The organism is Dongia sp. (genome assembly GCF_041909655.1).
Taxonomy (GTDB): domain Bacteria; phylum Pseudomonadota; class Alphaproteobacteria; order Dongiales; family Dongiaceae; genus Dongia.
Map to the genome: position 1 here is coordinate 342,683 of NZ_JAYRDA010000002.1, position 198,348 is coordinate 541,030.

The 198,348-nt window shown below is 63.4% G+C and carries 173 protein-coding genes, 1 tRNA gene and 1 pseudogene (1 of these 175 running past the window's edge); 87 read left to right on the top strand and 88 right to left on the bottom strand.

The window, feature by feature from the left end; all coding sequences use genetic code 11:
• From ACE3PR_RS04755 to ACE3PR_RS04770, 4 genes are all read left to right on the top strand, one after another.
• Positions 1-114, top strand: the final stretch of a protein-coding gene (locus tag ACE3PR_RS04755) for a PLP-dependent aminotransferase family protein (RefSeq protein WP_374368746.1). 1,320 nt of this gene lie to the left of the window's left edge; 114 of the gene's 1,434 nt are visible here — the last part of the coding sequence; the start codon falls outside the window, past its left edge; the stop codon is at positions 112-114.
• Between the two features lie 231 nt (positions 115-345).
• On the top strand, positions 346-1,815 hold the full coding sequence (locus ACE3PR_RS04760) for a methyl-accepting chemotaxis protein (protein ID WP_374368749.1): 1,470 nt from the start codon (positions 346-348) through the stop codon (positions 1,813-1,815).
• A gap of 106 nt (positions 1,816-1,921) precedes the next feature.
• Positions 1,922-2,989 (top strand): patatin-like phospholipase family protein, encoded by a 1,068-nt coding sequence (locus ACE3PR_RS04765; RefSeq protein WP_374368751.1) that lies wholly within the window; start codon positions 1,922-1,924, stop codon positions 2,987-2,989.
• 23 nt (positions 2,990-3,012) lie between these two features.
• Positions 3,013-4,119 (top strand): ABC transporter substrate-binding protein, encoded by a 1,107-nt coding sequence (locus ACE3PR_RS04770; protein ID WP_374368753.1) that lies wholly within the window; start codon positions 3,013-3,015, stop codon positions 4,117-4,119.
• Between the two features lie 3 nt (positions 4,120-4,122).
• Here ACE3PR_RS04770 and ACE3PR_RS04775 read toward each other — a convergent pair whose 3' ends face one another.
• Positions 4,123-4,866, bottom strand: a complete 744-nt coding sequence (locus ACE3PR_RS04775; protein ID WP_374368755.1) for a TerC family protein — start codon at positions 4,864-4,866, stop codon at positions 4,123-4,125.
• 268 nt (positions 4,867-5,134) lie between these two features.
• Here ACE3PR_RS04775 and ACE3PR_RS04780 point away from each other — a divergent pair, with 268 nt between their 5' ends.
• Complete coding sequence (locus ACE3PR_RS04780; protein ID WP_374368757.1) at positions 5,135-6,007, top strand: DUF2189 domain-containing protein; 873 nt, start codon at positions 5,135-5,137, stop codon at positions 6,005-6,007.
• Here ACE3PR_RS04780 and ACE3PR_RS04785 read toward each other — a convergent pair.
• Positions 6,004-6,699 (bottom strand): helix-turn-helix transcriptional regulator, encoded by a 696-nt coding sequence (locus ACE3PR_RS04785; RefSeq protein ID WP_374368759.1) that lies wholly within the window; start codon positions 6,697-6,699, stop codon positions 6,004-6,006. The two genes, ACE3PR_RS04780 and ACE3PR_RS04785, sit on opposite strands and share 4 nt — an antisense overlap.
• A gap of 95 nt (positions 6,700-6,794) precedes the next feature.
• On the opposite strand from ACE3PR_RS04785, the gene ACE3PR_RS04790 reads away from it, so the two are divergent.
• The 3 genes from ACE3PR_RS04790 to uvrB all read left to right on the top strand — a co-directional run bounded on the left by ACE3PR_RS04790 (position 6,795) and on the right by uvrB (position 10,365).
• Positions 6,795-7,571: a glutathione S-transferase family protein gene (locus ACE3PR_RS04790; RefSeq protein ID WP_374368761.1), complete on the top strand. Its 777-nt coding sequence runs from the start codon at positions 6,795-6,797 to the stop codon at positions 7,569-7,571.
• 96 nt (positions 7,572-7,667) lie between these two features.
• Positions 7,668-8,066, top strand: a complete 399-nt coding sequence (locus ACE3PR_RS04795) for an MAPEG family protein (protein ID WP_374368763.1) — start codon at positions 7,668-7,670, stop codon at positions 8,064-8,066.
• A 109-nt stretch (positions 8,067-8,175) separates the two neighbouring features.
• Complete coding sequence (uvrB, locus tag ACE3PR_RS04800) at positions 8,176-10,365, top strand: excinuclease ABC subunit UvrB (RefSeq protein ID WP_374368765.1); 2,190 nt, start codon at positions 8,176-8,178, stop codon at positions 10,363-10,365.
• 3 nt (positions 10,366-10,368) lie between these two features.
• Here uvrB and ACE3PR_RS04805 read toward each other — a convergent pair whose 3' ends face one another.
• From ACE3PR_RS04805 to ettA, 4 genes are all read right to left on the bottom strand, one after another.
• The gene (locus tag ACE3PR_RS04805) at positions 10,369-11,505 is read right to left on the bottom strand and encodes an ABC transporter permease (RefSeq protein ID WP_374368767.1); all 1,137 of its coding nucleotides are present in this window, start codon (positions 11,503-11,505) and stop codon (positions 10,369-10,371) included.
• A gap of 1 nt (position 11,506) precedes the next feature.
• Positions 11,507-14,239 carry a ribosome-associated ATPase/putative transporter RbbA gene (gene rbbA, locus ACE3PR_RS04810; protein ID WP_374368770.1) on the bottom strand — a complete coding sequence of 911 codons (2,733 nt, stop codon included), beginning with the start codon at positions 14,237-14,239 and terminating at the stop codon, positions 11,507-11,509.
• A 20-nt stretch (positions 14,240-14,259) separates the two neighbouring features.
• Entirely contained in the window at positions 14,260-15,264 is a 1,005-nt protein-coding gene (locus ACE3PR_RS04815) for an HlyD family secretion protein (RefSeq protein WP_374368772.1), read from the bottom strand.
• A 109-nt stretch (positions 15,265-15,373) separates the two neighbouring features.
• On the bottom strand, positions 15,374-17,050 hold the full coding sequence (gene ettA, locus ACE3PR_RS04820) for an energy-dependent translational throttle protein EttA (protein WP_374368774.1): 1,677 nt from the start codon (positions 17,048-17,050) through the stop codon (positions 15,374-15,376).
• Positions 17,051-17,240: 190 nt separating this feature from the next.
• Here ettA and ACE3PR_RS04825 point away from each other — a divergent pair, with 190 nt between their 5' ends.
• From ACE3PR_RS04825 to ogt, 4 genes are all read left to right on the top strand, one after another.
• On the top strand, positions 17,241-18,146 hold the full coding sequence (locus ACE3PR_RS04825; RefSeq protein ID WP_374368776.1) for a DMT family transporter: 906 nt from the start codon (positions 17,241-17,243) through the stop codon (positions 18,144-18,146).
• A gap of 92 nt (positions 18,147-18,238) precedes the next feature.
• Positions 18,239-18,610, top strand: a complete 372-nt coding sequence (locus ACE3PR_RS04830; RefSeq protein ID WP_374368778.1) for a hypothetical protein — start codon at positions 18,239-18,241, stop codon at positions 18,608-18,610.
• A 74-nt stretch (positions 18,611-18,684) separates the two neighbouring features.
• Positions 18,685-20,175, top strand: a complete 1,491-nt coding sequence (locus ACE3PR_RS04835; protein WP_374368780.1) for an AlkA N-terminal domain-containing protein — start codon at positions 18,685-18,687, stop codon at positions 20,173-20,175.
• Between the two features lie 12 nt (positions 20,176-20,187).
• Positions 20,188-20,712 (top strand): methylated-DNA--[protein]-cysteine S-methyltransferase, encoded by a 525-nt coding sequence (gene ogt / locus ACE3PR_RS04840; protein WP_374368782.1) that lies wholly within the window; start codon positions 20,188-20,190, stop codon positions 20,710-20,712.
• A gap of 56 nt (positions 20,713-20,768) precedes the next feature.
• Here the strand turns inward: ogt and ACE3PR_RS04845 are convergent, their stop codons facing one another.
• Positions 20,769-22,448 (bottom strand): MFS transporter, encoded by a 1,680-nt coding sequence (locus ACE3PR_RS04845; protein WP_374368784.1) that lies wholly within the window; start codon positions 22,446-22,448, stop codon positions 20,769-20,771.
• A gap of 203 nt (positions 22,449-22,651) precedes the next feature.
• Entirely contained in the window at positions 22,652-24,775 is a 2,124-nt protein-coding gene (locus tag ACE3PR_RS04850; RefSeq protein ID WP_374368786.1) for a DUF294 nucleotidyltransferase-like domain-containing protein, read from the bottom strand.
• A gap of 199 nt (positions 24,776-24,974) precedes the next feature.
• Here ACE3PR_RS04850 and ACE3PR_RS04855 point away from each other — a divergent pair, with 199 nt between their 5' ends.
• The gene (locus ACE3PR_RS04855; protein WP_374368788.1) at positions 24,975-25,673 is read left to right on the top strand and encodes a hypothetical protein; all 699 of its coding nucleotides are present in this window, start codon (positions 24,975-24,977) and stop codon (positions 25,671-25,673) included.
• Between the two features lie 26 nt (positions 25,674-25,699).
• Here the strand turns inward: ACE3PR_RS04855 and ACE3PR_RS04860 are convergent, their stop codons facing one another.
• The 3 genes from ACE3PR_RS04860 to ACE3PR_RS04870 all read right to left on the bottom strand — a co-directional run bounded on the left by ACE3PR_RS04860 (position 25,700) and on the right by ACE3PR_RS04870 (position 28,262).
• Entirely contained in the window at positions 25,700-26,053 is a 354-nt protein-coding gene (locus ACE3PR_RS04860) for a hypothetical protein (protein WP_374368790.1), read from the bottom strand.
• A gap of 97 nt (positions 26,054-26,150) precedes the next feature.
• Positions 26,151-27,980 carry a sodium:solute symporter family protein gene (locus tag ACE3PR_RS04865; RefSeq protein ID WP_374368792.1) on the bottom strand — a complete coding sequence of 610 codons (1,830 nt, stop codon included), beginning with the start codon at positions 27,978-27,980 and terminating at the stop codon, positions 26,151-26,153.
• Between the two features lie 15 nt (positions 27,981-27,995).
• Positions 27,996-28,262: a DUF4212 domain-containing protein gene (locus ACE3PR_RS04870; protein WP_374368794.1), complete on the bottom strand. Its 267-nt coding sequence runs from the start codon at positions 28,260-28,262 to the stop codon at positions 27,996-27,998.
• 409 nt (positions 28,263-28,671) lie between these two features.
• On the opposite strand from ACE3PR_RS04870, the gene ACE3PR_RS04875 reads away from it, so the two are divergent.
• Positions 28,672-32,433, top strand: coding sequence for an ATP-binding protein (locus ACE3PR_RS04875; RefSeq protein WP_374368796.1), 3,762 nt, complete (start codon positions 28,672-28,674; stop codon positions 32,431-32,433).
• A gap of 18 nt (positions 32,434-32,451) precedes the next feature.
• Here the strand turns inward: ACE3PR_RS04875 and ACE3PR_RS04880 are convergent, their stop codons facing one another.
• The gene (locus tag ACE3PR_RS04880) at positions 32,452-32,703 is read right to left on the bottom strand and encodes an RSP_7527 family protein (RefSeq protein ID WP_374368798.1); all 252 of its coding nucleotides are present in this window, start codon (positions 32,701-32,703) and stop codon (positions 32,452-32,454) included.
• A gap of 290 nt (positions 32,704-32,993) precedes the next feature.
• Here ACE3PR_RS04880 and ACE3PR_RS04885 point away from each other — a divergent pair, with 290 nt between their 5' ends.
• On the top strand, positions 32,994-33,872 hold the full coding sequence (locus ACE3PR_RS04885; protein WP_374368800.1) for a sugar phosphate isomerase/epimerase family protein: 879 nt from the start codon (positions 32,994-32,996) through the stop codon (positions 33,870-33,872).
• Positions 33,873-33,917: 45 nt separating this feature from the next.
• Here ACE3PR_RS04885 and ACE3PR_RS04890 read toward each other — a convergent pair whose 3' ends face one another.
• Positions 33,918-34,343, bottom strand: coding sequence for an organic hydroperoxide resistance protein (locus ACE3PR_RS04890; protein WP_374368802.1), 426 nt, complete (start codon positions 34,341-34,343; stop codon positions 33,918-33,920).
• Between the two features lie 254 nt (positions 34,344-34,597).
• On the opposite strand from ACE3PR_RS04890, the gene ACE3PR_RS04895 reads away from it, so the two are divergent.
• Complete coding sequence (locus ACE3PR_RS04895) at positions 34,598-35,071, top strand: MarR family winged helix-turn-helix transcriptional regulator (protein WP_374368804.1); 474 nt, start codon at positions 34,598-34,600, stop codon at positions 35,069-35,071.
• Positions 35,072-35,091: 20 nt separating this feature from the next.
• Here the strand turns inward: ACE3PR_RS04895 and ACE3PR_RS04900 are convergent, their stop codons facing one another.
• The gene (locus ACE3PR_RS04900; protein ID WP_374368806.1) at positions 35,092-35,742 is read right to left on the bottom strand and encodes a response regulator; all 651 of its coding nucleotides are present in this window, start codon (positions 35,740-35,742) and stop codon (positions 35,092-35,094) included.
• A gap of 410 nt (positions 35,743-36,152) precedes the next feature.
• On the opposite strand from ACE3PR_RS04900, the gene ACE3PR_RS04905 reads away from it, so the two are divergent.
• From ACE3PR_RS04905 to ACE3PR_RS04940, 8 genes are all read left to right on the top strand, one after another.
• Positions 36,153-37,967 (top strand): SpoIIE family protein phosphatase, encoded by a 1,815-nt coding sequence (locus ACE3PR_RS04905; protein ID WP_374368808.1) that lies wholly within the window; start codon positions 36,153-36,155, stop codon positions 37,965-37,967.
• A gap of 3 nt (positions 37,968-37,970) precedes the next feature.
• Positions 37,971-38,306 (top strand): STAS domain-containing protein, encoded by a 336-nt coding sequence (locus ACE3PR_RS04910; RefSeq protein ID WP_374368810.1) that lies wholly within the window; start codon positions 37,971-37,973, stop codon positions 38,304-38,306.
• Between the two features lie 30 nt (positions 38,307-38,336).
• Positions 38,337-39,134 (top strand): MlaE family ABC transporter permease, encoded by a 798-nt coding sequence (locus ACE3PR_RS04915; protein ID WP_374368812.1) that lies wholly within the window; start codon positions 38,337-38,339, stop codon positions 39,132-39,134.
• Positions 39,135-39,138: 4 nt separating this feature from the next.
• On the top strand, positions 39,139-39,981 hold the full coding sequence (locus ACE3PR_RS04920; protein ID WP_374368814.1) for an ABC transporter ATP-binding protein: 843 nt from the start codon (positions 39,139-39,141) through the stop codon (positions 39,979-39,981).
• Positions 39,982-40,017: 36 nt separating this feature from the next.
• On the top strand, positions 40,018-41,040 hold the full coding sequence (locus tag ACE3PR_RS04925) for an MlaD family protein (protein WP_374368816.1): 1,023 nt from the start codon (positions 40,018-40,020) through the stop codon (positions 41,038-41,040).
• Complete coding sequence (locus ACE3PR_RS04930) at positions 41,037-41,669, top strand: ABC-type transport auxiliary lipoprotein family protein (protein ID WP_374368818.1); 633 nt, start codon at positions 41,037-41,039, stop codon at positions 41,667-41,669. Before ACE3PR_RS04925 ends, ACE3PR_RS04930 begins: the two co-directional genes overlap by 4 nt.
• 82 nt (positions 41,670-41,751) lie before the next feature.
• Positions 41,752-42,231: a peptidylprolyl isomerase gene (locus tag ACE3PR_RS04935; protein WP_374368820.1), complete on the top strand. Its 480-nt coding sequence runs from the start codon at positions 41,752-41,754 to the stop codon at positions 42,229-42,231.
• Between the two features lie 151 nt (positions 42,232-42,382).
• Positions 42,383-42,673, top strand: coding sequence for a hypothetical protein (locus tag ACE3PR_RS04940; RefSeq protein WP_374368822.1), 291 nt, complete (start codon positions 42,383-42,385; stop codon positions 42,671-42,673).
• 3 nt (positions 42,674-42,676) lie between these two features.
• On the opposite strand, the gene ACE3PR_RS04945 is transcribed toward ACE3PR_RS04940, so the two are convergent.
• Positions 42,677-43,543: an EamA family transporter gene (locus ACE3PR_RS04945; RefSeq protein WP_374368824.1), complete on the bottom strand. Its 867-nt coding sequence runs from the start codon at positions 43,541-43,543 to the stop codon at positions 42,677-42,679.
• 181 nt (positions 43,544-43,724) lie between these two features.
• Between ACE3PR_RS04945 and ACE3PR_RS04950 the strand changes: the two genes are divergently transcribed.
• The 4 genes from ACE3PR_RS04950 (at position 43,725) to ACE3PR_RS04965 (ending at position 50,410) form a co-directional block, all read left to right on the top strand.
• Positions 43,725-44,753, top strand: a complete 1,029-nt coding sequence (locus ACE3PR_RS04950; RefSeq protein WP_374368826.1) for a putative zinc-binding metallopeptidase — start codon at positions 43,725-43,727, stop codon at positions 44,751-44,753.
• The gene (locus ACE3PR_RS04955; RefSeq protein ID WP_374368828.1) at positions 44,750-45,769 is read left to right on the top strand and encodes an ATP-grasp domain-containing protein; all 1,020 of its coding nucleotides are present in this window, start codon (positions 44,750-44,752) and stop codon (positions 45,767-45,769) included. The genes ACE3PR_RS04950 and ACE3PR_RS04955 overlap by 4 nt, the downstream gene beginning before the upstream one ends.
• Before the next feature lie 207 nt (positions 45,770-45,976).
• Positions 45,977-47,236 carry an efflux RND transporter periplasmic adaptor subunit gene (locus ACE3PR_RS04960; RefSeq protein ID WP_374368830.1) on the top strand — a complete coding sequence of 420 codons (1,260 nt, stop codon included), beginning with the start codon at positions 45,977-45,979 and terminating at the stop codon, positions 47,234-47,236.
• A gap of 15 nt (positions 47,237-47,251) precedes the next feature.
• On the top strand, positions 47,252-50,410 hold the full coding sequence (locus ACE3PR_RS04965; RefSeq protein WP_374368832.1) for an efflux RND transporter permease subunit: 3,159 nt from the start codon (positions 47,252-47,254) through the stop codon (positions 50,408-50,410).
• Between the two features lie 4 nt (positions 50,411-50,414).
• On the opposite strand, the gene ACE3PR_RS04970 is transcribed toward ACE3PR_RS04965, so the two are convergent.
• From ACE3PR_RS04970 to dapF, 4 genes are all read right to left on the bottom strand, one after another.
• Entirely contained in the window at positions 50,415-51,335 is a 921-nt protein-coding gene (locus tag ACE3PR_RS04970; RefSeq protein WP_374368834.1) for a hypothetical protein, read from the bottom strand.
• Positions 51,336-51,714: 379 nt separating this feature from the next.
• Entirely contained in the window at positions 51,715-52,650 is a 936-nt protein-coding gene (gene ftsY, locus ACE3PR_RS04975; protein ID WP_374368835.1) for a signal recognition particle-docking protein FtsY, read from the bottom strand.
• 22 nt (positions 52,651-52,672) lie between these two features.
• On the bottom strand, positions 52,673-53,944 hold the full coding sequence (mtaB, locus tag ACE3PR_RS04980) for a tRNA (N(6)-L-threonylcarbamoyladenosine(37)-C(2))-methylthiotransferase MtaB (RefSeq protein ID WP_374368837.1): 1,272 nt from the start codon (positions 53,942-53,944) through the stop codon (positions 52,673-52,675).
• On the bottom strand, positions 53,941-54,789 hold the full coding sequence (gene dapF, locus ACE3PR_RS04985; protein WP_374368839.1) for a diaminopimelate epimerase: 849 nt from the start codon (positions 54,787-54,789) through the stop codon (positions 53,941-53,943). The genes mtaB and dapF overlap by 4 nt, the downstream gene beginning before the upstream one ends.
• 215 nt (positions 54,790-55,004) lie before the next feature.
• On the opposite strand from dapF, the gene rpsT reads away from it, so the two are divergent.
• From rpsT to ACE3PR_RS05020, 7 genes are all read left to right on the top strand, one after another.
• Complete coding sequence (rpsT, locus tag ACE3PR_RS04990) at positions 55,005-55,268, top strand: 30S ribosomal protein S20 (protein WP_374368841.1); 264 nt, start codon at positions 55,005-55,007, stop codon at positions 55,266-55,268.
• A 681-nt stretch (positions 55,269-55,949) separates the two neighbouring features.
• A complete protein-coding gene (locus tag ACE3PR_RS04995) occupies positions 55,950-56,378 on the top strand; it encodes a rhodanese-like domain-containing protein (RefSeq protein ID WP_374368843.1) in 429 nt (142 codons plus the stop codon).
• On the top strand, positions 56,378-57,862 hold the full coding sequence (dnaA, locus tag ACE3PR_RS05000; RefSeq protein WP_374368845.1) for a chromosomal replication initiator protein DnaA: 1,485 nt from the start codon (positions 56,378-56,380) through the stop codon (positions 57,860-57,862). The genes ACE3PR_RS04995 and dnaA overlap by 1 nt, the downstream gene beginning before the upstream one ends.
• A gap of 262 nt (positions 57,863-58,124) precedes the next feature.
• Positions 58,125-59,243, top strand: coding sequence for a DNA polymerase III subunit beta (gene dnaN / locus ACE3PR_RS05005; protein WP_374368847.1), 1,119 nt, complete (start codon positions 58,125-58,127; stop codon positions 59,241-59,243).
• Between the two features lie 18 nt (positions 59,244-59,261).
• Positions 59,262-60,548 carry a DNA replication/repair protein RecF gene (gene recF / locus ACE3PR_RS05010; RefSeq protein ID WP_374368849.1) on the top strand — a complete coding sequence of 429 codons (1,287 nt, stop codon included), beginning with the start codon at positions 59,262-59,264 and terminating at the stop codon, positions 60,546-60,548.
• Positions 60,549-60,607: 59 nt separating this feature from the next.
• Positions 60,608-63,049 (top strand): DNA topoisomerase (ATP-hydrolyzing) subunit B, encoded by a 2,442-nt coding sequence (gene gyrB, locus ACE3PR_RS05015; protein ID WP_374368851.1) that lies wholly within the window; start codon positions 60,608-60,610, stop codon positions 63,047-63,049.
• 22 nt (positions 63,050-63,071) lie between these two features.
• Positions 63,072-63,683 (top strand): hypothetical protein, encoded by a 612-nt coding sequence (locus tag ACE3PR_RS05020; protein ID WP_374368853.1) that lies wholly within the window; start codon positions 63,072-63,074, stop codon positions 63,681-63,683.
• A 76-nt stretch (positions 63,684-63,759) separates the two neighbouring features.
• Here the strand turns inward: ACE3PR_RS05020 and ACE3PR_RS05025 are convergent, their stop codons facing one another.
• Complete coding sequence (locus ACE3PR_RS05025) at positions 63,760-64,293, bottom strand: GNAT family N-acetyltransferase (protein WP_374368855.1); 534 nt, start codon at positions 64,291-64,293, stop codon at positions 63,760-63,762.
• A gap of 147 nt (positions 64,294-64,440) precedes the next feature.
• Here ACE3PR_RS05025 and ACE3PR_RS05030 point away from each other — a divergent pair, with 147 nt between their 5' ends.
• A complete protein-coding gene (locus ACE3PR_RS05030; RefSeq protein ID WP_374368857.1) occupies positions 64,441-67,344 on the top strand; it encodes a winged helix-turn-helix domain-containing protein in 2,904 nt (967 codons plus the stop codon).
• On the opposite strand, the gene ACE3PR_RS05035 is transcribed toward ACE3PR_RS05030, so the two are convergent.
• The 4 genes from ACE3PR_RS05035 to ACE3PR_RS05050 all read right to left on the bottom strand — a co-directional run bounded on the left by ACE3PR_RS05035 (position 67,339) and on the right by ACE3PR_RS05050 (position 71,525).
• Positions 67,339-67,983, bottom strand: coding sequence for a hypothetical protein (locus ACE3PR_RS05035; protein WP_374368859.1), 645 nt, complete (start codon positions 67,981-67,983; stop codon positions 67,339-67,341). The two genes, ACE3PR_RS05030 and ACE3PR_RS05035, sit on opposite strands and share 6 nt — an antisense overlap.
• Before the next feature lie 2 nt (positions 67,984-67,985).
• Positions 67,986-70,133: a molybdopterin cofactor-binding domain-containing protein gene (locus tag ACE3PR_RS05040; protein ID WP_374368861.1), complete on the bottom strand. Its 2,148-nt coding sequence runs from the start codon at positions 70,131-70,133 to the stop codon at positions 67,986-67,988.
• Position 70,134: 1 nt separating this feature from the next.
• Positions 70,135-70,599 (bottom strand): (2Fe-2S)-binding protein, encoded by a 465-nt coding sequence (locus ACE3PR_RS05045; RefSeq protein WP_374368863.1) that lies wholly within the window; start codon positions 70,597-70,599, stop codon positions 70,135-70,137.
• Positions 70,600-70,706: 107 nt separating this feature from the next.
• Positions 70,707-71,525, bottom strand: a complete 819-nt coding sequence (locus ACE3PR_RS05050) for a GGDEF domain-containing protein (RefSeq protein WP_374368865.1) — start codon at positions 71,523-71,525, stop codon at positions 70,707-70,709.
• 237 nt (positions 71,526-71,762) lie between these two features.
• On the opposite strand from ACE3PR_RS05050, the gene purE reads away from it, so the two are divergent.
• The 3 genes from purE (at position 71,763) to ACE3PR_RS05065 (ending at position 74,549) form a co-directional block, all read left to right on the top strand.
• Positions 71,763-72,299: a 5-(carboxyamino)imidazole ribonucleotide mutase gene (gene purE / locus ACE3PR_RS05055; RefSeq protein WP_374368867.1), complete on the top strand. Its 537-nt coding sequence runs from the start codon at positions 71,763-71,765 to the stop codon at positions 72,297-72,299.
• 6 nt (positions 72,300-72,305) lie between these two features.
• On the top strand, positions 72,306-73,397 hold the full coding sequence (locus tag ACE3PR_RS05060; RefSeq protein WP_374368869.1) for a 5-(carboxyamino)imidazole ribonucleotide synthase: 1,092 nt from the start codon (positions 72,306-72,308) through the stop codon (positions 73,395-73,397).
• Between the two features lie 711 nt (positions 73,398-74,108).
• Positions 74,109-74,549, top strand: coding sequence for an ester cyclase (locus ACE3PR_RS05065; RefSeq protein WP_374368871.1), 441 nt, complete (start codon positions 74,109-74,111; stop codon positions 74,547-74,549).
• A gap of 100 nt (positions 74,550-74,649) precedes the next feature.
• On the opposite strand, the gene ACE3PR_RS05070 is transcribed toward ACE3PR_RS05065, so the two are convergent.
• The 22 genes from ACE3PR_RS05070 to ACE3PR_RS05175 form a co-directional block, all read right to left on the bottom strand.
• Positions 74,650-75,660 carry an ABC transporter substrate-binding protein gene (locus ACE3PR_RS05070; protein WP_374368873.1) on the bottom strand — a complete coding sequence of 337 codons (1,011 nt, stop codon included), beginning with the start codon at positions 75,658-75,660 and terminating at the stop codon, positions 74,650-74,652.
• Positions 75,661-75,686: 26 nt separating this feature from the next.
• The gene (locus ACE3PR_RS05075) at positions 75,687-76,460 is read right to left on the bottom strand and encodes an ABC transporter permease (RefSeq protein WP_374368875.1); all 774 of its coding nucleotides are present in this window, start codon (positions 76,458-76,460) and stop codon (positions 75,687-75,689) included.
• A gap of 179 nt (positions 76,461-76,639) precedes the next feature.
• Complete coding sequence (locus ACE3PR_RS05080) at positions 76,640-77,539, bottom strand: ABC transporter permease (RefSeq protein ID WP_374368877.1); 900 nt, start codon at positions 77,537-77,539, stop codon at positions 76,640-76,642.
• Positions 77,536-78,330, bottom strand: a complete 795-nt coding sequence (locus tag ACE3PR_RS05085) for an ABC transporter ATP-binding protein (protein ID WP_374368879.1) — start codon at positions 78,328-78,330, stop codon at positions 77,536-77,538. The genes ACE3PR_RS05080 and ACE3PR_RS05085 overlap by 4 nt, the downstream gene beginning before the upstream one ends.
• 133 nt (positions 78,331-78,463) lie before the next feature.
• Positions 78,464-79,702: a Zn-dependent hydrolase gene (locus ACE3PR_RS05090; protein WP_374368881.1), complete on the bottom strand. Its 1,239-nt coding sequence runs from the start codon at positions 79,700-79,702 to the stop codon at positions 78,464-78,466.
• A 220-nt stretch (positions 79,703-79,922) separates the two neighbouring features.
• Entirely contained in the window at positions 79,923-81,209 is a 1,287-nt protein-coding gene (locus ACE3PR_RS05095) for an amidohydrolase family protein (protein ID WP_374368882.1), read from the bottom strand.
• 6 nt (positions 81,210-81,215) lie between these two features.
• The gene (locus tag ACE3PR_RS05100; protein WP_374368884.1) at positions 81,216-82,154 is read right to left on the bottom strand and encodes an ABC transporter permease; all 939 of its coding nucleotides are present in this window, start codon (positions 82,152-82,154) and stop codon (positions 81,216-81,218) included.
• A gap of 5 nt (positions 82,155-82,159) precedes the next feature.
• Positions 82,160-83,209: an ABC transporter permease gene (locus ACE3PR_RS05105; RefSeq protein ID WP_374368886.1), complete on the bottom strand. Its 1,050-nt coding sequence runs from the start codon at positions 83,207-83,209 to the stop codon at positions 82,160-82,162.
• The gene (locus tag ACE3PR_RS05110; RefSeq protein ID WP_374368888.1) at positions 83,199-84,749 is read right to left on the bottom strand and encodes an ABC transporter ATP-binding protein; all 1,551 of its coding nucleotides are present in this window, start codon (positions 84,747-84,749) and stop codon (positions 83,199-83,201) included. The genes ACE3PR_RS05105 and ACE3PR_RS05110 overlap by 11 nt, the downstream gene beginning before the upstream one ends.
• Complete coding sequence (locus tag ACE3PR_RS05115) at positions 84,749-85,759, bottom strand: BMP family protein (protein ID WP_374368889.1); 1,011 nt, start codon at positions 85,757-85,759, stop codon at positions 84,749-84,751. The genes ACE3PR_RS05110 and ACE3PR_RS05115 overlap by 1 nt, the downstream gene beginning before the upstream one ends.
• Before the next feature lie 253 nt (positions 85,760-86,012).
• Positions 86,013-87,716: an ATP-binding protein gene (locus tag ACE3PR_RS05120; RefSeq protein ID WP_374368890.1), complete on the bottom strand. Its 1,704-nt coding sequence runs from the start codon at positions 87,714-87,716 to the stop codon at positions 86,013-86,015.
• Between the two features lie 277 nt (positions 87,717-87,993).
• A complete protein-coding gene (gene preA, locus ACE3PR_RS05125) occupies positions 87,994-89,271 on the bottom strand; it encodes an NAD-dependent dihydropyrimidine dehydrogenase subunit PreA (RefSeq protein WP_374368892.1) in 1,278 nt (425 codons plus the stop codon).
• Between the two features lie 137 nt (positions 89,272-89,408).
• Positions 89,409-90,770 (bottom strand): NAD(P)-dependent oxidoreductase, encoded by a 1,362-nt coding sequence (locus ACE3PR_RS05130; RefSeq protein ID WP_374368894.1) that lies wholly within the window; start codon positions 90,768-90,770, stop codon positions 89,409-89,411.
• A 189-nt stretch (positions 90,771-90,959) separates the two neighbouring features.
• Positions 90,960-92,054 (bottom strand): ABC transporter ATP-binding protein, encoded by a 1,095-nt coding sequence (locus ACE3PR_RS05135; RefSeq protein ID WP_374368896.1) that lies wholly within the window; start codon positions 92,052-92,054, stop codon positions 90,960-90,962.
• Positions 92,055-92,168: 114 nt separating this feature from the next.
• Entirely contained in the window at positions 92,169-93,749 is a 1,581-nt protein-coding gene (locus ACE3PR_RS05140) for an extracellular solute-binding protein (protein ID WP_374368898.1), read from the bottom strand.
• Positions 93,750-93,826: 77 nt separating this feature from the next.
• On the bottom strand, positions 93,827-94,855 hold the full coding sequence (locus ACE3PR_RS05145; protein WP_374368900.1) for a carbohydrate ABC transporter permease: 1,029 nt from the start codon (positions 94,853-94,855) through the stop codon (positions 93,827-93,829).
• Complete coding sequence (locus tag ACE3PR_RS05150; RefSeq protein ID WP_374368902.1) at positions 94,852-95,724, bottom strand: carbohydrate ABC transporter permease; 873 nt, start codon at positions 95,722-95,724, stop codon at positions 94,852-94,854. Before ACE3PR_RS05150 ends, ACE3PR_RS05145 begins: the two co-directional genes overlap by 4 nt.
• Before the next feature lie 6 nt (positions 95,725-95,730).
• Positions 95,731-96,666 carry a ribokinase gene (gene rbsK, locus ACE3PR_RS05155; protein ID WP_374368904.1) on the bottom strand — a complete coding sequence of 312 codons (936 nt, stop codon included), beginning with the start codon at positions 96,664-96,666 and terminating at the stop codon, positions 95,731-95,733.
• Between the two features lie 18 nt (positions 96,667-96,684).
• On the bottom strand, positions 96,685-97,140 hold the full coding sequence (locus ACE3PR_RS05160; protein ID WP_374368906.1) for an RbsD/FucU family protein: 456 nt from the start codon (positions 97,138-97,140) through the stop codon (positions 96,685-96,687).
• Between the two features lie 86 nt (positions 97,141-97,226).
• Complete coding sequence (locus tag ACE3PR_RS05165; RefSeq protein ID WP_374368908.1) at positions 97,227-99,611, bottom strand: aldehyde dehydrogenase family protein; 2,385 nt, start codon at positions 99,609-99,611, stop codon at positions 97,227-97,229.
• 4 nt (positions 99,612-99,615) lie between these two features.
• Positions 99,616-100,623: a deoxyribose-phosphate aldolase gene (deoC, locus tag ACE3PR_RS05170; RefSeq protein WP_374368910.1), complete on the bottom strand. Its 1,008-nt coding sequence runs from the start codon at positions 100,621-100,623 to the stop codon at positions 99,616-99,618.
• A 182-nt stretch (positions 100,624-100,805) separates the two neighbouring features.
• Positions 100,806-101,534: a DeoR family transcriptional regulator gene (locus tag ACE3PR_RS05175; RefSeq protein WP_374368912.1), complete on the bottom strand. Its 729-nt coding sequence runs from the start codon at positions 101,532-101,534 to the stop codon at positions 100,806-100,808.
• 236 nt (positions 101,535-101,770) lie between these two features.
• Here ACE3PR_RS05175 and ACE3PR_RS05180 point away from each other — a divergent pair, with 236 nt between their 5' ends.
• Positions 101,771-101,980 (top strand): hypothetical protein, encoded by a 210-nt coding sequence (locus ACE3PR_RS05180; RefSeq protein WP_374368914.1) that lies wholly within the window; start codon positions 101,771-101,773, stop codon positions 101,978-101,980.
• 152 nt (positions 101,981-102,132) lie between these two features.
• On the top strand, positions 102,133-102,810 hold the full coding sequence (locus ACE3PR_RS05185) for a TetR/AcrR family transcriptional regulator (protein ID WP_374368916.1): 678 nt from the start codon (positions 102,133-102,135) through the stop codon (positions 102,808-102,810).
• A 73-nt stretch (positions 102,811-102,883) separates the two neighbouring features.
• Here ACE3PR_RS05185 and ACE3PR_RS05190 read toward each other — a convergent pair whose 3' ends face one another.
• Positions 102,884-105,082 (bottom strand): molybdopterin cofactor-binding domain-containing protein, encoded by a 2,199-nt coding sequence (locus ACE3PR_RS05190; protein ID WP_374368918.1) that lies wholly within the window; start codon positions 105,080-105,082, stop codon positions 102,884-102,886.
• Positions 105,083-105,096: 14 nt separating this feature from the next.
• Positions 105,097-105,549, bottom strand: a complete 453-nt coding sequence (locus ACE3PR_RS05195; protein ID WP_374368920.1) for a (2Fe-2S)-binding protein — start codon at positions 105,547-105,549, stop codon at positions 105,097-105,099.
• Positions 105,550-105,925: 376 nt separating this feature from the next.
• Between ACE3PR_RS05195 and ACE3PR_RS05200 the strand changes: the two genes are divergently transcribed.
• The 5 genes from ACE3PR_RS05200 to ACE3PR_RS05220 all read left to right on the top strand — a co-directional run bounded on the left by ACE3PR_RS05200 (position 105,926) and on the right by ACE3PR_RS05220 (position 109,538).
• Positions 105,926-106,552 carry a LysE family translocator gene (locus tag ACE3PR_RS05200; protein ID WP_374368922.1) on the top strand — a complete coding sequence of 209 codons (627 nt, stop codon included), beginning with the start codon at positions 105,926-105,928 and terminating at the stop codon, positions 106,550-106,552.
• A complete protein-coding gene (locus ACE3PR_RS05205) occupies positions 106,522-107,523 on the top strand; it encodes a DMT family transporter (protein WP_374368924.1) in 1,002 nt (333 codons plus the stop codon). Before ACE3PR_RS05200 ends, ACE3PR_RS05205 begins: the two co-directional genes overlap by 31 nt.
• Before the next feature lie 26 nt (positions 107,524-107,549).
• Positions 107,550-107,987, top strand: a complete 438-nt coding sequence (locus ACE3PR_RS05210) for a hypothetical protein (RefSeq protein ID WP_374368926.1) — start codon at positions 107,550-107,552, stop codon at positions 107,985-107,987.
• Between the two features lie 225 nt (positions 107,988-108,212).
• Positions 108,213-109,085: a GyrI-like domain-containing protein gene (locus tag ACE3PR_RS05215; RefSeq protein ID WP_374368928.1), complete on the top strand. Its 873-nt coding sequence runs from the start codon at positions 108,213-108,215 to the stop codon at positions 109,083-109,085.
• Between the two features lie 156 nt (positions 109,086-109,241).
• Positions 109,242-109,538 carry a hypothetical protein gene (locus tag ACE3PR_RS05220; RefSeq protein ID WP_374368930.1) on the top strand — a complete coding sequence of 99 codons (297 nt, stop codon included), beginning with the start codon at positions 109,242-109,244 and terminating at the stop codon, positions 109,536-109,538.
• A gap of 75 nt (positions 109,539-109,613) precedes the next feature.
• On the opposite strand, the gene hydA is transcribed toward ACE3PR_RS05220, so the two are convergent.
• Positions 109,614-111,074, bottom strand: coding sequence for a dihydropyrimidinase (hydA, locus tag ACE3PR_RS05225; protein WP_374368932.1), 1,461 nt, complete (start codon positions 111,072-111,074; stop codon positions 109,614-109,616).
• A 279-nt stretch (positions 111,075-111,353) separates the two neighbouring features.
• Here hydA and ACE3PR_RS05230 point away from each other — a divergent pair, with 279 nt between their 5' ends.
• From ACE3PR_RS05230 to ACE3PR_RS05315, 18 genes and pseudogenes are all read left to right on the top strand, one after another.
• Positions 111,354-112,052: a hypothetical protein gene (locus tag ACE3PR_RS05230; protein WP_374368934.1), complete on the top strand. Its 699-nt coding sequence runs from the start codon at positions 111,354-111,356 to the stop codon at positions 112,050-112,052.
• Between the two features lie 128 nt (positions 112,053-112,180).
• Complete coding sequence (locus ACE3PR_RS05235; protein WP_374368936.1) at positions 112,181-112,669, top strand: M15 family metallopeptidase; 489 nt, start codon at positions 112,181-112,183, stop codon at positions 112,667-112,669.
• Positions 112,670-112,695: 26 nt separating this feature from the next.
• Positions 112,696-113,406: a hypothetical protein gene (locus tag ACE3PR_RS05240; protein WP_374368938.1), complete on the top strand. Its 711-nt coding sequence runs from the start codon at positions 112,696-112,698 to the stop codon at positions 113,404-113,406.
• A 106-nt stretch (positions 113,407-113,512) separates the two neighbouring features.
• Positions 113,513-114,472: a DMT family transporter gene (locus tag ACE3PR_RS05245; RefSeq protein WP_374368940.1), complete on the top strand. Its 960-nt coding sequence runs from the start codon at positions 113,513-113,515 to the stop codon at positions 114,470-114,472.
• Positions 114,473-114,543: 71 nt separating this feature from the next.
• The gene (locus ACE3PR_RS05250) at positions 114,544-115,371 is read left to right on the top strand and encodes an ABC transporter permease (protein WP_374368942.1); all 828 of its coding nucleotides are present in this window, start codon (positions 114,544-114,546) and stop codon (positions 115,369-115,371) included.
• On the top strand, positions 115,371-116,291 hold the full coding sequence (locus ACE3PR_RS05255) for an ABC transporter permease (RefSeq protein WP_374368944.1): 921 nt from the start codon (positions 115,371-115,373) through the stop codon (positions 116,289-116,291). The genes ACE3PR_RS05250 and ACE3PR_RS05255 overlap by 1 nt, the downstream gene beginning before the upstream one ends.
• 45 nt (positions 116,292-116,336) lie before the next feature.
• Positions 116,337-118,055 carry an ABC transporter substrate-binding protein gene (locus ACE3PR_RS05260; RefSeq protein ID WP_374368946.1) on the top strand — a complete coding sequence of 573 codons (1,719 nt, stop codon included), beginning with the start codon at positions 116,337-116,339 and terminating at the stop codon, positions 118,053-118,055.
• 68 nt (positions 118,056-118,123) lie between these two features.
• Positions 118,124-119,077: an acetamidase/formamidase family protein gene (locus tag ACE3PR_RS05265; protein ID WP_374368948.1), complete on the top strand. Its 954-nt coding sequence runs from the start codon at positions 118,124-118,126 to the stop codon at positions 119,075-119,077.
• Between the two features lie 125 nt (positions 119,078-119,202).
• The gene (locus tag ACE3PR_RS05270; protein WP_374368950.1) at positions 119,203-120,963 is read left to right on the top strand and encodes an ABC transporter ATP-binding protein; all 1,761 of its coding nucleotides are present in this window, start codon (positions 119,203-119,205) and stop codon (positions 120,961-120,963) included.
• 13 nt (positions 120,964-120,976) lie between these two features.
• Complete coding sequence (locus tag ACE3PR_RS05275) at positions 120,977-122,386, top strand: amidase (protein ID WP_374368952.1); 1,410 nt, start codon at positions 120,977-120,979, stop codon at positions 122,384-122,386.
• Between the two features lie 141 nt (positions 122,387-122,527).
• Positions 122,528-122,978, top strand: a pseudogene (locus ACE3PR_RS05280) (MaoC family dehydratase).
• A gap of 10 nt (positions 122,979-122,988) precedes the next feature.
• Positions 122,989-123,963 (top strand): bifunctional riboflavin kinase/FAD synthetase, encoded by a 975-nt coding sequence (locus tag ACE3PR_RS05285; protein ID WP_374368954.1) that lies wholly within the window; start codon positions 122,989-122,991, stop codon positions 123,961-123,963.
• A 28-nt stretch (positions 123,964-123,991) separates the two neighbouring features.
• Positions 123,992-126,847: an isoleucine--tRNA ligase gene (gene ileS, locus ACE3PR_RS05290; RefSeq protein WP_374368955.1), complete on the top strand. Its 2,856-nt coding sequence runs from the start codon at positions 123,992-123,994 to the stop codon at positions 126,845-126,847.
• A complete protein-coding gene (gene lspA, locus ACE3PR_RS05295) occupies positions 126,844-127,353 on the top strand; it encodes a signal peptidase II (RefSeq protein WP_374368957.1) in 510 nt (169 codons plus the stop codon). The genes ileS and lspA overlap by 4 nt, the downstream gene beginning before the upstream one ends.
• A 2-nt stretch (positions 127,354-127,355) precedes the next feature.
• Positions 127,356-127,952, top strand: a complete 597-nt coding sequence (locus tag ACE3PR_RS05300) for a DUF3035 domain-containing protein (protein ID WP_374368959.1) — start codon at positions 127,356-127,358, stop codon at positions 127,950-127,952.
• Between the two features lie 4 nt (positions 127,953-127,956).
• Positions 127,957-129,375: a M16 family metallopeptidase gene (locus ACE3PR_RS05305; RefSeq protein ID WP_374368961.1), complete on the top strand. Its 1,419-nt coding sequence runs from the start codon at positions 127,957-127,959 to the stop codon at positions 129,373-129,375.
• On the top strand, positions 129,372-130,703 hold the full coding sequence (locus tag ACE3PR_RS05310) for a M16 family metallopeptidase (protein ID WP_374368963.1): 1,332 nt from the start codon (positions 129,372-129,374) through the stop codon (positions 130,701-130,703). Before ACE3PR_RS05305 ends, ACE3PR_RS05310 begins: the two co-directional genes overlap by 4 nt.
• Positions 130,700-131,914 (top strand): multidrug effflux MFS transporter, encoded by a 1,215-nt coding sequence (locus ACE3PR_RS05315; protein ID WP_374368965.1) that lies wholly within the window; start codon positions 130,700-130,702, stop codon positions 131,912-131,914. The genes ACE3PR_RS05310 and ACE3PR_RS05315 overlap by 4 nt, the downstream gene beginning before the upstream one ends.
• Here ACE3PR_RS05315 and ACE3PR_RS05320 read toward each other — a convergent pair.
• Together ACE3PR_RS05320 and ACE3PR_RS05325 are read right to left on the bottom strand one after the other, a co-directional pair.
• Positions 131,911-133,956 carry a transglycosylase domain-containing protein gene (locus tag ACE3PR_RS05320; protein ID WP_374368967.1) on the bottom strand — a complete coding sequence of 682 codons (2,046 nt, stop codon included), beginning with the start codon at positions 133,954-133,956 and terminating at the stop codon, positions 131,911-131,913. The genes ACE3PR_RS05315 and ACE3PR_RS05320 overlap by 4 nt on opposite strands.
• A gap of 152 nt (positions 133,957-134,108) precedes the next feature.
• Positions 134,109-135,194: a DUF2336 domain-containing protein gene (locus tag ACE3PR_RS05325; protein ID WP_374368969.1), complete on the bottom strand. Its 1,086-nt coding sequence runs from the start codon at positions 135,192-135,194 to the stop codon at positions 134,109-134,111.
• A gap of 636 nt (positions 135,195-135,830) precedes the next feature.
• On the opposite strand from ACE3PR_RS05325, the gene ACE3PR_RS05330 reads away from it, so the two are divergent.
• Positions 135,831-135,916: transfer RNA gene (locus ACE3PR_RS05330), tRNA-Leu, on the top strand.
• A 173-nt stretch (positions 135,917-136,089) separates the two neighbouring features.
• On the top strand, positions 136,090-136,431 hold the full coding sequence (locus ACE3PR_RS05335) for a hypothetical protein (RefSeq protein ID WP_374368971.1): 342 nt from the start codon (positions 136,090-136,092) through the stop codon (positions 136,429-136,431).
• A 172-nt stretch (positions 136,432-136,603) separates the two neighbouring features.
• Here the strand turns inward: ACE3PR_RS05335 and ACE3PR_RS05340 are convergent, their stop codons facing one another.
• The 6 genes from ACE3PR_RS05340 to ACE3PR_RS05365 all read right to left on the bottom strand — a co-directional run bounded on the left by ACE3PR_RS05340 (position 136,604) and on the right by ACE3PR_RS05365 (position 146,201).
• On the bottom strand, positions 136,604-137,308 hold the full coding sequence (locus ACE3PR_RS05340; RefSeq protein WP_374368973.1) for a response regulator: 705 nt from the start codon (positions 137,306-137,308) through the stop codon (positions 136,604-136,606).
• Positions 137,305-139,992 carry a DUF4118 domain-containing protein gene (locus ACE3PR_RS05345; protein WP_374368975.1) on the bottom strand — a complete coding sequence of 896 codons (2,688 nt, stop codon included), beginning with the start codon at positions 139,990-139,992 and terminating at the stop codon, positions 137,305-137,307. The genes ACE3PR_RS05340 and ACE3PR_RS05345 overlap by 4 nt, the downstream gene beginning before the upstream one ends.
• Positions 139,993-140,008: 16 nt before the next feature.
• Positions 140,009-140,578: a potassium-transporting ATPase subunit KdpC gene (kdpC, locus tag ACE3PR_RS05350; RefSeq protein ID WP_374368977.1), complete on the bottom strand. Its 570-nt coding sequence runs from the start codon at positions 140,576-140,578 to the stop codon at positions 140,009-140,011.
• 11 nt (positions 140,579-140,589) lie between these two features.
• Positions 140,590-142,638, bottom strand: a complete 2,049-nt coding sequence (gene kdpB / locus ACE3PR_RS05355) for a potassium-transporting ATPase subunit KdpB (RefSeq protein WP_374368980.1) — start codon at positions 142,636-142,638, stop codon at positions 140,590-140,592.
• 12 nt (positions 142,639-142,650) lie between these two features.
• Positions 142,651-144,378, bottom strand: coding sequence for a potassium-transporting ATPase subunit KdpA (gene kdpA / locus ACE3PR_RS05360; RefSeq protein ID WP_374368982.1), 1,728 nt, complete (start codon positions 144,376-144,378; stop codon positions 142,651-142,653).
• Positions 144,379-144,770: 392 nt separating this feature from the next.
• Positions 144,771-146,201, bottom strand: a complete 1,431-nt coding sequence (locus ACE3PR_RS05365; RefSeq protein ID WP_374368984.1) for an aldehyde dehydrogenase family protein — start codon at positions 146,199-146,201, stop codon at positions 144,771-144,773.
• Positions 146,202-146,383: 182 nt separating this feature from the next.
• Between ACE3PR_RS05365 and ACE3PR_RS05370 the strand changes: the two genes are divergently transcribed.
• Both ACE3PR_RS05370 and ACE3PR_RS05375 read left to right on the top strand, forming a co-directional pair.
• Positions 146,384-147,172, top strand: coding sequence for a helix-turn-helix domain-containing protein (locus ACE3PR_RS05370; RefSeq protein WP_374368986.1), 789 nt, complete (start codon positions 146,384-146,386; stop codon positions 147,170-147,172).
• A gap of 54 nt (positions 147,173-147,226) precedes the next feature.
• Positions 147,227-148,384: a PLP-dependent aspartate aminotransferase family protein gene (locus ACE3PR_RS05375; protein ID WP_374368988.1), complete on the top strand. Its 1,158-nt coding sequence runs from the start codon at positions 147,227-147,229 to the stop codon at positions 148,382-148,384.
• A gap of 6 nt (positions 148,385-148,390) precedes the next feature.
• Here the strand turns inward: ACE3PR_RS05375 and ACE3PR_RS05380 are convergent, their stop codons facing one another.
• The 3 genes from ACE3PR_RS05380 to ACE3PR_RS05390 are packed head-to-tail and all read right to left on the bottom strand — an operon-like array spanning position 148,391 to position 151,047.
• On the bottom strand, positions 148,391-149,743 hold the full coding sequence (locus tag ACE3PR_RS05380) for an ATP-binding protein (RefSeq protein WP_374368990.1): 1,353 nt from the start codon (positions 149,741-149,743) through the stop codon (positions 148,391-148,393).
• The gene (locus ACE3PR_RS05385; RefSeq protein ID WP_374368992.1) at positions 149,740-150,396 is read right to left on the bottom strand and encodes a response regulator; all 657 of its coding nucleotides are present in this window, start codon (positions 150,394-150,396) and stop codon (positions 149,740-149,742) included. The genes ACE3PR_RS05380 and ACE3PR_RS05385 overlap by 4 nt, the downstream gene beginning before the upstream one ends.
• A gap of 12 nt (positions 150,397-150,408) precedes the next feature.
• The gene (locus ACE3PR_RS05390; RefSeq protein WP_374368994.1) at positions 150,409-151,047 is read right to left on the bottom strand and encodes a hypothetical protein; all 639 of its coding nucleotides are present in this window, start codon (positions 151,045-151,047) and stop codon (positions 150,409-150,411) included.
• A gap of 234 nt (positions 151,048-151,281) precedes the next feature.
• On the opposite strand from ACE3PR_RS05390, the gene ACE3PR_RS05395 reads away from it, so the two are divergent.
• Positions 151,282-151,764, top strand: coding sequence for a hypothetical protein (locus ACE3PR_RS05395; protein WP_374368996.1), 483 nt, complete (start codon positions 151,282-151,284; stop codon positions 151,762-151,764).
• Between the two features lie 307 nt (positions 151,765-152,071).
• Positions 152,072-152,521: a host attachment protein gene (locus ACE3PR_RS05400; RefSeq protein ID WP_374368998.1), complete on the top strand. Its 450-nt coding sequence runs from the start codon at positions 152,072-152,074 to the stop codon at positions 152,519-152,521.
• 6 nt (positions 152,522-152,527) lie between these two features.
• Here ACE3PR_RS05400 and ACE3PR_RS05405 read toward each other — a convergent pair whose 3' ends face one another.
• Genes ACE3PR_RS05405 through ACE3PR_RS05415 form a run of 3 tightly spaced genes read right to left on the bottom strand, consistent with a single transcriptional unit; the run spans position 152,528 to position 155,806 of the window.
• Complete coding sequence (locus tag ACE3PR_RS05405; RefSeq protein ID WP_374369000.1) at positions 152,528-154,141, bottom strand: MBL fold metallo-hydrolase RNA specificity domain-containing protein; 1,614 nt, start codon at positions 154,139-154,141, stop codon at positions 152,528-152,530.
• A 4-nt stretch (positions 154,142-154,145) separates the two neighbouring features.
• Positions 154,146-155,138, bottom strand: coding sequence for a zinc-dependent alcohol dehydrogenase family protein (locus tag ACE3PR_RS05410; RefSeq protein WP_374369002.1), 993 nt, complete (start codon positions 155,136-155,138; stop codon positions 154,146-154,148).
• A 38-nt stretch (positions 155,139-155,176) separates the two neighbouring features.
• The gene (locus ACE3PR_RS05415; protein ID WP_374369004.1) at positions 155,177-155,806 is read right to left on the bottom strand and encodes a TetR/AcrR family transcriptional regulator; all 630 of its coding nucleotides are present in this window, start codon (positions 155,804-155,806) and stop codon (positions 155,177-155,179) included.
• Between the two features lie 261 nt (positions 155,807-156,067).
• On the opposite strand from ACE3PR_RS05415, the gene ACE3PR_RS05420 reads away from it, so the two are divergent.
• From ACE3PR_RS05420 to ACE3PR_RS05445, 6 genes are all read left to right on the top strand, one after another.
• A complete protein-coding gene (locus tag ACE3PR_RS05420; protein WP_374369006.1) occupies positions 156,068-157,006 on the top strand; it encodes a homocysteine S-methyltransferase family protein in 939 nt (312 codons plus the stop codon).
• Between the two features lie 12 nt (positions 157,007-157,018).
• A complete protein-coding gene (locus ACE3PR_RS05425; RefSeq protein ID WP_374369008.1) occupies positions 157,019-157,639 on the top strand; it encodes a GNAT family N-acetyltransferase in 621 nt (206 codons plus the stop codon).
• A gap of 142 nt (positions 157,640-157,781) precedes the next feature.
• A complete protein-coding gene (locus ACE3PR_RS05430) occupies positions 157,782-158,468 on the top strand; it encodes a DUF2062 domain-containing protein (RefSeq protein ID WP_374369010.1) in 687 nt (228 codons plus the stop codon).
• Between the two features lie 76 nt (positions 158,469-158,544).
• The gene (locus ACE3PR_RS05435) at positions 158,545-159,963 is read left to right on the top strand and encodes a glutamine synthetase family protein (protein ID WP_374369012.1); all 1,419 of its coding nucleotides are present in this window, start codon (positions 158,545-158,547) and stop codon (positions 159,961-159,963) included.
• A complete protein-coding gene (locus ACE3PR_RS05440) occupies positions 159,951-160,181 on the top strand; it encodes a hypothetical protein (protein WP_374369014.1) in 231 nt (76 codons plus the stop codon). Before ACE3PR_RS05435 ends, ACE3PR_RS05440 begins: the two co-directional genes overlap by 13 nt.
• A 66-nt stretch (positions 160,182-160,247) precedes the next feature.
• On the top strand, positions 160,248-160,514 hold the full coding sequence (locus ACE3PR_RS05445; protein ID WP_374369016.1) for a hypothetical protein: 267 nt from the start codon (positions 160,248-160,250) through the stop codon (positions 160,512-160,514).
• A 71-nt stretch (positions 160,515-160,585) separates the two neighbouring features.
• On the opposite strand, the gene ACE3PR_RS05450 is transcribed toward ACE3PR_RS05445, so the two are convergent.
• From ACE3PR_RS05450 to ACE3PR_RS05475, 6 genes are all read right to left on the bottom strand, one after another.
• Positions 160,586-161,641, bottom strand: a complete 1,056-nt coding sequence (locus ACE3PR_RS05450; protein ID WP_374369018.1) for a hypothetical protein — start codon at positions 161,639-161,641, stop codon at positions 160,586-160,588.
• 2 nt (positions 161,642-161,643) lie between these two features.
• Positions 161,644-163,545 (bottom strand): hypothetical protein, encoded by a 1,902-nt coding sequence (locus ACE3PR_RS05455; protein ID WP_374369020.1) that lies wholly within the window; start codon positions 163,543-163,545, stop codon positions 161,644-161,646.
• A gap of 148 nt (positions 163,546-163,693) precedes the next feature.
• On the bottom strand, positions 163,694-165,475 hold the full coding sequence (gene recJ, locus ACE3PR_RS05460; protein ID WP_374369022.1) for a single-stranded-DNA-specific exonuclease RecJ: 1,782 nt from the start codon (positions 165,473-165,475) through the stop codon (positions 163,694-163,696).
• Positions 165,476-165,500: 25 nt separating this feature from the next.
• A complete protein-coding gene (gene glpX / locus ACE3PR_RS05465) occupies positions 165,501-166,460 on the bottom strand; it encodes a class II fructose-bisphosphatase (RefSeq protein ID WP_374369024.1) in 960 nt (319 codons plus the stop codon).
• Between the two features lie 22 nt (positions 166,461-166,482).
• The gene (locus ACE3PR_RS05470) at positions 166,483-167,802 is read right to left on the bottom strand and encodes a homoserine dehydrogenase (RefSeq protein WP_374369026.1); all 1,320 of its coding nucleotides are present in this window, start codon (positions 167,800-167,802) and stop codon (positions 166,483-166,485) included.
• A gap of 87 nt (positions 167,803-167,889) precedes the next feature.
• Positions 167,890-169,266 (bottom strand): OmpA family protein, encoded by a 1,377-nt coding sequence (locus tag ACE3PR_RS05475; protein ID WP_374369028.1) that lies wholly within the window; start codon positions 169,264-169,266, stop codon positions 167,890-167,892.
• A 295-nt stretch (positions 169,267-169,561) separates the two neighbouring features.
• Here ACE3PR_RS05475 and ACE3PR_RS05480 point away from each other — a divergent pair, with 295 nt between their 5' ends.
• The 4 genes from ACE3PR_RS05480 to ACE3PR_RS05495 all read left to right on the top strand — a co-directional run bounded on the left by ACE3PR_RS05480 (position 169,562) and on the right by ACE3PR_RS05495 (position 173,082).
• Positions 169,562-171,382, top strand: coding sequence for a PHA/PHB synthase family protein (locus tag ACE3PR_RS05480; RefSeq protein WP_374369030.1), 1,821 nt, complete (start codon positions 169,562-169,564; stop codon positions 171,380-171,382).
• 97 nt (positions 171,383-171,479) lie between these two features.
• Complete coding sequence (locus tag ACE3PR_RS05485) at positions 171,480-172,139, top strand: aquaporin (protein WP_374369031.1); 660 nt, start codon at positions 171,480-171,482, stop codon at positions 172,137-172,139.
• Positions 172,140-172,333: 194 nt separating this feature from the next.
• Complete coding sequence (locus tag ACE3PR_RS05490) at positions 172,334-172,726, top strand: hypothetical protein (RefSeq protein WP_374369033.1); 393 nt, start codon at positions 172,334-172,336, stop codon at positions 172,724-172,726.
• A gap of 56 nt (positions 172,727-172,782) precedes the next feature.
• Complete coding sequence (locus tag ACE3PR_RS05495) at positions 172,783-173,082, top strand: hypothetical protein (protein WP_374369035.1); 300 nt, start codon at positions 172,783-172,785, stop codon at positions 173,080-173,082.
• Between the two features lie 7 nt (positions 173,083-173,089).
• Here the strand turns inward: ACE3PR_RS05495 and ACE3PR_RS05500 are convergent, their stop codons facing one another.
• Positions 173,090-174,556, bottom strand: a complete 1,467-nt coding sequence (locus ACE3PR_RS05500) for a sensor histidine kinase (protein WP_374369037.1) — start codon at positions 174,554-174,556, stop codon at positions 173,090-173,092.
• A 320-nt stretch (positions 174,557-174,876) separates the two neighbouring features.
• Here ACE3PR_RS05500 and fabI point away from each other — a divergent pair, with 320 nt between their 5' ends.
• The 4 genes from fabI to ACE3PR_RS05520 are packed head-to-tail and all read left to right on the top strand — an operon-like array spanning position 174,877 to position 178,224.
• Positions 174,877-175,719 carry an enoyl-ACP reductase FabI gene (gene fabI, locus ACE3PR_RS05505; protein WP_374369039.1) on the top strand — a complete coding sequence of 281 codons (843 nt, stop codon included), beginning with the start codon at positions 174,877-174,879 and terminating at the stop codon, positions 175,717-175,719.
• 12 nt (positions 175,720-175,731) lie between these two features.
• On the top strand, positions 175,732-176,820 hold the full coding sequence (aroC, locus tag ACE3PR_RS05510; RefSeq protein ID WP_374369041.1) for a chorismate synthase: 1,089 nt from the start codon (positions 175,732-175,734) through the stop codon (positions 176,818-176,820).
• Entirely contained in the window at positions 176,817-177,680 is an 864-nt protein-coding gene (locus ACE3PR_RS05515; RefSeq protein ID WP_374369043.1) for an arginase family protein, read from the top strand. Before aroC ends, ACE3PR_RS05515 begins: the two co-directional genes overlap by 4 nt.
• A 55-nt stretch (positions 177,681-177,735) precedes the next feature.
• Complete coding sequence (locus ACE3PR_RS05520; protein ID WP_374369045.1) at positions 177,736-178,224, top strand: PAS domain-containing protein; 489 nt, start codon at positions 177,736-177,738, stop codon at positions 178,222-178,224.
• Here the strand turns inward: ACE3PR_RS05520 and ACE3PR_RS05525 are convergent.
• Genes ACE3PR_RS05525 through ACE3PR_RS05545 form a run of 5 tightly spaced genes read right to left on the bottom strand, consistent with a single transcriptional unit; the run spans position 178,221 to position 182,870 of the window.
• On the bottom strand, positions 178,221-179,498 hold the full coding sequence (locus ACE3PR_RS05525; RefSeq protein WP_374369047.1) for a class I SAM-dependent RNA methyltransferase: 1,278 nt from the start codon (positions 179,496-179,498) through the stop codon (positions 178,221-178,223). The two genes, ACE3PR_RS05520 and ACE3PR_RS05525, sit on opposite strands and share 4 nt — an antisense overlap.
• A gap of 1 nt (position 179,499) precedes the next feature.
• Entirely contained in the window at positions 179,500-180,240 is a 741-nt protein-coding gene (locus ACE3PR_RS05530; protein WP_374369048.1) for a TlyA family RNA methyltransferase, read from the bottom strand.
• 2 nt (positions 180,241-180,242) lie between these two features.
• A complete protein-coding gene (locus ACE3PR_RS05535; RefSeq protein ID WP_374369050.1) occupies positions 180,243-181,664 on the bottom strand; it encodes an MATE family efflux transporter in 1,422 nt (473 codons plus the stop codon).
• A 12-nt stretch (positions 181,665-181,676) separates the two neighbouring features.
• Positions 181,677-182,561 carry a polyprenyl synthetase family protein gene (locus ACE3PR_RS05540; protein WP_374369052.1) on the bottom strand — a complete coding sequence of 295 codons (885 nt, stop codon included), beginning with the start codon at positions 182,559-182,561 and terminating at the stop codon, positions 181,677-181,679.
• A gap of 39 nt (positions 182,562-182,600) precedes the next feature.
• Positions 182,601-182,870, bottom strand: a complete 270-nt coding sequence (locus ACE3PR_RS05545) for an exodeoxyribonuclease VII small subunit (protein ID WP_374369054.1) — start codon at positions 182,868-182,870, stop codon at positions 182,601-182,603.
• 291 nt (positions 182,871-183,161) lie between these two features.
• Here ACE3PR_RS05545 and ACE3PR_RS05550 point away from each other — a divergent pair, with 291 nt between their 5' ends.
• Positions 183,162-183,803, top strand: coding sequence for a DUF2062 domain-containing protein (locus ACE3PR_RS05550; protein ID WP_374369056.1), 642 nt, complete (start codon positions 183,162-183,164; stop codon positions 183,801-183,803).
• Between the two features lie 28 nt (positions 183,804-183,831).
• On the opposite strand, the gene ACE3PR_RS05555 is transcribed toward ACE3PR_RS05550, so the two are convergent.
• Genes ACE3PR_RS05555 through ACE3PR_RS05565 form a run of 3 tightly spaced genes read right to left on the bottom strand, consistent with a single transcriptional unit; the run spans position 183,832 to position 185,650 of the window.
• On the bottom strand, positions 183,832-184,758 hold the full coding sequence (locus ACE3PR_RS05555; RefSeq protein WP_374369328.1) for a histone deacetylase family protein: 927 nt from the start codon (positions 184,756-184,758) through the stop codon (positions 183,832-183,834).
• Positions 184,759-184,769: 11 nt separating this feature from the next.
• Positions 184,770-185,261 carry a hypothetical protein gene (locus ACE3PR_RS05560; protein WP_374369058.1) on the bottom strand — a complete coding sequence of 164 codons (492 nt, stop codon included), beginning with the start codon at positions 185,259-185,261 and terminating at the stop codon, positions 184,770-184,772.
• Between the two features lie 11 nt (positions 185,262-185,272).
• Positions 185,273-185,650 (bottom strand): DUF423 domain-containing protein, encoded by a 378-nt coding sequence (locus ACE3PR_RS05565; protein ID WP_374369060.1) that lies wholly within the window; start codon positions 185,648-185,650, stop codon positions 185,273-185,275.
• 169 nt (positions 185,651-185,819) lie between these two features.
• Here ACE3PR_RS05565 and ACE3PR_RS05570 point away from each other — a divergent pair, with 169 nt between their 5' ends.
• Both ACE3PR_RS05570 and ACE3PR_RS05575 read left to right on the top strand, forming a co-directional pair.
• Positions 185,820-186,635 (top strand): enoyl-CoA hydratase-related protein, encoded by an 816-nt coding sequence (locus ACE3PR_RS05570; RefSeq protein ID WP_374369062.1) that lies wholly within the window; start codon positions 185,820-185,822, stop codon positions 186,633-186,635.
• Positions 186,636-186,640: 5 nt separating this feature from the next.
• Positions 186,641-187,408 (top strand): MBL fold metallo-hydrolase, encoded by a 768-nt coding sequence (locus ACE3PR_RS05575; protein ID WP_374369064.1) that lies wholly within the window; start codon positions 186,641-186,643, stop codon positions 187,406-187,408.
• 123 nt (positions 187,409-187,531) lie between these two features.
• On the opposite strand, the gene ACE3PR_RS05580 is transcribed toward ACE3PR_RS05575, so the two are convergent.
• From ACE3PR_RS05580 to ACE3PR_RS05625, 10 genes are all read right to left on the bottom strand, one after another.
• Positions 187,532-188,494, bottom strand: a complete 963-nt coding sequence (locus ACE3PR_RS05580) for an L-threonylcarbamoyladenylate synthase (RefSeq protein ID WP_374369066.1) — start codon at positions 188,492-188,494, stop codon at positions 187,532-187,534.
• 14 nt (positions 188,495-188,508) lie between these two features.
• Entirely contained in the window at positions 188,509-189,312 is an 804-nt protein-coding gene (gene cysQ / locus ACE3PR_RS05585; protein ID WP_374369069.1) for a 3'(2'),5'-bisphosphate nucleotidase CysQ, read from the bottom strand.
• Between the two features lie 98 nt (positions 189,313-189,410).
• Complete coding sequence (locus ACE3PR_RS05590) at positions 189,411-192,239, bottom strand: response regulator (RefSeq protein WP_374369071.1); 2,829 nt, start codon at positions 192,237-192,239, stop codon at positions 189,411-189,413.
• Positions 192,240-192,438: 199 nt separating this feature from the next.
• Positions 192,439-193,785 (bottom strand): c-type cytochrome biogenesis protein CcmI, encoded by a 1,347-nt coding sequence (gene ccmI / locus ACE3PR_RS05595; protein ID WP_374369072.1) that lies wholly within the window; start codon positions 193,783-193,785, stop codon positions 192,439-192,441.
• Positions 193,782-194,273, bottom strand: coding sequence for a cytochrome c-type biogenesis protein CcmH (locus ACE3PR_RS05600; RefSeq protein ID WP_374369074.1), 492 nt, complete (start codon positions 194,271-194,273; stop codon positions 193,782-193,784). The genes ccmI and ACE3PR_RS05600 overlap by 4 nt, the downstream gene beginning before the upstream one ends.
• Positions 194,270-194,806 carry a DsbE family thiol:disulfide interchange protein gene (locus ACE3PR_RS05605; RefSeq protein WP_374369076.1) on the bottom strand — a complete coding sequence of 179 codons (537 nt, stop codon included), beginning with the start codon at positions 194,804-194,806 and terminating at the stop codon, positions 194,270-194,272. Before ACE3PR_RS05605 ends, ACE3PR_RS05600 begins: the two co-directional genes overlap by 4 nt.
• Positions 194,807-194,842: 36 nt before the next feature.
• On the bottom strand, positions 194,843-196,819 hold the full coding sequence (locus ACE3PR_RS05610; protein WP_374369078.1) for a heme lyase CcmF/NrfE family subunit: 1,977 nt from the start codon (positions 196,817-196,819) through the stop codon (positions 194,843-194,845).
• Positions 196,816-197,292 carry a cytochrome c maturation protein CcmE gene (gene ccmE / locus ACE3PR_RS05615; protein ID WP_374369080.1) on the bottom strand — a complete coding sequence of 159 codons (477 nt, stop codon included), beginning with the start codon at positions 197,290-197,292 and terminating at the stop codon, positions 196,816-196,818. Before ccmE ends, ACE3PR_RS05610 begins: the two co-directional genes overlap by 4 nt.
• The gene (gene ccmD / locus ACE3PR_RS05620; RefSeq protein ID WP_374369082.1) at positions 197,289-197,474 is read right to left on the bottom strand and encodes a heme exporter protein CcmD; all 186 of its coding nucleotides are present in this window, start codon (positions 197,472-197,474) and stop codon (positions 197,289-197,291) included. Before ccmD ends, ccmE begins: the two co-directional genes overlap by 4 nt.
• Entirely contained in the window at positions 197,471-198,244 is a 774-nt protein-coding gene (locus ACE3PR_RS05625; protein ID WP_374369084.1) for a heme ABC transporter permease, read from the bottom strand. Before ACE3PR_RS05625 ends, ccmD begins: the two co-directional genes overlap by 4 nt.
• Between the last annotated feature and the right edge of the window lie 104 nt (positions 198,245-198,348).

Here is a 198,348-nt window from a genome sequence, read left to right on the forward strand (position 1 = left end):
GGCAAAGTCTTCAGTGCCGGCAATGACGCGCGCTGGCGCAGTCATCTTCGCTTCAACGTGGCCCAGAGCCTCGATCCGCGTCTGATATCGGTGCTCAAGACGGTGCTTGCCTGAGTCCGGTGCAAGGCCATACGACTTATCGATGAATATAGGATGAATGACCCATCTAGGCTGAAAGTCGGATGAACTGGAAAGGATCGATTTTTATTCCCATAAATTACATTCATTTTCGCTCTTATATCAAAAACAACAGCGCATTATGATGCGCCTCCAGGTTGTTTATTTCAGATCGTGAAACACTGCCAAATACCTAGACCTGCGTTGCCGCGAGAGAAAGGTACGCTGATGTTGAGGCTTCAGAAGGCATCGAGTTTCCGGGAAATGGTCGAGGACATGCCGGTCAACGTGATGACCTGCCGCCTCTCCGATTTCGTCATCGATTACGCCAACAAATCGACCATCAAGACCCTGCAGAAAATCGAACATGTGCTGCCCGTGAAAGCCGCCGCCCTGGTCGGCAGCTCGATCGATGTCTTCCACAAGAACCCCGCGCATCAACGCAAGCTGCTGGCCGATCACCGGAACCTGCCGTGGAAGGCACGCATCACCATCGGCGGTGAAATCCTCGACCTTCTCGTGACGCCAATCATGAATGGCGGCCGCTACATGGCACCGATGCTGACCTGGGATCTGGTGACCCAGCAGGTCGAGATGGAGGCCGAGCAGACGCGCCTGCGGCAGATGATCGACGACATGCCGATTGCGATCATGACCTGCGACCTCGATTGCAACATCAACTACATCAACCGTACCAGCATCGAAACCTTGCGGACGCTGCAGAGCCATTTGCCGGTGCCGGTCGACAAGCTGATCGGCCAAAGCATCGACGTCTTTCACAAGAACCCGGCGCATCAGCGGCGCCTGCTGGCCGACCCGAAGAACCTGCCCCACAATGCCAAGATCCGTGTGGGTCCTGAGACCCTCGACCTGCGTGTCTCGGCGATCCTGGACACTCAAGGCAAATATCTCGGCCCCATGCTTTCCTGGTCGGTGGCGACGCGCTCGGTCCGGATGGCGGATGATTTTGAAAGTCGCGTGAAAGCCGTGGTCGAGACCGTGGCGAACGCCGCCATCTCCCTGCAAGCCACCGCCAGCAGCCTGACCGAGGCCACCGGCCGTGTGCGGTCGCAATCGGCGACCGTTGCGGCCGCGGCCGAGCAACTGTCGAATTCCGTGCAGGAAATTTCCCGCCAGACCGGCCATGCCTCGAATGTGACTCAAGCGGCGGTCGGCTCAACCCGGGCAGCCGATTCATCGGTCAATCTGCTCAGCACCTCCGCCGACAAGATCGGGGATGTGGTCAAGCTGATCTCCGACATTGCCAGCCAGACCAATCTGCTGGCGCTCAACGCCACCATCGAGGCGGCGCGCGCGGGCGAAGCCGGCAAGGGCTTTGCCGTGGTGGCTTCGGAGGTGAAGAGCTTGGCCGTGCAGACCTCCAGGGCAACCGATGAAATCTCGAGCCAGGTCAGCAGCATCCAGGGGGCCAGCGGCACGGTCATCGGCACCATCCGCCAGATCGGCTCGACCATCAGCACCATCGACGAGGTAACGACGGCGATCTCGGCGGCGGTGGAGGAACAGAATGCCGCCACCCAGGAGGTCGCGCGCAATATCGAGGAGGTGACGGCGGCCTCGGATGCAAGCGGCGCGGATGCGGCCAAGGTCCAGAGTGCCGCGAACGAACTGGCGGAAAATGCCCGCGTCCTGGCAGTGGAAGTCGACCGTTTCCTGGCCGAAATCCGCTCCTGGTAGGAATTTTGCGCTTCGCCGCGCTTATTTCACGGAATTTAAACCATATTCCGCGAGTATCCGGCTGCGCCGCCCACATTTTCGGGCGTCAGGCGCCGGAAGACTTCGCATGGATGGTAACGATCAATCGATGCCGCGGACGCCGCAACCGTCTCAGACGCCGCGGCCGGGCGTCAAGCATATCAGCCTCGCTTTGCAGGGGGGTGGCTCCCATGGCGCGTTCACCTGGGGCGTCATGCACCGCCTCATCAGCGAACCCAGGATCTATATCGACGGCCTCTCGGGCACCAGTGCCGGGGGCATGAACGCCGCCGTCTTCGCCGATGGCTTCCTCAAGGGCAAGCGCCAGGGGGCGATCGACGCCCTGCAGGCCTTCTGGATGGGCGTCTCGCAGCTCAACCCGCTCCCGCGCGCCTTGCCGCGCGGCGTTCCAGGCCTGACCGACTGGAATGTCGACGGCGATCCCAGCTTCATGTGGCTGGATTATGCGACACGCATGTTCTCGCCGCTGCAGCTCAATCCGATGCGCGTCAATCCCCTGGGCGATCTGCTGCGCGATCTGGTCGATTTCGAGAATCTGCGCAGCCATCCGCAGGTGAAGCTCTTCGTCACCGCATCCAATGTGCGCACCTGCCGCTCGCGCATCTTCCGCACGCCGGAGATATCGGCCGACGCGCTGCTCGCCTCGGCCTGCCTGCCCCTGCTGTTCGAAGCCGTCGAGATCGAGGGCGAGCATTACTGGGATGGCGGCTATCTCGGCAACCCGGCCATCCATCCGCTCATTCATGAATGCGACAGCAGTGATGTGGTCATCGTCCAGGTCAATCCGATGAATCGCCAGGACGTCCCCCTGTCATCGCGGGACATCCTCAACCGCATCAACGAAATGACCTTCAATTCCAGCCTGGTGCGCGAGATGGAAGGCTTTGCCACCATCACCCGGTTGATCGAAAGCGGCGAATTGCACAACGACCGCTACACCGCCGTGCGCTTTCACGAGATCAGCGCGGAATGCGAATTGGCCGAGATGGGTGCGCTCAGCAAGATGAACACCGAACGCGCCTTCCTTGAGCATCTCCACCAACTCGGCTATGAGACGGCGGATAAGTGGATCGCACAGCATTTCGAGCGTATCGGCTGGGAAAGCACCATCAACCTTGCTGAACGGTTCGGCTGAAACGAAAGTTCATATTGCTCATCATGCTCACCCGCGTCCTCTGCGCTGCCGGCGCAGCACTCTTCGCTCTCAACATCGCCGCTTCAACTGCCGCCGCTGAAACCCGGATTGCCTTCGTCAATCCCGGCCTCAAGGATGAGTTCTTCTGGCCGGAAGTCTCCCGCACGATGCAGGCCGCGGCCGATCAATTCGGCTTCTCGCTGGAGATCGTCTACGCCGAGCGCGATGCGCAGCGCATGATCAACCTCGGTCTCGCCCAGGTCGCGCAGGCGACACCCCCCGACATCCTCATTCTGGTGAACGAGTTCCAGGCAGCACCGGAGGTCCTGGAGGCGGCTGACGCCAGGGGCATCAAGGTCCTCATGCTGCTCAACGCCTTCATCGGCGAGCAATTGCGGGAGATGGACGTTCCGGGACGGAAGCATCCCCATTGGATCGGCAGCCTGGTGCCCAGCAATCTTGGTGCCGGGCAACGCATGGCGGAAACGCTGACGGAATGCATGGCCGATCACGCGCTCGCGGATTCCGCGGACAAATTCCACGTCCTCGCTTTGGCCGGCGATGCGCGCACACCGGCCTCGCTGGAACGCACCGCCGGCATGCATGCCGGCTTCGCCAATGCCAAAAGCGTTGTCATCGACCGCCATTTCCGCACCAACTGGCAGGCGCCCGACGCCAGGCGCCAGACGCTCAACTACCTCGATTGGACCAAGACCCATGACGTGCGCCCATCCGGCATCTGGGCTGCCAATGACGCGTTGGCTTTGGGCGCCATCGAGGCGGTCCGCGAACGTGGGCTCAAGCCCGGCAGCGATATCTGCATCGTCGGCCTCAACTGGTCGCCCGATGCGCTGACGCTGGTCCGGGACGGCGTCATGGCCGGCACCGACGGTGGTCATTTCCTGGCCGGCGGCTGGGCCATGGTCATGATCAACGATTATCTCCAGCAAAAGAAGCCGCTCGGCAATGTCTCCTTCGAGATGGCCGGCATCGACCGCCATAACGTGCAGCAATTCATGGCGGAACTGGGGAACCGCGACTGGCGGCGCATCCCCTTCCCCCGCTTTGCCCGCACCGATTCCGGCTACGACTTCTCGCTAACGCGTATCCTCACCTATCTCAGCGAATGACTCTCACTGGGCCTTGCTTCGGGATTGCTTGGTACGCGCCCAGAGGTTGAGCCCTTCCACCAGCGCCGAAAAGGCGATGGCGAAATAGAGATAGGCTTTCGGGATGTGGAAGTGCAGCCCTTCGCCCACCAGCGCCATGCCGATCAACAGCAGGAAGGAAAGGCACAGCACTTTCACTGTCGGATGCTTGTCGACGAAATTGCCGACCGGCTGCGCCGCCGCGATCATGACGATCATGGCGACAACCACCGCCGCGACCATGACCGAGAGGTGCTCGGCCATGCCGACCGCGGTGATCACGCTATCCAGCGAGAAGACGATATCGAGAAGCGCGATCTGCACGATCGCAGCGCCGAAGGTCAGATATTTGCCGCCCTTCGGACCACCCTCGGCACCCTCGATGTGATGATGGATTTCGGTCGTGGCCTTGGCCAGCAGGAACAGGCCGCCGCCCAGCAGGATGACGTCGCGCCAGGAAAGCTCGAAAGCCAGTTCCGGCCCGAACCAGCCGATCGTCAGGATCGGCGCCGTCAATCCGGCGACCCAGGCGATCGAGGCCAGCAGGATGAGACGCGTGCCCAGCGCCAGCAGCAGGCCGACACGTCGCGCCATTTTCTGCTTTTCCGGGGCGCAGCGGCTGGCCACGATCTGGACGAACAGCAGATTGTCGATGCCAAGAACGATTTCCAGTGCCGCCAAGGTCAGGAAACTCAGCACGACCTGCGGGTCGGTCATTAATTCCAGCATGATGTGACGTCCGCTCCCCCGGAAAGATCTTAAGATGCAAGATCGCAAAAAATGTCCGGAGGAGATGGTGGGCGCTCGCAAAAAGTCAACCATCCCAAGGCAATTTTGCGGATTGTACTCACCCCGCAGACAAACGACCCGAACCGGCGTATGCTGGTTTTGTCGGGTCGCGGCTCTTTGCAGTCGCCGGCGGTCGAATGGATCGCTGACAGAATACTGACTGGCATCGGGAGCCGTCCCCTCGAAACCGAGATTCGGGAGGATGCATATGGCGACGACCATCAGAAACCCCATCGAATGGGGTTGGGACCAATTCAAGCACGCGGCTGACGCCCTGGATACGATCGGCCGCTCCTGGGACCATGCCGAGGCGCGGGAGCAGGTCCAGCCTGGAACCCTGCCGATCCGCAGGATCGATGTGGCGGCTTTTCGCGACATCTTCCGGCGCGCGGCGGCCGATTTCGGCGCCTACCGCACCGACGTCGTTTTCCTCTGCGTCATCTATCCGGTGATCGGCCTGGTGCTCGCCCGCTTCCTGTTCGGCTATCAGCTCCTGCCGATGCTGTTTCCCATGGCTTCCGGCTTTGCCCTCATCGGTCCCTTCGCCGCCATCGGCCTTTATGAAATGAGCCGCCAGCGCGAGATGGGGCGCGAGACCACCTGGGTCAATGCGCTGGCCGTCTTCCGCGCCCCAAATTTTGGCGCCATCCTGGGCTTGGGCCTGATCCTGGTCGCCGTGTTCCTCACCTGGATCGCCACCGCCTATGCCATCCAGACGGCAACGCTGGGAGCCGAGCCGCCACGCTCCATTCCCGGCTTTCTCAACGCCGTGTTCACGACACCGGCCGGCTGGGCGATGATCGGGATCGGCATCGGCGCGGGCCTTCTCTTCGCCGTCTTCGCGATGTCGATCAGCGTGATCTCGTTCCCGCTGCTGCTCGACCGCGATATCGGCCTTGGCACCGCGATCCGCACTTCGGTCCGCGCGGTCGCCGCCAACCCGATCCCGATGGCGGTGTGGGGCCTCATCGTCGCTGGTGGATTGGTGCTGGGCTCGCTGCCGTTCTTTGTCGGCCTGATCGTGGTGATCCCGATCCTGGGCCACGCCACCTGGCATCTTTACCGGCAGATCGTGCCCTAGGATTTGTGTGGCATCTCGGGCAGCGTCTTGCGCCATTTCGCGCGCAAGGCTGCCGGCCGTTCCGGAAAACGCGCTTCCAGCAAATCGATCGCGGCGATGCGATCGGTGCGGAAATGCCGGAAGTCCTGGCGCAATTCGCACCAGGCGATCAGCATGCGCACGGAATCGAGATAGCCAAGGCCGATCGGCCAGACGACACGCTGCGTCGCGCGCCCCTGCTCGTCGCGATAGCCCATCGCCAGTTTCCGCGCGTTGTGAATGGCGTGCCGGATGATGCCGACATCGATCTGATCGACCGGCAAGGTGCGGTGGGACGGCGCCAGACTCGCCGGTTCCAGCACGATCGGGCGCAGGCGCTCGGGCACCGCGGCCGCGATCTTCGCCACCAGATCCTGCGCCGCGCGGACAAGGCCCGCATCGCCGCGCGTCGCAACCAATTGCGCCCCCAGGACCGCGGCCTCGATCTCGTCCGCCGTCAGCATCAAGGGCGGCATGTCATGGCCGCCCTCCAGGACATAACCCACTCCCGCTTCGCCCCGGATCGGCACGCGCTGGGCCATCAGCGTCGCGATATCGCGGTAGACCGAGCGCTTGGAGGTCTCCAGCTCGCGCGCGATGGCGTCCGCCGTTACCGGCTGCCGGTGGCGGCGCAGGATCTGGATGATCTGGAACAGGCGGTCGGCGCGCCGCATCCACTTTCCCTTTTCGTTCGCTGCTGACACTAGGCTGGCAGCAGGGTGGCAGTAAAGAACAAGCCATCACCGAGAGCGCATGAAGGGGCCTGGCCATGACGATTGCAAAACCTGATCAACCCATTGTTCTATTTGGATTCGGTCCGAAATTCGATCTGCCGGAGGCGAGCCCCTTTGTAGCGAAGACCGAGACCCAGCTACGCATGGCAGGCCTCCCCTACCACAAGAACCTCACCGGCCGAGCGGAGGCGCCCAAGGGCAAGCTCCCCTATATCCGGGACGGCGCGGCGATCGTCGCCGATTCCACTTTCATCCGGCAGCATCTGGAATGGTCCTACGGGGTGGATTTCGATGCCGGCTACGACCTTGCGCAGCGGGCACTCGCCTGGTCGATCGAGCGCCTGCTGGAGGACCACCTCTATTGGATCGCCATGAAGTTTCGCTGGCTCGACCCCGACAATTTCGCCAAGGGACCGGCGCATTTTTTTGACGGCGCACCGGCCGAGATCCGCGACCGGCTGCGCAACGAGGCGCGCGAGGCGGTCCGCCAGCGCATGCTGGGCTACGGCATCGGCCGGCATGCCGACGAGGATATCCTCTTTCTGGCCACCCATTCGCTCTACAGCCTCGCCACCCTGCTGGGCGACAAACCCTATCTGTTGGGCGAGCGGCCCTGTGGCACCGATGCCACGGCTCTGGCCATGCTGGCGGCGATCATGACGCCCTTCTTCCCCGGCGAATTGCGCGATACGGCCATGAGCTTCGACAATCTCTATCCCTATGTGCTGCGCATGCTGGAAAAGTACTACCCGGATTTCGACCTCGCCGGCTGGCCGGAGGTAAAGCGGCCGAGCCTCTCTTGCGTCGCATGAAACGCCGGCCTGTTTCGGACGACTCGGTGACGGGGCGTAGCGTCGCAGAAGCCCGCTCGTGGGAGCGGGCCTTCCCTTGCTGCAAGGAGACTTGCGATGGTGACACCTCTTTCGACCGATCTCATGCTGCTGGTCTGGTCGGTGGCGCTCTGCGTCGTGCAGATGCTGATCGCCGTTTGCGCCAATCTGCCCCAGGTCGGCCTGCCCACTTTGGCCGGGAACCGCGACAACATGCCGGCGGCGGCGGGCCTCGCCGGCCGGGCGCTGCGGGCGCATTACAACATGCTGGAGAATCTCGGCCTCTTCGCCGCCCTCATCCTGGTCGCCCATGTCAGCGGCCGCGCCAACGAGATGACGGCACTGGGGGCGCAATTGTTCTTCTGGGCCCGGCTTGCCTATGCCCTCGTCTATCTCATCGGCATTCCCTGGGTGAGGACGGGAACCTGGGTGGTCTCGATGGCCGGCATCGTCCTTATCTTCCTGCAATTGCTCTAGGAACGCTGGCCGGCTGGCATCCGCCGGTCTTGCTTCCCATATAAGTGGGCGGGTCCGGAGACGGGCCCGCCCCTTTTTTGCGTTCGGCCTTTATTCTATAACCGGTGACATGAAACCACTTCAGGCAGATCCAATTGTCGAGGAACGCGCCATCGGCGCCGGTGAACCCCTCCCCGGCAAGCCATTCAAGCTCGTTTCCGATTACGTTCCAGCGGGCGACCAGCCCCAGGCGATCGCGCAATTGATTGCGGGGGTCGAAGCGCAGGAACGCGACCAGGTTCTCCTTGGCGTTACCGGCTCGGGCAAGACCTTCACCATGGCCCATGTGATCCAGGCGGTGCAGCGCCCGGCTCTGGTCCTGGCGCCCAACAAGACCCTGGCGGCCCAGCTTTATGGCGAGATGAAAAGCTTCTTCCCGGAAAACGCGGTCGAATACTTCGTCAGCTATTACGACTATTACCAGCCCGAGGCCTATGTGCCGCGGACCGATACCTATATCGAGAAGGAAAGCTCGCTCAACGAACAGATCGACCGCATGCGCCATTCGGCGACGCGCGCCCTGTTCGAGCGCCGCGACGTGATCATCGTCGCCTCGGTTTCCTGCATCTATGGTATCGGCGCGCCCGAGACCTATTCGACCATGACCATCACGCTGAAGCCCGGCGACAGCATCGATCTCAATCTCCTGCTGCGCCGCCTCATCGAGCTCCAGTACAAGCGCAACGAGACGGCCTTCTACCGCGGCACCTTCCGTTTGAAAGGCGACGTGCTGGAACTTTTCCCGGCCCATATGGAAGACCGCGCCTGGCGCCTCTCCATGTTCGGTGACGAGATCGAGACGATCGCCGAATTCGACCCGCTCACCGGGCAGAAGATCGTCGATCTGGACGAAATCAAGATCTACGCCAACAGCCATTACGTGACGCCGAAGCCGACCTTGCATCAGGCGGTGAAGCAGATCCGCGAGGAACTCAAGATCCGGCTGAAGGATCTCGAGGCGCAGAACAAATTGCTGGAAGCCCAGCGCCTGGAACAGCGTGTCAATTTCGACATGGAGATGATCGAGGCCACGGGCGTTTGTGCCGGCATCGAGAATTACTCGCGCTATCTGACCGGCCGCAATCCGGGCGAGCCGCCCCCGACCCTGTTCGAATATCTGCCGGGCGACGCGCTGCTCTTCGCCGATGAAAGCCATGTCTCGATCCCGCAGATCGGCGGCATGTTCAAGGGCGACTGGCACAGGAAGTCGACACTTGCCGAATACGGTTTCCGTCTGCCTTCCTGCACTGACAACCGGCCGCTTAAATTCGAGGAATGGGAACGCATGCGTCCCCAGACCGTGGCGGTCTCGGCGACCCCCGGTCCCTGGGAACTCAACCAGACCGGCGGCGCCTTCATCGAACAGGTGATCCGCCCCACGGGCCTCATCGATCCGGTCTGCATCGTGCGGCCGACCGAGACCCAGGTCGACGACGTGGTCGCCGAATGCAAGGAAGCGGCAAGGCTCGGCCAGCGCGTGCTCATCACGACGCTCACCAAGCGCATGGCCGAGGACCTCACCGAATATCTCCATGAATCCGGCGTGCGGGTGCGCTACATCCATTCCGACGTGGAAACCCTGGAGCGAATCGAGATCATCCGCGATCTGCGCCTCGGCGCCTTCGACGTGCTGGTCGGCATCAATCTGCTGCGTGAGGGCCTCGACATTCCGGAATGTGCGCTGGTCTGCATTCTGGATGCCGACAAGGAAGGTTTCCTGCGCTCACGCACCAGCCTGGTGCAGACCATCGGCCGCGCGGCGCGCAATCTCGACGGCCGCGTGCTGCTCTACGCCGACAGGATGACCGACAGCTTGAAATACGCGCTGGACGAGACCAGCCGCCGGCGCGAGAAGCAGCAGGCCTATAACGCCGCCAACGGCATCACGCCGGAATCGGTCCGGAAGAACATCTCCGACATCATGGAATCGGTCTATGAATCCGATCACGTGACGGTCGATACCGGCATCCTCGGCGAGCGGCATCTGCTTGGCCACAATCTCAAGGCGACCCTGGCCGAGCTCGAGAAGAAGATGCGCGAGGCCGCCGGCAATCTGGAATTTGAGGAGGCCGCCCGCTATCGCGACGAGATCAAGCGGCTGGAAGCCCTCGATCTGGAGATCCCCACGACCTCGGGCGGGTTGAAGGGCGGCCTGGACGCCGCCGGCAAACCCCTGCCCGACCGGCCCCGCGCCCGCTCCAGTGCCGGCCGCCCCGGCGAAGCGCCGCGCTTCAAGGACAAGAAGAACCGGCGGAGATAGAATTCACGCCTGCCGCGCCAGCATGACCTTGAAACGGCTGAGTGCCACGGCCAGGAACACGGCGCCCTGCACCGCGATGATCGCAAGCTGCGGCCAGATGATGTCGAACCCGGCACCGCGATAGAGCACACCCTGCGACAGCGACACGAAATGGGTGGAAGGCAGGATCTTCATCGCCACCTGAAAGAAGGTCGGCATGGATTCGACCGGCGTCGTGGACCCCGAGAGCAAATTCATCACCACGAAGCAGGGGATCGCCATCAGGCCGAATTGCGGCATGGAATTGGCAAAGGTCGCGAGCAGAATGCCCAGCGCCGTCGTCGCGAAAAGATAGATCGCGGCACTGCCAAGAAACAGCAGCTTCGAGCCAGCGACGGGCACACCCAGCAACAGATTGACAACGAAGTGCAGAGAGAGCGCCACGCCGAACAGGATGACGAGGCCATTCGCCCAGATCTTGGCGGCGGCGATCTCGCTTGCTGTCACCGGCATGACCAGCAGATGCTCGATCGTGCCCCGCTCGCGTTCGCGAATGACGGCGGCGCCCACCAGGATGATGGACAGAATGGTGACGTTCTGCACCACCTGCATCACCGCCATGAACGAGGCGGAATCCAAATTCGGATTGAAATAGGCGCGGATCACCACCTCGACCGGTGCCGTTTCAAAGGGACTCTGCGTCCCCAGGAACCGGTAGCTCTCGCGCGTGATGATCTCGTTGACGTAGCGCGTGCCGATCCCGGCCTGGGTCATCGCGGTGGCGTCGACCGAAAGTCCGATCACCGGCCGGCGCCCGGCCAGAAGATCGGATTCCATGCCCGGCGGCAGATCGAGAACGAAGGTGAAAAGGGCGCGGTCGAGACCGGCGTCGATTTCGGAGCGGTCGATCTCCTGCGGCGGCAGGAAATAAGGCGGCTGCAGCGCCTCGATGATGCGCCGCGACAATTGCGAGCCGTCGCCATCCACGACCGCGATCGCCGCATTGCGCACTTCGGTCCTGACACCATGGGCGACGGTATAGACCGAGATGGTGAAGGCAAAGACCATGAGGCCGAGCAGGACCGGGTCGCGGCCAAGCGCTGCAATCTCTTTCAACCCCAACCGATAGACATTGCCGAGCCACAAGCGGAATCCGCGCATCTCACCCCTCCTGCTTGGAGACGCAGAGACGCGCCAGCACCAGATAGCCGATCGCGAATGCGGCCAGCACCAGATACTCCTTGCCGAAGGAGGCGAAGCCCAGCCCCTTGGTGAAGACGCCGAGGCTGATGGTCTGGTACCAGGAAGCGGGAAAACCGAGGCCGATCCATTTGGCCCCACCTTCCAGCGTCGCCGTCGGGTAAAGCAGGCCGGAGAAATTCACCGCCGGCAGCACCGAGAGAATGGCCGCAGCGAAAATGGCCGCCACCTGGCTGGAGCAAAAGGCCGAGATCAACAGACCGAATCCGGTCGCGGCGGCAAGGTAGAGGACAACCCCCGCCATCATGGCAAGCAGGCTGCCCTTGGGGAAAATACCGAAGATCGGCACCGCCATCAGCGTCATCAGCAGGAAGGCGAAACAGCCGATGCCGATATAGGGCAGTTGCTTGCCGATGAGAAACTCGCCGATCCCCGCCGGCGAGGCATAGAGATTGGCGATGGTGCCCAGCTCCTTCTCGCGCACCACACCCAAAGCCGTCAGCATGGCAGGGATCAGCATCAGCAACAGCATGATGATGCCGGGTACGATGGCGACGACGCTCTTGAAATCCTGGTTGTAGCGAAAGCGCGGCACGAAATCGAAGGCGGTCGGCTCCTCATAGCGGCCGACAGTCTGCCGTGCGAGTTCGGCCGCGTAATTGAGCGCGATCCCTTCGACATAGCCACGCGCCGTCTCGCCGCGGAAGGGAAAGCTGCCGTCGATGAAGACGCCGATCTGCGGCTTGAGGTCCTGCATCCGGTAGCGCCCGAAATCCGGCGGGATCTCGATTGCCACCTGAACGTCGCCCGATTGCAGCCGGCGGTCGAGATCGTTGAAATCCACGATCGGCGGCTGTTCGGAGAAATAGACCGACCCGCCGAAACCTTCGACGGCACCCCGGCTGTCGATCGAGCGGTCGCGGTCCAGCACGGCATAGCGCAGATTCTCGACATCGAAGGACATGCCGAAACCGAAGCAGATGAGGAGAAAGAGCGGCGCCAGAAGAGCGAAGGTGAGGCGCACCGGATCGCGGCGTAGCTCCAGGGTTTCGCGCCGCGCGAAGACACCGATCCGGCGCAGCGAAGCCGGCATCCATGATCTGCCCGCTGGCGCCCAATCCTGCCGGGAATCGGTATCTTCCGCGTCGACCGACGCCGCAAGGACGCCTTCTTCCTGTTCGATCAGATGGACAAAGGCCTCGTCGAGATCGCCGCCGCCATGTTCGTCAGCCAAATCCTGCGGCGTGCCCACGGCCAGAACCCGGCCGCGATGCATGAAGGAAATGCGGTCGCAGCGCGCGGCCTCGCTCATGAAATGGGTGGAGACGAAAACGGTGACGCCTTCTTCGCGCGCAAGGTGCCCGATCTGCTGCCAGAAGGCATCGCGCGCCTCCGGATCGACGCCGGAAGTGGGTTCGTCGAGAATGAGAACCTTGGGATTGTGCAGGCAGGCCGCCGCCAATTGCAGGCGCTGCCGCTGCCCCAGGGAAAGATCACCGGGATTCCGCTCGGCCAGATTCGTGAGCTCGAAACGCTCCATGGCGAGGCGCAAACGCGCGGCCATCTCGCCCGCCAGCACCTGATAGAGCCGCGCATGCAGCTCCAGATTGGCGCGCACGGTCAGTTCCTCATAGAGCGAGAAACCCTGCGACATGTAGCCGATATTGAGGCGGGTATTGCGATCCTGCGCGGCGATCGGCCGCCCCAGCAATTGACCTTCCCCGCTGCTGACTGGCAGCAGACCGGTCAGCATCTTCATCGTGGTGGTCTTGCCGCAGCCATTGGAGCCGAGAAAACCGAAGATCTCGCCCGCTTCGATGCGGAAGCTGACCCGGTCGACCGCCACGAAATCACCGAAACGCCGCGTCAATTCCTTTGCTTCGATGACGGGTGGCCCATCGTGAGGCACGCGTGGCGGCATATGCCACTCCGACATTTCCCCGACAGGGTGGCCGCCCCGACGCAAGGCGACGAAGGCATCTTCAAGCTTCGCCGTGCCGGTCTGGCGCAGGATCTCGGCCAGCTTGCCCACGGCCAGCAGGCGACCCCCGTCGACGATGGCGATCTGATCGAACTGGACGGCTTCCTCCATATAGGCCGTCGCCACCACCATGGTCAGATGGGGTCGATCCGTTCGGATGTCTTCGATCAATTGCCAGAACTGGCGACGCGACAGCGGATCGACGCCGGTGGTCGGTTCGTCGAGGATCAAGAGATCAGGATCGTGCACCAGCGCGCAGCAGAGGCCGAGCTTCTGCTTCATGCCGCCCGAGAGCTTGCCCGACGGCCGATCCGGAAAGGGCGCAAGGCCAGTTGCTTTCAGCAAGCGCCGGCGCCGCTCGGCCCGTTCCCGCCCCTCGACGCCGAAGAGACCGGCGAAGAAATCGATATTCTCGGCAACGGACAAAGTGGGATAGAGATTTTTGCCGAGGCCCTGCGGCATGTAGGCGATCCGCGGCGCCACGTCATCGCGATGGCCGCGCGATCGCATGTCGCCGCCCAGTACCTCGACACTGCCGCCTTGGATGCGCCGCGTCCCGGCGATCAGCGACAACAGGGTCGATTTGCCGACGCCGTCCGGCCCGATCACCGCGAGCGAGGTCCCGGCCGGGATCGCAAGCTCGATATCCTCGAGCGCAAAGTGGCGGTTGTGGCGGTAATGCAATCCGGTCAGGCGAACCGCGACATCTGCCATGGGGATCATCCCTGGCGCATTCATTGCGCGGCGTCATCCCCGGGTGCCGGCGGCAGTTTCACGGCGAGATAGTCCGGCCAGGCCGCCTGCGGGTCGACCTGCAGATAGGCATTGCCGGTGAGGCCCGCTTTCACATAATCGCGATAGGTCATGAGGATTTCCTGATCGATCTCGACCTTGATCCGGTAGGTCAGCTTGTCGCGCTCGGTCTTCGTTTCGACGAATTTCGGCGTGAACTGAGCCTCCGCCGCCACGAAGCTGATCTTCGCCGGTATGACGTATTCGGCGGCGGCGTCCAGGACGATGCGCGCCTCTGCGCCGACACCGACCCGGCCAGCGACGGCCGTCGGGAAGAAAACCACCATGTGCACATCGGCCAGATCCAGCAGGGTCGCCACCTGACCACCAGCCGCCAGCACTTCGCCCGCCTTGACCAACCGGTATTCCACGCGGCCGTCGGTCGGCGCCTTCAGGGTCATGTCGGCGATCACGGCTTCCAGCCGCAGCACGCGGGCGGCGGCTGCATTGGCCGCGGCTTTGGTATCCTCGACCGTCACCAGCGCTCCCTTGAGGGATGCCGCCGCCACATCGCGTTGCGCGCGCCGTCGATCCACTTCCGCGACCGAGCTCGCATTCTTCTTTTGCAAGGTGGTCGCGCGCTCGAGTTCTATCTCGGCAAGATTGAGATCGGCCTGACGAATGCCGATATCCGCCTCGGCCTTGTTGATGCCTTGTTGCGCCTGGCGCTCATTGGCTTTCGCTTCAGCCAGTTCCGCTAGCAATTCGGCGACATCCATTTCCGCGACCACCGATCCTTCGGTCACGAAATCGCCTTCATCGACCCTTATCTCGGCGACCCGGCCGGCATATTTGGTCGCCACCGCCACCCGTTCCACTTCGATCCGGCCATTGGCGACAGCAAAGCCGGTCAAGGCCGCTTCGGCCTGGCGCTGCTGCCAGAACACATAGCCGGCACTGCCGGCCCCAATCAGAAGCAGGGCAAGAATGATGTAGAACAGCCGCATGATCGCAACCACCTTCCGCACAAACAAGAATGGGGCCGGAAACCCGACCCCATTCTGTCATGCCAGTGCGTCGCGGCAAGCGCCTTGATTTAAATCAAGCCCACCGAACTTAAGCCCGTACCAGCGGCTTGTACTTGATGCGGTGCGGCTGGTCGGCATCCGACCCCAGGCGGCGATGGCGGTCCACCTCGTAATCCTGGTAATTGCCCTCGAACCATTCCACATGGCTGTCGCCTTCGAAGGCCAGGATATGGGTGGCGATGCGGTCGAGGAACCAGCGATCGTGGCTGGTGACGACCACGCAGCCGGCAAAATCCAGCAGCGCTTCTTCCAGGGCCCGCAAGGTATCGACATCGAGATCGTTGGTCGGCTCGTCGAGCAGCAGGACGTTGGCACCCGATTTCAGCATCTTGGCGAGGTGCACGCGGTTGCGCTCGCCGCCCGAGAGCTGGCCCACCTTCTTCTGCTGGTCGGTGCCCTTGAAATTGAAACCGGCGACATAGGCGCGGCTCGGCACCTTGCGCTTGCCGAGTTCGATTTCGTCGTGACCGTCCGAAACTTCCTCCCACACGGTCTTGTTCCCGTTGAGGCTGTCGCGCGACTGATCGATATAGCCCAGCTTCACCGTCTCGCCGACCTTGAAGCTGCCGCCATCGGGTTTTTCCTGGCCGGTGATCATGCGGAAGAGCGTCGTCTTGCCGGCGCCGTTGGGGCCGATCACGCCAACGATGCCGCCGGGCGGCAGGCGGAACGAGAGATCCTCGATCAACAGACGGTCGCCGAAGCCTTTGTTGAGATGCTCGGCCTCAATGACGAGATCGCCGAGGCGGGGACCCGCCGGAATATAGATCTGCGCTGCGTCCTGGGCCTTGTCGTTCTGCTGAGCGAGCAAGGTCTCGTAGGCGGTGACGCGGGCCTTCGATTTCGCCTGGCGCGCCTTGGGGCTCTGGCGGATCCATTCCAGCTCGCGATCCAGCGCGCGCTGACGCGAGGATTCCGATTTCTGTTCCTGCTCCTGGCGCTTGGCCTTCTGCTCCAGCCAGCCGGAGTAATTCCCCTCGAAGGGAATGCCCTGGCCGCGATCGAGCTCCAGAATCCAGCCGGCCACATTGTCGAGGAAATAGCGGTCATGGGTCACGGCAACAACCGTGCCCTTGTATTCTTCCAGGAAATGCTCCAGCCAGGCGACCGATTCCGCGTCGAGATGGTTGGTAGGCTCGTCGAGCAGCAGCATGTCGGGATTGGAGAGCAGCAGGCGGCAAAGCGCCACGCGGCGCCGCTCGCCGCCCGAGAGCTTGGTGACGTCCGCATCCGAGGGCGGGCAGCGAAGCGCATCCATCGCGATCTCGACCTTGCGCTGGATGTCCCAGGCATCGGCGGCGTCGATCTTCTCCTGCAACTCCGCCTGCTTGGCAAGCAGCGTGTCGAAATCGGCATCCGGATCGGCCATGGCGTTGGAGACCGCCTCGAAATCCTCGAGCAGCTTCGCGGTGGCGCCGACGCCTTCCATGACGTTGCCGAGCACGTCCTTCTTCGGGTCGAGTTCCGGCTCCTGCGCCAGATAGCCCACCGAGACGCCGTCGGCGGCCCAGGCCTCGCCGTTAAACTCCTTGTCGATCCCCGCCATCATCTTGAGGAGCGTCGATTTACCCGAGCCGTTATGGCCGAGCACGCCGATCTTGGCGCCGGGCAGGAACGAGAGCCAGATATTCTCCAGCACCTTCTTGCCGCCCGGATAGGTCTTTGAAAGACCCTTCATCACGTAAATGTATTGATACGCCGCCATTTTTTGCTCCGACCCACGAAAACCTTCGGCCTGATCGCCGTTTCGGCGCCTTACTTAGACGATTGGGGCGGTAGGTGGAAGGGGTGGCCGGAAAGCATCCGCTTTGCGGGCTACAAATCGAGCGCGATCCCGGCTATCTTCGCGACCGCCTGGCCGGATTGGCCATTCCAGCCAAGAGCCCGGTTTTATCATGCCCGCCCCAGAAGCCGCCCAGCGCCCCCTTTTCGGCATCGTCCTGATGCTGGCCGCCATGGCGATCCTCCCTTTCCTGGACGTGGTCGCGAAACATCTCGGCCAGACGGGTGTTCCGGTCATCCAGATCGTCTGGGCGCGGCTTTTCTTCGGCATGCTGCTGACCTTGCCCTTCGCCCTCAAGATCGGCGGCCTCAAGGGCGTGGTGCCGGATCCCTTCTGGATGCACACCCTGCGCGGGCTTTTCTTGTGCGGGGCGACTTTCTTCTTTTTCTGGGGCCTCAAATTCCTGCCCATCGCCGACACGCTGGCGATCTTCTTCGTGCAGCCCTTGATCGTCACCATGCTCTCGCCGGTCATGCTGGGCGAAAAGGTCGGCATCCGCCGCTGGGTCGCAGTCGTGGTGGGTTTCATCGGCACGCTCATCATCATCCGGCCGGGTTTCCAGGAATTCAACCCGGGCATGCTGATGGCATTGGCCGCCGGTACCTCGCTCGCCATCTACATGCTGCTCACCCGCAAGATCTCGGGCCGCGCCAATCCGATGGTCACGACTTTCCATACCAATATCGTCGGCGCCGTCCTTACCGGCATCGCCGTGCTGTTCTTCTGGCAGCCCCTGACGCTCGAACAATGGCTGATGTTTCCGCTCCTCGGCCTCATCGCCACGATCGGCCATTCGCTGATCGTCAAAGCCTATGACCATGCCGAGGCCTCGTTGCTGGCTCCCTTCGCCTATGCCGAGATGATCATGGCCGTGGTCGCCGGCTGGTATTTCTTCGGCGATTTCCCGGACCGCTGGACCTTTGTCGGGGTCGGCATCCTGATCGCCTGCGCGCTCTACATTTCCTACCGCGAACGAATCCGCAAACTCCCCGCCAGCGTTTCGGGCGAGCATTCCTGAAAGCCTGCGGCGTTCAGCCCGCCGAGATTGCTTCCACCCTATTGATTGATTATGTTTCCATCGTATCAATCATAAGAGTTGGGGCACTCGACATGAATTTCTTCAAGCGTAGCCTAGCCATTATTTTGGTCACGGCGATGACATCATTTGTTGCGGCTTGCGGCACGCCGGAATCTCTCAGCTATCCGCCCGGCAAAACCCTGAAAATTACCAGCGACGTTTGGGGCGCTTTTCAAGAATACCGCGAATTGCAGGGCGGCGTGCGCAAGAACGGCTTTTTTCTGGTCGCCATGCATAACGATGTCGGTGTGGGCTCGCGCTGGAGCTATTGCCCACCCTCGGCGGATTATTGCCGCGAGGGTGGCTTGAATCTCGCCAGCCAGATGTGCCGGGACGAGCGGTTGACCTGTGTGCTGTTTGCGCGCGGGCCACAGATTGTCCTCCCCTATGAGATCGTCAATTAAGGCGCCGTTTCGCGCCGGACGACCATGTCCGAAAACCGCGAGTACCGAGGTGTGTTCCATGGCATTCTCTGGCCATGGAACACCGCCTTCACCTCACGGGCGATCCCGTCTCTCTTGATCCCCTGGCCTGCTACCGGGCGCTGGAGACGCGCGATGCGCGCTTCGACGGCCGGCTTTTCGTCGGCGTCACCTCGACCCGGATCTATTGCCGGCCGATCTGCCCGGCGCGGACAGCGAAATTCGTCCATTGCCGCTTTTATCCCAGCGCCGCCGCCGCGCAGGAGGCAGGATTCCGCCCCTGCCTCCGCTGCCGGCCGGAAACGGCACCGGAACTTGGCGCCTGGCACGGCACCTCGAATACCGTCTCGCGCGGCCTCGCGCTCATTGCCGAGGGCGCGCTCGATGGCGAGGATGCCAGCGTCGATGATCTCGCTTCCCGCCTCGGCATCGGCGAGCGGCAATTGCGGCGCCTCTTCAAGGAGCATCTCGGCGCCTCGCCGATCGCGGTCGCCCAGGCCCGGCGCGTGCATTTCGCCAAGCAGCTCATTCACGATACCGATCTGCCGATGACCGAGGTGGCCGCGGCCGCCGGCTTCGGCAGTCTGCGCCGCTTCAACGAATGCTTTCAGATGCTTTACCGGCGCCCGCCCGGCGCATTGCGGCGCCGGGCGCCCACGCATCAACTAGCCGATGGCGTGACTCTCCGCCTGCCCTATCGCCCCCCTTACGACTGGCCGACGATGCTGGGCTTTCTGGCGGCGCGTGCCATTCCGGGCATGGAAGGCGTCGCCGGTGATCGCTATATCCGGGCCATCGCCCTCGATGGCAAGGCCGGCACCATCGAGATCGGCCATCTGCCGGCGCGGCACTCTCTCGCCGTGACGATCCGCTTTCCCAACCTACGCGCTTTGCCGGCCATCGTGCGGCGCATCCGGCGCGTCTTCGATCTCGGCGCCGATGTGACGATGATCGGCGCGCAGCTCGCAGATGATCCGCTGCTCGGCCCGATGATCGCCGCACGGCCGGGTTTGCGCGTACCCGGTGGCTGGGACGGTTTTGAACTCGCCATCCGCGCCATTCTCGGGCAACAGATCACCATCGCCGCCGCGCGCAAACTGGGCCAGCAATTGGTGGCGCTTTGTGGTGGCGCCGTTCCGGCCAACGCCCACGGGCTGACGCATTGTTTCCCGACGCCCCTACAATTGCTGGCGAGCGATCTCGACATACTCGGCATGCCGGGTGCCCGGCGCCAGGCGCTCATCGCCATGGCGGAAGCCGCGGCGGCTGATCCGGATCTTTTTCAGGCACGCGGCAGCATCGAGGAAACCGTGGCGCGGCTCCGCGACATCCGCGGCATCGGCGACTGGAGCGCCCATTACATTGCCCTCAGGGTCGTGCGGGAAAGCGACGCCTTCCCGGCGAGCGATATTGGCCTCCTCCGCGGGGCGACGCCACCCGGCGGAACCCGACCGACACCCAAGGAACTAGCGGCGATGGCCGAAGCCTGGCGCCCCTGGCGCGCCTATGCCGCCCAGCATCTCTGGGCCGCCGATCCCGCTATCTAGGAGAGATTGATCATGCCGGCACCGGAACAGCTTCTTGTCGATCGCTTTGAGACGCCGATCGGCACGCTTGTCGTTATCGCCGATGCCGCTGGACATCTGCGCGCGATCGACTGGCAGGATCACGAAGAACGCATGCTGCGTCTGCTGGCGCGCCACTGCCGCAAATCCGGCTATGTGTTGAAGCCAAGCCGCGACCCGCATGGCCTGCGCCAGGCCTTGCAGGCCTATTTCAAGGGCGAGCATGATGTCATCGACCGCCTCAAGGTCGCGACCGACGGCACGGATTTCCAGCGTTCGGTCTGGCGCGAATTGCGGCGCATTCCCTGCGGCAAGACCATTTCCTATGCCGAACTCGCGCGCCGTATCGGCAAGCCCAAGGCGATGCGCGCCGTGGGCCTTGCCAACGGCTCCAACCCGATCAGCATTGTGGTGCCCTGTCATCGCGTCATCGGTGCCGATGGCAGCCTGACCGGCTATGGCGGCGGCATCGAGCGCAAGAGCTGGCTGCTGCGGCACGAAGGCGCTCTCGCCCGATAAAAAAAGGGCCCCGCCTTGCGGCGGAGCCCTGCGAGGGGAACGGTATTGATCTGGATTTACCAGACCTCGGCACGGTGATCCTTCGTTTCGTGAATAAAGAACATCCCGACCAGGAAGGTCATCGCCGCGATGATGATCGGGTACCACAGGCCGTAATAGATATCGCCCTGTGCCGCCACCATGGCGAAGCTGATCGTCGGCAGCAGGCCTCCAAACCAGCCGTTGCCGATGTGATACGGCAGCGACATCGAGGTATAGCGGATGCGGGTCGGGAACATCTCGACCAACATGGCCGCGATTGGGCCATAGACCATGGTTACCAGGACCACCAGATAGACCAGCAGCAATGTTGTGCCGATGGTCCGCAGACTGAAGCCAAATTCCAAATCAGATTTGGCTGGATAACCGGCCGCCGTCACTGCGGCACTCATTTCCGCCGTGAATGCATCCGTTTTGGCTTTCAGTTCCTCTGCCGGCAACCCCAGGCCTTCGAAGCTGGCGATCGTCGTATCACCGACGCGCACTTGCGCCGCCGTGCCCGCGGGCGCTTCTTCGTTCTTGTAGGTCACCGAGTTCTTGGCCAAGAAGCTCTTCGCAATGTCGCAGGAGCTGAGGAACTTAGCCTTGCCCACCGGATCGAATTGGAACGAACAGGCTTGAGGATCGGCGACGACCGTCACCGGGGCGCTGGCCTGCGCGGCCTCCAACGCTGGATTGGCGAAATGCGTGATTGCCTTGAACACCGGGAAATAGGTGAACACGGCCAAAAGGCATCCGGCCAGGATGATGCGCTTGCGGCCAATCTTGTCGGACAACCAGCCGAACAGGATAAAGCCAGGCGTACCGATGGCCAGCGAGATGGCGATCAGCAGATTGGCCGTTGTGGCATCGACCTTTAGCGATTGGGTGAGGAAGAACAGGGCATAGAACTGGCCTGTGTACCAGACGACGGCCTGACCGGCCGTGAGGCCGAACAGAGCCAGGAGCACGATCTTGAGGTTGCGCCATTGCCCGAAGCTCTCGGTCAGCGGAGCCTTTGATCCTTTGCCTTCGTCCTTCATCTTCTGGAACGTTGGCGATTCGCTGAGCTTCATGCGAATCCAGACGGAAACCAAAAGCAACAGCAACGAGATCAGGAACGGAATGCGCCAGCCCCAATCGGCAAATGCCTCCTCTCCGACCGAGGTGCGGGTTACCAGGATGACCAGCAGCGACAGGAACAGACCCAGCGTCGCCGTGGTCTGAATCCAGCTGGTGTGCAGACCACGCTTGCCGGCAGGTGCATGCTCGGCCACATAAGTCGCAGCGCCACCATACTCGCCGCCAAGGGCCAGACCCTGCAGAATGCGGAGCGCTACGAGAATGATCGGCGCTGCGATTCCGATAGTGGCATAGCTCGGCAACAATCCAACGACGAAAGTCGAGATACCCATGATCGAGATGGTGACCAGGAAGGTATACTTGCGGCCAACCAGATCGCCGATACGGCCGAAGAAGATGGCGCCGAACGGCCGTACGATAAAGCCGGCGGCAAAGGCCATCAGTGCGAAAATGAAACCGGCGGTCGGATTGACGCCGGAAAAGAACTGCTTGGAAATGATGACGGCGAGCGCGCCATAAAGATAAAAATCGTACCACTCGAAGACGGTGCCTAAAGAAGAGGCAAAGACCACCATTTTCGAGTCTGCGGGCTCGCGGGTCTTTGCCAGACCTGCCGGTTCGGCCAGGGTTGACATGCTGATTCCTCCCAAGAAATGCGAATGCGACGGGAAGGCAGCCATCGCCGGAATCGGCTGTGTCCTACTGCGCCCAGTCACGGCATCTCTCATAAGGCGGCAAACAGCAACTTGTAGCCCAGACCTTGGTCTTACCGACTTTTGGCTATACCCATATCGAGATCGGGAAATTGACTAAAATCAAGGCAAGTGCGCGAGGGCGGTCAGAACATCATGTCGCGCACCAGATTGGGAACCATCTGGATGCGCTTCAAGGCATCGCGCAGTTTCGCCAATTCCTGGCGCGAAAGCTCATGGAGGTCGATCTCATTGCTGAGCGGTTCGCCGCAAAGCAATGCCTGCGCCTGCCGCCGCAGCATCAGCGACAGACAGAATCCGTGATCCCCCGCCAGCGCCGACAGAAGCGCCGTATCGCCACGATTAAGTCCGGACAATTTCTGCAGCCGCTCTCTGGTGGTATGGGCGGGCAGATTGTGACGGATTGCCAGCGTACGCGCAGCGCTGACGATCGGGAAAAGGCCGTGGAGCTTCAAATCCATCTTGCCGCCCTCGCCGGTGAGACGTCCGAGAAACCCGAACGGATTGCCGATCTGCTCCAGCTTGCCGCCCAGCAATTTGGCGAAAATCGGGTTGCGGCTGCCGATCTCGTAGGCATATCCGAACAGATCATGGGCCAGGCGCCGCGCGCCGCGTACCGCGATCTGGTCGAAGAAGATATCGACATTGAGAAGGCTCTGCGGGTCTGGATTGGCGACCCAGGCCGCGATGCGCGCCTGCCAGGTTTCGACCGAGCCGCGCCAGAGCGGATTCTTCGCCATGACGCCGCCATTGCAATAGGGAATGCCGGCTTCGTCCAGATAGGCCGCCATGTATTCGGCGAAATCGGCGAACCAGCGATCCTCCGGCCCATTCGGCGCGCCTGCGGCAAAGACGATGGCATTGTCCTGGTCCGGCTTCAGCAGGCTTTCGCCGCGGCCGCCCGACCCCAGCACCATGACCGCGAAGGGGCAAGGTGCTTCGCCCTTGCCGTCGCGCTGCATGGCGCCAGCCGCGAGGTCCGCCGCCCGTTCGGTCATCGCGCGCAGTTCCTCCGAAACGATGCGCGTGATGGTGTGTGCGTCCAGCCCTTCCTGCGAGAGCGACTTCGCCACCGTGGCCAGACCCGACCAGGCCACAGCCATGTCGTTGGCCGATTGCGCCTCCTTGATGGCGTCGCTGAGCGTGATCGCGGGTTCGCTGCGCAATTTCAGCAGATCGCGGGCCGAAATCATGCCGGTCACGTCGCCCATTTCGTTGGTGACGACGAGGTGGCGCACCTTGAGGCGCCGCATCCGCGCAATGGCGCGATAGACATAGGCCTTCTCGCGGATACCGCGGACGGGCGCCGAGGCCATCTCGGCGATACCGAGCGTCAGGGCGGCGCCACCCGATCGCGCGATCTGCCGCAACGCATCGCGTTCGGTCAGAATGGCATATTGTTCGATCGGCAGGTTCACCTCCGGCGGATTGGCCACCAGGACCGAGCTGATGCCGCGCTCGGCCATCACCCGCATCGCCTCCAGCAAACGCATCCCGCCGCCGACCACGATCGCCGGACGCGCCATGACGTCACCGACCATGTGGCGGTAGGCATAGGTATCGTAAGCCTTCGTATCCGCCAGCACGGCATCGGCACCGGGGCTGGTCACCGGCGGGATCCAGCCGGCATCGCGTTCTTGCAAGGCCTGGGGAGTGCGGGCGAGAACGGCGCGCTCGGCTTGCGCCAGACTGCGGATGCCCTTCTCCGCCAGGAGCGGAATCATGCGCAGGAAAATCCGGCCGGCTGCCGCGGCATCACCCAGCGCGCTATGCCGCCCGTCGATCTCGATTCCCAGCCAGGCTGCCAGCTTGTCGAGCGAAGGGTCATGCAGCGACGGGATCGCGATCGGCGCTAGGCGTCGCACGCAGAGCGAGCGCGGCCGCTGCCAGGGCAATTGATGGCGCGCCGCCTCGCGCTCCAGAACCGTGAGGTCATAGGCAAGCGTGTGCCCGATAAGGACATGGCCCTCCATGAACGCCAGCAGAGCCGGCCATAATGCCGGCAGGGATTCCGCCGCGGCCACCATCGCATCGGTGATGCCATGGATGGCGACCGAATTGGCCGGGATCGGCAAGCCGGGATTGACCATGTGATTGAAGGTCTCGCCCGCATCCGGGGCCGGCGCGCTCATCCGCTGCGCGCCGACCTGAACGATCCGGGCATCCTCGACATTGAGGCCGGTCGTCTCCAGATCCAGCGCCACGATCGGCAGGGCAAAGAGCGGTGTTGCACCTGTCACGGGCTGCATGCGCCGATTTCCTTTTCCAGGGCCTGGTCGGAAGTCAGCCATTCTACCGCGCGCAGGAAGATGCACCACGCATTTTGTCGGCCACATCGTCCTGTCGCAGCGCCCCTTCACATCACCCTGTCGCCGCGCCTTGACCCGCATCAAACAAGCAGGCCTTATAGCGATGTCATCGGCAAAAAGTCGGCAGCGGGAATCGGGCATGACGTCATCGGCGGTGCAGCCACTGGAAAAAGTCTGGCAGTTGCTGCGCAATCCGACCGAGATCTGGCCCTTGTTCCGCGCCTATCTGGGTTTCGGCAAGCGCCTGCGCCAGCAGCCGATCACCGATGCCGCCGGCCTGATGCGTTTCCTGGAATCGCGCGCCAGCTTCGTCGCCCAGACCTCGCTCTACGGCTATCTGCGCACACGCGCCGGACAGCGTTATCCGGAACTCTTCGAGAGCCGTGATTTCGTCAAATCGGTCAATATCGCAAAATGGCAGATCTGGCTCGCCTGCCTGTCCGATCTCTCGGTCTATGCAGGCGGCCTGATGGCGCTCTCGGCGCCCGGCAAGGCCGCCTTGATCGGCCAGTTGATGGAGGATGTCGTCGACCGAGTTCTGGCAGAGACAGGCATCCCCGGGGAGTCCGGGCCGGACTTCGCACCCTCGGTCGGTGATTTGCGCCGGCGCCTCGCATCATGCGACTGGCTGGCGGTCACCGATGACGAAAGCGCCTTTTCGCTGAGCCCCGCCGCCTTGATCAAATGGGCGCCGGTCGTCGACCAGTTGAAGGCGCTCGACGAGCCCATCGTGATCAATTCCGTGCGTTTCCGCTGGCAGGGCATCCGCCGCGACCTGCGGCAATCCCTGCGGATCGATTCCATCCTGGGCACCTTGCCGCCTGCCGGAAGCAACTGAACCTCGCAATCAATTGAACCCCACAATCAATTGAGCCAGCGGCCGAAGACGGCATAGATCCCTTGTGCAATCTCGCCTTCCAGCGGGAAGGCGAGCATCCCCATGACCGAATAGCCGAGCAACCAGGGCATCAGGTAGAAGCGGATCATGAAGAAGAACCAGGCGATGTAAAGCGGCACCATCGGCTTTACCAGGAAACCCGGGGTGATCGGCTTGAACAGACGCAACAGCGGATCGGTTGCGGTGATGAAAAAGCGCGAAAAGAAGAACTTGCTCTCTTCGGGCAGGAACAGGCGCATGCCGAACCGGCCGATCAGGGTCCACATGATGACGCCGAGAATGTAATCCAGAACGACGGCCCAAATCGGTAACTCGGTCATCACACCACTGGCTCCCCAGATATCTCAGATATGCGCAGCATACAAAAAAAAGCCGGGGAGAGAAGCTCTCTCCCCGGCTCGATGGACGTTCGCTGATTTAGTGCTGCGAACCCAGGATCGACGCACCGCTGGGCACGCGAACCTCGTCGACCATGGCCTGGATCTCGCGATCCGGTTCCTTGGTCATCAGGGTCACGATCACCATGGCAACGCCGCTGGCAGCCACGCCGACGATCCCGAACCTGAGATCGTCAAGCCCGATCCACGGCGCCATGCCGCCCCACTTCACCAGATAGAGGTAAAGCGAGCCGCAGCCCAGGCCGACGATCATGCCGGCGATGGCACCGGCCCGGTTGGCGCGTTTCCACCAGACACCCAGGACCAGCGGGAAGAACAGACCGGACATCGCGAAGCAGAAGGCCCAGGCCACTGCGCCGAGAATACCGGTCAGCTTCAAGCTGGCCACGAGGGCCGCCGCCACACCCAGAATCACGAGCAGGACGCGGGCCACGATCAGACGCCGTTTCGTTTCCGCATGCGGATCGATCATCTTGTAATAGAGATCGTGCGACAGCGCGTTGGCGATGGCGAGCAGAAGCCCGTCCGCCGTCGACATGGCTGCCGCCATGCCGCCCGCTGCCACAAGACCCGAGATCACATACGGCAGACCGGCGATTTCCGGCGTTGCCAGCACGATGATGTCCGGCCGCAGGAAGAACTCGTTGATCTGCAGAATGCCATCCGCGTTGGAATCGGACACGGCCACCATGCCCACCGCGCCCCATTTCTGGATCCATTCCAGGGCATTCACATCCGCGATCGCCTTGCCGATGATGCTGGTCGCGAGATTCGGATCCAGGATCTGCAGCTTGGACAATGTGGCGAGTGCTGGCGCCGTGAAATAGAGCAGCGTGATGAAGAACAGCGACCACGCCACCGAGGCCCGGGCGGCACGAACCGTGGGCGTCGTGAAGTAACGCATCAGGATGTGCGGCAGCGAAGCGGTGCCGAGCATCATACAAGCGACCAAAGTCACGAACTTCCAGGCGGCCAAGACTGAATCGCCAGGGGCTGCATGGAGATTGGTGAGCGCTGCAACACCGGCGATCGTCTCGGTCGGTTTCAGCGTGCCCACCTGCAGCATCGGCTCCAGTTCCTGGATGCGCGCCACAGCGTCGCCATAGGAGAGCTGCGGGAACCAGCCGAAATCCTGGGCGATCGACATCCAGAACACCGGCACCAGATAGGCGATGATGAGCACGATATACTGCGCCACCTGGGTCCAGGTAACCGCCCGCATGCCGCCCAGCATCGAGCAGAGCAGGATGCCGACCAGGCCGAACCAAACGCCGAACTCGTACGGAATCTGCAAGGCACGAGCAGCAATGGTCCCGGTAGCGTCGATCTGAGCCGTCACATAAGTGAACGACGCAACCACCAGAACGACGACGGCACAGAAGCGGGCAAGATTGCCGCCATATCGCGTGCCGATGAAATCCGGCACCGTGTAGCAGCCAAACTTGCGCAGATACGGCGCCATCAGGATGGCCACCAGCACATAGCCGCCGGTCCAGCCAACAACGAAGGCGAGGTAGGGATGGCCGCCCATATAAATGCCGCCCGCCATCGCGACGAAGGAGGCGCCGGACATCCAGTCCGCCGCCGTCGCCATGCCATTGAAGACCGGCGGCACTTCGCGGCCGGCCACATAATAGGCATCGACCTGCATCGTGCGCGACAGCCAGCCGATCAAGGCGTAGATGGCAATGGTAAAGCCGACGAAGCACAGACCGATCGTATCGGCGGTCATGCCCATCTGCTCGAAGATCGCCATCAACACGACGAACAGCAGGAACCCGCCCGTATAGAGGGCGTAGATTTTTGGCAAGTTATCGGTGAACTTGCCCTGCAATCTGAAGAGACTCATGGCGCTTCCCCCTGCTTATTCTTCTGCGACGCCGAATTCACGATCGATCGCATCCTGCTGCTTCACGAAGATGAAGAGCTGGATCACGAAAGCGTAAAGCGACCCTTGGGCGGCCATGTAATAGCCGACCGGGAAGTCGAGAAACCGCAATTGGTTGAGATCGTTCGCAAACCATTGAACGACGTAAGCGAAGATGAACCAGATGGCGAGATGGATGAACATCAGCTTTCTGGTCTTGCGCCAATGGGCTTGACGATTTTCGGAATTCATACTGGTTGTCACGATCATTCCCTCCCGGAAGTTTGCTCGCTCAAATTCGCCGGCATCTGAACCGGCGGCTTCTGACAGCGATCCGAAATATGGAATGGGCCTTGGGGGAACTGAAATTCAACCAACCAGGCTCGCAACACTCCCCCTTGATATGCCGCCAATGGCATCCCGGCCATTACCGACACATGAGCGGCAAAGCCGCTCTCTCCCCTCCCGCCGGTTCGCGCCGTCCGATTCTTTGTTCTGTACCCTCAAACTGGAGGGGACAGAGTCGGATCTCTTGGTACTGCGACTCGGTATTACTACCATTATGGTAGCATCTAATTCTTATGCTGAGGAACGTTTGATGAGACCCCCGACTTTCGTCGTAGCTACTTTGGCCCGATAGACAGGCGATTGAGGCCGTGCCGTAATGTTCTTTATGTCGCAAAGCAGCATCATTCTGGCCCTATCGCTGGTCTATCTGGGCCTGCTCTTCGTCATCGCCCATGCCGGCGAGCGGCATGCGGTGCGGTGGTCGCGGGGCCGGCTGGGGCCGGTCATCTATGCGCTGTCGCTGGCAATCTATTGCACCTCCTGGACCTTTTACGGCTCGGTCGGACGCGCCGTCACCAATGGCCTCGATTTCATCCTGATCTATGTCGGCCCGGCACTGGTCATCGTTCTCGCCTGGCCCCTGATGGCGCGCATTGTTGCGGTTGCGAAGCAGCAGAACGTCACCTCGATCGCCGACTTCCTCGGCGCCCGCTTCGGCCGCAGCCGCGCCGTGGCGGTGCTCGCCACGCTCATCGCCGTGGTGGGCGCGATGCCCTATATCGCGCTGCAGCTTCAGGCCGTCTCGTTCAGTTTCGAGGCCCTTTCCGGCCAGATGATCGGCAACCAGACCGATCCCGGCTATCTGCCGATCTGGCAGGATACCTCGCTGATCGTCACCTTGCTGATGGTGGCCTTCACCATCGTCTTCGGCGTGCGCCATGTCGAAGCCAGCGAACAGCATCGCGGCATGATGCTGGCGATCGCCATCGAATCCCTGGTCAAGCTCTTCGCCCTGATGATCGGCGGCATCTTCGTGGTCTGGTGGATGTTCGACGGCCCGGCGGATCTGCTGCAAGCAGCCCAGCACCTGCCGCAGACGGCGGCGATGCTGGAACCCAGCGTCAATGCCAACTGGCTCGCACTCACCGTCCTTTCCGGCTTCGCCTTCCTCTGTCTGCCGCGGCAGTTTCATGTGGCGGTGGTCGAGCACGATCATCCGGCCAGCCTCCGCCTCGCCCGCTGGACCTTCCCGCTCTATCTGGTCCTCATCAACATCTTCGTCGTCCCCGTGGCGATGGCGGGACTGGTCAAGCTCTCGCCCGCTCACGTGCCGGATTTCTTCGTCCTCACTTTGCCGCTCTCCATGGGGGCCGATTGGCTGACCGCCCTCATCTTCATCGGCGGGCTCTCCGCCGCCACCAGCATGGTGGCGGTTGCCTGCATGGCGCTCTCCGGCATGGTCAGCAATGAATTGGTGATGCCCTGGCTGCTGCGCCGTGGCCAGCGCGAGGGCGCCAATCTCGGGCAATTGGGCCTGCTCGTCCGGCGTCTCGCCGTCGTCGCCATCCTGCTCGCGGCCTATGCCTATTACCGCACCATCGCCGGGCTTCTGCCGCTGGTGACGATCGGCCTCATCTCGTTCTGCGCGGTCGCGAATTTCGCACCACCCCTTCTCATCGGGCTCTATTGGCGCAAGGCGCATCGCTACGGCGTCATCGCCGGATTGATCGGCGGGTTCCTGGTCTGGTTCTGGGCCATCCTGCTGCCCACCATCCAGACCGGCGATTCTCCCACCGTGCCGCCCTGGGGACCGCTCGCCTGGTTCGATCCGCTGGTGCGCGGCTTTGTTCTCGGCATGATTGTCAATGTCGTGCTCCTGGTGGTTGGCTCGCTCCTCGCGCGGCCGATGGTACGCGACCGGCAACAGGCCACCGCCTTCGTCGGCGGCGAGGAACCGCCACCGCGCCGCCCCACGTCCGGCCCGCCGCCCAGCGAGCTCGATCAATTGCGGGAACTGGCGGCACGCTTCATCGGTCCGGAGCGGGCGGAGGAAGCCTTCCGCGGGCTGGCGCTCACCGGCGCCGCGGCGGTCGAATATACCGAGCGTCTGCTCTCCGGCACGATCGGCGCCGCCTCGGCCCGCGTCGTCGTCACCACCGCGCGGCGCAAGGGGCTCTGGATGCCCGGCAGCCTGTGGATGCCGGGCAGCATCCGCGAGATGCTGGACGAAGCCACCGCCGCCATCCGCTACAACGCCGATCTCCTGCGCCGCACGCTCGATCACATGGGCCTCGGCCTTGCCGTCTTCGACTCTACCGGCAAGCTCGAGGTCTGGAACGAGCGCTTCGCCATCCTCACCGGCCTTGCGCCATCGAGCCTTGCCGTGGGTGTCAATCTCGCCACTCTGCCGGCGCATATCCCCTCGCTGGCGGCGGCCCTGGGCCAGAACCGGCCGACCATGCGGGAATTCAAGCTGGCCGACGGATCCGTGACGGAATTGCGGGTCGATCCCCTGTCCGGCGGCGGCATCGTGGTTACCGCCAATGACGTCACCGAACGCGTGCGCGCGGCCGAAGCGCTGCGCGACAGCGAGCGGCGCATCCGCATCGTCACCGACAACGTGCCGGTGCTGATCGCCTATATCGACCGCGAGCGGCGTTATCGCTTCACCAACCGCCCCTATCAGGCTGCCCTCAAATACGCCGCCGGCGAGACCGAGGGCCGGCTGGTTTCCGAAGTGCTGGGCGAGGAGCGCTATCAGCAATTGCGGCCCTATGTCGATGCCGTGCTCGAGGGCCGCATGCAGGTCTTCGAGATCGAGTTTCCCACCAACGACACCAAGATCGAGATCGCCCGCGGCACCTATATCCCGCATGTCGACGAAGGCGGCCAGGTGCTGGGCTTCTTCCTGCTTTACGTGGACATCACCGAACGGCGCCGGGCCGAGCTCGCTCTGCTCAACGCCAACGAAAGCCTTGAGCGGCGCGTCGCCCAGCGCACGGCCGAACTGGAAGCCGCCCGCGCCAAGGCCGAGGAAGCCAATATCGACAAGACCCGCTTCATCGCCGCCGCCAGCCATGATCTGCTGCAGCCGCTGCATGCGGCACGGCTCTTCGTCGCCGCCCTCGCCGAACGGCATATCGATGAGGAGTTGGTGGCAAAGGTCGATCTCGGCCTCTCCTCGGTGGAAGCGCTGCTGGATGCCCTGCTCGACATAGCCAAGCTGGATTCCGGCGCCATCAAGGCCGAGCCGCATGCGATTCCGCTGGGGCCGCTGCTGCGCTCGCTGGCCGACGCCTTCGCTCCGTTGGCCGAGCGCGGCGGCATGGAGCTGCGTCTGGTGAACAGCAAGGCCTGGGTCGAAACCGATCCCGCCCTCCTGCGGCGTGTGCTGCAGAACTATCTCTCCAACGCCATTCGCTACGGCAAGGGTGCGACGGCGCGGCCCCGGGTCCTCATCGGCTGCCGCCGCCGGGGCGGCATGCTGCGGATCGAAGTACGCGACAACGGACCCGGCATCGCCGCCGAACAGCATGGTGCCATCTATCAGGAATTCATCCGCTTGAAATCGGCGCGGACCGGCAGCGATCGCGGGCTGGGTCTCGGCCTTGCCATCGTCGACCGCATCGCGCGCATGCTGGGGCATCGCCGCGATCTCATCTCGACGCCCGGCAAAGGAGCAGCCTTCACGATCGATCTGCCGGTGACCAAGCCCAATCCCCTGGCTATCGAGGACGGCCAGCGCCAGGTGGCGCGGGCGGGTGTTCTGGCAAAATCACCTTACGTCGTCTGCGTCGATGATGAAGAACAGGTGCGCGAGGGGATGCAGGTCTTGTTGGAGAGCTGGGGCTGCGAGGTGGTGACGGCGGCCAATGCCGATCAGGCGCTCAGCCTGACACTGGCCAGGCCCGAGGGACCGGATCTGCTGTTGATCGATCTCCATCTCGGCGACGAAAGGCCTGACGGCCTCAGCGAGATCGGCAAGCTGCGCACCGCCTGGGGACCGCATGTCCCCAGCGTGCTGATCACCGCCGATCGCGACCCGGCCTTGCTGGCCCGCGCCCGCGCTTTGGGGCTCGACGTGCTGCACAAGCCGGTGAAACCCGCCAAGCTCCGCGCGCTGATCGCTCAGCGCGCGGCGGCGTGATCATCCAACCGATCGGCTTCAGCGGGTCGTCTGAACCCGCGTCCAATGTGCAAAACGCGCGGGTTCACCGTCGCTCTTGGCCTTGAAGGGATGTCGCAAGGCATCGAACAGGCTGCCCGCCGCCTCAGCCAGGGCTTGGCTGCGCAATTGCCGGGCGCGCTGTGTGTGATAGGCGATCAATTCCGGGGAAATCTGGTCTTGCGGTACCAGGCGCCGCTCCGGCGCGGCAGGTGAGAGCCAAAGGTTCTCGTCATCAGTGTATGACCACATGGAAGACCTCCGTTGTGAACGAACATCTTCCTCCCATGCTCCATCGGTTCTGAGCCGTGGTTGCTGCACTGCGAAAGGATTATATGGCCGGAATCGGCTGAGTTTCAACGAACATTTTGCAGCGCAGCATTTCCTTTCCGACGCTTCCGGCGCATCATTTGAACGCCAAGGCGACCGCGGACGGACGAAAATTGCGTCCTGCCCCTAAAAGACTGGCCGTGAAGACTGGCCAGCGCCCTTTTGGCACCTTACCTTGCCGCTCCTTTCATCATTCTTGAGGAGTCGGCGGGATGAACAAGCTCGGCGTACACGCTTTGGTCTGGGTCGGCGGTTGGAGCCATGCGGAGGCCATCCGCGCCATCGAGCAGACCGCGGCGCTGGGCTATGACCTCATCGAAATTCCCGCCCTCGATCCCACCACCATCGACACCGCCTTCACCCGCAAGCTGGTCGAGGCCAACAAGCTCGGCATCACCGTCTCGCTCGGTCTCGATGGCGGCGCCGATATTTCCAGCGAAGATCCCGAGAAGGTGAAGAAGGGCGAGGCCTTGCTGAACGACGCGCTCAAAGTCACGCGCGATGTCGGCGGCACGCATATGTGCGGCATCCTTTATTCCGGCTTCCAGAAATATGCCGTGCCGGCGACGCCGCGCGGGCTTGAGAATTCAGTGGATGTCCTGCGGCGCATTTGCGAGCGCGCTGCGGAGAGCGGCATCACCATCGGCCTCGAAGTCGTCAACCGCTATGAGAGCAATGTGCTCAACACGGCGGCGCAGGCGGTGGATTTCTGCCAGCGCATCGGTGCCCCGAATGTGAAGGTGCATCTCGACACCTATCACATGAACATCGAAGAGAACGACATCGAGGAAGCGATCATCACGGCCGGGAAATATCTCGGCTATTTTCATATCGGCGAATCGAATCGCGGCTATCTGGGTGCCGGCAATATCGATTTCGACAAGATCTTCCGCGGCCTCGCGCGCCTCGATTATCAGGGGCCGATCACCTTCGAGAGCTTTTCCTCGACCGTGGTCAACCCACAGCTTTCCGGCATTCTCGCCATCTGGCGCAATCTCTGGGAAGACAGCCGGGATCTTGCAGGCCACGCCCGCGACTTCATCCGTGCCAATCTCAAGGCGGCGCGGGAAGCGCAGAAGCGGCACGGCTAAAAGAAAACGGCGCGCGGCGATCGCTGACCGCCGCGCGCCCGTCCGTTACTTCACGCTCAGTTTCACATCGATATTGTTACGCGTGGCGTTGGAATAGGGGCACACCTGATGCGCCTTCTGGACCAGCGCCTCGGCTTCCGCCTTCGGCACGCCGGGGAGCGAAATGTCGAGCGAGACTTCGAGGCCGAAACCGCCTTCCGAGCGCGGGCCGATGCCGACTTCGGCGGTGACGGTCGTGTCGGCCGGCACCTTCGGGCCGCCCTGCGAGGCGACGAATTTCATGGCACCCAGGAAGCAGGCCGAATAGCCGGCGGCGAAAAGCTGCTCGGGGTTATTGCCGGGACCGCCGGCGCCGCCCAATTCCTTCGGTGTCGCCAGCGTGACGCTGAGCGCGCCGTCTGCCGTCGCGGCCTTGCCATCGCGGCCGCCATTGGCCGTCGCCTTGGTGCGGTAAAGAACGTTGACGCTCATGATCGTTTCCTTTCGGGCTTGGGGTGTCTTGTCTGCTTCGAACGTTGGGCGGGTGACCCGGTTTCCATCTTGGCGCCGCCGAACTGAGAGAGATATTGGCACAAAATAGATTGTGCACAATTTAATTTTGCATGCACGATCCGCATGGCTGATCTGCACAATTAGATTTTACACAATTGATGTGTCAGGCCCGAGATCGGCCTATATTAAAAATTAAGCACCATCGGACGGCGCGACCGCTCGGAGATTGAGATATGGACCAAAAGCCCCGCACGGAACGACCCGGCGATCCGCAGGACGCCCTGCAGCTTTCCAAGCAATTATGCTTCGCCGTCTATTCGACCGCGCATGCCTTCAACCGCGCCTACAAGCCGCTTTTGGCGCCTTTGGACCTGACCTATCCGCAATATCTGGTGATGCTGGTCCTGTGGCAGCAGGATGACCTCACGGTGAAGGAAATCGGCGCCCAATTGCAGCTGGATTCCGGAACCCTCACCCCGCTTCTCAAGCGTATGGCCGGCGCCAGGCTGATCGAGCGCATCCGCGACAGCGGCGACGAGCGCCAAGTGCGCATCAAACTGACCGCCAAGGGCGCGGCCTTGCGCGAACGCGCCAGGGACATCCCGCTCCAGGTCGCCGACGCGCTCGGCCGGTCTTTGCCCGAGATCTCGGCTCTGCGCCAACAACTCAGTGCCTTGCGCGATACGCTTGAGGCCAACGTTGCCTGAGGATCTAGTCGCCTGAGGATCTAGTCCTCGGCGGGGCTTTCCGCCGGTTTCAACGCGGGGCCGAGGGCCAGACGCTGCGCCAGGATGACTGCCTGGGTGCGCGAGCTGACCCCCAGCTTGCGCAGGATTTCGGTGACATGCGCTTTCACGGTCGGCTCGCTGATCTGCATTTCATAGGCGATCAGCTTGTTCGCCATGCCTTCAGCCATCAGCGACAGAACGCGGTGCTGCTGCGGCGTCAATTGCGCCGCCCGCAAAGCCAGATCCACATCGCGCGCGGCGAGCGCCTCGTCCTGCGCTTCGCCCGGCACCCAGACCGATCCCTTGAGAATGGCGCGCACCGCTTCGACAAACCGGTCCGCGGCGGCCAGCTTGGGAATGAACCCGGCCGCCCCCATTTCCACCGCCTGGCGCATCGCCGCCGGATTGGTCGTCGCCGAGACGATGGCGATCGGCATGCTGGGATGCTGGCTGCGCAAGGCGGAGAGGCCGGAGAGGCCCAGCATGCCCGGCATGTCCAGATCCAGGATGACCAGATCGATTTCGGGCAGATTCTCCAGCACCGCCTGGGTTTCGGCCAGGGTTCCGGCAAAGGCGATCTTTGCTCCCGGAAACGCGCCGGCCAGCGCCGCCGCCAAGGCGTCGCGCACCATCGGATGATCGTCCGCCACCACAAAAGACAAATTTGCCTGCGCGGCGTTCAGAATTGAGTCGGGGCCCATTGGCCCGATCGCCGTCATATTCCCCAACTTCCGCCGCCCTCCCGGCCCTGACCGCCCATGCTGGCCTTCCCCATACTGGCGCTTTTCACGCCTATTGTTCGGATATGGCCCAGCATACACGCTTGGCGCCAGATCGGAAACGAGTCCGCGCAGCCTTATGCTGCGACGCAACATCATTCATGCCTTCTGTGAGCGCCATCGCTTGACCGGCACCTTTTGGTGGCAGCCGGCCTTGCGGCGGTTGCTGCATCGCGGAAGCGCGGGCTAGAGTGCCGCCGCGGCGTTGGGGGACGCGGCAAAGCCATCCCCCGGGCTGCCCTTATCGAGATTCCAATACGATTTTCCTGGGCGGCGATTTAATGGCGACAGCAAAACCAGACGGCAATTCCGCTTCCGCGCATCTCAGCGCGGCGACGGATGCGGGCGCGCTCGATTTCGCGGCGTCGCTGGCCCGTTCCTTTGCCGCCTCGCTGAATGTCGATGCGACCGTGGGCCAGGCACTGGCCAGCATCATCGAATTGCTGGAGACCGAGGCGGGCTCGCTCTTCCTCCTCGACGATGCCGGAGAGATGCTGATTTGCCGCGCCAGCGCCGGGCCGGTGAAAATCGACGGTCTCGCCGTGCCGATGGGAAAAGGCATTGTCGGCCGGACCGTCGCCGAAGACAAATTGATCGCGGTCGAGAACGCCTATGAAGACAAGAATTTCTTCAAGGCCGCCGATCAGAAGACTGGTTTCATCACGCGCTCGGTCCTCTGCGCGCCGATGCGCGTCGGCGAAAAGCTGATCGGCGCGGTCCAGGTCCTCAACAAGGTTTCCGGACATCCCTTCGACGGCCGTGACGGCAGCATGTTGCAGGTCATGGCCAATGCCGCAGCACTTGCCATCTCCAATGCGCGCCTCGCCGATCAATTGCTGGAGCAGGAACGCATCAAGCGCGAACTGGAACTCGCTTCCGAAATCCAGCGCAGCCTGCTGCCGGCGCAGGATGACGACCTGCCGATCTGCGGCATCAATCGCCCGATCCGCGAGGTTTCCGGCGATTTCTATGACTATTTCGAATTGCCCGACGGGACCATCGCCTTCGCTCTGGGCGACGTTTCCGGCAAGGGCATGAACGCGGCCTTGCTGATGGCCAAGACGGCCAGCCTCTTCCGTTGCCTCGGCAAGACGATCCGCGATCCCGCGCGCCTGCTCTCGATCCTCAACCGGGAAATCTGCGAAACCACCAGCCGCGGCATGTTCGTCACCATGGTGGCCGGTCTCTACGAGCCCGGCACCGGCATGCTGCGCTTTGCCAATGCCGGCCATCTGCCGCCGCTCATCAAATTTCCCGACCGGCTCTACGAAACGCTGGCCCCCGATGCGCCACCCTTGGGCATCCTCCGGGAAACGCAATTCGTCGATCACGAAATCAATCTCAATGGTGGCCTGTTCGTCGCCTTCTCCGACGGCCTCACCGAATACCGTTACGGCAACGAAGAGCTGGGCACGGATGGCCTCAACCTGCTGCTCGATTTCGCCCAGGACAAACCAATCTCGGAGCGTCTCGGCGCGGTGCTCAACGAGCTTGACCAGGGTGGCTGGCACGCCAAGGACGACCTCACTTTGCTCGCCATCGACGACCGCGCCGCCGGACGCGCCTGGCAGCGCGAGCACAGCGCCCATCCGCCCGCACCCAGCGAAGCCGAATTCCTCTTCGGCCTCACCTTTCCGGCCGATGCCAGCCGCTTGAAGCTGATGCGCCCGGCGATCCGGGCCGCGGCGCGTGCCTGCCAGTTCGGCGAGGACGAAATTCAGGATCTGCAACTGGCCGCCAGCGAGGCGGTCGAGAACATCATGATTCATGCCTATGGCAGCGAGAAGAAGGGTGAAATCACCCTGGCGGTGCACCGCCTGCCGGATGGAATCATGCTGCGTTTGCGGGATTTTGCACCGCGCGTCGATGCGGCTAAGATAGAACCAAGGCCGCTGGACGAGGTGCGGCCCGGGGGATTGGGGACGCATTTCATCCGGGCCATCATGGACGATGCCAGTTTCATTCCCTTGCCGGATGGCGAGGGAAATCTTCTGGAACTGGTCAAGCGTCGGCGCACCGCGCCGGAAGCCGGAGAGCCATCGGGGCCCGCTGGGCCGCAGGCGGGGAAACATTCTGACAACAAGGATCGGAATTAGGGGATGTCGGTTGCCAGCATTAAAGAAGAGCAAGGGCGCATCGTCATCGCCCTTTCCGGTGAGATCGATCTCGAGAATGCCGGCGAGGTCAGGAAGGCGCTGCTCGCCGCGCTGAAGCAGAAGAAGGACCTGCTGGTCGATCTCGCCGCGGTCACCTACATCGATTCATCCGGCATCGCCAGTCTGGTCGAGGGCCTGCAGGTTGCCAGGAAGCAGAAGAACGAGCTCTACCTGGTTTCCGTGAGCTCGCGCGCCTTGCGCGTGCTGGAACTGGCCCGGCTCGACAAGGTCTTCACCATTCACGCCGACATCGCCGCCGCCTTGGCGGCGCGGTCCTAGCGGTCGAGATCCGGAGCGAGATCGCCGATCATGGCCAATCCAGCAAAAGTCTTCGAACAGATCGGGCGCCGCACAATCGCGGGCCTCGACGAGATGGGCTATGCCGCCGCTCTTTTCCTGGAAGCCATCTACTGGACGCTGACGGGCTGGCGGCAGCGGCAGCCGGTGCGCGTCAATTCGGTCTTTGCTGCGATGACCGAGATCGGCGTCGCCGCTTTGCCCATCGCCACCCTGCTCGCCGCCACGATCGGCCTGATGCTGGCGATCCAGAGCCTCTACAGTCTCGGCCTGTTCGGTGCCGAGCAATACGCTTTCATCGGCATCGCCCTGTCCGTGGTGCGCGAATTCAGCCCGATGATCATGGGCATTCTCGTGGCCGGCCGCTCCGGCTCGGCGATCGCCGCGCGCCTTGCCACCATGAACATCAATCAGGAAGTCGATGCCCTGGTCGTGATGGGCATCAACCCGACGCGCTTCCTGGTCTCGCCGGTTCTCCTGGCCCTGGTCGTGATGATGCCCTGCCTTGCCATGTGGGCGAACATGGTCTCGATCCTCTCGGCCGGGCTTTATGTTTCGGCCGCCCTCAGCCAATCCTTCGGCGCCTATCTCAACGACACGCTGGATGTCCTCAAGATCGACGATGTCTGGCATGGCCTCGGCAAGGCGGCCTTGTTCGGGATCATCATCGCCCTGGTGGGCGTGGTGAACGGATCGCTGGTCAAGGGCGGCGCCGAGGGTGTCGGCCGCGTCACCACCCGTTCGGTCGTCCTCTCGGTGACCTTGATCGTGGTCGCCGACATGATCTTTGCCTATCTGGCGACGAGGTGAGGCAATGACAGCCAGCTCCATGCCACTCGCCCACCGCCCCAGCGCCGACGACATCGCCGCCCGCGCCCGGGTGATCGAGGTCGACCGTCTCGACTTTTCCTTCGGCGCGCGCCAGGTCCTCTACGACATCAATCTCGATGTGCGCGAAGGCGAGATCATGGTGATCATGGGTGGTTCCGGCTCGGGCAAGACCACCCTGCTCCGGCATCTGGTGGGCCTCATGCCGCCGCAGCCGGGCAAGGTCAAGCTGCTGGGCAAGGATATGGGTGCGCTCACCCGGCGCCAGTTGCTGGACCTGAAGCGGCGCATCGGCGTCGCCTTCCAGTTCGGTGCGCTCTTTTCCTCGCTCTCGGTGGCCGAGAACGTGAAGCTGCCATTGCGCGAGCTCACCGATCTCGAAGAGCGCACCATGGACATCATGGCCAATATGAAGCTCGAGGTGTGCAACCTCTCGGGCTTCGGGCATCTCATGCCGGCGGATCTCTCGGGCGGCATGATGAAGCGCGCCTCCATCGCCCGCGCCATCGTGATGGATCCCAAGCTGGTCTTCCTCGACGAGCCTTCCTCCGGCCTCGATCCGGTGGTCTCCTCGGCGCTCGATGATCTTATCCTGAAGCTGCGCGACGCCATGGACATTTCCGTGGTCGTGGTCAGCCACGATGTCGAAAGCGCCTTCAAGATCGCCGACCGCATCACGATCCTGGACAAGGGCCACATCCTGATCAGCGACCGTGTCGACGCGGTCCGCAATTCCACCAACGAGCGGGTGCAGAATCTTCTGCATCGCCGCTCCGAGCAGATCGACGTCGATCCAACCGAATATCTGCGCCGCCTGGCCGGCGATTAACTGTTAGGCGATTTGGCGCGGGGAGAGAACAGCCACATGCGAAGCCACTATCTCAACTACACACTGGTCGGCGTCTTTGTCGCCGCGATGATCGTTGCCCTGGTCGTCATCCTGTCCTTGATCGCGGGGCGTACCGGGCCGACCGACAAATATTACGTGGTGCTGGACGACGTCACCGACCTCAAATACGGCACCCTCGTCCGCTTCGCCGGTTTTCCGATTGGCCAGGTCGAGGCCATCCAGCCGGAACTGGTCGACGGCCGCTATCGCTTCCGCCTGCGGATCGCCGTCGAGCAGGGCTGGGCCTTCCCCTCGGATTCCGTGGCGCGCGTCGCTGCCTCCAGCTTCCTTGCCGCCAAGACCCTGGAAGTGAACGGTGGCGCCGGCGGTACCAGCAGCACCATTCCGCCGGAAGGCGAGATCGCTGGCGGCCAGGCCGCCGACATGTTCTCGCTGATGGCCCAGGTCGCCGGCGAGATCGGCGATCTGTCGCAATCCTCCCTGAAACCCATGGTGGCCAAGATCGGCGACATCATCGACCGCATCGGCAATACCACCGACACCAATCTCAAGACCTTGTTCGGCTCGCTCAACAGCATCGCCGCCGAGGTCGAAACCAAGACGCCGGCCATCGTCGGCAATGTCGAAACCTTCACCACCCAGCTCAATAGCGAGATGGCCAAGATCGACCAGCTGCTTTCCGAGAAGAACATGGCGGCAGTCGACAATTCGCTGGCCAATATCGAGCGCACCACCGCCAATGCCGAAATCGCCAGCCAGGATCTGCGCGCTTTGGGCGGCAAGATCACGGATGTGGCGAACCAGATTCAGGGTCTGGTGGCGGATAACCGGAAGGGCGTCGACAAATCGGTGGCGGACCTCGAATATGTGCTCCGAGCCGTGGCGCAGAATATCGATTCCATTACCCGTAACCTTGACGGAACCACCCGCAACATGAACGAGTTCAGCCGCCTGATCCGCCAGAATCCCGGCTTGCTGCTGTCCGGCGGATCGCCGGAAGCCGATCCCGGCCTGACGCCGACGGGGAACGACCAATGAGCGCGCAGATGAAAAATCCGATCCGCCGCCTGGTCGTCTTCTGCTGCGCCGGTGCGCTGGCACTCTCTCTGGCCGGCTGTTTCGGCGCGGCACCTCCGGTGCCCAAGGAGCAATATTTCCGCCTGGTCACGATCGAGACGCCGCAGGCCATCGGCAATCCGCTGCCCGGCATCGTCGAAGTGGCCCCCTTGCTCTCGGAAGGTGTGCTGGGCGAACGGCCGCTGCTCTTCACCAGCAATGGCGGGCAGAAACTCGAACAGCGCAATTATGCCTATTGGACCGACCCGCCCCCGGCGATGCTGCGCGATCAATTGGTGACCTATCTCACCGCTGCCGGCATCGCCCAGCGCGTCGTCCCCAGCGAATTGCGCATCGCCTCGCAATACCGGCTGCAGGGCCGCATCCTGCGTCTGGAACAGGTATCTCCGACGGGGGGCGGCAATGGCGGCGTCATCGCGCTTGAGCTGTCGCTGATCGACAAGGCCAATGACGGCATCCTCACGAGCGGCCGCTACGAGGTGGCGAAGGAAGCCACTGGCGCAAACATCGATGATGCGGTACAGGCCCTCAATAACGGCCTGAACGAGATTCTGGCGGCCTTCGTCGCCGACCTCGCCCAGGCCCGGTAATCGACCTGATCTATCCCCCAGCCCGGCCCCCGCACCAGCGCAGGCCGGCGGGGGAAATTGCTGACTGAAAGGAATCCCAAGAATGTCCCGTGGCGCGCTCAAGGTTCATGACCTCCCGGCCGAGAAGATCAAATCGCTCACCCATTGCACCATCTCGACCAGCAAGGGCGACATGAAACTGGAGATGTTCCCGGACGCCGCCCCGAACTCGGTCGCCAATTTCTATGTGCTGGCCCAGGACAAGTTCTATGACGGGCTGAATTTCCACCGCGTCATCCCCGGTTTCGTGGCCCAGGGCGGCTGCCCGGAAGGCACCGGCACGGGTGGCCCGGGCTGGCGCATCGCCTGCGAGACCAAGGGCAATCCCCACAAGCATATCGAGGGTGCCCTCTCCATGGCCCATGCCGGGCGCGATACCGGCGGCTCACAATTTTTCCTGGTTTTGGAAAAACAACCGCATCTCGACGGCGCCCATACCGTCTTCGGCCAAATCGTCGAAGGGCTGGACGTCCTACAATCCCTAGAGGTTGGGGACGAGATCAACCACATCCGGTTCGAATAGGCGAAGATTGATAAAATGCAATTCTTCTCTTTTTGCTCAATAGGTTAGCCAGGAACTCGAAACCACTTGTTAAGAAATCGCCCTTAAAGTGTCCCTTAATGAGCGAGCCGGCATAGGGCCGCGATCCGCTCAAAATTACGGGGAAGAAACTATGGGGCGCGCATTGTTGAATTGGCTGCCGTGGCACCGTGATTCCAACATCCTGGCCGAAGAGGAAGTTGACCGGGTCGATGTGGGATCGGTGCTGATCGAAATTTCCGACAAGCTGCCGGAGCATATGTTTGCGCATTGGCGCGTCGAGAAGCGCTTCAACGGCCCGGGCGACCGGACCCACGTGGCGCTGCGCAATGTCAGCGATCCCTACACGCACAAGCTGATCGCGGTTTCCGCTTTGGTTTCGGCGCGCCGCTTTCAGTTGGTCGGCGGTGCCGTCGCCCACTAAGCACTAATGCAGCAGCACCGCCCCCAATGCCACCAGGCTGACGGAGGCGTAGCGGCGGGCGCGGAAGCGTTCCTTCAGCAAATAGGCGCTCATCAGCGCTGCGAATATGACGCTGGTCTCGCGCAGGGCGCTGACATGCGCGAAGGCACCCGATTTCATCGCGAAGATGGCGATGCCGTAGGCGCCCGAGGACAGCGCGCCACCCGCCAGGCCCAGCTTCCAGCTCCGCGACCAATATTGAGTGGCTGGCCCCCAGCCGCGTTTCCACAGGCAATAGAGCACCAGCAGCGGCGAATCGAGGGCGAAGAGCCAGGCGATATAGCCGAATTGCTGCGCTTGGGCAGGCCCCGCATGGCGGATGCCGAGACCGTCGAACAGCGTGTAGCCCATGATGCAGATCCCGGTCAGAAGGCCGAACACCACCGGCTCCCATTTATGCGCGCCGACCAGGGGCTTTTCCGCGGCGAGGCTGAGAATGCCCAGCGAAATGGCGCCCACACCCACCATCTGCCAGCCCGCCAGGATCTCGTGGGGCGGCAGCAGCCAGGCCGAAACCGCGACCAGGAGCGGCGCCGAACCGCGCGCGATCGGATAGACCAGCGACAATTCACCATGACGGTAGGCGAGGACCAGGAACAGGTAATACCCCAGATGCGTCATCAGCGAGCCGAAGAGATAGGGCCAGCTCGCAGGATCCGGCACCTCGGTCACGAACAGAAGCGGCATCGCGATGACACCCGCGAGCCCCATGGTGAGGCCCATGTTTAGCAGCGTGTCATTGCCGATTTTGACCATCACGTTCCAGCCGGCATGCATCAGGGCAGCCAGCAGAACGAGCAGCGTCATGGTGAGGGAAAGCGATGAAGTCATGATGGCCGGCACCTTGCCACAGCGCCGGCCGGGCACCCAATCGCTTGTTTCGATGGCGCCATCGGCAAAATCGCATAGGTCGGTGCACCGACGATCCTCATGCCGGCGGGCCGCGGCTTGCAACCGCCGCCGTCCGCATGACACACTGCGGCCTCAATCGGGTCGCAGGTTTCGGAGCCACATGCCGCGTCAATTCGCTTGGGCCGCCTGGCCGGACGAGCAGCTTCTCCAGCTTCGCCTCAAGGATCTCAAGGTCACCGTCGCCGGGACCTGGCTGGAAGGCTGTCTTGAGCATCTCTACGAGGAACTCGCCCAGCGCGGCCTCCGGGTGCGGCCCCATGCCTGGATCTCGGACGAATGGTTCAGCCCGGACACCACCCCCGGCATCGCCATTCCCTTCTATCTCGCCCATCCCCGCCTCATGCGGCTGGAGCGCAAGAAGATCATCGATGTCGAGGGCGGCACGGTGCCGGAATGCATGCGCATCCTGCGCCACGAGGCGGGCCATGTGGTCCAGCATGCCTTTCAGCTTCACCGCCGCCGCCGCTGGCAGGAATTGTTTGGCCGCTCCTCGATCCGCTATCCCGATTTCTACCGGCCCAACCCGGCCAGCAAGAATTACGTCCAGCATCTCCGGCTCTGGTACGCCCAGAGCCATCCCGACGAGGATTTCGCCGAGACCTTCGCGGTCTGGCTGCGTCCGCGCTCGGATTGGCGCAAGCGCTATGCCGATTGGCCGGCCTTGAAGAAGCTGGTCTATGTCGACGAATTGATGGCCGAGATCGCCGGCGAGAAGCCGATCCTCACCCAGCGCCTGCGGGTCGATCCGATCAGCCAGATCGATCGCACCTTGAGCGAGCATTACGAAAAGAAGCAGGCCTATTACGTCTCCGATTCACCCACCATCTATGACCGCGATCTGAAACGCATCTTCAGCGAGAGCAGCGCCCGGCACCGCCGCGCCCCCACCGCCGCCGCCTTTCTGCGCAAGCATCAATCGCATATCCGCCGCTCGGTCGCGCAATGGACCGGCGAATACCAGCTCACCCTCGATTCCATTCTCGACGCCATGATCGCGCGCTGCCGTGAACTCAAATTGCGCGCCGCCGGGCCGGAACGGCAATTGGTGATGGATTTCACCGTCCTGCTCACCGCGAAGACCGTGCACTCGCTCTATTCGCCCTCGCGCCGGGAATGGTTCGCCCTATGAAGAAGCTCCGCATCCTGGTGCTGATGCATCCCGACTTCCTGCCGCCGGATTCGCTCAAGGGTTACAGCGACAAGGAGATCCATGTCTGGAAGACGGAATACGACGTGGTCTCGACCCTGCGCGCCAGCGGCCACGAGGTCCAGGCGCTGGGCGTGCAGCACGAGCTGAAGCCGATCCGCGATTCCATTGAAGAATGGAAACCGGATGTGGTCTTCAATCTCCTCGAGCAATTCCACGGCGAGACCGCCTACGACCAGAACGTGGCGAGCTATCTCGAATTGCTGCGTATCCCCTATACCGGCTGCAATCCCCGCGGCCTGATGCTGGCCCGCGGCAAGGCGCTTTCCAAGAAACTGCTTTCCTATCACCGCATTCCGACGCCGGCCTTCGCGGTCTTCCCGATCGGCCGCAAGATCCGGCGCCCGGCCCGCCTCAACTTCCCGCTCATCGTCAAAAGCCTCACCGAGGATTCCTCGGTCGGCATCGCCCAGGCATCTCTGGTCGACAATGACGAGAAGCTCGCCGAACGCGTCGCCTTCATCCATGACCGCGTCGGCACCGATGCCATCGTCGAGCAGTTCATCGATGGGCGTGAAATTTATGTGGGCGTCTTCGGCAATGACCGCCTGCATGTGCTTCCCATCTGGGAATTGCGCTTCGGCGAAGGCGCACAGGGGCGCGCCAGCATCGCCACCGAGCGCGTGAAGCACGACCTCGATTATCAGGAGAAACGCGGCATTGCCCAGGGTCCGGCCAAGGACATCGCGCCGGAACTCGTCAACCGCATCCGCCAGACGGTGAAGCGCATCTGCCGCACGCTGGAACTCGACGGCTATGCCCGCATCGATTTCCGCCTCACCGCCGACGGCATTCCCTATTTCCTGGAAGCCAATCCGAATCCGGAAATCGCCCATGTCGAGGAATTCGCCTCGGCCGCCGCCCATGACGGCATCGACTACGCGCTTCTCCTCAACAAAATTGTGGGTTTGGGCATCCGCCGCGCCCATGTTGAGTGACCGGTCGTTGGGTCATCACCCCATCGGGTTGCCCATTCCTCGAAATCGCTAACCGAAATCCCCGCATCACTTGAAGGGGCGTTCACCATTGCTATCTGGTACGCCACTCCGGCGCCGCGCGATTGATCCCACATGATTGACCTCACGTGATTGACTCTGTCATCCGGCGCAAGGAGGATAATGGGACACTCCATCAAGGGGGACGTCATGTCGGATTCGCTGCCACCCAGATCCGAAACCGATCTTGGAGAAGACGTCAGTCTCAGCACGCCCATCCGGCGGCGCAATCCCTGGTGGCTGGTGATCACCTTCATGCTGGCCGCGATCGTTCTTGCCGGCGGCTATTGGTATTTCGAAATCCGCGGTGTCACACCCAGCCAGGCCGCCACAATGGCACCGCCACCGCCGGCGCCGGTCACCACCGCCAAGCCCTTGATCAAGGAAATCGTGGAATGGGACGAATTCACCGGCCAGTTTGCGGCGGTGGATTCGGTCGAGATCCGCTCGCGCGTCAGCGGCTATCTGGAATCGATTCATTTCACCGACGGCCAGATGGTCCAGGCCGGCGATCTGCTGTTCGTGATCGATCCGCGCCCGTTCGAGATTTCGCTTGCTTCCGCCGAAGCCGCACTCGCCTCGGCCGACGCCCGGGTCAAACTGGCCCAGCAGCAATTGGACCGCGCCGAGAAGCTCAAGAAGAGCGATTTCGTCTCGCAGAGCACCTTCGACGAACGGCTGGAGGAATTGCAATCCGCCTCGGCCGATGCGGAGGTGGCGCGGGCGGCGATCAATGCCGCCAAGCTCAACCTCACCTATACCCGCATCATGGCGCCGATCTCGGGCCGTATCGGCGTGCATGAGGTCAGCATCGGCAATCTGGTGACCGGCGGCGACAGCGGCAACACCACGCGCCTCACCACTCTGGTCTCGCTTGACCCCATCCACCTCACCTTCGACGTCAGCGAATCCGATTTCCTCGCCTATCAGCGCGCCGCCGCGGAAGGCCGCCTGCAATCCACCCGCGAGTCACGGCTGAAAGTGGCTGCCCATCTGATGGATGAAGAGGATTGGACGCTGCAGGGCGAGATGGATTTCGTCAACAACGAGGTCGACCGCACCGCCGGCACGATCCGCGCCCGCGCCATTTTCGCCAATCCGAAGCTGCTCATCACGCCGGGCCAGTTCGGCCGCATCCGCATCCCCGGTTCCGATCCCTATCCCGCGACACTCATTCCCGACAGCGCCATCCTCTCCGATCAATCGCAGAAGATCGTCATGTCCGTGGCCGCCGACGGTACCGTGGTTCCGAAAGTGGTCCGGCCGGGGCCGGGCTATGAGGGCCTGCGCATCATCCGCGAGGGCCTGAGCGGCGAGGATGTCATCATCATCGACGGCCTGCTGCGCGCGAGGCCCGGCGCCAAGGTCGATCCCAAACCGGGGGAAATCCAACCCGTCGTTTCCAATTAAGGCGCCGGGGCATCCATGCGGTTTTCCCACTTCTTCATCGACCGCCCGATCTTCGCGACGGTGCTCTCGATCTTCATCACGCTCATCGGCGGGGCCGCCTATTTCACCCTGCCGGTCGCGCAATATCCCGACATCGCGCCGCCGACCATCGAGATCCGCGCCTCCTATCCCGGCGCCTCGGCCGAAGTGGTCAGCAATACCGTCTCGACCCCGCTGGAGCAGGAAATCAACGGCGTCGAGAACATGCTCTACATGTCCTCGCAGGCGACCGGCGACGGCAATCTCACCCTCCAGGTGACCTTCGCCCTCGGCACCAATCTCGATACCGCGCAGGTGCTGGTGCAGAACCGCGTCTCGGCGGCCGAGCCGCGCCTCCCCGAAGAAGTGCGGCGCATCGGCGTTACCGTGCGCAAAAACTCGCCCGACATGCTGATGGTGATTCACATCAACTCGCCGGACGGTTCTCGTGACCAGCTTTACATGTCGAATTACGCGACCCTCCAGGTCCGCGACGTACTGGCCAGGCTCGACGGCGTGGGCGATGTGCGCATCTTCGGCGCGCGCGATTATTCGATGCGCGTCTGGCTGGACCCCGAGAAGGTCGCGGCGCGCAATCTCACCGCCAGCGAAGTCGTGACTGCTCTCCAGAGCCAGAACGTCCAGGTGGCCTCGGGCGTCCTCAACCAGCCGCCCGTCCCCAATCCCGGCGATTTCCAATTGTCGCTGGAAACTTTGGGCCGCCTCAGCGATCCCCGCCAATTCGCCAATATCGTCATCAAGGCCAATGAAGACGGCAGCGTCACCCGCGTGCGCGATGTCGGCCGGGTCGAAATCGGCGCCCAGGATTACGGCTCCAACGGCTATCTCGACGAACGCGCCGCCGTGCCGCTGCTGGTCTTCCAGCGCCCCGGCTCGAACGCGCTCGATACCGCGGACAGCATCCTTGCCACCATGAAGGAACTCGCCAAGAGCTTCCCGCCGGGCCTGCAATACGACGTCGTCTACAACCCCACCGAATTCATCGCCGAATCCGTCCGCGAGGTCATCAAGACCATCTTCGAGGCGGTGGTGCTGGTGGTCATCGTCGTCATCCTGTTCCTGCAGACCTGGCGCGCCTCGCTCATTCCCATTGTGGCGATCCCCGTCTCTCTCATCGGCACCTTCATGGTGCTGTCGGCGATGGGCTTCTCGCTCAACAACCTGTCGCTCTTCGGCCTGGTCCTGGCCGTCGGCATCGTCGTCGACGACGCCATCGTCGTCGTCGAGAATGTCGAACGCAATCTGCGCCTGGGCCTCAGCCCCCGCGACGCCACCAAGCGCACCATGGACGAGGTGGGCGGCGCCCTCATCGCCATCGCCCTGGTGCTGATCGCCGTCTTCATCCCGGCGGCCTTCATCAGCGGCATTTCCGGCCAGTTCTTCCGCCAGTTCGCCGTGACGATCGCCGCCGCCACGGCGATTTCCTGCTTCGTCTCGCTCACCCTCAGCCCGGCGCTCTGCGCGCTGCTTTTCAAGCCGCATGGCGCCCATGTCGAGAAACCCAATTTCGTCATGCGCGCCGTCCATGGTTTCTTCAACGGCTTCAATTTCGGCTTCGACTGGATGGCCGACCGCTATGCCGCCCTCACCCGGCGGCTGGTGCGCCTCGCCTTCCTCATGCTCATCCTTTATGCCGGACTCATCGCCCTCACCGGCTGGCAGTTCCAGCGCGCCCCCACCGGCTTCATCCCGGAACAGGATCAGGGCTATCTCATCACCGTGCTGCAATTGCCGCCGGGATCCTCGCTCGCCCGCACCGACGAGGTCGTCCGCAAGGCGGCCAAGATCATCCTGGAAACCGAAGGCGTCATCCATGCCGTGCCCTTCGCGGGGCTCGACGCCGCCACCTTCACCAACGCCCCCAATGCCGGTGCCATCTTCGTGCCCATGGCGCCCTTCAAGGAGCGCGCTGCCAAGGGCCTCTCGGCGAATGCCGTCCGCGCCGCCCTGCAGCAGAATCTCTCCGCCCTCCAGGAAGCCTTCATCATCGTCATTTCGCCGCCACCCGTGCGCGGCATCGGCAATGCCGGCGGCTTCAAGATGATGATCCAGGACCAGCGCGGCCGCGGCCTCCCCACGCTGGAAGCCTCGATCCAGGAAATGATCGCCGCTGCCAACCAGACCCCGGGCCTTGCCGGCGTGTTTTCGCTCTTCAACACCAAGACGCCCAAGATCTTCGCCGATATCGACCGGGTCCGGGCCGAAATGCTGGGCGTCTCGGCGACCGACGTCTTCAGGACGCTCGAAGTCTATGTCGGCTCGGCCTTCGTCAACGAGTTCAATTATCTCGGCCGCACCTACCGCGTGACGGCGCAGGCGGACGGCAGTTTCCGCCAGGAGCTCGCCGATATCGGCAATCTGAAGACCCGCAACGCCTATGACGAGATGGTGCCGCTGAGCTCGGTGACCGCCTTCGACGACATCACCGGCCCCTACCGCGTGCCGCGCTACAACCTCTATCCCGCTGCCGAGATTCAGGGCGGCACCACGCCCGGCTATTCCGCGAGTTATGGCCTCCAGAAGATGGAGGAACTGGCGGCAATCCACCTCCCCGACGGTTTCGGCTTCCAATGGACCGAGCTTGCCTATCAACAGAAATTGGCCGGCGATACCGGATTGCTGGTCTTCGTCGCCGCCGTGATCTTCGTGTTCCTGGTCCTGGCGGCACAATATGAAAGCTGGGCCCTGCCGCTCTCGGTCGTCCTCATCGTGCCCATGTGCCTGCTGGCGGCGGTGAGCGGACTCCTCATCCGCACCCTGCCGGTCGACATTCTGGCGCAGATCGGCTTCGTGGTGCTGGTGGGGCTGGCCGCCAAGAACGCCATCCTCATCGTCGAATTCGCCAAACAGGCCGAGGATGAGGGCAAGGATCGTTTCCAGGCGGCGGTCGAGGCCGCGCAGTCACGCCTGCGGCCGATCCTGATGACCTCCTTCGCCTTCATCCTGGGCGTGGTGCCGCTGGTCATCGCGACCGGCGCCGGGGCCGAAATGCGCCAATCGCTGGGCACCGCCGTCTTCTACGGCATGATCGGCGTCACCGTCTTCGGCCTCGTCTTCACACCGGTTTTTTACGTGGTGATGCGCAAATTCGGCCGCCGCAAGGCGGTCTCGGTCCCCGTGCCGCAAACGCATTGATGTCCTAGAACTGCAGGCCCAGGGTGATCATGCCGTCATGGGCCTGCCCGTCGCGGCTGGCGATGGCCGAGACCGTCTGGTCGAAACGGTAATCCGCCTTGATGCTGAGATAATCGGCCGCCGGATCGCGCCACGCCGCGTTCATGCCGACGCTGTGCACGTCGTCGACCAGCGCCCTGAGATCGGCCCCGCTCTCCTCATAGCTGGTGCTTTCGCAATATTGATAGCTCGTACCGATCTCCAGAAACTCGAACACCGATAGCGAGAGGCCGAGCGACGGGCCGCTGCGCGTTTCGGAAGCTTGCGGCTGGTCCGCCCATTTCTGCTTCATGTCATAGCCCAGGTTGAGCTTGGCGTCCCTGTCCAATTGATAGCTCAAGCCCAGCCGCGCTCGCCCGAAACTGGCATTGTCCTCCAATGTCAGTGGCGCATCCTGGCGCGTGAATCCGGTGGAGGTGCTGAGCGCCAACCCTGAGAAGATCTGCTTGGCGACACGCCCGTCGATCCTGTAGCGGCGCTCGGTCACCTCGCCGGCGCGCAATTCGACCTCCACGCCGGGCTCGAGCGTGGTTTTCAATCCGTCATGATCGTGCTGAATCGAGGCCTGGCCATTGGCGCGGTCGCGGCCCCAGAACTCGTCCTCGAGATAGCGCGTCTTCTCGACCGAGCCGGTGGTCACGACGGAAAAGGCACCGTCGATGGGCAGTTTGTAGGTACCGTCGACACCGATCGTCAGGCCCGGCACCGCGCTGTCGGGTTCACGGCTGCCGATAGAAAGCGGCATGCCGATAATGTCGAACTGAAAGGGCTCCGGCTTGCCGGTAGCACTTCCCTTGTCGGTGGCGCTTCCCATGCTGCCGAGCACGTCGACGAAGAGGCCGAGCTTGAAATCACCCGCAGGTTCATCGGCGCGCACGGTAGACATGAACGCAATATCCGCCGACAAAAAGCTAGCCGACAGGAAGATTGCAATCCGACCGATGCGCAAGGCGCAGCGGTGTCTCCCCCACCTATATTCCTTCGTCATAAACTGTGCGTCCTGTCCAAAGCGATTGACAGACCCCTGACGCGAGACGCGCGGCACCGCCCGCACATCCTCAATCGGCACATCATGCGTCACTGCAATGACGCGTGGCCGTTGGATGATTTCTATATCATCGAAGAAGAGAGAGCTGCTGTGACCAGCAAATCCGGCGCGCGGAATTTCAGCGCGCGCGATATATCCGCAACAGTTTCATGGCGAGACTGTGACATTGCCACGCCGTCGCCACAATCGATGCCGCGCTTAAGATTCTGTTTAGAGTTTAGTCGAGCCCCATCAGTGAGCGCGCGAATTCCTGCGGCGTAAAAGGCTTCAGATCGTCCTGGCCTTCGCCGATGCCAATCGCCACGACGGGAAGATTGAAGCGCTCGGCCAAAGCCACCAGCACGCCGCCCTTCGCCGAACCATCCAGCTTGGTGACGACCAGGCCGGTCACCTGACAGATCTGCTTGAAGATATCGACCTGGGAATGCGCGTTCTGCCCGACCGTCGCATCCAGCACCAGCAGGCAGTCATGCGGTGCCGTCTCATCCACCTTCTTGATGACACGGACGATCTTGGCCAGCTCTTCCATCAGCCCGGCCTTGTTCTGCAGCCGCCCGGCGGTATCGATCAGCAACAAATCGATGTCCTGCGCCTTGGCTTCCTGGATGGCATCGAAGGCGAGCCCCGCGGGATCGGCGCCCTCGCCCCGGGCGATCACCGGCACGTTGGCACGCTCGCCCCAGATCTTCAATTGCTCGACGGCGGCGGCGCGGAAGGTATCGCCGGCCGCCAGCATGACCTTCTTGCCCTGGCCCTGATGGAGCCGGGCGAGCTTGCCGATCGTGGTCGTCTTGCCCGAGCCGTTGACGCCGACCACCAGAACCACATGCGGCTTGTGCACGATCTCGAGCGGCTTGGCGACCGGTGTGAGGAGTGCCGCGATCTCGTCGGCGAAGATGCCGCGCACTTCCTCGATCGTGACTTCCTTGTCGAAGCGATCCTTGGCCAAGGCGGCGGTGAGCTTCGCGGCCGTGGCCGGGCCGAGATCGGCGGCGATCAGCGCCTCCTCCAGCTCGTCGAGCAAAGCGCGGTCGAGTTTGCGCTTGGTGAAGATACCGGTGAGGCTCTGGCCGAGCTTGCTCGATGAACGCCCAAGACCTTCCTTCAGGCGCTGAAACCAGCCCCGCTTTTCCGTGTTCGTGGCTTCGGTCATGAATGCTGCAATCGATGGATGGTCATGCGGCGATGGCGACGAGATGCTCGTCGGTCGCGGCCTGGATATGTGCCGAAACGATGCTGCCCGGATCGGCCTGGAAATTGAGGGCCACGGGCGCGAAATGCTCGCTATGGCCGAAGCTGCCGGTTTCTTCCGAACGCTCGATCAGGATGCGCGCGGGCGCACCCACGTGGCGCGCGAAATAGGCGCGCTGCGCCGCGAGCCCCGCCGCGCGCAGGCGCTGGGCGCGATCCTTGCGCACGGGCCCCGGCACTTGCGGCATCTTCGCCGCCGGCGTGCCGGAGCGGGCCGAATAGGGAAAGACGTGAAGGAAGGTGAGGCCGCATTCCTCGATGAGGCGCAGCGAATTTTCGAACATCGCCTCCGTCTCGGTCGGAAATCCGGCGATGAGATCGGCGCCGAAGACGATGTCCGGGCGCAAGGCCCGCATCTCGGCACAAAAGCGGATCGCGTCATCGCGCAGATGGCGGCGCTTCATCCGCTTCAGGATCATGTCGTCGCCCGCCTGGAGCGAGAGATGGAGATGCGGCATCAGCCGCTCTTCCGTCGCAATGAGCTGCTTGAGGTCGTCATCCACCTCGACCACGTCGAGCGAGGAGAGGCGCAGGCGCGGCAGTTCCGGCACAAGTGTCAGGATGCGCCGCACCAAGCCACCTAATCCGCTCTTCCCCGGCAGGTCGCCGCCATAGGAGGTGATGTCGACCCCGGTCAGCACCACTTCGCGCAGGCCGTTGGCGACCAATTGCCGGATCTGCTCGACGATCGCCCCGGCCGGGACCGAGCGGCTGTTGCCGCGGCCGAACGGAATGATGCAGAAGGTGCAGCGATGATCGCAGCCCTGCTGGATCTCGACGAAGGCCCGCGCCCGCTCGGCAAAGCCGGCGATGAGATGGGGGGCCGTTTCCGTCACCGTCATGATGTCGGCGACCGCCACATGCCGGTCATTGGCCTGGCGCAGGGCGTGATAGCTCTCGGCCTTCAGCTTCTCTTCATTGCCGAGCACTGCGTCGACCTCGTCCATCGCCGCGAATTTCTCCGGTGCGATCTGGGCGGCGCAGCCGGTCACGATGATGCGGGCATCCGGATTCTCGCGCCGCGCCTTGCGGATCGCCTGGCGCGCCTGGCGCTCGGCTTCCGAGGTGACGGCGCAGGTATTGATGATGATGGCCGCCCCCAGCCCCGCCGCGGCGGCATGGCCGCGGATGACTTCGCTCTCATAGGCGTTGAGGCGGCAACCGAAGGTCACCAATTGCGGCGCGGTCTCGCTCACGGGATCGCTTCGATCTGCGACAGATCGACCTCGCCGGCATAAGAGAGGGTCCAGGGACCGGTCATTTGGACGTTGTCGTTGGGCAGCCATTCGATGGTGAGCTTGCCGCCATCGACCTCGACCACCGCCTTGCGGCCGGTGAGGCCCCGCCGCGCCGCCGCCACCAGCGTGGCACAGGCGCCCGAGCCGCAGGCCAAAGTGATGCCGGCACCGCGTTCCCAGACCCGCATGCGGATATGACCGGGCGAGAGGATCTGGGCGAATTCGATATTGGCGCGGTCGGGAAAGAAGGCGTGCTGCTCCAGCTTGGGACCGATCCCGGCCACATCGATCTTCGCCACGTCATCGACAAAGAAGACCGCATGGCTCGACCCCACATTGACGCCGACCGGATCGGCGACCGGGCCGAAGGCCACCGGCATGTGCAGGGTGTCGCATTCGGCGGCGACCGGGATATCGCGCCAGCCGAGCAAAGCCGGTCCCATATCGGCCGCGATCTCGCCATTCCCCAGGGCTTCAGTGGGCAGCAGCCCGGCCACGGTCTGGATGATGGCATGGCCGTTGGCCTTTTCGCCCATCACCCGCGCCGCGATGCAGCGCGTGGCGTTTCCGCAGGCCCGCGCCTCGCTCCCGTCGGCATTATGGATCCGCATGAAGACGTCGGCCCTGGCATCGACCGGCTTTTCCAGGGTGATGAGCTGGTCGCAGCCGATCCCCCGGTGCCGGTCGGCAAGCCAGCGGCGCTGGTCGCGGCTCAAGCCCAGATCGGACCCACGCGCATCCAGCACGACAAAATCATTGCCGAGGCCGTGCATTTTCAGGAATGGCAGCTTCGCGCGCGTCATGGCATTGTTCTTTTACGCAATCGGTTCGGCTTGGTTATGCCGTCCCGGCCGGGATGAGTCCAATGTTTTCAGGTGGATGGCACCCTGCTTCCCGTGCAGGGCCGGCTTGGGGAGCACCATCATATCAAGGCGTTAGCTGACTGGTTGACGGCCCCGGTCCCCCTCTGTATAACCCGCCGCCAGCAATTCCTTGGCTTCTGAAGCAGGTACAACCTATGGCCCATCATAAATCCGCGGAAAAGCGCATCCGCCAGACCGAGACGCGCACCGCCCGCAACCGCGCCAATACCAGCCGCCTCAAATCGGCTGTGAAGAAGGCGGAAACGGCGATCGCCGGCGGCAACAAGACCGAAGCTGAAGCCGCTCTGAAGCAGGCGCAGCCGGAATTGGCGCGCGGCGTCAATCAGGGCATCATTCACAAGAATGCTGCGGCGCGTAAGATGTCGCGCCTGACCAAGCGTCTGCGCAGCCTCGCCTGAGCCTTCAGCCTCAGGCTGAAGGGTGACCGGCAACGGCTTGTTCGAGAACAATGGAGCCGCGGCCCTCATGAGGGGGCCGCGGTTTCCTTTTGTGGCTCCTCGCGGGTAACGCCACCATCCGTTGTGGCTCGCCCATTTCCTGCCGGTGTGGAATCTGTGTCGAATCCGTCACAGTCAGGTTGGCAAGACTCGATTCCCGGCAGTTCCCGATTCGGACTTGTTGCATGGTCGGAAGGGCGCGCGTAGAGTCCCCCTCCGGTCACGAGACAGGGCGTTGACCGGGGCTCCGCCAGGAGTTGGAATACGGGAAAAACACTATAAAAAACAAAGATCTGTGATGCGTGAAACCAGGTCTCATCGGTTCTGTCGACAGGGTCCCGGAATTGGTTCCGGAAGGCTTGCCACAGAACAGCTCAGCCAACGCCGAACCGATCGGCGACAAGCCCTCGCGATTGTTGATTTCCCCTTCCCCAACCTGTGGCACCCAAGCCACGATTGCTTCGCTTATACAGGCGGGTTGATCGCGTATTGGTTGCAACTGTGTCACCCCGATCCCAATGGGTTCGGCGGCCGGGCTTAACCAATCTGGTAAGACCGCCGCCGAATTGAAGACCGCGCCAGGATCACGGCGCGCCGGGATTTTGTTGGGTGAACGAACGTCGAAGAAGGGAGACCGAGGGCATGAGCAAGGGTGGCAATTATGCCGGCGACGTGACGCCGCAGGCCGCTTGGCAGGACCTGGTCGCGACCCCCGGGGCGCGGCTCATCGATGTCCGCACCCAGCCGGAATGGAGCTTCGTCGGTGTTCCGGATTTGTCCCCGATCGGCAAGAAGGTCATCCTGAATTCCTGGCAGGTCTATCCGGGGATGACGGTCGACAGCGATTTCGTGGCCAGGCTGCGCGCCCAGATCGGCAGCGCGGAGGGCCCGTTCTATTTCATCTGCCGCTCCGGCGCCCGGTCGCGCGCCGCGGCCATCGCCCTCACCGAAGCGGGGCTCGGCCCCAGCTTCAACGTCGCGGGCGGTTTCGAAGGCGACAAGGATTCGGCCGGTCACCGGGGCAAGAGCGGTGGCTGGAAGTTTGCCGGCCTGCCCTGGATTCAGGATTGATGAGCAGCTTTATGAGCCGGAGTGACGACGTGAATATTGCGGGTATGGGGGGAAAAGCCATGATCGAGGCGGGTAGCGATTCGCTGTTGAACGCGCAATGGGCCCGGGTTCGTGGCCGTCTGCGCGCCGAGTTCGGCGAGGCTACTTTCCGTTCATGGCTGAAGCCGCTCACCTTGGCCGGCCGTCGTGGCCAGGATCTGCGCGTGGCCGTGCCGTCGCGATTCATGCGCGACTGGGTGGCCACCCATTACGCCGACCGCATCATGGCGCTGTGGACCAGCGAATGCCCGGAAATCCGGTCGGTGGAAGTGATCGTCGACGTCAATGGCACCGCCGATCGCGATGCGGATACGGCCGATCAGGACGAGGCGATGACGGATGCCGGCATCAGCCATGCGGGTGGCGACAGCACCAGGGGCGATCATGACGTGATGGTCACCGAGGCCGATGGTCTGGCCGGCGTCAGTGCGACACTCGATCCGCGCCTCACCTTCGACAATTTCGTCGTCGGCAAGTCGAACGAACTCGCGCACGCAGCCGCCTTGCGCGTCGCCGAATCCGATGTTGTGCCCTTCAATCCGCTGTTTCTTTATGGCGGCGTCGGCCTCGGCAAGACGCATCTGATGCATGCCATCGCTCATCACATCAAGAAGAAGCAGCCGCAAAAGCGCGTGATCTATCTCTCGGCCGAGAAATTCATGTACCAGTTCATCCGCGCTTTGCGGAACAAGAACACCATGGCCTTCAAGGAATTGTTCCGCTCGGTCGACGTGCTGATGGTCGATGACGTGCAATTCATCATCGGCAAGGAATCGACCCAGGAAGAATTCTTCCACACCTTCAATGCGCTCTTCGATCAGAACAAGCAGGTGGTGCTCTCGGCCGACAAATCGCCCTCGGATCTGCAGGGCCTGGAAGAACGCATGCGCACCCGCTTCGGCTGGGGGCTGGTGGCCGACATCCATCCCACCACCTATGAACTCCGCCTCGGCATTCTCCAGGCCAAGGCCGAACAGGCGCCGATCGAAATTCCTTCAAAGGTGCTGGAATTCCTCGCCCACCGCATCTCGTCGAATGTGCGCGAGCTGGAAGGGGCGCTCACCCGCATCATCGCCCATGCGACTTTGGTGGGTCGCCCGATCTCGGTCGAATCCGCGCAGGAACTCTTGAAGGATCTGCTGCGCGCCAATGATCGCTCGGTCACGATCGAGGAGATCCAGCGGCGCGTCGCCGAGCATTACAACATCAAGCTCGCCGATATGAGCTCGCCCCGGCGCGCGCGGCAGGTTTCGCGCCCGCGCCAGATCGCCATGTATCTCGCCAAGCAGCTCACCACCAAATCGCTCCCGGATATCGGCCGCGGCTTTGGCGGGCGCGACCACACGACGGTCATGCATGCGGTGAAAAAGGTCGAGGAACTGGCCGCCGGCGACATTTCCTTCGCCGAGGACATCGACCTTCTGAAGCGGATGCTGGAAGGCTGATTTCTACTGACTTTTCGGGCGGTTAATAACCCCCAGCCAAGGCCGGACTCGGGCACAAATCCCTGTTGCACGGGCGTCAACCTGCTATAATCCCCCACTTGCTGGGACCAGGGGCCGATTCGGCCATTTTCCGCCTTTCCGCGGGGGATCTTCAGGCAAGGTTGGAAAGACAGGACCGACTGCGTCGGAACGCGATTTTGTGGGCATTCAGCCCCGGGATGGCGGGTACCGCCAGCGGCCAGAAACAGGGTTGAGTTAGGCCATGAAACTGACCATCGAACGGACCCTCCTGCTGAAGGCATTGGGGCATGTGCAGAGTGTTGTGGAACGCCGCAATACCATTCCCATTCTTTCCAATGTGCTGGCCGAGGCCAAGGATGGTCAGTTGAGCCTGACCGCGACCGATATGGACCTCGCCGTGGTCGAGAAGATCGCGGCGGACATCGCCACACCCGGCGCCGCCACGGTTCCCGCCCATACGCTTTACGACATTGTCCGCAAGCTGCAGGAAGGGGCGCAGGTTCAGATCGAGCTCGCCGCCGACGGCCAGCAGGTCACGGTGAAGGCCGGGCGCTCGCGCTTTGCCCTTGCCACCCTGCCCAAGGAAGATTTCCCGGCGATCCATGCCGGCGATCTGCCGCACAAGTTTCCGCTCTCTGCCGCCGATCTCAAGGGGCTCATCGACCGCACCAAATTCGCGATCTCGACCGAAGAGACCCGCTATTACCTCAACGGCATCTATGTCCATGCCTATGCTGCGGGTAAGCAGGCCAGCCTCCGCGCGGTCGCGACCGACGGCCATCGCCTGGCGCGGGTCGAGATGCCGCTGCCCGAAGGTGCCGAGGGCATTCCCGGCGTGATCGTGCCGCGGAAGATGGTGAACGAGGTCAGGAAGCTGGTCGAGGATTTCGACGGCGCTGTCGAGGTCTCGCTCTCCGACAGCCGCATCCGCTTCGCCTTTGCCGATATCGTGCTGACCTCGAAGCTGATCGACGGTTCCTTCCCGGATTACCAGCGCGTCATCCCGACCGCCAATGACAAGATCCTGGAAGTCGACCGCAAGGAATTCCGCGACGCCGTCGACCGCGTCTCGACCATTTCCAGCGAGAAGTCGCGCGCGGTGAAGCTCAGTTTGAAGCCCGGCACCCTCACCCTCTCCGCGACCAGCGCCGAGAATGGCAGCGCCACCGAGGAACTGGAAGTGAAGTATGACGGCCAAGCCCTGGAGATCGGCTTCAACTCGAAATATCTGCTGGACGTCGCCGACGAGATCGAAGGCGAAGGCCTGGAACTGAAACTGGCCGATTCCGTGGCACCCACATTGCTGCGCGACATGGCCGATGCGCAGGCACTTTATGTGCTGATGCCGATGCGCGTTTGATGAAGCGCGAGTGAGGATATGGCGGTCGCCGAGCGCGGAACCGATTTCTCCCACATCACGCCACGCCGATCGATTGAGGTGGTGAACGGGTTTTCGCACCTCGCTTTGACCAGCTTCCGGAATTACCGCGAGGTGAGCTTCGATACCGGGCTCGATCGGGGCCTCGGCGCCGTCGTGCTTACGGGTCTCAACGGCGCCGGCAAGACCAATCTTCTCGAAGCACTCTCCTATCTTTCGCCCGGTTCCGGTCTGCGGCAGGCGACCATCGCCGAGATCGAGTTCCGGCATCCCGGCAGCAATATCGGCGCGCATCCTCCAAGCGGCTACCCGCAGCCCGGGAGCATGGCCTGGGCTGTCCATGCGCGCTATCAGGGGTTGGGCGGCGAACATGTTCTGGGCACCGGCCGAGATCCGTTGGCCCAGGCGCAAACCGGGCGCGAGCGCCGCGTCAGCCGTGCCAATGGTGCCAATCTGCGCTCGCAAGCGGGTTTTGCCGAGATCCTCAGCGTTCTCTGGCTGACACCCCAGATGGACCGCCTGTTCTCCGAAGCCGCCGCCTCGCGCCGCCGCTTCCTCGACCGGCTGGTCTATGGCCTCGATCCCACCCATGCCGCCCGCGTCAACGCCTATGAACAGGCGATGCGCGAACGGGCCCGCATCCTCCGCGGCGAAGCACCGGCGGCGGCCAGCGGCGATCTCAATGCCTGGCTGGCTGGATTGGAAAGCGAGATGGCGGGCCAGGCTGTCGCCATCGCCGCAGCGAGGCTCGATGCCGCGCAGCAATTGAATGCCGCCATGGTCGAAGCGGTGGGTCCTTTCCCGCAGGCCGTGCTGGAAGTGGCTGGTTCGGTCGAAGCCTCGCTGGGTTCCATGCCGGCGCTGGAGGCCGAGGATCTGCTGAAGCGCCGCCTCATGGAAGCGCGCGGCAGCGATGGCGAAAGCGGCATCACCCAATGGGGCACCCATCGCTCCGACCTCGTCGTGACCTTGGCCGGCCGGCATCTCGGCGGCGACGCGTTGCGGGCCGGCGATTGTTCGACGGGCGAGCAGAAGGCGCTCCTCATCGCCATCATCCTCGCCGAAGCGCGCCTCGCCACCAGGCGCCGCGGCGAAGCGCCGATCCTGCTGCTCGACGAAGTGGCGGCACATCTCGACCGGCAAAGGCGCGAAGCGCTCTTTGCCGAGCTTCAATCCCTCGCGGCGCAATGCTGGCTGACCGGCACCGACCCCGAGATCTTCGCCCCCCTCGATGGTTGGGCGCATTTCATGAGCGTGGGTGACGGACGACTCATCTCGGGCGCCTGACAAATTGCCCGACGCCAACCCACGTTGAAACTTCATTCGATCAGATACGAGTCCAGAACATGAGCGACGAGAACAAAAACACCGGACAAAATGGCGGACAAGAGGGCCAGGCCGAATACGGCGCCGATTCCATCCGCGTGCTGAAAGGCCTCGATGCCGTCCGCAAGCGCCCCGGCATGTATATCGGCGATACCGATGACGGGTCGGGCCTGCATCACATGGTCTATGAAGTCGTCGACAACGCGATCGACGAGAGTCTCGCCGGCTGGTGCGACCGTGTCCTGGTGACGCTCAACGGCGACGGCTCGGTCACGGTCAACGACAACGGCCGCGGCATTCCCGTCGACATCCACAAGGAAGAAGGCGTCTCGGCGGCCGAGGTCATCATGACCCAGCTCCATGCCGGCGGCAAATTCGACCAGAACAGCTACAAGGTCTCGGGCGGTCTCCATGGCGTCGGCGTCTCGGTCGTCAACGCGCTCTCCGAACGCCTGGACCTGCGCATCTGGCGCGACGGCAAGGAGCATTTCCTGCGCTTCCGCCATGGCGATCCGGAAGCACCCCTGGCGGTGGTCGGCGACGCGGAAGGCAAGCGCGGCACCGAGGTCACCTTCCTCGCCTCCAAGGAAACCTTCACCAAGACCGAATATGATTACGCGACGCTGGAGCATCGCCTGCGCGAATTGGCTTTCCTCAATTCCGGCGTGCGCCTCATTCTCACCGACAACCGCACGGTCGAGCCGAAATCGGTCGAGCTGCATTACGAAGGCGGCATCGAGGCCTTCGTGCGCTATCTCGACCGCAGCAAGAACGCGCTGCACAGCCAGGCCATCTCCATCACCGGCGAGAAGGACAACATCACCGTCGAGATGGCGATGGAATGGACCGATTCCTATCACGAGACCATGCTGTGCTTCACCAACAACATCCCGCAGCGGGATGGCGGCACCCATCTGCAGGGCTTCCGCGCGGCACTCACGCGGCAGGTCAACAAATATGCCGAGGAAAGCGGCATCGCCAAGCGCGAGAAGGTGACGCTCTCCGGCGATGATGCGCGCGAGGGCCTCACCTGCGTGCTTTCCGTGAAGGTGCCCGACCCGAAATTCTCCTCGCAGACCAAGGACAAGCTGGTCTCCTCCGAGGTCCGGCCGGTGGTCGAGAACATCGTCAACGAGCGCCTCGCCCAGTGGTTCGAGGAACATCCGGCCGATGCCAAACGCATCGTCGGCAAGGCGGTCGAAGCCGCGGCGGCCCGCGAAGCCGCCAGGAAAGCCCGCGACCTCACGCGGCGCAAGGGTGCGCTCGACATCTCGTCCCTGCCCGGGAAGCTCGCCGATTGCCAGGAGCGCGATCCGGCCCTCTCCGAACTCTTCATCGTCGAGGGTGATTCGGCTGGCGGCTCCGCGAAGCAAGGCCGCCACCGCAAGAACCAGGCGATCCTCCCCTTGCGCGGCAAGATCCTCAATGTGGAGCGCGCGCGTTTCGACAAGATGCTTTCTTCGGCCGAGATCGGCACGTTGATCGCGGCCCTCGGTACCAGCATCGGGCCGGAGGAATTCGACGTCACCAAGGCGCGCTATCACAAGATCATCATCATGACCGACGCCGATGTCGACGGCTCGCATATCCGCACGCTGCTGCTCACCTTCTTCTACCGGCAGATGCCGCAGCTCATCGAGAAGGGCTATCTCTATATTGCCCAGCCGCCGCTCTATCGCGCCGCCAAGGGGAAGTCCGAGCGTTATCTGAAGGATGACCGCGCGCGCGAGGATTACCTCACCAGCCTCGGTGTCGAGGGTGCCGTGCTGACCCTGGGTTCAGGCGCGCAATTGATCGGCGCCGATCTCCGCCGCGTGGTCGACCTCGCCGCCAATGCCAAGCACCTGATGGAGCCGCTCATCCGCAAGGTGGGTTCCGCGAATGTGGTCGAACAGGCAGCGATCATCGGTGCGCTCAACCCCACCGATGCCGCCAAGCCGGACATCGCCGCCACCGTCGCGGCGCGCCTCGATGCCCTCTCGCCGGTCACCGCGCGCGGCTGGTCCGGCCTTGCCGATGCGCAAGGCGGGCTTGCCTTCAAGCGCCGCCTGCGCGGCGTCACCTCCTCTCATGTCATCGATGCGACACTCATCCGCTCGACCGAATGCCACCGCCTCGACCAGATCAAGACCGAGCTCGCCGAGAATTTCACCACCCCCGCGACCCTCGTCATCAAGGACCGGACCGAGACCATCAACGGCCCGATCGGCCTCATCGACCTCATCATCGAGATGGGCAGCAAGGGGATCGACATCCAGCGTTACAAGGGCCTCGGCGAAATGAACCCCGAGCAGCTCTGGGCAACGACCCTCGACCCCGCCGTCCGCACCCTCCTCCAGGTCCGCGTCAACCATGTCGACGAAGCGGAAGAAATCTTCTCCACCCTGATGGGCGACGTGGTCGAACCCCGCCGCGACTTCATCCAGCAGAACGCGCTCAACGTGGCGAATTTGGATGTGTGATGTGACAATCTGAGGATGCACGGTGCCGGTCGTCGAAACAGAACCTGGGCAACGCTTCGAGATTTTGCCGGGCTTTCCGACAACCGGGCCGCTGCCGCAAGCCATCGGTAATGGCGAGAGCTGGGGCGGGCACAGTGAAGGTTTTGTCGTCCGCTTCTATCCGAGTTCCGGCGCGCCATGGGTTGGCAATTTTAAACCTTGGGCCAGCGGGGCATATCTCTGGCATGGCGTCGCCGAGCATCCAGACGGGCAACACCTGATCGTGGTTGCTCGCGGCATGGCCTATCTGGTTGATCCGGAGAATCCAGAATCAGCGAAATATGTCGACGCGAACATTCAGCATGTGATCTCTCTACCGGAACTCGGTGCAGTTCTCATCAGCGATGGATTGTCCTTCACGGCGATCCGAAAAGACGGCGTATGGTGGGAGAGCGATCGTATCTCGTGGGACGAATTTCGAAACATCCGTATCGAGAATGAAACCCTTCATGGCGATGCCTCGAGTCCTGACGAGACATGGTGGCCATTTTCTCTCGATCTACTGACCGGCCGGTCGGAAGGCGGTAGCTTCGCAGGTCCGACCTATCGGCGCGGAAGAACATCGGCTAGCGGTGACCAGGGGGCTAACAGCTAGCTAGCCAGCCGGCTGATACGCCCCCGCCGTATCCCCGGTCTTGCGGTCCATCCCAAAAGAATCAGCCATTACGCCCTTAACCGCCGTTCCATCCCGAGCGCAACAACTCGTACCAGACTTCGCCGTGTTCGCTGCCCGGAATGGGATCCGGCTGGTCGGCGGTGATTGTGCGTGCGTGGTTCATGCCGATCTTTTCCATGACACGGCGCGAGGCGAGGTTCACTGCCATCGTGGTCGCCACGATCTTGTCATATCCGCCGCTACTGAAGCCCCAATTGACGAGCGCCGCTGCCCCTTCCGAGGCAAAGCCCTGACCCCATTCCGTGCGGCGCAGGCGGTAGCCGAGTTCGGCCAGTTTGTCATTCTCCGGCCACAAACAGAACCACCCGACGAAGGCGCCGTTGCCGGTACGGCGCGCCGTCCAGACGTAAGGCTCTGTTCCCCTGGGCATGAGGAACGTCGCATTGGGATCGACCCGGTCATGGTCGACGGCATGTCCGCCGTTCAAAAAGCGCATCACCTCCGGATCACGTTCAAGCTCCATGAAGTCGGCGCAGTCACCCGGGCAGCAAGGGCTGAGCGTCAGATGCGTCGTCTCTAAAACTGTCATTTTCCCAATACCACTCCGTGCCTTAGAACGGTCTGATGGTGGTACATGATGGCCAAGGCGCTCTCAAGTGTCGCGGCAGCCAGACCAGCAAGCTTGCGTCATCCGCCCGCTTGATTAAAGTCAAGTGAGGCAGCAAGCGGGAGCGGGATGAGCGGGAAAGAGGCGAGTCAGCCTGATGCGCGCGAGGCGGGCTCGGCCCAACGGTCGAGCGACAGAGCCGCGCTTGCGCTGCAAGCACCCGCGCCACCCCCTCCCGACGCGATTGCCTTCGGCCCCTATCGCCTGCTGATCGGCGAGAAGGCCTTGTTGCTGGACGGCAAGCCGCTGCATCTCGGCAGCCGCGCCCTCGATATTCTGATCGCCCTGGCCGAGCGGCGCGGTACCGTGGTGAGCCATGCCGAGTTGATGCAACGCGTCTGGCCCAGCACCCATGTGACGGAGAATACGCTCCGGGTCCATATCACGGCGCTCAGGAAGGCGCTGGGCGAACGCGCGGCCGGGCGGCGCTACATCCTCTCCTCCAGCGGTCGCGGCTATATGCTGGTGGCGTCGGCCAGTCCGTCCGGCCGGCAGCCCCATATCAGCGGGCCCAATGCGTCGCTGCCGCAACCGCCCAGCCGGCTGTTCGGCCGCGAGGAACTCGTTGCCGGCGTGATGTCGCGGATCTCCCAGCATCGGCTGGTGACGCTGGTCGGTCCCGGTGGCATCGGCAAGACTTCGATCGCTGTCACCGCAGCGCATCGCATCGCGCCGCAATTCGCGGATGGCTGCATCTTCCTCGATTTGTCGCCGATCCTGCATGGCCATCGCGTCGCCGTGAGCCTGGCGACGGCTTTGGGCGTCGACACATATGCCGGCGATCCGGTGCAGACGATTGCCCAGCATATCGGCAGCAGGCATCAGCTCATCGTCCTCGATACCTGCGAGCACATTCTCGATTCCGTGGCGAGGCTGGCGGCGAAATTGCTGGCCGCGACACCCCATCTCCGCATCCTCGCCACCAGCCGCGAGAAATTGTGGATTCACGAGGAATGGGTCTGCGCGGTGCCGGGCCTCGCCTTGCCCCATCCCGGCGAGATGCTCACCGCGAAGCATGCGGCCTCTTATCCTGCGATCGAACTCTTCGCCTATAGAAGCCAGGCGGCGGGTGCCGATTTCGCGCTGACCGAAGGCACCGCCCCGGCCGTCACCGAGATCTGCCGCAAGCTCGATGGCCTGCCGCTGGCGATCGAGCTCGCCGCCGCGCGCATCGACGATCTCGGGCCGCAGGAACTTCTCAATCAGCTCGGCGACCGGTTCCATGTCCTTGTCGACGGCTATCGCGATGCCCTGCCGCGGCACCAGACCCTGCGCGCCACGATCGCCTGGAGCCATGACCTGCTCAGCAGCGCCGAACAGGCCCTGTTCCGGCGCCTCGGCGTGTTCCGGCAGGCGATGAATGCCGACGCAGCCGCTTCCGTCACCGCCGGCGACATCGTCTCCGCTGCGCTGGTTTCCAGCATGCTGCAAAATCTCGCCGCCAAGTCGCTGCTGGTGCGCTCCGAAAATGCCGACGAGCCGCGCTTCCGGCTGCTGGATTCCAGTGCTGCCTTCGCGCTGGAGGCTCTGCGCGAGCGCGGCGAGCAGGACGAGACCGCCAGACGCCATGCCCATTATTTCCGGGACCTGCTGGAGGAAATGTGGCCCAACGAAATCCCGCCCGATCTCGACCGGGAGATGATGCGCAGCATGGCGGAAGAAGTGCAGGCCGCGGCGAGCTGGGCGGAATCGGCCGGGGACAGCCGGCTGTTCGCGGAACTGGTCGCGGCCGCCGTGCCCCTGTGGCTGCATTTGAGTCTCACTGAATATTGCCGCGCCCAGGCGGAACTGGCGCTGCAATGGCTGCCCGACGCGCCGGAATTCCGGCATCTCCAGATGAAACTCAACGCGGCGATCGGTGGTGCCCATCTCAGCGTCGACGGCGCCGGCGCGCGGGTCCGCGCGGCCTGGAGTCAAACACTCGATATCGCCCGTGCGCTGGACGACGCGGAATATCAACTCCGTGCCCTCTGGGGCCTGTGGGCGGATCTGCGCAATCGCGGCCTCTATCTCGAGGCGTTCAAGATGGCGCAGCAATTTCACGAAATCTCCCGGAACACCCGGGACACAGGGCTCGACGCCTATCGCGGCACAGGCGAGCGCCTGCTCGGCGTCTCCCGCTTCATCATGGGTGAGTTCGAGGCAGGCAAACGGAATCTCGATTGCGCCCTCGACATGCTGTCATCGGGTACGCCGCCCAGCATCGTCGCCATGCAATTCGATCAGGTGATGCTCACGCGCTGCAACATCGCGTTCATGCACTGGATCCAGGGGCGGCAGACCCTCGCCCTCGCCCATACCGAGGACATCGTCCGGCAGGCGATCGATCGCGGTCATGTCATTTCGCTTTGTTATGCCCTCTCCGATTGCGCCTGCCCGCTCAGCTATCTCGGTGGCGAATACGACCTTGCCGAGCGTTATACGGCGATGCTGATGCTGCATTCGGAAGGACCGCATGCCAAGATCTGGAACATGGTCGGGCGCTGTTTCGAAGGCATGATCGCCATGCGCCGCGGCCGGGTCGCAACCGGCATCGCGCGGCTGGAGGAGACCCTCGACGGGCTGGGCCATATCGGCGCCGGCCCGATCTACGCGCAATACGCCCGTGCGCTGATGGCGGCCGGCCGTGAGGGCGAGGCGATGGCCGTCATCGAGCGCGAGATCGCGAATTGCGTCAGCGGCGAAAGGTGGTTCCTCGCGGAATATCACCGCATCAAGGGCGAGATCGCGGTGCAAGCCGGCGCCGAGAGCGAGGCCCGGGAGAGCTTTGTCGCCGCGCTGGACCTCGCCCGCGCGCAGCAGGCCTTCGGCTGGGAATTGCGCGCGGCGACCAGCCTCGCCGAATTGCTCAACCGGCAAGGCAGGCAGGCGGAGGCCCGGCGCATCCTGGTACCGGCCCTGGACCGCTATCCGGACGACGAGCAGACACGGGACATCCTCGCGGCGCGCGCCGCCCTTCAATTCACCTCATAGCGGGCAGGCCGCCCCCGTCTCGATCCAGGCGGCGACAAGCTCGCCGAAGACTTCCTGTGAGCCCGGCGCCGGACGTCGGCCGGCCCCCGGATCCCAGGCCCAGGCGACCAGATGATCTTCCATCATATGCTTGTGGATCGCGGCGAGATCGCGGTTGCCGTTGCGCTCCAGGTCCTTCAATTGCGCGCAGATGCCCTTCAAATCGAGGCCCTGCCAGGCCATGCTGGCCGGGGCCAGCATCCAATGCGCATTGCCGGGGATGGAGCCGAGCCTGCTCCCCACGATCGTCGTGTTCTCCGCCCGGTGGCAGGTGCTGCAGGCAAGGCCCGGTGCACCGATCCCGCTCTCGGTCGCGTCCAGGAAGGGCACATGCGGGTGCATGTCGTCACCTTGCGTCGGCAGGCGCGTCGCCGGATGGCAATTGCTGCAGCGGGGATCGGTGATGACCTTGGCGGCTTCCGTGAACAAGGCGCGCGAGCGTTCGGTTTCATCGGCGATCGACTGGAAGGCGGCGACGGGTTTGAGGTCCCGCGTCGCCGTCTCCGCCGTCCCCCGGCTGAGGCCGATACCGATCGTGACGACGCCAATTGTGAGCGCAATGCCGGCGATCTGGACGCTTCCGCGAAAATATCCCCGCATGATCAGGCCCCCTTCAATTGGGTGAGATCGAGCGGCAATTCCCGCAACCTCTTGCCGGTCGCGGCGAAGATCGCGTTCATCAGCGCCGGGGCAACGCCGGGCGTCCCCACCTCGCCGATGCCGCCGGGATCCTCCGTACTGGGTACGATGTGAACCTCGATGGGCGGGCTCTCGTGAATGCGCACGACCGGCTGGTCGTCGAAATTCCCTTCGACCACCGCACCGTTGGCGATGGTGAGGCGGCCATGAAGGGCGGCGCTCAAGCCGTAGATGATGCCGCTTTCGATCTGCTGGCGCAGGATGCCGGGATTGATGACATGGCCGCAATCGATCGCGCAGACGAAACGCTCGACGCGGAAGCTGCCTGCGGGATCGGCGTGAATTTCGGCCACCAGTGCCGCGTAACTGCCGAAATCGGTGAGCACCGCAATGCCGCGGCCCCGGCCTGATCCCAAAGGTGTTTTCCAATCGGCCTTCTCGGCGGCAAGATCGAGCACGCCCCTGAGCCGCGGGTTGCCGGCGAGAAGCTGGCGACGGTACTCGACCGGATCGCGCCCGGCGAGATGGGCCGCTTCGTCGATCCCGCCCTCGACGGCGGGCGCGTTGCGGGTCGGACCGACGCCGCGCCAATTGCCGGTGAGCATGCCGTCCGGTGCCTCGTGGCGGGCATATTCGACACGCTTGTTCGGGATGTCATAGGGGCTCTGGGCACCGTTGGTGATGTCGAGATCGATGCCGTCCTTGAAGAGAAGCTGCAGGAATCGCGCCATCACGGCGGGGCCGGCGACACGGTGATTCCACGCGACCGGCATGCCGTCGGCACCCAGCTTGATGCTGACCCGGCTGCGGTTGAGATAGCGGAAGGAATCGTGGCGGATGTCTTCCTCGCGGCTCCACACCACCTGCACAGGCCCCTCGACCTGCTGAGCGACACGGGTCGCCATGACCACGCCGTCATGATCGAGGCGCCGCCCGAAGCCGCCACCCAGCAGATGATTGTGAACCTGCACCTTCTCGACGGGCAGCCCGGTCAGATCCGCCACCGCCTGGCGCGCGCGGCCCGCCACCTGGGTTCCCACCCAGACATCGCACCCATCGGCGCGCACATGGATTGTGCAATTCATCGGCTCCATCGCGCTGTGGGCGAGGATCGGCAGGCGATAGGTGGCGTCGATGCTTTTCGCGCCTTCGACCGCATCGACATCGCCGGTATTGTGGGCGAGCAGTGTTTCGCCTTCCATCGCCGCGTCGATGCGGCGCTCCAGTTCCGCGCTGGTGAGATCGCCATTGGCGCCGGGATTCCAGGTGATCTTGAGTGCGGCAAGCCCCTTGCGCGCAGCACCGGTGTGATCGGCGATGACGGCAACGGCGTCGCTGAGGCGCACGACCTGCCGGACACCCTTGACGGCAAGGGCATCCTTGTCGTCCACCTCGGCCAGCGTGCCGCCGAAAGTCGGCGAGAGGGCGATGGCGGCGAATTTGACACCTGAGGGACGCGCGTCGATACCGAAGAGCGCTGTACCGTTGACCTTGCCCGAGGCATCTAGGCGCGGCCCCGTCTTGCCGATGAGGCGGAATTCGGCGGCCGGCTTCAACGGAATCTCTTGCGGAACCGTTTCCGCCGCCGCCTTGGCGGCGAGCGCGCCATAGGTGAGGCGCTTGCCGCCCGCATGGATCACCTCGCCCTTCTCGGCGCGGCATTCCGATGCCGGGACATTCCATTCCTTGGCGGCCGCCGCGATCAGCATGATGCGCGCGGCGGCGCCGGCCTTGCGCATCGGCTCCCAGAAGCCGCGAATGGTCACGGACCCACCGGTGATCTGATCGCCCAGAAACGGATGGGCATAGCGCGACGGGTCCGCCGGGGCGGGCACCGCCACCACCTGATCCAGCGAGACTTCCAGCTCCTCGGCGATCAGTGTTGCAATTCCCATATAGACGCCCTGGCCCATTTCAGCCGAGGCGATGACAAGCTCGATCGGGCCTTGGGGCGGGATGCGGATGAAGGCATTGGGCGAGAAGGTTTCGGCGGCTTCGGCCGGCGATACCAGATGCGGGCCGATCACGAACATGCCCCCGGCAAGGCTGGCCGAGATCAGGAAATGGCGGCGCGACAATCCATCGCGATCGATGCGGTCGAGAAGGCCCATCTCACTGCCCTCCCTGGCCGGCGGCGCGCTTGATCGCGGCGCGGATGCGGGGATAGGTGCCGCAGCGGCAGATATTGCCAGCCATCACGGCATCGATATCCGAATCGGTCGGTTCCGGATTGAGGACGAGCAGAGCCGTCGCCGACATGACCTGGCCCGATTGGCAATAGCCGCATTGCACGACTTCTTCCGCGAGCCAGGCCTGCTGGATACGGGCACCCTCTTCGGTCTCGCCGATGGCCTCGATCGTGGTGATCTCGTAGGCCGCGGCATCGGCCACCGTGGTGACGCAGGATCGCACCGCCTGGCCATCGAGATGCACCGTGCAGGCGCCGCACATGGCGATGCCGCAACCGAATTTGGTGCCGGTCAGGCCGATCACATCCCGCAGCACCCAAAGGAGCGGTATGTCCTCATCCACGTCGACGGAATGGTCTTTGCCGTTGACCTTCAATGCGATCGACATCCTGGCTTCCTCGAACTGGGTTGACGAGGTCACAGGTTAATCAGCCCAAAGCCGGACCAGCGACTTAAGTTTTGTGAAATTGCGGGGCGGACAGAAACCTTCCGGCGTTACGCCTTGTCTTCGGCGCCGGCATCCTCGGTGGAGCCTTCTTCGGGCTCGTCCTTCTCCGCGTAATGCTGGCGCTTGGCCTGGTACATCGAGGCATCGGCCTGGGAGAGGGCTTCGTCGGCCGATTGCTGGCCGTGGAATTCGTGCATGCCGACGGCGCAGGACAGCGTGATCTCGGTGCCGTCCCAGAAGAAGGGTGAGCGCGCGATGACGCCGATGAGCTGGGCCGCCTTCTCCTGCGCCTGTGCCACATCGGCCTGGGCCAGGATGACGCCGAATTCGTCGCCGCCCAAACGCCCGACCACATCGGAATCGCGCACATTGTTGACCAGCAACTGGGCGAAATGCCGGAGCGCGGCATCGCCGGCGGCATGGCCGAAGCGATCGTTGATCTGCTTCATGCCGTTCAAATCGAAATAGAGCACCGAACCCGGCGAGCCGTAGCGTTCGGAGAAGGAGATGATGCGCGTCAGCTCGCGGACAAAGGCGCGGCGGTTGGCGATCGGCAGCATGGCGTCTTCATCGGCGACGCGCTCGAGATGCTGGATGCGCTTCCGGGTGCGGTCGAGCTCGTCGCGCAGGGAGCGGACTTCGTCGAGCAGCGCCGTCAACGCGGCGCGGACATTGGGCGAGAGCTCGGTTTCGGTCAGGCCGAGGAAGGTCGCCTGATCGACCGCCGCCGTCTGACCGACATCGCCGGTCGCGGCGACACCCGAGGCAGCAGCAGCCTTCCCCACCTTGGCGACCTTGGCAACCTGCCGGGCGCCCCCCAAGGGAGTCGCCCCGGTCACGCCACCTGCCCGATCGCGAATCTTCATGCCAGCGCGTCTCCTGCCCGTCGCCGCGATGTTGGCCATCCACGGCAACGCCCGCAACCTCTTTCTGGCCATCCGGGCAACACGCCGTAGGGACCAGATGCGTACTCAAAAAATAGCGCCGAATCATGACGCTAAGCCGGTTAAGGTGGCGTTAAGACGGTCTCCGGCAGCGCTTGCCAAGCAAGGGGCAACACCTATAATCGCCGCCTTCTTGGGCGCTGGGAAAGGCATAAGGCCATGGCAACAAAAGAGAAACGGACCATCGGCCGGAAGAATGCCAAAACGGCGGCACCCCTCATTGGCATCATCATGGGAAGCCAGTCCGATTGGGCGACGATGCGCTTTGGCGCCGAGGTGCTCGAATCGCTGGATATCCCGCACGAGGTCCGGATCGTCTCAGCCCATCGCACGCCCAAGCGCCTTTATGAATATGCGCAAGGTGCCAAGGGGCGCGGCCTCAAGGTGATCGTGGCCGGGGCCGGTGGGGCAGCGCATCTCCCCGGCATGACCGCGAGCCTCACCGAATTGCCGGTCTTCGGCGTGCCGGTGGAAAGCCAGGCCTTGAAGGGCCAGGACAGCCTGCTCTCGATCGTGCAGATGCCGGCGGGGATTCCAGTGGGGACCCTGGCCATCGGCAAGGCAGGCGCGATCAATGCCGCCTTGCTGGCGGCTGCGGTGTTGGCCCTCACCGACGCGAAACTCGCCAAGCGCCTTGCCGCCTATCGCCAGCGCCAGACCGATGCGGTGGCACATGCGCCGAGCCGGGAAGGCTGAGCCATCATGAAATCAGACAAGGTCGATATGCTGGCCCCCGGTTCCGTCATCGGCATTCTGGGCGGCGGCCAATTGGGCCGCATGTCCGCGCTGGCCGCCGCCCGCCTCGGCTACAAGGTGCATATCTTTTCGCCCGAGGCGGACGGGCCGGCGGCACAGGTCGCGTGGAAGAACACAGTCGCGGCCTATGACGATCTCGCGGCCCTCGAGGCCTTCGCGAAATCAGTGGATGTGGTGACCTTCGAGTTCGAGAACATTCCGGCCGCCGCCGCCGAGATTTTGGCAAAGCAGAAGCCGACCCGGCCTAGCCCACGCGTCCTTCACATCACCCAGGAGCGCCTCCGCGAGAAGCGGTTCCTGGAAAAGATCGGCGTGCCCGTGACGGCGTTTCGCGAAGTGACCACCGCCGCCGACCTCCCTGCGGCGGTTGCCGACATCGGCACGCCCTCGATCCTGAAATCGGCCAGCTTCGGTTATGACGGCAAGGGCCAGGTCAGGATCGAAGCCGGGATGGACCTCGCCGATGCCTGGAAGAAGATGGGCGGCAGCATCGCCATCCTGGAAGGCTTCGTCGATTTCGATTGCGAGATCTCGGTCATCGTCGCGCGCAACACCAATGGCGACGTCGCCCTCTTTGAACCGGCACGCAACAGCCACAAGCACCACATCCTCGATACCAGCACGGTCCCGGCCGGAATCACCAACAAGGTGGCCCATGCCGCGGAAGCGATCGCCCGAAATATCGCCACCGAGATCGATCTCGTGGGCCTGCTGGCGGTCGAGATGTTCGTCACCAAAGCGGGCGGCGTGCTGGTCAACGAGCTTGCCCCGCGCCCGCATAATTCCGGCCATTGGTCGATGGACGGGGCGATCACCAGCCAGTTCGAGCAGCATATCCGCGCCATCTGCGGATTGGAGCTCGGCAATCCGGCACGGCATTCCGATACGGTGATGACCAACCTCATCGGCGATGAGGTCGAGACCTGGCCGCAGCTTCTGGCGGACCCGGATGTGAAACTGCATCTCTACGGCAAGGCGGAAGCCCGCCCCGGCCGCAAGATGGGACATTGGAACCGCATCAAGCCGAAGAGTGCGTGACGTTCACCGTCGTGTACGAGTGGGGTGGATGCGTCGTCTATCTTTCTCCCGCCGCTTAATGCGGCCGCTCATGTGGAATCGCTCGGACAGGGTGGCCGCGTACCTCGCGGCCGGAGGGATCCCTTGACCGATGGGATCGCGGAGTCCCATTCACCTTTAGGGACCTAAGGAACCCCGATCACCGCCGGGGTCAGCGGATGCCGGTTCTCCCACGGCACAAGGGGCTACCGGTTATCCCACGGCGCAAGGGGCCGCCGGCTATCCCACGGGGCAAGGGGAGCCGTTTTACCGCCCGGCCCGAGCGGGGATCGATCTCACTCGATCCGGCGGTCCGGACTGGCCCCGGACGGAAGCGGTATCGCGTGACGCCCACAACAAGACGTCACGCCCCAACCGCCGGGGGGTTGCGGCCCTGCGCCACTTAAGAACCCGGTCCGATTGGAGCGAGCTCCCAGTTTGGCCTGCGCCGCGCGGCAACCAAGCGATTCCAGATGAACGGCCAAGCCCACGAACAATCCGCGGCGGCACGTTCAGTCCGTCAAATCAGTCAGTGCTTTGGGTGTTCAGGTAATTTCGATCTGCAGATCGGCGCGCAATTTCCATAGTACGATATTCCCACGGCCCTTGTCAAGAACAAAATAGGAACATATACTATCCAGCTCCGCCTTTCAGACCGACGAAGGCGAGCCATATGCGGCAAGGAGTCTTTGAATGTGCGACGAGACCACGATGCGCGATCTGTTCAATCGCTGGGAGCGGGTTTGGCATCACGGCCAATACGAGCTTCTCCCTTTATGCGTCGGGTCGACCTATATCCGGCATGACGAAAAAGGCGATCGATCGGTAACACGGGAGGCTTATGCCGCCGAGATCGCCGCATTGCGAACCGAGCGGCCGGATATACGTGTCGTTGTCTACGATCACGCATTCCACAGCGATCGCGCCTGGTATCGCTTTACCTTCAAATGGACCGATACAAAGACCGGTGAACCACGCAGCCGCGCGGGCATGCAATCTTACCGCGTCGAGGCAGGAAAGCTCGCCGAGACCTGGGTCATGCTGCAACCCCTCGGCTCAGCCTGGATGGATGCCGTGGCACAGGAAAGCTGGACCAGTCCGCCGCCACCCCTCCTGCGTCATCCCCGGGCTTGACCCGGGGATGACGGTGTTTCCGGGTTGAGTGGGGCTGGGCCAAACAAAAACCCCCGCCAGTTGCCCGGCGGGGGTTCAGGTCGAATAGAGAGACCGACGCTTACATGCCGGCGGCTTTTTCCATCACAACATGGCTCCAGGCGCCTTCCGGCTTCTTGGTGATGACCGGGTCGGAACCGCCCGACATCAGGGTTTCGACCGTGCGTTCGGCGGCGGCATCGTCGAGCCAGCCGGTGCCCTTCGGGTTGGCGCCGACGAGCTTGGCGATTTCTTCCATCATGGTCTTCTGATGGCCTTCGGTCTGGGCGCCGGTCTCGTCATTCTCGAGCACGATCTTCACCGCCTCGTCCGGATTGGCGACGGCATATTCCCAGCCCTTCATCGAGGCCTTCACGAACTTCGCCAGCTTTTCGACCATGGCGGGATCGGCGAGGCTCTTGTCGAGGGTGTAGAGACCGTCTTCCAGGGTCGCCACACCTTCGTCCTCGTATTTGAAGGTGATGAGTTCGTCCGGCGAGACGCCAGCCTCGATCACCTGCCAATATTCGTTATAGGTCATGGTCGAGATGCAGGCGGCCTGCTTCTGCAGCAGAGGATCGACGTTGAAGCCCTGCTTCAAGACATTGACGCCACCCTCGGTGCCGTCGGTCTTGTAGCCGAGCTTGTTCATCCAGTTGAGGAAGGGATATTCGTTGCCGCCGAACCAGACACCCAGGGTCTGGCCGGGGAAATCGGCCGGTGTCGCCACACCGGAATCCTTGCGGCAGGTCAGCATCATGCCGGATTTCTGGAACACCTGGGCGATGTTGACGAGCGGCACGCCCTTCTCGCGCGTCGCAAGTGCCGAGGGCATCCAGTCCACGACCACATCGGCGCCGCCGCCGGCGATCACCTGGCTGGGATTGATGTCGGGACCGCCCGCCTTGATGGTGACGTCGAGGCCGGCTTCCTCGTAGAAGCCCTTGTCCTTGGCGACGTAATAACCGGCGAATTGCGCCTGCGTCACCCATTTCAATTGCAGCGTCAGCGCGTCCTCGGCCGAGGCGGTCGCTGCGCCACCGGCGATGAGCCCCGCCAGGATGGCGGAACCGAACAATGTCTTGAGCACCATTTTAGCCTCCATTTTATTATGTTGTTTCAAGTGCGGATTCGGAACGACGCATGCCATGAGGTCAGGCGCCGTTCGAGAAGCGCGATGAGCCCATAGGAAAGAGAACCGGCGATGGCGGCGATTGCGATCGTCGCCCAGACCACATCGACATTCATGCGCGCCACCTCGACGGAGATGCGGAACCCCATGCCGGAGATCGGCGAGCCGAAGAATTCTGCGACGATGGCACCGATCAAGGCGAGTGTCGAATTGATCTTGAGAGCGTTGAAGATGAAGGGCAAGGCGGCGGGGAGACGCAGCTTGAAGAGCGTCGCCCAATAGCCGGCGGCATAGGAACGCATGAGGTCGCGCTGCATGGCATCGGCGGCGGCAAGACCAGCGAGGGCATTCACCAGCATCGGGAAAAAGATCATGAAGACAATGACCGCCGTCTTCGATTCCCAACCGAAGCCGAACCACATCACCATGATGGGCGCGATGCCGATGATCGGCACGGCGCTGACCATGTTGCCCAAGGGCAGGAGGCCCTTTTGCAGGAAAGGGATGCGGTCGACGATGAGGGCGGTCGCAAAACCCAGCGCATTGCCGATGACGAAACCGGCGATGACCGCTTTCAGGAAAGTTTGCCGGAAATCGCCGAGGAGTGTGGGGAGTTCGCGGAAGAAGGCATCCCAGATCTGGGAGGGCGCGGGGAGCAGCACTTTCGGGATGCCGTAGCCGCGACAGATGATTTCCCAACCCAGGAGCAATCCAGCGCCGAATACAATCGGCACGGCCGCAGCTTCGACGCCGCGTACCATGCGCACCATCAGCCACCAAGTACAAACCGTCAGCGCGACAATGGATAATGTAACGACAAGCGCTGAAGGAGGAGTCCCTGTCGGGCCACTGGTATCAAAACCAACCGCAAGGGTTTGAGCGAATATCATCAACACAAGCGCTGCAACAACGATTCTCCACCGGACTGGGCTCTCCTGCTTCATCGCGCACCCACCGCTTGCCCGCGCGCACCCAGGGTCAGGCGCTCGATGCCACCGATGGAATAGACCAGGGCCATGCCGAGGAAGGCGGCCATGAAGAGGGCCGACCAGATCTGGACGGTCTGGCCGTAATAGCTGCCAGAGAGCAGCCGCGCGCCTAGGCCCGCGGAGGCGCCGGTCGGCAATTCGCCGACGATGGCGCCGGTCAAGCTGATCGCCACCGCGACCTTCAAGCTCGCAAAGAGGAACGGCACCGAGGCCGGCAGGCGCAGCTTCCAGAGGATCTGCGCGGCGCTGGCGTTATAGGAGCGCATGAGGTCGAGCTGCATCGGGTCCGGCGAGCGCAATCCCTTCACCATGCCGATGGTGACGGGGAAGAAACAGAGATACATCGAGATGATCGATTTCGGCACAAGGCCGGTCAAACCGATATTGCCGAGGACGACGATGATCATGGGGGCGATGGCGAGGATCGGCACGGTCTGCGAGGCGATGATCCAGGGCATCAGGCTGCGGTCGAGAGTCCGGAGATGCACGATGCCGATCGCGAGCCCGATGCCGAGCAGGGTGCCGAGTGCAAAGCCCAGCAACGTCGCCGAGGCGGTGATTCCGGCATGATAGACCAGGGATTTCTTGGCGGTGACCTTGACCTCGAACGTCGTCTTCACAAATTCGGCCACGATCTGATTGGGGGCGGGCAGGACCGGACGTTCCATCGACCAGGTGCCGGCGATGATCTGGGATATGGTCGGATTGCCGCCATCCTTATGCAGGCGCTCGGAGACCTGCGGCCAGTTGAGCGCCACGGCGAGCGCGTACCAGGCGAGGATGATGAGCGCAACCACCACCGCCACCGGCAGCAGCCGATCCGCGATCGCGCCGGCAAGACCCGCTTTCATCGGACCTCGTCATAGGAATGGCCGGCCTTGAGGCCGAGGCGGATGCGATGCGCCAAGGCCTGGGCTGCCGGCGATTCCCGCGTTTCCAGATTACGCTCGGGTGGCAGGTCGCTGTCGATCACGTCGATGATGCGGCCGGGCCGGGCACTCATGATGACGATCTTGGTCGAGAGCAGGACGGCCTCGTCGATGGAATGCGTCACGAAGATCACGGTCTTCCGGGTCTTCGCCCAGATCGACAGCAATTCCTCGTTCATGCGGTCGCGGGTGATTTCATCGAGGGCGCCAAAGGGCTCGTCCATCAGGAGGAGATCCGGATCGAAGCTCAGCGCCCGCGCGATCGACGCGCGCTGCTGCATGCCGCCCGAAAGCTGGAAGGGAAATTTCTTCTCGAAGCCTTTCAAACCCACGAGATCGAGATAGCGCAAAGCCTTCTCGGCGCGTTCGGCTTTCGGGACCCCCATGATCTCATGCGGCAGTTCGACATTCTTCTGGATGTTGCGCCAGGGATAGAGGGCCGCCGCCTGGAAGATGTAGCCATAGGCGCGGGCGAGGCGTGCCTCGCGCGGAGAGACGCCGTTCACGGTAACCGAGCCGGAGGTTGGCTGTTCGAGATCGGCCACGATCCGCATGAGCGTAGTCTTGCCGCAGCCAGACGGGCCGATGAAGGTCACGAATTCGCCGCGGCGAATCTCGAGATTGATGTCCTTGAGCGCCTCGACCGGCGCATCCGGCGTCTCGAAGATGAGGCCGAGATTGCGGATGTCGATGACGGTATCGGCGGCGCTCAAGCTCTCCCCCTCACCCCGACCCTCTCCCCGCAAGCGGGGCGAGGGAGTTTCGAGCGAGCTTGCTTCAAAGCCCCTCGCCCTTCCGGGGAGAGGGGTTGGGGTGAGGGGTGCTTCGGCAAGACCGGAAACCAATTCATGCCGCATTGGCGCGTTCGACCATGGCGCGGAGCAGCACGTCGCAGCCGGCGCCGCAATCATCCTTCGTCGCGTTCTCGATTTCGTTATGGCTGATGCCGCCCTCGCAGGGAATGAACACCATCGCGGTGGGAGCGACACGGTTCATGTAGCAGGAATCATGGCCGGCGCCGGAGATGATCTCGAGATTGCTGAAACCCAGTTCCTCGGTGCCCTTCTTGACGGCGGCCACACAGGAGGCGTCGAACTTTACCGGCGGCGAATACCAGATCTCCTTGAAATCCATCTCCAGCCGGTTCTTCGCCACCGCCTCGTCGCAGGCAGCCTTGGCCTCGGCCGCCATCTTGGAGAGGATCTTGTCGTCCGGATGGCGGAGATCGATGGTGAAGAAGACCTTGCCCGGGATGACGTTCCGGGAATTCGGGCTGGAATTGATCATGCCCACGGTGGCGCAGGCGAAGGGCTGGTTGTCATGGCCGATCTTATTGATGGCGCTGATGACATGGGCGGCACCCACGAGCGCATCCTTCCTGACCTTCATCGGTGTGGGGCCAGCATGGGCTTCCTGGCCGGTCAGGGTCACCTCGAACCAGCGCTGGCCCTGGGCACCTTGCACGATGCCGATGGTCTTCTTCTCGGCTTCCAGGATCGGGCCCTGTTCGATATGGGCCTCGAAGAAGGCATGGACCGGACGGCCGCCGACCTCATCATCACCGTAATAGCCGATGCGCTTCAACTCCTCGCCCATGGTCTTGCCGTCCTGATCGGCGCGGGAGAGACCATAATCGAGATCGAAGACGCCGGCGAAAACGCCGCTGGCCACCATGGCGGGAGCAAAGCGCGAGCCTTCCTCATTGGTCCAGATCGCAGCCTCGATCGGGCGCAGGGTTTCGTATTTGAGATCGTTCAAGGTACGGATGACTTCGAGGCCGCAGAGCACGCCATAGGCGCCGTCGAACTTGCCGCCGGTCGGCTGGCTGTCGATATGGCTGCCGGTCATGACCGGGGCGAGGCTGTCATCCTTGCCGGGGCGGCGCGCAAAGACATTGCCCATCTTGTCGATGCGGATCGAGCAGCCGGCCTCGCGGCACCATTTGACGAAGAGATCGCGTGCCTGGCGGTCGAGATCGGTCAAGGCCAGGCGGCAGACGCCGCCCTTTTCCGTGGCGCCGATCCGGGCCATTTCCATGAGGCTGTCCCACAGCCGATCCGCGTTGATCTTGAGATTGGTCGCCATCGTCTCCCTCCGGGTCCCGCGCCGTCATCGGCAGCGGCCTTGTGAAACAAACCGGACAGGGAGCCACACATGCGAGCAACCGCCCGGTTCTGCCATGGCGTGATGTACCATGGCACACGGGGGAAACGCAGCCGAAAGCAGCCCTGTCGTCCTTGCGGATTCGTTCTTTAGATGGCCTTTGCGGCCTTGCGGGAAATCCTGCCCAATCCTGACTGACCGGTCAAGCTTGCTGTGGTCCGTGCCGGAACGTGACCTCCGGCATCCGGCCGGGGAGATCGAGCCGCATGGCCCCGCCCGGCCCTTCCGCCACCACCTTCCCCCGCCGCAAGACCTTGAGGCGCGCGGCTTTCAAGCGGATGGCCTCGATCGGGTCGCCGGCATCGAGGATGACGAGATCGGCATAGCAGCCGGGCTTCAACCCGTAGCCGTCGAGATGGAGGATTTTGGCCGGGGTTTCGGTCACGGATTGGAAGCAGGCGCGGATGCCTTCGAGGCTGGTCATCTGGCCGACATGGAGCGCCATATTGGCCACGTCCAGCATGTCGCCGGAGCCCATCGAATACCAGGGATCCATCACGCAATCATGGCCGAAGGCGACGGGGACGCCCGCCGCCATCAATTCGGGAACCCGCGTCATACCGCGGCGCTTCGGGTAGGTATCGTGGCGGCCCTGGATGGTGATGTTGATGAGTGGGTTGGCGATGGCGGCGACACCCGATTCCGCCATCAGCGGAATGAGCTTGCTGACATAATAATTGTCCATCGAATGCATCGAGGTGAGATGCGAGCCGGTGACGCGGCCCTGCAGCCCCAGCCGGTGCGTCTCGGCAGCAAGTGTCTCGATATGGCGTGACAAGGGATCGTCGGTCTCGTCGCAATGCATGTCGACCAGCAGGCCACGATCAGCCGCGAGTTCACACAAGGCGCGGACCGAGGCGGCGCCATCGGCCATGGTTCGTTCGAAATGCGGGATGCCGCCCACCACCTCGATGCCGCGATCGAGCGCCGTCTTCAGGAGCTTCACCGCGCCCTCGCCGCGGAAATAGCCGTCCTGCGGGAAAGCTACCAATTGCAGATCGAGATAGGGTTTGACGCGCTTCTTCACCTCAAGAAGGGCATCGACGGCAAGCAGCCGCGGGTCGCAGATATCGACATGGGAGCGGATCGCCAAGAGACCGCGCGCCACGGCCCAATCGCAGTAACGAAGCGCCCGCTCCATGATCGCTTCCTGCGTCAGATGTGGCTTCAATTCACCCCAGAGCTGGATGCCTTCGAGGAGTGTGCCAGATCGGTTGAGGCGCGGCATGCCGAGGCTGAGGGTGGAATCCATGTGGAAATGCGCGTCGACGAAAGGGGGCGAGACCAGATTGCCCAGGGCATTGATGGTGGCCTCGCCGGCATCGGGAAGGCCGGGCTCCACAGCGAGGATGCGCTCGCCTTGGATGCCGATATCGATATTGGTCCGGCCGTCGGGCAGGGTCGCGTGACGGATGATGAGATCAAACATCTTTTGTTACCTCTCGCCCTTGCGATAGGGGATCATGAGGGCGCGTGGATAGCCAGCGCGGCGCGCCATGGTGATGAGTGCCAGGATGGAGAGCACATAAGGCAGCATCAGGAAGAATTGATAGGGAATGCCGGCCACGATCTGCTGCAGGCGCAATTGATAGGCGTCGAAGGCGGCAAAGAGAATGGCGCCCAAAAGTGCCTTGCCCGGCCGCCAGGAACCGAAGACGACCAAGGCGATAGCGATCCAGCCGCGGCCATTGACCATGTCGAAATAGAAGGAGTTGAAGGCCGACATGGTGAGGAAGGCGCCGCCAATGGCCATGAAGGCGCTGCCCACCATCACGGCGCCGATGCGCAAGGCGGTGACATCGATGCCCTGGGCCTCGACCGCAGCGGGGCTTTCGCCCACCATGCGGACGGCCAAGCCCAGCGGCGTGCGGTAGAGCACATAGGCGACCAACGCCACGGAAATGAAGGCGAGATAGGTGAGCGGCGTCTGGTTGAAGAGGGCCGGGCCGAAGAAGGGAAGATCGGCAAGGCCCGGAATCGCGAAGGGCTGGAAGGGTTCGATCTTGGGCGGGCTGGTCACTTCCGGCAGCGAGACGCGGTAGACGTAGGAGGTGAGCGCCGTCGCCAGCAAGGTGATGCCGATGCCGGTCACATGCTGGGAGAGTCCCAAGGGTACCACAAGAAGACCGTGCAGCAGGCCGAAGGCGGCGCCAGAGAGGGCGGCCACCATGATTCCGGTCCAGAGATCGCCGCCCATATAGACCGTGAACCAGCCGGTAAAGGCGCCCACGGTCATGATGCCCTCGATGCCGAGATTGAGGACGCCCGCGCGTTCGCAGATGAGCTCGCCCAAAGTCGCGAAGATGAGCGGCGAGGCGATGCGGATGGCGGCGGCCCAGAGGCTGGCGGTGAAGACAATTTCGATCGCGTCCATTGGCCTTATCTCCAATAGACGCGGAAGCGGGTGAAGAGCATGCCGACCACCATGGTGAGCAAGGCGGTCGCCACCATGACATGGGCGATGTAATTGGGGACACCCGCCTGGCGGCTCATGGCATCGGCGCCGACGAACATGGCGGCGACGAAGATCGAGGCGGCGACGACGCCCAAGGGATGCAGCATCGCCAGCATGGCGACGACGATGCCGGAATAGCCGAAACCGGGCGAGAGATCGAGGGTGAGATTGCCCTTGAGGCCGGTCACTTCCGAGACGCCGGCCATGGCGGCAAGCCCGCCTGAGAGCAAGGCCACCTTCATCATCACCCAATCGACCTTCATGCCGGCGAAGCGCGCGGCGCGCGGGTTGAAGCCGACGGCGCGCATCTCATAGCCATGGATGGTGCGCGTGTTCACGAACCAGACCAGGGCCGCCATGACGAGGGCAATGACGAAGCCCAGATGCAGGCGCTTCCCCTCGATGATGCGCGGCAATTGCGCGGCCTCGATGACACGGCGGGATTGCGGCCAGCCGAGGCCCATCGGATCCTTCAAGGGCCCTTCGAGGAGAAAGCTGACGAAGAGCAGGATGATGAAATTGAGCAACAAGGTGGTGACCACCTCGTCGACGCCGAAGCGGGTCTTCATGAGCGTGGGGCCGAGGAGAAGGAGCGCGCCGGCAAAAGCCCCGGCGATGAAGAGGAGCGGCACCAGGATAGGTGCGGGCAGCGGCAGGAAGCCGGTGCCGAGCAGCACGGCAAGGACCGCACCGCCATAAAGCTGCGCCTCGGCCCCGATATTCCAGAGCCGCGCACGGAAAGCCACCGCCGCCGCGAGGCCGGTGAAGATGAGCGGCGTGGCACGCGTGAGCGTTTCGAGGAAGGCGAATTGCGAGCCCAGGGCACCCTTCACCACGAGATAGAAGACGCCGAAGGGTTCGGCACCACTCCACATCACAAGGAGCGAGGCGATCACCAGGCTGGCGAGGATCGCCGCCAGGGGTGCCGCGATCCAGAGGAAGAGCGGCGTTTCAAGCCGGGGTTCAAGCCGCATGAACCGCTCCCTCATAGCCGTGACCAGCCATCATCAGGCCGATCCGCTGCACCGAAAAATCGGCACGCTCCATGGGTGCCGACAGACGACCACGATAGATCACCGAGATGCGGTCGCTGAGGCTCAGCAATTCGTCGAGATCCTCGGAAATCAGCAGCACGCCGGCACCGCGCGCGCGGGCTGCCAGCAATTGTTCATGGACGTAACCCACGGCGCCGATATCGAGGCCGCGCGTCGGCTGGGCCGCCAGGATGAGCTTCGGATTGCCGGCCATCTCGCGCCCCAGGATCAGCTTCTGCATGTTGCCGCCGGAAAGCAGCCGCGCGGTGGCCTGGGGGCCTGGGCAGCGCACGTCATAGCCAGCAATGATCTCTTCCGCGAATTTGCGCGCCGCGCGCCAATCGATGAGGTGATGGCGCGAGAAGGGGGCCGCGCGGTAGCGTTCCGCGATCATGTTCTCGGTGATCGACATGTCGCCGATAAGGCCCATGGCGTGGCGGTCCTCGGGAATGCGGCCCATCTCGGCGGCGATCTCGGTGGGGTCGCTCGCATGACGGTCGCGGCCGAAGAGTTGGAACGAACCACCATCCGGTGCCCGCAAGCCGGAGAGGAGATCGGCCAAGGGCGTCTGGCCGTTGCCGGAGACACCGGCGATGCCATGGATCTCGCCCGCGCAGACGCCGAGATCGACATGGTCGAGTTCGGCGCGGCCGTCATCGGTCGCGAGATGGATTTGCGTCAAGCGCAGGATCTCGGCGCCGCGCGCTTGAGGCTCGACCTTGGGTACGGGAACCGGACGGCCCACCATCAATTCGGCCAGTTCCGCGCGCGTGGCGCCTGCGGTCTCGCGGGCGGCCACCAGTTTCCCCTGCCGGAGGACGAGGATGCGATCGCTGACCGCGAGGACTTCGTGGAGCTTGTGCGAGATGAAGATGATGGCAAGGCCCTGTGCCACCAGCTTCTTCAAGGTCGCAAAGAGCGCCTCGCTTTCCTGCGGCGTCAGCACGGCGGTGGGTTCGTCGAGAATGAGGATGCGCGCCTCGCGATAGAGCGCCTTCAGGATCTCGACGCGCTGGCGCTCGCCAACCGAGAGATCGCCCACCTTGGCGGCGGGATCCACGGCGAGACCGAAATCATGGGCGAGCTGCGCGATGCACGCACGGGCACGTGCTGCGTGACCGCGCCAGGACCAGAGCTTCTCGGTCCCCAGAACGATGTTGTCCTGGACGGTGAGATTCTCGGCCAAAGTGAAATGCTGATGCACCATGCCGATGCCGGCATCCAAAGCCGCGCGCGGCCGACCCGGCGGCAAGGCCTCACCGAAGGCCTCGATGCTGCCCGCATCGGCCACGTAATGGCCGAAGAGAATGTTCATGAGCGTGGTCTTGCCGGCGCCGTTCTCGCCAAGCAGGGCCAGCACCTCGCCGCGCCGCAAGTCCAGGTCAATCGAATCGTTCGCCTGGAGATCGCCGAAGCGCTTGGAGATGCCGGCCAGCCGGAGGACGATGTCCCCCGGCCGACCGTCATTCACCTGTTGCATCAGGAGGATTTGGGCTCGTTGTCGTCGATGGCGACCATGAAGGCGCCGCTTTTGATCTCGGCCTCGCGGGCCTGAACCTTGGCGACGATGTCCGCCGGCACCTTGCCCTCGAACGTGCCCAGGGGTGCGAGAGAGCAGCCGCCGGCCTTCATGAAGGAGAAGGCCCCGTAATCCTCGGCCGAGAACTTGCCGGCCTGGACCTGGGCGATGGCGTGATCGAGCGTCGGCTCGAAATGCCACAAGGCGGAGGCGACGACCGTGTCCGGATAATCTCCCTGCGTGTCGATCACATTGCCGACCGCGAGAATGCCCTTTTCCTTGGCAGCATCGGAAACGCCGAAGCGCTCGGCATAAAGGAGATCGGCGCCGGCATCGATCTGTGCGAGCGCCGTTTCCTTGGCCTTGGGCGGATCGAACCAGGAGCCGATGAAGGCCACCTGGAACTTCGCATCCGCCTTCACTTCCTTGACGCCCGCCATGAAGGCGTTCATCAGGCGGTTGACCTCCGGGATCGGATAGCCGCCGACCATGCCGATATTGCCGGATTTGGTCATGGCACCAGCGATCATGCCGGAGAGATAGGAAGCGTCCTGGATGTAATTGTCGAAGGTCGCGAAATTGGGCAGCGCCGCGTCCGGCTTGAAGCTGGAGCCGATCAGGAAGGCGACGTCCGGATAATCCTTGGCCACCGCGCGGGCCGCTTCCTCGACCGCGAAGGCTTCACCGACGATAAGCTTGTAGCCGGCTTCGCAATATTCGCGCATGACGCGTTCGTAATCGGTGTTGGAGACCTTCTCCGAGAACACATATTCGATGTCGCCGCGCTCGACCGCCTTGGTCGCGGCCACGTGAATGCGGCTGACCCATTGCTGTTCGACCGGCACCGTGTAGATCGCGGCGGTCTTGATGGGATCGGCGGCGCGCGCCAGACGCGGCGCCGCGAATGTCGTGGTCATGGCGGCCAAAGCGGCGGAGCCATGCAGGAATGCACGTCGAGTTACCCGGACCATAGCCTTCTCCTGATATAGATAGCGTTTTTTGCTTGTTCCCCAGATCGCGAGCCCACCGACGACCCCAGGAATTAACAACCGTGGGATTGGCGGCCGGGGGGATTGGTGGCCGCATAAGGTCGGGTGCAAGTACGGCACGGCGCAATATGGGCCCGTGCCGCCTATCAAACTCGCGTGACAATAGTTTCATAAGGACCCGGATCGAGCAACGGCTTTTGCCGATGGCCCCGGGTCCGAGCGACACGATTTTTGGTCAGGAATGCGCGGAATGGCCGGCGGGAAAGCCGATGCGGACGGTGGTGCCGCGATTTGGGGCAGAGCTGATCGAAAAACTGGCACCGTGCATTTCCGCCAGACGGTAAACGATCGCCAGCCCCAGCCCGGTACCCGATTCGGCGGCGCGGTGGCGGTCGGTTCCCGCCTGCACGAAGGGCTGCAGGGCGCGGCTGAGCTCGTCCTCATCCATGCCGATGCCGTTATCGGACACTTCCAGGATCATGCCGCGCTCGGCGCCCGGGAAAAGGCGAACATCGACCTTGCCGTCGTGATTGGTGAACTTGATCGCGTTGGAGAGAAGATTGAGCAGAACCTGCCGCAAGGCGAGTTCGTCGGCATATAGCAAGGCGCTGGGGGCGGCGCTGAGGGCGACCCGGAGTCGCTTTTCCGCAGCCCGGCCAGCGACGATCTGGACACAGGCATCGGCGATGGCGCGGGCATCGAGCCAGGCCGGGTTGATCTCGCGCTTGCCGGCCTCGATCTTGGCATGGTCCAGGATCTCGTTGACCATGCCGAGAAGCAGCGAGCCGCTGGAATGGATGTGCCCCGCGTAATCGCGGTAGCGGGCGGGATCGATCTGCCCGGCGTGGTCGCCCCGCATCAGATCTGCAAAGCCGATAATGGCGTTCAAGGGAGTCCGCAAATCGTGGCTGGCGGTGGCAAGCAGCATGCTCTTGCCGCGATTGGCCTCCTCGGCCGCACGGCGCTCACGGAACAACGCCACGATGGTGAGCGTGGTCATGGTGAGGAGGACGATGAGTTCGCCCGCCATCTGCAGGGGATTGATGCTGGCCGGCGCATGGAAGGGGCCGACGCCGGCGGCGGTCCCCGCCATGGCGATGACGGAGGCCAGCGAGACCAGGGTATAGGCCGCGCGCAGCGAGGTCTTGAGCGCGATCCAGGAAAGCGGCACCACCAGCAGGAAGGGCAAGGTGGCAAAGAGCGAAATCGGCGCCGGCGGAATGGCGAAAAGGCCGACGACCACAATGGCGACCGTCAGCCAGACGATGCTGTCGATCCGCGTCAGCGGCCGGACGGGGCTTTCGGATACGTTTTCGCGGCGGAGCCAGAGCAGCAGGCAGGGGGCGAAGCTGAGCGTGCCGCCGCTGTCGCAGAGCCACCAGCCGGTCCAGGTTTTGAAGAGGGCGGTCATGTCATCGAAGCCGCCCAGATTGAGGGCCAGCGTGCCGCCCGTTGCCGTGATGGCGGGGTGCAGCACAACGGCACCGGCGATGAAGATCACCACGCCGGAGAAGCGGCTGAAGATACCCCCCGCCGGCTGCAGCCGGCGAATGAGGGCCGCGGACAGGACGGGACCCAGCGCATTGGTCGCGGAAATGATCGCCGCCACCGTGAAGCTCGACTCGAAGAAACCGTAATTGATCAGGAAAGAACCGAGGAAGAGGCCCGGCAGCATGCGCCAGCCGCCGAGCATCGCCGCCACGATGGCGACGCTGGCCGGGAGCCAGATCGGGGCCGGGAACAGGCCGTAGGCGGAAAAATACTTGCCGACCGCGAGACCCAGCAGGAAATAGAACAGGGCTGCCAGCAGATTGCCGCCGATCCAGCGCAGGCGCCAATCACGGGCGAAATATCCGGTGAGCCATCCGCCCCGGAACGGCTCGGCCAATTGGCTGGTACTGAATTCGGATTCTGGGTCTGAAATCGCGGCGAAAGTCATTTCCCTTGGGGGCTCCGGCAACAATTCATCCACCTGCCTGCCAATTTTACCAGGTTTGCAAGCAGCGGATTCCACTCATCATCTATGCCGAGATCGTTAACGCCGAGTGAAAAAGCCTCAGTGACGCGATGGAAAACATAGAATTTTAATAAAATCTACGAAACTTATACAATTGTGAAGCAAATTCGACCGCCGGGCCGCCCATAGAAAAACCCGGCCCTGGAGGGCCGGGTTTCGAAGTGATGGAAGATGGTTTCTGGGAGGATGACGTCGCGCGCTATTCGGCCGCTTTCTTGCGCATCGGATTGCGCGGATCCTGGGTCCAGTTGAGATAGGGCTTGCCGGTATTCTGCGGCACCATGGTGATGACGTTGGGCACCGGGCAGGCGTGGTAGCAGAGATTGCAGCCCACGCATTCCGCGTCGATCACCTCGTAGCGGCGCTTGCCGTCTACGCGTTTGGCCGCAATCGCCTGATGCGAGGTGTCCTCGCAGGCGACGTGGCAGAGACCGCATTGGATGCATTTCTCCTGGTCGATCTCGGCGATGGTCTTGAAATTGATGTTGAGATATTGCCAATCGGTGACGTTGGGCACCGCACGCCCCCGGAAATCCTCAAGCGTCCGATAGCCCTTTTCGTCCATCCAATTCGAAAGGCCGCTCGCCATTTCCTCGACGATGCGGAAGCCGTAATGCATGGCGGCGGTGCAGACCTGCACGTTGCCGGCCGACATCGCCATGAATTCGGCGGCGTCGCGCCAGGTGCCGATGCCGCCGATGGCCGAGATGGGAATGCCGTGGGTCGCAGGATCGCGCGCAATCTCGGCCACCATGTTGAGGGCGATGGGTTTCACCGCCGGGCCGCAATAGCCGCCATGGGTGCCCTTGCCATCGACGGTCGGCGTGGGCGCCATCAGATCGAGATCGAGCGAGCAGATCGAGTTGATCGTGTTGATGAGCGAGACGGCATCTGCCCCGCCCTTCTTCGCCGCCTGGGCGGGCTTCCGGATATCGGTGACGTTGGGTGTCAGCTTGACGATGACCGGCATGCGGCTGTGCTGCTTGCACCAGCGCGCGACCATCTCGACATATTCGGGCACCTGTCCGACCGCGGCCCCCATGCCGCGCTCAGACATGCCGTGCGGGCAGCCGAAATTCAATTCGATGCCGTCGGCCTCGGTTTCCTCGACGCGCTTCAGGATATTCTTCCAGCTTTCCTCCTCGCAGGGCACCATCAGCGAGACGATCATGGCGCGATCCGGCCAGTCACGCTTCACGCGCTTGATCTCCTGGAGGTTGATGTCGAGCGGGCGGTCGGAGATGAGCTCGATATTGTTGAAGCCGATCATGCGGTCCGGGCCGAGATGCATGGCGCCGTAGCGGGAAGAGACATTCACCACGGGCGGGTCTTCGCCGAGCGTCTTCCAGACGACACCACCCCAGCCGGCTTTGAAGGCGCGGACGACATTGTATTCCTTGTCCGTGGGCGGGGCGGAGGCCAGCCAGAACGGGTTGGGCGATTTGATCCCGACGAAATTGGCGCGAAGGTCAGCCATGTGTCCCTCCTCAGGGAAAAGCCGCTGTCATTTTTACTGTCATGCCCCGGCTTGGCCGGGGCATCCACGAGTTGCTTTCTTCATTCGCCCGCAAACTCGTGGATGGTCCGCCTTCGCGAACCATGACAATGAGAAACTTATGCATCGCCGCGTAAGAACGCGTCGATCGAGATTGCTGCGTCGCGACCGTCGGCGACGCTCTGGACGGTGAGGTCCGTGCCGGAGGCCACACAATCGCCGCCGGCGAAGACGCCTTTGAGCGAGGTCGCAAAATCCTCGTTGATGGCGATCTTGCCGCCGGACATGTCGAGCACGTCCTTGGCCTTGCCGTTCAAGGGATCTTTGACCAGTGTTTGCCCGATCGCCTTGAAGACCGTGTCGCAAAGGATGCTGAAGGTCTCGCCCGTTCCCATCAAACGGCCCTTTTCGTCGAGCTGGGTGTATTCGAATTCGATCTCGCGCACGGCGCCCTTGTGGCCATGGAGCTTCACCGGCCGCGCCCAATGCTTGATCCGCACACCATTCACTTGCGCAAATTCCTGCTCGTGATGGGTGGCGCTCATATGCTCCGGCCCGCGGCGATAGACCAGGGTCACATCCTCGGCGCCGAGGCGCTTCGACTGGATGGCGATGTCGATCGCGGTATTGCCGCCGCCGATCACCACCACCTTGCGTCCCACGGGGAGCGAGGATTTGTCCTTGGCCTGGCGCAGGCGCGCGATATAGGCGACGGCATCTTCGATACCCGCCATTTCCTCGCCTTCCGCGCCGAGGGCATTGACCCCGCCGAGGCCCATGGCGAGGAAGACCGCGTCGTAATCCTTGCGCAATTGATCGAGCGTCACGTCGCGGCCGAGCGCCATGCCGGTCTTCACCGTGATGCCGCCAAGCGCCAGGATGAAGGAAACCTCGGTCTGGGCGAAATCGTGCACGGTTTTGTAAGCGGCGATGCCGTATTCGTTAAGGCCGCCCAGTTTCTCGCGCGCCTCAAAGACCGTGACGTCATGGCCGAGGCGCGAGAGGCGGTGTGCTGCCGAAAGACCGGCGGGACCGCCCCCGACGACCGCCACCTTCTTCCCGCTCAAGGGCGCGCGGGTGAAGGGCTGCTTGCCGGCCGCGATCAGCGCATCGGTGGCATAACGCTGCAAGGCGCCGATCTCGATCGGCTTGTCCTCGGAATGATGCCGCACACAGGCATCCTCGCAGAGGATCTCGACCGGGCAGACGCGGGAGCACATGCCGCCCATGATATTGGCTTCGAGGATGGTTTCGGCGGCGCCGATGGGATCGCCGGTCGCAATCGAGCGGATGAAGCTGGGGATGTCGATGCTGGTCGGACAGGCATCGATGCAGGGCGCGTCGAAACAGTAATAGCAGCGGCTGCTCTCGACGAGCGCGCGCTTGGGATCCAGAGGTGGTTTGACGTCTTCGAAATTCGCCGCCACTTGGGCGGTGGTGAGGCGACCCGCACGGATGTCCGGCTGGGTGTACTCGCTCATCGGCGTGTCCTCCCGGTTGCAAACGCTTCCCTGGCCGGATCGCCGGTGTTGCCCTGTCACGCAGATGCGCGCGGACATTTCTATAGGATGGCGATCGGCTACCTATAAGTGATCGTCTAACACAATCTAACCGGTCGGTCAACAAAAGCTGACCGATTGGAAAGTTTTAACGGAGAAATCGGCGGAAGGTCAGGCGACGGGAATGACGTCGCCGGTATCCTTACGGAAGATGTGCATCTTCTCGATGTCGATCGGCACCGTCACCCGGTCGTCGGGTGCGGCGCGCATCGAGGCCGCCACCTGAGCGGTGAAGGCGGCATCGCCCAAGGTGCCGATGAGGAGCGTGTGCGGCCCCAGAGGTTCGACATCGCGCACGGTCAGCGTCACCTCGGCCGCGGCCCCCTGCCCCGTCACGGTGTGTTCGGGACGGATGCCGGCCACCACCGGAATGCCGATCGCCGATTGATAAGCGGCGACGCGGCTCGGCGGCAAAGAGATATCGACATTGCCGGGTGCCCGGAAGCGCAAGCCGCCATCGCCCGGCGCGATCTCGCCCTCGATGAAATTCATGGAAGGGGCGCCGATGAAGGCTGCCACGAAAAGATTGCGCGGGCGCTCATAGAGCGTGATCGGATCGGCAGCCTGTTCGATGCGGCCCCCGTTCATGACGACGACGCGGTCGGCCATGGTCATCGCCTCGACCTGATCGTGGGTCACATAGACCACCGTGGTCTGCAGGCGGCGGTGCAGGGATTTGATTTCGGTGCGCATCTCGATGCGCAATTTGGCGTCGAGATTGGAGAGCGGTTCGTCGAACAAGAACACATCCGGGTTGCGCACGATGGCGCGACCGATGGCGACGCGCTGACGCTGGCCGCCGGACAATTGCCCGGGCCGGCGCGCGAGATAGGGATCGAGATTGAGGATGCGCGCGGCATTCTTGACGGCGGCGTCGATCTCGTTCTTCGGCGTGCCGCGCACGCGCATGCCATAGCCGATATTCTCGGCCACCGTCATATGGGGATAGAGCGCGTAGTTCTGGAACACCATCGAGCAATTCCGGAGGCCCGGACGCAAGGTGGTCACATCCCGGTCACCGATGCGTACCGTGCCGGAGGTCGCCATTTCGAGCCCGGCGATCATGCGGAGCGTCGTGGTCTTGCCGCAGCCGGACGGCCCCACCAGCACGACGAATTCGCGCGAGGCAATTTCGAGATCCAGCGGCGGGATGACGGTGACGTCGCCGAAGGATTTGGTGACTCGTTCGAGGCTGACTCGGGACATGGCGAAATTCTTCCGGGCTTGCGTCTTAATATCTGAAAACGGATCCCGTTCCGGACCTGGCCCCAAAGATCGGGCAGTCCGGAACGGGATTTGGTCTAGCTTAAACCCACCGCCTTATTTCGGCGGCAGACCCATCGAGGCGCGGTAGGCCTTGAGCTGGCCTTCGCGACCGAATTCGTCGGTCAGACGATTCCATTCCGCAGCCACGGTGTCGAGCGCCTCCTGCGCGGTGACTTCGCCCGCCAGAGCCTTGGAGAGTTCGATCTCCACGACTTCGGTGTAGTCGAAGTAATGCGGCAGACGCATGTCGAGCACGACGTTCTCCGCCGCCAGCGAATCCGCCTGGCCGGCGAGGTATTCCTTGGCTTCACGCTCGCTGAAGAGCGACTTCCAAAGATCCATGTTGGTGGTGTGCGAGACACGGTAGGGATTGACGCCGGTACCGCCGGTGACCGCCGCCTTGCCCGAGATGTCCGGGCTGGAGAGGAACTCGACGAAGTTCCAGGCCGCTTCCTGCTTCTGCGAGGATTGGGGAACGGCCGCCTGCCAGCCGCCAAACGCCATGAAGGGCGATTGGACGATGTTGTCGAACTTCTTCCATTCCTTGGTCTTGTAATCGTAGATCTCGTTGGAGCCCGGCAGCACGGCGGAGCCGACCTTGCCGGAGATCTTCGATTGCTTCGGGTCGGCGGCGATGACGCCGGTATCGCCCCAGCCGATCGACTGGGCGACCTGGCCGCCGGCCACGGCCGCGTTCACTTCGCCGAAGGAGAAGTTGAGCGCGTTGGGCGGCGCCAGCTTCGAGGATTTCACATATTCCTCGAGACCACGCACCCAGCCCGGATTGTTGATATTGGCGTCCATGGTGTCGGGATCGAAGAACATGGCGCCCGGCTGGCCCGGGATGTTGGTATAGGCCGCGGCATGGCTGAAGAAGAACCAGAATTGCTGGCCGCCGCGACGATAGGCTTCCGCCGTGCCCCACAAGCCCTGATCCGGACGCGTGAAGAATTCGGCGATGTCGAGATATTCCTTCCAGGTCTTCGGCACGGCAAGGTCATAGCCGTATTTCGCCTTGAAGGCCTCCTGTTCCTTGGGATCCTCGAAGAGGTCGATGCGATAGGTATAGGTGTGGACGTCGCCATCGATGGTCTGCGACAGGGTCTTGCCGTTCCAGACCATGAGCTGTTCGCGGTAGATCGGCGCGATGTCTTCCCAGGCAGCACCCTGGCGCATGGCTTCCGGCACTTCCGAGAGGAAGTCGGTGAAGTCCGGCGACCAGGCCGGGGCGAAGGTGATGACGTCGAAGGTCTCTTCGCCGGAGACCAGCGAGGTGACGATCTTCGGATAGAGTTCCGACCAGGGGAACTCGACCACGTTCACCTTGCCGCAGGTCTTCTTGGCCCATTCCTCGCCGGCCGATTGCAGCGCCGAGGCAATATAGGGACCGGTCTGCGAGGCGGCGGTGAGCGTCACGCCGGTGTAATCGGGTTGGCATGCGCCCGTCGCCGGCGCTGTTGCTGTCTGGGTGGCGGCCTCCTCCGTGCTGGCCCCTGTTGTCGCCGGCGCGGTTTCCGTCGTGGTTGTGGTTCCGGAAGTAGCCTGCGCCTCTTCCTTCTTCTCCTCTTCGCCACAAGCACTCAAAGTGAGCGTCAGCGCAATTATCGCTGTCGCTCCAAGCAGCATCTTTCTCATGTTGTCACTCCCATTTTCTCTTCGTTGCTTGGTTGGTTTCGCAGATTCTAGCAATTCTCAACTTTCGCTTAGGCGGGTCATTTAATAGCCCCGAGCAGCAGGCCGGACCGCATCAACCTGCTCAGGATCGCCGCCATGACCATCATCGGGATGATGGCAATCAAGGCGGCGGCCGAAATCGACCACCATTCGTCGCCGCGCTGGCTGTTCTGGCCGGCGACGAGGATGGGGAGGGTCTGCCAATTGGCATTGGTGAGAAAGAGCGCGAACAGGAACTCGTTCCAGACGAAGGCCAAGGTGATCATGAAAGTGGCGACCAGGCCCGGCATCGACATGGGGAGCACGATACCGGTGAAGATGCGCCAGGAGGGGACGTTGTCGACCATCGCCGCCTCCTCGACCTCGATTGGAAGTGCCGCGAAGAAGTCGCGCATCAGCCAGATGACGATGGGGAGCGAGAAGGCGACATAGGCGATGGTGAGGCCGAAATAGGTGTCGGTGAGCTTGAAACCCATGCGGCCGATTTCCGAATACATCAGAAAGAGCGCGAAGGCCGCCACCACGGGCGGGAACATGCGCTGGCTGACGAACCAGAAGATGATGTCGTCATTGCCGAGCACGGGGCCGGGCACCTTGAACCGGTTGGTGACGAGCGAGAGCACCAGCGCCAGGACGAAAGCCACGATCATGGCCAGCGCGCGGCTCCAGCCGAAGACATTGCTGCCGAGGAGATAGCCGCCCATCGCCACGACGAAGAAGACCAGGCCGGCGGCCAGCTTGACGCGGAACACGAAGCGCACCAGGGCATAGGCCGCCATGGCGCCGATCGCGGTCGCGATCACCGCCGCCGAGAGGCTGACGATGGTGGAGGCGATAAAGGTGTTGAAGAACTCGCCGCGCACGCCGCCGAACAGCTCGCGCCAGGCCTGGAGCGAAGGCTCGAAATCGATGAAGGGCAGGAAGGTGGCACCACCCACGACCGAAAGCGAGGTCTTGAACGAGGTGATGACGACCCAATAGATCGGAAAGAGCGTGAAGGCGAGCCAGAAGAGGCAGCCCAGAAGCGCCCAGATGCGGGATCGGCCCTTGAGATTGCGGATGCTCATCGATGCTTCGCCAGATGGGGTTTCAGGATCGCGAGATAGACCACACCGATCACGGTGATGGTGATCAGGAAGAGGAACGAGAGGGCCGAGGTGTAGCCGAGATTGAACTTCTTGAAGCCCTCCTGATAGGCAAAGAGGGTCAAGGTCTCGGTCGATATACCCGGACCGCCGCCCGTCATCACGAAGACGGTATCGATGATCTTGTAGCTTTCGATGAGGCGGATGAAGACCACCGCGGCCGAAATGGGGAGCATCATCGGGAAGGTGATGCCCCAGAATTGCTGCCACTTGCTGGCATTCTCGAGTGCCGCCGCCTCATAGACGTCGTCGGGCAGAGTCTGCAGCCCGGCGAGCAGCATCAGGATGATGAAGGGCGTCCATTGCCAGACCTCGACCGTGATGATGGCCCCCAAGGCCCAGTTCGTCTGGGTGAGGAAGGGGAGATTGGGAAAGCCGATCAAGGCCATGAATTCGTTGAGCGGGCCATTGGTGGGGTTGAAGACCTGGCGCGCGATCAGGGCGACCGCCACCGGCGCGATCAGCATCGGCAGCAGGAAGCCGACGCGGAACAGCTTCTCGCCCGGCACCTTGGCATGGAGGGCGATCGCTACCGCAAAACCGATCACATATTGAAGAGCCACCGAGATGAAGGCGATGATCGAGGTCGTGAACGTCACCTGCCAGAAACGTTCCGCCGTGATGAGCTGGATATAATTGTTGAGCCCGACGAAGCGCGGCGCGCCGCTGCCCAGCAGTCGGTAGCTCATGAAGCTGGTGGTCAGCGAGTAGATCAGCGGAAAAATCGAGATCGCCAGCACCACGATGAGTGCCGGCCAGATGAAATAATACTTGATCGGATCGTTCCGCATGTCTTTCTACCTTGCCAGCAATGCGTCGATTTCGGCGCGTTTGGGCATCGAAGGCGCCGTGCCACGGCGGGTCACGGAAATGCCGGCGACCGCGCAGCCGAAGCGTACCGCGTCGGCCGGGCTGGCACCATTGGCGATCGCGGCGGCGAACCCGCCGACAAAGGCATCTCCGGCGCCGGCGGTATCGATCACCGTTCCGGCCGCCATCGCGGGGACATGGGTCGAGCCTTCCTTCGAATGCAGCAGGGCGCCGCGTTCGCCCAAGGTGATGAGCGCGTTCTTCGCCCCCTTGGCGAGCAGGACATCGCCAGCCTTCTTCGCCGCCGCGAGATCGGTGAGTTCGAAACCGACCAGAGCCGCCGCCTCGCTCTCATTGGGGACCACGTAATCGCAGAGCGGATAGATGGCATCCGGGAATTTCTCGGCCGGGGCCGGGTTGAAAATGGTGATGACGCCGGCCGCGCGCGCGATTTCGAGCGCACGCTGCGCCGCCGCCACGGGCTGCTCCAATTGCGTCACGAAGACTTTGGCGCCGCGAATGACATCGGCCGCCGCATCGGCATCGGCCGGCGAGATCGTGCCAGCAGCACCCGGATAGACGATGATCGCGTTCTCGCCGGTCCTGTCGTTGACATGAATGAAGGCGACGCCGGAGGGATCCTGGTCGGAGATGCCCACCTTGGCGTCGATGCCCTCTTCCTTCCAGGTCTTCTGCGCGATCTCGCCGAAGGCGTCCTTGCCGATCTTGGAGAGGAAGGTCACCTTGGCACCGGCGCGGGCCGCCGCCACGGATTGGTTGGAACCCTTGCCGCCCGGCCCCATCTTGAAGCCGGAACCGGCTATGGTCTCGCCCATCTTCGGCATCCGGTCGCCCATGAAGGCAAGATCGGCGACGAAGATGCCGAGGATGACCACGCCCTGTTGCGATGTACTAGCGCTCATGATGTCCGACTACTTCGCTTACTTTGCTTCGGGCGGAATGACGCCCTTGGTGAACATGAAACAGCCATAGAAGCGCCGCTCGCCGGTGGCGATGACGCAATAGGATTGCTTGGCAAGTTCGTAGAAGGCCATGCGCTCGACCGGGACCAGCGGCCAGGACTTGCCCTCGGCGCGGTCGATCTCGGCCTGCACTTCCTGCTGCACGGGCGGCACTTCCTTGGGAGCACCCACGATTTCCATGCGCATGGCGGCATCTGGAATGAAGGTATCGAGCGGCATCACCGAGAGGAGCGCCCGGGTCGCTTCCGCCGTCGTGGTATTGTCGATGCGCAGCAAGCCGCCCAGCACGGTCTTCTTGGCGATCGAGGCCGCCGGAAAATTGGTGTCGCAGAGGACCAGGCGATCGCCATGACCCATGGCGCGCAGGGCGTAAAGCACATCCGCATTCAACAGCGGATCGATGTTCTTCAGCAATTTCCGTCCCTCCCCTCGTCTTCTTTTCGCGTTTAACCGGATCGAGCCGGCCGAACTCCCAGCACTCTATTCACTGGGCACTCTATTCACTCGCCATAGGGAATCCAAATGTTCTTCACCTGCACGGCATGCCGGAGCAGGATCGGCCCTTCCGCCGCAGCGGCGTCGAACCAATCGGTCACGAGGCCGTGATCGGTGAGCAGGCGTTTGAGGTTCCCAACCGAGAGGCGCTCGGCCGTGGCGGACAGTTCCGCCGCGCCGAAGACCCAGAGGGCATCGACGTCGTCATGCTCGGCCAGGGTCTTGTTGAGGTCCCTGGCGGCGCCGGTGACGATGTTGATGACACCCGCCGGCACATCCGAGGTTTCCAGAATCTGGTAGAAATCGGTGGCGCTCAGCGGATGTTGCTCCGAGGGTACCACGACGACACGGTTGCCCATGGCGATGAGGGGCGCTACGAGGCTGATGAAACCCAGAAGCGGCGCCTCGTCCGGGCAGATCACGCCGACGACGCCGATCGGTTCGTTCATGGCGAGCGCCACGCCGCGCAAGGGTGGCTGATGCACGGCACCTTCATATTTGTCGGCCCAGGCGCCATAGGCGAAGAGGCGCTCGATGCTGACCTCGACTTCCGCTGCGGCCTTCGCTTTCGAGAACCCGGTCATCGCCGCGATGCGGGCGGCGAATTCTTCGGCGCGGGCCGAGAGGTTTTCGGCGAGGTAATAGAGAATCTGGGCGCGGTTATGCGTCGTCGCCTTCGACCAGCCTTCGGCGGCGCGGGCGGCGGCGACGGCGTTGCGGATGTCCTTGCGATTGCCCTCGCCCACTTCGCCGATCTTCCGACCCTTGGGATCGAGGATCGCGCGGGAATAATTGCCATCTGGGCGCGCCTGCTTGCCGCCGACGAAGAGCTTCGCCGTGCGATCGAGATGCGGCAGGCCGAAACCATCCTCGGCGGGCTGCGCCGCCGGCAAGGTGCTGGCGATACGCGGCTTCCGCTTCGCCCAGGCCTTGGGCTTCATGTATTCATAGGCACCTTCGCGGCCGCCCTCGCGGCCATAACCGGATTCACGGTAGCCGCCGAACCCGACCGCGGCGTCGAAAAGATTGGTGGCGTTGATCCAGATGACGCCGGCCTGCAATTTCGGCGCGATGTCGAGAGCAAGACCGATCGTCTCGCTCCAGATGCTCGCCGACAATCCATAGCGCGTGTTGTTGGCGAGCATCACGGCCTCATCCGGCGTGCGGAAAGTCATGCTGACCAGGACCGGGCCGAAGATCTCCTCGCGCATCACGCTCGCGGCCGATTGCACATTGCTGAGCAGGGTCGGCGGATAGAAGCAGCCGCCGCTGGGGAGTGGAATGTCGGGCTGGAAGAGATCGGCACCTTCGGCGACACCCGCCGCCACCAGGGATTTGATGCGCTCCAATTGCACCGGCGCCACCACGGCGCCCATATCGATCGCCTTGTCGAGCGGGTGACCGACACGGAGATTCTGCATGCGGTGCTTGAGGCGCGAAAGGAAGGTCTCGGCGATGCCTTCCTGGACGAGGAGGCGGGAGCCGGCGCAGCAGACCTGGCCCTGGTTGAACCAGATGGCGTCGACGACACCTTCGATGGCGCCGTCGATATCGGCGTCGTCGAAGACGATGAAGGGCGATTTACCACCGAGTTCCAGCGTCAGCGACTTGCCGGAACCCGCCGTTTTTTCGCGGATGAGCTTGCCGACTTCCGACGATCCCGTGAAGGCAATCTTGTCAATGCCGTCATGGGCGACGAGCGCCGCACCCGTGGCACCATCGCCGGTCACGATGTTGAGGACACCCGCCGGGAGGCCGGCATCCGCCGCGATCTCGGCAAAAAGCAAGGCGGTCAGGGAGGTGAATTCGGCGGGCTTCAGCACCACGGTGTTGCCGAGGGCCAGAGCGGGTGCCACTTTCCAGGCCAGCATCAGGAGCGGGAAATTCCAGGGAATGATCTGGCCGACGACGCCCACCGGCACCTGATCGGCGAATTCGCTCGCCTGCAATTGCGCCCAGCCGGCATGGTGATAGAAGTGGCGCGCCACCAAGGGAATGTCGATGTCGCGGGTCTCGCGGATTGGCTTGCCGTTATCGATCGCCTCGACCACCGAGAGCAGGCGGCCATGGCGCTGGACCGCGCGCGCGAGGGCATAGAGATGCCGCGCCCGGGCATGGCCGCTGAGCTTCGCCCATTTCACTTGCGCCGCGCGCGCCGCAGAGACCGCCGCATCGATATCGGCGGCGCTGCCTTGTGCCACGCGGGCGAGCTTCGCGCCGGTCGCAGGTTCGGCGGTTTCGAAATACTGGCCCTCGGCCGGCTTCACGAAAGCGCCGGCGATGAAATGGCTGAAGCCGGTCTCGTGCTTCTTCAGCCAGGCACGGGCCTCGCCGTCGGCTTCCGGCGCCGGACCATAGGACATTTCGTCGAAGTAGCGGGCGACTGACATATGCTTATCCCACGGCGTGACGGTTATAGGCCGAATAGCGGCCGGTCACATGATGTTCCAACTGGCGTTCGATATCGGCAAGGAGGCTTGAGGCACCAACACGGAAGAGATGCGGCTCCAGCCACTCGCGGCCCAGTTCCTCCTTCATCAGGATCTGGTAATTGAGCACGTCCTTGGCAGCGGAAATGCCGCCCGCGGGCTTGTAGCCGATCTTGAAACCGGTCCGTTCCTGGAAGGCGCGGATCATGCGGATCATGATGAGGGTGACGAGGAGGGTCGCGTTGACGCCTTCCTTGCCGGTCGAGGTCTTGATGAAATCGGCGCCGGCCATCATGCAGACCAATGAGGCGCGCGCCACATTGCGCAGGGTCTTCAAATCGCCGGTCGCCAGTATGGCCTTCACATGCGCGTCGCCACAGGCGGCGCGGAAATCGCGCATCTCGTCATAGAGCGCCTGCCAATTGCCGGTCAGCACATGCTCGCGCGTGATGACGATGTCGATTTCGCGGGCACCGTCTTTGACCGAGGCTTCGATTTCCTTGAGCTTGATGTCGTGGGGGACGAGCCCCGCCGGGAAGCCGGTCGAGACCGCCGCCACCGGAATGCCACTGCCTTCCAGGGCCGCGACCGCGGTCTTGACGAAGCGGTGATAGACGCAGACGGCCCCAGTGGTGAGGCCGCGATCCGCCATGCCGAGGGCGGCGAGGATGTCCGGGCGCACCGGCGATTTCGCCTTGGCGCAGAGGCGTTCGACCCGCGACGCGGTATCGTCGCCATTGAGGGTGGTGAGGTCGATGCAGGTGATGGCCTTCAACAGCCAGGCGGCCTGGGCGTCCTTCTTGACCGTGCGGCGGCCCGGCAAAGTGGTGACCCGGCGTTCGGCGGCCGAAAGATTGACGCGGACATCGCGCACCCAGCCGAGATCGAGCGGCATCGCTTCGTTGCGCGGCACCAGATTGTGGCCCGCCGCCTTGCTGCTTCCCGTTATTGGCGCGATCTTGAGATCAGCCATCTTGCTATCACCCGAAGGGCGCGGCGGCGCGGCGATGATAGGGCGCAGAGATCATTACGCAGCCCAGGCGTGCCATGCACGCCGGGATATGCCCCTGATCCTCCCACTATCACGCCGTTTTCCGACGCTTGTTACTATTCTATCAAAATCTGATCGAGTTATGACATCGCCCGATCCGAGCGTCAAGCCGCATCATCCGGCGCTTTCGCCCCGTTTTCTGTGACAATCGAGCGAAAATCGCCGAGCTTGGCGAAGAAAGCGGGCTTCACGATGCCGAACTTGCTGGAATCCACGACCAGATGGCTTTCGATGGCGCCCGAGATCGCCTTCTGCTTGATCGGCACTTCGTGGAAATGCGAGCAACTGGCGCCCCGGTGGAGATCGATTCCGCCCGCCGAAATGAAGGCCTTGTTGATGCCGAGCCGCCCCAGGGGTTCCAGCCATTCGCCGCTGGCAAAGGTGGCGGAGGCCGGGTGATAGATGCCCCCCAGCAGGATCATCCGCACATTGGGCTTTTCGGCCAGGCATTGGGCGACGTTGAGCGAATAGCAGATCGCCGTGACCGGCAGATCCGCCGGTATTTGCTGGGCCAGATGCACCAAAGTCGAGCCGCAATCGATGAAGATCGTGTCGTCGGGCTTGATCAGGCGAAGCGCATGTCGGCAGGCGGCGAGCTTGGCGCCGGCATGGCTGTCAGCCTCGCGGTCGAGTTCGTAGGCACCGCCGATATCATCGGCGCTGACGATATGGCCGCCAAGATAGGTGAAGCGCTCGGGATGCGCGCTGACATCGCGCCGCACGGTCATTTCCGAGACACCGAGGAGCGTCGCCGCATCACGCAGATGCAGCACGCCCCGCCGCGCGACGGCGTCGGCCAGAGCGTCAACGCGCCCCATCCTGCGGCTCGACATCGGTGGTTTCTCCCTGACAGCAGCCCGCCCGCGATACGCGGCGGGCCCATCCATCCACGTGTTACGGCCCGCGGTTCATCCACGGTGCCGGGACCGATGAGACCCGTAGCATCGCGACCGTCTGGGGTCTCGTCAACCCTGAAATGTGATTATTCTAACATTCTTCACAACAAGGCTACAGGAACCCACTTCACTGGCGCCGGTTGGGCATGGATAGCCACCGAAAGGATTCCGCCATGCCGGAGAGCAAGAAAATCGACGAATATCGCCGCGCCCTGCACGATCTTGCCAAATCGCCAGGGAGCCGCAAGCCGCAGGACCGCCAATCGGCGCCCGAGCGGGATCTGGAGGGCAAGGCCGCCAAGCTGGGGCTGGAAATCCAGGGCGAGGAGAGCAAGGGCGCGCCGAAACCGGTCCGGAACAAACCGGTTGCGCCCAAACATTAGCGCGTGTGGCGTGGGTTTTACCCTTGCCCTGCCTCGGGCGTTGTCATTATGACAACGTATAGCCCACGCATAGGAACGCCGGGATGGGGTTCGAGCCGGAATTCCGCTGTGGGGCACGCAGGACGTCACGGCTTCGGGGGAGGAAGCTTGGGATGAGCGGGACATTTGCCGAGGAAGACGGCGGAGCCGGCGCTGGGGGCAGCGGCGTCCGGGCCCGTTCGCGCGCGCGAATCGAGGCCAATATCCGTCGCGCCGCGGAAGAAGTCTTCGCCGAAATGGGATTCGAAGGGGCGAGCACCAGCCTCATCGCCAAGCGCGCGGGCCTGCCCAAGGCCAATCTGCATTATTATTTCAAGACCAAGAACGACCTCTATCAATTCGTGCTGCGGGACATCATCGAGCTGTGGCTCAATACCGCGCAGGAGATCCAGCCCGATGCCGATCCGGCGACGGCGCTCGCTCATTACATCGCGCAGAAGATCGACCTTGCCCGCGACCGACCGATCGCGTCGCGCGTCTTTGCCAATGAGGTGCTGCACGGGGCGCCGCGCTTCGACGAATTCATGCGCCGGGACCTCAAGGAATGGGTCGAGCGCAAGGCGGCGATCATCGATGGCTGGGTGGCGCAGGGCCGCATCGATGCGGTTGACCCGAAGCATCTCTTCTTCATGATCTGGGCCACGACGCAGACCTATTCGGATTTCACCGTGCAGATCGCCGCCGTGCTCGGCCGCCGCGAACTCACCGATAGCGATTACCGCCTCGCCGCCGACCAGATCACCAAGATCATCCTCAAGGGCTGCGGCCTCAGCGAACCCAGCGAGGGTTGAGCACCAGACCAAAGAAGAAGGGGCCGCGTTCGAGATGAACGCGGCCCCTTTCTACTTTCAGCCATCGGGAAGGTTAGACGCTGGCACCCTTCGAGAAGGGCAGAACACGAACCGTCTTCCCCGTCGCCATTGCCAAAGCATTGGCGACGGCCGGGCCGATCACCGGCACGCCGGGTTCGCCGACACCGGAGGGCAGGTTCTCGCTGGGGACGATATGTGTCTCGACCACCGGCATCTCGTCGATGCGGAGCGGCAGATAGGAATCGTAATTGCTCTGATCGACCGCGCCAGCCGTCAGGGTCAATTCCTCATGCAGGACCGACCCCAGGCCGAAACCGATCCCACCTTCCATCTGGGCGCGGATCTGGTCGGGGTTGATGGCGGTGCCGCAATCGACCGCGACCACCACCTTGGTGACCTTGAAGCCGCCGGTGGGCTTCGCGGGATCGTCGAGCTTGATGTCGGCGATCTCGGCCACTACGGTGCCGAAGGATTCATGGAGCGCCACGCCGCGATAGGTGCCTTCGGGCATGGCCTCGCCCCATTTCGCCTTCTCGGCGGCGAGGTTGAGCACGGCAAGATGCTTCGGGTGGTCCTTCAGCAAATTGCGCCGCAACTCGACCGGATCCTTGCCGCCCGCCCGCGCCACCTCGTCGATCATCGTTTCCATGGCATAGGCCGTGTGGGTATGGCCGACCGAGCGCCACCACAGGACAGGCACGCCGACCTGCGCATTGGTAACCTGGACGTTGAGCGCGGGGATCGCATATTTGGTGTCGTTCACACCTTCGACCGAGGTGCCGTCGATACCGTCCTTCACCGCGAAGGATTCGAACGGTGTGCCGATCAGCAGCGCCTGGCCGACCAGGCGGTGATCCCAGCCAAGGATGTTGCCGGCATCGTCGAGGCCGACCTTGACCTTGTGGACATAGAGCGGGCGGTAGCGGCCGCCGGTCATATCGTCCTCGCGGGTCCAGAGCACCTTGACCGGCGCCTTCCAGCCGATGGCCTTCGCGGTTTCGACCGCCTCGACCATGATGTCGGCATCGGTGACCGCGCGCCGGCCGAAGCCGCCGCCGGTCTTCATGACATGAAGCTTCACCTTGTCCGGCGTCACGCCGGCGATCCCAGCGGTGACGGCCTGATAGAGATCGGGCATCTGATGGCCACCCCAGATTTCCAGCGCGCCGTCCTTCATCTGCGCCACGGCATCCAAAGGCTCGAGGCCGGCATGGGCGAGATAGGGGAACTCGTAGGTGGCTTCGATGACCTTCGCCGCCCCCGCGATGGCGGCAGCCGCATCGCCGGTATTGGCGGCAACGAGGCCGGGCTTGTCGGCCGCCGCCTTGTATTCCGTCATCAGATCCGCCGAGCCGCGCTTTTCGGCGGCCGAATCATCCCATTCGACGGTGAGAGCATTGCGGCCCTGCATCGCCGCCCAGGTATTCTCGGCCACCACCGCGACACCGCGCGAAATCTGCACGACATCGACGACACCCTTCACCGCCTTGGCGGGTGCTGCGTCGAAGCTCTTCACCTTGGCGCCGAAGAGCGGCGGATGCGCCACCACGGCGGTGAGCATGCCGGGCAGCTTCACGTCGATGGTGAAATCCTGGCGCCCGGTTGACTTCAGATTGGAATCCAGCCGGCGGAACGTCTCCGACCCGATCACCTTCCATTCATTGCGCGGCTTCAGCGCGACTTCCGCCGGGAGCGGCTGCTTGGCGGCGGCTTCCGCCATCTCGCCGAAGGTTGCCTTCTTGCCGGAAGAATGGCTGAGCTCGCCCTTGGCGACCGTGATCTCGGCAGCAGGCACGCCCCAGCTATCGGCGGCGGCATTCACCAGCATGGTGCGGGTGATGGCACCGGCGCGGCGATAGCGCTCGAAGGAGGAGAACATCGCCGAGGACCCGCCGGTCCCCTGTGCGACACCGCCCCAGGCGACATTGCCGTAATATTTCGTGTTGCCGGAACCGCCCTCGACGACGAGCTGGCTCCAATCGGCTTCCAATTCCTCGGCCACCAAAGTGGCGATGCCGTGATAGCAGCCCTGGCCCATATCCATATGCGCCGAGAGGATCGTCACCTTGTTGTCGGGCGAGATCGAGATATAGGCATCGAAGGGATTGGGATCGGTCCCTTCCGCCGCCAACGCGTTGCGCGCGGGGAAAGCGAGCTTGAAACCAACACCGGTCGCGGCGGCGCCCACCAGGAACTGGCGGCGGCTCGGCTGGAAGCGGGAAAGCTGCTGGGTGAGATTGCTGATTTTCATGGCTGTGTCCTCCCTCAACCAATCGCCTTGGCGGCATCATGGATGCCGGCGCGGATGCGCTGATAGGTGGCGCAGCGGCAGAGATTGCCGTTCATCGCCGCGTCGATATCGGCGTCAGAGGGTTTCGGGTTGTCCTTGAGGAGGGCCACGGCGGACATCACCTGGCCGGATTGGCAATAGCCGCATTGCGGCACGTCGAGCGCGGTCCACGCGGCCTGCACGGCCTCGGCTTCCTTGCCGCCCACGCCTTCGATGGTGGTGATTGAGGTCCCTTCCGCGGCCGAGACCGGGGTGACGCAGGAGCGGATGGCGACGCCATCCTGATGCACGGTGCAGGCGCCGCATTGCGCCATGCCGCAGCCGAATTTGGTGCCGGTGAGCCCCACGATGTCGCGGATCGCCCAAAGCAAGGGCATCTCGGGATCGACATCGAGATCGTGAACCTGGCCGTTGATGGTGAGTTTCATGAAAGCCTCCTGGCTGGAATGCGCGACCTGCCTCGCGGCGGATCTGCTTTTGCTCGGATCGTCTGGTATCTCGGCAAAGGGCTGCAATATGTGTCGGAATGTTGACAGCGCCGGCCCGAAATATCTCTCCCGCTTGGTCGAGCAGCGATGTGGGGATGGATATAGATCCCACGCGCGCCGTCACAAGCGCTGAATGGGATTAGGCAAGAAAAAAGGAGGTCGACATGTGCCCGGCGCATGACATCCGGCGATGCATGCCGGACACGCATGTGACGATTGCCTATTCCTCTCACCCCTTTGCTCATTTCTGGCTTTGCCGGTGGCGCATTCCCATGCAGTAATTGTCCCGGCCATCACATCCAGCAGGGACCATCCTATGTCCGTCGAGCTCTATATCGCCTTCGTTCTCGCGAGCCTTGTCCTGGTGATCGTGCCGGGCCCGACGGTGAGCCTGATCGTCGCCAATGCGCTGCGCCATGGCAGCGGCGCCGGTTTCAAGAATGTGCTGGGGACGCAAGCGGGACTGGCCGTCATGCTGGCGGTGGCCGGGATCGGCCTCACCTCGCTCATCGCGGCCATGGGGGCGTGGTTCGAATGGCTGCGCCTCGCCGGTGCGCTCTATCTCATCTATCTGGGCTGGAAGATGTGGCGCGGGGCGGACAGTCTCGCCGATGGCCTCGGCAATGCCGCGGCGCGGACGCCCCGTGGCGGATTTTTCCTGCAAGGCTTCCTGGTCGCGATCAGCAATCCGAAGATGCTGTTCTTCTTCGGTGCCTTCTTCCCGCAATTCCTCGATCCCGCGCGCCCCGAGGGACCGCAGATCGCACTGATGGGTGCGACCGCCATGGTGCTGGCGGCGATCAGCGACGGCGCCTATGCCTATCTCGCCGGCGGATTGGGCCGCGTGCTCTCAAAGAACCGCCTCAAGCTCATCGGCCGCATGAGCGGCGCCTGCCTCATCGGCGGCGGGTTGTGGCTGGCGGCGCAGCGCGGGCGCGCATGATTGCCGGTGGGGCGTTCTATCGCGCGCTGCTGCTGATGATCGCCACCACCGCGCTCTGGGCGCTCGCGTTTATCGTGCCGGTGATGATGCCCGAGGCCACGGCGCTCGACATCACCTTCGGGCGCTACTTCGCCTATGGCATCTGTTCGCTGGCGCTGCTGTGGCGCTTCGGCAAGATCCGCTTCACCTGGCGCGATTGGTGCCTCGCCACCGCCTTCGCGCTGTTCGGCAATCTGCTCTATTACGCGCTGCTGGTGCTGGGCATCCAATTGGCCGGGCCGGCTTTGGCGGTGATCATCATCGGCCTGCTGCCGGTCAGCGTGGCGCTGTGGGGAAATCACGGCGGGGGAAATGCCGGGGCGCGCGAAGCACCCTTCCGCAAGCTCGCGCTGCCGTTGGCGCTGGTGCTGGCCGGATTGCTGCTGGTGAATATCTCGCGCAGCGACGGCCGGGTCGAAGCCGGCCCGCTTCTCGTCATCGGCATTCTCTGTCTCGTGGCACCCGTGCTGATGTGGACCTGGTACGCGGTCGCCAATGCACGCTTCCTGAAGCGGCGCACGGAGATCGGGGCCGGCGAATGGGCGAGCGCCATCGGTGTCGCGACCCTCGCGCTGACGCTTCTCGCTTTTCCGCTCCATCTGGTCCTCGGCGGCGGATGGCAATCCATCGGGCATCTGTTCGCGACCGGCGATTGGCTGTGGCTTGCCTTCTGGAGCACGGTTCTTGGCCTCGGGGCCTCCTGGGGTGCCGCCATGCTGTTCAACGCCGCGTCGAAAAATCTTCCAGTGACCCTGACCGGACAGTTGATCGTCTTTGAGACTATTTTCGGCGCGTTCTACGTTTTTCTGGCCGAAGGCAGCCCGCCGCACCTGATGGAGCTTGCCGGATTTGCGCTCTCGGTATTGGGTATCTGGATATCGATTCGGGCCTTGCAGCGTCACCAGCGGGCGAGGCTGCCGGTCGCCGGATGAGATCACATAACAAGCAACAGGCCATCATGACCTTGCCTACCGAGATCCGTGCCTTCTTCGACGGCTATGCCCGCGCCTTCACCGCCCAGGACGCGGCGGCCATTTGCGATCACTACCAATTCCCGGTGCAGATTCTCTCGGAAGATACCGGCTATGTGTTCCGCGACCGGGCGGAGATGCTGGCCGACATGAAAGGCTTCGTCGCCTTCTACGACAAGGTCGATTTCGCCGCGGCGCGGATCGCGAGCTTCACCTATCAGAAGCTTTCCAAGGCCTTCGGTCAGGCGCATGTCGATTGGGAACTGATCGATAAATCGGGCGGCCATATCGTCGGCTTCCACACCACCTATACCCTGCGCGTCGACGGCAAGGGCAGCGCCGACGGCAAGCCTGCCATCATCGGCATCCTCGCCCATTCCGAAGACAGCGCCTGGCGCGAACGCGGCGTGCCGGTGGATTGGTGAGGGTAATTTTGAGCGCACCCCCATGTTGTCATGGCCCGATTTAGTCGGGCCATCCACGAGTTTGTTGGCCGCTGATGAAAGCAACTCGTGGATCCCCCGCCTTCGCGGGGGATGACAGCAAGGAATGAGGGGGACAAGTGACGCGCGCCAAACTTCGCAAGATCGATCAAAGCGCTATCGGGCATGGTTCGCGGTGTCGGAGGATGTCCGGATGAAAGCAACCCCATGAAGCCGATCACCAGCCTCGATTACAGCCGCCGCGTGGAAAGGGTCCTGCGCCATATCGGCGAGAACCTGGAGCGGGATATCGATCTCAACGCCCTCGCGGAGATCGCGTGTCTCTCGCCCTATCACTTCCACCGCGTTTATGCGGGGATGCTGGGCGAGACGGTGAGCGAGACCGTGCGGCGGCTGCGCCTGCACCACGCGGCGGGTGCCCTGGTCGAGAGCGAGGCGGCGATTGCCGGCATTGCGACCCGCGCGGGTTACGGCAGCGTCGCGGCCGTCGGCCGGGCCTTTCAATCGGCCTATGGCATGGCGCCCGCGGCCTATCGGAAGCGCGGCTTCCTGGTGGCGGAATATCCAGCATCCGATCCGACGGACAACCCAACCGGATCGGAGGACAACATGTTTCCCGTCACCTTGCGCGATACCAAGCCCGTGCGCCTTGCCGCCTTGCGCCATCATGGTCATTACCTAGAAATCGGCCCGGTCTTCGGTCGGCTTTACGCCTGGGCGGCACCACGCGGATTGATGACACCCACGACGCGCGGCATCGGCATCTATTACAGCGACACCAACGCGCTGCCACCGGCCGAGTGGAAATCCGATGCCTGTATCAGCGTGGGATCGGACGTCAAAGGCGAGGATGACGTGCGTGTGATCGACCTCGCCGGCGGGCGCCATGCGGTGCTCCTCCACAAGGGGCCCTATGCGGAACTGCACAAGGCCTATAACTGGCTGTTCGGCACCTGGCTGCCGGCGAGCGGCGAGGAGCCGGCGGACCGGCCCTGTTTCGAGGAATATCTCAACAACCCGCAGGATTTGCCGCCGGAGGAATGGCTGACCGAGATCAGCCTGCCGCTGGTGGCGAAATAGACACGAAAGCGTGAGGGGCCGTGACGGCGTGACGGATTGTGCGCGCCGTCACTGGCGACCGTGCAACGGGCGCCCATACTTCAATCCCAGAACGCGATCCCGGCGACGGCCGATTGGGTTGTTCGCTGGCGGGGTCGGTATCCTGGGAGAAGTGCCATGACCACCTTGTTGCGTAAATCCAGTGCCGTCTGTGCCATCCTCGCCCTCACCTGCTTCGTGCCGCAGATCAGCTTCGCGGAACAGCCGCTGGTGCTGGAAACCAAGCCCAAGCTCAATGCCGGCCAGTTTGTTGCCAATTGCCAGACCATCGGCGGCACGGTCAGCGATGCCGGCCAGACCGGCCATGGCGGGCGCGCCGTCAATTGCCAGAAAGATAACGGCCTCGACGTGACCTGCGATTTCAACCCGAACCAGCCGGCGACCTGCCAGGGCAACGGTCCGCGCCCGCAGTAACGAATCTGTAGCCAAGAAAAACGGCCGGCCCCGCATGGGACCGGCCGTTTTCTTTGGTGCGATGGAAGGCTTCTGTTATTCCGCCGCCTTCTCTTGCGCCCGCGAAACGGCCTTAGGCGCGCGGATGGCATTGACCTTGGCGACCGCGTCGAAGATCGCGGGGAAGGTCGGGCGGTTGATGTAGCGGCCGGCGCCGCGTTCCACTTTCAGCTCACCCTTTTCATAGACGACCTTGCCGCGCGAAATCGTGACGCTGGCATTCCCGGTGACGCTCATGCCTTCGAAGATGTTGTAATCGACCTTCTGGTGATGGGTCTTCGCGGAGATGGTGCGCGTCGCCTTGGGGTCCCAGACCACGATATCGGCATCGGCACCGATGCTGACCGAGCCCTTCCGGGGATAGATGTTGAAGATCTGCGCGGCGGCCGTGGAGGTCACGCGCACGAATTCGGAGCGCGTCAACCTGCCAGTGCCGACACCGTGATGCCACAGCACCGACATGCGGTCCTCGATGCCGCCGGTGCCGTTGGGGATCTTGGTGAAATCGTTGCGGCCCGCCGCCTTCTGATCGGCGCAGAAGCAGCAATGATCGGTCGCCGTGGTGTGGAGGTTGCCGGCCTGGAGTGCGCGCCAGAGAATTTCCTGATTTTCCTTCGGGCGGAAGGGCGGGCTCATCACATGGGCCGCCGCCACATGCCAATCGGGATGGCGATAGACGCTGTCATCGATGAGGAGATGGCCGGCGAGAACCTCGCCATATACGCGCTGCCCCTCGTTGCGGGCGCGGGTGATCGCCTCGACCGCTTCCTTGCAGGAATTGTGGACGATATAGAGCGGATTGCCGATCACCTGCGCCACACGGATGGCGCGGTTGGCCGCCTCGCCCTCGACCTCGGGCGGACGCGACATGGGATGGCCTTCGGGGCCGGTGATGCCTTTCTTCAAGACCTCGGCCTGGAGGTGATAGACCAGCTCGCCATTCTCGGCATGGACCGTCGGCATGGCGCCCAGTTCCAGGCAGCGCGCGAAGCTCTGCACCAGGTTTTCGTCCGGCACCATGATCGCGTTCTTGTAGGCCATGAAATGCTTGAACGAATTGACACCGCGCTCGCGCGCCAGCACGCCCATATCCTCGCGCACCTGATCCGACCACCAGGTGACGGCGACGTGGAAGGAATAATCGGCGCAGGATTTCTCGGCCCATTCGCGCCATTGATCATAGGCGGAGAGCAGCGAGGTCTGCGGTGCCGGAATGACGAAATCGATGATCATGGTGGTGCCGCCGGCAATGCCCGCCGCGGTGCCGGAGAAGAAATCCTCGGAGGCGACCGTTCCCATGAAGGGAAGCTGCATATGCGTATGCGGGTCGATCCCGCCCGGCATCACATATTGCCCGCCGGCATCCACCACCTTGGCACCCATCGGCGCCTGGAGATCCGGCCCGATCGCCTTGATGAGGCCGTCCTCGCAATAAACGTCCGCCCGGGCCTCGCCCTCGGCATTGACGATGGTGCCGCCGCGAATAAGTAGAGACATGGCAACGCTCCCTTGGCTGGCCGCCCTCCGCACGCGTAACCCACGCGGAGAACCCTGGCTCACTATGTCAGCTTCCCGCCGGCTGGTTGAGTCCCGCCGGTAATCTTGATCGGTTGGTCAGAGATGTTACGGGAAAGATCGGAGAGGGGGAAGTGGGGTTTAATTTCAACCAAGGGAAGAAAGGACAAATGAACAACGACAACTAAATATGCATTTGCCCCTAGGTGAGCCAGTCAAATCCATTATATTTAAAGAATGACGAAGTTCGTTGGAGATGCCTTGGCAACGATCCATGCAGCGCTTGGCCCGCTTCCGCTGCGCATTGTCGAGATAGCCTTGACGGTCAGCCTGTCATGGTATTGGGGGAACAGATCGTGGCTGGAGAGCCAAAACTTGACTGCCTCTATTTTTGACGGGTTTCTGATTTTCTGCACCGTGGCCTTTGGATTGCTGACGACGCATTTGCTGGTGTATGCGACCAGAATTCGACGCTCCTTCGAGCCACAATTGCAACTATCGCTAGTTTCAAACGCCAAAGAAATTTCAACGCTTGCGATATTTGGCGATAAGCGCGTGGATTCTGTCGTCGAATATGTGCGTCTTCGCGCTATTGGAATCGGGAGCAGCGGAGAAGTGTCCTCTGCATTTCTGACTCAAATCATTGACCCGAGTGGGAAGGAACTTTTGTCAGCATCTTCGTTACCGCATCCTTCATTACGCTGGACTGCAACCGAAAATCACTTCGATCACATTCCCTCAAAGGTCGAGCGCCATTTAGATGTCTTACGAAAAGGAGACAAGTTACACATTGCTGAAGATAGTCAGCCCAAATCTCAGTATCGGTCGCTCTTCAATGACATAGGGACCTATCGGCTGACAATTGTTGTGGTCACTGGGGTTTCAAGATCCGAACTTAAGATTAAAGTTAATTGGAGTGGTCCGGACAAACCGCTAACGGCCGAAGAAGATGTTTCGTGACTATAAGAACCAGCTGAGAGCGATCTTCGCCCTTCACACAACACCGCTTCGACCTATAATTGCCGCCTGCGGTGAGACTCCCGAGATGGTGGCAAGGCGCTTTTGCGCTGGCTTGGTGGAGGCGGAAGATGCCGAGAAACGACCCGATGGCTGCCCCGGCGAAAACCTGGGACAAGTTCGGCGACAAGCGGATCAAGTTGCTGCATCCGAAGATTCGCGCGGATGCGGCCATTCTCATCAACGCCATCGAGGAGAAGCTGGGTATGCGCATGCGCGTGACGCAAGGCCTGCGCACCATCGCCGAGCAGAACGCGCTGTTTGAAAAGGGCCGCTCGAAGCCGGGCAAGATCGTCACCAATGACCGAGGCGGCGAGAGCTATCACAATTTCGGCCTGGCCATAGATCTGTGCGAGATCCGCAATGGCGAGGCGATCTGGGAATGCGATTGGGCGAAGATCGCGCCCGTCGCCAAGAAGCTCGGCTGGGAATGGGGCGGCAACTGGACCAGTTTCAAGGACCGGCCGCATTTCCAGAAGGTCTTCGGCAAATCAACGGCGCAGCTGCGAAGGCTGCATGCGGCGCTGGCCGATCCCAAGGGCTATGTCGAACTCGGCTAGGCCCCTGGCGGTCACGGGAGGTTTCCATGGCAGAGCCATCCGACCGACGCGAGAAAGATACCCCGGGGAAGGACAATTGGGACAAGCTTTCGGTCCTCTCGGGCTTTCTCGCGGCCGTCTTCGTGCCGATCGCCATCGCCGTGGTCGGCCATTGGTACACGGCGGCGATCAAGGACCGCGAGACCGCGATCAGCGAGCGGGACCAGAAGATCCGCGAGGACATTTTCAAGCGCGAATGGGTGCAGCTTGGCCTCGAGATTCTGCGCGACGGCGACACCACGCCCAACATCCGGAAATGGGGCGTGCAGATCGTCAGCCATTACGCGGCGGTCGAGATGACCGACGAGGTGAAGGACGCCTTCGCGGCGGGCGATGTGCTGCCCGAAAGTGCCAGCCTGCCCCTCACTGTGCAGCAGGCCGTGGCGCAACAGCAGATGGTCGCCCTGCCCTCACAAACCTCGCGCAGCAGCGAGATGGACAGGCTGCAATCGCGCGGCATCGAGGCCTTGCTCAACCAGGACCTGGACGGCGCCATTGTGGCCTATAACGATGCCTATCAGTTGTGGCCGACTTTTCGAAACGTCGATGAAATCCGCCGCCTGTTGATGGAACATGCCGAGGCCGAGGGGCCGCTGGCGGATTTCCCGGCGATCTACAAGAGCATCCTGCGGATGGATCTGCGGGGAGTCGATCGGTCGCTGCTGGCGCAGTTGGAGGCGAAGGCCGCGGGGAACTGACCATCCTAAAAACTTGATCTATTACGACATTGCCGAACGCCCCTGCCTCTGCGCAGATTACGCGCTCAACGCGGCCCGATCCCGCCAGATTCATGAGTGCGCCACCTTGTCGACTTCCGACACGACTCCGATGACCCAGCCGGTCGCCTCCCCCTCTTTGCGCGGTATCCTCTGCCTGGTCGGCGGGGCGACCGTATTTTCCCTGCAGGATGTGGTCATCAAGATGATGAGCGGGGGTTATCCGCTCTCTCAGGTATTAACCCTGCGCTGTGTCATCGCCTTCGTGCCGCTCTATTTCCTGCTGCGTTTCGGCGGCGGCGGTTTGCGGGCGCTGAATTCGCAGCGCTTGCCGCTGCTGCTGGTGCGCGCCGCTTTGCTGCTGGTGGCCTATACGACCTATTATCTCGCCATGGCGACGCTGCCCTTGGCCGTCGTCGTGGCCCTCTTTTTCGCCGCCCCCTTGTTCATCGTGGTGCTGGCGCAGCCCTATCTCGGCGAGAGGGTGAACGGGACGCAGGTCCTGGCGGTCTCGGTGGGCTTTGTCGGCGTCATCGTGATCTGCAGGCCGGGCGGCGATCTCCTCGATCCTGCCGCCTTCCTCGCCATTCTCTCGGCGCTGGTCTATGGCATGGCGGCGCTGCTGGCCCGCAAGATGGGCGATACCGAGAGTGGCGCCGTCATGGCGATCTATCAGAATGTGATCTTCCTGGCCGGTGCCATGGTCATCGCCATGATCACCAATGCGGGCACCGATCTCAGCATCGCCGTCGAGCATCGCAGCCTTACCTTCCTGCTGCGCCCCTGGGTGATGCCGGGCCTGACCGATTTCCTGCTCATTGCCTCGACCGGGCTGGTGGGGGCCTGCGGCTCGTTCCTGCTCACACAGGCCTATCGCCTGGCCGAGGCCAATGTGGTGGCGCCCTTCGAATATGCCTCGATCCCGATCGCCACCATGTTCGGCTGGGCGATCTGGAACGAGGTGCCGGATCGCTATACCCTGATCGGCATCGCCCTCATCATCGGCGCCGGGCTTTATGTCCTGCGCTCGAAGCGCAAGACCGCCTGAGGCCGCTTGCCTCGCCGGGTGGCCGGTTCTATGTTCCACCCGAAACCTGAACCGACTTCAAGATTATCCCCATGATCCTCGGCGCCCTGCTGAAGCGCAAACTGGCCGTGCTGGGCCTGATCGTCATCGCCCTCTTCGCGCTGGCGGCGATCCTGGCGCCCTGGGTGGCACCCTATGACCCCACCCTGTCGCCGGTCATTGCCGAGAGCCCGCCCAGCGCCCAGTTCTGGCTGGGCACGGATCTCCTCGGCCGCGATCTGCTCTCGCGCATGATCCACGGGGCGCGGGCGACCTTGCTGGTGGGGATTCTGGCGAACGGCATCGCCCTTGCCATCGGGGCCACGATCGGCATCACGGCGGGTTATCTGCGCGGCTGGGTGGGTGGTGCTCTCATGCGCTTCACCGATCTGATGTCAGCCTTTCCGGCCTTGCTGCTCGCCATCCTCCTCGCCGCCATGTTCGATCCCAGCCTCTGGATCGTGGTCATCGTCATCGCGCTGGTGAGTTGGGTCCAGGTCGCCCGCGTGGTCTATGCCGAGACTGTGTCGCTGGCCGAGCGGGATTACGTGGTGGCCGTGCGCGCGATCGGGGCCGGGACGCCGCGCATCCTCCTCCGCCATGTGCTGCCGCATCTCCTTCCCATCCTCATCGTCTGGGGGACACTCGGCATCGCCACCACCTCGCTCTTCGAGGCGATGCTCTCCTATCTCGGCATGGGCGTGCAGCCGCCGACCCCCTCCTGGGGCAATATGGTCAACGAGAACCAGACCTATTTCGAAAGCGCCCCCTGGCTGGTTTTCTTCCCGGGCCTCGCCATCGGCCTCCTCGCCCTCTCCTTCAATCTGGTGGGCGATGCCTTGCGCGACATCCTCGATCCCACCTTGCGGGGACGGCATTGATGGCGGGCTATCTGATCCGGCGCCTCATTCAGTCCCTGCTGATCCTGATCGGGATCAGCTTCATCACCTATATTCTCCTCTTCCTCCTCCCTTCGGACCCAGCGCGGCAGGTGGCGGGGCGGACCGCCAGCGTCGAGCAGGTGGAACAGGTGCGCGCGCAGCTCGGTCTCGACAAGCCGGTCTGGCAGCAATACGCGGTCTATCTCGGCAAGCTGGCGACCGGCGATCTCGGCCGCTCCTATGTGCAACGGAGCGAGGTCTCGGCGCTGATCGCCTCGCGCCTGCCGGCAACACTCCTCCTCATGGTGGCGGCCATCCTCTGCGAACTGGCGATCGGCCTCACCTTGGGAGCGCTCGCGGCCTTCAAGCGCAATTCGGCGCTGGATCAAGGCGTCATGATCGGCGCCTTCGTCTTCGTCTCCACGCCGCAATTCCTGGTGGGCTATACGCTGCTCTATGTCTTTGCGGTCTGGCTGGGCTGGTTCCCGATCGGCGGCTATGGCACGTTCAGCCACCTCGTCCTCCCCGCCCTCACCTTGGGCCTGCTGGGCGGCGGCTGGTATGCGCGCATGATGCGCTCCAGTGTCATTGAAGTGCTGCGCCAGGATTTCGTGCGCACGGCACGCGCCAAGGGATTGGGGCGCTGGCGCATCATCTTCGTCCATATCGTGCCCAATGCGATCCTCCCCATCATCGCCATGATCGGCATCGATATCGGACTTTTCATGAGCGGGATCGTGGTGGTGGAATCGGTGTTCGGCTGGCCCGGTATCGGGCAGCTGACCTGGCAGGCGATCCAGCAACAGGACATTCCGATCATCATGGGCGTGACGCTGGTCTCGGCCTGTGCCATCGTGCTCGGCAATCTGCTGGCCGATCTTGCCGCTCCTTTCGTCGACCCGCGCATCCGGCTGAAATGACCAAATGACCCACCAAATCAAAACAAAGAAAGACAGGAGGTTCTGATGAATCGCTTACTGGCATCGGTTTCGATCGTGACGCTGCTGGCGCTGGGCGCCTGCGGCGAGGAGAAGAAGGAAGAAGCCGCGCAGACCGAAACGGCACCTGCTGCGACCGAACAGGCGGCAGCCCCCGCCGCGGAACCAGCGGCCGCCCCGGCAGCGGCAACGGCCGAGCCTAAACAGGGCGGTTCGATGATCGTCACCTTCAAGGACGATCTCCCCACCCTCGATCCCGCGATCGGCTATGACTGGAAGAACTGGTCGGTGATCAAGAGCGTGTTCGACGGCCTCCTCGATTACAAGCCCGGCACCACCGAGATCGTGCCCGACCTTGCCGAGAGCTTCGAGACCTCGGCCGACGGTCTCACCTACACCTTCAAGCTGCGCCAGGGGGTGAAGTTCCATAACGGCCGCGAGATGAAGGCCGCCGATGTGAAGTATTCCTTCGAGCGCATGATCAATCCGGCAACCCAGAGCCCGGGTGCCGCCTATTATGCCGGCATCAAGGGCTTTGCCGAATATCAGGGCGGCAGCGCCACGGAAGTCGCCGGCATCACCACGCCGGACGATTACACGGTGAAATTCGAACTGACCGCGCCAGATGCCACCACGCTGCATCTGATGGCGCTCAATTTCGGCTTCATCGTGCCGAAGGAAGAGGTCGAGAAGGCCGGCGCCGATTTCGGCAAGATGCCGGTCGGCACCGGCGCTTTCAAGGTCACGGAATGGACGTCCGGCCAGAAGATCGTGCTGGACCGCAACGCCGATTACTTCAAGGCGGGCCTGCCGCGCCTCGACAAGATCACCTTCGAGATCGGCCAGGAACCGGTGGTGGCCCTCCTCCGCCTGCAGAAGGGCGAGATCGACATCGCCGGCGACGGCATTCCGCCGGCGAAATTCGAGGAGATCATGAACGACCCCGCCGCCAAGGAACTGGTCATCACCGCCGATCAGCTCCATACCGGCTATGTCACCATGAACGTCACCATGAAGCCCTTCGACAACGTGGCCGTGCGCCAGGCGGTCAACATGGCGATCAACAAGGACCGCATCGTCCAGTTGATCAACAACCGCGCGGTGCCGGCCAATCAGCCGCTGCCGCCCGCCATGCCGGGCTACGACGCCTCCTACAAGGGCTATGCCTATGACGTCGAAGGCGCGAAGGCCAAGCTGAAGGAAGCGGGCCTCGAGGCCGGGTTCGAGACCGATCTCTATGTCATGAACACCGACCCGCAGCCGCGCATCGCCCAGGCGATCCAGCAGGATCTCCAGGCGATCGGCATCAAGGCCAATCTCAAATCCCTCGACATGGGCACCGTCATCGCCGCCGGCGGCAAGAAGGATGGCGCGCCGATGATCTGGTCGGGCGGCATGGCCTGGATCGCCGACTTCCCCGATCCCAGCAATTTCTACACCGCGATCCTGGGCTGCGGCGGCGCGGTCGAGGGCGGCTGGAACTGGGCCTGGTATTGCAACGAGGCTCTCGACAAGCGCATGGGCGAAGCCAATGCCATCACCGATCCGGCGAAGGCAGGCGAACGCGCCACGGCCTGGGGCAAGATCTTCACCGATCTGATGGCGGACGCCCCCTGGGCGCCGGTCTTCAACGAGAAGGCCTATGTCGTGCACAGCAAGCGGGTGCAGGGACCGGACGGCGTCTTCGCCGACCCGATCCACATCCCGGTCAATTACGACGAAGTCTTCGCCACCGACGCGAAGTAAGACCCGAGCCAAATGGGGCGGTCCAAAAACGGGCCGCCCCATCTTCTATTTCCGAAACGAGGCCCCTCATGAGCGGTTCCCATTCCCACCCGCACCACACGATTCATCGCCATCATCGCCATCATGGCTGGGATAACAGCCTGCAGCCCGTCCTCACCGTGGCACCGGGCGACGTGATCGATCTGGAGACGATCGATTCCTCCGGCGGGCAGATCACGCCCGCCTGGACGGTCGCCGATATGGGCAAGCTCGATTTCGCCAAGGTCAACCCGACCACGGGGCCGATCTATATCGACGGCGCCGAGCCCGGCGATGCGGTGAAGGTGACGCTGGTCTCCTATCGTCCCAGCGGCTGGGGCTGGACCGCCAATATTCCGGGTTTCGGCTTGCTCGCCGACCAGTTCAAGGACCCTGCTCTTCATATCTGGAAATACGACGCCCAGAGCCTGGCGCCCGCCATGTTCGGTAGCCTCGCTGCCGTGCCCTTGAAGCCTTTTGCCGGCACGATCGGCCTCGCGCCGGCCGAAAAGGGTCTCCATTCCGTGGTGCCGCCGCGGCGCATGGGCGGCAATATGGATATCCGCGACATGGCTGCCGGGACCGAGCTTTATCTGCCGGTCGAGGTGAAGGGCGCCCTCTTCTCGCTGGGCGACACCCATGCCGCGCAAGGTGATGGCGAGGTCTGCGGCACCGCCATTGAAAGCCCGATGGACGTCACCGTGAAACTGGAACTGGTGAAGGGCGCCAATCTCGCCTTCCCGCGTTTCCGCACGCCGGGTCCGGTTACGCGTCATCTCGACGCCCAGGGCTATGACGTCACCACGGGGATCGGCGCCGATCTCATGGAAGGTGCCAAGGCCGCCGTCTCCGGCATGATCGATCTCATCACCAAGCGGCACAAGATCAGCGCCGTCGATGCCTATATGCTCTGTTCGGTCTGCGGCGATTTGCGGATCAGCGAGATCGTCGACATGCCCAATTGGGTGGTCTCGTTCTATTTCCCCCGCGTGGTGCTCGATTGAATTGCGGCTACGCATATTTGTATCGTCATGGTCCGCGCAGGCGGACCATCCACGAGTTTGCCCAAGACTGAAGAAAGAAACTCGTGGATCCTCCGCCTTCGCGGAGGATGACGAGAAGAGAACCGATGACTTCATCAACGCCCCCTACCGACCTCCTCCTCGACGTGCGCGATCTCAGTGTCGAATTCGCCTCGGATCGCGGTGGCGTGCGGGTCATCGACCGGCTGAGCTTCGACTTGAGGGCCGGCGAGACCCTGTGCATTGCCGGGGAATCCGGCTCGGGGAAATCGGTGACGGCGCTTTCGCTCATGGGATTGTTGCCGAAACCGGGCGGGCGGATCGTGGGGGGATCGGCGCAATTCCTGGGACGCGATCTGTTCCAGCTCGACGACCGGGCGATGGCGGATCTCCGCGGCAACGAGATCGCGATGATCTTCCAGGAACCGATGACCTCGCTCAATCCCGTGCTCAGCATCGGCACGCAATTGACCGAAGGGCTGGTGCGGCATCTGGGCTTGAGCGCCAGGGCGGCGAATGCGCGGGCGCTGGAAGCCCTGGAGGCGGTTCGCATCTCGGAACCGCAGCGGCGCCTGGCGCAATACCCGCACGAGCTTTCCGGCGGCATGCGCCAGCGCGTGATGATCGCGATGGCGATGGCTGCCCGGCCCAAGATTCTGATCGCCGACGAGCCCACCACGGCGCTCGACGTCACCATCCAGGCGCAGATCCTGGAATTGATGGCGAGTTTGCAGCGCGAGACGGGTACCGCCATCATCATGATCACCCATGACATGGGCGTCGTCGCCGAGATCGCCGACCGCGTCGTCGTCATGAAGAAGGGCGAGGCGGTGGAACGCGGCGAGACCGCGGCTCTCTTCCGTCACCAAACGCATCCCTATACCAAGGCACTGCTGGCCGCCGTGCCGACCTTCAGCCAGGGTGAGGCGGCACCCGCCAGCCCGCCGGTCGCCGGCAAGAAGCCGCTGATCGAGGTCAAGGACCTCATCGTCCGCTTCGACGTCAAAGGCGGGTTGCTGCAGCGGGTGACGCAACGCGTGCACGCGGTCGAGAAGATCAGCTTCGATCTCAAGCCCGGCGAGACCCTGGCGCTGGTTGGGGAATCCGGCTGCGGCAAATCCACCACCGGCAAGGCAATCATGCAATTGGTGCCCTCGACCGGTGCCATCAGCATCGACGGCGAAAAGACCGCGGGACATTCCCGCGCCGAATTGAAGGCGATCCGCCGCCGCGTGCAGATGATCTTCCAGGATCCCCTGGCCTCGCTTGACCCACGCATGAATGTGGGCGATCTGGTGATGGAGCCCCTGGTCATCCACAAGATCGGCACGCCCCAATCGCGACGCGAGAAGGCGGCCGAGTTGTTCCGCCGTGTCGGCTTGACCGCGGATCACATGGCCCGCTTCCCGCATGAATTTTCCGGCGGGCAGCGCCAGCGCATCTGTATCGCGCGGGCACTCGCCCTCAATCCCAAGGCGATCGTCGCCGATGAATGCGTCTCGGCCCTCGACGTTTCGATCCAGGCGCAGATCCTGGAATTGATGCAGGAATTGCAGAACGAGCTTGGCATCTCCTATCTCTTCATCTCCCATGACATGGCGGTGGTCGAGCGCATCAGCCACCGTGTCGCGGTGATGTCGCTGGGCCAGATCGTCGAGACCGGCCCCACCCGGGCCGTGCTCGGCAACCCGCAGCACGCCTATACGAAGAAGCTGCTGGGTGCCGTGCCGATCCCGGACCCGGCGCGTCGCCATCTGGACCGCAAGCGGATCGAGGGCGAGGTGCCGAGCCCGTTCCGGCCCGCCCATTACGAGCCCGAATATGTAACCTTCCGAGAAGTCGATACCGGCCATTTCGTGGCCGCCTGAGGGGAGACCGAGCATGAGCGAATTCTGGCGCCTGTCTGCAATCGAAGCGGTCGCACTTCTCAAGAAAGGCGAGGTGACGCCGCTCGATCTCATCGATGACGCGCTGGCACGGATAGAGCGGGTCGGCCCCAAGGTCAATGCGGTGGTGACGCTCTGCCCCGAGCGCGCCCGCGATCACGCCAGGCGGCTGATGAAACTGCCGGTCGAGAAACGCGGTCTGCTGGCGGGCCTTCCCATCGGCGTCAAGGAACTCAACGACGTCGCGGGTGTCCGCACCACCTATGGCTCGCCGATCTTCGCCGACAATGTGCCCAAAAAATCCGACATCATGGTGGAGCGCCTGGAAGAAAACGGCGCCATCGTTCTCGGCATGACCAATTCGCCGGAATTCGGTGCCGGCGCCAACACCTTCAACGAGGTGCATGGCGAGACCTATAATCCCTGGAACACGAAACTGAATGCCGGCGGTTCGTCAGGCGGCTCGGCCGTGGCGCTGGCCACCGGCCAGGTCTGGATGGCGACGGGTTCGGATCTCGGCGGTTCCCTGCGCACGCCGGCGGCCTTCTGTTCGGTCGTGGGATTGCGGCCCTCGCCGGGACGGGTCGCCGCGGGACCGGGCGAGCTCCGCTTCGATACGCTTGCGGTCAACGGGCCGATGGGGCGCGATGTCGCCGATACCGCGTTGATGCTGGATGCGATGGCGGGCTGGCATATCGCCGACCCGATCTCCTATCCGCCGCCCACGGAATCCTTCCTCGCCACCGCCCAGCGCCGCACACGGCCGTCGCGCATCGCCCTTTGCGTCGATCCCGCCGGGCTGCCGATCGAGCCGGAAGTGCAGGAGCTTTGCCGCGCCGCTGCCAAGATGCTCGCGAAATCGGGCATGAATGTCGAAGAGGCGAGCCCCGATTTCAGCGGTGTCGGCAATGCCTTCCAGACGCTGCGCGCGGTGGATTACGCCGCTTCCATGAAGCCGCTGCTGGCCCAGCACCGCGACAAGTTGAAGGCCGAGGTGATCTGGAATGCCGAAAAAGGCTTGGTCCTGACCGGTGAGGAGATCGGCAAGGCGCTCATCCGCCGCTCGAAGCTCTATGCCGACATGATCGCCTTCTTCGAAACCTATGACCTGCTGCTGCTGCCGGCGGCACCCATCCTGCCCCGCGACATCAAGGAACGCTGGCCGCGCGAGATCAATGGCGAGCAGCTCGACAATTATGTGGAATGGCTGAAACTGGCGGCCCTCATCACCATGACCGCCTGCCCGGTCCTGTCGCTGCCCTGCGGCTTCAGCGCGGATGGGCGGCCGATGGGCCTGCAATTGGTGGGAAAACCCAGGGGCGAAGGACTGCTCCTCGCCCAGGCCATGGCCTGCGAGGAAGTGCTGGGCATCCGGGATATGGTTCCCATCGACCCCCGGCCCTGAGGCCGAACCAGCCAACCCCTTTGGTTTCCGAGCAATTTTCCGTCGCCGGGCGTCCTTGAGGCGCTGGGGCGCGGTCGCTATAGTGCCGGCCGATTTGTGCGGTGCAATGGCATAATGCTGGCCCCAGGGGAGCGGATCAAAATGAGCGTCGCCTACGCGAATGAGTTGCGCGGCAAATATGCCGATGAAATCGAGACGGGCATGTCGGCGGTCTATTCCAAGACCGTGACGGAAACCGACATCGTGCTCTTCGCCGGCCTGTCGGGCGACACCAACCCGGTTCATCTCGACGAGGATTTCGCCAAGCCGACCCTGTTCAAGGGCCGCATCGCCCATGGCATGCTGACCGCGGGCTTCATCTCGGCGGTCCTCGGCACCAAGCTGCCCGGACCGGGCTGCATCTATCTGTCCCAGAGCCTCAAATTCAAGGCGCCCGTGCGCATCGGCGACACGGTGGTCGCGCGGTGCACCGCGACCGCCATCGACAAGGAAAAGGGCCGTGCCACCTTTGCCGCGGGGGCCCGGGGTCGGCGAGCCGGTGGTGCTGGAAGGCGAAGCGATGCTGCTGATCCCCAAACGACCGGCTGCGTGAGATCGACAGCATGCGCCTGATCCGACATCTGGCCGATGTGCCGCCCGAGGGCCGCGGCGCCGTTCTGGCGCTGGGGAATTTCGACGGCGTGCATCTGGGTCACCAGGCGGTGATCCGGCAGGCGGCCGAGATCGCCGAGGCGCATAAGGCACCTTTGGGTGTTCTCACCTTCGAGCCGCATCCGCGGAGCTTCTTTCGCCCGCAGGATCCCGTCTTCCGCCTGACTCCCTTCCGCATCAAGACGCGGCATCTGCAGGCGCTCGGCGTCCAGTTCCTCTACGACCTCGCCTTCGACGCCGAGATGGCGGCGCGGACAGCGGATAATTTCGTCGAGGAGGTCCTGGTGGCGGGGCTCGGCATCGCCCATGTGGTGGTGGGCTACGATTTCTGCTTCGGCAAGGGTCGCGCCGGGAATGCCAGCCTGCTCACGCAATTCGGCGGGCGCCACGGTTTCGGCGTGACCTCGGTCGCCGCCGCCAAAGCCGGTGACGGCCCGGCCTATTCCTCGACCCTGGTGCGCGAGCAATTGAAGGACGGCAAGCCCGCCGCCGCCGCCGCGACCCTGGGCCGCCCCTGGGAGATCGAAGGCCGGGTCGAGCATGGCGATGCGCGCGGTCGTCAATTGGGCTTTCCCACCGCGAACATTGCCCTGGGCGAATTCATGGAACCCAAGCTCGGCGTCTATGCGGTCATGGCGGCCGACGATTCCAGCGAGACGCCCGATTGGATCGCGGGTGTTGCCAATCTCGGCATGCGGCCGACCGTGGGCGGCACGCGCGTGCAATTGGAAGTGCATCTCTTCGATTTTTCGGGCGATCTCTACGGCAAGCATCTGCGCGTCGCCCTCATCGACTTCATCCGGCCCGAGATGAAATTCAACGGGCTCGATGCCTTGAAGGCCCAGATTGCCGCCGACAGCGCCGATGCGCGCCGGCGGCTCAAAGACTATCAGGGACCGCCGCCCGGCCAGAAGCCGCGGCACTGAAACACATTTAGATATCCGGAACGAGATCATGAGCGGCGACAGCCAGAAAGATTACAAGAACACCGTCTTCCTGCCGAAGACCGATTTTCCCATGCGCGGCGATCTGCCGAAGAAGGAACCGGCGATCCTCGATTCCTGGGCGCAGATGGATCTCTACGGCAAGATGCGCAAGGCGGCGGTGGGCAAAGAGAAATTCGTGCTGCATGACGGCCCGCCTTACGCCAATGGCAACATCCATATCGGCCACGCGCTCAACAAGATCCTCAAAGACGTGATCAACCGCTCGCAGCAGATGCTGGGCAAGGACGCGCATTACGTTCCCGGCTGGGACTGCCATGGCCTGCCGATCGAATGGATGATCGAGGAACAATACCGCAAGGCCGGCAAGAACAAGGACGAAGTCGAGATCAACGAATTCCGCCGGCAGTGCCGCGAATTCGCCGAGAAATGGATCGACGTCCAGCGCGAGGAATTCAAGCGCCTGGGCGTCGCTGGCGATTGGGCGCATCCCTATCTCACCATGAGCTACCCCGCGGAGGCGCAGATCGCGCGCGAGATCGGCAAGTTCCTGATGAATGGCGGCCTGTTCCGCGGCTCGAAGCCGGTCATGTGGTCGGTGGTCGAGAAGACGGCGCTCGCGGAAGCCGAGGTCGAGTATCACGATCATGAAAGCAACACGATCTGGGTGAAGTTCCCGATCGAGAAGGGCCCCGGTGATCTCAAAGGCGCCGCCATCGTCATCTGGACGACGACGCCCTGGACCATCCCGGGCAACCGCGCCATCGCCTTCGGCAAGGACATCGAATATGTCGGCCTGGAAGTAAGTGCCACCGGCGAGAATGCGCATGTGAAGACGGGCGACCGCCTGGTCGTTGCCGCGGAATTGCGTGCGGCTTTCGAGGAGAAGGCTGCGATCACCGCGGCCAAGGTGATCTGGTCCGGCAAGGGCAGTGATCTCGCCGGCTCGGTGACACGTCACCCGTTGCACGGCTCGGGCTATGATTTCGAGGTGCGGCCCTATGCCGGCGATTTCGTCTCGACCGAAGCTGGTACCGGCTTCGTCCATATCGCTCCCGGCCATGGCGCGGACGATTACGAGCTAGGCCTCGCCAACGGCATCGAGGTGCCGCAGACGGTAGGCCCGGACGGCGCCTATTACGACCATGTGCCGCTGTTTGCCGGCAAGAAGGTGTTGACGCAATACGGCAAGAAGGGCGATGCCGACGATGCGGTGATCGCGGCGCTCACCGAACGCGGCATGCTGGTGGCCAGCGGCAAGATCAAGCATTCCTATCCGCATTCCTGGCGTTCGAAGGCGCCGGTCATCTTCCGGAACACGCCGCAATGGTTCATCTCCATGGAGAAGAACGATCTCCGGAAGACGGCGCTTTCCGAAATCGAGAAGACCAAATTCGTGCCGGCAGGCGGCAAGACGCGCCTCTTCTCGATGATCGAGAACCGGCCGGATTGGTGCATCAGCCGCCAGCGCGCCTGGGGCGTGCCCATCGCCATCTTCGTCAACAAGAAGACTCAGGAACCCTTGCGGGACCAGAAGGTGATCGACCGCATCGCGGATGCCTTCATGAAGGAAGGTGCGGATGCCTGGTATGCGAGCCATCCCTCGCGCTTCCTCGGCAATGATTACAGCCCGGACGATTTCGAACAGGTGAAGGACGTGGTTGACGTCTGGTTCGATTCCGGTTCGACCCATGCCTTCGTGCTGGAAGCAGCAACCCGCGCCGATCCGAGCTGGGACATGACCAGCCCGGCCGATCTCTATCTCGAAGGCTCGGACCAGCATCGGGGCTGGTTCCATTCCTCGCTGCTGGAAAGTGTGGGGACGCGCGGCCGGGCGCCCTATAAGGGCGTCCTCACCCATGGCTTCGTGCTCGACGAGCAGGGCCGCAAGATGTCGAAATCGCTCGGCAACGTGGTGGCGCCGCAAAAGGTGATGGAACAATACGGCGCCGACATCCTGCGACTCTGGGTGATGGCGTCGGATTATTCCGACGATCTTCGCATCGGCAACGAAATCATCAAATTCATGGCGGATCATTACCGCCGCCTGCGGAACACCTTCCGCTACGTGCTGGGCGCCCTCGACGGCTGGTCCGAGAGCGAACGCCTGCCCGCCAAGGAAATGCCGGAGCTTGACCGCTGGGTGCTGCATCGCCTCGCCGAGCTCGACGCCAAGGTGCGGGCGACGGCCGAGGATTACGATTTCCACAGCCTCTTCACCGAGCTCCATAATTTCTGCGCGGTCGATCTCTCGGCCTTCTATTTCGACATCCGCAAGGACGCGCTCTATTGTGACCGGCCGACGAGCATCCGCCGCCGCGCCACACGCACGGTGCTCTACGAAATCTTCTCCTGCCTCACCGCCTGGCTGGCGCCCATCCTCTGCTTTACCGCGGAAGAGGCCTGGCGCGCACGGCCCTGGAAGGACGGCGAAGAAAGCGTGCATCTGCGCGTGATCCCGGTCATCCCCATGGATTGGAAAGACGAGGTTCTCGCCGCCAAATGGGTCAACATCCGCGACATCCGCCGCGTCGTCACCGGCGCCCTGGAACTCGCCCGCGCCGAGAAAAAGATCGGCGCCAGTTTGCAGGCGCATCCCACGGTCCATCTTTCCGCCGAGCGCCGGCAGCAACTGGCCGGGCTCGATTTGCGCGAGATCGCCATCACGTCCGGCGTCACACTCGCCGATGAGGCGGCGCCAGGTGAGGCCATCACCCTGCCCGACGTCGCCGGTGTGGCGGCCATCGTCAATCTGGCCGACGGCGAGAAATGCGAGCGCTGCTGGCAGGTCCTGCCGGAAGTCGGCGAAGACAAGGCCCATCCCACGCTTTGCCATCGCTGCGCCGGCGCGGTGGAGGCGGCATGATGCGCCCCGCCGCCCCCGCCCTCTTCCGCAAGGCTGTGATCCTGGCCGGCCTCATCATCGTCGCCGACCAGTTCACCAAATGGCTCATCATGGTGGAGGTGATGCAGCCGCCCCGCGTCATTCCGGTCATGCCGTCGCTCAACATCGTGATGGCCTGGAACACCGGGGTGAGCTTCAGCATGCTGAGCGAGTCGGGGCCGATGCTGCTGGCCGGCCTCGCCATTCTGGTGAGCCTCGGCCTCTTCATCTGGCTGATGCGCCTCCCCGATCCGCTCCCTGCCTACGGGATCGGGTTGGTGATCGGCGGGGCCATCGGCAATGTGATCGACCGGTTCCGGTTCGGCGCGGTCTTTGATTTTATTGACTTTTATGTCGGTAATTGGCATTGGCCGGCCTTTAACCTGGCCGATTCAGCGATCACGATCGGCGTATTGCTGTTGCTGTTCGACGGGTTGTTTCAGGGCCGCGATCGGGGTAAAAATAGCCCCCGACCGGAGGCCGAGTAACCATGCGTAGCAAGCTTTTGATCAGCACATTGTGCCTGTTGGCGCTGCCCGCCCTCGCGGGTGGCTGCAGCAACACGACACGCGAGGCGCTGGGTTTGACGAAGCGCTCGCCCGACGAATTCCAGGTCGTCTCGAACGCGCCCCTGTCCATGCCGCCCGATTACAATCTGCGGCCACCGACACCCGGGGCACCGCGCCCGCAGGAAGGCACCGTCCGCGAGCAGGCCGAGCGCGTCGTTTTCGGCTATCCCGATGCCGGCGGCACACCCAGCCGTCTGCCCGAGATCGGCGTCGGCGAAGCATCCAGCGCCCAATCCGCCGGTGAAGCCTCCTTGCTGCAATCGGCCGGTATCGCCGGCGTCGATCCCAATATCCGCCAGGTGGTGGATACGGAGACCGCCTCGGACGAAGCGGATTCGCAGCAGATGCTTGATGCGATCGTGTTCTGGCGGAAGCCCGAACCCTACGGCACCGTGGTCAATCCGACCGAGGAACAAAAGCGCCTGCAGGAAAACGCCGCGCTCGGCGCGCCGCCGACCCAGGGCACCGTGCCCACGATCGAGCGGCGCCAAAAAGGGGTGCTGGAAGGGTTGTTCTAGCCCCTTGTCCCATTTTCCGATGCGCTCGCTTGCCAGAAGCGAAAAATCAGGGCCGGCGGCAGTTTGCGCCGGCCTTGGCGTCTTGGCCCTGCTGTTCTGCGGTCCCGCCCCCGCCAAAGCGGATCTCTTCGACGCAGAGAGCTTCACCCTCGAGAACGGGCTCGAGGTCGTCGTCCTCCCGAAACATCTGGCACCGGTGGTCTATCAGATGGTGGTCTACAAGGTGGGTGCCGCCGATGGCGAGCCGGGCAAGAACGGCATCGCCCATTTCCTTGAACATCTGATGTTCAAGGCGACCGACAAGCTCAAGGCCGGGGAATTCTCTCAGATCGTCGACAGGTTCGGCGGCAGCGACAACGCCTTCACCAGCCAGGACATCACCGCCTATCACCAGGAGATCGCCACAACACATCTGGGCGAGGTCATGGCGATGGAGGCGGACCGCATGACCCATCTGCGCCTGACCGAGGATGTGGTACTGCCGGAGCGCGACGTGATCCTGAACGAGCGCAGCCAGAATATCGATAACAATCCCGGTAGCCGCCTCGCCGAGGCGGTGAATGCCGCCCTCTTCCGCAACCATCCCTACGGCAAGCCGGTGATCGGCTGGCGCCACGAGATGGAGACCTATTCCACCGCGGACGCGCAGAACTTCTATGCCCGCTGGTATGCGCCCAACAACGCGATCCTCGTGGTGGCGGGCGACGTGACGGCGGCGAACGTGCGGGAACTCGCGGAGAAGAATTTCGGTCCGATCCCGCGCAAAGCCGTGCCACCGCAGCAGCGCCTCAGCGAACCGCCGCCCGTGGCCGCGCGCAGGTTGTCTCTGTCCAGCCCGGAGACGCGCTATCCTTCCATCTCGCGCAGCTACATAGCCCCCAGCTATCGCAGCGCCGCTCTTGCGCCGGCGGCCAAGGACGCCGCCTATGCCCTGACGGTGCTGGGCGAGATCCTGGATGGCGGCATGGTCGGGCGGCTGCATCGCCGGCTGGTGGTCGAGCAAGGGATCGCCATCTCGGCCGGTGCCGGTTATAGCGGCGATGCCCGCGATTACGGCCGCTTCTTCTTCTATGTCGCGCCGCGCGATGCCAATGCGCTGGTCGCAGTCGAGAAAGCGCTCGATACCGAAATCGGGACACTGTTGAAGGACGGCATCACCGCGGCGGAACTCGACGCGGCGAAGCAGCGGCTGCAGATCGCCTCCGTGAAGGCGCGCGACAGTTTGAGCGGTCCGGCGCAATTGGTCGCCAATGCGCTGGGCACGGGCGTGACGCTCGACGAATTGCAGGCCTGGCCGGAGCGGATCGAGGCTGTAACGGTGGCACAGGTGATGGCGGCGGCGCGCGAGGTTCTCACCCCCGCCAATAGTGTCACTGCGATCCTGACGCCGGAAGATGCCGCTCCGGAAGGTTCGGCGCCATGATGCGCCTTGCCACTTTCCTGCTTGCTGCGCTGGTCTTTGCGGCGGCGCCGGCACGGGCCGCCGAGATCCAGCGCGTGGTGAGCCCCGGCGGAATCGAAGCCTGGCTGATCGAGGATGACGCGGTGCCGATCTTCTCGCTCGCCTTCGGGTTCCGCGGCGGGTCGGCCCTTGATCCCAAGGGCAAAGAGGGGCTGGCACAATTGGCGTCGGGCCTATTCGACGAGGGAGCAGGCGAACTCGATTCCGCCGCGTTCCAGCAGCGCCTGGCAGAACTGGGCATGGATTTCAGCTTCAATGCTGCTAGCGACGATTTCAGTGGGCGATTGCGCGTTCTGACCGAACATGCCGAACCGGCCATCGATTTGCTCGCCCTCGCTTTGACCCAGCCGCGCTTCGACGCGGAACCTGTGGAGCGCATCCGCCGGCAATTGCTGATCGCGATCGAAAGCGAGAACCGTTCACCCGATGCTGTCGCCAGCCGCGTTCTCAACAAGCAGGTGTTGGGCGACGATCCCTATGCGCGCCCCGATTACGGCACACAAGCCTCGATGTCGGCGCTGGGTGCCGAGGATCTCAAGGGTTTCGTGCGCGACCGCCTCACCCGCGATCGGCTCTTCGTTGCCGCGGCCGGCGACATCGATCCCAAGACGCTGGGCCTGCTGCTGGATCGCGCTTTCGGCGCCCTGCCGAAGACCGGGCCGAGCATCGCCTTGGCCGAGGTCACGCCCAACGAAACCGGCAGCGTGCTGGTGGTCGAGCGCGACATCCCCCAGGCCAGCATCATTTTCGCGCAGCCGGGATTGAAGCGTGACGATCCCGATTTCTTCGCCGCCTATCTGATGAACTACACACTCGGCGGCGGCGGTTTCTCCTCGCGGCTGATGACCGAACTCCGCGAGAAGCGCGGCCTCACCTACGGCGTCAGCACGGACCTCGTCACGCTTGACCGCGTCGGCCTCATCACCGGTCATTTCGAGACCGGCAACGACAAGGTGGCCGAGACGCTGAAGATCTTGCGCGCAGAATGGCAGCGCATGGCCAGGGAAGGCCCGACCGAAGCCGAATTGGCATCGGCCAAGGATTATCTGCTGGGCTATTACCCCCGCAACCTGACCACCACCTCGCGCACCGCCGATACACTGCTCGGCATCCAGATGGCCGATCTCGGCATCGATTACATGGAACGGCGCCAGGCGGAAATCGCCGCGGTGACGCTCGAGGATGTGCGCCGCGTCGCCGGCCGGTTGCTCGATGACAGCGCGCTCAGCATCGTCATCGCCGGTCAGCCGGTGGGCGTCGAAGGCTCCGTTCCCGCCACCTTGCCATGAGATCTGCTGAAACTGCTGCCGCGCCGGGCATCAATCGCCTGACGGTCGCGATCCTTACCGCCCTCGTGGCTCTCGGCCCACTCTCGACCGATTTCTATCTGCCGGCCTTGCCGGAACTCGCCCGTTCCTTCGGCGTCGACGAAGCGCATGCGCAAGCGACCCTGTCAGCCTTCCTGATCGGTTTTGCCGCCGCCATCCTGGTCTATGGACCACTTTCCGACCGCTTCGGCCGTCGCCCGGTTCTAGGCTGCGGCATCGTCATCTTCACGCTGGCGAGTTTCGGCTGCATGCTGGCGGACAGCATCGGCATGCTGGTCGGCTTCCGCTTTCTCCAGGCGCTGGGCGCCTGCGCTGGGCCGGTCCTGTCGCGCGCCATGGTGCGCGATCTGGTGGGTCCGCAAGGGGCGACGCGGGTACTTTCCTATTTGAGTGCGGCGGTGGCGCTGGCGCCCGCCATAGCCCCGATCCTGGGCGGTTTCCTGGCCGAGGCCTGGGGCTGGCGCGCCTGCTTCGCCTTTCTCACCCTCTATGGCCTGCTGGGATTGGGCGCCGTTCTCTTCCTGCTGCCCGAGACCAATACCGAGCGCGATTGCCGCGCCGCCAATCCCCTGGCCTGGTTCCGCATCTATCGCGAACTGGTCGGCCACCGCGTCTATTTCGGTTATGTGCTGGCGGCGACCTTCGGCTATAGCGGCATCTTCTGCTTCATCTCCGGATCGAGCTTCGTCTTCATCAACGTGCTCCAGGTGCCGCCGCGCTATTACGGCTTCTGCTTCTCGGTCTTCGTCATCGGCTACATCATCGGCGCGGTGAGCGGCGGTCGCCTCGCGCGCCGTCTGGGGCCGGAACGCCTGGTGGGCTGGGGCTCCGGGATCGCGCTGGTGAGTGCGGCGCTGCTCGTGGCGGTCAATCTCCTGGGCGAAGTTTCGGTGGTCTCGGTGCTGGGTCCGCTGCTCCCTTACATGATCGGCATCGGCATGACCATGCCGGCGGCACAGGCGGGTGCCATCGGCCCGTTCCCGCGATCGGCCGGCGCCGCTTCGGCCCTGCTCGGCTTCGTGCAGATGGCGGTAGCGGCCGCCGTCGGCGGCGTGCTGGGATTGATCGGTTCGCCCTCAGCCGTGCCGATGACGCTGATGATCGCCTTGATGAGTGTGGCGCAGATGGCGGTCTATTGGCGGGTGATCCGCAGCCGCACAGCCACGGCTTAATCCCGGCCGGGTCGCTCTTCGTTGAGACGCGGCTTCGCCGCCGGCTGCTGCGTGCCGCCGCTGCCTCCGGAACTTTCCGAACCGCCGCCCAGAATGCTGTCCAGCAGCGCGCCGATCCCCGAGGGCGCTTCCTCCGGCACCGCCGCCGGCGCCGGGCTGAGTTCGGTCGGGGCCTGGGTGACGGGTGCCGCGAGATAGCCGCCGGCCGGGCGCACCACATCGCGTGCCGGCGTGCCGGCCAGCGCATCGGCCATGAAATCGTGCCAGATCTCGACCGGGAGCGAACCGCCGGTGACCTGGTCCATGGCGCTGTTATCGTCATTGCCGACCCAGATGCCGGTGACGAGATCGGCGGTGAAGCCGATGAACCAGGCATCGCGGAAATTCTGGCTGGTGCCGGTCTTCCCGTAGGTGGGGCGGTCGAGAGCGGCCTTCTTGCCGGTGCCCCAACCGGTGACGGCAGCCATCACATCCAGCATTTGATTGACGGCCATCCCGCCGGCGACACGGCCGGGGCCGGAGCCGCTGCGCTCATAGAGCACATTGCCCGAGCGCGTGGTGATGCGGTTGATGGTATAGGGCCAGACACCGCGCCCCTGATGGGCAAAGACGGCATAGGCGGTGGTCATGTCGAGGAGCGACGCCTCGCTGGTGCCCAATGCGATCGAGGCATCGCCGCTGATCGGCGAGGTGATGCCGAGGCGCTGCGCGGTCGCGATGACGTTCTTGCGCCCGGTCTGTTCGGAGAGCCGGACCGCCACCGAATTCAGCGAGCGGGCAAAGGCCTCCCTGAGATCGACGTCGCCGTAATATTTGTCGTTGTAATTGCCGGGCTGCCATTTGCCGATCTTGATCGGCGCATCCATCATGCGCGAGCTGGGCCCGAAGCGGCCGCTCTCGAAGGCCGCCGCGAAGATGAAGGCCTTGAAGGCGGAACCGGGTTGCCGTTGCGCCTGTGTCGCCCGGTTGAATTGGCTGTCGCGATAGGAGACGCCGCCCACCATGGCTTCGACGGCGCCTTCCGGCGTCATGGCAACCAGTGCCGCCTGGCTCGCCTTCTGCGCCGGGCCCTTCTCGGCGATGATGGCCGTGAGATGCTGCTCGGCCATGCGCTGGCGCGCGGGGTTGAGCGTGGTTTCGACGATCAGATCCTCCTCGGCAAAGCCGACAAAGGACGAGACCTGATCGAGCACCCAATCGGCATAGAACTGGCCGATCTGGCCATGGGCTTCCTTGCTGACCGAGGGCGCCGTCATGGTGGCGGCCGCCTCGGCGAGATCGGCATCGATCATTTCCGCGGACACCATGCTTTGCAGCACCAGACGCGCGCGGTCACGGGAGAGCGCCTTGTCGTTCAAGGGATTGTAGCGCGAGGGCGCCTTCAGCATGCCGGCCAGCATGGCGGCCTCGAAGAGCGAAACCTCGCTCGCCGGCCGGCCGAAATATTTCCGCGCGGCGGCATCGACACCATAGGTGCCGGCACCGAAATAGACCCGGTTCAAATAGAGCTCGAGGATCTGGTCCTTGGTGAAGTTCTGTTCGAGCCACAGGGCCAGCAGCACCTCCTGGCCCTTGCGGTGGAGCGAGCGTTCCGGCGTCAGGAAGATGTTCTTGGCAAGCTGCTGGGTAATGCCGCTGCCGCCCTGTACCCAGCGGCCTTCGCGCAAATTGACATAGACCGCGCGGGCGAGGCCTTTGAGATCGATGCCGAAATGATCGTAGAAGCGGCGGTCCTCGGTGGCGATGACCGCCGCGGGGAGATAGGGCGGCAGATCGCGCAAGGCCACTGCGCTGCCATAGAGATCGCCATAGGAAGCGATGAGGCTGCCATCGCTGGCCAGGAGGCTCACCGAGGCGCGGCGCTTGATCTCGTTGAGTTTCGAGACGTCGGGCAGGTCGTAGGCGCACCAGGCGACGAAGACGAGGCCGACAAAGCCGCCCCAGATCGACGCCACCAGGCCCCATTTCAGGGTGAAGATCGCCAGGCGGCGGCGCCAGGAACGGGCCGGCTTGGTCGGTCGGTGCGATTCGGTCGAAGTCATGGCCGCCTTTTAGCAGATCGCGCCGCCGCTTCCACCCCGTGCGGTGTGGGCAGCGGCGCGCTCAGCCGTCATATGGCCATGAATTGCGGCAGGTTTAGGACAATCGGGCGATCAAATTCCGGCGAGCAAGGTGGCTCGACGGCAGGCCGCGATCAACGCCCCGCGGCCCGGCGGCTGGCAAGACCCTGCAGCCCGTCGCCGTGGCGGCTGGCCATCGACATCAGCGCTTCGGTGATGCGCTGCTCGAAGGCCTGTTCGGGATTGGTATCGCCGATCACGTCGTCGAGGACCGGGCGCACATTGGTGCGCCAGCCTTCCGGGGCGAAGCCGAAGCGGCGCACCCGCTCGTGACGACCGAGGACCGTCAATTGCAGGAACAATTCGCGGAAGGCGGGATCAAGCTGGCAGCGCTCGTAGAGTTGCTGCGGGCCGCGCGCACCCTCGTCGCCGAGAAGGGCGCGGACATTGCTGATCTGAATGCCCGCCTGCAGGCTCAAGGCCGGGAGGACAAAGGCGAAATTACCGAGGCAGAAGGCCCGCAGCACCAGAGTCGAACTCAGGAGACCGTTCTGATGCAAAGCCTCGATGAGCGCGCGCATTTCCTCGGCGCGCTGGCCCGGGGCGAAGGAGGTGAGCAGGATATTCTCGCGGCCATGCTCGATGATGGCCGAGACCCGCGCCGGTTCCAGATTGTACTTGTCGATCATCCGCTCGAGGAGGCGCCCGGTGACGATGGTCGTCATCCGTTCGGCGACCGCCATGGGGAGCGCGCGGCGCTGCGCCACGGCATCGGTGATGGTGGCCTGTTCGCCGAACCGGTCGAGGATCCGGTGATAGGCCGCCGTCGGAATGGCGGCATTCTCGTTGGCGGCGACGCGCAACACGACGGTTTCGTCATCGGTGCGGATGAGGGCCGTCGACACCTCGGCCGACAATTCCCGGCGCGTGGCGATCACACGGGCATGTTCGATCGAGCGCGATTCGATAACCCCGACCAGATCCGCGTCGGCCAAAGCGAGGCTTTCGGCCAGAATCGGACGGGCCACTTCCAGCACATCCTCGGCCAGACGCCGGGCGATGCCGCGGTCGAGATGCGGGGTGTCCTTGAGCGTGTCGGCCAGGCGCCGGCGGAAATCCAGCTCGGCATCCGGCAGCACGGCATTGATGATGGCATGAGCGATCTCGCGCTCATCGGACGTCAGGGTCTCGTCGCGATAGACACCGGCAATGGATAGCATGGTCGCGCCCCTTTTGGCGGGGCTGGGATCCGCTGCCAAACGGGTCACATCGGCTTGGGTCAACCTTGCCACGTATTTCGTCCCTCTCAATTACCAGTGACGCTCTTGCAAACCACCGGATCGATTCACACCCGATCAATTCACCGGGGATCGATTCACCGGGGATCGATTCACCGGAGGCCTTCTTTCGCCGCCGCCCTTAAGCAATCCGTCCATTGGATGCCTTTTCGGCGAGCAGCGCAGCATCCTAAATCATCCTAAAATCGTCTTCGGACGACGCGCGAATCAATCTGTGGAAACAATAGTTTTTGCATAGCGGAAAGGTCCAGCATTGATCCTTACCCAAACCGCGATATCACCGAAAAATCACGATAATTCAGCAATATTGTGTGAGGTTCACAGCTCTGAAACGGCGCGCCGGTTTAGTTAATTTTGCGTAAAAATTGCTGCGAATAAGCCGGTTTCCAAAAAGGCAAAAATTGCCTAACTGCGTCATCCTTGCGTATGTGTCCGCGGGAAAATTTAACCGAGCGGCAGGCAAATTCTGCCGCGCCGACCAGCTTGGTCTCCCGGCTTGCCAAGGCAGCCTGTTTGGCTAATATGCGCCGCGCCGCTTCAAGCGGCCCTACGCCCGGTGCCTCTGTGGCGAAATTGGTAGACGCGCCTGACTCAAAATCAGGTTCCCAAAAGGAGTGCTGGTTCGAGTCCGGCCAGGGGCACCAACTGACTTTTCTGATATGCGAACCGGCCAATAGGGTCGCGCTCGCCATTTGGAAAGGCACCCAACTTTCCCAGTTCATGGCATGATTTCCCTCGAAGGGGAGCTTCATATGGCGGCTGCAAATATAAGCTATTGTCTTCCTCTCGCCCTGTGACCTCCCCTGCGGGATATTCGATGCCTGATATGCGCCTGATTGTCGTCGCGGCGACTCTTCTTGCAGCGTGTGCTCAAACACCGCAACCGCCGAAATCCTGTGGCCTCACCTCGGCCGACCAGTGGTTCGCAATGACGAACGCCGATCTGACGGGTAACCACGACTTCCAGGTATTCATGGCAGAGGTAGAAGATGGGCAGCTAAAGCCAGCCGCATCGACCATGGGTTTCGTTGCCGCCGTAGCCAATCTCGCAATGGCCGAAACGGCCTTGGCAGACGGCGAACCGGGACGCGCATGCCTGCTTCTGAAACAGGTACGAGCCGATCCTCGCCTCCCGATTCAGTTTCGCCCTATCCAGTAACTCGGACAGGCTAAGCTCAAGCCGACGAATGCTAAAGATATGCGGACCGGCATGTCCAACTTTCGACAGAAATCGAGCAAAACTGGACAGAGATCGTTCCAGCCCGGCCAGGGGCAACATATTTCCCGATCGATGAACTTGTCGCGGCCGGCGGACAACCGCCCCGCCGTTCCTATGGCTGAGCGCCCGGTTCGGCGGTCAGGCGATAGCCGACACCTGGGACGGTCTGAATGAGCTTGGGATTCTGCGGGTCGGTTTCGATTTTCTGGCGCAGCTGGCGCACATAGACGCGCAGATATTCGATGTATTCGTCATGGCCGGGTCCCCAGACATGGGTGAGGGCCTGGTGATGGGTCACCACTTTGCCGGCATGTTCGGCGAGGTAGACGAGGAGATCGAATTCCCGGCGCGAGAGCTTGAGGTGTTCCCCGCCTTGTTTCGCCTCGCGGCCGAGAACGTCGATGGTGAGATCGCCGACGCTGAGGCTCGCGCTCTGGCCCTGCTGCTGCAGGCGGTGACGCAAGGCGGCACGGACGCGGGCCATGAACTCATCGATGCCGAAGGGCTTGGTCACGTAATCGTCGGCGCCGCCGTCAAGGGCCGCAACCTTGCCGGTTTCGTCGTCGCGCACCGAGAGCACGATGATTGGAACGGGCGATTGCTGCCGCACGGCACGTACCAGATCATGGCCGTCCATGTCGGGGAGGCCCAGATCGACCACGACCAGCGCGAAGCGGCCGCGGGCCAAGGCAGCGAGGCCGGCCCGGCCGGTCTCCGCCTCGACGATGCCGAAACCATGCGCGATCAGGCTGCTTTTCAGAAAGCGGCGGATGGCCGGCTCGTCATCGATGATCAGGATGTCCTGGCTGGCGCTCACGCATTCACCTGCAGGGATGTCGGGAAGGTCAGGGTGAAGACGGCCCCCGGGCCGTCGCTCCGGTTGGCGGCACGCATGCCGGCCCCCATAGCTTGCGCGAAGCCGCGGCAGATGGCGAGGCCCAAACCGGTTCCGGCCCGGCGCCGATCCGCGCCGCCGACGCGAAAGAAGCGGTCGAAAATCTTTTCCAGATCGTCCGCGGGAATGCCGGGCCCCTGATCCTTGACACTGACGACCACGGCATCCGGCCCGCCCTCGACCGAAACCTGAATGTCGCTGCCGGGCGGGGCGTATTTGGCGGCATTGTCGAGGAGATTGAGCAGAATCTGGCCAGTGAGGGTCGGATCGATCCGGAGCAGGGGCAAGGCCGGCTCAATCGCAGCCGTGACGCGATGCTGCGACAGCATGGCCTTGGATTGAACCAGTGCCCCCGTCACCACCTCGCCGATATCGGTGGGCTGGATGGAGGGGGCGAGCGCCCCCGCTTCCAGCCGGGTCATATCGAGAATATTGCCGATGAAGCGGTTGAGGCGTTCGGCCTCCTCCTGTGCCGTGCGCAGCAATTCCTCGCGGGTATCGTCGGGAAATTTCTGCCAGAGCGATCGCAGGCTCGAGACCGAGCCGATGATGGAGGCGAGCGGCGTGCGGAAATCATGCGAGATCGAGGTAAGGAGCGCCGTGCGCAATTGTTCCGTCTCGCTCAGCACGCGCGCCTTGTCGATATCCTGCATCAGCTTGATGCGCTCGATGGCGACGGCCGCCTGGTCGCAGAGCGCATCCAGCAGACGTTTCTGCTCCGGCGCGAACATCGGACCGGCTTCTTCGCGGTCGAGCCCCATGACGCCGACCTTGCCGCGCTCGGTCGCCAGCGGCAGGAACAGGCGCCGGGCGCCCGGCAGGGTCTCGGCACCGCGGCCGGCGGGCTTGCCGTGGTCCCAGGCCCAGCGCGCGGCGGCGAGGTCGGCGGCATTTAGCTCGTCATCAGGCGGATAGCCGATGCGCACGGTGATGTCGCCGTTTTCCTCGGGCAGCAGAAGAATGACATGGACGCGCAGCATCAGCGCCATCTGATGCGCCACGGCCCATAAGAGATCGTCCATTTCGCCGATCGCCGCCACCTTGCGGCTGAAATTATAGAGCGCCGCGGTCGAGGCCGCGCGCTGGCGCGAGACGCGCGCTTCGGCGCGCACCCTGGCGGTGAGATTGCTGGTGAGAATCGCCACCATCAGGAAGAAAAAAAGCGCGATGACGTTGGAGGGGTCCGCCACCGTGAAGGTGTGGACCGGTTCCAGGAAGAAGTAGTTGTAAGCGAGCGTGCTGAGGAACGACGCAAAAAGAGACGGCCACAGCCCAAACCTTACGGCGGAAAACAGGACGGCCGCCAGGAACATCATCGAGATATTGGGGAGATCGATGAACTGGTCGATGCCGAGGCCGGCCAGCAAAGCGAGTGCCACCGTCACCGCGCTGCCGACGAAGGGTGTCAGATTGAATGGTTGATATGCACCGGTCAGGGTGCTGTCGCCGGTCTCGTCCGTGACCTGCTCGCCGGCCACGACATGCACGCCGATATTGCCCGAGGCCCGCACCAGATCGCGCACGATCGAGCCGTGCAGGACTTCAAACCAGCGCGAGCGGTTCGATTTGCCGATGATGATCTGGGTGATGTTGTTGGCGCGCGCATAATCGATGAGGTCGGCGGCGATCCTGCTGCCCGGCAGGGTGACGGCGTCGCCCCCCAGGCGTTCCGCCAGACGCAAGGCCTCGTCGATCCTGTCGCGTTCCTTTTCCGAGAGATGGTGATAGCGCGTGGTCTCGACATGGATGGCGCTCCAGCGTGCCTGCATGCGGTCGGCCGCGCGCTTGGTGTAACGGACCAGACCGAACGAGGCCGGATGTTCGTTGACGCAGACCAGCACCCGTTCGCCCGCCGCCCAGGGGCCGGCGATGGCATGCGACTGCATGTAATTGAGCATCTGGTCGTCGACGCGCTGCGCCGTGCGGCGCAAGGCCAGCTCACGCAGGGCCGTGAGATTGCCTTCCGCGAAATAATGCTGCAAGGCACGGTCCGCGGCGTCGCGCATATAGACCTTGCCCTCTTTCAAACGCTGGATGAGGTCTTTCGGCGTGAGATCGATGAGCTCGAGCTCGTCGGCGCGGTCGACAATGCGGTCTGGAAGCGTCTCCCGCACGCGGACATGGGTGATTTGCGCCACCACGTCGTTGAGGCTTTCCAGATGCTGGATGTTGAGGGTCGAATAGACGTCGATGCCGCGGCTCAGCAGCTCTTCGACATCCTGATAGCGCTTGGTATGGCGGCTGCCCTCGGCATTGGTATGGGCCAGTTCGTCGACCAGGACCAGTTGCGGCCGGCGCGCCAGAATGGCGTCGATATCCATCTCCGGCAGGTCGCGGCCGCGATAGGCGACAGATTTGCGCGGGATGATCTCCAGCCCCTCGACCAGGGCTTCGGTTTCGGCGCGGCCGTGGGTTTCGACGACGCCGATCACCACATCGACGCCCTCTTGCCGGCGCTTCCGGCCGGAGAGCAGCATCTCATAGGTCTTGCCAACGCCAGGGGCCGCCCCCAGAAAAATCTTGAGGCGGCCCTGTTGTTCGCGCTGCGCCGATTCGAGCAGAGCGTCGGCGGAAGGTCTGCCTAGCGGATCCGACGCTGTGGCCATCGAATTCTGAAATCCGTCATTTTGCGGCGAGGTCGTCGAGGGCGAGATTGAGCGTTAGCACATTCACGCGCGGCTCGCCAAGGATGCCAAAGGACCGGCCTTCGACATGCGCGTCGACCAATGTCTCGACCACGGCCGGGGCAAGACCGCGCGCGGCGGCCACGCGCTCGACCTGGAAATAGGCCGCCGCCGGCGTGATGTCGGGATCGAGCCCGCTGCCCGAGGCCGTGACAAGATCGACCGGGACCGGGTCCTGCGATGCCCCCCGTTCGGCCGCGGCCGATTGCGCGACGCGGTCGACCAGCGCCTGCGAGGTGGGACCGAGATTGGAACCGGACGAGGCGGCGGCGTCATAGCCGTCGGCACCGGCGGCCGAGGGCCGGCTGTGGAAATAGGTATCGCCGGCGAATTTCTGGCCGATGAGGCTGGAGCCGATGACCGCACCGTCGCGGGTGAGGAGGCTGCCATTCGCCGCATCGGGAAAAGCGAGCTTGGCCACGCCCGTGACGGCCAGCGGATAGGCAAGGCCGGTGATCAGGGTGAGGATGGCCAGCAGCATCAGGGCCGGGCGCAATTGGGCAAACATGTTCATCTCCGTCAAACGATATGGAGGGTGTTGATGACGAGGTCGATCAGCTTGATGCCGATAAAGGGCACCACCAATCCGCCGAGACCGTAGATCACCAGATTGCTGGCAAGGAGCGAGCCGGCGGATTTGGCCTGATAGCGCACGCCCTTCAGCGAGAGCGGAATGAGCGCCACGATGATGAGAGCGTTGAAGATGGTGGCCGAGAGAATGGCGCTTTCCGGCGTCTCCAATCCCATCACGTTCAAGAGACCGAGTTGCGGATAGAAAGCCGCGAACATGGCCGGGATGATGGCGAAGTACTTGGCGACGTCATTGGCGATCGAGAAGGTGGTGAGCGCACCCCGGGTCATCAGGAGCTGCTTGCCGATCATGACGATCTCGATGAGCTTGGTCGGATTGCTGTCGAGATCGACCATATTGCCGGCCTCGCGCGCCGCCTGGGTGCCGGTCTGCATGGCGACACCGACATCGGCCTGAGCGAGCGCCGGTGCGTCATTGGTGCCGTCGCCGCACATGGCGACCAGCTTGCCCTTGGCCTGCTCTTCGCGGATGAGTTTCAGCTTGGTTTCCGGCGTCGCCTGAGCGAGGAAGTCGTCGACCCCGGCCTCGGCGGCGATGGCGGCGGCGGTAAGCGGGTTGTCGCCGGTGATCATCACCGTGCGGATGCCCATGCGCCGCAGCTCCTGAAAGCGTTCGCGGATGCCGCCCTTGACCACGTCCTTGAGATGGATGACGCCCAGGATGCGAGCACCGTCGGCCACCGCCAGCGGCGTGCCGCCGCTCTTGGCAATGCGTTCGGTGATCTCGGTCAGCTCGGGCGAAGCCGCATCGACGCCGCCTTTGCGGGCTTTGACGAAATCGATGACCGCGTCGACCGCGCCCTTGCGGATCGCGTGGCCGTCGACATCCACCCCGCTCATCCGCGTCTGCGCGGTGAAGGGCACGAAGACCGCATGCATCGGCGCCATGTCGCGCCCGCGCAGACCGTATTTCTCCTTGGCGAGCACCACGATGGAACGGCCTTCCGGCGTCTCGTCGCTGAAGGACGCGAGCTGCGCGGCATTGGCAAGTTCCTCGGCACTGACACCGCTCACCGGCACGAATTCGGCGGCCAGACGGTTGCCCAGGGTGATCGTGCCGGTCTTGTCGAGCAGCAGCGTGTCGACGTCGCCCGCGGCTTCGACGGCGCGACCGGACATGGAGAGCACGTTGAACTTCACCAGGCGGTCCATGCCGGCGATCCCGATGGCCGAAAGCAGCGCGCCGATCGTCGTCGGGATCAGGGTGACGAAAAGGGCGATGAGAACGATCACTGAGACGCTGCCGCCGGCATAGGCGGCGAAGCTGGGGATGCTGGCGACGGCGAAGATGAAGATCAGCGTCATGCCTGCCAGAAGGATGTTGAGCGCAATCTCGTTGGGCGTCTTCTGCCGCTTGGCACCTTCAACGAGGCCGATCATGCGGTCGAGGAAGGTCGAGCCCTGGGCCGCCGTGATCTTGACCTTGATCTCGTCGGAAAGGACGCGGGTGCCGCCGGTCACCGCCGAACGATCGCCGCCGCTTTCGCGAATGACGGGAGCGGATTCGCCGGTGATGGCGGATTCGTCGACCGAGGCGATGCCTTCGATCACTTCGCCATCGCCCGGGATGAGATCGCCGGTTTCCACCAGGACGACATCGCCCGGCCGCAGCGAAAGGGCCGAGACAATTTCAAAGGCACGACCGTCGCCGCCGAGCTTCTTCGCCGTGGCATTGATGCGTGATTTGCGCAGCGCATCCGCCTGGGCCTTGCCGCGGCCTTCCGCCACCGCCTCGGCGAAATTGGCGAACAGCACGGTGATCCATAGCCACACGACGATCTGCCCGGCAAACGACGTGCCGGCGCCGATGGCAAGATCGCGGATGAAGAGGATGGTGGCGATCGCCGCCACCAGTTCCACCGCCAGCATCACCGGGTTGGTGTAGAGCTGGCGCGGATCCAGTTTGCGGAAGGAGGCCCAGGCCGCCTGGGTCAGAATCTGGCGGTCGAGCAAGCTTGCCTTGCGAGAAGTGGTCATCTCATCTTTTCCTTAGAACAGCTGGCCGGATTGCATCATCAGATGCTCGACCACCGGGCCCAGAGCGAGGGCCGGGAAATAGGTAAGGCCGCCGACGATCAGCACCACGCCGACCAGCAGCGCGATAAACAGGAAGCCGTCGGTCGGAAACGTGCCGACGCTGGCCGGCGCGGTCTTCTTGGCCGCGAGCGACCCGGCAATGGCCAGCATCGGCAGAATGACGAAGAAGCGGCCGATGAACATCGCGATGGCGCCGGTCACATTGTAGAAGGGCGTGTTGCCGGTGAAGCCGCCGAAGGCACTGCCGTTATTGGCGGCGCTGGAGGTATAGAGATAGAGAATCTCCGAGAAGCCGTGCGGCCCGCCGTCCTGAACGCTCTTCAAGGCGTCAGGCAGGACGGTCGCAAGCGCCGTGAAGCCGAGGATGACGAGCGGCAGACAAAGAATGGCGAGGATCGTCATCTTGACTTCCCGGGCCTCGATCTTCTTGCCGACATATTCCGGCGTGCGGCCGACCATCAGGCCGGCAATGAAGACCGCCAGGATGCAGAACAGCAGCATGCCGTAGAGGCCGGCGCCGACACCGCCGATGATGACTTCGCCCAGCAGCATGTTGATCATGGGGATCATGCCGCCCAAGGCCGTGAAGCTGTCATGCATCGCGTTGACGGCACCGCAGGAGGCCGCTGTCGTGATCACGGCGAAGAGCGACGAATTGGCGATACCGAAGCGAACCTCCTTCCCTTCCATGTTGCCGCCGCTTTGCAAGAGGCCGGCCGATTGGTCCACGTTCAATGCGGCAAAGGCCGGATTGCCCTGGGCTTCGGCCCAATAGCAGATGCCGATTCCGAGCAGGAACAGGACACCCATGGCCGAGAAGATCGCCCAGCCCTGGCGCTGGTTGCCGACCATGCGGCCGAAGACATTGGTGAGGCCCGCGCCGATGGCGAAGATCGCCACCATCTGCACGAAATTGGAGAGGGCGTTCGGGTTCTCATAGGGATGCGCCGCATTGGCGTTGAAGAAGCCGCCGCCATTGGTGCCCAGCATCTTGATGGCGACCTGCGAGGCCACGGGACCTTGCGCGATCGTCTGATGAGCCCCTTCCAGCGTCGTGGCATCGACATAGGCAGCGAGATTCTGCGGCATGCCCTGCGTCACCAGGAAGAGCGCCATGACGAAGGAGAGCGGCAACAGGAGGTAAAGCGTGCAGCGGGTCAAATCGACCCAGAAATTGCCGATGCCGCTCACCGACCGGCGCGCGAAGCCGCGGATCAACGCCACGGCCAGCGCGATGCCGGTCGCCGCCGACAGGAAATTCTGCACGGTCAGACCCAGCATCTGGGTGAGATAGCTCATCGTCGTCTCGCCGCCGTAATTCTGCCAGTTCGTGTTGGTCACGAAGGAGATGGCGGTGTTGAGACCGAGATCGGCGGGAACCGCGCCGAAGCCCTGCGGGTTGAGCGGCAGCAGATCCTGGAACCGCAGCAGGGCATAGAGCAGGACAAAGCCGGCGCCGTTGAAGAGGATCATGGCAATGGCATAGACCGACCAGTGCTGATCCTCGCGGTGATTGATGGCGCAGAGGCGATAGATCAGCCGCTCAACCGGACGCAGGAAGGGAGAAAGGAAAACAGCCTCACCAGCGAAGAGGCGCGTCATATAAGCGCCCAGCGGCTTGGTGAGAGCCATGATCACGACGCAGAACAAGGCGATCTGCAGAAGGCCGTTGGCAGTCATTTCATCACCGGATCAGAGTTTTTCGGGCCAGATGACCGCGAAGGTCATATAGCCGAGGAGCAGCACGACAGCCGCGCCGCCCAGGAGGAAATCGAGGCTCATCGAACCGATTCCTTCAAATATGTGTGCAAGCACGGGCGTAGAAGCAGGCGGCTATAAACAAGCCCGCCGCGACCGCCGTATAAAAAATATCCACCATAACGCATCCCGTCGTTTCGCTGGCCAAGGTGTGGTCGGCCATCGTGTCGTTGGCACGCTATGGAGATACGGCCTTATGGCGTAAAAATTCGAGACGGCTTTGCCGGGAAAAAATAAAGAAGGCATAAAAAAAAGAAGGCGGCGGCTTTCTAAGCCGCCGCCTTGGAAATCCCCCAAACGACTGCGAACAGGCCTTATTCCTCGCCGTAACCGCAGATTCCCTTCACTTCCAGGAAATCGTGGATGCCCCAATCGGCGTATTCGCGGCCGTTGCCGGATTGTTTATAGCCACCGAACGGCGCGAAGGCGTCCCAGGCAGGGTAGTTGATCTTGACCTGGCCGGCGCGGAGCTCACGGGCGACTTTGCGCGCATGCGCCAGATCCTTCGATTGCACATAGGCGGCGAGGCCATAGACCGTGTCATTGGCGATCTCGATCGCCTGGGCCTCGGTCTCGTAGGGCATGATGGCGAGGACCGGCCCGAAGATCTCTTCGCGGGCGATGGTCATGTCCGGCGTCACATTGCCGAAGACGGTCGGGCGAACGTAATAGCCGCGGTTGAGGCCCTCCGGCCGGCCGGTGCCGCCCGCGACCAGCGTGGCGCCTTCCTTGATGCCGGTCTCAATGAGATGCTGGATCTTGTTGAACTGGATCTCGCTCACCACCGGGCCCAGCATGGAATCGGATGAATTGGGATCGCCGACCTTGTGCGCCTCGGCCGCTTTCTTCGCAATGCCCAAAGCCTCGTCGTGACGGGCGAGCGGCACCAGCATGCGGGTGGGTGCGTTGCAGGATTGGCCGCTATTGCCGAAGCAGCCCTGGACACCCTTGGTGACCGCGGTTTCGAAATCGGCATCGGGCAGGATGATGTTGGGCGATTTGCCGCCCAGTTCCTGGCTGACGCGCTTCACCGTGTCGGCGGCGGTCTTCGCGACGATGATGCCGGCGCGGGTCGAGCCGGTGAAGGACATCATGTCGATATCGGGATGGGCGGCCATGACCTGGCCCACCGACGGACCGTCGCCATTGATGAGGTTGAAGACACCGGCGGGGACGCCCGCGTCATGCATGACCTCGGCGAAGATGAGGGCGTTGATCGGTGCCACTTCGCTGGGCTTCAAGACCATGGTGCAGCCGGCAGCCAAGGCCGGCGCCACCTTGGCGACGATCTGGTTCAGGGGCCAGTTCCAGGGCGTGATCAGGCCGACCACGCCGATTCCCTCGCGCACCACGCGGGTCTGACCGCGCTGCTCTTCGAATTCGAAAGCCTCCAGCGCCTTGATCGTCGCCTCGAGATGGGCGATGCCCATCCAGGCCTGGGAATCCCGCGCCATGTCGATGGGGGCCCCCATTTCGGCCGAGACCGCGGCGGCGATGTCGCCCACGCGCGCGTGATAGCATTTCAGGATCTGCTTCAGGAACGCCAGGCGCTCGGCCTTGTCGGTGCGCGAAAAGGCCGGGAAGGCCGCCTTGGCCGCCGCCACGGCCCGGTCGACATCGGCCGCACTACCCATGGAAATCCGGGTAAAGGCTTCCTCGGTCGCGGGGTTGATGACCTCGAGACTCGCCGGTTTCACCGGGTCGACCCAGGCCCCGTTGATATAGAATTTGAGCGCATTCGGCATGATCAGATCCAAACTGTCGGGTTGAGAATGCGGCAGGCTTAACGCAAGCCGCGGCCAAGGTCATCAGAATCCGGCAAAAATCACCCTCTTGCGCCTCAAAACGCGTCATTCGGCCATTTGATTCAGGTCAAAATACCCTGACTCGTAGCTGGGTAGAATGCCTCATCCAGGGAGGTATTGCCTTGTCTGTAGATGTCAGCACCCATGCGGGCCGGTCGCGCGTTTACCGGGAACGGCCGTCCAGGACCGGCCTTGAGACCACGCCGCCCTTGTCCGGCTTCGACCGGGCGCGCCTGCGGCAAATGCCGCTGCTCGCCGGGCTGCCGGTCGCGGCCTTCGAGCGGCTGCTGCCCGCATTCCAGATTCTGTCGACCGGGCGCGATGCGCCGGTCTTTCACCAGGGCGAGACGGCCGATGCGCTCCATATCCTGCTGGAGGGCCGGGTGGCACTTCTCGGCAGCACGCCGGATCACCGCACCTGCATTCTTGAAATCCTCAGCCCCCAGGAAGGTCTGCTCGATCCCTCAGCTCTCCTCGGCGGTGTGCATCCGGTGAGCGCGCGCACCATCGAGGCCTGCCGCATCGCCTGGCTGCCGGAACCCGCCATCCGCGATCTGGTGGATGGCGAACAGGGCCTCTGCCGTGGTGCCGTCGCGCTGCTGACCCAGCATTGGCGCCTGTTCCTGCGCCGGCTGGAAGATCAAAAGCTGCGCTCGGCCCCGCAGCGTCTGGCCGCCTATCTGGCCGAATGCGCAGGATCCAGCCCGCAGCCCCATGCCGGCGGCCCGATCCGCTTCATCCTGGCCGAAGACCGCCGGACCCTCGCCAGCCATCTCGGCATGACGCCGGAGAATCTTTCCCGCGTCATAGGCCAGTTGCGCCAGCACGGCGTCGAACTCAACGGCCGCGCCGTCACGATCTCGGATCTTGCCGGCCTGCGCCAATTCGGTTGCGCCGTCGCCGAATCCTGACGCACTCTGCCGCGCGGACCTGCCGATTTCCGGCAGCCGATGGCGGAGAGCAGCATGATGGACAAGACCCGGCCGGCGCCCTGGCACACGGAAACGCTGGCGGCTCAGGCTTTGGGCTGGATCGATCCTCAGACGGGTGCCGTGGCACCGCCCATCCACATGTCCAGTACCTATCTGCGTACGCCCGGTTACGGCACCGAGCGCGCCTATATCCGCGACGAGAACCCGGCCTTCGACCAGGCCGAAGCCATGCTGACAAAACTGGAAGGCGGTGCCGCGGCACTGTTGTTCGCCTCAGGCATGGCGGCCGCGACATCCGTCTTCATGGCGTTGAAGCCCGGCGATCATGTGATTGCCCCCAAGATGATGTATTGGTCGCTGCGCAATTGGCTCATCGGCTATGCCAGCGAATGGGGCCTCGATGTCGACCTGGTCGACATGAGCGATCTTGCCGCCCTCAAGGCTGCCTTGCGGCCGGGCCGCACGCGGCTGGTCTGGATCGAAACGCCGGGCAATCCTCTCTGGTCGGTCACCGACATTGCCGCCTGCGCAGCACTTGCGCATCAGGCCGGCGCGCGCCTCGCCGTCGATTCCACCGTGGCAACGCCGGTCTTCACGCAGCCGCTCTCGCTCGGTGCCGATCTGGTGATGCATTCCGCCACCAAGTATTTGAACGGCCATTCCGACATCTGCGCCGGCGCGCTCATCACCAAGACCACCGATGCCGATTGGGAACGCATTGTTGCCGTGCGCTACACCCTGGGCGCCATCATCGGCTCGGTCGAGGCCTGGCTGCTGCTCCGTGGCATGCGCTCGCTGTTCCCGCGCGTCCGGCAGCAGGCGGCGACCGCTCTCGAACTCGCGCAGCGATTGGCAGCGCATCCGGCAATCGCTGAGGTGCTCTATCCAGGCCTGCCGGACTTTCCCGGCCATGCGATCGCCACCAGGCAGATGCAAGGCGGTTTCGGCGGCATGCTGTCGGTTCGCGTCAAGGCGGGGACAAATGCCGCCAAGGCCGTCGCCGCGCAAGTTGAACTTTGGCAGCGTGCCACCTCGCTCGGCGGCACCGAGAGCCTGATCGAGCACCGTGCCAGCATCGAAGGTCCCGACAGTCCGGTGCCGGGCGATTTGCTGCGCCTCTCGGTCGGACTCGAACATCCGGGCGATCTCTTCGCCGATCTCGACCGGGCCTTGCAGCGTGCGATCAACTGAGGGGTATCAGGCGGCGGGCAGGTCGAGTTCCACGCGCAAGCCGCCGAGCGCGCTGTCCTTGAGGGTGAGACTGCCGCGATAAAGCGTGGCGATCTCGCGCACGATGTCGAGTCCCAGGCCCGATCCCGGCATGCGTTCATCAAGGCGCTGACCGCGCGTCAGCACCGCCGCGCGCGCATCCGGCGAGATACCCGGCCCGTCATCCTCGATCACGATCCGCAGGCGCTGGCCATTCCGCACCGCTGACATCCTCATGCGCGAGACAGCCCATTTGCAGGCATTGTCGGCAAGATTGCCGATCATCTCGGCGAGATCCTCCGCGTCGCCGGCAAAGGCAAGATCGGGCGCCACATCCGTCGTCATCGACAATCCGCGCTCGCGGTAGATCACGTCCAGCGAGAAGACAAGGTCGTCGCAGATGCCTTTGAGCGGCGCCCGTGCATGACCCGCCGCCGAAGGACCTGCAGTGCGGATGCGCTTCAGGATACGTTCGACCTGGGCGGTGACGTTCTCCACTTGCTGGCCCAGAATCATGCGCTGCGATTCAGGCAGTGTGGTGATTTCCTGAGCGAGAACGGAAAGGGGATTCTTGAGTGCATGGGCGAGATTGCCGGCCTCGTTGCGGGCGCGTTCCAGAAGCTGTCGGTTGTGATCGATGAGGGCGTTCACTTCCTCACCCACCGGGGCAATCTCGTCGGGGAACTTCTCCGTCAACCGCTCGGCCCGGCCGCTGCGGATGGCCGCAATCTCGCGCCGGAGCGCGGCCAGTGGCCGCAGGCCGAATCCAACCTGCAGATAGATGGCGATGAGAAATGCCACGCCCAGCACCAGAAACGTCACCAGGATGTGCAGGCTGAATTGATTGAGATCGGCGTCGATCTCGTCACACGGTGCAGCCACCACGAAAGTGACCGGCGTATCGGCACCCGGCAGCACGACATGGCTGGTAAAGACCCGCAATTCGCGATCTCCCGGCCCGGCTGTTTCGATAATCCCATCCATCTGCGTGAGCAAAGGCAGGGCACCCGGCCCCAAAGGACCGGCGGAAAGCGATTGCTGCACCACCAGGCCCTTCTGCGCCACTTGCCAGTACCAGCCACTGAGCGGCCGGGAGAACCGGGGATCGGCGGGAATATAGGCCAGTTGTAGCGCGCCCTGATCGTCGATCCGGCTCGCCGCCAGCAATTCGCGCTGATTGGCGGCAAGCGCGGCATCGATCTGCCCTTCGAGATGGATCAGAAAAGCCCAATGCAGCAGCAGACCGGCAAGGACCAGCACAGGAAGCGCCCAGAGCGCCGCCGCCGCCATCAAGCGCAGCTTCAGCGATTGCGGGAAGAGTGTGCCGAACCAGTTCGTCATAGCGCCAGCACATAACCCTGGCCGCGCCGCGTCTCGATGGTCTCGGTGCCCAGCTTCTTGCGCAGGCGGTTGATCAGCACTTCGACCACATTGCTGTCGCGGTCGAAACTCTGGTCGTAGATATGTTCCGTGATCTCCGTCTTCGAGATGACAGCGCCGCGTCGCATCATGAGATAGGCAGTGAGGCGATATTCCAGCGGCGTCATGATCACCGGCCGCCCATCCCGATAGACCAACCCTTGCGCGGTATCCAGCGTCAGAGGCCCAATGGTGACAACCGAGCTGGCAACCCCCTTGGCGCGGCGGATGAGCGCCTCGATGCGGGCGACGATCTCCTCCATCTGGAACGGCTTCACCACGTAATCGTCGGCGCCGCTGCGCAGGCCCTTCACCTTCTCGGTCCAGGAATCGCGCGCGGTCAAAATCAGCACTGGGGTCGCAATGCCCTGTTTGCGCCATTTTTCGAGAACCGACAAGCCGTCGAGTTGCGGCAGGCCGAGGTCGAGAACGATGGCATCATAGGATTCCGTGGCACCCAGATGATGGCCGTCTTCGCCATCTCCGGCGATATCGACAACATAACCGGCAGCCTGCAACGAACCAGCAAGCTGGCGCTGGATATCCCGGTCATCTTCGACGATCAGCAGGCGCATGCGACTTCCCCCTCAATCATCGCCACCCCCTTCGCCGCCTTCACCACCGCCGTCGCTACCGCCACCGTCGCCACCACCTTCGCCACCGCTCCCACTATTCCCGCCGCCGCTGCCGCCGCTATCGCCACCACCCTCGCCACCTTCGCCGCCGCCGTCACCGCCGTCGCCGCCGTCGCCGCTGTCACCGGAATTGTCGTTGCCATCATCATTGCCATTGTCGTCGCCGGAATCGCTCTCGGCCGCATCTGGCTCCGCTTCCCCTCCACCGTCCCGGTCGGAGAGTCGTGCCCTCAAAGTGGCAATCTCCGGATCCGATTGCGGCCCTATCACGCGCTTGAGATCGAGATCCACCAGATCGAAATCCAGTACCGCCACGCTGCCGCTGACGGTCAGCACGCGCACCTCGTAAACCCAGGTGCAGGTCCCGCCGATCGTGCGCTGGGCGATGGCGACGGCCAGGGGTTCGGCGCTGACGCTGCTGGCCAATTCGCCATAGAGCGCGGCGGTGCCGGCGGCCCCGCCGGGCGTGCCACCAGCGCAATCCCCCGCCCGAGCCGAATGCGCCATGCCGAAGGCGCAGGCCATCACCGCAAGCGCTATCCGCGGCCGCGCCGGCAGGATCGAGGGTCGCTGGATGAGATTTGACGGCACGGTATCGAGATCTGCGCAGTTGGTGGTGAGGCTACGGCGTTGCCTTCGGCCAGGTCTCGGCGGCATGGCCGGGAACATCGCCTTAGATGACGCCAGCCTAGCTTAAGCCAAGCTTAAATTGACGATAAGGCAGGATTCAGCTTGCCGTCCCTAAAGTACCCCTCAGCCGGCGATGGGTCGGCACCGACAGCGCCCCGAGACCCCCGGCGCCAGTTTCTTGCAGGAGGAAACATCATGAACGAACAAAACGGCCATTTCGCATCGCCCCGGCAGCTATTGCTCAGCAGCGTTGCGGGCCTCGCCCTGGTCGCGGCTCTGGCCGCGATGCCGGTCAAATACGATCGCCTGGTCATGGGCCAGGTCGATATCGCCACCGCCCAGGCCGATGGTGGAGAGGGCGGCGAAGGTGGCGGCGGCGGTGATGGCGGTGATGGCGGCAGCGAAGGGGGTGGGGGTGGAGACAGCGATGGCGGCGAGCATGGCGGCAGCGACGACAGCGGCGAACATGGCGGCAGTGATGACAGCGGCGAGCGCGGCGAGAGCGGGGATGACAGCGGCGAATCCGGAGACAGCGGTGAATCCGGGGACGATGACGGCACCCCCGATCAGGGCAGCGGCGACGTCCCGGCCAGCACCCCGCCGGTAGCCCCGCCGGTCGTCCCGCCTGTGGCTGGCGACGATGACGGCACACCCGACCAGGGCACCGGCGACAATTGATTTAAGCGCGCCTGATTTAGGCGCATTGGTGATTTAAGCGCGCTGGCCGAACGAACAGGCCCGGTCCACTGACCGGGCCTGTGTCCCTTCTGCGCCAGTGAGGCGTTTGGATTGCATCGCCCGGCCGGAACCGGAACAATGCGGGGCCTGAGGCCCTACCCCCCTGTCACCGCCCCGGCGGAAAATCTTAGAAAATCCACAAGCCTGAGGCTGAACGGCCAGCGGCCCTTGGTCGCTGGCTCGATAAACCATGGCATCCTCGTCAAAAGGGTGCAGAATGCCATGATCCCAGTGCAAAGGACGGACCATGAAGCCTAAAACCATCTGGTTGCTGGTCGCCGACGGCCAGCGTGCGCAGATTTATCGCTATTTCGGTGCCACGCGGCAGGCGGAAGCCGAAGCGGATCTCGCTTTCGCGCGGGACGGTGCGCCCAGTCGCGCGATCCGCACAGACAAGGCCGGCCGCATGCAACCCAGCGCCGGCAGCGGTGGCGCCGCCTTTTCGCCGCGGGCGGATGCCCATGACCAGGAGGAAGAACGCTTTCTGGACAAGGTCGCTACCAGCGTGAACGCGGCAATCGATGCCGGGCGCTGCGACGAAATCATCCTGGCGGCACCGCCGAGAGCCCTCGGCCATCTACGGCGCGTCATCCCGCCGATGATGCTGAAGCGCATCAAGGCCGAGATCGACAAGGATTTCACCAAGACCGAGATCGCGAAACTCGGGGCGCTCGTCGCCGAGCATCTGCAAGGCTGAGCACCGCTATTTCGCGCCGATCACCTTTTCCAGGTCGCGAATGAGCTTGAGGCGCGCCTTGTCGTTCTCCATGCCCTGCAGGCGGCGATGGAGATCGAGATTGAGCACCGACAACTCGTTGTGCCAGTCCCAGCCCTGGCGCAAGGCTTCGGCACCGCTATTGACCAGCCGTGCCGGTGCGTCGCCCGCGATGAGCAATGGTCCGTCGGCACGGTCGAGCTGATAGCGCTGATCGAGGGCCGGCACGAAGAGACGTTCGGCATCGACACCCTCCATCTCGCCAAGTCCGCGTGCCAGGCCAGCCAGGGCTTCCGGCTCGCCATGGGTGAGGAAAATGCCCTTGTGCACCGGAAGGCGCGCCTGCGCCCAGGCGAGAAGATCGGCACGGTCGGCATGGCCGGAATAGATGTCGAGGCGGCGGATGCGCGCCTTCACCGCCAATTCCTCACCCATGATCCGAACCCGGTCGGCGCCATCCTCCAACAGCCGGCCCAGGGTGCCGCGCGCCTGAAAGCCGGACAGCAGCACAGTGGCATCCGGCCGCCAGATATTGTGGCGGAGGTGATGCCGGATGCGCCCTGCCTCGCACATGCCCGAAGCCGAGATGATGACGATGCCCCCGGCGATGCGGTTCAATTGCTGCGATTGCTCGGCCGAGGCGGTGAAATGGATGTTGGGCGCGCGAAACGGACTTTCTCCGACGGGGGCGACATCAAGAAGATGCGCGTGCCGCTCGAAAACCTCGGTCGCCCGCGTGGCGAGCGGTGAATCGAGATAAACTGGAAGGCGCGGCAGCTTGTCCCGCGCCATCAGCGTGATGATGTCGGAGAGCAATTCCTGCGAGCGCTCGACGGCGAAAGCCGGGATGATGATATTGCCGCCGGCCGCGATCGCCGCCTGCATCTCCGCCAGCAGCACACCCTGACGTCCATCATCGTCGAGATCGATGCGGTCGCGATCGCCATAGGTCGATTCCATGACGAGATAATCGACGCCCTGGGGTGCCTGCGGACTTTCCTGCAAGGCCGGATTCCTGGGGCCGAGATCGCCGGAGAAAAGGATTTTCAAGAGCGGCTGCGCGGCATTTCCCGTCTCGACCTCCAGCTCGATCGAGCCCGATCCCAGGATATGCCCGGCATTCCACCAGCGCGCTTTCATGCCCGGCGCCACCTCGCGCCAGACGTCGTAGGTGAGGCCGCGGATTTGTTTCAGCGTGCGCGCGGCATCAATCTCGGTATAGATCGGCTCGACCTCGTCCTCGCCGAAGCGCCGACGGCGGCGGTTGAGCTGGCCGACTTCGCTTTCCTGGATCTGCGCGGAATCGGGCAGCATCCAATCCAGCAATTCCTCGGTTCCCATGGTGGTGTAGATGGGTCCCCGATAGCCGGCCCGGACCAGTTTCGGCAGCAATCCCGAATGATCGATATGCGCATGGGTCAGCAGCACCGCGTCGAACTTCCGCGCATCAAAGGGGAACGGGCGGTAGTTCAGTTCCTTCAGCGTCTTGGGCCCCTGGAACATGCCGCACTCGACCAGGATGCGCGCCTTGGGGGTTTCCAGCACGAACATCGAACCGGTCACCGTGCCGGCGGCGCCGAAGAAACCCAAATTGGTCGTCATCTACTCATGCTCCTTCGGGAATCAGGACGGCGGCACCCGTGACGGCACCGCGGCGCAGACGATCCAGTGCCACATTTGCCTCGCCAAGGGAATGCCGCTCGATGGTGGTTTCAATTCCCGCCTGAGGAACCAGTGCCAGGAATTCCTCGGCGTCCTGGCGCGTGAGATTGGCGACCGAGCGGATCTGGCGTTCTTCCCACAGTAATCTATATGGAAAGCCCGGTATGTCGCTCATATGGATGCCGGCGCAGACCACGATGCCGCCGGGCCGCACCGCCTGCAGCGCCAGGGGCACATGCGCACCCACCGGGGCAAAGAGAATCGCAGCATCGAGTTCTACCGGCGGGCGTTCTTCAGCGGCACCCACCCAGGAAGCCCCGAGATCGCGCGCGAGATCCTGCGCAGCCCTGTCATCGGGCCGGGTAAAGGCGAAGGTCTCGCGCCCCTGCCAGCGCAGCACTTGCGTGAGGATATGCGCGGCGGCACCGAAACCATAAAGCCCGATGCGGCGTCCCTCGCCGGCAAGACGCAGGGCGCGATAGCCGATCAGCCCCGCGCAGAGCAAGGGGGCTGCGTGTGCTGCATCGAGGCGGGGATCGAGTTTGAAACAATAGCGCGCATCGGCCAGCATCGCATCGGCATAGCCGCCATCCAGCGTATAGCCGGTGAAGCGCGCCGCGCGGCAGAGGTTCTCCTGCCCGCCGCGGCAATAGGCGCATTGCCCGCAGGTCCAGCCCAGCCAGGGCACGCCGACGCGCTCGCCGATGGCAAAGCCCGCGACGCCAGCGCCCAGCGCCGACACGCGGCCCACCACTTCGTGACCGGGAATGATTGGGAGAGGCGCCCGCGGAAGCTCGCCGTCGACGACATGAAGATCCGTCCGGCAGACACCGCAGGCTTCGATGGCGATCCGGATCTGACCGGGCGACGGATCCGGCAGATCGAGCGATACCGCACGCAGCAACTCGCCGCATCGATGCAATTGCATGGCTCGCATGAACCGCCCCTCAGCGCGTGAATCTTTCGGGGCGAAGGCTATTCGTTGTCGCGTTCGCCACCAGCCAAGTATAGCAGGCGGATGAAGCTGCGCAGCATCAGGATCTGCTGCGGCAAAATCGCCGGATCCTTAAGCACCTTCGACATGACGATGCCGCCCTCGATCACGGTTGCGACCATATCGGCAAGATGCTGGGGATCGATTTCCTCGCGCGGCGCGTAGCGGGTATGGATGTCGTCGATCATGCCGCGGAAGCGCACGCGCCAAGACAGCACCGCCTGGCGGTTGAGATCGCGGATCTCCTGGTCGAACAGGCGCTCGTTATAGCAATAGGTGGTGACCAGACAGCCCGGATGCCCGTCCGGGAGATCGGCCATCATTTCCGCCAGCAGCTTCAGGCCGACCAGGAAGGTGTGCAAGGGATCGTCGGTAAGGTCGCGGGCACGGCCGAAAATCTGGTTGAGGATGCGCTCGTCCTGGGCGAGGTGACGTTCCAGCAGCGAATGCGCCAACCGGTTCTTGTCGCGGAAGTGATAGAAGAACCCGCTCTTGGTGATCCCGGCCTCGGCGATCAATTCCTCGATCGAGGTGCCGCCGAATCCCTTCTGCAGGATCGCCGCCTCGGCGATGTCGAGCAGGCGCTCGCGCGTTTCCAATCCCTTGCCCATGGCCCGGCTCCATCCTCCACGATGTCTTTCACATGGTTGGCGACTGTACCCGCGGTACAGTTTTTCCACCTTGCCAGATACCGGCGGCGGCATTTGTGAAGCGCTTCACAGCGCCAACCGCCCAGGCGATGCAGTTTACGGCATCGGCGCCGACCATACCACGCGTTCACTAGCGCCAGGGGCGCCCTCGCCGATAGATCACACCGCACAACAGGCCGCCAACGGCCAGCTTTGTTAACAAATTGGGAAGAGACCGGAACCATGAGCCAATATCGTCAAAACCTGCCGCAGATGAAGGATGGCATCTACCTCGCCGACGGCGGCCTCGAGACCACCCTGGTGTTTCACGACGGGCTGGACCTGCCCTGCTTCGCCGCCTTTCCGCTGCTCGACACCACCAAGGGGCGTGACACGCTGCGGGCCTATTTCGCCCGCTATATGAAGATCGCCGCGCAGAACGGCCTCGGTTTCATCCTGGATACCGCCACCTGGCGGGCCAATACCGATTGGGGTGCGAAGGTCGGCTACGACCAGACGGCGCTCGACCGCGTCAACCGCGATGCCGTCACCTTCATCGCCGATCTCCGCGCCAATCTTGCCAATGCCGGGAAACCGGTCGTGCTGTCGGGCGTCATCGGCCCGCGCGGCGACGGCTATGTGGCCGGGGCGGCGATGTCGGAGCGTGAGGCGGAAACCTATCACGCCCGGCAGGCCATCGCCTTCGCCGATTCCGAATGCGACATGGTGAGCGCCGTCACCATGACCAACATTCCGGAAGCGATCGGCATCGCCCGCGCCGCCAAGGCGGTGAAGATGCCGGTGGTGATCTCGTTCACGGTCGAGACCGACGGCAACCTGCCGAGCGGCGATTCGCTGGAGAACGCCATCACCGCCACCGATACGGCGACCGGCGGCTACCCCGCCTATTACATGATCAATTGCGCCCATCCGACGCATTTCCAGCAGCGCCTCGGCAAGGGCGGCTGGATAGAGCGCATCGGCGGCGTGCGGGCCAATGCCTCGGCAAAAAGCCATGCCGAGCTTGATGCCGCGACCGAGCTCGATCCCGGCAACCCGCAGGAGCTGGCGGCGCAATACCGCGAACTCCGCCGCCTGCTGCCGCGCGCGAATGTGCTGGGCGGTTGCTGCGGCACCGACCACCGGCATATCGAACACATCGCCCATGCTTGCGCGGCGTAAGGGAGATTCGTGATGCGATTTGCCGCGATGGCGCAACAAGCCAGGCCCCGGCCGCAGCTCCTGTCGCTGCGGCCGGCGACACCGGACGATGCCGACGACATCGTTGCCCTCACCATCGCCGCCGGCGACGGCCTGCCGCTCGCCTTGTGGCGGCAGATGGCGCAACCAAGCGAGGATCCACAGGCGCTCGGCCGGCAGCGGGCACAACGCCTGACCGGCGGCTATTCCTATACCCGCGCCGAGATGGCCGAGCTGGACGGCAGCGTCGCCGGCGGCATCATCGATTATGCGCTGGGCGACGAACCCGATCCGATCACGGCCGAGACACCGGCGCTCATCGTGCCGCTCAATGAACTCGAAAACCTTGTCTGCGGGTCGTGGTACGTCAACATCCTCGCCGTGAAGCCACTCTGGCGGCGCCTCGGCCTCGGGCGGATGCTGTTGGAAGCAGCCGAGCGGCGTGGCCGCGCCAATGGTCGCGCGGAGCTCAGCATCATCGTGTCCGATGCCAACCACCCCGCCCAGGCGCTTTATGCCGCCTTCGGGTTTCATGAAAAAGCCACGCGACCGATGGTGAAACAAGGCTGGGACGGCCCCGGGCAGAACTGGCGATTGCTCACCAAGAAGCTTTAGAAAACCGGCCGCACATATTCCTTCTGTCATCCAGTCGTCATCGAATGCGCCCTTCTGTCCACTTGCGCCAGCCGGCGCTTGTCGCCACATTTCCGTGGCCCAGCAGTTTGGGCACGGGATTTGGACAGGAAGCGTATTCGAGATGGCAAGTTCCGCCGACAGATCAAGCCGTCATCGGCGACATCGCCGCGCCGGATTCTGGCAACGCCTCGCACGTATGCTGCGCTTCCGCCTCGCCATTCCGATGATGCGTTCGCATCACAGCCCCGAACATGCCGCGCGCGGCACGATGATCGGCCTTGCCTGGGCCTTCACGCCGACCATCGGCATCCAGATGCCCCTGGTCTTCGTGAGCTGGATCATCGCGCGGCGGATCTTCAATTGGGATTTCAGTCTGCTCCTGGGCCTTGCCTGGACCTGGGTCACCAATGCCTTCACTTTGGTGCCGACCTATTACCTCTTCTATCTCACCGGCCAGGTGATGATGGGCCATTGGGGCGATCTCTCGGGCTATGACCGCTTTGCCGGGATCTGGTCCGGCGCCTTCAGCCCGGATCTTACGCTGTGGCAGGAAGTGGTCATCATGAGCAAGGTCCTGGTGCTGGATTGGGGTGCCGCCATGTGGCTGGGCTCACTGCCCTGGGCCGCCCTCACCGCCTTTCTCGGCTATCGCTACAGCCTCAAATTCGTGCGCGCCCACCGTCATGCCCGGGCCGAGCGCATGGCCCGCCGCCACGGCCATCGTGAGCATCACGGGCACGAGCATCGCCATGGTTTTGGGCCGCGGCGGCACCATCATCCCGAGCCCGGTGCAAAATCGGTGCCCTGAGCCCTCCCCCGGCCGCCTTGATTTGATCCGGGGCGCTGGATAGGTTCTCCCCGAACACATGCGGGGGAAGATCATCATGGCCAGGAAGCCGGCCGCCCAGAAACCCAAGCGCGAGCCCAAGAGCGGCGCCAGCGAATTCGACGCCTTTCTGAAGCGCTATCCGAAGACACGGGAAGTGGACGTCTTCGTCCATGACCTCAACGGCTTCCTGCGCGGCAAGCGCTTTCCGGTCCAGGAGGCACGGAAATTATGGGAGAGCGGCGTCGAGATGCCGCGCTGTCTCCTCTTCCTCGATCCCACCGGCGACGATCTCGATCCCGGCGGACGCTCGGAAGCGCTGGGCGATCCCGACGGCACGGCCTATCCGATCCCGGGGCGCCTTGCCCCCATTCCCTGGGCCGACCAGCCGATGGCGCAGGTGCTCCTGCAGATGCACGACCCGCATCTGCCCGGCGAAAGCAATGCCGGCAACCCGTCCAAATTCTGCCCGCGCGCAGCACTCCAGGGCACATTGGCGCGACTGGAGAAACTCGGCGTCACGCCAATGGTGGCGGTCGAGCTGGAATTCTATCTGCTCGATCCCCAGCGCGATGCCCTGGGGACACCTTTGCCACCCAAGAACCCGCAGACCGGCCGCGTCGAGGAATCGAAGCAGCCTTACAGCATGGACGATCTCGACGCCTATGCGGTTTTCATCCGCAAGACGGCGGCCCATGCCGAGGCGCAAGGCATCCCGGCCTCGGCCGCGATCACCGAATATTCGCCGGGCCAGTTCGAGATCAATCTGAAACACCAGCCCGATGCGGTCGCGGCCTGCGACAACGCCGTGCTGCTGAAACGCTGCGTCAAAGGGAGTGCGCGCGCCCTCGGTTATGATGCGAGCTTCATGTCGAAGCCCTTCCTCAACGCGGCAGGGAGCGGCATGCATGTGCATGTGAGCCTGGTCGACAAGGCTGGGAAGAATCTCTTCGGCGAGACCGGGGCCAAGGGCGAGGCGATGCTGAAACACGCCATCGGCGGCTTGCAGGCGACCATGGCGGAAGCGATGGCGATCTTCGGCGCCAACCCGAATGCCAGCCGCCGCTATGTGCCGGGCGCCAATGTGCCGATGAGCACGGAATGGGGCTACAACAACCGCACGGTCGCCTTCCGCATTCCTGCGGGCGGACCGAAGGCCCGGCGCATCGAGCACCGCGTCGCCGGTGCGGATGCCAATCCCTATCTCGTCATGGCGGCGATCCTGGCCGGCATCGCCTACGGCCTCGAAAACAAGCTCGATCCCGGCGCCCCGGCGGCGAAAGGCGATTTCGCAAGGCCCGCCGACCCCAGGATCCCGTTCAAATTCGCGGCTGCTTTGGAGAGGCTGGCGAAGGCGAAGATCCTCCCTCAATACATCAACCCGGAATGCCTCGACCTCTATGTCGATGCGCGGCGCGCGGAGCTGGAGAAGTTCCACGACGCGATCAGCCCCCGGGAATATGCGTGGTATCTTTGACGGCGCGGCACCGCCCCGCGCACAAGAGCAAACACAGGAGCAGCCGCCAGCGCAGCAAAGCCTATCGCGTGCTGCGCTTCAAATTCGTCATCCCGATGCTGCGCAGCCGCCGGCCTTCGCCTGATTTACTGGTCAATCAGTATTATCATGAACGGTCGATTGCGCGCTCCTCTGACCATCTGGCGCGCCGTCGTCTTGCCGGCCTGGATGCTCCGTGAGCTGCCGCAAAGCGATTGAAGCTTTCGTCAACCTGACATGCGTCGATCAATGCATTGGAGAAGGGAATGATTCGCTTACGCGCCAAGGTGTCTGAGGTAACCGGAAGAACTAAGCATCTGGCAGCCGGCTCCGAATCGACAACGGTGTCACCGCCCTATTCTGTCGAGATAGTCGAAGGGGAAGGCGAAGAAGGCGTATTGTTGTTCCGCCTGGACCGGAAAGACGTCTGTCTCGCCGACACATGGCACAAGACGGTCGATGCAGCCAAGGCACAAGCTAAATTTGAGTACGGCATTGAAGACCATGACTGGGAGGGGACAGAGACATCATAAAGAACTCCTCCCCCGCCAGCGGCAAGCCCTCGGCGATGTGACCTACGACGCAATCTTTGCGGAGCCTGTGATCATCCATCCTTGCGGCGCCGTGACACCGGCCTTGGGCCTATCGTCAGCGCTGGCCCTTCCGATTTACCGTCCGCCGGTGTGAAGGCAAAGTTGACATAACGCGGTGGTGTCTCCAGTGCCCCTGCCAAAGCCTGCTTGCCGATCGACCAGCGATGAACCCACTTTTCCGGATCTGGCGCCGACATATCGCCTGTGAAACGCGGCGTCACGCGGAGCGCACGAGAGATCGGGCCTGGCTCCATCGGGACGGAGCGGGTCCAGTTCTTCTGGTCGAAGACGGCAATGCCGCGCGTGGTCGGATCATAGAGTGCGACATTTTTTGTAATTGTCCGTCGCCACAGCGCGTGCGCCCGCTTGGCGAATGCCATGGTCTCGGTATCATTGAGATCATAGAGAGCGAAGAATTCGCTTTCGATATTGCGCAGGACTTTGAAGTCGGGATAAGCCTCGGGCGAGAGCTTGCTGATCTCCGAGACCGGTGCAGCATAATCTCTGTCCGGCAATCTAGGATCCAGGTAGGCTTTGGTTCTATAGCGGAAGGAGAACCAGCGCCCGAGATCGCGATACTGCAAAGCGAGATCGAAGACTTCGTCCGGAAACTCCCGACTGCCGATGAGCCGCTCCGGATCGCCGGAGGCCAACTCTTCCGGCCAGGGCCAACGCACGAACACATCCGGTCGATTGAAGTCGGGGCCGTTATAGGCTGGCCGTGCCGCCTCGACATCCAGCGCCGCCTTGACGGCTTCTTCCAGCGAGGCGAAGAGCCGGATCGGTACGTCGTTCGCAAATTTGCTTGGCGTCGGCGTGCCCGTCTTGTAATTCGCGAAGAAGTAGACGAGGTCCGGAAACTCCTGCTTCAATAAGCAGGAATATGCCGCGACATCGTCAAGGCAGATAACAGCGCCGCTCCGCAGCCGACGGCGACGTGCTCTAGGTTCGTCCTTCAGCATCACCTGAACCTCACCGAGATGCTGCAGACCCGTATCGAGCAGATCAAGAGCTTCTGCAATGCGCTGGCGCCGATTGTCATTCATATCCGCATCACCACCTGACATCTCTATTTTTTATTATCGTTTGCAAGGTCTTTGACTGCCTTTTCTCCAATTTTTTCAACTTTCACCTCAATCAAGAACGGACGCTTGCAGTTGATCATCTTGGAGATGAAATCATCCAAATTCTTAAGGTAGTCTTCCATGGACTGATTTGGCCGTCGTTTGGGGAAATGACCAATACCGGCTGCTTCGATTTCTAATTTACCCTCCTTCATGGCATGCGCAATGTTTGGAATTAGCTTCCGGATTTGGTTCGCTTCGTTTGGCTTCAGCGTGGATCCGTCAGCATATGTGGAAGTCTGATTGGCGAAAAAACCTAAGGAGCGTCCGTTGAGCGTAAAGGGCAGAAAGGCGTCTGGGTAACTTCCGCCTAAAACAGTACCTTTATCGCTGTGGATAAACTTCTCTTCTGCACCATAGAATTTCCCCGTAACATCGCCGCCACATGCCCGAATTGCTGCGGCCAGCTTCTGCACCATCTCTGTTATGACGCCTCTATTTTCATCATTACCCGGCCGGCCGCCGGTTTTCTTATCTGTTTCTTGCGCGATCTCCTGCGCAACCTGGGAAAAGACTTGAGCAATACCCTCCCCAGGCAATGTGACGGGTTCGACGAAGCCGACATAAAATTTCGACTCAGGTTCACCACCGAGGTGCCGTTTGCCTTCAAACCAACGCTCCGCCGGGGCGAAGACGATCTGTTCCACGGCGTCGTTGATCTGTGCGATCTCAACTGCATTTGGTGCTCGGTGATAGCTGGCCAGGAAGTCCCGTTGCGCAGCCACCGAGAGCTTTTCAACTTCACTCACCATGTTCCGGACGACCGCTTCCGGATTGCTCCTAAGCAACCGTGACCATTCGTCCTTCATGTCCTCGAGATACGAGAAGCGACCTTCATCGCTGGCCACATGGACAGCAAATTCGGCCGGCGCCGGCGCTTCACCGCCATCACGGCGCCAGTTGAAAAGTGGATTTGCAACATCAAATTCGGGATCAGCCGACAAAGGAGTAGCCGACCCGTTCGATACGGGCTTGATAGAGTTGAATCGAAGCTTCGGAACTGAGGGAGCCGGAAATGAAGGGGGTGCAACGGGCTCCGGCTTACTTGCCACTTTGCTTGGTACCGGCCGCGCTGGGCTTCCGACAATTAGCACACCGACCAGCCTGCGATTGAAATCATAGCGCTCCCGGAAATTCGGCGGGATACGCCTGCCATAAGGAATTATAGGCGCCAAGATTACGCCCTTCGGCAAGCCACCGGGGCTCAGTTTGCCGCTGTTGGCTACAAGCGCCGGGGGAACCTGTGAATCTGTGCTCGACGGCAGGCTCCACGCCTTTGCCACATCCGTTCGATTGAGATTGAGGTTCCTCGCAACACCGAGGGCCTCATGCTCCGGTTCCGGCAATACCCCCATGTCACGCGTCTTTAGTGGTCCAGGAGCATGCTGGACCCGCGCCGATAGCGGCGTCCTCGATTGCGCCGAGGTGATTGCTTCCTCCTCGCCAGGATGAGGTTCTTCCGAACCATAATTACCTAATTCCGCCCAGGTGATGCCGGTGCGGGCCAGTTCGCCAAAAGCCTTGCGGCGAATCTGGGCAACCTCCGCTGCTTCGCGCTGCTCTGGGCCGATTTGTCGGTGACGCCCGTCGGGACCACGGAAGTACTGACCAGCCGCCAATTCGGGCATGGCTTCAAAGGTAGCCTGCAATTGGTCGTCAACAGGGGCCTGCTTTTGCCAGGCATCGGGATTCACGGATTGCCGATAGGCAGATCGCCTCCAACTGACCTCGTCGTCTGCCGAATTGAAATGAAATTCTCCGTTGCTCCAGTTTCCGAGTGGCTGGGGTGCTGGTTTTTTCGCGGTGACGCTGCTCGAATGAGTCGAACGCCGATCTTCAGGATCCATCCTCATATCTTCATCCTCTATAAGTATTATGCTTTTAGCATAACACAAATAAGGAATGTTGTCAATTTGTTCTCATTTATAGCACGAATGATGACTGTTTTGCCATCCAGATACGACAATTTACGTATTTATGGCGGGAACTTTCCCCTCACCCCACCAATGCCGCGTCCTCGACGATGAGTTGGACGCTGTCTCTGCCCTGCCAGGTGTCGCGGCGGAGGTGGCCGGCGAGGTGGAGGCGTTGGCCTTTGGCGGTGACGAGCAGGGCCCCGAGTTCGTTCTCGGCGGCGCGGAAGGCGATGGCTTTCATTCGCGTACCGTCGGCGCCTTCGATCTGCAACCGGATATGGGCGCCGCCGACCAGATCGGCGAAGGCGAGGCGTACATTGGGGATGACGAAGCGGGGTTCGGCATTGCCGGCACCGAAGGGGCCCATGCGTTCGAGCGACGTGACGAATTCTGTGGTGGCGGCGCGGGGCTGCACGGCGGCGTCGAGATCGAGCACGGGCACGAGGCTTTCGCCGTTCATGTGGCCGGCAAAGCGCGATGAGAGAAACGCCTGCAAGTCGGGGAGGCGCGCTTCCGCCACCTCGAAACCGGCCGCCATGGCATGGCCCCCGCCCTTTTCGATGATGCCGGCCTCGCGCGCAGCGATGACGGCGTTACCCAGATGGAGCCCCGAGACCGAACGGCCGGAGCCCTTGCCGATGCCATTCTCGAGGGCGATGACGCAAGCCGGGCGCTGATAGCGTTCCTTGAGGCGGCCGGCGACGATGCCGATGACGCCGGGATGCCAGCCTTGCCCACTGGCGCAGATGAGATAGGGGCTGTCCGCGGCTTGCGCCTCGGCGGCGGCGATGGCGGCTTCCAGCACGCTGGTCTCGATCGCGCGGCGCTCGGTGTTGAGGGCGTCGAGTTCGGCCGCGATGGATCTGGCCTCCATGAGATCGTCGGTCGAGAGGAGACGCGCGCCGAGATCGGAGCGGCCCACGCGGCCGCCTGCATTGACGCGCGGGCCGAGGAGGAAGCCCGCATGATAGGCGCTGGGCTTTTCGGTGATGCGCGCGACATCGCTCAGGGCGACGAGGCCCGCATTCCTGCGCCCAGCCATCACCTTCAAACCCTGCGCCACCAGGGCACGGTTGATGCCGGTCAAGGGCACCACATCGGCCACCGTGCCGAGTGCCACGATGTCGAGCCATTGCAGGAGATCGGGTTCGGGCCGGCTGTCGCTGTAATAACCGCGCTGGCGCAAGGCGCGGTTGACCGCGACGATGACCATGAAGGCCACCCCCACCGCCGCCAATTGGCCGTAACCTTGCGGCTCATCGAGGCGGTTGGGATTGACCACGGCGATCGCCGCCGGGAGGCGCGGCTCGGCCACGTGATGATCGACCACCAGCACGTCGAGGCCGAGTTCCTTCGCGGCCTCCAAAGGGGCGAAAGCCGTGATGCCGCAATCGACCGTGATGACGAGGGCAGCCCCCTGTTCCTTCAAGACCGCCATCGCCGCCGCATTGGGGCCATAGCCTTCCTTCATGCGGTCGGGGACATAGAGGATGGGCGCCTTCGCGCCGACCTGCGTGAGGAAGCGGGTGAGCAAGGCGGTCGAGGTGGCACCGTCGACATCGTAATCGCCGAAAATGGCGATCTGCTCGCCCCCGGCAATGGCATCGGCGAGGCGCGTCGAGGCCTTGTCCATGTCCTTGAACTGGGCCGGGTCCGGCATCAGCTCGCGGAGGCGCGGCTCCAGATAGCTGGCGGCGGTGTCGAGATCCTGCCCGCGCGCCGCCAGCAATTGGCCGATGAGATCGGGGAGGCCCAGACGCTGCGAGATCGCAAGGCCCAGCCGTTCGTCACCGGCGCGCTGGCGCCAGAGCCGGCCGCAAGCCGAACGCGCGACGCCCAGAAAGGCATCGCCATCCGTCATCGCGCTGCCGAGTTCCCGGCCGGCATCAGATTCCTTGCGGCTTCTTGATGGTCCAGTTGTGCTGCGCCTCGACAATGCGGACCGTGCCGCTTTTCGAGCGCATGATCATGGATTGCGTGGTGGCCCAAGTGCTGCCGCGGCGGACACCCTTGAGCATCGGGCCGTCGGTCACACCGGTGGCCGCGAACATCACGTCGCCCTTGGCGAGATCCATGAGACCATATTTGCGGTTGAGGTCCTTCACCCCCCAGCGCGCGGCGCGGGCCTTTTCGTCCTCGTTGCGGAAAACGAGGCGCCCCTGCATCTGGCCGCCGATGCAGCGCAACGCCGCCGCCGCCAGCACGCCTTCCGGCGCGCCACCCTGGCCCATATAGATGTCGACGCCGGTACCCGGCTTGGCGGTCGCGATCACGCCGGCGACGTCGCCGTCCGAGATCAGCATGATGCGCGCACCCGTGGCACGGACCTGGGCGATGAGATCGGCATGGCGCGGCCGGTCGAGGATGCAGGCCACCAGATCGCTGATATCCATGCCCTTGGCCTTGGCGACATTCTTCAGGTTCTCGGCGGGTGTCGCATCGAGATCGACGATGCCCTCGGGCAGGCCCGGGCCGACGCTGATCTTCTCCATATAGGTGTCGGGAGCGTTCAAGAAGCCGCCGGCTTCCGCCATGGCGATGACGGCCAGGGCATTGGTGCCACCCTTCGCGGTGATGGTGGTGCCTTCCAGGGGATCCAGGGCGATGTCGATCTTGGGGCCGCCGGCCCCCACCTTCTCGCCGATATAGAGCATCGGCGCTTCGTCGCGCTCGCCCTCGCCGATGACGACCGTGCCGTCGATGGAAAGATCGTTGAGCGCGCGGCGCATGGCGTCGACGGCGGCCTGGTCGGCGGCCTTTTCATCGCCGCGCCCCATCAGGCGCGAGGCGGCGAGCGCCGCAGCTTCGGTGACGCGTACCGCTTCCAGCGCCAGATTGCGATCCATCTATTTCCGCTCCTTAAAAGCTCTAAGTGAGTGTCTCGATCGGCAGAACATGCGCCGGTTCGAGGACCGATTTGATGTCAGCCAAGCGTTTTACGACGCGGCCGATCGCCGCCTCGGTGGTTTCGTGGGTCGTGAAGACCAGCGGAACGGGGTCGTCCGGCGAGCGGCCGCGCTGGATCATCGATTCCAGCGACACGCTCTCATCCCGCATCACGCCGGCTATATCGGCAATGACGCCAGGTTTATCGACCACCATCAATCGCAGGTAATAAGACCCCACACGGAGCCCAACAGGCGCCTGGGCCGCTGGTTCCAAAGTTTCTGCCGGTGCCGAAAAAGCAGGCAGAATCCGGTCGCGGGCGATGTCCATCAGGTCGGCGACGATGGCCGAGGCGGTCGGCCCCCGGCCCGCACCCCGGCCGATGGCGATGTTTTCGCCGACGAAATTGCCGTTGGTGACCACCGCATTGAAGACACCGTCCACCTTGGCGATGGTGGTGGCCGCCGGCACCATGCAGGCATGGACCCGCTGCTCGATGCCGTGGGGCGTCTGGCGGGCGATGCCCAGCAATTTGATGCGGTAGCCGAGCTCGTCGGCATAGGCGATGTCCATGGCCGAAACGTTGCGGATGCCGCTGATCCGGACGCCGCCGAAATCCACCGCGCTGCCGAAGGCGACCGAGGTGAGGATCGAGAGCTTGTGGGCGGCATCGATTCCATCGACGTCGAAACTGGGATCGGCCTCGGCGTAACCCAGTTTCTGCGCCTCAGCCAGCACGTCGGCGAATTCGCGCCCCGTCTCGCGCATCTGGGTGAGGATATAATTGCAGGTGCCGTTGAGGATGCCGTAGACGCGGTCGATGCGGTTGGCGGCGAGGCCCTCGCGCATCGCCTTGATCACCGGAATGCCGCCGGCCACGGCGGCTTCGTAGGCGAGAGCCACGCCGGCACGCTCGGCAGAGAGCGCCAGCGCCGTGCCGTGATGGGCGAGCAGCGCCTTGTTGGCGGTTACCACATGGCGTTTGGCGGCGATCGACTTTTCGACCACTTCCCTGGCCTTGCCCTCGGACCCGCCGATCACCTCGACGACGACATCGACCTTGGGATGCGTGGCGAGTGCCGCCGCGTCATCCACCCAATCGATGCCTGAGAGATCTAGGCCGCGATCCTTCTTGCGGTCCCGCGCCGAGACGGCGGTGACCACGATCGGACGCGGGCAATGTTTCGCCAGGATATCGGCATTTTCGCGCAGGACATCGATGACGCCGGCACCTACGGTACCCAGGCCGGCAAGGCCCACGCGCAAGGGGTTCTGCGGCTCCGGTTTTCGGTCAGCGGCCATTGCGCCGCTCCCGACCACTACGGCGGTCACGCTGGGCTCCACCAAGCGGCAGGCCCGCGCCAATCTTATTTTTCATGATCAACGAACTCAGTAGGCGGACAGGAAGATCTCGACACGGCGGTTATTGGCTTCGCCGGCCGGCATGGTTTCCAGCGCCACCGGATTGGCCGAACCCGCGGCCGCCACCTGCACCAGCCCCGCCGGCACGCCGGCCTGGGTGAGCGCACGCGCGATCGACTGGGCGCGGTCCGCCGAGACCTCGTAATTCACCTGGCCCTGCCGATAGGGATCCATATTTCCGGTACGCTGGCTGGCATGGCCGACGATGCGGATGACGCCGCCGTAATAGCGGTGCATCTCGGCCACCTGCTTCACCACGCGGCTGTCGTCGCGCGAGAGGCGGGCCGAGCCGTTGTTGAAATAGACGATGCCGACCGGCTGGCCGGCGGCCGGCAGCGGCGGCACCGCGACCGGCTGGCCGTAAGGCTGGAAGCCCATCGGTTGCGAAAATTGGGGCTGCGCATATTGGGGTGCGAGGCCCGGCTGCACGACATAACCCGTCTGCTGCGCGCCATAGGGCGAACGGTAATAGGCCTGGGCCGGATTCTGGCGCTGATAGGCGCCGTAACTGGCATAGCCATAGGTGCCGCCGGCGGCGACCGAGGAATAATCCACCGCCACACCGCCCATGGCCGGCACGCTCGGCTGCGGCACGGCGCTCAATTGCTGCTGCTGGAACGTGGGCGTCGACACGCCGCCGCCCAAGGGCTTCGAGCCCGGCTGCGGCGTTCCGGTGTAACCCTGGAATACCTGGCCGGACGGCGCCATCTGCGGTGCGCGGTACTGACCGGGTGCCGGCAAAGCCTGCTGGCTGACGATGGGGGCCTGGGGCGCCGGAACGCCGGGCGCCGCCGGAGCCGCGGCCGCTGCAGCCGTCTGGGTCGATGCCGGTGGCGTCGCCGCGGGGGCCGGCGCCGCCGGAGTTGGGGCCGCGGGGCGCGCCACGCTCTGCTCGGGCGCCGTCAGGGTTTCATCGGTGTATTGGGCATTGGTGCGGTCGGCAGAGAGGCCCGGCTGCACTTCCTCGATGCTGACATCCTGCGGCACCGGCACGGTTGTCGGCACGCTGTTGATGTCCGGCGTGGCGCCGCTGGCGCTGGCCGTTGCGGAACTGGTCGCAGCACCCGCAGCGGCACCCGCCGTCGCCTGGCCACTGCCCGTTGTGGCAGCGCTCTTGGCCGCGGCATTGCTGGAGGCCTGGGCCGCTGCCTGGGACGGCTTCTGCACATCGCCGCCGAAAGTCGAGCAGCCGCTGATGGCAACCAAAGCGGCAACCGCCGCCCAGCGCCGCATCGGATGCGATGAATAGGGTTTGAGCGCGGTGCCGGAGCGGAGTGCCAAGCGCCCGACCGCCTCGGCGATTGCGAGGCTGCGCGACGCGGCCAAATCCGAAAAATCAATCATGCGATCCTCCCCAAGACCCCAGTCCGATCACGCCCTGTCCGATCACGCCGCCGGCGCCGTCCGCGAAGATAGTCCCCGGGGAAATCATCCCTGGGGAACCACCCTTGCGTCATCCGCCCCCGGAAGTCCCGCCGGATTCCGGCCGCATGGTCGAAAGATGGGTGCCATCCTACTGACGTAAAATAAAACTTCTGATTTTCTAGACTGCGCTACTATAACAAACAAGCGGGATCATCGACGCGAAAAAGCGATTCGTCCTAACTCTTTGTTATTCTGTCCTTTTCCAGGAACAAGCATGGCCAAGAAGGACTCTCCCCCACCGAGCGAACCAGCCGCCGAATCCGCCCCCGCCGACCCGGCGGCGATGGCCGAGACAATGGGGCGGATCGCCGAGCAATCACAGCGCCTGCTGCAGGATTTCCTCAATCGTCATGCCCAGGAGTTCAAGCTGGGGCCCGACGCCTTCAGCCTCGGCCGCGCCTTCCTGGAACTCACCGCCCGCATGATGGCGGACCCGCAGAAGCTGATCGAGGCCCAGGTCTCGCTGTGGCAGGATTACATGAATCTGTGGCAGGCGACCGCCGCGCGGATGATGGGCCATGAAACCTCCGCCGTGATCCAGCCGTCCAAGGACGACCGCCGCTTCAAGGATTCGGCCTGGCAGGAAAACCAGGTCTTCGACTACATCAAGCAATCCTATCTGCTGACCGCGCGCTGGCTGCAAGGCACCGTGCGCGAGGTCGAGGGGCTCGACGACAAGACCGCGAAGAAGGTCGATTTCTATACCCGCCAATTCGTCGACGCGATGGCACCCAGCAATTTCGTGATGACCAATCCCGAGGTCCTGCGCACCACGATCGAAAGCGGCGGCGAGAACCTGATCAAGGGGCTGGAGAATCTGCTCGAGGATCTGGAGCGCGGCAACGGCCAGCTCAAGATCTCGATGACCGATCACGAAGCTTTCGAAATCGGCAAGAACATTGCCCTGCAGCCCGGCAAGGTGGTGTTCCAGAACGCGCTCATCCAGCTCATCCAATATGCGCCCAGCACGGAAAAAGTGGCCAAGCGCCCGCTGCTGATCATTCCGCCCTGGATCAACAAGTTCTACATCCTCGATTTGAAGCCGCAGAACTCGTTCGTGAAATGGGCGGTCGATCAGGGCCATACCGTGTTCATGATCTCCTGGGTCAATCCGGATGAGAGCCTCGCCGACAAGAGCTTCGCCGATTACATGCTGGAAGGGGCATTGGCCGCGATCGAGACGATCTGCAAGGGCCTGGGCGAAAAGAGCATCAATGTTGTCGGCTATTGCCTTGGCGGCACACTGCTCGCCTGCCTGCTCTCCTATCTCGAGACCAAGAAGAAAAGCGATCTTGTCGCCAGCGTCACCTATCTCACCACCATGATCGATTTCGCCGAAGCGGGCGAATTGTCGGTCTTCATCGACGAAGAACAATTGACGGCGCTTGAAGAGAAGATGAACGAGCGCGGCTATCTCCACGGACACGAGATGGCTGCGACCTTCAACATGCTGCGCGCCAATGATCTCATCTGGTCCTTCGTCATCAACAATTACCTCCTCGGCAAGGAACCCTTCCCGTTCGATCTCCTCTACTGGAATTCGGATTCGACGCGCATGCCCGCGGCGATGCACAGTTTCTATCTCCGCAACATGTATCAGAAGAATCTGCTGATCAGACCGGGCGGGATCGAGCTTGACGGCGTGCCGATCGACCTCACGCAGATCAAGCAGCCGACCTTTGTGCTCTCGACCCGCGAGGATCATATCGCCCCCTGGGTGGCGACCTACGCCGCCACCCGCACCTATAAAGGCCCGGTGACCTTCGTGCTGGCAGCCTCGGGCCATATCGCGGGCGTGGTCAATCCGCCGGCCGCCAACAAATATTGCCACTGGATCGGCAACGGCAAATATCCGCAGCAGCCGGAGGATTGGCTGAGCGCCGCCAAGCAGCAGCCGGGATCCTGGTGGCCGGAATGGCAGAAATGGATCGCCGCCTTCGCGGATGGCGAGGTCCCGGCACGCGATCCGGCCAAGGGCAAATTGAAACCGCTGGAAGACGCGCCCGGCTCATACGTGAAGGTCAAGGCGCAGTAATTCACCGCATGCGGCGAGCCCGATTGCCGCAGCGCATATGCCGACTCCGCACGTTCTGATAGAATGCCGCCCAAGAATAACCAGGGGAGCCTCCATCATGAACAAACTGATCGCGGAATTCATCGGCACCTTCACGCTCGTTCTTTTCGGTTGCGGTGCGGCCGTGCTGGCGGGACCGGAAGTGGGACAGCTCGGCATTGCGCTGGCCTTCGGCTTTGCCATCGTCGCCATGGCCTATGGCATCGGCCCGGTCTCGGGCTGTCATGTCAATCCGGCGGTGAGCCTCGCCGTCTTCGTCGCCGGTCGCATGGATGCCAAGGACATGGCGGCCTATTGGGTGGCGCAGGTCCTTGGTGCGCTGGCCGGCGCCTTCGTCCTCATGGTCATCGCGGGCGGTGCGGAATCCGGCCTCGGTTCCAATGGCTGGGGGCCGGGCTATCTCGGGGAATACAGCCTCAGCGCGGCGATGATCTTCGAAATCGTCATGACCGCGCTCTTCGTCATCGTGATCCTCGGCTCGACCGGCGAGGGGGCCAGCCCGGGCTTCGCGGGACTGGCGATCGGTATCACCCTGGCGGTCATTCATATCGTCGGCATTCAGGTGACCGGCGTCTCGGTCAATCCCGCGCGCAGCATCGGCCCCGCGGTTTTTGCCGGCGGTCAGGCGCTCTCGCAGCTCTGGCTGTTCATCGTGGCGCCGGCGATCGGGGCTGTGCTGGGGGCCCTGCTGTTCAGGCTTAATTTCCTGCGCGCCTGAAATTACCCAACAAGATTGAGCGCTTAGGGCGGTTAAATCGCTTCCGGAAACCCCCTGCCCACCCTGTGACCGGCGACACGTCGGAACCAGGGGGTGGGCGGGGGCGTTGAACCTGTATCTGGACCCATGGCGACCCATTCCGAAAGGCAACACGCACTTATGCTTGTGCCACCGGGAGAAAGGAGACCAGGATCATGAACAGGATCAACTTTTCCTTGATGGTATCAGCCGCGATAGCGATGCCGCTCCTCGGCATCGGAACCCTGCAGGCCGATCCCAGGGACTCCCTGCCGAGCCAGCAAGTGGCCACAACCGGTTCTGTCGTGGCGCCGATGCTCCAGCATGTCCCCACGCCCGCGGATGTTGAGCCGATGTCGCGTATCGCCGCCGCCGTTACCCCGCCGCTCGATATATCCGAGGCGGAAGCCCGCCAATGGGTGGCCGATGCCGGCTACACCGATATCTCAGAGCTTCGCCTTGCCACCACTGCGGACGGCGCCCCCGTCTACCAGGGCACGGCGCGCGCCGATGGCAAGACCTATTCGGTCATTGTCGATTCCTGGGGTAACATTGCCGGATGGCAATGACATGGTCACCCATACGCGCGCGCACTGAATTCAGAAAAGCCCCCTTTTGGATGGCCGTGGCGATAGTGACCCTCGCCGCGGCCTTTCCGTTACTGCCGGCTTCGGCGCAGAACAACACCGCACCCTTTGCCACCGGCACCGATTGCGCGGATCTCTCGGGCCCCCGCGCCGCTTCCTGCCGCGATGCTTTCGACCCCCGCACCAATCCGCGCGAATGGCAGCGACGCCAGCATCCGGGTGCCCTGCATCCGCCGGAACCCAAAGGCCTCGGGCGGCCGCCCGCGTCGATCGCGCCAAAGGCGCCCCATCAGCCAATCCTGCGGCCCTCGCCCCGCTTGCAGCGCTTTGAGCCCTAGGCTCGATTCACGCCGCTAGATTGATCGGCAAATCGATGGTGAGTCGCATCCGGTCGGCCGCTGCTTCGTAATGGAAGGAGCCGTCATGGGCCTCGACGATCGCCTTGGCGATCGGCAATTCCAGGCCCAGACCATAAGTGTCGCGGCTGAGGCCGAGATGCCCCTGCACGAAGGGGTCGAGCGCCTCGTCCAGGGCCACATTGCGTTCTTCCGCGCGGCGTTCGTCGCTTTCGCGCCGGCGCTGAATATCGCCGGTGGGATCGGGGGCGTGATTGCGGATTTCAATCACGGCACGCCCGTCCTGGCTTTGCGCGGCGATGGTGATGGCTGCGCGCTCGCCGGAATTCTTGCGCGCATGCTGGATGGCATTGAGCAAGGCCTGCCGCAGCCACGCCTCGTCGGCACGGATCATCAAGTCCCGGGTCGGCAGCAGCGTCGCCAGCGAGGCCGATTTCGGCACGGACCGTCCCGCCCCCGCCCGTCCGGCCCCCGCCCGTCCCGTCCCCTCGTCCAGCAGCGCCAGTTCCGCCAAGGCCATCTGCCGCTTCAGGCTGGCGACGCTGTCCTCGATCAGCAACCGGAGATCGAATTCGGCCGGCGACAAAGCCAGCTTGCCGGCGGCGATCTTCGACATGTCGAGAGTCTGGTTGATGAGGGTCAGCAAATGGCGGCCGGCCATCAGCACTTCCTCGATCCAATTGGTGAGTTCCCGGTCGGGTGAACGGTCGGTCCGCGATTTCATCAATTCGGAAAAGCCGATGACCGCATTCAAGGGCGTGCGCAATTCATGCGTCACCACGGCGAGGAAGGTATCCTTGACCCGGCTCGCCTGATCGATCCGCCAGCGAGCCTCTCGTTCACGCTCATGCGCCTTTTCCAGCCGCTTGATATAGCGCAGCAACAGCGCCACCAATGCGATGCCGGCCAGGATCGCCACCGCCATGACCGCCGCGGCCAGCAATTGCGAGCGCACCAGATCGTCCTTCTGCCGGTCCGGATTGCTGCGCAGCATCACATCCTGAACCCAGGAACGGATCGGGGAATCGAGACGCGCGAGTTGGTTGAACGCCTTGCGGTGAAGGTCCGGGTCGTCGCTTTTGAGGGAGAGCATGACCGGCGAATCCGTGGCCAGGGCCGTGTCGAGATCAGCCATCAACTGGTCATAGGCGGGATCGTCGGCCAGATCGGTACCGGTGGTTTCCCGGCGCAGGCTGCGGACACGGTTCTTGAACACGGAAAGCCGCGTTGCCAGATAGGCCGCCGACACGTTCTGCGAGACATTGGCAAAACCGCTGAACGCATGTTCGAATTGCAGATACTCGATTTCGAGTTGGGCGGCCGCCCAGGCGACGTTCTTCTGACTGCGCTGCGCCTCGAAGGCACTGGCGACCAGAATCTGCACGCTGATGCCGAGTGCCGTGAGAAAAATCAGGATGACGATGCCGACCAGCCAATATCTGCGCGCGGTGCTCATCGCGTCAGCGGTCGCTGCGATCGGTTCGGCACGCGCCGAACCGGGCCTGATGGAAATGGCGCAGGAAAACCTGCGCGGATCGCGCCTGCCGCGTTCGAATCATCGATCGACTAGCCCCTCGCGCTATGGCCCGAATCGCCCCACCGACTCGGAACCTGCGCGGCAGAAATTCATACCGATAAATAGGATTTAGGTCAAAATCTCGGCTTCAGCACCGCGCCGATATGCATGCGGCCATGTCGTGCGGCGAATTGACCCCGCCCGGCGATGGTGTAGGATGCGGGCATATCTGTTGTTAAATCAATCAATTGGGGTTTCGGATGAGTGAGTCGAAAGGGCTGATGGCGGGAAAGCGCGGCCTGATCATGGGTGTCGCCAATGACCGTTCCATCGCCTGGGGTATCGCCAAGGCCATTTCCATGCAGGGCGGTGAACTTGCCTTCACCTATCAGGGTGAGGCACTGGAACGCCGCGTGCGGCCCTTGGCGGAATCCGTTAAGGCCGATTTGGTTCTTCCCTGCGACGTGACCGACGATGCCAGCATCGATGCCACCTTTGCCGCCCTCAAGGCGAAATGGGGCAGTCTCGATTTCGTGGTCCATGCCATCGCCTTCTCCGACAAGGAAGAGTTGAAGGGCCAGTATGTCGATACCAGCCGCACCAATTTCGCCCGCACGCTCGACATCTCCTGCTTCAGTTTCACCGCAGTGGCACAGCGCGCCAAGGCCTTGATGCCCAATGGCGGTTCGCTCATGACCCTTACCTATCTCGGCGCCGAGCGGGTGATGCCGCATTACAACGTGATGGGTGTCGCCAAGGCGGCGCTGGAATGTTCAGTCCGCTATCTCGCCGCCGATCTCGGCGCCGAAAGGATCCGCGTCAACGCGATTTCCGCCGGCCCGATCAAGACCCTGGCCGCCTCCGGCATCGGCGATTTCCGGCAGATCCTGCGCTGGAACGAGCTTAACGCGCCGCTGATCCGCAATGTCACCATCGAGGATGTGGGCGGGGCCGGCCTCTATCTCGCTTCGGACCTTTCGCGTGGCGTCACCGGTGAAGTGCACCATGTCGATAGCGGCTATAATGTCGTCGGCATGCTGCGGCCGGAATCGGCACCCGAACTGACCGAGATGCTGCGGAACTTCTCCAAGACAGAATCCTGAGCGGCCGGCGCGATGTCGCACAACACCTTCGGCCATCTGTTCCGCTTCACCACCTGGGGCGAGAGCCATGGGCCCGCCTTGGGCTGCGTGGTCGACGGCACGCCGCCCGGCATCGCCATTGACGCCTCGCGCATCCAGCATTGGCTGGATCGCCGGAAGCCCGGCCAGTCCCGCTTCGTGACCCAGCGCCGGGAACCGGATGCGGTCGAGATCCTGTCCGGTGTGTTCGAGGGCAAGTCCACCGGCACGCCGATCTCGCTGATGATCCGGAACGAGGACCAGCGCAGCAAGGATTACGGCAAGATCGCCGAGCAATTCCGGCCCGGCCATGCCGATTACACCTATTGGGCCAAGTATCAGGGCATCCGCGATTATCGCGGCGGCGGCCGCTCCTCTGCGCGCGAGACGGCGGCCCGCGTCGCCGCCGGCGCCATCGCCCGCGAGGTCCTCAACCATCTGCTGCCGCAGCCGGTCGAGATCAAGGGAGCCCTCACCCAGATCGGCCCGCACAAGATCGACCGCGCGGCCTGGGACTGGGACGAAGTCGAAAAGAATCCGTTCTGGTCGCCCGATGCGGCGACGGCGATGGTATGGGAGGAATATCTCGATTCCGTCCGCAAATCGGGTTCCTCGACCGGCGCCGTCATCGAAGTGGTGGCGAAGAATGTTCCGGTCGGCCTCGGCGCCCCGCTCTATGGCAAGCTCGATGCCGATCTCGCCAGCGCGATGATGAGCATCAACGCGGTGAAGGGTGTCGAGATCGGCGCCGGTTTCGACGCGGCGAGCCTGAGCGGCGAAGATAATGCCGACGAGATGCGCATGCAGGACGGCAAGATCCGGTTCCTCAGCAACAAGGCCGGCGGCATTCTGGGCGGCATCTCGACCGGCCAGGACGTCGTGGTGCGTTTTGCCGTGAAGCCCACCTCCTCGATCAACACGCCGCGGAAGGGTGTCACCACCAGCGGCGAGGACGTCGAGGTCTCGACCACCGGTCGCCACGATCCTTGCGTCGGTATCCGCGCCGTGCCCGTGGGCGAAGCGATGATGGCGATCGTGCTCGCCGATCATCTTCTCCGGCATCGAGGCCAGGTCGGTCTTTGAGCGATTTCGCCGCGGCCCTGATCTTTCCGCAATGGCAGGGTGCCGGCAGCCGCAAGGGCTATGCCGCCGGCACGACTTTTCTGGAAACACTGATCCCCGACGATCTGCCGCGCGCCTGGGTGCATTGCGCGAATGACGATCTGTCGACGGAGGATGGCGTGAAAGGCCTCGGCGATCTGGTGGCGCAGGCGGAGACCGCGCAGCACCTGCTCGCCCATCTGCCGCCCGGACCAATCCTGACATTGGGCGGCGATTGCGCCGCCGATCTGATGCCGATCCTTCATGCCCGCGATGCGCAGGAAGACCCCCTCGCTTTGGTCTATATCGACGCCCATGCCGATCTCAACGCCGCCGCCGAATCGCCCAGCGGCCATTTCCACGGCATGGTGGTGCGTGCCTTGCTGGGTGAGGCGCCCGCTGCCTTTGCACCCCTGATCGCAACACCCTTGCGGCCCGAGCAGCTATTCTACGTCTCGGCGCGCGAACGCGATCCCGCGGAAGATCAGGCCATCGCCGCGCGTAAACTCTTCCGTCTTGTCGACGGCGCACCCTATGACAGGCTCGCCGGGGAATTGCAGCGGCAAGGTTATCGGCGCATTTACCTGCATCTCGATCTCGATGTGCTCGATCCTGCGGTGTTTCCCTTCATTGGCGTGCCGGCGCAGGAAGGTTGGCCGATCGCAAAGCTGATCGAGTTCCTCGCAGCCTTTCGCCGCGATTTCGAGATCGCCGGCGCGGCGATCACCGAACTCAGTCTCGCGCAACCCGACGCGGCCAGGTTGGCCGAGGGTGCGATGCGGCAAATTCTCGAAGCGGGATTCGGATTGCAGAGCCGCACGGGCGCAACGAATGCGGGTTGACGCGGCGAGCGACTGACTTATTCTCGAATGCCGGGGACACAAGCAAGTCGCATAGATGACCGACGACCGATTGCACTGGCAGGCAAAGTCCGGACTTGAGGCACACTCTCTCAAGGAATTGCTGGAGACCTGGGGGCAATGGGCCAAAGCGGACGGCGTGCCGCGGCGCAGCCGCTTCGATCCAATCGACTTCCCGTCCCTGCTGCCCTGGATCGTTCTGGGCGAGATCCTGGCTCAGCCCAATGACGGCCGTGATTACGATGTCTATTACCGCTATATCGGCACCGAATTCGCGCATTATTTCGCCGCCGGATCGACCACGCGCATGAATTTGAGCGCCGTCGGCTATCCCTATACCGAACGCTGGTTCGCGATCGCCGATGCGGTCCAGTCCGCCAAGGGGCCCTGCTATTTCACGGGCGCGCCCTACGGCACCGATCACGACTACATGAATCTGGAAATGCTGGCCTTGCCCTTTTCCCGCGACAACGGCGACATCGGTTTCGTCATGTGCGCCTTCGCGCCGACCGGGAAAGATCGCTAGCGGCGGCGCAGCACCGCCACCAGTTCCACATGCGGCGACCACAGAAACTGGTCGATGATGGTGATCTTCTGCAGCGAAAACCCGCTATCCATCAAAATGCGCGCGTCGCGCACGAAGCTCGCCGGATTGCAGGACACCGCGACAACCTTGGCGACCTTGCTTTTGGCCAGCATACGCGCCTGCATCTCGGCCCCGGCCCGGGGTGGATCGAACACCACCACATCGATGTGCTTGAGATCAACCGGTGGCAGCGGCGAATGATCGAGATCGCGCGCCAGCCCCTCGACACGCCCCGATAATTGCGCGCGGTTGACCGCGGCAATGAGCGCCGCGATGGCGGGCTTTGCCGCGTCCACGGCCAGGACGCGGCCGATCTTCGCCAGCGGAAAACTGAACGTGCCGCAGCCGGCATAAAGATCGGCGATGCGCTTGGCCTTGCCGATGCCAGCGATGACCGCCGCGACCAGTGCCGCCTCGCCCGCAACACTCGGCTGCAGGAAGGATCCGATCGGCAGATCGACCAGGATGTCGGCAAAGCGGATCTGCGGCACCCGCGCCATGACGATGGGTTCCGCCTGGCGCTTGCCATGCTGCCAGGAAAAGCGCGCGAGATCGGCCGCACGCGCCGCTTCGATCACCGCCGGGCGCCGATTGAGCGGCAGATCGGTCTCGGCGATCGCCAGGACATCGAGACCGGTGAGGCTCTCGGTGACATGGAAATCGGCCTTCTGCTTGTTGTTGAGGGCGATCTGCGCGAGGCGGCACAGGCCTTCGATACCGGCGCGCAAGGCCGGTGTCAGCAGCAGGCAATCATCGAGCGGCACGATCTCGTCGCTCATGGCGGCATGAAAGCCGAAAGTGACGCGGTCCTGATCCTTGGCGGCGGCAAAGACAGCACGGCGCCGGGCGCCGGCCTCGATCGTCACCATCTCGGTCTCAGCCGGCAGGTCGATGCCGCGTGTCGCCAATGTCGCCGCCACCTGCTGCCGCTTCCAGTCGCGATAGGCGGGAAGCGCCAGATGCTGCATCGCGCAGCCGCCGCAGCGCGTGAAAAGCGGACAGGGTGGCACCACACGATCGGGCGCCGCCGCGACCACATCCTGCAGGCGGCCGGTAAAGGCATTGCCACCCTTGGGGCTGAGGCGCGCGCGCACCTTCTCGCCGGGAAGCGCATAGGCGGTGAAGACCGGCTTCCCCTCATATTGCGCGACACCGTCGCCCTGGGCACCGAGACTGTCGATTGCAAGGTCGATGAGTTCCGCGTTCTTTGTCATGTCACGCGGCCTTTTCTGCGGCGATGAGGAATTCCTTGTTGCCTTCCGGCCCCGTGATAGGGCTTTCGACGATGCCCCGCACCGACCAGCCGGGAAGATTCCCAAACCAGGCTTCGATACGTGCGCAGACCTCGGCATGCTGCGCGGGATCGCGCACGACGCCGCCCTTCCCCACCTGGCCCGGTCCCACTTCGAATTGCGGCTTGATGAGGGCCACTGCCCAGGCACCGGGCTTCGCCAGGGCAAGTGCCGCCGGCAGCACGGTCTCCAGCCCGATGAAGCTGGCATCGCAGACGACGATGTCGAGCGGATCGGGAATTTCCGCGGCGGTGAGATGCCGCGCATTGGTCTTTTCCAGCACCACCACGCGCGGATCCTGGCGCAGCTTCCAGGCCAATTGGCCGTGCCCCACATCCACCGCATAGACCTTGGCAGCGCCATGATGCAGCAGCACGTCGGTGAAGCCGCCGGTCGAGGCGCCGATATCGGCGGCGATCCTGCCCGCGACCGGCAAAGCGAAATGCTCGATCCCCTTGGCAAGCTTCAGGCCGCCGCGGCTGACCCAGGGATGATCCTGGCCCTTGAGGGAAAGCGGTGCGTCGATCTGGATCTGGTCGCCCGCCTTGGCGATGCGCTTGGTGTCGCTGTAGACGAGGCCGGCCAGGATCAAGGCCTGGGCCTTCGCCCGCGTCTCCACCAGACCGCGATCCACCAGCAATTTGTCGACCCGTTCCTTGGCCATCGTCAGAGCGTGACGCGAATCCGCCGGCGCGACAAGTGATCGAAGCGCAGCAGCAGCATGAGGCCGGAACCCAGCAGGCCGATGGCAAGTCCCCACCAGATGCCTGGCCCGCGTACATCGAGATAATAGGCAAGCCCGATACCGCCGCCGATGCCGAGCAGCCAATAGCCGACAAAGGCGATCAGCATCGGCACCTTGGTATCCTTGTAGCCGCGCAAAGCACCCAGGGCCGTCACCTGCAAACCATCGAAGAACTGGAAAATGGCGGCGATCGGGAACAGGGTCACCGCCGCCGCCAGGGCCGCGGCATTGCCGACATCGTCGAGATCGAGATAGAGCCCGGTGAGCCAGACCGGCGCCAGCGCCATGGTGATGGCGGCCATCACCATCCAGGTGAGGCCGAGTCCGATTCCGACATAGCCGGCAAGGCGGGCATTGTTGGCCTGGCCCGCCCCCAGCGCATATCCCACGCGCACCGTCGCCGCCTGGCCGATCGCATAAGGGACCATGAAGGTGATCGAGGTGACGTTGAGAACGGCGTTGTGTGCTGCCAGAACGGCATTGCCGAAGCCGCCCATCGCCAGCGTCGAGCCGAAAAACATGCCGGTCTCGAAGAGATAGGCTCCGGCGATAGGCGCGCCGACCACGACCAAGTCACGGATGAGCCGGGCATCGTGATGAAAGAGGCCAGAGAAGATTTGATAGACGGCAAAGTAGGGGACGTGCCGGACATAGATTACCGCCATCGCCAACTGCGCCCAAGCAACAATCGAGATTGCCATACCGATGGCAGGCACACCGAGGGTTGGCAGGCCGAAGGGCTCAAGCATCATCAACCACAGCAGCAGCGCCAGCAGTGGTATGCTGAGAACGGCGATGACAGTGACGATGATCGGTCGCCCGAGGACCGTCACGAAATTGCGCAAGGTCTGGAACCAGAGAAAGGCCGGAACAGAGGGAATCGACCACCACAGCAGGCGCTCCACGACGTCGATATCAACCTCGAAATTGGGAAAGATCGGCTGGATCAGGCGCAACCCGTCCCCCGCAACGGCCAGCACGATCATGACCGGCACGGAGAGGAAGAGAGCGAGGCGCAGCCCCTGGCGCATGACTCGCACGAACTGCTTGATATCATCGGCACCGAATGCGTGCGAACCCAGGGCCGCTACGCTGTAGAGTGTGCCCATGGCGAGGAGCTTTGGGACATAGACCAACTGAATGCCGATCCCTGCAACGGCAAGGGCATCGGCACCCAGAGCGCCGGCCATCTTGTATTCGATGAAGCCCAGCGCCATTTCCGCCAGCAGCGCCACGCACAGGGGGGCTGCGAGCCAGATCGTGGCACGGATTTCATTGGAGAGCGTGAGCCGACCCGCTCCGGCCGACCCGTCCATTTCGGCGCCGACCGGAGGGGATGACATTTTCCTGCTCCGTCAGCTTTTGCGGCTGATGACGAACTCCGTCATCCAGCGCAGGGGATCGGCTTTGCGCCCGAACATGTCGAGATGCTCGTTGGCCTGGTCGCCGAGGAGGCGCGCCTGGGTGCGGGCGCGCTCGAGACCGAGGATCGACACGAAGGTGGCCTTGCCGGCTGCGGCATCGGCGCCGGTGGGCTTCCCGGTCTCAGCCGCATCGCCTTCCGCGTCCAGCAGATCGTCGACGATCTGGAAAGCGAGGCCCAGCTTGTGAGCATAGGCCACGAGGGCATGGCGCTGTTCCTTCGAGGCATGGCCGAGAATGGCGCCAGCCTCGCAGGAGAAGGCGATGATGTCGCCGGTCTTCATCCGCTGCAGCCGCGTGATGGCGCCGATATCGAGATCCTGGTTCTCGGCGAGGAGATCGATCATCTGTCCGCCCACCATGCCATTGGCGCCGCCGGCAACCGCCAGCGCGTGGCAAAGATCGGCGCGCACCTCGCCATCGGGATGCGTGTCGCGATGCGCCAGCACTTCGAAAGCCATAGTGAGCAGGCCATCGCCGGCCAGGATCGCGGTCGCCTCGTCGAATTCCTTATGCGCGGTCGGCCGGCCGCGCCGCAGATCGCTGTCATCCATGGCGGGAAGGTCGTCATGCACCAGGCTGTAGCAATGCAGCATCTCGACCGCCGCCGCCGCGCGCAGGGCATATTCGCCATGCACGTCGAAGATCGCCGCCGAATTCACCACCAGATAGGGCCGGATGCGCTTGCCGCCACCCATGGTGGCATAGCGCATCGCCTCGATGACGCGTGCCTCGGCACCCACGACCGGCTTGATGAGTTCGTCGAGCTTGCGGTTGACCGAAAGCGCGGCGTCGTTGAGAGCTTTTTCGATGGACAAGGGAACCTCAGAAATACCGGGGATTGAAGAGGAAACAGATCAGTCGGTGATGTTGGCGGGCGCGGTCGAAACCTTGCCGTCGGCACCCAGCACGATCTTCTCGACCTTGAGCTGCGCTTCCTTCAGCTTCGCCTCGCAATGCGCCTTCAAAAGCGCGCCGCGTTCATAGGCATTGATGGCCTCGTCGAGCTTGTTGTCGCCGCGCTCCAGGCTCTTGACCAGATCCTGCAGCTCGCTCAGCGCCGCCTCGAAGCTCATCGCCGCGATATCGGCGGCCTGTTTGCCGCCGGAACTCTTTACGTCCGCCATCTCACACACCAATTCATGACCAAAGTCGCGCCACGGCCCGGCCACAAAGCCGCCGCACCGTTCGTTTAATAGCAAAACGGTGCCGGCGCGGCCATGTGTCGCAAGACGGCCGCGCGGCACCGATGGAGCGCATTCTACTGACCGCGCGAGCCCGCGACAATAGAAGGAAATCGCCTTGTTTCAATTACTTGTCATGCAGCGCCCGGCGAATCGCCTGCGACTTTGGTCGATGATTGCATTTTGCACTGCAATGTCGCCAAATGCGCCCTTGAGGGCAGCCAGACCGATAGAATGACGATCGAAACCCAGAACACAGCCACCCCTTCCGGCCGCCGCAACGGCAATGGTCAACCCCGCCCCGCGGGCCTTTTCCGACGCGCCAACCGGTATATCCGCTACCGCCTCGTCACCCCCATGCTGCGTGCCCGCCACCCGGCGGAATACAGCGCCCGCGCGGTGTTGGTGGGAGTCGTCTGCGGCCTGATGCCGATCCTGGGGCAATCCTCGGTCGTGCTCGCGGTCTGGCTGGTGGCGCGGCGCTTCAACTGGGGCTTCAACGTGGTCGTCGCCGCGCTCTGGACCTTCGTCAGCAATCCGCTCACCACAGCACCGATGTTCTACGGCTTCTACGTCACCGGCCAGGTGATGATGGGAAACTGGGACGACCTCACCGGCTTCGACCGCTTCACCAGTTTCGCGCGCGATCTCATCTCGGACGAACTCGGCCTATGGGATCAAACCAAGATGCTGTTCGAGATGCTGTTCCTGGATTGGGCGCTCGCCATGTGGGTGGGTTTCGTGCCCTGGGCGATTCTGTGCGGCTGGCTCGGCTATCGCTGGAGCCTGCGGGTCGTCCTCGCCTACCGCGCGATGCGGGAGAAACGCATGGCGCGCCGGCGCCGCCAATTGGCCGAAAACGCCGCCCAGGCCTGATACCGAAGGCACCTGATATCAGAGCCTGCTAGGCCTGCTGCAAGGCCACCACATGCGCCGCTGCGGATTCCGCCAGCGCATTGAGATCGTAGCCGCCCTCCAGCGTCGAGACGACACGGCCGCCGCAAACGCTGGCTGCCAGCGCGCAAAGCTGTTCGGTGACCCAGGCGAAATCCTCGGTCTCCAATTCCAGCGCCGCCAGCGGATCGGCACGGTGCCCGTCAAAGCCCGCCGAGATCAGCAGAAATTCCGGACGAAACCGCTCGATCGCCGGCAGCACGATCTCCTCCACCGCATCGCGGAACTCCGCCGACCCCGCATAGGGGGCGAGCGGCGCGTTGCAGATATTGCCGACGCCCTTTTCGTGCCGCGCGCCGGTGCCGGGATAAAGCGGCGATTGATGGGTCGAGACATAAAGCACGCGCGGATCGGCGGCAAAGATATGCTGCGTGCCGTTACCGTGATGGACGTCGAAATCGACGATCGCCACGCGCTCGAGACCGCAGGCGGCGATGGCCTCGGCAGCACCCACGGCCACGTTGTTGAAGATGCAGAAGCCCATGGCGAGATCGCGCTCGGCGTGATGTCCCGGCGGCCGCACGGCGCAGAAGGCGTTCTTGATTTCGCCCGCCATAACCGCCTGCACCGCCGCCGCGACCGCCCCGGCCGCGCGCAAGGCCGCCTCGCCGGAGCCGGGCGAAAGCACGGTATCGCCATCGAGCTCGGCGCGGCCCATGTCCGGGACCGCCGCGAAGACCTCGTCGACATAGGCATGGGTGTGGACGCGTTCCAATTGCACCCGGGTCGCCTGCGGCGCATCCCGGCGGATGAGCGCGCCGAAAAGCGGGTCGTCCAGCAGCCGCAGAATGGCGCTCAGGCGCTGGATGCGCTCGGGATGGCCCGGCCCGGTATCGTGTTCGAGACAGGCCTGATGGGTATAGAGCGCCGTCGCCAGATTGTTCGTGGTCATGGCGTGGCCCCGCTTCCCGCCGCACCGCTTCCCGCCGCACCGCTGCCGAGGCGCTGCAGGCGATAGAGCGCCACCCGGTCCGCGGCCAGCATCGAGCCGTCTTCCTGAGGCACGTAGATGGCAAAGAGATCGCCGAGGCAGAAGCCGACGATGCCGGATTGATCCGCACCGCTGATGCCGGCGGCGTCCATCGTCGTGAGCCAGGCAGCGACCTCCTCGCCAGCGCGCTGCAATGCGGCGGCGAGCGGCTCCAGCGTTGGACCGGCACAACCGGCACCATCGAGGGCGATCAGCGCTTGCGGGCCCAATTGCAGCAGGCGGCCTGCTTGCGCGGCCTCGGCCCGCGCCGGATCGGCAAGGGCGATCACTTCCGCCACCTGCCAGATCCCGTCCAGGCGCGCCGCTTCGGATGACGCCATCTGCGCCGCAGCGGCGTCCGCCAAAGAGATAAAACCGAGAAGGGCCGCCATCGCACGTCGCATCGTCATCCTTCGCATCACTACCGAGCCGGCAGATTGCCAAATCCGGCCGCGAGCACCGCGATCCAGCCGAGGATCAGCAGGCTGCCGCCAAAGGGCGTCACATAGACCAGCCAGAACGGGCCACCCAAAGCCAGGCCATAAAGACTACATGAAAAAGCCAGTGCGCCAAAACAGAACGCAAGGCCGGCCAGGGCCAGGCGCCGGCTCGGGAATCTGGTCGCCAAAGCGGCAATGCCGAGCAGGGCAATGGCATGCCAGAGCTGATAGGAACTGCCCGTCTTCACCCAGTCAATGGCATGCGGTTCCAACACCTGTTCCGCGCCATGGGCCGCCCAGGCACCAAAGCCCACCGCCATGGCACCTTGGATCCCGGCACCGATCAGCCATTTGCGCATGCCGCCGCTCCCAATTGCAGATTTGTCACCGATGCAGATTTATTACCGATTCCGGCAACGCTCATCCCGTCACTATCGCATGGGGAAGGGTTTGTGGCATCATCGACGGGATGCGGCGAAACGCCCGATTTTGGATTGACGTGCCCACACGAAAAAAGAGAGCAGCAGCGTGAGCGAACCGGCAGCAGCGAACAGCAATCCCCCGAATGGTGACATCGACCTGAGCGCGGCGGGTGGTATCTATCGCCTGACACTCAACCGGCCGCAGCGCCTCAACGCCTTCACCCGCAACATGCTGAGCGCCATGTCGGACGCTCTCGCCGATATCGCCGCCGACCGCGAGGCACGGGTCCTCGTCATCACCGGCGCAGGACGCGCATTCTCCGCCGGCCAGGATCTTACCGATAAAGGCGCCGTCGAGGATGGCCGCGCCTGCCGCAACACGGTCGAGCGCTATTACAATCCCGTCATCCGCCAGATCAACAGCCTCGATCTGCCGGTGATCGCCGCCGTCAACGGCATCGCCGCCGGTGCCGGCGTTAGCCTGGCGCTCGCCTGCGACATCGTCGTCGCAGTCGAGAGCGCCGCCTTCGACCTCGCCTTCGCGCGGATCGGCCTCATCCCCGATGCCGGCGGGACGCATCACTTGCAGCGCCTGCTCGGTCCCGCCCGCGCCAAGGCCATGTCCATGCTGGGCGAGAAGATCGCGGCCGCCGAGGCCGTGCAACTGGGCCTCATCTACCGTGCGGTGCCGGATGCCGATTTCGCGGCGGAGATCGGTGCCCTCGCACAGCGCCTCGCCAGCGGCCCAACCAAGGCATTGGCCTTGATGAAACAGGCCTTCCATGCCGGCGACCATAATTCCCTGGAGCAGCAATTGGCGCTGGAGGCGGAACTGCAATCCCAGGCCGCCGATACCGAGGATTTCGCGGAAGGCCTCGCGGCCTTCCTCGGCAAACGCGCGCCCCGCTTCAAAGGTCTTTAAGCGGCATGATCCCGATCGCCGAGCGCTGGTTCGAAACCCGCAGGATCGACGACGACATCACGCTGCTGTGGGAACCGCATGTCATCCCGCTCATGCGTTGCAACATCTGGCATGTGCGCGGCAGCACGCGCGACCTCGTGATCGATACCGGCATGGGCATCGCCAGCCTCACCGAGGCCGCGAAGACACTTTTCGGCAAGGCGGTGACGGCGGTGGCAACGCATACCCATGCCGACCATATCGGCAGCCATCACGAATTCGAGCACACTCTGGTCCATGCCGCCGAGGCCGATAATCTCGCCCGGCCGAGCGAGGCCGGTACCCTGCTATACGCCGACTTCTCGCAGGACGAGCTCATCAAGATCCGTGTCGCCGGCTATGAGATCGACAGCGACCTTATCACTGCGCTGCCGCATCCCGGCTACGATCTCAGGAGCTACAGGATTCACCCGGCGCGGGTGACCGAGATCGTCGAGGATGGGGATGTTGTCGACATCGGCAATCGCCGCTTCGAGATCCTGCATCTTCCCGGCCACTCGCCGGGCTCGATGGGGTTGTGGGAGGCGGCGAGCGGCACGCTTTTCTCCGGCGACGCACTCTATGACGGGCCGCTTCTGGACGAACTCGATCATTCCGACATTCCCGCCTATGTGCGCACGATGAAGCGCCTGCGCGAACTGCCGGTCAATGTGGTCCATGCGGGGCATGATCCCAGTTTCGGACGTGAACGTCTTGTCGAACTCTGCGACGCCTATCTGGCGCAACGGGCCTGACATCACGGGATACAGTCAATTTGTCATCCCCCGCGAAGGCGGGGGATCCACGAGTTTCTTTCTTCAATTGCCGACAAACTCATGGATGGTCCGCCTACGCGGACCATGACAGATAGAAGGAGATCACCGCGGTGCCGCGGCGCGGCGCAGGCGGTCGTTGATGGCGATGCCAAGGCCGGTTTCAGGAATCGGCATCACGGCGATACCGCCGATGCCGGGCCGGTCGAGGTCGCGCAGCATGGCAAAGAGATTAGCCGCCGCCTCGGTCAGATCGCCCGTGGGGCTGAGATTGCGCGACACCGCGGCATGAGGCGCATGCGGTCCAAAAGCCAGCAGCGCCTCGCCGGGGGCGACCTCCGTGGCATTCAGGCGCACCGCGCAAGCCGGCGCGTAATGACTGAGAAGGCGCCCCGGGCCATGAAGCCCTTCCGCCACATCGCCGACTTGCGCGGCCATGGTGACCGGGCGGCCGAGTGCCGCGGCAATCTCTTCCAGGCTGATTCCGCCCGGCCGTAAAATCTGCGGGACTTCTTCGAGCAGCGAGACGACGGTGGATTCAAGACCGATGCGGCAGGGTCCGCCATCGAGGATCATTGCAACCTTGTCGCCCAAGCCCTCTGCCACATGCGCCGCGCTGGTGGGCGAGATGCGCCCCGACGGATTGGCGCTGGGACCGGCCAGCGGCCGGCCGCTCTCTTGCAGCAAAGCCTGCGCCACCGGATGCGCCGGAATGCGCAGCGCCACCGAATCCATCCCGGCACTCACCAGCAGCGAGAGCCGGCAGGAAGCCAGGCGCGGCAGAACTAGCGTGAGGGGCCCCGGCCAGAAGCGCTGCGCCAAAATCATCGCGGCGGGCGAGAGAGCGGCATACGCCGCCGCGGCATCGAGGCTCGCCACATGCACGATCAGCGGGTTGAAACTGGGCCGCCCCTTGGCCGCGTAGATCTTCGCAACCGCCTGGTCGTTTTCCGCATCGCCGCCCAGGCCATAGACGGTCTCGGTCGGAAAGGCGACGAGATCGCCCGCGGCGATGGACTTCGCCGCCAGGGCTATGTGTTTGCTATCGGCGGGAACGATCCTGCTCATCGCGTGCGCCCCCTTCAGCGGATGCCGCGGGCGATGAAGGGAGTGTTCCGGAAACCCGGCTTGCCGTAACGCAAAGGCACGCCGTCCAGCGTATCGACACGGCCACCCGCCGCCAGCAGCACGGCATGCCCCGCCGCCGTATCCCATTCCATGGTGGGGCCAAAGCGCGGATAGATATCGGCCACGCCTTCCGCGAGACGGCAGAATTTCAGCGAGGACCCAGCCACCAGCGTGGCCGCGATATGCTCCCCGAAGCTCTCTGCCTTGACCAATTCCTTAGCCGCATGCGAGCGGCTGATGGTCATGACGGCGCCCGCCGCCGGCACGCGCCGTGCAGCGATCGGCTCCAGGACAACGCTGCCATGGCTGCGCAACGCGCCGAGCCCCACCTGGCCCATATACATCTCGTCCCGCGCCGGCAGATAGACGATGCCCAGCACCGGGATTCCGTCCTCGACGAGCGCGATATTGACCGTGAACTCGCCATTGCGGGCAATGAATTCCTTGGTACCGTCCAACGGGTCGACCAGGAAGAAACGCCGGCCGATGGTAGGCGGCAGGCCATCCGCCGCCGATTGTTCCTCGGCCACGACCGGCACGCCCGGGGCGAGATCGGCGAGGGCGCGGAGGATGATCTTCTCTGCCGCCACATCGGCCTCGGTCACCGGCGAATGATCGGCCTTGCGCGATGCCGCGAAATCGCCGGCATAGATCTGCATGATCGCCTGGCCCGCATCTCGCGCGGCGGCGATCAATCCGTCGCGCAGCTTGGCATCGGCGGACATGGTCTTCGAGGAAGATGTCTCTGATTGTGGCATCCCGAACCGCAATTCCAAAGGGCACGCCTGGTGCCGGACCGGGCTTTCCTAGCCTGTTTACCGCGGTAATGCCACGGCCAAACGTCGGATTCGGGGCCTCAGGACGCCCTGAAACCCGGCTGCGGGGCAGGCGTGGGATCATCCGCCGTCGCGTTTTCCAGCGACGTCAGCAAGTCTTCGAGCGCCCCCTGCTGTTCCAGGGACAGAGGTGCTATGGCGGGTGCCGCTTCATGGGCGGCGGCACTCGTCTTGGCGGCGTCGCCGCTGATCAGGGCCGCCTTGGCGTGGAGACTGATTTTCTGGATGAGGTCATTGGCGTCGATCGGCTTGGGCATGAAATCGTTCATGCCGGCTTCGAGGCACAGGCGCCGATCCTCCTGGCTGGCATTGGCGGTAAGGGCAATGATCGGGATCTGCGCCGCGGCACCGCCCAATTCGCGGATGCGGCGGGTGGCGGAAAGGCCATCCAGTTCCGGCATCCGCATGTCCATGAGGATGATGTCGTAGGATCGGCTGCGCACGGCTTCCAGCGCTTCCAATCCATTGCCGGCGACATCGGCGCGCGCGCCGGCCCGGGCGAGAATTGCCGTCACCAGCATCTGATTGACCTGGTTGTCCTCCGCGAGAAGAATGCGCAGGCTGGCGCCATCGGCAAAAACCGCGGGCCCGGCATGCCCCGCATGGCCCAGCGGCGGGCGCGCGTCCTGGTTCAGCAGACCGGCGAGGCAGGAGAGGAAGCTCGAGCGCCGCACCGGCTTTGGCAGTTGCGCATCGATATTGTCGAGCATGTCGTTCTGGTCGATGAACAGCGCCGAGGACGACAACACGATATTCTCGACAGTCACGCGCCTCAGCGCTCGCAGACGCCGGGCGAAATCGACCCCGGACATGTTCGGCATCACCTGGTCGATAATGGCGAGCGCGATCGGTTCTTCCGGCGGATGCCCGGCAAGCTCGTCGAGAATCAGTTCCGGCTCGCTGGCGCTGATGGCGCGCGCACCGATGCTGGCGACGTAACGTTCGAATATCTCGCGATTGACCTGGTTGTCGTCGACGATGAGGATCAGGCGACCGGCGAAGGCGGCGGAGATCTGCTTGATATCCGGTGTGGTGGCGCCGAGCGGGGCGCTGCCCTTGGCATGACCGAATTCCGCAGTGAACCAGAAGGTCGAACCGGCGCGGGCACCCGTGCGGGAATCGACCCCGATCTGGCCGTGCATCAGTTCGACCAATTGCTTGCAGATGGCCAGCCCCAATCCGGTCCCGCCGAAGCGGCGCGTGGTCGACGCATCCACCTGGCTGAACTGATGGAACAGGCGGTTTTGCGCCTCGACCGGGATGCCGATGCCGGTATCGCGCACGGCAAAGCGCAGCTTGCAACCAGCCTCGTCGTCGCGCGCCGATTCCACGATCAGGCTGACACCCCCTTCTTCAGTGAATTTGACGGCATTGCTGAAAAGATTGAGCAGCACCTGACGCAAGCGGCCGGGATCGCCGCTGAGCCGAACCGGCACATCGGGGGCCACGAAGCAGGCAAGCTCGATGCCCTTGGTATGAGCGCGGCTCACCGCCAGTTCCAGCACCGCCTCGATCTCGGCCACCAGATCGAAATCGATCTGCTCCATTTCCAGCTTGCCGGTCTCGGCCTTGGCGAAATCGAGAATGTCGTTGATGATGGCGAGCAGCGCCTCGCCGGATTGCTGCAGCACATCGACATAGTGATGCTGGCGCTGATCGAGCTTGGTGTCGGACAAGAGGCCGGCCATGCCGAGCACGCCATTCATCGGCGTGCGGATTTCGTGACTCATCATGGCAAGAAACTGGGTCTTGGCCATCGATGCCTGCTCGGCCTGTTCCTTTGCGCTGCGCAGATCCCGGGTCATCGAACGTGCCAGGGCTTCGGCGCGGTAGCGCGCCGCCACCATGAACCACAGCCCGGCGCCGATCAGGATCGAGATCACCGAACCGCCGAGCATCACCATGACCGGGACGAGATCCGTCGATCCGCCGGCGCCGCTAGTGGCACGATATTCGACGGTCAGGCTCTGTCCGGCCAGAATCATGGTATGAGATCTCGCCAGGCTGCGAGCGGCCGGTGTGGAACTTGCTTCGCCGTCGGCATGGCTGCCATAGACCAGGCGCGCATCCTGTGCCGTGGCGCCCAGATAGATCACGACGCTGAGTTCGTTGCCAATGTCCTGCAACGCGGCCTCAGCCATGCCGCTGACGCTGATCGGCATCGCGATCCAGCCCTTGAGCGCGCTCCTTCGCTCGTCGATCGTCAAGGGCTCGCTATCGCGATGATAGACCGGCGCCACCAGCAGCATGCCGATGCGGCTCTTTTCGTTCACCACGTCTGAGATGACGCCGCTCATGGCAACCGCGTTGCTGAGCATCGCCCATTCGAGCACCTTGCGGCGATGAGGGTCGCTGGCAAGATCCAGACCGATCGCGGCGCGCGTGGTCGCGGCCGGTTCGCTGAGGCGCAGCAGATAAAGTTCGTCGGGCTTCCCCGGTCCCAGCACCTTTACCATGAAGTCGTCGCTGCCGAGCAGCTTGGCCTTGCCGATAAAGGCGGCCAGATCCCCGCGCCGAACCCGTTCGACATAACCCAGGCCCAAGGCCCCATCCATTTCGCGCCAGTTGAGGCCGAGGACCATGCGCTGCCAATCGGCCGGACTGAGATCGTTGCCGAGGGTTGCCATGCCCTTGGCCATCGACACCACCAATTCGAACGAACGGAAGCGATCCGCAAGCCGCTTTTCAAAACGGTCGACCACCAGATTGAAGCGTTGCAGAGCGGCATCTTCCACTTGGCGATGCAGCAATTGGGCAGCGATGGCGGCAAAAAGAATGCCGATCAGGCTGATGCCGATGCCCCAGGCCCAGGCACGGGCGCGGATCGACGCCACTGCTGAGATCTTCACCGACCGCGTGATGCCCGTGTTGCTCGCTGCCAAATCCGTACCTCGGCGCCGAATGCGCGGCCGGTGCCCTCAGCCGCATGCAATCCGGCATTTTGGGTCAATATGGTGAAGCAATGGTTAAGCAGATTCGTTCCCGCTTGGGCATAACCTCATCAAAAGATGCGGAAAATGCGGCACCGCATTGCCGCGTCGCCAGCCGCTAGGGCAGCAGCGATTCAAGTTCTTTTTGCAGAATGGCGCGTTGTGGCGACTCGGCCGGCAATTGATCGAGCACCTGCTGCCATAGACGCTGCGCTTCCGCCCGGTCACCCGCGACACGGGCAACGAGGCCGCCATAATAGAGGCCCAGCGGATTCTTGGGATCGAGCGTGCGCGCACGCTTGACCGCTTCGATGAATTCGGGCGGCAGATAGCGATCGATGTCGTTGCGGCCGGCGATGATCGCATCGGCATAATCGAGCTGGATGTCGAGCCGCGCCGGCGCCAGCGCAGCGGCCTTCCCCCAGGCGGCACGGGCATCGTCGCCGCGTTCCAGAACCTGATAGGCACGCGCCAGGCGGATCCAGCCTTCGAGATCCTCCGGCGCCGCCTGCAGCCGCTCGGCCAGACGCGTCACCATCGCGTTGACGAATTCCTCGCGCTCGGCCGGCGACATGGATTCCGCCGCGGCGATTTCAGCGGCACTCGGCCCAGCAGCCGGCGCATCTTCGGCCCCCGGGCTTGGCACCGGCGCACGGCCCAGACGCTGCGTCGCCTTGGCGATATGATTGTCGAGCATCGCCCGCCATGGCGCATCCGCGGGCGTCTCGGCTGCCAGCGCCATCCAATCCGCGAGCGCCCCTTCGACATCGCCGGCCTGGGCGCGGCCGAGAGCCAGGAAGAAGCGCGCAATGGGATTGCTGGGATCAGCCGCGAGGGCGCGGCGGAAGGCGGCATTCGCGGGTTCCGTCATCTCGCCGCCGCTGGCCATCAGCAAGGCCTGACCATAGGCCGCGAGCGTATCTGAATCGTTGGCGCCCAGAGCCACGGCCTTGCCATAGGCGGTGGCGGAATCGGTCGGCTGGCCGGCCGCGCCATACCCGGCCGCCAGCGCCACCCAGGCCGCCGCATCATTCGGCCGCTCGGCGACCGCATCCTGCAGCCGCGCGATTTCCGGGCTGGTCACGATGGCATTGGCTTCATGCGCGAAAGGCTGACCCGGCAGGCCCGGCTCGCCCAGCCACAGGTAAAGACCGAAGCCCAGCAGCGGCAGCAGGACAGCGGCCGTCACCAGCATGCCATGCGAGGGTGCGCGCGCCGGCTGCCATTGCGGGCTTTCGGTGAGTGCCAGGATGCGGCGCTCGATTTCGATCTGCGCCTGCTTGGCCTGATCCGGCGCGATAAGCCCGGCCGCCGCGTCCCGGTTGAGTTCCTGGATCTGGTCGCGATACACCTCCAAGGCGAACACGATCTCGTTCTTGAATTTGCGCGTATCGAACAGCGGCAAGGCAAGCAGCACCGCCGTCGCCAGCGTCATGATACCCAGGATGAACCAGATCAGGATCATGGCTCGTTCCCATTGTTCTGCGAGAGGGCCTGCGCCACGCGCTTTCTTTCCTCCTGGTCGAGTGCCGTCGGCGATCCCGCCGCGGGACGTCGGCGCAGGAACCAGATCACGAATCCGAAACCGCCGACCAGCACGGCGAACGGTCCCAGCCACAGCACCAGCGTCTCGGTCTTGAAAGGCGGCTTGAACAGGATGAAATCGCCATAGCGCGCGACCAGGAAATCGCGGATGTCATCGTCGCTCTTGCCGGCGGCGATTTCCTCGCGGATGAGGCCGCGGAGATCGACCGCAATGCCGGCATCCGATTCGTCGATCGATTGCGATTGGCATACCACGCAGCGCACTTCCTTCATCAGCGCGCGGGCGCGGGTTTCCAGTGCCGGATCGGAAAGCGGCGTATCCGCCGCCATCGCCCCGGCACCGCCGCCCAGCAGGATCGCCACGGCAAAGGCGAGGAGCATCCGGCGGATATGGCTGGGCGCGATCACTGTGTCAGTTCCGTGATCAGGGGCAGGATTTCCTCGGCGAGGCGCGTGGGGTCGATCGGCTGCGGCAGGCGATAGCGCAAGATGCCCGCGCGGTCGATGATATAGGTTTCCGGAACGCCGGTGAGGCCGAAATCGATTCCCGTTCGCCCGCTTTCATCGGCGCCGATCCAGACAAAGGGATTGCCCAGTTCGGCCAGGAAACGCTGCGAATCCGCCGGCCGGTCCTTGTAGGTGATGCCGACCACGCGGATCTTCGGATTCTTGGCGAGTTCCACCAGCAAGGGATGTTCGGCCCGGCAGGGCGCGCACCAGGACGCAAAGAAGTTGAGCACCGTCACCTCGCCCTTGAAATCGGCCGAGGTGAGGCCCGGCTGATCCGGACCCAATCCGGGGAGGGCGAAATCGGGCACCGGCTTGCCGATGAGGGCCGAAGAGAGGCTCCCCGGATCGCGCGACGGGTCGAGGCCGCGCCAAAAGACTGCAACCAGAACGGCCACGAGCAGCAAGGGCAGGATGAAGAACAGACGCCGCATGACTTGGAATGAAACTCCGCTTCGCTTGGCTCGTGGTCAGGCCTTGGCCGGCTGTGCAACCGGCTGCCGGTTGGGCGCGCCAACGCGGTAGCGCCGGTCGCTCATCGAAACGATGCCGCCCAGCACCATCAATATGGACCCGGTCCAGATCCAGGGCACCAGCGGCTCTTCATAGATGCGCACAGTCCAGGCGCCCTTGCCGTCGCCCTCGCCGATTACCGCGTAGAGATCGCCGAAGACATGCGATTCGATGGCCGCTTCCGTGGTCGGCATGGGCTGCACCATGTATTGGCGCCGCTCGGGATAGAGGTTGGTATAGATTTCGCCATCCTTCAGCACGGCGAAATGAGCCTGCTCGGCGATGTAATTCTCGCCGCGCACGCCGTTGACCCTCTCCAGGCGATAGCTGAAATCGCCGATGACGACGGTATCGCCGGGGCGCATCTGGCGCACTTCCTCGCTCTTCCACGCAGCCGAACCGGTGATGCCGATGATGGTGACGGCAAGACCCGCATGAGCGAGGCTCATGCCATAGGCAGCGCGCGGCAGATGAGTGAAGCGCCGCCAGCTTTCGGCCAGATCGGTGCGGAACAGGCGGATGCGCTCGGCCCATTCGACAAAGGTGGCGGCCAGCAGCCACAGCCCCACGGCGATGCCGAAGCCGGCCAGGATTTCCTTGCCGAAATCGACCCAGAAGCCGAAGACCAGGCCAGCCAGAGCAAGCGCCCCAGCCCCCCACAACCGCTGGAACGCCCCCTGAAGATCGCCGCGCTTCCAGCCCAAAAGCGGCCCCACCCCGGCCAGAATCAGGAGGGGCAGCGAGATCGGGATGAAGGTCCATTTGAAATAAGGTGGGCCGACAGAAACGTCGCCGGCGTCGAAGACGTCGAAGATCAGCGGCAACAAGGTCCCCAGCAGCACCGTGAAGGTGAGCGTGCCGATGAGGAGGTTATTGAGCATCAATGCCGCCTCGCGGCTCACCGGGGCGAACATGCCGCCCGGTTTCAGCATCGGTGCCCGCCAGGTAAAGAGGGTGAGCGCGCCGCCCAGGGCCAGCGCCAGGATGCCGAGGATAAAAACGCCGCGTGCGGGATCCTGCGCGAAGGCATGGACCGAGGTGATGACGCCCGAGCGCACCAGGAACGTGCCCAGCAGCGAAAAGCCGAAGGTGAGGATGGCGAGCAGCAGCGTCCAGGCCTTCAGGGCGTCGCGCTTCTCGACCACGATCGCCGAATGAAGCAGTGCCGTTCCCATCAGCCAGGGCATGAAGCTGGCATTCTCGACCGGGTCCCAGAACCACCAGCCGCCCCAGCCAAGCTCGTAATAGGCCCAGCGCGCGCCCAGGGCGATGCCGCCGGTCAAGCAGGTCCAGGAAAGCAATGTCCAGGGCCGCACCCAGCGCGCCCAAGCAGCATCGATCTTGCCTTCGATGAGGGCCGCCACCGCGAAGGAGAAGGCCATCGAAAACCCGACATAGCCGACATAGAGCATCGGCGGATGGAAGGCGAGACCGGGATCCTGCAGCAGCGGGTTGAGTTCCTCACCCTCGAACGGTGCCGGATTGATGCGTTCGAACGGGTTCGAGGTCAGCAAGGTGAAAAGGATAAAGGCGATACCGATCATCGCCTGCACGGCCAGCGTGCGCGCCTTCAAGCGCGGCGGCAGGTTGTCGCCGAAGATCGCGACCAAGGCACCGAAGAAAGCGAGAATCACCACCCAGAGGAGGAGCGAGCCTTCATGCTGGCCCCAGGCGGCGGCGATCTTGTAGATCACGGGTGTCGCCGAATGCGAATGCATGTAGACGACGGCGACCGAAAAATCGCTCACCACGAAGGCATAGACCAAAGCGAGGAAGGACAGCAGCAGGAAGGCGAACTGGCCGATCGCCGCAGGCTTGGCCAGCGCCATCCAGGCACGGATGCCGCGCTGCGCACCGATGAGCGGCAGAATGGCCTGCGCCACCGCCAGCACCAGGGCGAGGACCAAAGCGTAATGGCCGAGTTCGATGATCATGGATTGGTTCCTCCGCCGCCGGTCGCGGCATCGGCGGCTCCTTCCTGCCAGCGGCCGGATTCCTTCAAGGCCTTGGCGACTTCCGGCGGCAGATAATTCTCGTCATGCTTGGCGAGGACCTCGGTGGCGACGAAACGGCCGCTTTCGTTGAAGGCGCCTTGCACCACGACACCCTGCCCTTCGCGGAAGAGATCGGGAAGCACGCCGCGATAGGCAACATCCAGCGAACTGGTGAGATCCGTGACGCGAAAGCTGACCGTGGCGCCGTCATCCAGCTTGGTGACGCTGTCGACTTCGACCAGCCCGCCGAGGCGGATGGTCTTGCCCGCTGCCGGCTGATCGGCGGCGATGTCGCTGGGGCTGAAGAAGAACACCAGTTCACGGTTGAAGGCATTGAGGACCAATGCCGTCGCGATGCCGAGAAGAGCCAGGCTGATCACCAGCAGATAGAGTCGCAATGTTTTGCGCTTCATGACGGGCGATTACTCTTCTGATTGGCCAAGGCCTGCAATTGCCGCTCGACCAGGCGGCGGCGGCGGGCACCGTCCCACCAGACGATTGCCAGGATCAGCAAGGCGGCGCCATAGGCCGGCCAGATATAGACGCCATAGCCGCCCATCGCCAGGAACGCGCCAAGATCCGGAAACGCCGTCATGCGCGACGCTCCGTCTGCCCGTGACGATCGAAACCTGATTCATCGGATCTAACGCCGTCGAACGTTGCCTGACGCTGCGCACGCAGCCTTGCTTCCAGCAACAGCGTGCGCATGCGTTCCAGCACCGTCACCAGCAGGAAAAGATGGAAAGCGGCGGCCATGGTGAAGAGCGGCCACAACATGCTGGGATCGATGCTGGGGCCGTCCATGCGCGCCACCGAGGCCGGCTGATGCAAGGTGTTCCACCAATCGACCGAAAATTTAATGATCGGCAGGTTGACGAGCCCGACCAGTGCCAGCACCGCGGCCGAGCGGCGGCCGCGCTGGCGGTCGTCGAAAGCCCCCAGCAGCGCCATATGGCCGAGATAAAGGAAGAACAGGAGCAGGAACGAGGTCAGGCGCGCATCCCAGACCCAATAGGTCCCCCACATCGGCTTGCCCCAGAGTGATCCGGTGACCAGAGCGATGAGGGTGAAAGCGGCGCCGATGGGCGAAATCGCCTCGGCCCCCACATCGGCCAGCGGGTGGCGCCAGATGAGAGCGCTGGCGCTGGCGAGGCCCAGAAGCAGATAGGCAAACAGCGCCATCCAGGCAGCGGGGACATGGATGTACATGATGCGCACGGTCTCGCCCTGCTGGTAATCGGGCGGCGAGCCCAACAGCGCAAGATAGAGCCCGGCCAGAAAGCTTAACGCTGTCAAGCCCTTGAGCCAGGGAAGTAACCGTGTGGCGAGGCGCTGGAAGCGGCCCGGATTGGCGAAACGGTGCATGGGCAGGGTTATACCCCCCCCCCCCCCCCCGGGGCCCCCCCCCGGGGGGGGGCCCCCGCCCGGGGGGGCCCGCCCGGGGACCCCCCCCCCCGGACACCCCCCGG

Bases quoted from the DNA above. Each gene is read 5' to 3' on its own strand.
- ACE3PR_RS04920 (WP_374368814.1), top strand. From the start codon at position 39,139: ATGACAGCCAGCTCCATGCCACTCGCCCACCGCCCCAGCGCCGACGAC.
- ACE3PR_RS05035 (WP_374368859.1), bottom strand. From the start codon at position 67,983: ATGCGGGGATATTTTCGCGGAAGCGTCCAGATCGCCGGCATTGCGCTC.
- ACE3PR_RS05335 (WP_374368971.1), top strand. From the start codon at position 136,090: ATGCCTGATATGCGCCTGATTGTCGTCGCGGCGACTCTTCTTGCAGCG.
- rpsT (WP_374368841.1), top strand. From the start codon at position 55,005: ATGGCCCATCATAAATCCGCGGAAAAGCGCATCCGCCAGACCGAGACG.
- ACE3PR_RS05405 (WP_374369000.1), bottom strand. From the start codon at position 154,141: ATGACGACCAATTTGGGTTTCTTCGGCGCCGCCGGCACGGTGACCGGT.
- ftsY (WP_374368835.1), bottom strand. From the start codon at position 52,650: ATGACCGAAGCCACGAACACGGAAAAGCGGGGCTGGTTTCAGCGCCTG.
- ACE3PR_RS05270 (WP_374368950.1), top strand. From the start codon at position 119,203: ATGACTTCATCAACGCCCCCTACCGACCTCCTCCTCGACGTGCGCGAT.
- ACE3PR_RS05430 (WP_374369010.1), top strand. From the start codon at position 157,782: ATGGCAAGTTCCGCCGACAGATCAAGCCGTCATCGGCGACATCGCCGC.
- ACE3PR_RS05625 (WP_374369084.1), bottom strand. From the start codon at position 198,244: ATGCACCGTTTCGCCAATCCGGGCCGCTTCCAGCGCCTCGCCACACGG.
- ACE3PR_RS05040 (WP_374368861.1), bottom strand. From the start codon at position 70,133: ATGGGCCTTCTCGACCGCATCGATCGCGATGGATTGTCGCGCCGCCAT.
- ACE3PR_RS05525 (WP_374369047.1), bottom strand. From the start codon at position 179,498: ATGACAAAGAACGCGGAACTCATCGACCTTGCAATCGACAGTCTCGGT.
- ACE3PR_RS05605 (WP_374369076.1), bottom strand. From the start codon at position 194,806: ATGCGGCGTCTGTTCTTCATCCTGCCCTTGCTGCTCGTGGCCGTTCTG.
- ACE3PR_RS05045 (WP_374368863.1), bottom strand. From the start codon at position 70,599: ATGTCGATCGCATTGAAGGTCAACGGCAAAGACCATTCCGTCGACGTG.
- ACE3PR_RS04855 (WP_374368788.1), top strand. From the start codon at position 24,975: ATGACGTCATCGGCGGTGCAGCCACTGGAAAAAGTCTGGCAGTTGCTG.
- ACE3PR_RS04885 (WP_374368800.1), top strand. From the start codon at position 32,994: ATGAACAAGCTCGGCGTACACGCTTTGGTCTGGGTCGGCGGTTGGAGC.
- ACE3PR_RS05110 (WP_374368888.1), bottom strand. From the start codon at position 84,749: ATGCAACAGGTGAATGACGGTCGGCCGGGGGACATCGTCCTCCGGCTG.
- cysQ (WP_374369069.1), bottom strand. From the start codon at position 189,312: ATGCCACAATCAGAGACATCTTCCTCGAAGACCATGTCCGCCGATGCC.
- ACE3PR_RS04950 (WP_374368826.1), top strand. From the start codon at position 43,725: ATGCCGCGTCAATTCGCTTGGGCCGCCTGGCCGGACGAGCAGCTTCTC.
- ACE3PR_RS05175 (WP_374368912.1), bottom strand. From the start codon at position 101,534: ATGTCGAGCCGCAGGATGGGGCGCGTTGACGCTCTGGCCGACGCCGTC.
- ACE3PR_RS05420 (WP_374369006.1), top strand. From the start codon at position 156,068: ATGAGCCAATATCGTCAAAACCTGCCGCAGATGAAGGATGGCATCTAC.
- ACE3PR_RS05100 (WP_374368884.1), bottom strand. From the start codon at position 82,154: ATGGACGCGATCGAAATTGTCTTCACCGCCAGCCTCTGGGCCGCCGCC.
- ACE3PR_RS04805 (WP_374368767.1), bottom strand. From the start codon at position 11,505: ATGCGCGGATTCCGCTTGTGGCTCGGCAATGTCTATCGGTTGGGGTTG.
- dnaA (WP_374368845.1), top strand. From the start codon at position 56,378: ATGAGCAGCTTTATGAGCCGGAGTGACGACGTGAATATTGCGGGTATG.
- ACE3PR_RS05580 (WP_374369066.1), bottom strand. From the start codon at position 188,494: ATGAGCAGGATCGTTCCCGCCGATAGCAAACACATAGCCCTGGCGGCG.
- ACE3PR_RS05445 (WP_374369016.1), top strand. From the start codon at position 160,248: ATGATTCGCTTACGCGCCAAGGTGTCTGAGGTAACCGGAAGAACTAAG.
- ACE3PR_RS05060 (WP_374368869.1), top strand. From the start codon at position 72,306: ATGAAATCAGACAAGGTCGATATGCTGGCCCCCGGTTCCGTCATCGGC.
- ACE3PR_RS05490 (WP_374369033.1), top strand. From the start codon at position 172,334: ATGAACAGGATCAACTTTTCCTTGATGGTATCAGCCGCGATAGCGATG.
- ileS (WP_374368955.1), top strand. From the start codon at position 123,992: ATGAGCGGCGACAGCCAGAAAGATTACAAGAACACCGTCTTCCTGCCG.
- ACE3PR_RS05050 (WP_374368865.1), bottom strand. From the start codon at position 71,525: ATGAAGATTCGCGATCGGGCAGGTGGCGTGACCGGGGCGACTCCCTTG.
- ACE3PR_RS05550 (WP_374369056.1), top strand. From the start codon at position 183,162: ATGACGATCGAAACCCAGAACACAGCCACCCCTTCCGGCCGCCGCAAC.
- ACE3PR_RS05415 (WP_374369004.1), bottom strand. From the start codon at position 155,806: ATGGGCAAGGGATTGGAAACGCGCGAGCGCCTGCTCGACATCGCCGAG.
- ACE3PR_RS05260 (WP_374368946.1), top strand. From the start codon at position 116,337: ATGAATCGCTTACTGGCATCGGTTTCGATCGTGACGCTGCTGGCGCTG.
- ACE3PR_RS05425 (WP_374369008.1), top strand. From the start codon at position 157,019: ATGCGATTTGCCGCGATGGCGCAACAAGCCAGGCCCCGGCCGCAGCTC.
- ACE3PR_RS04970 (WP_374368834.1), bottom strand. From the start codon at position 51,335: ATGTCTACCGTGCGCGCCGATGAACCTGCGGGTGATTTCAAGCTCGGC.
- ACE3PR_RS05450 (WP_374369018.1), bottom strand. From the start codon at position 161,641: ATGTCAGGTGGTGATGCGGATATGAATGACAATCGGCGCCAGCGCATT.
- ACE3PR_RS04910 (WP_374368810.1), top strand. From the start codon at position 37,971: ATGTCGGTTGCCAGCATTAAAGAAGAGCAAGGGCGCATCGTCATCGCC.
- recF (WP_374368849.1), top strand. From the start codon at position 59,262: ATGGCGGTCGCCGAGCGCGGAACCGATTTCTCCCACATCACGCCACGC.
- ACE3PR_RS05265 (WP_374368948.1), top strand. From the start codon at position 118,124: ATGAGCGGTTCCCATTCCCACCCGCACCACACGATTCATCGCCATCAT.
- ACE3PR_RS05065 (WP_374368871.1), top strand. From the start codon at position 74,109: ATGTGCGACGAGACCACGATGCGCGATCTGTTCAATCGCTGGGAGCGG.
- ACE3PR_RS05115 (WP_374368889.1), bottom strand. From the start codon at position 85,759: ATGGTCCGGGTAACTCGACGTGCATTCCTGCATGGCTCCGCCGCTTTG.
- ACE3PR_RS05255 (WP_374368944.1), top strand. From the start codon at position 115,371: ATGGCGGGCTATCTGATCCGGCGCCTCATTCAGTCCCTGCTGATCCTG.
- ACE3PR_RS04785 (WP_374368759.1), bottom strand. From the start codon at position 6,699: ATGCGGCGCGCCGACCGCCTGTTCCAGATCATCCAGATCCTGCGCCGC.
- fabI (WP_374369039.1), top strand. From the start codon at position 174,877: ATGAGTGAGTCGAAAGGGCTGATGGCGGGAAAGCGCGGCCTGATCATG.
- ACE3PR_RS04935 (WP_374368820.1), top strand. From the start codon at position 41,752: ATGTCCCGTGGCGCGCTCAAGGTTCATGACCTCCCGGCCGAGAAGATC.
- ACE3PR_RS04860 (WP_374368790.1), bottom strand. From the start codon at position 26,053: ATGACCGAGTTACCGATTTGGGCCGTCGTTCTGGATTACATTCTCGGC.
- ACE3PR_RS04995 (WP_374368843.1), top strand. From the start codon at position 55,950: ATGAGCAAGGGTGGCAATTATGCCGGCGACGTGACGCCGCAGGCCGCT.
- ACE3PR_RS05485 (WP_374369031.1), top strand. From the start codon at position 171,480: ATGAACAAACTGATCGCGGAATTCATCGGCACCTTCACGCTCGTTCTT.
- ACE3PR_RS05180 (WP_374368914.1), top strand. From the start codon at position 101,771: ATGCCGGAGAGCAAGAAAATCGACGAATATCGCCGCGCCCTGCACGAT.
- ACE3PR_RS05520 (WP_374369045.1), top strand. From the start codon at position 177,736: ATGACCGACGACCGATTGCACTGGCAGGCAAAGTCCGGACTTGAGGCA.
- ACE3PR_RS05120 (WP_374368890.1), bottom strand. From the start codon at position 87,716: ATGACTTTCGCCGCGATTTCAGACCCAGAATCCGAATTCAGTACCAGC.
- ACE3PR_RS05325 (WP_374368969.1), bottom strand. From the start codon at position 135,194: ATGCTATCCATTGCCGGTGTCTATCGCGACGAGACCCTGACGTCCGAT.
- ACE3PR_RS05385 (WP_374368992.1), bottom strand. From the start codon at position 150,396: ATGCGCCTGCTGATCGTCGAAGATGACCGGGATATCCAGCGCCAGCTT.
- ACE3PR_RS04955 (WP_374368828.1), top strand. From the start codon at position 44,750: ATGAAGAAGCTCCGCATCCTGGTGCTGATGCATCCCGACTTCCTGCCG.
- ACE3PR_RS05165 (WP_374368908.1), bottom strand. From the start codon at position 99,611: ATGTCAGTCGCCCGCTACTTCGACGAAATGTCCTATGGTCCGGCGCCG.
- uvrB (WP_374368765.1), top strand. From the start codon at position 8,176: ATGAAACCACTTCAGGCAGATCCAATTGTCGAGGAACGCGCCATCGGC.
- ACE3PR_RS04775 (WP_374368755.1), bottom strand. From the start codon at position 4,866: ATGCTGGAATTAATGACCGACCCGCAGGTCGTGCTGAGTTTCCTGACC.
- ACE3PR_RS04865 (WP_374368792.1), bottom strand. From the start codon at position 27,980: ATGAGTCTCTTCAGATTGCAGGGCAAGTTCACCGATAACTTGCCAAAA.
- ACE3PR_RS04905 (WP_374368808.1), top strand. From the start codon at position 36,153: ATGGCGACAGCAAAACCAGACGGCAATTCCGCTTCCGCGCATCTCAGC.
- ACE3PR_RS04875 (WP_374368796.1), top strand. From the start codon at position 28,672: ATGTCGCAAAGCAGCATCATTCTGGCCCTATCGCTGGTCTATCTGGGC.
- ACE3PR_RS05275 (WP_374368952.1), top strand. From the start codon at position 120,977: ATGAGCGAATTCTGGCGCCTGTCTGCAATCGAAGCGGTCGCACTTCTC.
- ccmI (WP_374369072.1), bottom strand. From the start codon at position 193,785: ATGATCCTGATCTGGTTCATCCTGGGTATCATGACGCTGGCGACGGCG.
- ACE3PR_RS05475 (WP_374369028.1), bottom strand. From the start codon at position 169,266: ATGATTGATTTTTCGGATTTGGCCGCGTCGCGCAGCCTCGCAATCGCC.
- ACE3PR_RS05220 (WP_374368930.1), top strand. From the start codon at position 109,242: ATGACCACCTTGTTGCGTAAATCCAGTGCCGTCTGTGCCATCCTCGCC.
- ACE3PR_RS05105 (WP_374368886.1), bottom strand. From the start codon at position 83,209: ATGCGGCTTGAACCCCGGCTTGAAACGCCGCTCTTCCTCTGGATCGCG.
- ACE3PR_RS04830 (WP_374368778.1), top strand. From the start codon at position 18,239: ATGAATTTCTTCAAGCGTAGCCTAGCCATTATTTTGGTCACGGCGATG.
- ACE3PR_RS04895 (WP_374368804.1), top strand. From the start codon at position 34,598: ATGGACCAAAAGCCCCGCACGGAACGACCCGGCGATCCGCAGGACGCC.
- ACE3PR_RS05070 (WP_374368873.1), bottom strand. From the start codon at position 75,660: ATGGTGCTCAAGACATTGTTCGGTTCCGCCATCCTGGCGGGGCTCATC.
- kdpA (WP_374368982.1), bottom strand. From the start codon at position 144,378: ATGACTGCCAACGGCCTTCTGCAGATCGCCTTGTTCTGCGTCGTGATC.
- ACE3PR_RS05400 (WP_374368998.1), top strand. From the start codon at position 152,072: ATGAAGCCTAAAACCATCTGGTTGCTGGTCGCCGACGGCCAGCGTGCG.
- aroC (WP_374369041.1), top strand. From the start codon at position 175,732: ATGTCGCACAACACCTTCGGCCATCTGTTCCGCTTCACCACCTGGGGC.
- ACE3PR_RS05565 (WP_374369060.1), bottom strand. From the start codon at position 185,650: ATGCGCAAATGGCTGATCGGTGCCGGGATCCAAGGTGCCATGGCGGTG.
- ACE3PR_RS04845 (WP_374368784.1), bottom strand. From the start codon at position 22,448: ATGTCAACCCTGGCCGAACCGGCAGGTCTGGCAAAGACCCGCGAGCCC.
- ACE3PR_RS05135 (WP_374368896.1), bottom strand. From the start codon at position 92,054: ATGTCCCGAGTCAGCCTCGAACGAGTCACCAAATCCTTCGGCGACGTC.
- preA (WP_374368892.1), bottom strand. From the start codon at position 89,271: ATGGCTGACCTTCGCGCCAATTTCGTCGGGATCAAATCGCCCAACCCG.
- ACE3PR_RS05080 (WP_374368877.1), bottom strand. From the start codon at position 77,539: ATGAAAGCGGGTCTTGCCGGCGCGATCGCGGATCGGCTGCTGCCGGTG.
- dapF (WP_374368839.1), bottom strand. From the start codon at position 54,789: ATGACGCGCGCGAAGCTGCCATTCCTGAAAATGCACGGCCTCGGCAAT.
- dnaN (WP_374368847.1), top strand. From the start codon at position 58,125: ATGAAACTGACCATCGAACGGACCCTCCTGCTGAAGGCATTGGGGCAT.
- ACE3PR_RS05300 (WP_374368959.1), top strand. From the start codon at position 127,356: ATGCGTAGCAAGCTTTTGATCAGCACATTGTGCCTGTTGGCGCTGCCC.
- deoC (WP_374368910.1), bottom strand. From the start codon at position 100,623: ATGGCTGATCTCAAGATCGCGCCAATAACGGGAAGCAGCAAGGCGGCG.
- ACE3PR_RS05130 (WP_374368894.1), bottom strand. From the start codon at position 90,770: ATGAGCGAGTACACCCAGCCGGACATCCGTGCGGGTCGCCTCACCACC.
- ACE3PR_RS05025 (WP_374368855.1), bottom strand. From the start codon at position 64,293: ATGACAGTTTTAGAGACGACGCATCTGACGCTCAGCCCTTGCTGCCCG.
- ACE3PR_RS05375 (WP_374368988.1), top strand. From the start codon at position 147,227: ATGATGGACAAGACCCGGCCGGCGCCCTGGCACACGGAAACGCTGGCG.
- ACE3PR_RS05395 (WP_374368996.1), top strand. From the start codon at position 151,282: ATGAACGAACAAAACGGCCATTTCGCATCGCCCCGGCAGCTATTGCTC.
- ACE3PR_RS04965 (WP_374368832.1), top strand. From the start codon at position 47,252: ATGCGGTTTTCCCACTTCTTCATCGACCGCCCGATCTTCGCGACGGTG.
- ACE3PR_RS04815 (WP_374368772.1), bottom strand. From the start codon at position 15,264: ATGCGGCTGTTCTACATCATTCTTGCCCTGCTTCTGATTGGGGCCGGC.
- rbbA (WP_374368770.1), bottom strand. From the start codon at position 14,239: ATGGCAGATGTCGCGGTTCGCCTGACCGGATTGCATTACCGCCACAAC.
- ACE3PR_RS05545 (WP_374369054.1), bottom strand. From the start codon at position 182,870: ATGGCGGACGTAAAGAGTTCCGGCGGCAAACAGGCCGCCGATATCGCG.
- ACE3PR_RS05190 (WP_374368918.1), bottom strand. From the start codon at position 105,082: ATGAAAATCAGCAATCTCACCCAGCAGCTTTCCCGCTTCCAGCCGAGC.
- ACE3PR_RS05145 (WP_374368900.1), bottom strand. From the start codon at position 94,855: ATGAGCATCCGCAATCTCAAGGGCCGATCCCGCATCTGGGCGCTTCTG.
- ACE3PR_RS04760 (WP_374368749.1), top strand. From the start codon at position 346: ATGTTGAGGCTTCAGAAGGCATCGAGTTTCCGGGAAATGGTCGAGGAC.
- ACE3PR_RS05480 (WP_374369030.1), top strand. From the start codon at position 169,562: ATGGCCAAGAAGGACTCTCCCCCACCGAGCGAACCAGCCGCCGAATCC.
- ACE3PR_RS05235 (WP_374368936.1), top strand. From the start codon at position 112,181: ATGCCGAGAAACGACCCGATGGCTGCCCCGGCGAAAACCTGGGACAAG.
- ACE3PR_RS05140 (WP_374368898.1), bottom strand. From the start codon at position 93,749: ATGAGAAAGATGCTGCTTGGAGCGACAGCGATAATTGCGCTGACGCTC.
- ACE3PR_RS05250 (WP_374368942.1), top strand. From the start codon at position 114,544: ATGATCCTCGGCGCCCTGCTGAAGCGCAAACTGGCCGTGCTGGGCCTG.
- ACE3PR_RS05285 (WP_374368954.1), top strand. From the start codon at position 122,989: ATGCGCCTGATCCGACATCTGGCCGATGTGCCGCCCGAGGGCCGCGGC.
- kdpC (WP_374368977.1), bottom strand. From the start codon at position 140,578: ATGTTTGCCCAATTGCGCCCGGCCCTGATGCTGCTGGCCATCCTCACC.
- ACE3PR_RS05610 (WP_374369078.1), bottom strand. From the start codon at position 196,819: ATGATCATCGAACTCGGCCATTACGCTTTGGTCCTCGCCCTGGTGCTG.
- ACE3PR_RS05530 (WP_374369048.1), bottom strand. From the start codon at position 180,240: ATGGCCAAGGAACGGGTCGACAAATTGCTGGTGGATCGCGGTCTGGTG.
- ACE3PR_RS05315 (WP_374368965.1), top strand. From the start codon at position 130,700: ATGAGATCTGCTGAAACTGCTGCCGCGCCGGGCATCAATCGCCTGACG.
- ACE3PR_RS04835 (WP_374368780.1), top strand. From the start codon at position 18,685: ATGGAACACCGCCTTCACCTCACGGGCGATCCCGTCTCTCTTGATCCC.
- ACE3PR_RS05410 (WP_374369002.1), bottom strand. From the start codon at position 155,138: ATGCGAGCCATGCAATTGCATCGATGCGGCGAGTTGCTGCGTGCGGTA.
- ACE3PR_RS04765 (WP_374368751.1), top strand. From the start codon at position 1,922: ATGGATGGTAACGATCAATCGATGCCGCGGACGCCGCAACCGTCTCAG.
- ogt (WP_374368782.1), top strand. From the start codon at position 20,188: ATGCCGGCACCGGAACAGCTTCTTGTCGATCGCTTTGAGACGCCGATC.
- ACE3PR_RS05365 (WP_374368984.1), bottom strand. From the start codon at position 146,201: ATGCCGAATGCGCTCAAATTCTATATCAACGGGGCCTGGGTCGACCCG.
- ACE3PR_RS05150 (WP_374368902.1), bottom strand. From the start codon at position 95,724: ATGCGGAACGATCCGATCAAGTATTATTTCATCTGGCCGGCACTCATC.
- ACE3PR_RS05095 (WP_374368882.1), bottom strand. From the start codon at position 81,209: ATGTTTGATCTCATCATCCGTCACGCGACCCTGCCCGACGGCCGGACC.
- hydA (WP_374368932.1), bottom strand. From the start codon at position 111,074: ATGTCTCTACTTATTCGCGGCGGCACCATCGTCAATGCCGAGGGCGAG.
- ACE3PR_RS05535 (WP_374369050.1), bottom strand. From the start codon at position 181,664: ATGTCATCCCCTCCGGTCGGCGCCGAAATGGACGGGTCGGCCGGAGCG.
- ACE3PR_RS05575 (WP_374369064.1), top strand. From the start codon at position 186,641: ATGATCCCGATCGCCGAGCGCTGGTTCGAAACCCGCAGGATCGACGAC.
- ACE3PR_RS05200 (WP_374368922.1), top strand. From the start codon at position 105,926: ATGTCCGTCGAGCTCTATATCGCCTTCGTTCTCGCGAGCCTTGTCCTG.
- glpX (WP_374369024.1), bottom strand. From the start codon at position 166,460: ATGGATCGCAATCTGGCGCTGGAAGCGGTACGCGTCACCGAAGCTGCG.
- ACE3PR_RS04960 (WP_374368830.1), top strand. From the start codon at position 45,977: ATGTCGGATTCGCTGCCACCCAGATCCGAAACCGATCTTGGAGAAGAC.
- ACE3PR_RS05380 (WP_374368990.1), bottom strand. From the start codon at position 149,743: ATGACGAACTGGTTCGGCACACTCTTCCCGCAATCGCTGAAGCTGCGC.
- ACE3PR_RS04790 (WP_374368761.1), top strand. From the start codon at position 6,795: ATGACGATTGCAAAACCTGATCAACCCATTGTTCTATTTGGATTCGGT.
- ACE3PR_RS04890 (WP_374368802.1), bottom strand. From the start codon at position 34,343: ATGAGCGTCAACGTTCTTTACCGCACCAAGGCGACGGCCAATGGCGGC.
- ACE3PR_RS04940 (WP_374368822.1), top strand. From the start codon at position 42,383: ATGGGGCGCGCATTGTTGAATTGGCTGCCGTGGCACCGTGATTCCAAC.
- ACE3PR_RS04780 (WP_374368757.1), top strand. From the start codon at position 5,135: ATGGCGACGACCATCAGAAACCCCATCGAATGGGGTTGGGACCAATTC.
- rbsK (WP_374368904.1), bottom strand. From the start codon at position 96,666: ATGAGCGCTAGTACATCGCAACAGGGCGTGGTCATCCTCGGCATCTTC.
- ACE3PR_RS04925 (WP_374368816.1), top strand. From the start codon at position 40,018: ATGCGAAGCCACTATCTCAACTACACACTGGTCGGCGTCTTTGTCGCC.
- ACE3PR_RS05210 (WP_374368926.1), top strand. From the start codon at position 107,550: ATGACCTTGCCTACCGAGATCCGTGCCTTCTTCGACGGCTATGCCCGC.
- ACE3PR_RS05500 (WP_374369037.1), bottom strand. From the start codon at position 174,556: ATGAGCACCGCGCGCAGATATTGGCTGGTCGGCATCGTCATCCTGATT.
- ACE3PR_RS05090 (WP_374368881.1), bottom strand. From the start codon at position 79,702: ATGGCGACCAATCTCAAGATCAACGCGGATCGGCTGTGGGACAGCCTC.
- ACE3PR_RS04915 (WP_374368812.1), top strand. From the start codon at position 38,337: ATGGCCAATCCAGCAAAAGTCTTCGAACAGATCGGGCGCCGCACAATC.
- ACE3PR_RS05185 (WP_374368916.1), top strand. From the start codon at position 102,133: ATGAGCGGGACATTTGCCGAGGAAGACGGCGGAGCCGGCGCTGGGGGC.
- ACE3PR_RS05215 (WP_374368928.1), top strand. From the start codon at position 108,213: ATGAAGCCGATCACCAGCCTCGATTACAGCCGCCGCGTGGAAAGGGTC.
- ACE3PR_RS05345 (WP_374368975.1), bottom strand. From the start codon at position 139,992: ATGGCCACAGCGTCGGATCCGCTAGGCAGACCTTCCGCCGACGCTCTG.
- ACE3PR_RS05560 (WP_374369058.1), bottom strand. From the start codon at position 185,261: ATGACGATGCGACGTGCGATGGCGGCCCTTCTCGGTTTTATCTCTTTG.
- ACE3PR_RS05240 (WP_374368938.1), top strand. From the start codon at position 112,696: ATGGCAGAGCCATCCGACCGACGCGAGAAAGATACCCCGGGGAAGGAC.
- lspA (WP_374368957.1), top strand. From the start codon at position 126,844: ATGATGCGCCCCGCCGCCCCCGCCCTCTTCCGCAAGGCTGTGATCCTG.
- ACE3PR_RS05030 (WP_374368857.1), top strand. From the start codon at position 64,441: ATGAGCGGGAAAGAGGCGAGTCAGCCTGATGCGCGCGAGGCGGGCTCG.
- ACE3PR_RS05455 (WP_374369020.1), bottom strand. From the start codon at position 163,545: ATGGATCCTGAAGATCGGCGTTCGACTCATTCGAGCAGCGTCACCGCG.
- ACE3PR_RS05310 (WP_374368963.1), top strand. From the start codon at position 129,372: ATGATGCGCCTTGCCACTTTCCTGCTTGCTGCGCTGGTCTTTGCGGCG.
- ACE3PR_RS05195 (WP_374368920.1), bottom strand. From the start codon at position 105,549: ATGAAACTCACCATCAACGGCCAGGTTCACGATCTCGATGTCGATCCC.
- ACE3PR_RS04945 (WP_374368824.1), bottom strand. From the start codon at position 43,543: ATGACTTCATCGCTTTCCCTCACCATGACGCTGCTCGTTCTGCTGGCT.
- ACE3PR_RS04850 (WP_374368786.1), bottom strand. From the start codon at position 24,775: ATGCAGCCCGTGACAGGTGCAACACCGCTCTTTGCCCTGCCGATCGTG.
- ACE3PR_RS04930 (WP_374368818.1), top strand. From the start codon at position 41,037: ATGAGCGCGCAGATGAAAAATCCGATCCGCCGCCTGGTCGTCTTCTGC.
- ccmE (WP_374369080.1), bottom strand. From the start codon at position 197,292: ATGAAGCGCAAAACATTGCGACTCTATCTGCTGGTGATCAGCCTGGCT.
- ACE3PR_RS05075 (WP_374368875.1), bottom strand. From the start codon at position 76,460: ATGGTACGCGGCGTCGAAGCTGCGGCCGTGCCGATTGTATTCGGCGCT.
- kdpB (WP_374368980.1), bottom strand. From the start codon at position 142,638: ATGACCACTTCTCGCAAGGCAAGCTTGCTCGACCGCCAGATTCTGACC.
- ettA (WP_374368774.1), bottom strand. From the start codon at position 17,050: ATGGCGGCGTATCAATACATTTACGTGATGAAGGGTCTTTCAAAGACC.
- recJ (WP_374369022.1), bottom strand. From the start codon at position 165,475: ATGACGGATGGCGATGCCTTTCTGGGCGTCGCGCGTTCGGCTTGCGGC.
- ACE3PR_RS05435 (WP_374369012.1), top strand. From the start codon at position 158,545: ATGGCCAGGAAGCCGGCCGCCCAGAAACCCAAGCGCGAGCCCAAGAGC.
- gyrB (WP_374368851.1), top strand. From the start codon at position 60,608: ATGAGCGACGAGAACAAAAACACCGGACAAAATGGCGGACAAGAGGGC.
- ACE3PR_RS04825 (WP_374368776.1), top strand. From the start codon at position 17,241: ATGCCCGCCCCAGAAGCCGCCCAGCGCCCCCTTTTCGGCATCGTCCTG.
- ACE3PR_RS04795 (WP_374368763.1), top strand. From the start codon at position 7,668: ATGGTGACACCTCTTTCGACCGATCTCATGCTGCTGGTCTGGTCGGTG.
- ACE3PR_RS04880 (WP_374368798.1), bottom strand. From the start codon at position 32,703: ATGTGGTCATACACTGATGACGAGAACCTTTGGCTCTCACCTGCCGCG.
- ACE3PR_RS04770 (WP_374368753.1), top strand. From the start codon at position 3,013: ATGCTCACCCGCGTCCTCTGCGCTGCCGGCGCAGCACTCTTCGCTCTC.
- ccmD (WP_374369082.1), bottom strand. From the start codon at position 197,474: ATGACGGCGTTTCCGGATCTTGGCGCGTTCCTGGCGATGGGCGGCTAT.
- ACE3PR_RS05470 (WP_374369026.1), bottom strand. From the start codon at position 167,802: ATGGCCGCTGACCGAAAACCGGAGCCGCAGAACCCCTTGCGCGTGGGC.
- purE (WP_374368867.1), top strand. From the start codon at position 71,763: ATGGCAACAAAAGAGAAACGGACCATCGGCCGGAAGAATGCCAAAACG.
- ACE3PR_RS05320 (WP_374368967.1), bottom strand. From the start codon at position 133,956: ATGACTTCGACCGAATCGCACCGACCGACCAAGCCGGCCCGTTCCTGG.